Source organism: Kribbella sp. ALI-6-A (assembly GCF_001984195.1).
GTDB lineage: Bacteria > Actinomycetota > Actinomycetes > Propionibacteriales > Kribbellaceae > Kribbella.
The window spans coordinates 1,123,554-1,317,744 of record NZ_MTQN01000010.1; the positions used below are offsets into that span (position 1 = coordinate 1,123,554).

Consider the following 194,191-nt stretch of genomic DNA (forward strand, 5'->3'; position numbering starts at 1 on the left):
GAGCGTTGCCCACGGCAACAACCGACCCTTCCAGCCGGTCGATCCAGAGGTCGAGCGCGGCGGCGCTGCGTGTGGTCCGCAACTGCTGGGCCAGCTCGGGCACGCGCGGGTCGCTGAGCGTGCAGACGACCTCGTTGTCCGCGGGCAACCGCCGCCGGGTGACCCCGGCCGCGACCATCGCCGCGTCGCAGAAGATCGGTGCCCCCTGCCGCAAGGCCTCCCGGGCGGCCTTCACCACGCCGGTCGACCAGGCCAGGTCGGCCACCAGATCTGTCATCCCGCAGGCATGGATCATCCGGACGGCGACCTGCGCCACGTCCGGCGGCAGGGCTCCGAGCGCGGCTTCGGCCCGGATCGTCGCGAACGACCGCCGGTAGATCTCGGCCCCGTCGGTCTCGTACTCGTACTGGCTCACCGCATCCTCATCACACTCTGCTCGGCGGTCACGGCGGCAGAGCCGTCGACCGAGTACCCGTCGGTCAGCGCGAGCACGTCCACGAAGTCTCCCGCAGGCTGCCCACACCGCCGCTCACAACCAGACCAGTGCACCGGCCGCCGCCCGGACGGCACCATCGCAGCCACCCGCCGCGCGTCCCGCCGTACGTCGGCCAACGCCTTTCCGCAGCCGGGACGGCCCGCGCAGGCGGTCATCCGGTTCCACGGCGACTCCTCGTCCACCACGAGGCCTGCTGCCACGAGCCGGTCGACGTCTCCGCCGACCACGACGACGGACCGCCAAGGGGTGACCCGCAGCTGTACCGCGTCGGCCAGTGCAGCAGCCTGTTCCTGGCCGAGACTTCCCAGCGGCACGGTGGCCACCAGCAACTCCGGGCCATGCATCCCAGCCCGCACAGCCTCGCCTTGTGGTGCCGACTGTCCAGCTGACTTGCTGTAGCCCAGTCTGCTCAGCACTTCGAGCACCCCGTCGGTCAGCTCGCCCAGCCGCCACGCAGCCGACTGCTGCGCCTCCCGCTCGTCCAGAAACGCCTCAGCCGCCTGCAGCATCACGCGCGGAGCATCCGCGGGGCTGAGCCGCACTCCGGTGTCCTCACCGGCCAGCAGCAGGGCCGCCTGAGCACCCGTGAACCGCACACCGACATCAGCGCCGATGGCGGCCAGGTCGCCACGCCCGTCGTCCAGCGTGAACAGGAACCGTCCCGGCAGCTCCGCCAATCGTGGAGTCGCACAGAGGTTGCGATCCAGGGCGGCCACCAGCGGCTGTACGTCGTACTGGCTGTGCTGGTCGAGCCCGGACAGGGGAGAGGCGAGGATGTTGCGGACGCGCTCGTGAGTGAGCGACGGGAGCAGACCGGCGTCGTACAGGCGGTCGGAGAGTTCCTTGGGTGCTCCGGGCCGCAGGGCGCGGATCTGGATGTTGCCCCGCGAGGTCAGCTCCAGGTTCCCGTCGCCGAGGTCAGCGGAGGCGGCGGCGAGTACGCGCAGTTGCGCAGGGCTCACCACGCCGCCCGGCAGCCGCACGCGGGCCAGCCCACCGTCAGCCGCCTGATGCACGGAGAGCACGCCAGGACAGCGGTCCGGTTCACTCCTCCCAGCGCTGGTCACAGCCGTGATGCTACGTCCCGCCCACCCCCTGTGTTCTGCGTCACGGACTCCAGCGCCAGCACTCCCACCATCAGCAAGGCGGTCAGCCCGCCGGCCACCATCACGACCGACACCGTCGTCCGGTCGAGCAACAGGCCGCCCACCAGCGCGCCGGCCGACAGCGTCGCCTGGAACGACGAGGTGAACAGCACGGTCGCCGCCTCCCGAGCCTGCGGAGCCGCCGCGGCGAACCAGCTCATCGAGGAGACCGGCACCGCGCCGTACGCGAGTCCCCACACGACCAGCAGTCCGGCCGCGCCGAGCGTCGTCCGGCCGGCCAACGGCAGCAGCAGCGTTGCCAGCGCCAGCATGCAGGCCGCGCCGCCGAAGGTGAGCCGCAGCCACCGGTCGACAGTCAGACCAGCCACCGCGTTCCCCACCAGCCCCGCGACCCCGTAGACCAGCAGCAAGGTGCTCATCAGCTCCGGCCGGACACCGGTCACGTCGCGCAGGAACGGCGTCACGTACGTGTAGGTGCCGAAGTGAGCGACCACGATCAGACAGGTCGCCACCAGCCCGACCTGCGTCTGCCTGAGCCGCAGCACCTCCCACAGCACCGCAAGTCTGGTGACCTGCTCAGCCGGCAGTGGCGGCACGAAGACCACCAACGCCATCAGCACCAGCACACTCAGCCCACCGAGCACCACGAACGGCAGCCGCCACCCACCGAGCTCGCCGAGCCACGTTCCCGCCGGTACGCCGAGCACCGACCCCAGCGGCACGGCCGAGAAGATCACCGCGGTCGCGCGTCCGACCTGATGCTCCGGCACCAGCCGCCCCGCCAGCCCGGCCCCGATCGACCAGAACCCGCCGATCACCAGCCCGACCAGCACCCGTGACACCAGCTCCAGCCAGTACACGTCGGCCACCGCCGCCAGGACGTCAGCTCCGGCCAGCACGACCATCAGCACCCCGAGCATCAGCCTGCGATCGACCCGCCCGGTCGTCACGGTCACCACCGGAGCCGCCACGGCCGCGACCAGTCCGGGCGCCGTCATCAGCCATCCCGTCCGGCCGGGCGAAAGACCGAAGTCCTGGCCGATCGGCGTCAGCAGCCCGATCGGCAGGATCTCGACGGTGACGATCGAGAAGATCCCCAGTGTCACCGCCACGACGCCGAGCCACCGGAACACCGGCGTACGTACCAATGCAGCACCAGACATGCCACCACTCCAGCTGGTTGCCAGCAGCAACTCCGGCGGTTTCGCGCCGTCCTGGTACTACGGTGGTCACTCCGACCCGTGCGAACTGGACGAAGGCCTGACCATGCCTCTGCGCGACCGCCCGTGGCCCGCCGCCGATGCCACGCTGCGCGAGTCCGTGCTCGGCTTTCTGCAGGCCGTTCACACCACCGCCGTCAACAAGCTGGACGGGCTGGACGAGCAGCAGGCCCGCGCGACGCCGCTGCCGACGTCCCCGGCGATGAGTCCGCTCGGTCTGGTCAAGCACCTGACAGCCGTCCAGCGCGAGCACGTCCAGCGCCGGATCGGCGGCCAGGAGCTGCCGTCGCTGTGGCGGTCCGACGACTACGACTTCGAGTTCCGGATCGGTCCCGACGAGACGATCGCCTCGGTGATCTCCGCGTACGACGACGAGTGGGCCCGCTCCCAGCAGACCCTGGCCACGGCCGACTGGTCAGCCTTCGTGCCGGGCGGCGACGAGCCGGTCAGGGTCGAGCGGATCCTCACCGACGTACTGCAGGAGTCGGCGCGGCATCTCGGCCACCTGGACATCCTGCGCGAGCTGATCGACGGTGCGCGCGGCGAGTGAACGCTAGCGGTGGTTGCGGCGCAGCAGGTAGGTGTCCATGATCCAGCCCTTGCGCTCGCGGGCCTCGGCGCGGACCTGCTCGATCTCGGCGGCCACCTCGGACAGCTTGCCGGACACCAGCAGCTCGTCCGGCGTCCCGAGGTAGGCGCCCCAGTAGATGTCCGCATCCTGGTCGGTGTGGGCGGTGAACGCGGTCTGGGCGTCGAGCATCACCACGACGTCGTCGACCCCGTCCGGCCAGCTCTGCGCGAGCCGCCGGCCGGTGGTCACCTGGATCGGCTTGCCCACCTGGTTCAGCCCGATCCGGTGCCGGGCGGCGAGCGCAGAGACGCTGCTGATGCCCGGGATCACCTCGACACCGAACGTCAGCTCACCCCGTGCCTGGATGTCCTCGAGGATCGCGAGCGTGCTGTCGTAGAGGGACGGATCGCCCCAGACCAGGAACGCGCCGACCTGGTCGCCGGTCAACTCGCGCTCGATCATGCCGGCGCACACGTCGGCCCGGCGCCGCCGCCAGTCGTCCACCGACTCGACGTACGCCGAACTCGTCCGGTCCCGGTCGGGGTCGCGGCCCACGACGACCTTCGCCTCCGGCGCGTGCCGCTGGAGGATCTCGGTCCGCAGGTCCACCAGCTCCTGCTTGACCTCGCCCTTGTCGAGCACGAAGAACACGTCGGCCCGCTCCACCGCCCGCACCGCCTGCAGGGTCAGGTGGTCCGGATCCCCGGCCCCGATCCCGATCACCAAGATCTCCATGCCGCGGAGCCTAGTGACCGGCTGCCGGGCGGTGGGGGAGCGGGGTTGTCGGTGGCGGCTCGTACGCTCGGTCTCAGCGGCTCGTCGAGGGCCGCCCGACCACCAGGGAGACGCGTGCCGACCGCCGAAGAAATGCTCAGCACCAGCTCGGTGGCGGCCTTGGGGTCGATCCTGCACGAGGTCGATCCGGCGCTGCGGTTGACGGCTCTGCGCGCCGCTCCGGCGGCCCTGCCCGGTACGACGTTCAGCGAGCGCGGCCGGCTGGTTCGCGACGCGCTGCTCGCCGATCTGCCGCCAGGCTTCGAGCCGGTCGACGAGCTGTTCCGGGCCGCCCTGACGCGCGAAGACTTCACCGGCTGGATGATCTGGCCGGTCACCGAAGCCGTCGCGGTCCGAGCGACCGAAGCGGTCGCCGGCGAAGCCGTCACCGCCGGCGCGACTGCCGGATCCGCGTCGGCGACCACCGCCGGATCCCCGTCCGCCTCCGCTCACCCGGCGGACTTCGAGCGCGGGCTCGAGCTGCTCGCGCTGCTCACTCCTCGCCTCACCGCCGAGTTCGCATTGCGGACCTTTCTCTCGGCCGACCTCGACCGCACCCTCGCGATCGTCACCACCTGGACCGACCACCCCGACGAACACGTCCGCCGCCTCGCCACCGAAGGCACCCGTCCACGTCTGCCCTGGGCCAAGCAGGTCCGCGATATCCTCGCCCGCCCCGCCGTCACCCGCCCGATCCTCGACGCCCTCCGTCGCGACGACTCGTCGTACGTGCGCCGCTCGGTCGCCAACCACCTCAACGACGTCAGCCGCGCCGACCCCGCTCTCGCCGTACAGGTCGCGGCCGCCTGGCTCGACGACCCCGCGCCGACGACTCCGCAGCTCGTCCGGCACGCACTCCGCACGCTGATCAAAGCCGGCGACCCCGACGCGCTCGCGCTGCTCGGCTACGCCCCACCGGCCGGCCTCACCGTCGACGGCCCGGCGCTGTCGACCGACGGCGTCACCGTGGGGGAGTCCCTCGAGTTCTCCTTCGACGCGCGCAACCACGGCGCCGACGAGGTACGCCTGGCGATCGACTACGTCGTCCACCACGTCAAGGCCAACGGCACGCTCGCGCCCAAGGTCTTCAAGCTCACCACCCGCACGCTGGCCCCCGGCGAGTCGATCCGGCTGGCCAAGCGGCATTCGTTCAAGCCGATCTCCACTCGCCGGTACTACCCCGGCGAGCACGCCCTGGAGTTGCAGATCAACGGCCGGCCGTTCGGTCGCGCCACCTTCACCCTCTCCACGGAAGGCAGCCGATGACCATCCCGACCCCGCCCGACCCGACCGTCGCCGAGACCGTCAAGCACCTGCCGCACGCGATCACGGCGTACCTGCGCGAGACCCAGCCCGGGCGCAAGGCGAACTTCCACGACCTGCTGCCGGCCTTCGCCGAGGACGCCACGGTCCTGGACGACGGCCAGACCTACACCGGCCACGACGAGATCCGGCACTGGCGCGAGACCGCCGTCTCGGAGTACACCTACACCTCCGAGCTCACCCACGCCGAGAAGCTCGACGACTCCCACTGGGTGCTCACCCACCACCTGGAAGGCGACTTCCCCGGCGGCCAGGTCGACCTCATCCACCGCTTCACGCTGGCCGACGACGTGATCATCTCGCTGGAGATCGCGCCCTGATCACCGCGCGGTCAGCTGGTCCAGCACGGCCTGCGTGAAGCTCGCCGTCGTCGCTGTCCCGCCGAGATCGGGCGTGCGGACCTCCCGGGCGGCCAGTACGCCGGCGATCGCGGTCTCCACCTCGGCGGCGGCTTCGGGATGGCCGAGGTGGTCGAGCATCATCGCGGCGGTCCAGATCGCGCCGATCGGGTTGGCGATCCCGCGCCCTGCGATGTCCGGCGCCGAGCCGTGCACGGGCTCGAACAACGACGGGAAGTCGCGTTCGGGATTGAGGTTGGCGGCCGGGGCGATCCCGATGCCGCCGGCAACGGCCGCGGCCAGGTCGCTGAGGATGTCGCCGAACAGGTTCGAGGCGACGATCACGTCGAACCGCGCGGGATCGAGCACCAGCTTCGCGCTCAGCGCGTCGATGTGCTCCTGGTCCCAGCGCACATCCGGGTGCAACTCGGTGCGCTCGGCAACGATCTCGTCCCAGAACGGCATCGTGTGCACGATCCCGTTCGACTTGGTGGCCGAGGTCACGTAGCCGGTCCGCTGCCGGGCCGCGGCCTCGCCGTACCCGCGCCGCCGCTCGGCCAGCGCCAGCCCGTAGTCGACCAGCCGGGTCACCCCGGCGCGGGTGAACACGGCCTGCTGGACCGCGAGTTCCTCGGGCAAGCCGCGGCTCATCCGCCCGCCGATCTCGCTGTACTCGCCCTCGACGTTCTCCCGGACCACGACCAGGTCGACCTCGCCCGCGACCGCGCGGCGTACCGGGCTGTCGAGGCCTTCGAAGACCCGGATCGGCCGCAGGTTCACGTACTGCTGGAACTGCCGCCGGATCGGGATCAGCAACCCCCACAACGACACGTGATCCGGTACGCCGGGAAAGCCGACCGCGCCGAGGAAAACCGCGTCGTGGCCGCGGATCCGGTCCAGGCCGTCGGCCGGCATCATCGAGCCCTCGGCCAGGTACCGCTCGCAGGACCAGTCGAACTCGTCGTACCCGAAGCTGATCGCGTGCCGCCGCCCGACGGCCTCGAGCACGCCGAGCGCGGCGGGCACCACCTCGCGGCCGATGCCGTCGCCGGGGATGAGGGCGATCCGGTGCGTCGTCATGGCTCGATCAGATCAGCGATCGGCCCGCCGCGTCCACGACCGGTCCACGTTCGGTCCGCGTCCGGTCGGCCTCCGGCGAACTCGGCGCCGCTCGCCGATTGCCGGGCCGGATCGGGAAGCATCGTGGACGCTCGGGTGTTGACCGGTGGCAGACTGCAACGAGAGGACTCACTTTTCATGGACATCGGTCTGCAGATCCCCGACTTCACCTGGCCGAACGGCGCGAGCATGCTCGGGCCGGAGCTCGCGGCCGTCGCCCGTACTGCCGACGAGGCCGGCTTCGGGTACCTCGCGGTGATGGACCACTTCTTCCAGATCAGCGTCGTGGGCCCCACCGAGAACGACATGCTCGAGGCCTACACGACGCTCGGATTCCTGGCGGCGCACAGCGAGCGCGCCAAGCTGCTGACCGTGATCAGCGGTGTGCACTACCGCGAGCCTGGGCTGCTCGCGAAGGCGGTCACCACGCTGGACGTGCTGTCCGGCGGGCGCGCGATGCTCGGCATCGGCGCCGGCTGGAACGAGGAGGAGTCGCGCGGCCTCGGGTTCCCGTTCCCGCCGCTGGCCGAGCGGTTCGAGCGGCTGGAGGAGACGGTCCGCTACATGCTGCAGATGTGGTCCGCCGACGACGGGCCGTTCGCGGGCAAGCACTACCAGGCCGACCGGCTGCTGAACGTGCCGCAGGCGCTCAGCCGGCCGCATCCGCCGATCATGATCGGCGGCGGTGGCGAGCGGAAGACGCTGCGCCTGGTCGCCCAGTACGCGCAGGCCTGCAACCTGTTCAACACGCCTGACCTGGAGCACAAGCTCGACGTCCTGCGGCAGCACTGCGACACCGTCGGCCGCGACTACGACGAGATCACCAAGACCGTGTACCAGCCGCTCGACCCCGGCGCGAACGGCGAGAAGACCCAGCAGCTGATCGACGAGCTCGGCCGCCTGCACGGCCTCGGTGTCCAGGTCGCGATCGGCTCGGTCCCGGACGTGCAGCAGCTGGACCGGTTGCAGCGCATCGGCACCGACGTCATCCCGGTCGCCGCGGCCTTCTAGCGCAGGGATCCGGACCGGGGCGACGGTAGGCTGAAACGCATGGAGCGGGTGCTGACGGCGAAGGGTGCCGCGACGCGGCAGCGGATCGTCGACGGGGCCGCGCTGCTGATCCGCGAGCAAGGTGTGGCGAACGTCGGGCTGGACGACATCCGCGCCGTGACCGCGACCAGCAAGAGCCAGTTGTTCCACTACTTTCCCGACGGCAAGGCCGACCTGATGCTGGCGGTCGCGCGCCGGGAGGCCGATCAGGTGATCGCCGAGCAACTGCCGGAGCTCGGCGATCTCACCACCTGGCGCAAGTGGCAGGCCTGGCGCCGGCGGGTCATCACGATCTACGACGAGCAGCGCGACGGGTGTGCGCTGTCGGCGTTGACCGGGCAGCTCGGGACGGGCGGTACGGCCACGCGGCAGATCGTCAAAGACCTGCTCGACCGCTGGCTGGAGTACCTGGTCCGCGGCGTCGAGGCAGCACGGGCGTCGGGTGAGATCGACGCGTCGGTCGACCCGAGCCGAGCGGCGACGGCGATCCTGACCGCGGTCACCGGCGGCGCGACGATGCTCGTCGCCACCGGCCGGATCACCTACCTGGAGACCGCGCTGACCGAGGCGATCGAGGACCTGCGCCGCCCGAGCTAGGACTTGTTCTCGCGCCACTCGCGTTCGAACGGCAACCGCCAGGCCCGCGGCGCGATCAGCTGGTGGATCGCGTTCGGTCCCCAGGTGCCGGGCGCGTACGGCTTGACCGGCGGTGGGTCCTCGAGCAGCAGCGTCGAGTTCTCCCACAGCGACTCGATGCCCTCGGCGGTGGTGAACAGCGTGTGGTCGCCGCGCATCGCGTCCAGGATCAACCGCTCGTAGGCCTCCAGTACGTCGGCCGCCGATTCCGTCTCCTGGGTGGAGAACTGCATCGACAGCTTCTCCAGCCGGAACCCCGGCCCGGGCCGCTTGCCGTAGAACGACAGCGAGACCCGCGACGAGTCGGCCAGGTCGAAGGTCAGGTGATCCGGTCCCTGCGATCCGACGCCGGAGCCGGCCGGGAACATCGTTTTCGGCGCCTCCTTGAACGCGATCGAGATGATCCGCATCCCCTCGGCCATCCGCTTGCCGGTGCGCAGGTAGAACGGCACGCCGGCCCAGCGCCAGTTGTCGATCCCGACCTTCATCGCGATGAACGTCTCGGTGTCGGAGTCCGGCGCGACACCGTCCTCGTGCCGATAGCCGCTGTACTGGCCGCGGACGACGTCGGCCGGCTGGATCGGCAGCATCGAGCGGAAGACCTTGTTCTTCTCCTCCGAGATGGCCCGCGGCTCCAGCGCCGTCGGCGGCTCCATCGCGACGAACGCGAGCACCTGCAGCACGTGCGTGACGACCATGTCCTTGAACGCACCGGTCGGCTCGTAGAAGGTGGCCCGCTGGTCCAGGCCGAGCGACTCGGGGATGTCGATCTGGACGTGGTCGATGAAGTTGCGGTTCCAGATCGGCTCGAACAGGCCGTTGGCGAACCGGAAGGCGAGGATGTTCTGCGCCGCCTCCTTGCCGAGGAAGTGGTCGATCCGGAAGATCTGCTCCTCGTCGAAGGTCTCGTGCACGAAGTTGTTCAGCTCGACCGCGCTGGCCAGGTCGTCGCCGAACGGCTTCTCCATCACCACCCGGGCCCGGTCGACCAGGTCGGCGTCGCGCAGCATCTCGATCACCGAGTGCGCGGCCTTCGGCGGCACCGACAGGTAGTGCAGGCGGCAGGTGTCCGGACCGAGCAGTGCCTCGGCCTTGTGCACCGCCTCGGCGAGTCCGGCCGGCCCGGCGTCCCGCGCCACGTACTCCAGCCGGTCGGCGAACTGCTCCCACTCCTGTTCGGTGAGCTTGTGCATCCCGTAGGTGTCGACCGCCAGCCGCGCGCGGGCCCGGAACTCCTCGTTGGTGAGCTGCTCGGTCGCCGTACCGATGATCCGTACGTCGGGCGCGAACCGGGACTGCTGCAGGTAGGCCAGCCCCGGCAGCAGCTTGCGCTTGGCCAGGTCACCGGTCGCGCCGAACAGCACGATCACGTGCGGCGCCAGCGGCTCCGGTCCCCGCCGCGACGGCCGCGATCCGGGCGCGGGATAAGCGATCGTCTGGCTACGGTCTGGCATGCGGTCCTCCTGGGGACGCGAAGCTGGTGCACCACTCGAAAGTGTAGGCAGTCGCGGGCTTCGCGTCGGAGACGTCGTCAACTCGTACGGTGGAGGTGTCCGTCACGGTGGATGCTGTTCGTCGGTGAGGTGAAGAGAGGAGTTCGGGTGAAGTACCTGTTGATGATCTGCGGGGACGAGTCGGCCGAGGCGCACGCGATGGACGGTTGTGGCGGCTGGTCGGAGGAGATGGAGGCTCGCGGCGTGGTCGAGGGCGGCGCCGGGCTGCGGCCGCCGCGGGAGGCGACGACCGTGCGGGTGCGCGACGACGAGGTGCTGCTCACCGACGGGCCGTTCGCGGAGACCAAGGAGCAGATCGGCGGGTTCGTGCTGATCGACTGCGCCGACCTGGACGAGGCGATCGAGATCGCGGCCAAGCACCCGGCGGCGACGTACGGGACGATCGAGATCCGGCCGGTGGTGGCCGGTCCGCCCCGATGACTGGTGCCCGATGAGCGTCGCCGAGCAGCTGGACCGCGTGTTCCGGGAGGAGTGGGGCCAGGTGCTGGCCACGCTGATCCGGGTCACCGGCGACTGGGAGGTCGCCGAGGAGTGCGTGCAGGAGGCGTTCGCGGCGGCGCTGCGGCGCTGGCCCGAGGACGGCGTACCGGACAAGCCGGGGGCCTGGCTGACGACCACGGCCCGGCGGCGCGCGATCGACTGGATGCGGCGTGAGGCGGTCGGGTCCGCGAAGCTGCGAGAGGTGGCGGTGATGACCGATCCCGACGGTGTCGCGGGTCCGGACGGTGCGGCGTGGCCGCAGGAGCCGGCGAGCGTCGTTCAGGACGATCTGCTGCGGCTGATGTTCACCTGCTGCCACCCGGCGCTGGCGATGGAGACGCGCGTCGCCCTGACGCTGCGCACACTGGCCGGGCTGACCACCGCGGAGATCGCGCGGGCCTTCCTGGTGGGGGAGGACGCGATGTCCAAGCGGCTCACGCGGGGCAAGCAGAAGATCAAGCATGCGGGCATTCCGTACCGGGTGCCGCCGGACCACCTGCTGCCCGAGCGGACTCCCGCCGTACTGGCTGTGCTGTATCTGCTGTTCAACGAGGGGTACGCCGCAACTGCGGGCGCTGAGCTCGTGCGCAGCGGGCTGACCGAGGAGGCGATCCGGCTGGCGCGCCTGCTGGTGCGGCTGATGCCCGACGAGCCGGAGGCGGCCGGGCTGCTCGCGCTGATGCTGCTGCACAACGCCCGGCGGGACACGCGGCTGGCGCCTGACGGCGTACTGGTGACGCTGGAGGACCAGGACCGGAGTCGCTGGCGGCTGGACGAGATCACCGAGGCCACGGACCTGCTGGACGCGGCACTGCAGCGCCGGCGGCCGGGGCCGTACCAGGTGCAGGCGGCGATCGCTGCCTGCCATGCGACTGCGCCGACCGCGGCCGATACCGACTGGCCGCAGATCGCCGCCCTGTACGGCCAGCTGAAGCAGACACCGGTCGTGCAGCTCAACCGCATCGTTGCCATCGGCATGGCCGACGGTCCGGGGGTGGGGCTGAAGCTGCTGGACCAGCTGCACGGGCTCGACGGCTACTACCTCGTCCCGGCGACCCGTGCGGACTTCCTGCGCCGACTGGGCCGTGCGACCGAGGCCGCCGCCGCTTACCGGGCTGCGCTGGAGCTGGTGAAGACCGCACCCGAGCAGGCGTTCCTGCAGCGACGCCTGGAGCAGCTGTCCGTCTAGCCCGGTCCTGTTCGTCGGTGGGGTGACAACCGTCGACGAGGAGGAACCCGATGACCGACATCCAGAGTGCCATCGCCGCCGAACGCACCGAGCTGGCCGCCGTACTGCGTGGCCTGTCCGCCGACGACTGGGACCGGATGACCCTGTGCGAGGGCTGGCGGGTCCGGGAGCTGGTGGCGCACATCGTGATGCCGTACCGCTACTCGACCGCACGCATCGTCGCCGAGCTGCTCCGGAGCCGCGGCAAGTTCCACCGGATGGCCGACCAGCTGGCCCGCGCCGACGCGGCCGCGCTCACCGCCGAGCAGCTCGTCCAGACCATCGAGGACAACATCCACCATCTCTGGAAGCCCCCGGGCAGCGGGTACGACGCGGCCCTGTCCCACGACGTCATCCACGGCCTCGACATCACCGTTGCCCTCGGCATCGACCGGCAGGTCCCGCTGGACCGCCTCGCCATCGTCCTGGCCGGCGCCGGCCCGAAGCATCTCAAGTACTTCGGCGTCGACCTGACCGGCGTCCAGCTGAAAGCCACGGACCTCGACTGGACCATGGGCACCGGCCGCCCGGTCACCGGCACCGCCCAGGACCTGCTGATGGTGATCTGCGGCCGCACCCTCCCACCCGGCCGCCTGAACGGCCCGAACGCCGAACGCTTCACCACGGCCTGACGCCTGTCCAGGCCCGGGTCAACGGGTCGTGACGAGGCAGAACGGATGGCCTTCCGGGTCGGCCATGATGCGCCACGCTGCTTGGTCCTCGTCCAGGGTGTCCGTCAACGGGCGCCGGGTGCCGGCCAGCGTCGCGGAGTCCGCGTCGGTCCTCAGCACCCGCATCCCGAACACCTGGGACCAGAATTCGGCCAGCCGGTCCGGATCCGCGCAGTCGAACACCAGGTCGGAGAGTTCGCCGATCGCATCCATGCCGTCGACCCTAGGGCCGGTCGACCGGGAACAACCATCCGCCGATGCCGGTTGTGGCAAACGTGCATGGTGAGTACAAGGTCCCCGGCGGGAAGCTCGTGGTGGCCGATCTCGAGGTTCTGGACGACACGGTGTTGCGCGCGCAGATCAGTGGGGACTTCTTCCTGGAGCCCGAGGACGCGCTGGCGCGGATCAACGACGCCCTGGCCGGTACGCCGGTCAGCGCGCCAGCGGCTCAGGTCGCCGCGCGGGTCCGGGCCGCGCTGGGGGACGGCGTGGAGATGCTCGGGTTCTCGCCCGAGGCCGTGGCGGTCGCCGTACGGCGTGCGCTGACGGGGGCGACCGGCTGGCACGACCACGCGTGGGAGTTCGTGCACGACGTACCGCGGGAGCCGGCGCTGCAGATGGCGCTCGACGAGGTGCTGACCGAGCAGGTCGGGTCGGGTCAGCGGCCGCCGACGCTGCGGGTCTGGGAGTGGGCGTCGAACGCGGTGATCATCGGCAGCTTCCAGTCGCTGCGCAACGAGGTCGACCTGGCCGGCGCGGCCGAGCACGACGTCACCGTGGTCCGGCGGATCAGCGGCGGCGGCGCGATGTTCGTCGAACCGGGCAACACGATCACCTACTCGCTCTACGTCCCCGAGTCGCTGGTCTCCGGCCTGTCGTACGTCGAGTCGTACGCGTTCCTCGACGACTGGGTGGTCGGCGCGCTGAACGAGCTCGGCATCGCCGCGACGTACCAGCCGATCAACGACATCACCTCGCCGGCCGGCAAGATCGCCGGCGCCGCGCAGAAGCGGTTCGCCGGGGGAGCGGTGCTGCACCACGTGACGATGGCCTACGACATGGACGCCGCGAAGATGCTGCAGGTCCTACGGATCGGCCGCGAGAAGCTGTCGGACAAGGGCACCAAGAGCGCCGCCAAGCGCGTCGACCCGCTGCGCAGCCAGACCGGGCTCGACCGCGCCGACGTGATCGACCGGATGGTCGGCACGTTCCGCGCCCGCTACGGCCTGGCGCCCGGCGAGATCTCGCCGGAGACCGTCGCCGAGGCCGAGGAGCGGGTCGTGAAGAAGTTCGGCACCGAGGAGTGGCTCCGCCAGGTGCCCTAGCCGATCGCTACTGCGGCTCCGCTGACCCGCACCCGCGGGTCGCCGTCGCGCAGCTCGACCTCGATCCGGCTCGGGCGGCCGAGGTCGTCGCCCTGGTGAAGCTGCAGGGTGACCGGCGGCCGCACCAGCCCGAGCTCGCGCAGGTAGGCGCCGAACGCAGCCGCGGCGGCACCGGTCGCCGGATCCTCGACGACCCCGCCGACCGGGAACGGGTCGCGCACGTGAAACACGGTCTCCGACTCCCGCCAGACGAGCTGCAGTGTGGTCAGGTCGCGCTCGAGCATGTAGGCGCGCAGCCGGTCGAAGTCGTAGTCCAGGTCCCCCAGCCGCTGCCGCGTCGCCGCCGCGAGCACCAGGTGCCGCGCCCCGGCATAGGCGACGTACGGCGGAAGCTCCGGATCCAGCTCGTCGGCCCGCCAGGCGAGGATGCTGAGCACGTCGGTCACGTCGTCGACTGCTGCGACGTGCGGCTCGACGCTGGTCAGCGTGGCCCGCAGTCCGTCCGCGCCCGGCTCGACCACCACAGGCACCAGCCCGACGGGCGTCGAGAACGTCAGCTCACCGGCACCGACCCGCTCGGCCAGCGCCACCGCGGTCGCCACCGTCGCATGCCCGCAGAACGGCACCTCCGCCTGCGGCGAGAAGTAGCGGATCGGAATCACCCCGTCGGCTCCGCGCGGCCCACTGGTCAGGAACGCGGTCTCGGAGTACCCGACCTCCGCGGCGACCGCCTGCATCGCGGCATCGTCGAGCAAACGGGCGTCCAGCACGACCCCGGCGGGGTTGCCACCGCCAGGATCGGTCGAAAAGGCGGCGTAGCGCAGCACAGTCACGCACCCATCAAAACACCCACCGCCGTCAGCGGGGGTCCGGGGGCGAAGCCCCCGGGCGGGGTGTGGGGGTTGCACCCCCACATGGCACAAAGGGCGATCCAAACTCGCGCACTCCGCGAGTATGAATCACCCAGATCGACCGCGCCCCCGGCAGGATTCGAACCTGCGCACCCGCCTCCGGAGGGCGGTGCTCTATCCCCTGAGCTACGGGGGCTCAGGAACGAGCAGAACAGTAGCAGGTGATCACGCCAGGTCCCGAATCGGGCACCGGCGTGGTGGGTACCGGGGATGCCACAGGGCCCAGGGCCGGGGTCACCCTGATCGGTCCCTGGGACCTCCGCGCGGCGGGATCTCCGCGGTCGCGCCGGCCGTCATAGTGGGCGTAACCCCCACAGCGAAAGGAAGTCCGACCTCATGGCTACCACCTTGGTCCGTCCGTCCCGCGGTCGTTGGTTCGGCGGTGTGTGTGCCGGCCTCGCGCGCCGGTTCGGCACCACGCCGAACACGATGCGGCTGATTTTCGTCGTCAGCTGCATCCTCCCCGGCCCGCAGATTCTGATCTACGCGGTGCTGTGGTTCCTGATGCCGTCGGAGAAGTGATCGCGACCACCTGTCCGGACCGCCGGCCGGCCGTGAAACCCTGCTCCTCATGAGAGCGGGCCGCCGGGTGATCGTCGCCGTCGTACTGGCGATGCTCCCGGTGGTGGCCGGCTGCCAGGTCGGCCCGGCCCCGGCCGGCCCGGCCGAGACCCGCGAGGGTCCGCCGCCGTGGGACGCGCCGCGCGACGCGGTCTCCTACATCGACCAGGCCGGGATGGAACGCCTGCCGCTCGACTTCAGCGGCCCGATGCCCTACACGGTGAACCTCTCGGTCACCGTCGACGGTACGGCGGTGAAGATCCCGGCCGGGATCGGCGTCGACCGCGTCCGCGCCGAGCAGGCCGCGATCCACACCCACACCGACGACGGCCTGGTCTACGTCGAGGCGAAGACCCAGGCCGAGCGGCCGACCCTGCGGCAGTTCTTCCAGCTCTGGGGCGTCCGGTACGACGGCAAGTGCGTCGGCGACGCCTGCGGCTCGGTCAAGGTCGAGCTGAACGGCAAGCCGGTCGCCTGGGACACGAAGCTGGTCCGGCAGAGCACGATCGAGGTCGTCGCGACGCGGTGAGTCCGCCACGCGGAACGCTGCGTGGCAGGAAGGTGGCAGACTGCCACCGGTGACCCGCCCCCTGCGCTTGGCTGACTTCATGCGAACCAGTACGCCCCTGGCCGCCGCCGTCCTGGCCATCGGGCTCACCGCCTGTGGCGGCGAGAGTGAAACCAGCGCGGGCCCGGCCGCGAGCGAAGGTTCGCCGCCGCCGGTTGAGGACTCGACCCCCGCGCAGACCACTGCGGCTGCGCTCCCGACCGGCCCGCACGCCCAGGACGGCTTCAACTACCCGGCCTGCAAGGACGCCCGCTGCGAGATCTACGTGCGCACGGGCACGAAGGTCCCGTTGAAACCGAGCGTGGCCGGCTTCGGCACGCTCCTGGTGAGCAAGGCGACCGCCAGCGGCGTCGACTTCACCGGCAAGAACCCCGACACCACCGGCAGCGACGGCCAGCAGCCCGGCTATCGGGCCCGGATCGGCAAGCTCGACGTGGTCACCGTCACGGTCAATCAGCGGCACCCCGCCGGCAACGGTGTGGAGACGCTCGCCATCCTGCGCCTCAGCCCCGCCTGACCCCGCCGTCCGGGACACGCCTGCGGTGGCGCCGGGTCCCGGCCTGTGGATGGCGGAGGTGGAGGCGCCGCCGTGGGCCATTAGGCTGAGCGGGTGACTCCGGAACAGCTCGCTGAGAAGATCCTGCAGGCCCTGACCGCGCTCGTCGACGACGGCACCATCACTGTCGACGGCGGGTTGCCGGGCGAGCTGAAGGTCGAGCGCCCCAAGAACCCCGAGCACGGGGACTACGCCACCAACGTCGCGATGCAGCTGGGCAAGCGCTCCGGGATGAACCCGCGCGCCTTCGCCGAGTTGCTGGCCGAGCGGCTGGGCAGCGACGAGGCGATCAGCGCCGTCGAGATCGCCGGCCCGGGCTTCATCAACATCCGGGTCGCGGCCGATGCCCAGGGCAAGATCGCGCAGGCGATCGTCGACGCCGGCCCGGCGTACGGGAGCAGCGACAGCCTCAAGGGGCAGGCGATCAACCTCGAGTTCATCTCGGCCAACCCGACCGGCCCGCTGCACCTGGGCCACACCCGCTGGGCCGCCGTCGGCGACGCGCTGGCGCGGGTGCTGACCAAGGCCGGCGCGGTGGTCACCCGCGAGTTCTACGTCAACGACCGCGGCGCGCAGATGGACAAGTTCGGCGCTTCGCTGAAGGCCGCCGCGCACGGTCAGCCGATCCCCGAGGACGGCTACCACGGCGCCTACATCATCGAGCTGGCCGAGCGGATCGTCCGGGAGGTCCCGGGCATCACCGAGCTGCCGGACGACGAGCAGACCGTCGCCTTCCGCGAGGCCGGGTACGAGCGCCAGCTCAAGGAGCAGCAGGACCAGCTCGACCACTTCCGGACCAAGTTCGACGTCTGGTACTCCGAGCGCAGCCTGCACGAGCAGGACGGCGTCGGCCACGCGATCGAGAAGCTGCGCGCCCAGGGTCACCTGTACGACGACGACGGCGCGCTGTGGATGCGGACCACCGACTTCACCGACGACAAGGACCGGGTGCTGATCCGGTCCAACGGCGAGCCGACCTACTTCGCCTCCGACGCGGCGTACTACGTGAACAAGCGCGAACGCGGCTTCGAGGTGGCGATCTACCTGCTCGGCGCCGACCACCACGGCTACGTGAACCGGCTGAAGGCGATCGCGGCCTGCGCCGGCGACGACCCCGAGCACAACATCGAGATCCTGATCGGCCAGCTGGTGAAGATCCTCAAGGGCGGCGAGGAGATGAAGCTGTCCAAGCGGGCCGGCACCATCGTCACGCTGGCCGAGCTGGTCGAGGAGGGCGGCGTCGACCCGCTGCGGTACACGCTGTGCCGCTACCCGGTCGACTCGCCGCTGACGCTGGACATCGAGGAGATGACCCGCCAGGTCAGCGAGAACCCGGTGTACTACGTGCAGTACGCGCACGCCCGGCTGGCCTCGATCCTGCGCAACGCCGACGACCTGGGCATCAAGCTGGACGAGTTCGACCCGGGTCTGCTCAGCCACGAGCGCGAGGGTGACCTGCTGCGCGCGCTGGCCGAGTTCCCGCGGATCGTCGCCACGGCGGCCGAGCTGCGCGAGCCGCACCGGATCGCCCGCTACCTGGAGGACACCGCGTCGGCGTTCCACAAGTTCTACGACAGCTGCCGGGTGCTCCCGCGCGGCGACGAGGAGGTGGAGCCGGTGCACACGGCTCGCCTGACCCTGGTCGGTGCGACCAGGACCGTTCTCGCCAACGGGCTGGACCTGCTCGGCGTCTCCGCTCCGGAGCGGATGTGAGGGCGCACGAGGCGGGCACGCTGCACGCCGACATCGGGCACAAGGCGCCGCCGTGGCTGCGGGCACCGCGCGACGTCAACGACCTGGTCCCGGCGTTGTGGTCGCACACCGCGAAGAAGAACGGTGACGGCGCGCTCGAGGTCGGCGGCGTCGACCTGCGCGAGCTGGTCGCCGAGCACGGCAGTCCGGCGTACGTGCTGGACGAGGACGACTTCCGCAGCCGCGCGCGGGCGTTCAAGACCGCGTTCAAGGACATCGACGTGTACTACGCCGGCAAGGCGTTCCTGTGTACGACGGTGGTCCGCTGGGTGATGGAGGAGGGGCTCAACCTCGACATCTGCAGCGGCGGCGAGCTGGCGGTCGCGCTGCGCGCCGGCGCCGACCCGAAGCGGCTCGGCTTCCACGGCAACAACAAGTCCGAGCAGGAGCTGGCCCGGGCGCTGGACGCCGGCGTCGGGCGGATCATCGTCGACTCGCTGTACGAGATCGACCGGCTGATCGCGCTGGCCGCCGAGCGCGGCGTGGTCGCGCCGGTGATGGTCCGGGTCACCGCGGGCGTCGAGGCGCACACCCACGAGTACATCGCGACCGCGCACGAGGACCAGAAGTTCGGCTTCTCGATCACCTCCGGCGCCGCCTTCGAAGCGGTTGCCAAGGTCAACGAATCCGCCGAGCTGGAGCTGCTCGGGCTGCACTCGCACATCGGCTCGCAGATCTTCGACACCTCCGGGTTCGAGCTGGCCGCGAAGCGCCTGATCGCCTTGCACGCAAGGGTTTCCGACGAGCTCGGTGTCGACATGCCCGAGCTCGACCTGGGCGGCGGTTTCGGCATCGCCTACACCACGCAGGACGACCCGGCCGACCCCGCGCAGCTGGCCACCGAGATGACCAAGATCATCGAGCACGAGTGCCGCGCGTACGACGTCGAGGTGCCGCGGGTGTCGATCGAGCCGGGCCGGGCGATCGTCGGACCGGCGGTCTGCACGGTGTACTCGGTCGGCACCGTCAAGGAGGTCGCGCTGGACGCCGGCGCGGCCCGGACATACGTCTCGGTCGACGGCGGGATGAGCGACAACATCCGCACCGCCCTGTACGACGCGGACTACTCCTGCACGCTGGCCAACCGCTACTCCGGCGCCACGCCGACGCTGGCCCGCGTGGTCGGCAAGCACTGTGAGTCCGGTGACATCGTGGTCAAGGACGAGTTCCTGCCCTCCGACGTCGTCCCGGGCGACCTGGTCGCCGTACCGGGCACCGGTGCGTACTGCCGCTCGATGGCGAGCAACTACAACCACGTGCCGCGGCCACCGGTGATCGCGGTCAAAGACGGACAGACCCGCGTCGTCGTCCGGCGGGAGACCGAGGACGACATGCTGCTGCTGGACATGGGGGCCGAATGACGCTGAACGGAACCGACAAGAAGCCCCTCAAGGTCGCACTGCTGGGCTGTGGCGTGGTCGGCACCGAGGTGGTCCGGATCCTCACCACGCGGGCCGACGACCTGGCCGCCCGGGTCGGCGCGCCGCTGGAGATCGCCGGCATCGCCGTACGCCGGGCCGGTCGCGAGCGGGACATCGCCGTCGACCCCGCGCTGATCACCACCGACGCGCAGGCGCTGGTCAGCCGCGGCGACCTGGACCTGGTGATCGAGGTGATCGGTGGTCTGGAGCCGGCCCGCGGGCTGATCCTGACCGCGCTCGAGCACGGCGCCTCCGTCGTCACGGCGAACAAGGCGCTGCTGGCCGAGGACGGCCCGACGCTGTTCGCCGCCGCGGAGAAGTACGAGCGCGACCTGTACTTCGAGGCCGCCGTGGCCGGGGCGATCCCGATCCTGCGGCCGCTGCGCGAGTCGCTGGCCGGTGACGACGTGACCCGGGTGATGGGCATCGTCAACGGCACGACGAACTACATCCTGGACAAGATGGACTCCACCGGCGCCGGGTTCGACGAGGCGCTGGCCGAGGCCCAGGCTTTGGGGTACGCCGAGGCCGACCCGACCGCCGACATCGAAGGCTTCGACGCGGCGGCGAAGGCCGCGCTGCTGGCCAGCCTGGCTTTCCACACCCGGGTCTCGATCGCCGACGTGCACCGCGAGGGCATCACCGACGTGTCCGCGACCGACATCGCCTCGGCCCGCGCGATGGGTTGTGTGGTCAAGTCGCTGGCGATCTGCGAGCTGGACGAGGCGACCGACTCGGTCAGTGCCCGGGTCTACCCGGCGATGATCCCGCAGAACCATCCGCTGGCCTCGGTCCGGGACGCCTACAACGCCGTTTTCGTGGAATCCAAAGCGGCCGGCCAGCTGATGTTCTATGGTCGTGGTGCCGGCGGCGCCCCGACGGCCAGTGCCGTCCTCGGGGATCTGGTGTCCGCCGCGCGCAACCGGCTCAAGGGAGTGCCGGGGGTCGGCGAGTCGTCGTACACCCAGCGAGCCGTGCGGCCGATGGGCGACGCGATGACCCGCTACCACGTGTCGCTGGACGTGGCCGACAAGGCCGGTGTGCTGGCGGCGGTGGCCCACGCGTTCTCCGAGCACGACGTGTCGATCCAGACCGTGCGCCAGGAGGGCCGGGGCGGTGACGCGCAGCTCGTCGTGGTCACCCACACCGCCACCGACGCCGCGCTGTCGGCCACCGTGGATTCCCTGCGCGACATGGACATCGTTCGTGAAGTCAGCAGTGTGATGCGGGTCGAAGGAGATTGAGCTATGGCTCACCAGTGGCGAGGCGTGATCGAGGAATACCGCGACCGGCTTCCGGTCTCGACGGACACTCCGGTGGTCACGCTCGGCGAGGGCGGTACGCCGCTGGTGGCCGCGCAATGGCTGTCCGAGCAGACCAACTGCGAGGTCTGGCTCAAGGTCGAGGGCAACAACCCGACCGGTTCGTTCAAGGACCGCGGGATGACCGTGGCGATCTCACTGGCCGCGCAGGCCGGTGACAAGGCGGTCGTCTGCGCCTCGACCGGCAACACGTCCGCCTCGGCCGCGGCGTACGCGGTGCGGGCCGGGATGCTGCCGCTGGTGCTGATCCCGGCCGGGCGGATCGCGCAGGGCAAGCTGGCCCAGGCGATCGTGCACGGCGCGCAGCTGGTGCAGATCGACGGTGGGTTCGACGACTGCCTGCGGATCGTGCGCGAGTTGGGCAAGCACTACCCGGTCGCGCTGGTCAACTCGGTGAACCCGGTCCGCCTGGAGGGGCAGAAGACGGCGGCGTTCGAGGTGTGCGACGCACTTGGTGACGCGCCTGACCTGCACCTGCTGCCGGTGGGCAACGCGGGCAACATCGCGGCGTACTGGAAGGGATACGGCGAGTACGCGCGGGACAAGGTGTCGTCGCGGACCCCGCGGATGTGGGGCTTCCAGGCCGAGGGCGCGGCGCCGATCGTGAACGGCGCGATCGTCGAGCAGCCGGACACCCTGGCGACCGCGATCCGCGTCGGCAACCCGGCGTCCTGGACGCTGGCCGAGGCCGCGCGCGACGAGTCCGGCGGACTGATCGAGGCCGTCAGCGACGAGCAGATCCTCGCCGCCCAGCGCGAATTGGCCGCCCGGGAAGGCGTTTTCGTCGAGCCGGCGTCGGCCGCCGGAGTCGCTGGACTGCTGGCACTGAAGGCCGCCGGGCGCGTGGACGGTGGCCAGACGATCGTCATCACGGTGACCGGTCACGGCCTCAAGGACATCGACACCGCGCTGTCGGGCGCGGCTCCCGCCGAAACGCAGGTCACTCCCGCCGACACCGACGCGGTCGCCCGAGTCGCCGGGCTGGCCTGAGTTGGGTCCCGTACGGGTCCGGGTGCCGGCCACCAGCGCCAATCTGGGGCCCGGATTCGACGCCTTCGGCCTGGCCCTCGGCCTGTACGACGAACTGACGGTTGTCCCTGGCGGCTCCGGGATTTCGGTCGAGGTGACCGGAGCCGGAGCCGGCGAAGTCGCGCTCGACGAGTCGCATCTGGTGGTGCGGGCGATCCGGGCCGGGCTCGAGTCGCTCGGGGCCACGGTGCCGGGCTTCGTGCTGCGCTGTGACAACCGGGTGCCGCACGGGCGCGGACTGGGATCGTCGTCCGCGGCGATCGTCGGCGGGATCGCGGCGGCGTACGGGCTGGCGGGGGTGGAGCTCGACCGGGAGCGGGTGGTCGAGCTGGCCAACGAGCTCGAAGGGCATCCGGACAACGTCGCGGCGGCGGCGCTGGGCGGGTTCACCACGGCGTGGGTCGACGGTGGCATCGGCCGGGCGGTGCGGGCCGAACCGGTGGCCGGGTTGCGGGCGACGGCGTACGTACCGCAGGTGCGGGTGCTGACGAAACAAGCGCGCGGGTTGCTGCCGGACGTCGTACCGCATGCGGATGCGGCGGCGAACGCGGGACGAGCCGCGTTGCTGGTGACGGCGATCACGTCTCGGCCCGAGTTGCTGATGACGGCGACCGAGGACCGGCTGCATCAGGAGTACCGGGAGCCGGTGATGCCCGAGACGTTGGCGCTGGTGCACAAGCTGCGGGGCAGTGGTCTGGCCGCCGTCGTGAGTGGTGCGGGGCCGACCGTTCTGGTGCTGGAGGCCCTTTCGGGCAAGGAGATCGCGGGAACTCCCACCGCGCCGGACGGATGGACGCGGTACGACCTGGCCGTCGATCCAGCCGGCGTACAGGTCTGGTCCGGACATGATCGAGGCGTTAGTTCGCCCAGGGCGGAATGAACAGGACCCAACACGCGTTGCACCTCCCGAGGCAGCAGAAGGACCCTGTGTGGTGCTAGTCTCGACTCACCCGATCCCCTCCAGGTGATCGGTGAACTCTCGCCGCTTCCGGGCTGTGTTCCCGGCACCCAGGTGTCCGTGGCGATCCCCAGTGAATGACTTGCGCCGCCTGCGCCGGAGAATTCCGGGGGACCGGATCCAGCGAGAACCTCTTGTACCCGCGTCGCCGTCCGCCGGCCGTGGGTGATGATTCCGGGCGATGAGCCTGTCAGGACATCGTTCATCCGTGTGGGAAGGACCTCACGTGACAGAAACTGTTGAAGCCTCCAACGGTGCTTCGGCGCCCGAAGCGAGCGCGAGCACGCGGCGCCGCAAGACCGGAGGCGGCCTCGAAGGCATGCTGCTCCCCGAGCTCAAGCAGCTCGCCGGGACGCTCGGCATCAAGGGCACCGGCGCGCTGCGCAAGGGCCAGCTGATCGAGGCGATCAAGGCCGCCCAGGGCGGCAGCTCGACCGGTGGCGCGAGCCGCGCGCGGTCGACGCAGCCGACGCTGGACGAGGCCGCGGAGCAGCCGGCGGTGACGCGCGCCAAGCGCGCGCCGGCCGAGACTCCGGTGCGCGAGGGCGGCAGTCGCCGGGCCCGCGCCGCCGCGGCCGAGACGGCCGCCGAGAACGGGGCGGCCTCGACGCCGGCCCCGGCCGTGACTTCCGGGGGGACCCCGAACGCAGACAGCGCGCCGCAGGCTGCCGCGCCGCAGGTCGCCGTCGAGAGCGCGCCGCAGGTCGCTGACCGCGGTGCCGCCGAGCCGCAGGCCGCCGACCGCGCGGCCACCCAGAACGGCGCCGCGACGGCGTCGGCCGGGACCGCTGAGCGCACCGACGAGCGCGAGGGCCGGTCCGAGGAGCGCAACCGCGACGGTGGTCGCGAGCGCAGCCGCAACCGGGACAACCAGAGCCGCGACGGCCGCGACGCCCAGCAGGGGCGCGAGGGTCAGCAGAGCCGTGAGGGTCGCGACGGCCAGCAGGGCCGCGAGGGCCGCGACGGGCAGCAGGCCCGCGATGGCGGGCGCGAGGGCCGCGAGGGCCAGAACCGCGACGGCCAGAACCGCGACGGCCAGCAGGCCCGCGACGGTGGCCGCGACCAGAACCAGCGCAACCGCGCCGACGGCCGCGACGGTCGTGCCGACGGCCGCGAGGGCCGCGACGGTCGCGACAACCGCACCGATGGTCGCGACAACCGCACCGACGGCCGGGGCGACAACCGCACCGACAGCCGGATCGACGACCAGGACGGGGACGGCCGGCGTCGTCGCCGCCGGGGCCGTGACCGGGACCGCAACCGCGACGGCCGCGACGGCGGGCGTGACGCCGGCCGCAGCCGGGGCCGCGGCGAGCGGTTCGACCCGGAGCCGACGATCAGCGAGGACGACGTCCTGGTCCCCGCGGCCGGCATCCTCGACGTGCTCGACAACTACGCGTTCGTCCGGACCAGCGGTTACCTGCCGGGCCCGAACGACGTGTACGTCGCGCTGTCGATGGTCAAGCGCTACGGCCTGCGCAAGGGCGACGCGATCACCGGTGCGGTGAAGCAGCCGTCCGACGGTGAGCGCAAGGAGAAGTTCAACCCGCTGGTCCGGATCGACACCGTGAACGGGTCGGACCCGGAGATCGCCAAGCAGCGGCAGGACTTCAACAAGCTGACCCCGCTGTACGCGACCGAGCGGCTGCGGCTCGAGACCGAGTCGAACATCCTGACCACCCGGATCGTCGACATCGTCAGCCCGATCGGCAAGGGTCAGCGTGGTCTGATCGTGTCGCCGCCGAAGGCCGGCAAGACGATGGTGCTGCAGGCGCTGGCGAACGCGATCACCACGAACAACCCCGAAGTGCACCTGATGGTCGTGCTGGTCGACGAGCGGCCCGAAGAGGTCACCGACATGCAGCGCACGGTCAAGGGTGAGGTGATCGCCTCGACCTTCGACCGTCCGGCCGACGACCACACCACGGTCGCCGAGCTGGCGATCGAGCGGGCCAAGCGTCTGGTCGAGCTGGGCCACGACGTGGTCGTGCTGCTGGACTCGATCACCCGCCTGGGCCGGGCGTACAACATCGCGGCACCGGCCAGCGGCCGGATCCTGTCCGGTGGTGTCGACTCCTCGGCGCTGTACCCGCCGAAGCGGTTCTTCGGCGCGGCCCGCAACATCGAGGACGGCGGTTCGCTGACGATCCTGGCCACGGCCCTGATCGAGACCGGTTCCAAGATGGACGAGGTCATCTTCGAGGAGTTCAAGGGCACCGGCAACATGGAGCTGCGGCTGCGCCGCGAGTTCGCCGACCGCCGGATCTTCCCGGCGATCGACGTCGTCGCCTCCGGCACCCGCCGCGAGGAGCTTCTGATGAGCAAGGACGAGACTCAGGTCGTCTGGAAGCTCCGCCGGGTGCTGTCCGCCCTCGACGGCCAGGCCGCCCTGGAACTGCTGATCGGCAAGCTCAAGGAGAGCAAGTCGAACATCGAGTTCCTGCTCCAGGTCAACAAGACCACCCCGTCGGCCGGCGGCCGCAGCACCGACGACGGCAACTAGCAAGAACACCAGCCGGCCCGGGACGTGCGCCAGCACTTCCCGGGCCGTTTGCCGTACCCAACAGCCCCGGTTTGTCCCGGCAAACCCCCAGATGGCAGACTTGTCCGTTGGTTCCGGTTCACGTCAGCACCGTGCGGGCGACCCGGGACGCCTGAGACCTAGGAGATCCATGAAGAGCGACATCCACCCGACCTACGTCGACACCACGGTGACCTGCACCTGTGGGGCGACGTTCCAGACGCGCTCCACGGCGGAGAACGGCTCGATCCACGCCGACGTCTGCTCGCAGTGCCACCCGTTCTACACCGGCAAGCAGAAGATCCTCGACACCGGTGGCCGGGTCGCCCGCTTCGAGAAGCGGTACGCCAAGAAGTAGCTGTCTCACCGCGCGCCGGTTCGCGACCCTCGGGGTCCGCGGACCGGCGCGCGGTTTGTGTTCCCACCCAAAAGTTCTGGAAGGAGTGACCGGTGTTCGAAGCGGTACAGACGCTCAAGGCGGAGTACGCCGAGCTGGAACGGCAGATGTCGGACCCCGACCTGCACTCCGACCAGGCCAACGCCCGCCGGGTGGGCAAGCGGTACGCCGCGCTCGCGCCGGTGGTCCGCGCCTACGACGAGTGGTTGCAGACCGCTGACGACATCGAGGCGGCCAAGGAGCTCGCGGCCGAGGACCCGGCGTTCGCCGACGAGGCGGTCAAGCTGACCGCGCGGCACGACGAGCTGACCGAGAAGCTGCGGATGCTGCTGGTGCCGCGCGACCCGAGCGACGACAAGGACGCGATCCTCGAGATCAAGGCGGGCGAGGGCGGCGACGAGTCGGCGCTGTTCGCCGGCGACCTGCTGAAGATGTACCTCAAGTTCGCCGAGTCGCAGAACTGGAAGACCGAGGTGCTCGACTCGGCCGAGTCCGATCTCGGCGGCTACAAGTCGATCACCGTCGCGGTGAAGGCCAAGGGCACGCCCGAGCCGGGCGAGGCGCCGTACGCGAAGCTGAAGTTCGAGGGTGGCGTGCACCGGGTCCAGCGGGTGCCGGTGACCGAGTCGCAGGGCCGGATCCACACCAGCGCCGCCGGGGTGCTGGTGCTGCCGGAGGCCGAGGACGTCGACGTCGAGATCGACCAGAACGACCTGCGGATCGACGTGTTCCGCTCGTCGGGCCCGGGTGGTCAGAGCGTCAACACGACCGACTCGGCGGTCCGGATCACCCACCTGCCGACCGGCATCGTGGTCTCGATGCAGAACGAGAAGTCCCAGCTGCAGAACCGCGAGCAGGCGATGCGCGTGCTGCGGTCCCGGCTGCTCGCCGCGGCCCAGGAGGCGGCCGACCAGGAGGCCTCGGACGCGCGCCGGCTGCAGATCCGCACGGTCGACCGGTCGGAGCGGATCCGCACCTACAACTTCCCGGAGAACCGCTTCTCCGACCACCGGGTCGGCTACAAGGCGCACAACCTGGACCAGGTGCTCGGCGGCGATCTCGCGCCGGTGATCCAGGCGCTGACCGACGCCGACATGTCCGCCCGGCTGGAAGCCGTCGAGTCTCACCAGTGAACGCTCGCCAGCTGATCGCCGCCGCCACCGAGCGCCTCACCGACGCCGGCGTCGCCTCACCCGAGTACGACGCCGCCGAGCTGCTCGCCTTCGTGGCCGGCGTCTCCCGGCTCCAGCTCGGCCTGGCCGACATCTCGCCCGCGCAGCGCCAGCAGTACGACGTACTGGTCGAACGCCGCGCGCAGCGGGAACCCCTCCAGCACCTCACCGGTACGGCAGCCTTCCGCTATCGGGAGTTGGCAGTGGGCCCAGGTGTGTTCGTCCCGCGGCCGGAGACCGAGGTGCTCGTCGGCTGGATGCTCGACCGGCTCAAGGACGTCGAGGCGCCGCTGGTGGTCGACCTGTGCAGCGGGTCCGGGGCCATCGCCGGGGCGGTCGCCACCGAGCGGCCGGACAGCGTCGTGCACGCGGTCGAGCTGTCCCCGGATGCCTGCGTCTGGGCCCGCCGCAATCTCGCCGGCACGGGCGCGACGCTGCACGAGGGCGACATCGACGGCTGCCTGCCCGAGCTCGACGGCCAGGTCGACGCGGTGATCGCCAACCCGCCGTACATCCCGCTGACCGCGTGGGAGTCCGTCACCGCCGAGGTCCGCGACCACGACCCGGCGCTCGCGCTGTGGTCGGGCGACGACGGCCTGGACGAGATCAAGGTGGTCGCCGCGACCGCCGCCCGGCTGCTCAAGCCCGGCGGGTGGTTCGGCTGCGAGCACGCCGACGTGCAGGGCGAGTCCGCGCCGGCCGTCTTCGCGGCGACCGGCCAGTTCACCGAGGTCCGCGACCAGCTCGACCTGGCCGGCCGCCACCGCTTCGCGACCGGCCGCCGGGTCTAGGGGTATGTCTCAGCCCTACTCGTAGACGACGAACTCGGGGCGCGGCTTGAGCGCCATCACCTGGGCCGGGGTCATCAGCGGTCCGTGCCGGGTGTCTTCCTCGTAGAACAGCTTGAAGCCGGCATGCACCCCGGGAGCCATCGTCGGCGTGAGCTTGCGCCAGGTGGCTTCCTTGTCGGCGCGGTTGCCGATGCCGTCGACAGACTTGATCGTGACGACGCCGGGCTGCTGCTTGAACGCCTTCTCGTTGCTGAGGATGCGCGAGGACAGCTGGTGGAAGACGAAGACCTTCTCCGGCAGGTTGTTGGCCTTCACCAGGCCCGACAGGTACGCCGCGATCGAGGTCAGCTCGGCGCCCGTGGTCCGGCCGAAGACGCGGCCGGGGACCTGGCCCGGACCGACCGCCCACTCGGGGTCGAAGGACAGGCCGACGTCGGGCTCCTTGAGCCACTTCTCCAGCCGCTTGATCTCGCTCAGGCTGTCGGCGCGACCGGGCTGGACGTCGAGCAGGAGCAGCATCTTGTGCTTGCGCGCGGTGTCCAGATAGGGCTGGATCTTCTCGTCACTGAGCCGGCTGCGGTACTGGCCGTCGCGGCCCGCGTGCCCGTTGGCGATCACGACGATCAGCTCCATCACCGGCAGCGGCTTGCGGCCACCGGCGTACGACGTGGCGAGCTTCTCCAGCTGGGCGGCCTTGGCGTCGATGTTCTTGTCGAGCGGGCCGAGCGCGGGGGAGCCGGGCAGTCCGACGAACCCGACGAGTTGGTGCTCGGGGAAGATCGTGCGCCCACCGCGGGGCAGCTCACCCGCGGCGGGGGCGGATGGCTCCGGGGAGTCGGTGACGGTCGCGCTCGGGGTGCCGGACGCGGTCGAGGGTGGCTTGGTCGGGGTAGGGCCGGCGTCGGCCGGATCGTCGGTGCAACCGGCCAGCAGCCCCAGGAGGACCGCCGTTGTACTCAGAACGGATAGCTTGCGCACCGGTCAAGACAACCATGCGGAACCGACAGAGCAACGTCCGGGCGTGTCATCGCCGAGTATCCGCCACGCTGAGAGTTTTGGTCTGTGAACCGGACGTCACGGAGGATGAAAGCTGGCGTACCGTGACCACGGTGTCGCCGTCCGTGACTCGCCGCCGAGGAGCGTGTTGATGTCCCTCCTGACCAAGCTCGGAGTGGCTGCCGTCCTGGCTGCGACAGCCTTCCCGGTCTCCGGCCCTGCCTCCGCGGAGCCTCCGCTGTCCGAGGCCGAGTTGTGCGCGGGGCTGCACCGCGTCGTACTGCCTGGGACCGACCAGTGCACGCGTGGTCCGGAGGCGCTGCCCGGTGCAAGCTCGCAGGCCGAGGCGAAGCCGCTGAAGGCGAGTGTCGCCGCCGCCACGATCGCCGCGAACCCCGTCGTCTGCGAGGGTGACGGCCGAAGCGGCAAGCGGGTCCAGGTGATGTACGCGCGGGAGACGCAGCAGGCGTCGCGGCTGCGGCTGTTCCTGCCGTCGTTCCGGGCCTGGTCGCACGAGATCGACGCGGCGTACAACGACAGTGCGGCTCAGACCGGGGCCAGCCGGCACGTTCGCTTCGTCACCGAGCCCGCCGGCGACGGCTGCCGGATCCAGGTCCAGGAGGTGGTGCTGCCGACCGGTGGCCTCGACAGCTGGGACTCGATGGTCAACGCTCTGCAGAAGCTCAACCACAAGGACCCGAATCGCAAGTACCTGATCTTCGCCGACAGCCGGAAGAGCTGCGGCCTCGGCACCGTCTACGGCGACGACCGGCCCGGCCTGGACAACGCCAACAACCGCAACACCGGCTATGCCCGGGTGGACGCCAAGGCGAACTGCTGGGGCTTCAACGCGGCGGCCCACGAGCTCGGGCACACGTTCGGCGCGGTCCAGAGCAGCGCACCGCACTTCAACGGCCACTGCAACGACGAGTGGGACCTGATGTGCTACGGCTCTGGCACGAAGGTCGTCTGTCCCGAGAAGGACAGCGACCGGTTGCTGGACTGCAACAAGGACGACTACTTCAGCACTGATCCGCCGGCCGGCAGCTACCTGGCCACGCACTGGAACATCGCCAACAGCGACTGGCTGATCAAGAGCGCCGTACCGGACGCCCGGCCGGGGCCACGGCACGGGCAGATCGCCGAGTTCGTCAATCCGGCGACCGGCGGTGCCCTTGGTGTCATCGATGCCTCGACCGCCGACCTCGCGTACGTCGGTCGCCTGGCGCGGACCGGTGCGACCAGTCAGCAGTGGCGGTTCCAGTACCGGACCGGCTGGCAGTTGCAGAACGTCAACAGCGACAAGTGCGCCGACAGCGCCTTCAGTGGCACCACCCCCGGTACGGCGGTCCTGCAGTACAGCTGCAACGGGCAGGACGGGATGCGCTGGACGCTGTACCCGCTCGGGGGTGAGGTCTACGGCATCCTCAACACATTGACGGGTCTGGCCGTGACCGATGCCGGGGGCAACCAACGGGTGACGCAGCAGCCCTTCACCGGTGCCGCCAACCAGCTCTGGCGGTTCCAGCCCAGCTGACCCGCAGCGTCCGAAGATCCGTGCGCTACAGGGCTCGGTCCTTCGGACGCCAGGAGCGGGTTCAGCTGACGTACGCGTCGATCTCCGCGAGCAGCTTGTCCTTGACGGGCTGGTCGGCGAACGAGACCCGGACGGCGGTGCGGGCCAGCTCGGCGGCGCCGGACTCGTCGAGGTCGAGCAGCTCCGTCGCGACGGCGTACTCGTTGGTGAGGTCGGTGCCGAACATCGGCGGGTCGTCGCTGTTGATCGTGACGACCAGGCCGGCCTCGACCATCGCGGGCAGCGGGTGTTCGGCGTACGAGCGGACGGCCTGGGTGGCCAGGTTCGAGGTCGGGCTGACCTCGAGCGGGATCCGGTGCTCGGCCAGGTACGCGACCAGCTCCGGGTCCTGCATCGCGGACGTGCCGTGGCCGATCCGCTCGGCCTTCAGCACGCGCAGCGCGTCCCAGATGGTCTCCGGCCCGGTCGTCTCGCCCGCGTGCGGCACGCTGTGCAGACCGGCCGCCCGGGCCTGGTCGAAGTACGGCGCGAACTGCGGCCGCGGGACGCCGATCTCCGGGCCGCCCAGGCCGAACGCGACCAGCCCGTCGGGACGGATCTTCGTCGCGATCCGCAGCGTCTCCTCGGCGGCCGGCAGCCCGGCCTCGCCGGGGATGTCGAAGATCCAGCGCAGCGTCACGCCGAGCTCCTTCTCGGCCGCGGTCCGGGCGTCCTCGATCGCCTCGCAGAACGCCTCCGCGGCGATCCCGCGGATCACCGATGTGTACGGCGTGACGGTCAGCTCGGAGTAGCGGATGTTCTGCGCCGCCATCTCGCGGGCGATCTCGTAGGTGAGCAGCCGGACGTCGTCCGGGCTGGAGATCAGGTCGACGACGGTCAGGTAGACCTCGACGAACTTCGCGAAGTCGGTGAAGGTGAAGTACTCCGCCAGCGCGGCCGGGTCGGCCGGAACCGGCGAGCCCGGGTGCCGCGCGGCCAGCTCGGCGACGATCCGCGGCGACGCGGACCCGACGTGGTGGACGTGCAGTTCGGCCTTCGGCAGGCCGGTGAGAAAGTCGCGGGACAGAGTCATGGCGGGGATCCTAGGAGCAATTTTAGGGCGCTTGCGGCGCATCGACCGATTCCTGACATTGGATTGTCAGCTTCTGTGGTGTGAGCCCCGATGCGGGTTCGCGACCACACCAGTGGCACGATTCACTCGTGAGCGAGCGCTTTGACTTCACCGGAGACGAACTGGCGCCGGCCTACCGCGCTGCCGTGGACGCGATCGAGGCCGGTGACCTGGTCGTACTGCCGACCGACACCGTGTACGGACTGGCCGCGGACGCCTTCAAGGCCGACGCGGTCCAGCGGCTGCTGGACGCCAAGGGCCGGGGCCGGGACATGCCGCCGCCGGTGCTGATCTCGGTGGTCGAGTCGCTGGACGCGCTGGCGACCGACGTACCGGAGGCCGGCCGGAAGCTGTGCGAGGAGTTCTGGCCGGGACCGCTGACGGTGATCTGCCACGCGCAGGGGTCGCTGATGTGGGACCTCGGCGACACCCACGGCACGGTCGCGCTGCGCGTTCCCGACCACGAGAACACCCGTGAACTGCTGTCCCGGACCGGGCCGCTCGCGGTCAGCTCGGCCAACCTCAGCGGGCAGCCGGCCGCCCTCGACGTGTACGACGCGGAGGAGCAGCTGGCCGAGTCGGTCGCGGTCTACCTGGACGGCGGCGAGGTGACCGGGGGACAGCCCTCGACGATCGTCGACCTGACCGGCGAGGTTCCGCACGTCGTCCGGATCGGCGCGCTGTCGATGCAGCAGATCCGCAAGGTCGTGCCCGAGGCGACCACCGACCTGGAGCCGAAGGACGACGACGTCCAGGACAAGCCCGCCGAGCAAGCTCCTCAGGACAAGCCCGCCGACGCGGACGTCCAGGACAAGCCCGCCGACGCGGACGTCCAGGACAAGCCCGCCGACGCCCAGGACGAGCCAACCGAAGCCGCCGTCGAGGCGTCCAAGGAAGAGCCGGGTGTTCCGGCTGACTCCAAGGCGACCGATGTGAGGCCTGCGGACTAGTGCGCGAGTACCTGCTCGTCATGTTCGTGGCGATGGCCACGACCTTCCTGCTGACCGGACTGGCCCGCAAGATCGCGCTGCGCTACGGCGCGGTCGCCAAGGTCCGGGCGCGGGACGTGCACAAGGTCCCGATCCCGTACTTCGGCGGCGTCTCGATCCTCGGCGGCCTGATCGCCGGCTACCTGGTCGCCTCCAGCCTGCCGTTCCTCGGGGACAGCCTGCAGGTCGCGCACGACGCCCGGGCGATCCTGATCGGCGGCGTGGTGATCTGCGCGGTCGGCGTGATCGACGACCTGTACGAGCTGGACCCGATCACCAAGCTGGCCGGCATGGTGCTGGCTGTCGGCGTGATGATCGTCCAGGGCATCCAGCTGTACTGGCTCCCGCTGCCCGGCGGCATCCTGTCGCCGCCGCCGGCCCAGCTCGCCGTGGTGACCGCGGGCATCCTGCTGGTCTCCTGCAACGCGGTGAACTTCGTCGACGGCCTGGACGGCCTGGCCGCCGGCGTCACCACGATCGGCGCCGGCGCCTTCTTCACCTATTCGTACCTGCTGAACGTCGAGCAGAACCTCGACCGCGCCACCACCTCGACGCTGATCACGGTCGCGCTGGCCGGTGCCTGTCTGGGGTTCCTGCCCCACAACTTCTTCCCCGCCAGGGTGTTCATGGGCGACTCGGGCTCGTTGCTGATCGGCCTGATGCTGGCCGCCTCGACGATCAGCCTGACCGGCCAGATGGACCCGAACGCCGTACCGTACGAGGTCGGCGGCTCGAGTCTGCTGCCCGCGCTGCTCCCGCTGGTCCTGCCGATCGCGGTGCTGGCGATCCCGGCCCTCGACCTCACGATGGCCTACGTACGCCGTACCAAGGCCGGCCGCTCGCCGTTCGCCGCGGACAAGCTGCACCTGCACCACCGGCTGATGCAGCGCGGCCACTCGCACCGCCGGGCCGTGCTGCTGATGTACCTGTGGACGGCCCTGATCGCCTTCGGGGTGGTCGTTCTGGGCCTGTTGCTGGACTGGTGGACGGTGCTCATCGTGGTGGCCGCCACGGTCACCGCGATCGTGCTCACCACCGGCTTGCCGGGCCGGTCCGGCCGCAAGCTCGCGAAGGTCTGAGCCGGCCGACCGGGGACCAGACCAGTGGCCGCTGTGGGCTACCGATAGGGTGTTCGTGTACAGCGGCAGGGACGCTCGTTTTGCTGACCGTTTTGCTGACCCGGCAGACTTTGTGCTAGTTTTCACAAGCACCAGCAAAACAGCGTGACCCCTGACCCCGCCCACCCGACGACCGAGGGCAACAATCCCGGTCGCCAGCAGGACGGAACCACCAGATGGCTCCCCAGGAAAGCCCCCAGCAAGCCGGACAAGCCACTCGGCACCCGGCCCTGGCGATGTTGCGCGGCGCTGCCGCCGCGGCGGTCGTCGTCGGTGTGAACGCGGCCGCGATCGCGACCGTTGCCGCCGGCCTCGAAGGCCTGTGGGGAGCGCTGCTCGGACTGCTGATGGTGATGGTGTTCTCCGGCCTCGGCCTGTACGCGTTGCACCTGTCGCGGCGGGCCAGCCCGACCGCCCAGCTCGGCATCGCGATGGCGTCCTACACCGGCCGGATCGCGATCTTCGGCGGCCTGCTGGCCGTCGCGCTGAACTCCGAGAGCCTGGCCGCCAACGTCAACCTCACCGCGCTGGGGATCAGCGCGATGGTGGTCGTGATGGGCTGGATGGCCGGCGAGATCTGGGCCTGGTCCCGGCTGCGGATCCCGATCTACGACCTCGACCACGAGGTGACGGCGTGAGCACCGTGCGTAGTGCTCAGGTAAGCCGTTTCCGAACCGTGACAACGGGTGTGGCGCACCGCACGGGTGCCGATGTGACCCGGCGTGTCGCCGACTGGTACCTTTCGGGTGCCGATGAGCCAGCAAAGCGATCCGAAGCCGACACCCGACACCTCGGGCGACGGCTGGCGGGTCCTGTCCTACCTGATCGGCGGTGTCCTGGTGTACGGGGGCATCGGCTTCGGGTTGGATCGCTGGCTGGGCACCCAGTTCCTGCTTCCGGTGGGCATCGTCCTCGGAGCCGGGCTGACGATCTTGATGCTGCACTTCCGGTACGGGCGCTCCTGAGCTCTGCCGGGTCTGACGTTGTTGACCGCCTTGCCCTGAGCCGCCCTGCCCCCAGCCACATGGCGAACGACTTGAGCACGACGCGAGAGGAGACCCGGTGATCGCCGGCGTTTCGACCGAGTTCAACCCACCCGGTCCAGAAGACTTCCAGCTGCCGCCCATCTTCTCGGGCGTGGAGTGGTTCACCAAGCCCGTCCTGGTGGCGGCGCTGTCGGTGATCGTCATCATCTGGTTCTTCTGGGGTGCTTCCCGCAAGGCCGAGGTCGTGCCGAGCAAGCTGCAGTTCGCCGGCGAGCTGGGCTACAACTTCGTCCGCAACTCGATCGCCCGCGACGCGATCGGCAGCCAGGAGCACATGAAGTACGTGCCCTTCCTGCTCGGCCTGTTCTTCTTCATCCTGCTGAACAACGTCGCCGCGTCGATCCCGTTCATCCAGTTCCCGACGTTCAGCCACATCGGCTGGGCCTACGCGGCAGCCGCGCTGAGCTGGATCATCTACAACGCGGTGGGCATCAAGAAGAAGGGCCTGCTGGGCTACTTCAAGCACCAGACGATGCCCGCCGGTGTGCCGGGCTGGCTGATGCCGCTGATGATCCCGATCGAGTTCATCTCCAACATCCTGGTCCGGCCGGTCTCGCTGAGCCTGCGGCTGTTCGCGAACATGTTCGCCGGCCACATCCTGCTGCTGGTGTTCGTGCTCGGCGGCGAGTACATGCTGCTGCACTCGGGCAGCATCGCGCTCGGCGGCGTCGGCATCCTCACCCTCCTGATGGGCCTCGCGATCGCCGGGCTGGAGCTGTTCGTCCAGTGCATCCAGGCCTACATCTTCGTCGTGCTGACCGCGCAGTACATCGGCAGCGCGATCGCCGACGAACACTGATCGGCGTCCCCCAGATCCCGTAGCAACGGAAACCCGGATAGCTCCTATCCGTACCGAAAGGAACACACTGCAATGAACGCTCTCGAGATCTCCGGCAACATCGCCGTCCTCGGTTACGGCCTTGCCGCGATCGGCCCGGGCGTCGGCGTCGGCCTGATCTTCGCCGCTGTCATCAACGGCACCGCGCGTCAGCCCGAGGCGCAGAGCAAGCTGCAGTCGATCGCCTGGATCGGCTTCGGCGTGACCGAGGTTCTGGCGATCATCGGTATCGCGCTCGCCTTCGTCTTCCGTTCAGCCTGATCCACCATCCCTGACTGACAGGATCCAGACATGATGACGTTAGTGCTACCGCTCAGCGAGGCCGGCGAAGGTCCGAGCCCGCTGATGCCGCACACGGCCGAGATCATCTTCGGCCTCGTCTTCCTGATCCTGCTGGCCATCGCCTTCGCCAAGGTCGTCGTCCCCAAGTTCGAGAAGGCTTACGCCGACCGGACCGCGGCGATCGAAGGCGGGATGAACGAGGCCAAGCAGGCCCAGGCCGAGGCGAAGGCGGCGCTCGACAAGTACAACGCGCAGCTGTCCGAGGCCCGGCAGGAAGCTGCGAAGATCCGCGAGGACGCGCGTGAGCAGGGTGCGCAGATCATCGCGGAGATGCGCGAGCAGGCCAACGTCGAGGCCGAGCGCATCGTCAGCCACGCCCGGACCCAGATCGAGGCCGAGCGGGCCCAGGCCGTGGCGTCGCTGCGCGGCGAGGTCGGCTCGATGGCCACGTCGCTGGCCGGCCGGATCGTCGGTGAGTCGCTCGAGGACGAGGCGCGTCAGCGTCGTACGGTCGAGCGCTTCCTGGCGGAGCTGGAGTCGAGCGACTCGGCCCGGCAGGCTGTCGGAACGGACGGCTGATGCGCGGCGCTTCGAAGCAGTCACTCGCCCGGGCCGAAGAGGCCCTGGCGGGTGCCGCCGTCACCGAGGGCCTCGGCGCCGAGCTGTTCTCGGTCGCGAAGGTGCTCGACACCAACGGTGCACTGCGCCGGGCGCTGACCGACCCGGCGCGGTCGGCCGAGGGCCGGACCGGCCTGGTCCGGCAGCTGTTCGACGGCAAGGTCTCCGCGCAGACGCTGGAGATCCTGACCGCCGCGGTCGTCGGCCGCTGGGTCAGCAGCCGTGACCTGGCCAACGCACTGGACGACCTGAGCGTCCAGGCCGAGGTCGCGTACGCCGACCAGCAGGGCAAGCTCGACGAGCTGGAGGACCAGCTGTTCCGGCTGGACCGCGTGGTCGCGGTCGAGCGGGTGCTGGCCGACAAGCTGAGCGACCGGAGCATTCCGCTCGCTCCGCGGCAGGAACTGATTCACGGTCTGCTGCAGGGCAAGGCCGACGCCGTCACGGTACGGCTGGCCGAGCGTGCGGTGGACGGGCGGGGACGCAACTTCGCGACCTCGCTGCGGGCCTACCAGGTCGCCGCCGCGGCCCGGCGCCAGGCCAGCATCGCCACGGTCCGGGCGGCCACCGACCTGACCGAGGCCGAACGCGACCGGCTGGCCGAGCTGCTCGGCCGGCAGTACGGACGGCAGATCCAGCTGAACGTCATCGTGGACCCCAGCGTCGTCGGCGGCGTCCGGGTGGACATCGGCGACGAAGTGATCGACGGAACGATCGCGGCCCGGCTCGACGAGGCGCAACGGCGCATCGCGGGCTGACCTTTAACGACATAGCAGGCGCTAGGGGTCGGCAAAGCCTTTAGAGCCAACAACAGGCCAAGCAAGGTCAAGGAAGCAGGGAAGCAAATGGCGGAGCTCACGATCAGGCCGGAGGAGATCCGGGACGCCCTGGATCGCTTCGTCTCCAGCTACGAGCCGGAGACGGCGACCCGCGAAGAGGTCGGCACCGTTGTCGACGCCGGAGACGGCATCGCGCACGTCGAGGGCCTGCCCTCGGCCATGACCAACGAGCTGCTCGAGTTCGAGGACGGCACCCAGGGCATCGCCCTGAACCTCGACGTCCGCGACATCGGCGTCGTCGTCCTCGGCGAGTTCAGCGGTATCGAAGAGGGCCAGCAGGTCCGCCGGACCGGTCAGGTCCTGTCGGTGCCGGTCGGTGACGGTTACCTCGGCCGGGTCGTCAACCCGATGGGCAAGCCGATCGACGGTCTGGGCGAGATCACCAACCTGGACGGCACCCGCGCGCTGGAGCTGCAGGCGGCCGGCGTGATGGACCGCCAGGAGGTCCGCGAGCCGCTGCAGACCGGGATCAAGGCGATCGACGGCATGATCCCGATCGGCCGCGGTCAGCGTCAGCTGATCATCGGCGACCGCAAGACCGGTAAGACGGCGATCGCGGTCGACACGATCATCAACCAGAAGGCCAACTGGGAGTCCGGCGACCCGGACAAGCAGGTCCGCTGCATCTACGTGGCGATCGGCCAGAAGGGCTCGACGATCGCCTCGGTGCGCGGCGCGCTCGAAGAGGCCGGCGCGATGGAGTACACCACCATCGTGGCCTCCCCGGCCTCCGACCCGGCCGGCTTCAAGTACGTCGCGCCGTACACCGGTTCGGCCATCGGCCAGCACTGGATGTACCAGGGCAAGCACGTCCTGATCGTGTTCGACGACCTGACCAAGCAGGCCGAGGCGTACCGCTCGATGTCGCTGCTGCTGCGCCGCCCGCCGGGCCGTGAGGCCTACCCGGGTGACGTCTTCTACCTGCACAGCCGGCTGCTCGAGCGCTGCGCGAAGCTGTCCGACGAGCTCGGCGGCGGTTCGATGACCGGTCTGCCGATGATCGAGACCAAGGCCAACGACGTCTCGGCCTTCATCCCGACCAACGTCATCTCGATCACCGACGGCCAGATCTTCCTGCAGTCGGACCTGTTCAACGCCAACATCCGCCCCGCGATCGACGTCGGTATCTCGGTGTCCCGGGTCGGCGGCGCCGCGCAGGTCAAGGCGATGAAGAAGGTCTCGGGCTCGCTGAAGCTGGACCTGGCGCAGTTCCGCGCGATGGAGGCGTTCGCGATGTTCGCCTCCGACCTCGATGCCACCTCGCGCCGTCAGCTGGACCGTGGTCAGCGTCTGGTCGAGCTGCTCCGCCAGCCGCAGTACTCGCCGTACCCGGTGGAGGACCAGGTCGTGTCGATCTGGGCCGGCACCACCGGCAAGTTCGACGACGTGCCGGTCGAGGACGTGCTGCGGTTCGAGCGCGAGTTCCTCGACCACCTGCGCCGCGAGACCAAGGTCCTCGACGGGATCCGTGAGTCGAACCTGTTCGACGACGACGCCCAGCAGTCGGTCATCTCGGCGCTGGACGCGTTCAAGCCCACCTTCCAGACCTCCGGCGGCGCGCTGCTGGCCGGTCGCGAGGAGGCCCAGGCGATGGACGAAGAGGACGTCGAGCAGGAGCAGATCGTCCGGCAGAAGCGGGGCTGATCAACCCATGCCAGCCAGTCTGCGGGAGCTTCGCGAACGTCGGGCCTCGGTCACGACGATCAAGAAGCTCACCCGCGCGATGGAGCTCATCGCGGCGTCCCGGATCGTCAAGGCGCAGCAACGCGCCCAGGCGGCCGGTCCGTACGCGCGTGAGCTCACCCGTGCCGTGTCGGCGGTGGCGACGTTCTCGAACGTCGACCACCCGCTGACCACCGAGAAGCCGAACCCGAAGCGGGCCGCGGTCCTGCTGATCACCTCCGACCGCGGCCAGGCCGGCGCGTACTCCTCCTCGGTCATCCGGGAAGGCGAGCGCCTGCACCAGCTGCTGCGCGAGGACGGCAAGGAGATCGTGCCGTTCCTCACCGGCCGCAAGGGGATCGCCTACTACACCTTCCGGCAGCGCGAGGTCGCGCAGTCGTGGAGCGGTGAATCCGACGCGCCGACGTTCGCCCGGGCCCGGGAGGTCGCCGACGCACTGATCGAGGCCTTCCTGACCCCGACCGAGGAGGGCGGCGTGGACGAGATCCACATCGTCTTCACCCGGTTCGTGTCGATGCTGACCCAGCGGCCGGACGTGATCCGGCTGCTGCCGCTGGAGGTCGTCGAGGGCGAGGAGGCGCCGGCGGCGGACGACGTACTGCCGCTGTACGAGTTCGAGCCGTCCGCCGAGGACGTGCTGGACGGGCTGCTGCCCAAGTACGTCGCCAGCCGGATCCACTTCTGCATGCTGCAGGCGGCCGCGTCCGAGCTGGCCAGCCGCCAGCGGGCGATGAAGTCGGCCACCGACAACGCGCAGGACCTGATCGAGCGCCTGACGCGTGAGGCCAACCAGGCGCGCCAGGCTCAAATTACCCAAGAAATCAGCGAGATCGTCGGTGGCGCCGGTGCGCTGGCCGATGCGAACGCCGGGAGCGAGTGAGAGAGATGACTGCCACGGTTACCGAGAACAACAACGAGGCGGGCGCCCCCGGCGTCGGTCGCGTCGCCCGGGTGATCGGCCCGGTCGTCGACATCGAGTTCCCCGCGGACCAGATGCCGGAGATGTACAACGCGCTCGAGGTGGACATCACCCTGGGCGACGTCACCCAGACGATCACCCTCGAGGTCGCGCTGCACGTCGGCGACAACATCATCCGGGCGATCTCGATGAAGCCCACCGACGGCCTGGTCCGCGGTACCGAGGTGCGCGACACCGGTGCGGCGATCTCCGTGCCGGTCGGCGACGTCACCAAGGGCCGGGTCTGGTCCGTGACCGGCAAGTGCCTGAACCAGGACGAGTCGGAGTTCGAGATCACCGAGCGCTGGCCGATCCACCGGCAGGCGCCGGCCTTCGACCAGCTCGAGTCCAAGACCGAGATGCTGGAGACCGGCATCAAGGTGCTGGACCTGCTCACGCCGTACGTGCAGGGTGGCAAGATCGGCCTGTTCGGCGGTGCGGGTGTCGGCAAGACCGTCATGATCCAGGAGATGATCTACCGGATCGCGCACAACTTCGGTGGCACCTCGGTGTTCGCCGGTGTGGGTGAGCGCACCCGTGAGGGCAACGACCTGATCCACGAGATGGAGGACGCCGGCGTCTTCAAGGACACCGCGCTGGTCTTCGGTCAGATGGACGAGCCGCCGGGCACCCGGCTGCGGGTCGCGCTGTCGGCGCTGACGATGGCGGAGTACTTCCGCGACGTCAAGGAGCAGGACGTGCTGCTCTTCATCGACAACATCTTCCGGTTCACCCAGGCCGGTTCGGAGGTCTCCACGCTGCTCGGCCGGATGCCGTCCGCGGTGGGTTACCAGCCGAACCTGGCCGACGAGATGGGCGTGCTGCAGGAGCGGATCACCTCGACGCGCGGTCACTCGATCACCTCGATGCAGGCGATCTACGTGCCCGCCGACGACTACACCGACCCGGCGCCGGCCACCACGTTCGCGCACCTGGACGCGACCACCGAGCTGTCGCGTGACATCGCGTCGCGTGGTCTGTACCCGGCCGTGGACCCGCTGACCTCGACGTCGCGGATCCTCGACCCGCAGTACATCGGCCAGGAGCACTACGACGTGGCCGTCCGGGTCAAGCAGATCCTGCAGAAGAACAAGGAACTGCAGGACATCATCGCCATCCTGGGTGTCGACGAGCTGTCCGAAGAGGACAAGATCACCGTCGCCCGGGCGCGCCGGATCGAGCAGTTCCTGTCGCAGAACACCTACATGGCGGAGAAGTTCACCAACACCCCGGGTTCGACGGTGCCGCTGAAGGACACCATCGAGTCGTTCAAGAAGATCACCGAGGGCGAGTGCGACCACATCGCCGAGCAGGCCTTCTTCAACGTCGGGTCGCTGGACGACGTCGAGCGGCGTTGGGCTGAGCTCCAGAAGGAACTCTGATGGCTGACGACAGCGGCAAGCACCTCGAGGTCGCGCTGGTCGCGGCCGAGCGGGTGGTCTGGGAGGGGCAGGCGAAGATCGTCATCGCCCGCACCACCGACGGCGACGTCGGTATCCTCCCGGGCCACGCCCCGCTGCTCGGACTGCTGCAGGGCGGCACCGTCCAGGTGCGGACCGTCGACGACGAGTACTTCGTCGCGGCCGCGCCGGACGGCTTCCTCTCGGTCGCGAACGACCGCGTGTCGATCCTGGCCGAGAACGCCGAGATGGGTCACGACATCGATCTCGAGGAAGCCAAGCGCGCCCTCGAGCAGGCTCAGGCCGCCGGCACCGACAGTGCCGACGAGCAGGAGCAGGTCCGGATCGCCGAGGCTCGGGTCCGGGCCGCCGAAAAGGTGTCCTGACCCGACCTGTCATAATTGAATCTCGTCAGGTCAGTACGAAGTCGTTGCAGTTCTGAGCCGTCGGGTTCGGAGTAGGTGCCGCTCAGTCGCCGGCATCAGGAATGAGGTCGGCATATGAGGACAGTCCTCGATGTGGTCGGGGTCTGTTTTCTTGCTGCCGTCCTGCTGGTCGTAGCTTTCGCGTGCCGCCGTCGCTGGTTGTCCAGGGACGGCGGCACGTTCGATTGCAGCCTGCAACTCGCCGAGAAGGACCACGGCCGCGGGTGGGCCCTCGGTCTGGCCCGCTACGTCGGCGACGACCTCCAGTGGTTCCGGGTCTTCAGCCTGGCCTGGTGGCCCAAGCTCGTGGTCAACCGCCGTCAGCTCCAGGGCGTCACCACCCGCCGCCCGGTCGGCAACGAACCCTTGGTCACCTACGCCGGCCACGTCATCGTCGACGCCGCGTTGCGCGACCGGACCGTCCACTTCGCGATGACCGAGGAAGCCCTCACCGGCGTACTCGCCTGGATGGAGTCCGCGCCACCCAGCAGCCAGACCTACCACTAGCTCCCTTCCCGTTGCGTCCGAAGAGGCGTGCGCTGTCGCGCACGGTTGTTCGGACGCAATTGTTTGAGCGGGGCGTCTAGGGTCGGTGTATGACGGGCATCTTGCTGGAACTGGATCTGACCCGGGGTGTGGTGGAGACGCCGCCCGCGTCGCCGTTGGCGGCGTTTCGGGCTCGGCATCTGCCGACCGTGCGGGAGCTGGTCTCCGGGCTGCGCAAGGCGGCGGGGGACGAGCACGTGGTGGGGCTGGTCGCGCACGTGGGCGGGCCGCCGATGTCACTGGCTCAGGTGCAGGAGTTGCGCGCGGCGGTCGCCGGCTTCCGGGCGTCGGGCAAGCGGGCGGTGGCGTGGACCGAGTCGTTCGGTGAGGTCGGCGGCGGAACCGTGCCGTACTACCTGGCGACCGCGTTCGACGAGGTCTGGGTGCAGCCGTCCGGCGAGCTCGGGATCACCGGGGTGTCGGTGCAGGCGACGTTCGTCCGGGGTGCGCTGGACAAGGCGGGCGTGATCCCGCAGTTCGGGAAGCGCCGGGAGTACAAGACGGCCGTCGACACCTTCACCGAGAAGGAGATGACCGGCCCGGCCCGCGAGATGGCGGCGCGGCTGGCCGAGTCGGCGTACGAGCAGATCGTCGCGGGCATCGCCGAGGGGCGGGAGCTGAGCGTCGAGCAGGTTCGCGAACTGGTGGATCGGGCGCCGCTGGGCGCCGAGGCGGGGCGTGAGGCCGGGCTGGTGGATCGGCTCGGGTACCGCTCCGACGTGTACGACGAGCTCGAGAAGCGGTACGGCGAAACGACCGCGCTGCTCGTCGAGCGGTACCACCGGCGTGGCCCGCGGACCGTGCACGAGGCGCTCGACCAGCTTCCGTGGCCGCCGAAGCCGGCCGTCGCGGTGATCCGGATCAGCGGCGGGATCGTCGTCGGCCGCAACTCCGGCGGCGGGCCGCTCGGCGGTCCCCGGACCGGTTCGGACACGATCACGGCCGCCCTGCGCGCGGTCGCCGCCGACGAGAAGGTCAAGGCCGTCGTCCTGCGGATCGACAGCCCCGGCGGCTCGTACGTCGCCTCCGACGCGATCCGGCACGAGGTGCTCCGGCTGCGCTCGACCGGCAAGCCGGTGATCGCGTCGATGAGCAGCGTCGCCGCGTCCGGCGGGTACTTCGTCGCGATGCCGGCCGACGTGATCGTGGCCCAGCCCGGCACGATCACCGGCTCGATCGGCGTACTGTCCGGCAAGGGCGTCGTCCGCGACGCGCTCGGCCGGATCGGCATCACCCAGCAGGCGGTGTCGGAGGGCGAGAACGCCCGGATGTACTCCGCCCAGGAGGAGTTCTCGCCGGCCCAGTGGGAGCGGCTGGAGGAGACCCTCGACCGGATCTACGCCGACTTCGTCGCCAAGGCCGCCGACGACCGCAGCCTGCCGGTCGACCAGCTGGAGTCGCTGGCCCGCGGCCGGGTCTGGACCGGGGCCGACGCCCACGGCCGCGGCCTGGTCGACGAGCTCGGCGGCTTCGAGCACGCCCTCCAGCTCGCCTGCTCGCGGGCCGGGCTGGATCGTGACGAGGTCGGGATCGTCACCGCGCCGAGCCGCTCGTTCCTCGACCGCCTCCGCCCGCCGACGTCGACCGAGGACCTGGCGGTCAGGGCCCAGCCGCTCACTGTCGACGGCCTCGCCACGTCCCTGTACGCCGCCCTCGGCCTGCCGGCGACCGGCGTACTGTCGATGCCGCTGAACTGGAGGGTCGGTTGACCGACAGCGGGACCCTCAAGGCCCTGCGCCGGCGCGAGCCGCTCTTCCACCGGCGCGATGTGGTCAGCTCGGCCGCCGACGCGGACCGGGAGATGGCGGCCGACTACTGGGAGACCGGGGCGTCCGGCCGCCGCTACTCCCGCGACTTCGTCCTGGCCACGCTGACCGAACGCTTCGCCGAGAGCCCTGCCGCGGACGCGGGGGAGTCGTGGACGGTGACGGACTTCGACGTCCGCGAGATCGCCGACCGGACGTATCTGGTCACGTACGTGCTGAACGAGCAACCCCGGCTGACCGCCCGCGTCAGCGTCTGGCAGGGCTCGGAGGTGGAGGGCTGGAAGGTCCTCTACCACCAGGGCACGGTGATCAGCCCGGAGTAATGCGGGAGGCCGGGGCGAAGGTCGCCTGGACCTCGGGCCCGGCCGGGGCGACCATCGGACGATGGGGACGCTGCGCAGGACCCTGACGTCGGCCGTGTGCCTCGCGATGCTGGCGCTGACCTGCTGCTCCGGTCCGAGCCAGGACGAGCCGGCGCCGACCATCGGTACGGCGACGCCTCCCACCGAGCGCGCACCCGATCCGGCGCCCCGGGCGCTGGGCCCGGCCGACGCGAAGAAGCTGCAGGCCGTGCTCGACAAGGTCGCCAGCCGGTACGCCGACATGCCGGACGCCGAAGTCGCCGCCAGGGGGCTCACGGCCGCGATCGTCTCCGATCGGTGGAGCTGGTCGGGTGCCGCCGGGACGGACGCGATCGGGACCAAGCTGACCCCGGCGACGAGTCTGGGGATCGCCAGCGTCACGAAGACGTTCGTCGCGGCGGAGGTCCTGCTGCTCGCCCGGGCCGGCAGGATCGCGTTGGACGCGCCGTTGGCGCTGTACGTGCGGCACAAGCTGACCGCGAACAACTCGACCGTTCGGCAACACCTCGCCATGACGTCCGGCGTACCGGATTACAAGCCGGGGGACTATGCCGCGCTGGACCCCGCGGTCGCGGCCGCGCCGAGCCGGCACTGGACTCCAGAGCAGGCGTTGGCGTACCTCTCCACACCGGTCGGCCCACCTGGGACCTACGACTACAGCAATCCGAGCTACGTGCTGCTCGGCATGTTGATCGAGAAGGTCACCGGGCAGCCGCTCGCGACCGTTCTGCGCCGCGACTTGGCCCAGCCTGCCGGACTGGCGCGGGTCGCGTTCCAGGACGGAGAGACGCCGCGACTGCCGGTCGCCCGGACGCGGAACCCCATCTGCGGATCTGCCTTCGACGGATACTTGCCCTGCCGGGCGATCGCGAGCCTGGCCGCGGCCAACGGTGGCGCGACCGCTGACGCGCCGAGCGTCGCGCGGTGGGGCTATCAGCTGTACGGCGGTCGCGTGCTGCCGGCCGAGCTGGTCGCGGCGATGACCGCGGGAGAGGGCGACTACGGGCTCGGCACGCGGCGCTTCTCGCTGCGGTTCGGCAACGCGCCGGCGTACGGGCACGACGGCAACTTCCCGGACCACTGCAGCATCGTGGTCGCGATCCCCGCGCTGCGGGTTTCGATCGCCGTACTGGTTGCCGAGGGCGGCAAGAACGCCGGCGCCATCGCCGCCGATCTGGTCACGGCCGCGCGACCCCTGCTCGGCTGACCCGAGGGAAGGTTTCGCCTTCCAGTTTGGTGCCGGGGCTGAGGTTCAACGGATCCGTGACCGGGTGAGGTGCGCCGGTGTAGGTGGTGGCTTCGTCCATGTAGATGACGACATGGGCGAAGCGTGCCTGATCGGTGGTGTTGGGCAGCGCCATGTGACCGGTGTAGCCGCTGTGGAAGGTGCAGTCGCCGGCTCTCAACGGGACGGTGACGCGCGGCGACCAGCGGAGGTCGGGAGCTCGGGTGAAGAGGTCCTCCTCGTTGCTGAGGTCCTGCGGTTCAAGGTCGGTGACGGTCTGGGTGCCGGGCAGGAAGGTCATGCAGCCGCGCTCAGGCGGTACGTCGACCAGCGCGATCCAGGCCGACAGGGGAAGCCGGTCGTTGGCATGCGGCCAGTACGGGCGGTCCTGGTGGAAGTGCGTGGCCGCGTTGCTGTTCGGCTCCTTGACGAGCATCTGGTCGTGCCAGATGCGCAGGGGGAAACCGGCGAGCTGCTCGGCGATGTCCGCGAGCTTCGGGTGGAGGGTGAGCTCCTTGAGGACGGCGTCCTGCTGCCAGACGTTGACGAGCTGGCTGAAGATCGCGTCCTGCTGGAGTCGGTCGGCGCGATGCTCTTCGAGGTATCCGGCGGCGCGGTCGCGGTAGCGCTCGACCTCTTCGGGCGTGAGCACGCCGGGGACTCGGACGAATCCGTTCTCACGGTAGGCGGTGACGATGTCTGCTGTCATGCCTCTACCGTCGCTGCTGCTGCCCTTCGCGGGCCAGGACGGTCCGGACCAGTCGTCGTACGATCCTGACATGCCCGAGACGCTGCACGAGGCGAGTCTGTTCCAGGGCGGTCCGGTGTGGGGAGGTGTCCATCGGCTGAACTCCGGCGTCGCGGCCCACGCCCACGACTTCCTGGAAATCGCCGTCATCGGCACCGGCACCGGCCGCCACCACACCAGCCAGGGCGATCACCCCGTACGCCGTGGGCAGGTCCTCGTCCTGCGCCCCGGCGCGTGGCACGCCTTCGCCGATTGCCACGACCTCGTCGTCGCCAACTGCTGCATCTCGGCCCGGGGCCTGCGCACCGAACTCTCAGCCCTGCAACAGATCCCCGTGCTCCGCGATCTCCTCTGGACCACGCCGGTCAGCGGTCTCCACGGCGTAGCCACCACCGAGGTGGACCCCGAAGCAGCCGACGTCGCGATAACCCAGATCGCGGACCTGACCACCACCCGCACCGGCAACGGTCACCTCCTGGGCCGCCTGGTCACAGTCCTCGGCATCCTCGCCGACGGCCGCCCCACCCGCCCTGCCGCACCGCCCGTCCACCCCGCGGTCGCCGCCACCATCACCCGCTTCGAGTCCGACCTCGCCACCGACTGGCGCCTGGACGACCTGGCCGCCACGGTCAACCTCGACCCGGCGTACCTCAGCCGCCTCTTCACCCGCCACACCGGCCTCAGCCCCCTCAACTACCTGGCCCGGCTGAGAGCCGAACAAGCCGCGGTGCTGCTCACCGAGTCGGCCCTACCCAACTCACGAGTAGGAGCAGCCGTCGGCTGGCCAGACCCCACGTACTTCGCCCGCCGCTTCCGCACCCTCGTCGGGCTCACCCCCAGCCAGTACCGTGAACGCGCAAGAGATCCGATGGCCTTGAGCACAACAGGCGGGAAATCCCACGGTGAGAAGAAACCGGCTCGAAGCTTGGATGCAGCAGAGCTTGGTGCGGCTCTCGCACGAGTTGGTGGTTGACGGGCATCTCGACGAGATCGACTCGGAGTGGGACAACGAGCCGCGAACTGTTCCGATCGCGGTCGAGATGTTCAGGACCGCAGCGGGTCTTCTCCCGGTGGACTGGTGCGGGAGGCTTTCGCTGGTCGTCCCGCTCGGACTCACCCCTGCGCTTCAGGCTCGGCCACCTGACCTGAGCGAGGTGCGGTTGAACCCGGACGAACCTCCGGCGCTCTACCTGTTCGACCCGCGCTTCTTCGTGACGTCGGGCAATGACCGGGAGGAATACCGGTGCCCGTACGACGCGGACGCGTGGGGGATGCGCGACCTTCCGGCCGTCATCGAGTTCGTCTCGTCCCGAGCGCGGGAGGACCGCACGAACGGCTGGGACTTCACCAATGACCTCTGGTTTCACCGGATCGATCAGGCCCAGCGATGACGTGTGTGCGAAGAGGTCGTCTCGGGGATCGCCGCTGACGATTTCTCTTGGCTACTGCCTGTCGAACTCACCGCCCCGCTCGGCAGTGCCGGAGGAGGGGCGGCGGGTCGCTACTGCATCAACTCAGGGACCTGCTCAGCACTGATCCGGCCCCGATCGGCGCCGCTCCGGAGCGCATCGCGGCGGTCCGGCGTGCGCAGGACCGCGCCGGCAGTCGGCACCGGATCGGCGGGACGGCGGTGGTGCCAGTCGGTCACCGCCTGGTACGCCGCCGCGACGGCCAGCAGGCGGTCCTCACCGAACGGCTTGCCGCCGAGGATCGTGCCGATCGGGACTCCCGCCGTGGTGAAGCCGATCGGCAGCGCCAACTCCGGCAGACCGATCGCGTCGAACGGGTTCGGGCTCGTCTGCACGACCACGTCGCACTGCTCGAACAGGTCGTCCAGCACGCGCTGCAGCAGGACGACCTTGGCGCGCTGGCCGATCAGGTACTCGTTCGCGCCGAGCATCGCGCCCTGCAGCCAGCCCATCACCGACACCCCGAAGCCGCGCAGGTCGGACCGCAGCATCGGCAGGAACGGCTCGCTGCGCTCCGGCAGCCGGACGTTGTTGAAGGCCGAGTTCGTCAGCACGTCCCACTCGTCCGGCAGGGTCACGTCGACGACCTGCAGGCCCTCGATCCCGGCCAGCGTGTCCAGCGCCGTACGCCGGGCCGCCGCGGCCTCCGACGTACCGCTGGTGTAGCCGGGGATCACGCCGATGCGGGTGCGCCAGCGCATCCTGACCTTGCGGGAGCGGACGACCGGGGTCGCCGCGGTGATCAGGTCGGGGACCGGCGGCAGGCCCTGGGTCCGCGGGTCGGCCGGGTCCTCGCCGGCCATCGCGGAGAGCATGATCGCCGCGTCCATCGCGTCCCTGGCGAGCGGGCCCGGGTGGTCGCGGGTGTAGCTCAGCGGCACGATCCCGTACAGCGACACCCGGCCCATCGTCGGCTTCAGGCCGGTCAGGTTCTGCGCGTTCGACGGTGCGGTGATCGAGCCACCGGTCTGGGTCCCGACACTCGACGTCGCCAGCCGGGCCGCGACCGCGGTGGCCGAACCGGACGACGAACCGCCCGGCTCGGTCCGCGGGTCCGCCGGGGTCCACGCGTTGACGGTGGTGATCCGGCCGTCGGGCGTGGTCGCGCGGGTCGTCGCGAGCGGTCCCATCTGGGTCTTGCCGAGTACGATCCCGCCGGCCGCGGTGAGCCGGCGTACGGCGGTGGCGTCGAACGGGGGCTCGAACTTCTGGAACAGGTACGAGTTCGCCGTCGTCGGGATGCCGCGGGTGTAGTAGTTGTCCTTGATCGCGAGCGGAATGCCGTGCAGCGCGCCCCCGCGGGTGCGGCCGAGCGCCCGGGCCCGGGCCAGCGCCTCGTCGGCGAGGACCAGGTTGAACGCCTGGTAGACGTCGTCGTACGAGGAGATCCGGTCGAGGTACGCCGCGAGCAACCGCTCGGGCGTGAGCCGGCCCTTGCGGATCAGCGTCGCGGCCTCGGCGATGGTCAACTCGCTGACGTCGGTGATCGCCTCCGGACGAGCGGGGACGTCGACGAGCGTCGGGGTGGTGCCCGACGATGGGCCGGCATGGGCGACGGCAGGGAGCGCGACGCTGCCGACCGCGGTGGCGGCGGCGAGCGCGCTGGCGCGGTACAGGAACGACCGCCGATCGACCCGGGCATCCATCGGCCCGGCATCCGGTGACGTGGTGGCGGTCAGCCCGCCGGCTCTGGACCCGGGCGCGCTCGCCCCGCGTGCCGGGGATCCGGGGGTGCTCGCCCCGCGGGTGGTCATGCGTCCTGCCGGCGGCTGTCGATGGACGGGTACAGGGCCGGCACTCCGACCTGCTGGGCGAGGGCCGGCAGGTCCTCGGCAGGGCCGGTGGTGGCGAACTGGTACGCGGCGAGCGGCAAGATCGTCGTGCGGACGAAGCTGCGCAGCCCGGCCAGGGCGGTATCCCGCCCGGGGCTGCCGGTCTCGGGATCGGCGGTCGTCCCGGCGGGCAGTTGGTCGAGGTCGATGCCGAGGGCGGCGAGCCGGGCCCGGATCATCACGTCCAGTTCGGCATCGGTGGGTTGACTGAGGCTCACAAGAGGCTCCTCGCGGTGCGTGGCGGAAGTCGCGAACTCCGACTCGGCCTCTTTGTGTCACGTCATTTATGCCCGCACGTTTCGCTGATGTCGCACCGGAGTTACGGCACGCCGCGTCGTCACCCCGCCCCGCTGCGTCACGACCACGTGGTCAGCGAGATGAGGTGGCCCGGGTGAACACTGATCTCCATGTACGAGGTCAACCTGTGGTTCTGCACAAAAGGAACGAACGCACCGATCCCCGGCCACGACGCCTTCGAGGTCACCGTGCTGGCTCGCGGCAAGCTCAGCGTGCGCGTCGACCCGTTCCTGTCGCCGGTGTCCAACGTCGTCGACGACGAAGAGTGGATGTCGGATGGCGGATGAGCTGCCGTGGGCGATGACGTCGGTGCGGGTGTTCGCGACGGGCTTGAGCGGGGACGAGATCGCCGGGCGATTGGCACTGGCGGCTACGCAGGCCGCTGCAGACCGTTGGATCCGCGACGTGCGGGGCGCGGACGACGAGTCGCTGGATGGTCAGCTCGAGGAGCTGACGAGGGTGCTGGCGGAGTTGGAGACGCGGGTTGGACAACTGCCTGATCGGGACGTCGACGTGTTGATCAGCTGGAGTCCGCAGGTCGGCCAGGACCACGCGGGGTTCGGAGTTGCTGGGGAGTTTGGGACGGTTGGGGGCGATCCTGCGGATCGACACCTGGACCGAGTAGCCCGACCGTCGACAGACGGCCGGGCTGGGCAGCGCTTACTGCTTGTCGCGGTCTCCGCCCGGGACCCACAGGACGTCGCCGCCCGATGAGAGGTTGGCGACCCGGCCGAGGATGAAGAGCAGGTCCGAGAGGCGGTTCAGGTACGTGAGGGCCAGCAGGTTCACCGACGGGCCGTGGGCCTCGACCGCCGCCCAGCCGGCGCGTTCGGCGCGGCGGACGACCGTGCGGGCGACGTTCAGGTACGCCGCTCCGGGGGTGCCGCCGGGGAGGATGAAGCTGCGGAGCTTGGTGAGCCGGCTGTTGTACTCGTCGCACCACGCCTCCAGGCGGTCGACGTACTCCTGGGTGATCCGCAAGGGCGGGTACTCGGGGTCGGGCTGGACCGGGTTGCACAGGTCCGCGCCGACGTCGAACAGGTCGTTCTGGATCCGGGTCAGCAGCACCACGATCGCCGAGTTCAGGTGGCCGGCCGCGATCGCGACCCCGATCGTGGAGTTGGCCTCGTCCACTTCGCCGTACGCCGCCAGCCGCGGGTCGGTCTTCGTCGTCGTGCTCATGTCGCCCAGGCGGGTCTCGCCGGCGTCCCCGGTCCTGGTGTAGATCCGCGTCAAGTTCACAGCCATGACCAGGCACTCTACGCAAAGCCCGCAACCGGCAGACGCTACAGTCGGCGGGTGGAACGGTTTCGGATCTCGGGTGAGGCACGGCTCGACGGGTCGGTCGAGGTGGCAGGCGCGAAGAACAGCGTGCTGAAGTTGATGGCGGCGGCGCTGCTGGCCGAGGGGACGACGACGCTGCGGCAGGTGCCGGGCATTCTCGACGTCACCTTCATGGCCCAGTTGCTGGACACGCTGGGCTGCTCGGTCAAGGTGGACGGCGAGGCCGGTACGGCGACGATCGCGGTGCCCGGCGAGATCGGGCACCAGTGCGACTACGAGCTGGTGCGCAAGCTGCGGGCCTCGATCTCGGTGCTCGGCCCGCTGCTGGGCCGCTGCGGCCAGGCCGAGGTGGCGCTGCCGGGCGGCGACAACATCGGCTCGCGCGGGCTGAACATGCACGTGGCGGGGCTGGAGTCGATGGGCGCGAAGGTGCACATCGAGCACGGTTTCGTGATCGCCGAGGCGCCGCAGGGGCTGCACGGCGCGGAGGTCTGGCTGGACTTCCCGAGCGTCGGCGCGACCGAGACGATCATGATGGCGGCCGTGCTGGCCAAGGGCACGACGGTGATCGAGAACGCGGCCCGTGAGCCGGAGATCCAGGACATCGCCGAGATGCTGGTCGAGATGGGCGCCCAGATCGAGGGCGCCGGGTCGCCGCGGATCGAGGTGACCGGGGTGGACGGATTGCTTCAGCCGGTCGACCACACCGTCGTACCGGACCGGATCGTCACCGGCAGCTGGGCGTTCGCGGCGGCGATCACCAAGGGCGACGTGACGATCACCAACGGGCACGCCGAGCACCTCGAGCTGCCGCTGGACAAGCTGCACAAGGCGGGCGCGGAGATCACCGTGCTCGACCAGGGCTTCCGGGTCCGGATGCCGGACCGGCCGAAGTCGGTCGACGTGGTGACGCTGCCGTACCCGGGCTTCCCGACCGATCTGCAGGCCTTCTGCATCGCGATGAACGCGGTCAGCGAAGGGTCGGCGATGGTGACCGAGAACCTGTTCGAGGGACGCTTCACGTTCGCGCAGGAGCTGACCCGGCTCGGGGCGCAGGTGCAGACCGACGGGCATCACGCGGTGATCCGCGGGGTGCCGCGGCTGTCGGGGGCGCCGGTGGTCGCGAGTGACATCCGGGCGGGCGCCGCGCTGGTGATCGCCGGACTGGCGGCCGAGGGGGAGACGCTGGTCTCCGCCGCGCACCACGTGCACCGGGGGTACACCGACTTCGCGGGCAACCTCCGCCGTCTGGGGGCGGACGTCATCGTCGAGCCGGACGACGCCGAGCTCTACTGGAATTGAAAGGCCCGGCTCCGGCTCCGCCGGGCGGCCTGGCGTGACCAGCGGGTAGCTGCTGAGGCAGGTTAGGGTCGGGCGCATGACTGAGCGCCTGATCAAGCCTGTCGGCCGTGGGTTCCTGTTCCTCGACTCGCACCCAGCGGGGTGTGAGCGGCTCGTGCAGGACCTGACCGCGCAGGTCGGGGCCCGTAGGCCGGACAAGCACCCGGTCGCCCTGGTGATCGGGTCGAGCTCCGGCTACGGCCTGGCGGCGACGATCGCCGGCCTGGTGCGGTACGGCATCGACGGCGTCGGAGTCAGCTTCGAGAAGGCCGCGACGGCTCGGCGCACCGCGACGGCCGGCTGGTACCGGACGGCGGCCACGGCCCAGTACGCCGAGCGGAACGGCCGGAAGTTCCACTTCCTCAACGCCGACGCCTTCGCCGACACGACCAAGGACGACGTGCTGGACCTGGTCGAACGCGAGTTCGGCGGCGTCGACTACCTGGTCTACAGCGTCGCCGCCCCGCGCCGCGTCGACCCCCGCACCGGTACGACGTACCAGTCGGCGCTGAAGACGATCGGTGCGCCGTACACGACCAAGAGCATCGCCTTCGAGGACGGCGACCCGGTGCTGACCGAGGCGAGCCTCGACGTCGCGACCGACGAGGAGATCGCCGAGACCGTCCAGGTGATGGGCGGCGAGGACTGGACCCGCTGGATCGACGCGCTGACCGAGCGCAAGCTGGTGAACGACGGGTTCAGCACGGTCGCCCTGACCTACATCGGCAGCGAGCTGACCGGCCCGATCTACCGGCAGGGCTCGATCGGCGCGGCCAAGGCCCATCTGGAGCAGACGGCGAAGACCTTGTCCGGGCGTGACGGCGTCCGCGCTTTCACCTCGGTCAACGGCGCCGCGGTCACGCAGGCCAGCTCGGCGATCCCCGGCATCGGCCTGTACGTGAGCCTGCTGCACAAGGTCCTCGGCGAGAAAATGCAGACGCCGATCCAGCAGTCGATCGCCCTGTGGGACCAGCTCACCGGTGAGACCACGCCCGACCTGGACGAGGACGGCCGCCTGCGCCTCGACCGCTGGGAGCTCGACCCGGCCGTCCAGGACGCGGTCAAGCAGCAGTGGGACGCCGTCACCCAGGACAACATCGCGACCGTCGCCGACGCCGCCTGGTTCCACTCCGAGGTACGCCGCCTCTACGGCTTCGACGTGGACGGCGTCGACTACGACCAGCCGACCGAGGTCGACGTGGAGTGGCCGACCAAGGCTTGAACTACAGCGGCTTGAACGACACGATCTCGAGGACCAGCTCGCCGGCCTCGTCCGAGGCGCCGAGGTCGACGGTCGCGGTGATGCGCCAGTCGTGGTTGCCCTCGGGGTCGTCGATGATCTGCTGGACCTCCCAGTAGCCCGGGTGCTCCTCGACCAGGAACAGCGCCGGACCGCGCGCGGCCGGGCCGGTGCCGATCACGTCGTGCTCCGCGTAGTACGCCGTACCGGCTTCGGCCCAGCGGCCCGCGTCCCAGCCGGACTCGTTGTCCAGCTGGCCCAGCTCGGCCCAGCGGTGCAGGGCGACGAGCTCGACGCGGCGGAACATCGCGTTGCGGACCAGCACGCGGAAAGCCCTGCTGTTCAGGGTGATCCGGCGCGGGCCGAGCGGAACCGGCGGCGCCTCGACCTCGAGCGTCGTCGGGTTGGTGAGTTCCTCCCACTCGTCGAGCAGGCTGGAGTCGGTCTGCCGGACGACCTCGCCGAGCCACTCGATCAGGTCGGTCAGGTCCTCGTTCACCTTGTCCGGCGGCACGGTCTGGCGCAGCGCCTTGTACGCGTCGCTGAGGTAGCGCAGCACGATGCCCTCGGAGCGCGCCAGCCCGTAGTACTGGACGAACTCGCCGAACGTCATCGCCCGCTCGAACATGTCCCGGACCACGGACTTCGGCGACAGCCCGGCCTCGGCGATCCACGGATGGGTCTGCCGGTAGATCTCCAAAGTTGCCCCGAGCAACTCTTCGAGCGGCTTGGGCCAGCTGAGCTCGTCGAGCAGCTCCATCCGCTCCTCGTACTCGATGCCGTCGGCCTTCATCGACTGCACCGCCTCGCCCTTGGCGTGGTGCAGCTGGGCCATCAGCACCGCGCGCGGGTCCTCCAGCGTCGCCTCGACGACCGAGACGACGTCCAGCGCATACAAGGGATCTGAAGGATCGAGCAGGTCGAGCGCCGCCAGCGCGAACGTGGACAGCGGCTGGTTCAGCGAGAAGTCCTTCTGCAGGTCGACGGTCAGCCGCAGCGTCCGGCCGAACTCGTCGGGCTCCTCCAACCGCTCAACCACCCCGGCGGTGAGCAGCGTGCGGTAGATCTGGATCGCCCGCCGGATCAGCCGGACCTGCGCCTTGGCGTCCTCGTGGTTGTCGCGCAGCAGGTGCCGCATGCTCGCGAACGCGTCGCCGTCGCGGGCGATCACGTTCAGCAGCATCGCGTGGCTGACCCGCATCTTCGACTGCAGCGGCTCGGGCTCGGCCGCGACCAGCCGGTCGAAGGTGTCCTCGCCCCAGGTGACAAAACCCTCCGGCGGCTTCTTGCGCTGCACCCGGCGCTGCTTCTTCGGGTCGTCGCCGGCCTTCGCGAGCGCCTTGACGTTCTCCACCACGTGGTCGGGCGCCTGGACGACGACCGTGCCCGAGGTGTCGTAGCCGGCTCTGCCCGCGCGTCCGGCGATCTGGTGGAATTCGCGGGCCTTGAGGATGCGCTGCCGGCGGCCGTCGTACTTGCTGAGCGCGGTCAGGACGACGGTGCGGATCGGCACGTTGATACCGACGCCCAGGGTGTCGGTCCCGCAGATCACCTTCAGCAGCCCGGCCTGGGCCAGCTGCTCGACCAGCCGCCGGTACTTCGGCAGCATGCCGGCGTGGTGGACGCCGATGCCGTGCATGACCAGTCGCTGCAGGGTCCGGCCGAACCCGGAGCTGAACCGGAAGTGCCCGATCAGCTCCTTGATCTTGTCCTTCTCCTCCTTCGTGCAGACGTTGATGCTGGTCAGCGCCTGCGCGCGTTCCAGCGCCGAGGCCTGGGTGAAGTGCACGACGTACACCGGCGACTGGTGCGTGACGAGCAGCTCCTGGAGCGTCTCGTGCAGGGGAGTGGTGACGTACTTGTAGACCAGCGGCACCGGGCGCTCGGCCGACGAGACGATCGCGGTCGGCCGGCCGGTCCGACGGCTCAGGTCGACCTTGAACCGCTCGACGTCGCCCAGCGTGGCCGACATCAGGATGAACTGCGCGTTCGGCAGCTCCAGCAGCGGGACCTGCCAGGCCCAGCCGCGGTCGGGCTCGGAGTAGAAGTGGAACTCGTCCATCACCACCTGGCCGACGTCGGCGACCGCGCCCTCGCGCAGCGCGACGTTGGCCAGCACCTCGGCGGTGCAGCAGATGATCGGGGCGCCGGCGTTGACCGAGGCGTCGCCGGTCAGCATGCCGACCTTGTCGGCGCCGAAGACCTCGCAGAGCGCGAAGAACTTCTCCGAGACCAGGGCCTTGATCGGGGCGGTGTAGAAGGTGCGCTTGCCGTTGGCGAGGGCGGCGAAGTGCGAGCCGGTGGCGACCAGGCTCTTGCCGGAGCCGGTCGGGGTGGACAGGATCACGTTCGACCCGGTCATCACCTCGATCAGCGCTTCCTCCTGCGCCGGGTACAACGAGATGCCCTGCGAGCCGACCCAGGTGGCGAAGGCGTCGTACAGGGCGTCGGGATCGGTGGAGTCCGGCAGCTTCTCGGTCAGCGTCATCGAGAACCATTGTCCCGCATCGCCGGAACCCACGGACTCACCGCCCGCACGAGTGCTAGAACAACGCGGAGACGAGGGTGGTGGGGTCCGCAGTGGCCGGCCAGTCGCTGACCTGGCCGTCGCCGAGTTCCACGACTCGCCACGCTCCGTCCGTACGCCGGATGACGTCGACGGTGACGAAGGGCAGGGCGAGCTCGGCGACGAGCGGCTCGATCTCGAGCAGGTCCAGTCCGGTGGGCAGGTCGTCGGGAGTGTCCGGATGCGGCGTCGTGAGCACGCAGCGACCGCCGATCCACCAGGTCCGGGCCTCGGCCCCGGTGAACTCCTCGAACCGGCGTACGACGAACCCGCCGGTGAACGCGTCGTCGCGCAGCTCCAGGAAGCGGGTGCCGATCCGCTCGACCGCCGCGTCGTCGAGCACGTCGGGCAGGTAGCAGGCCTCGGACCAGTAGTGCTTCATCGACTTCACGTAGTCCCGCAGGACTCCCGCGCCACCGCCGAGTCCACGCGCCAACTTGACCAGATCGGCCAGGTCCGGCCCCTCGGTACACACCGACTCCGGGGTGACCGGACGCAGAGCCTCGTACCAGCCCGGCAGCTCGTGGGCCGTGCGGTATTCGTCAGCCGAAGTCCGCAGCCGAACGCCACACGCCTCGAGACCGGCAGCGAAGTCGCCGTACTGGTCCGCCGAGAGCATCCAGCCGCGATACACCGCGTCGTCCGCTGCAGGCACCCGAAGGACCGCGTCACCTCTGGTCAGCGCGTCGTGGTCGACCCGCGCGACCGGGACGCCGGCCGACCGCGCGGCAGCGGCCTGCGCCGCGAAGTGTGGATCGTCGCGACGCGGATTCAGCGGGTCCCCCGGTACCAGCAGCATGCACTGCATTCTCCCGAACGACGTGCTGCTTCGCCTCTCGTTTCCGCGCGTTCGCCGGTTCTGGTGTCAATTGGGCGACTGGTCGGTCCGCACCGTGTCGAAGTTGATCGTCCAGGTCTTGGCTCCGGTGTCACCGATCTGGACCCGGCCGACCGGGGTCGTCCCGGTGTTGCTCTGCCACGGCGTACCGCGTTGGGTGCCGTCGAGGTAGAGCGTCCACGAGCCGGCCGTCCCGACGGTGCCGCACAGTTCGACGGTGTGCCACGCGTTCAGCGTGACCGCGACGCCGGACGAACGCTGCGTGCCGGTCACGTCCGACCGGAGCCAGAGCACCCGGTTCGCGTCGACGTAGACCCGGACCACCCCGGAGTCCGTTGCCGTCCGCAACCTGATCAGGTCGACGCTCGCGCCCAGCGACGACACTCGGACCTGCTGGCTGTGGCACAGGCTCGGATAGGTCCCGCCGAGACCACGATTGGCGAACGCGCGGGCCGCGACGGGATTGCCGCGGGCACTCGGCGCCGACGGCGAGCCCTGGGTCGTGTCCACGGTCAGTCCGGTGTTCGTGGTCCAGCCGGTGAAGCCGGCCGAGAAATCCGACTCGAAGATCGCCGACGACGCCTGCTGGACAGTGATCGGCGCCGACGGCCCGGCGGTCGGGCTGATGTTGCCTGCGGCATCGATCGCGCGCACCGAGTAGGTGTGCGTCGACCCGGCCGCGAGCCCGGAGCGGGTGTAGCTCACCGTCGGACCGGAACTCGTCAGCTCCGCGACCGGGGTGGCCGCCGAATCCTCGAAGACCTGGTAGCGCAACGACGTACTGGTGTTGTCCGTTGCGGCCGCCCAGCTGAGCGTGATCGTCGAACTGGAGTTGCTCTGGCCCGTCGGGACTCCCGGCGCACTCGGCGGGGTGGTGTCCGGCTCGGTCACCACGGCCGGGACGTGGGCGATCGTGTGGTCGCGGCCGGCCGAGACCTCGACGGCCCCGGTGATCCCGCCCACCGTCACGGCGCTGGTCCGGTCGGTCAGGGTTCCGTCGCCCAGTTGGCCGGCGGCGTTCGATCCCCAGGCTCGCAGGGCTCCGCCCGTGACGACCGCGACGGTGTGCTGCCGGCCCGTCGCGACGGCGGTCGCCCCGGTCACGCCGGCGACGGCGACCGACTGGGTCCGGCGCGTCGTCGTACCGTCGCCGAGTTGGCCGTTGGAGTTCTGGCCCCAGGCCCGCAGCGTCCCGGTCCCCAGCCGGGCGATCGAGTGGTAGGCGCCGGCGGCGACTTCCACCGCGCCGGTCAGGCCGGTCACCTGGACCGGAGTGAGCCGGTTGGTCAGGCTGCCGTCGCCGACCTGGCCCTGGGTGTTGTCGCCCCAGGCCCAAACCGTCCCGTCGGAGCGGACCGCGAGTCCGTGGTCACGGCCGCCGGAGATCGCGGTGATGCCGGCCAGGCTGCCGACCCGGACCGGACGGGTCCGCATCGTCGTCGTGCCGTCGCCCACCTGACCGGTCGTGTTCAGGCCCCAGCCCCACACGGTGCCGTCGGAGCGCAACGCGTAACTCATGTCGCGGCCGCCCGCGATCGCCACCACCCCGGACAACGGGCTCACCACGACGGGAGTCCGTTGCGCGCTGGTCGTGGCGCCGTTGCCGAGCTGGCCGAACGAGTTGTAGCCCCAGGCCCGGACCGTGCCGTCCGCGAGCAGCGCAAGGCTGTGATAGTGCCCGCCGGCGATGTCGACGACTCCGCTCAGCCCACCGACCTGGACGGGCGCCAACCGGTTGGTCGACGTTCCGTCGCCCAGTTGGCCCATCTCGTTGAATCCCCAGGTCCACACCGTGCCGTCGGAGCGCAAAGCGATCGAGTGCTCGCGCCCTGCTTCCACCTTGGTGACGTTCGTCAGCGACGTGACCGGCGCGGCGTTGCTCCGGCCGGTGGTCGTCCCGTTGCCCAACTGGCCGGTGCCGTTTCCGCCCCAGGCCCACGCGGAGCCCGGCTCTGCCGCCGCCGCCTCGCTCAGGTGCAGCCCGGTCGCGAGCAGGCACCCCACAGCAACAAGTCCCCAGCGCATCATCTGCGCCCCCTCCCCCTTGTGGTGTCCGTTGTACTCGCGCCCTGGTGATCCGTCCAGCGCGGAGCATCGAGGGGAGCTGCCCGGCCGCGAGGTCAGCGAATGGTGGGCGAGGGCGGGGTGGGACGCTCGTCGGTCCAGCCGGACTCGAGGACGATGCTGGCGCCGGCCTTGAGGCCGAGGTACTCCGAGCTCAGCAGGCGACCCGTCGTGGTGTCGACGACATAGCGCGTGCGGCCGTCGTTGAGCATCGTGGGATCGTCGCTCGGCCTGGTACCGGCGCGGGACCAGTCGTAGGTGAACGCCGTACCGGGTCGCCCGAGCGCGTCCTTGACGTTCGGCTCGAACTCGGTCCCGGGCAGCATCGACAGCACCCGCAGGGCCGCGCCGCGCAGCTTCGGCGGCGACGGCATCTCGAACAGCAGCCGCCCGGCGGCGCTGAACACCGTGTAGTCGATGTCGTTCTGCGAGGCACCCTTCTGCGCCCCGGCGGCGAGCAGCGCGCGCAGCTTGTCCGGATCGGTCGGCAGCGCCTGGATCTGCTGCGCGGTGACCGGCTTGATCCCACTCAGGAAGTACCCCGGCGGTACGTCGTCGAAGGTCATCTTGCGCACCACCGGCTTGCCCGGCGCCATCGTCACCGGGTCCACCTCGTGCTCCACCTGCCAGGACGTCGGGGAGCCCTGCGCCTTCCACTTGGCCGTGTCCGCCGGGCTCGCCGGCCGCGCCCCGAGATCGATCCAGCCGAACCACGACTCGACGCCCTGCTGGGCCGGCATCCAGCTCTCGGTGATGTTGCGCCGCTCGAGCTGGTACGCCGGCTTGCCGACCTGGGTGGATCTGCGCACCTGCAGGCTCCGGACCCGGAAGTACTTGCCGGAGACCTTCTCGTTCTGCTCCTGCAGCTCCGCGAGATCCAGCAGCACCTGGCTCGCCGTCACCAGGCGCGGCACCGACGTCGTACCGGGAACCGGTGCGGCGCCCGGACCTGAACCGGGCGACAGCAGGACCGGGACGGCGAGCGCGGCCAGGGCGACCGTGGCGGCGGTCGCGGTCAGGGCGATCCCGACTCGCCCGGAGCGCACGGCGGCGTGCAGACGGTGGATCCGGCGACGCGGAGCGGCCTCGGCCCGGACCAGCGCCTCCAGCTCGCGCCGGGCTCGTGCGGTGGCCTCGGGCGTCGGACCGGGCGGCTCGGGGAAGGCCGAGCGGAGCTTGTCGAGCTCGTCCATCTCAGTCCTCCTCCAGCTTGGTCGGGTCGGCGTCGCCCAGATGTTCCCGTACGACGCGGCGGGCGCGCGACAGGCGCGAACAGACCGTGCCGTAGGCGATGCCGAGCGCGGCGGCGACCTCGTCGTAGCTCAGTCCGCCGAGGGCGACCAGCATCAGCACCTCGCGGTCCTTCGCGGACACCTTGGCCAGCGCGGCGGCGAGCTGACGGCCGGCGCTCTCGGCGGTGACCTGTGCTGCGACGCGCTCCTCGTGCCCGGCGGCCGGAGCGGGCAACGGCAGCTTCGCTGTCGCCTTCCAGGCCCGGACCTCGTCGCGTCGGTGCCGCCGGATCAGGTTGGTCGCGATCCCGTACAGCCAGGCGCGGACCACGCCGCTGCGGCTGTCGAACCGGTCGCGCTGCCGGAACGCGATCAGGAACGTCTCCGACGACAGGTCGTCGGCCAGGTCCGGGCCGAGCCGGCGGGCGACGTACGCGTGCACCTGGGGGAAGTACTTGTCGAAGATCGGCGTGAACCGCTCCGGGCTACGCACCGACGACTCGAGGATCCGCCCGTCCTCGTCGGCGACGACCTGGGCCCGGTGCACGATCGGACGGCCCGGCAACGCGACGGTCGCCAGGGCGAGGTCGGGGGTCATCGGGCTCCTCGCTGGACCGGCCGGGGCAGGCCCCCGGACGGGACCTGTGGCAGCGGCGCTGCCGTTCGGCTCACCCTGTTCTTGTCCGATGTCCCCAGAACCCTTCTCGTCCCCGATCACCAGTTGCCGCGACGTTGACGCGCGACCGCGCCGTCCGGAGGACACGACGGGAGAAACCACCCGTCAGCAGGCGGTGAGAGGCGACGGCCGGACCGTCAGGAAGCGTCCAGGAAGCCGCGCGCGGCGGCCTCGTCGGAGGGCCACACGTAGACCGACCAGCCCTCCTTGGTCCGGGCGGCGGTCGCCTTGATGCCCAGATCCTTCAGCTTGGACACCGCGACCCGGGCCTCGTTGTACGACGCGGTCGTGCGGACGTCGACCAGCAGGCCGAAGGTGTCCCGGTCGGCGGGGGAGTAGTCGGTCCGGCGGACCAGCGAGCCGCCCTTGGGCCGGGAGAACGCCCAGCGGCACAGCAGCACCACCCCGCCGACGAGGGCGATGGCCACCACGGGGAAGAGGAAGTACTGGTCGGCGAACACGCACACCATTGTCGCGCGAAAAGGAAGATCTCGAGCTCTTGGCAACCTTTCGGGTCGCCATGGAGTCTTTACCAACACACGCTGCAGTGCGGCCAACTCGGGGGCTGCCGGAAGAGCGGAGGGCACGGACATGCTCGCACCGACCCCACACGCAGGTTCGAACGCCGACCTCGACCTCACCGCTGGAAACGTGGTTCGCCTGACCGGACTGCTCGACGTCCGCTCGGTGGGCGACGTTCGTGAAATCCTCAACGACCTGATCGACCGGACCGACGGCGACGTCGTGGTCGACCTGGGGGCGGTCGACGCGGTCGACGCCACCGGGCTGGGACTGCTGGTCGCCACCCACCGCCGGACCCAGTTGCTCGGGCGCCGGCTCGTCCTGCGGCACCCGGTGCCCTCGGTCGTCCGCATCCTCGCGGTCACCCGGCTGCACCGGATCCTCGCGGTCGAGCGGACCCCGCTGCCGATCTCCGCCTAGCGCTCAGGGGCGTTCCGACGCGGGTCCGCCAGAGGTCGGGGCTGTGATCCATGCCGCTGGTGACACCGGTCACGAGCTGCGGACTCACAAGCACACACAGTCCTACTCTCGGGTACATGACCGCGAAGGACCGACCCTGGGTGATGCGCACGTACGCCGGCCACTCGTCGGCGGCCGAGTCCAACGCGCTGTTCCGGCGCAACCTGGCCAAGGGCCAGACCGGGCTCTCGGTCGCCTTCGACCTGCCCACGCAGACCGGCTACGACCCCGACCACCCGCTCGCGAAGGGCGAGGTCGGCAAGGTCGGCGTACCGGTCGCGCACCTGGGCGACGTCCGGGCGCTGTTCGACCAGATCCCGCTGGCGCGGATGAACACGTCGATGACGATCAACGCGACCGCGATGTGGCTGCTCGCGCTCTACCAGGTGGCCGCGCAGGAGCAGGGCGCGACGCCGGACGAGCTGACCGGGACGACGCAGAACGACATCGTCAAGGAGTACCTGTCCCGCGGGACCTACGCGTTCCCGCCGGACGCGTCGCTGCGGCTGACGACCGACCTGATCGCCTACACGGTCACCAACGTCCCGCAGTGGAACCCGATCAACATCTGCAGCTACCACCTCCAGGAGGCCGGCGCGACGCCGGTGCAGGAGCTGGCCTTCGCCCTGTCGACCGCGATCGCCGTACTGGACCGGGTGCGGGACGGCGGGCAGGTGCCGCCGGAGCGGTTCGGCGATGTGGTGCAGCGGGTCTCGTTCTTCGTCAACGCCGGGGTCCGCTTCATCGAGGAGACCTGCAAGATGCGGGCCTTCGTGAAGCTCTGGGACGAGATCACCGAGCAGCGGTACGGCGTGACGCAGGCCAAGGCCCGCCGCCTGCGGTACGGCGTCCAGGTGAACTCGCTCGGCCTGACCGAGGCGCAGCCGGAGAACAACGTGCAGCGGATCGTGCTGGAGATGCTCGGCGTCACGCTGTCGAAGAACGCGCGGGCCCGCGCAGTCCAGCTGCCGGCCTGGAACGAGGCGCTGGGCCTGCCGCGGCCGTGGGACCAGCAGTGGTCGCTCCGGATGCAGCAGGTGCTCGCCTACGAGTCGGACCTGCTCGAGTACGACGACATCTTCGACGGCTCGCACGTGATCGAGGCCAAGGTCGCCGAGCTGGTCGCCGGTGCCCGCGAGGAAATCGACCGCGTCCAGGCGATGGGCGGCGCCGTCGCCGCGGTGGAGTCCGGCTATCTGAAGCAGGCCCTGGTCGCGTCGCACGCCGAACGACGCCAGCGGATCGAGTCCGGCGAGCACGTCGTGGTCGGGGTGAACAAGTTCGAGAACACCGAGCCGTCGCCGCTGACCGCCGACCTCGACACCGCGATCCAGACCGTCGACCCGGCCGCCGAGGCCGCCGCGCTGGAGTCGCTCGAGCGGTGGCGGGCCGAGCGCGACCCCGCGGCGGTCGAGTCGGCGCTCGCCTCGTTGCGCGAGGCCGCCAAGGGAACGGACAACCTGATGCCGGCCACCCTGACCTGTGTCCGGGCCGGGGTGACGACGGGCGAGTGGGCCGGCGTACTGCGGGAGGTGTTCGGCGAGTACCGGGCGCCGACCGGGGTGTCGGGCTCGGTCGGCGTGTCCGGCGCCGGGGACGAGATCGCCGCCGTCCGGGCCAAGGTCGCGGCGACCGCGGAGGAGCTCGGCGGACGGCTGCGGTTCCTGGTCGGCAAGCCCGGCCTGGACGGCCACTCCAACGGTGCCGAGCAGGTCGCCGTGCGCGCGCGCGACGTCGGCTTCGAGGTGATCTACCAGGGCATCCGCCTGACCCCCGAGCAGATCGTCGCCGCCGCGGTCGCCGAGGACGTGCACTGCGTCGGCCTGTCGATCCTGTCCGGCTCCCACATGGAACTCGTTCCCCAGGTGGTCGCCGGGCTGCGCGACGCCGGCCTGTCCGACGTACCGGTCGTGGTCGGCGGCATCGTGCCCGACGCCGACGCCCGCGCGCTGAAGTCAGCGGGCGTCGCCGCCGTCTACACCCCGAAGGACTACGACCTGACCGGCATGATGTCCGACGTCGTCGACGTCATCCGCCACGCCAACAGCCTCTAGCCCTGGGCCTGCTTGGCGTCGATCAGGTCCTGGACGTCCTTCGGGAGGTTGGTCTCGAAGTCGATCAGCTTGACCCAGTCCGGGGTGACGGTGATCCGGACCATCTCGTCGTACAGGTCCTTCACGCCCTGGGTCCAGCCGACGTGCTGCTCGGCGGTCATCACCTTCCGGCCGGCCAGGATGTACTGCTCCGGGACGCCCTGCTCGAGCTTCAGCTCGGCGGTGCCGCGGATCAGCAGGACCTTCGGCGGGAAGCCGTTGGTGTCCAGGGTGAGCGCGACCCGGGGGTTGTGGTGCAGAGCCTTCACCTTGGCCGACTTCGGCACGGTGAAGATCTGCAGGCGCTCGCCGTCGAAGTGGAAGCCGATCGGCACCACCCGCGGGCCGCCGTCCAGGGCGACGTAGGAGAAGCGGGCCGGGGCGGGGGCGAACAGCAGTTCCTGCGCGTACGGCTTGGCCAGGATCTCGGCGATCTCGTGCTGGTTCATCGTCATGTCCTTTGTGGTCGTCGGGGTCTGACATGAGGGGGACGAAGCCGCTCGACGGCTCTCGACATCGGTAGGTTGAGAAAATGCCGGAAATCTTCGCGGTCGGGGCCGGGCAGGTCGAGGTGGGCGGCGACGGGGCGGTCGCGGCGGTGCTGCATCCGACCCGTGGGCACTCGATGCTGCTGTCGGACAGCGCCTGGCACGACCCGACGCACTACTGGGGCAAGGGCTTCGTGATCACCTCGCGCGGCAGCCACCGCTTCGACGCACCGGCCTTCACGCGGTGGCGGTCCAGCGGGATCGACCTGCTGTACCGCTTCGGCGAGCTGGAGCTGCGGGTCGGCAGGCGGTTCGGCGAGCGGTGGACCGAGACGTACGAGCTGCGCAACACCGGCTCCGACTCGGTGGAGATCGGCTCGCTCGCGATCAGTACGCCGTGGCGCGATCTCTACAGCTCCAGCCGCGAGAGCCTGCGCAGCGCCGTACACGCTCATGTCTGGACCGGTGGCGCGGACTCCTGGGTCTGGGCGGTCCCGATGGACGGCAGTGGGCCCGGTCTGGGACTGCGACTGATCGAGGGCGAGCTGTGGGCGTACTCCGTCGAGTCGCGGGACAGCGTGACCAGCAGCAACAGCCGCGGCCACCTCTACCTGCACGTCACCGACCACGCGCGTTCCCCGCACGCACTGGGTGGCCAGTCACCTGTTGTGCTGGCGCCGGGGGAGTCCTACCGGTGGACCTGGCAGCTGGAGTGGTTCGACTCGCTGGCCGACTTCCGCGCGAGCTGGACGCCGCTGGTCGAGGCGCCGGTGCTCACTGCGCTGGTGGGCGAGTCGCTCGCGCTGGAACTGGCCGATGGCGTCACCGGCCCTTCGACAGTGACCTCCGCGGAGCCAGGCGTCCAGTACGTCGACGTGACCGACGGCAAGGTCAGCTCCCGGGTCGGTCTGCTCTTCCACGAGCCGCTGCGGGAGATCGTCGAACGCCGGGTGCGCTTCGTCCTCGACCACCAGCGCCCGGTCGAGCTGAGCGACAGCCGCCGCTTCGCGTTCGTCCCGTACGACGCTCAGACGGGCCTGCGCCTGCTGTCCGGCGGCTGGCGTGACTGGTCCGACGCGCGGGAGCGGATCGGCACGGCCCTGCTGCTCCAGGAGGCGCGCGACCGTGGCTGGTGCGACCGAGCCGAGCTGGACGAGGCACTCGCCGGCTACCAGCAGTTCGTATTGGAGCATCTGGTCGCCGCCGACGGCACGGTCGCCGACGACAGCCTGCACGAGAGCCGGACCCGGCTCTACAACTTCCCCTGGTTCGCCCGCTTCCTGCTCGGCCAGGGCGACACCGCCGGGGCGGTCCGCATCATCGACCGGTACTACGCGCTCGGCGGCGAGCACTTCCTCGCCTTCGACCTCGGCCCGCTGCTGCGCTCGCTGGCTGCCACGACCGATACCGCGACCGCGGCCCGGATGCGCGAGCACCTGGCCCGGCACGCTGCCGCGTTCATCGAGTACGGCGACGACCTGCCGCCGCACGAGGTCAACTACGAGCAGTCGATGGTCGCACCCCTGCTGGAGCTCCTGCTGGCGGCGTACGAGGAGGGGGCGGTCGAGCTCGCGGAGCTGACTCGTCGCCTGCCGTGGCTGACCGCGTTCGCAGCCGACCAGCCCGACGTACGGCTGCGGCACATCCCGATCCGGCACTGGGACGGCTACTGGTTCGGCCTGCTCCGGCTCTGGGGCGACGTGTTCCCGCACTACTGGTCCGTGCTCAGTGCGGCCGTCTACCTGTCCTGGCCGGACGAGCACCTCCGCCCCGCAGGCGAGGCGATCCTCAGGGCCAACCTGGCCAACTTCCACCAGGACGGCACTGCCACCTGCGCCTTCGTCTACCCCAGTGCCGTCAACAACCTTTCCGCCCACGTCGCCGACCCGCTCGCCAACGACCAGGACTGGGCGCTCGTCTACGCGCTGCGGCTAGGACTCGACGACGCCCGCTCGCCCGCGTCGTGGTGGGCAACGGAGGCGATCGGCCGGCTCGGGCCTCGTCAGCACCCCGGCGTGGATAGCCTGCCGCAACGAGACTCTGCGACTGTTGAGGAGATCTGATGCGAGACCACGCTGCTCTGGCCCGAGAGGTGATCGACGCGAATCTCTACCTGGCCCTCGGTACGGCGGACGCCGACGGCAAGCCCTGGGTCAGTCCGGTGTACTTCGTGCCGGACGAGTACCGGCGCTTCTACTGGGCCTCCTCGCCCACCACCCGGCACTCGCAGAACCTCGCTGTCCGCTCCGCCGTGAGCCTGGCGATCTTCGACTCGTCGGTGGCGGTCGGCAAGGCCCAGGCCGTGTACGTCGAGGCGACGGCGGCGCAGGTGCCCGATGACGAGCTGGAGCCGGCTGCCGCGATCTACAACAGCCGGCTCGACGAGGGCCGCGGGTTCGAGCTCGACGAACTGCGTGGCGACGGCCTGTTCCGGCTGTACCGCGCGACCGCGACGGAGCACTCCGTCCTGATCCGCGGTGGCGACCCGGAGTACGGGACCGGCGCCGACTCCCGCCTGGTCATCTCCCTGGACTGACGCTCAGCCCAGCTCGGGCAGGAGCTTGCGGAAGCTGTCCATCAGGTAGCGGTGCAGGCTGGTTCCGTACGAGATCCGAGTCGCGCCGGCCGCGACGAGCTCGGCGCAGGTCGGCCCGTCCGGCGTCGCATGCGCGTTGAGCGGCCCGCCGATGCCCTCCTTCAGTTCGGCGATCGACTCCACCGGCGCGAGGATCGGGTAGACGCAGTCCGCTCCGGCCCTGCGATAAGCCCGGCCGCGGGTGATCGCGTCCGCCACCGTGCCGCCCTGCACGAAGGTGTCGATGCGGGCGTTGACGACCAGATCCGCTCCAGCAGCTGCCCGCACCTCGGCCAGGTAGTCGGCCTGCCGCTCCGGCTCGGTCAGACCGTCGCTGGTCGAGTCCTCCAGGTTGCAGCCGGCCGCTCCGGTCTCCAGCAACCGCTCCACGAACTCCTGCGGGCTCAGCCCGTACCCGGCCTCCATGTCCGCGGTCACCGGTACGTCGACCGCCCGGACCACCCGGGCGACCGCGGCGAACATCTCGGCCGCCGGGGTCAGCTGGCCGTCGTCGTACCCGATGACTCGGGCGACCGCGCCACTGCTGGTCGCGACCGCCGGGAAGCCCGCCTCGGCGACGAGGCGGGCGCTGACCGGGTCCCAGGCGTTCGGCAGCACCAGTGGGGTGTCGCCGTGGTGCAGGGCACGCAGCGTCTCTGCTCGACTCATCAGGCCTCAGCTCGGGGAGTAGTGGCCGGGCTCGAGGCGTCCGGTGACGCCGATCCGGTTCCACGCGTTGATGGTGATGATCAGGCTGATCAGCTGGGCCAGTTCCTTGTCGCCGAACTGCTCGGCGGCCGCGTCGTACACCTCGTCGGGCACGTGGTCCACGCTGATCAGCGTGATCGCCTCGGTCAGCGCCAGCGCGGCCTGCTCCTGCGCGGTGAAGAACTTGCCGGCCTCCCGCCAGGCGGCGACCAGGTGGAGCCGCTGCTCGGTCTCACCCTCGTGCCGGGCGTCCAGCGTGTGCATGTCGAGGCAGTAGACGCAGCCGTTCAGCTGCGAGGCGCGGATCCGCACCAGGTGGGCCAGCAGTGGGTCCAGCCCGTGCGCGGACTCGGCGTCCAGGGCGATCATCGCCCGGTAGAACTCGGGGGCCAGCGAGGCCACCTTCACCCGTCGTCGTGTCGTTGTGCTCATGCCGACCACGCTATCCGCGCACCGGCCCAGGAGTATGGTCCACTTCTATGACAGCGCGACGGGCCAATTCCGACGAGCCGCCAGAAGCGGGGGCGGATCTGCATTTGGATCTGACCGGAAGCCGCGGCCGGGCCGACCTGGTCGCCGCGCTGCACAGCTCGATCCGGAGCGGCCGGCTGGTGCCCGGGACCAGGCTGCCGTCGTCCCGCACGCTGGCGAAGGACCTCGGCATAGCGCGGAATACCGTCGCGGACGCCTACGGGCAACTGGTCGCGGAAGGCTGGCTGACGGCCCGCCAGGGCTCCGGCACCGTGGTCGCCGGCCGTCCGAGCGCGGTACCGCCCGCGCCTGCGCCGATCACCAGGCCCAGGAGTTCGGACGTCCGCTACGACCTCAGGCCCGGTTCACCCGACCTCGCCACCTTCCCGCGCGGCGAGTGGCTCGCGGCTGCCCGCAAGGCGTTGTCGTCGGCACCCAACGACGCCTTCGGGTACGGCGACCCGCGCGGCCGCCCCGAGCTGCGCCGGATGCTCGCCGACTACCTGGCCAGAGCGCGCGGTGTGCACGCCGACCCGGAGCGCATCCTGGTCTGCTCCGGCTACGTCCAGGCGCTCAACCTGCTCAGCGAAGCCTTGCGCGACCAGGGCGCCACCACGGTCGCGGTCGAGGAGTTCGGCTACAACCTGCACTGGGACGTGATCAGGACCCGCGGGCTGACTCCGGTCCCGATCCCGGTCGACGAGTACGGCGTACGGACGGACCAGCTGACCGGTCAGGCCGTCCTGCTCACCCCCGCTCACCAGATGCCGACAGGAGTGCCTCTGGCGCCGGATCGGCGTACGGCGGCGGTGCAGTGGGCTCGGGAGACCGGTGCGGTCCTGATCGAGGATGACTACGACGGTGAGTTCCGCTACGACCGGCAGACGGTCGGCGCGCTGCAGACGCTGGACCCGGAGCGAGTCGTCTACACCGGTACGGCAAGCAAGAGCCTCGCGCCCGGGCTTCGGCTGGCTTGGATGGTCGCGCCGCAGCACCTGATGGAGCCACTGCTCGCCGCGAAGCGCACCGCCGACCTGCAGACCGCCACGCTCGATCAGCTGATCCTGGCGGAGTACATCGAGTCCGGCCACTACGACCGGCACGTACGGCGGTCCCGGCTGCACTACCGGCGTCGCCGCGACCGCCTGGTCGAGCTGCTCGACGTCCGCGCGCCCGGCGTACGGGTCGCCGGCATCTCGGCTGGTCTGCACGTTCTGCTCGACGTACCGGGGGACGCGCAGGACATGGTCGACCGGGCGGCCCGGCAGCGACTAGGGCTGGCGCATCTGAACACGTACCACTTCCACGGCGCTTCGACCCGCGAGGCCCTGGTCGTGGGCTACGGGACGCCGCCGGACCACTCGTACTCCGGCGCGCTCGACCTGCTGTGCCAAGTGCTCGGCGTCTAAGCGTTCTTGACCAAGGCAAGCACTTCGTCGGCGCAGCCCCAGGAGAGCGTGACCCCCGAGCCGCCGTGGCCGTAGCAGTGCACAACGGTCTGCTCGCCGACGCGGACGCTCTCGCAGCGGACTGCCGGTCGCGCCGGGCGCAGTCCGACCCGGTGCTTGATGATCTTGGCCTGGCGCAGTTCGGGAACGTGAACTGCCGCCCGGTCGAGGATCGCCTGGGCCGTGTCCGGCCGGATGCTCAGGTCCCAGCTGTCGGGCTGGCTGGTGCCCCCGATGACGATGTCGTTGGACCGCGGTACGACGTACGTGAGGTCGGACGGGCTCTGGTCGGCGATCAGCCAGTCGGTCAGGCCGAACTGTTCGACAGTGAGCACCTGGCCGCGGACCGGCGTGACGGTTGGGTCCCCGGCGGTGAGCCGGGCGCCGAGTCCCGCACAGTTCACGACGACGTCAGCCGAGTTCGGCAGGCCCGACAGGGCTGCGCGCGTGAGCGACCCGCCGGCTGCTTCCAGCCGCTTGACCAGGTACTGCAGGTAGAGCGGCATCTCGACCACCGGGGTGGTGAACGACCAGCCGTCCTTGAACCCCCGCGGCGGTGACCCGACCCGCGCGAAGTCGCCGAGCACGTCGGCCCAGTAGGGGACCGGCCGCGACTCGGTCAGGAACTCCCGGCCGTGCCGCAGCCGCACCGAAGGCACCGATGCGGCGAGCTCCACCAGTTCGGCGTACGTCGTGCGCGCCCAGCCGGCGATGCGGTCCGGCGGTGCGGAGAGGAACGGGTACCAGATCGCGGCCGCCACCGCCGACGTCGTTTCCAGCGGCAGGTCGCGCGCGAACACGCCCACGTCGTACCCGGCCTCGGCCAGCCGCACCGCCGCGCTCAGCCCGATCACGCCGGCACCCACCACGATCACGCGCATCCACAGATTGTCACCCGTTCACCTCCGTCCCGCCAGTCACAGCGATGTCGCCGAACCACAGCACTAATACGATTGGCTGTTGACAAAGATTCGCTAGGCCGCATCATAATCATCCGACGACGCCCCGCCGGGGTGCGACCAGTGGGGATCGAGGAGGCGCCGGGATGAACGCGGTGAGGCCGAAGCAGCGCGACGACCGGCGGACGGGGTGGCTGTTCCTGCTGCCGGTGATGCTCGGCTTCGCGGTCTTCTACGCCTATCCGACCGTGCGGGGGATCTGGTACTCGCTGACCGACTTCAGCCTGCTCAACGACCCGGCGTACGTGGGTGCGGAGAACTACCGGCACCTGATCGACGACGACCAGTTCTGGAACGCGCTGAAGGTCACGGCGTACTACGTCGTGCTGAACATCGTCTCCCAGACCGCGCTCGCGCTGGGGCTCGCGGCGTTGATGCACCGCCTGACCCGTTCGGTCGTGCTGCGGGCGGCGCTGCTGGTGCCCTGGCTGGTTCCGAACGTGACGATCGGCCTGCTGTGGGCCTGGCTGCTCGATCCGGACCTCGGCTTCGTCAACCACCTGCTGCGCGGCGTCGGCCTGGACACCACGCTGTCGTTCAACTCGCCGTTCTGGGCGATGCCATTGGTTGCCCTGGTCAACAGTTGGGCCTACACCGGCTACACCGCGCTGCTGCTGTACGCCGGGATGCTGCAGGTCCCGCAGCACCTGTACGAGAGCGCGTCGATCGACGGCGCGGGCGAGCTGCGGATGTTCCGCTCGATCACGCTGCCGCTGCTGCGGCCGGTGCTCGCGCTCGTGCTGGTGGTGTCGCTGATCGGCTCGTTCCAGATCTTCGACACCGTCGCGGTCGTCTACGGCGGCAAGGCGCCGATCCCGGAGACCCGCGTCATCTACTACTACATCTACCAGCAGGCCTTCACCTACTTCCACATGGGCTACGCCGCGGCCGTGGCGATGGTGCTCGTGGTCGTGCTCGGCCTGCTGACCGTCCTCCAGATGCGGATGCTGCGCGCGTCCCGCTCGGACCTGGCCTGAGGAGTCGCATGTTCTCCGGATCGAAGATCGGCCGAGCCGCCGCCTGGCTCGCTCTGGCCACCGCACTCGTGCTCACCGTCTTCCCGTTCTACTGGATGGTCCGTACGGCGCTCACGCCCGCCGCCGCCCTCTACGACGGAACCACCTCGCTGTGGCCGCAGGGCGCCACCTTGATCAACTTCCGCCGGGTGCTCGGACTGGTCGGTCCCGAGGAGGCCCGCGCCGCCGGCGGATCGGGTGCCCACATCAACTTCCTGCGGTACACGCTGAACTCCGTGGTCTACAGCGGGCTGATCGCGACCGTGCAGACCTTCTGCTGCGCGATGGCCGGTTACGCGTTCGCGCGGCTGCGCTTCCCCGGCCGCGACCTGGCCTTCGGCATCATCATCGCCGCGCTGATGGTGCCGCCGATCTTCACGCTGCTGCCGAACTTCGTCCTGGCCAAGCAGCTGGGCCTGCTGAACACGATTCCGGGCCTGGTGCTGCCCAGCCTGCTGATGACGCCGTTCGCGGTGTTCTTCCTGCGCCAGTTCTTCCTGTCGATCCCGCGCGAGGTGGAAGAGGCCGCGATGCTCGAGGGAGTCGGCCCGTGGGGGATGTTCTGGCGGATCGTGCTTCCGATGAGCCGCGGCCCGCTGATCACCATCGCCCTGACCACCGTCGTCTGGAGCTGGAAGGACTACCTGTGGCCGCTGCTGGTCGGCAAGGGGGAGGACACCCGGGTCCTGACCGTGGGGCTCGGCGTGTTTCTCCAGCAGTCCCCGAACCGGGCGCCTGACTGGACGGGCCTGATGGCCGGATCGGTGCTGTCCGTAGTCCCGGTGCTCCTGCTGCTGATCTTCCTCGGCAAGCGGCTGGTGGAGTCGCTGAACTTCTCCGGCCTCAAGTGAGGGTGGGGCGCCCCGGGGTCGGGGCGCCCCACTTGTCAGGTGATGGTGAGCTTGTCGATGTCGGGTGCCCACCCGGTCGGGTTGGCGATCGTGATGGTGTTGTTGCCGGCAACGAGCGGGACGGTGAGACTTCGGGTGCCGACCGTGTTCCAGTCAGCGGTGGCCGGGAAGTCGACGCTGGTCGCCGTTCCGCCGTTGACCTTGACGGTCGCCGTCCGGGCCACCGCGGACAGGTACGACAGCGTCAGCGTGCGGTTCCCCGCGGTCGCGCTGCTCACGGTGGTGAAGACCAGCGTCGCGCCGTTGCCGACGTACCCGACCTTGGCGCCGCCCGAGCAACCGGAGCAGCTCGCGACGACCGCCCCGCCGGTGAGGGTGTTGGCCGGGTTCTCGGCCTCGACCGTGGTGGCGCCGGCCGCGGAGCCGACGGTGATCGAACCGAGGCCGAGCCAGCCGTCGGCGTTCTGGGTGGCGTTGGCGAACCGCAGTTTCTTCGCGTTCGCGTTGACCGTCTCCAGCGGGTTCTTCACCCGCAGGACGAGCTGGTAGCCGGCGTTGGCGACGCCGGACAGGTTGACGGTCGTGTCGAAGTACTGCGCGTACCCGAAGTCGCGGTACGTCGGGTCGGCGCCGACGCCCCAGTCGGGAAAGGCCCGGATCTTGCGGGGCATCACGGTGCGCAGATCCCAGGGGGTGTCCCAGGTCTTGACGACCGTACCGGCGCTGTTCTTCAGGCCGAGCGTCACCGTCCACGGGTAGTAGAACGGCGCCACCCCGTCGTTGCTGATCTGTACGCCGATCTTGGCGGTGCCGGACACGGTGTTCGGGTAGTAGGCGTTGGTGACGCCGAGGTTGTAGCCCATCAGCCGGACGGCGGCCGCGACGTTCGGGTCGGTCGGGCTGTAGTTGGCGCTCTGCTCGTTCATCTTCCAGGTGGCGTGCTCCAGCTCGATGCACGCCTTCATGTTGTCCACCTGACCCGAGCCGCCCGGCCAGTAGTTGAACGCCTGGGACTGGATCTCCGGCCGGACCTCACCGCCCATCGAGTTGGTGATCCACTTGTTCTCCACGCCCTGCTCGAGGGCCCGCTGCAGCTGGGAGTAGCTCGCACCGCCGAGCGACGCCGGCAGCGTCACCCCGGCGAGCGGACTGCCTTCGCGGTAGCAGAACGAGTCGTCGTGGTAGCCGATGTTCAGGTTCTTCGCCCCGGCGCCACCAGCGCCGGGGTACCGGACCTCCAGCTTGGTGGTGTTGAACGCGTTGTCGAAGGCCTGCAGGATTTCGGTGCCGTGGGCATCGGTCGGCATGTAGTTCGGATAGCCGTCCGCGGTGTCGGTGTCGTACGGCCAGGTGTGCCACTCACCCCACAGGCCGATCAGGCCGGTGTGGATGAACCCGATCCGCGGATCCCCGTCGTACCGGGCGCCGAACGCGGCGATGAAGTTCTTGACAGCGGTCAGCAGGTAGGCGTTGTCGTAGTCGGGACTGGTGGTGTTCCAGTACGCGTTGTTGCGGTAGGCAACGTGACCGTCGAAGCAGCGCGGGATCGCGTTGGCGGGATGGGTGCCGGAGCCACCCGGGTACTCCATGTAGAACCGCATCGCGACCTGGTTGCCGTACGTCGCGCTCTCGTTCAGGGCCTGGTCGACCAGCGACCAGTCGTACGAACCGCAGTTCGAGGCGTTGGTCATGATCTCCGACAGCCCGAAGTACGTCCAGGTCAGCGAGTGCGGATAGCCCTGGTTCTGGTTGCTGCCGGGGGAGTAGAAGCGCGCGAACCCCTTCAGCGGGTTGTCGATCGGGCCCGGCGCGGCGGTGAGTGGGTGGACGGTGAGGGACGGGTCGGGGCTCGCGGGAGCCGCGGGCCTGGGCGGCGGACCTTGCGGGGCGGCGGCGACGGGTGCCGTCGACGGCAGCGTCAGCAGTGCCCCGAGGGCCAGAGCGACAGCAGCGCGGCAGGACCGCGCGAGGAGGGATGGCATGGGCGGTGACCTCCGGTGGTGAGGTGGATGAATCCCCCGCTGGGTGGACGGACCAGGTCAGGAGATCCTGGTCCGGCCGAGCGTGAGCCAGCCGGGCACGGTGGTGTCCTGGCCGGCAGTGGCGAAGCGCAGCGGCAGGCCGCCTCGCATCGGGTTGGCGGCCCGCAGCACCAACGTGTAGTCGCCCTTGCGCAGGCCGGCGGTGCGAAGGGCCGTGCTGAGCTCGACCGGTGCGCCGGGCTTGATGCCGCTCAGCTTCCACGGCGTCGTCCAGGTGCGGGCGATCCGGCCGTCGCGGCCGACGGCGGCGACCTGCAGCGGCCAGTCGTAGTAGAACGGGGCGACGCCGTCGTTCTGGATCCGGACGGAGACGTCCAGGCTGCGGCGCTGGTGGCTGGTCCGCACCGCGGCGACACGCAGCTCGTAGCCGATCGACTTGGCGGCGGCCAAGGCGTTGTCGTAGGTGGTGCCCGTGTAGCCGGGGCTGAAGGCGTAGTGGTTGAGCAGCCAGGACACGTGGGTCTGGGTGACGCCGTCGGCGAAGTTGTTGTCGCCGTCACCGCCGCACTGCATCGGTACGGCGAACAGGCAGCCCTGCAGCTCCGGGCGGAGCTCACCGCCGATCGGTGCCTTCAGCCACTTGCCGGTGGTCCCCGCCTGCTGCATCAGGTCCATGAAGTGCCAGCCGGGCCCCGGCAGGGTGGAGTAGGCGAAGGAGTCGTCGTGGTAGCCCAGGTCGAGCGCCGCGTTGTCGGTGCTCGGGTAGCGGACCATCAGCTTGGTCTTGTCGAAGGCCTGGTCGTACGCCTTCAGCACCCTGAGCTGCTGGGCCTGGGAGGCGAACCAGTTCTCCGTGCCGGGATCGCCGTTGTGCGGCCACGTGTGCCACTCACCCCAGAAGCCGAGCAGGCCGAGCTGGATGAATCCCGCCCGAGGATCGCCGTCGTACCGCTTGCCGAGCGCCGCGATGAACGTGTCGAGCGCCGCGGCCAGCCGGGGGTCGTCGTAGTCGGGTGACACGCTGAGGCCGTGGTTGTCGAAGTCGTCGTACGGGCGGGTCAGCAGTCCCTGGTCCAGCAGGAACTGCGGGATGCCGCTGGGCTTGGCCGGGTAGTCGAGGTAGAAGCGGAACGCCGCCTGGTGGCCGCGGGCGGCGATGGCGTTCAGCTGGTCCTCGAGCGGTTTCCAGTCGAAGCGGTCGGGACCGGTCATCACCGCGTTCAGCGGCAGGTAGAACCACTCCATCGAGTGCGGGAACGTCGAGTAGCTGCCCGCGTAGGGGATGAAGCCCTTCAGGGGATTGGCGTCCGGCGCCGCCGCGGCCGGCAACGCTCGCCAGCCGTCGTCGGGTGGGCCGGCGGCCGAGGACGAGGCCGGCAGCACGAGCGCGACCGCGGTCAATGCCGCGACGACAGCTGTCCGGGCCCGGCGGGAGAGCGGTGAAAGGACCATCGAAGCCTCCAGGATGTGCCAGGGTTTACGATCTGCCCTTGACAAATTTTCGATGCGCCACATCATTATTCGAGACAGCCGACCGTGGCAAGAGGTCAGCCCGGTCCCGCGCCAGATCCAGGAGAGGCACTCGATGATCAAGAGGAAGCAGGTCGGAGCGGCCTTGCTGAGCGGCTTGTTGGCGGCCACCGCACTCACCGCCTGCAGCGACTCGACGGGCGGCGACGGGGCCTCCGACGGCCCGGTCACGCTCGACTACTGGCTCTGGGACGACAACCAGCAGGCGTCGTACCAGGCCTGTGCGGACGCGTTCCACACCGCCAACCCGAACATCACGGTCAAGATCACCCAGACGGCGTGGGCGCAGTACTGGCAGAACCTGACCACGCAGCTGGCCGCTGGTGACGCGCCCGACGTGTGGACCAACCAGGTCTCGTACTACCCGCAGTTCGTCTCCAGCCAGCAGATCCTCGACATCCAGCCGAACGTCGAGGCCGACAAGGTCGACCTCGGCCAGTACCAGGACGGTCTGGCCGACCTGTGGACCAAGGACGGCAAGCGCTACGGGCTGCCGAAGGACTGGGACACCGAGGCGATCGTCTACAACAGCCAGATGCTGGCCAAGCAGGGCATCAAGCCCGCGGACCTGGCGAACCTGACCTGGAACCCCAACGACGGCGGGACGTTCGAGCAGACCATCGCGAAGCTGACCGTCGACGCGAACGGCCGCAACGGGCTCGACCCCGCCTTCGACAAGACCAAGGTCAAGGTCTACGGCTACCAGCCGGAGTGGAACGACGGCTCGCAGGGACAGAACGGCTGGGGTGAACTGGCGGCCGCCAACGGGTTCACGTACCTGGACAAGAACCCGTGGGGCACGCAGTACAAGTACGACGATCCCAAGCTGGTCGAGACGATCGGCTGGTACAAGGCGCTGACGGACAAAGGCTACGCGCCGAGGTTCGACAAGCAGTCGACGCTCGGCATCGACGCGGTGATGAACGCGGGCAAGGCGGCGCTGACGATCGCCGGCTCCTGGACGATCAACACCTACCTGGGCGCCGACGCCAAGCAGAAGTTCGCGCTCGCGCCGCTGCCGGTCGGTCCGGTCGGGCAGCGCAAGAGCGCGATCAACGGCCTCTCGGACGCGATCTGGGCCGGCACCGAGCACAAGGACGCCGCCTGGAAGTGGGTGAAGTACCTGGGCTCGGCCGACTGCCAGAATCTGGTCGCGGGCAACGCCGTGGTCTTCCCGGCGATCAAATCCGCGACCGACAAGGCGCTGGCCGCCCACAAGGCCAAGGGCCGCGACGTGCGGGTCTACGTCGACTACACCAAAACTCCCGGCGGCACGTTCCTGCTGCCGATCACTGATCACGGCACCGAGATCAGCCAGATCGTGCAGGATGCCATGCAGTCGGTCATTCTCGGCCAGGCCGAACCCGCTGTGGCGCTGACGAAGGCGAACCAGCAGGTCAACGACCTGTTCCGCTGACCGATCCGACCCCGAAACCGTTCGGCGGGCCCGCACCGGCTGTCCCGCCGAACGGTCACTGCTGCTTCAAGGAGATCCATGCCTCTGCTCGTCGACCTGGCCGACCGTGTGCTCGCGGTGGAGCTGACCGGTTCCGAGCCCCCCGAGTCCGTGCCCGGCGGTCTGGTCCTGCCGCCGGGCCGGGTCGCGATCCTGCACGGCCTCGGCGACGCGCTGTTCTACCGCCACGGCCAGAACTCCTGGAGCCCGTGCGGCTGGCGGCGGCTCAGCGAGGCCCCGCTGCGCATCGCCAGTCCCGAGCGCCGCCTCACCGCCGACGACACCACCTGGGACGACCCGGCCCGGCACCACTCGTCGGCGGTGGCCGCGCTGCAAGGCGCCGACGGCCAGGTGCTGCTGCTCGGTTCGCTCGGGCTCGGGACCCCGCGCCTGAGCGCCGACCAGGACACCCTCGCCGGCTGGTGCGAGGTCGACGGCGCGCCCTGGTTCCTTGCCTACGGCCCCGAACAGGACGTCTTCACCCAGTACGCCGAACAGCTGGCCGCCCGGCTCGGCAGCAGCGACCGGCGGGCCGGCAACGTGTGGTGCACCTGGTACGCGTACTACGAGGGCATCACCGAACAGCTGCTGAACAAGGATATCGCCGCGCTCGCCGACCTGCCGTTCGACGTACTGCAGGTCGACGACGGCTGGCAGCAGGCCGTCGGGGACTGGCAGCCCAACGACAAGTTCCCCTCCGGGATGCGAGCGTTGACCGAGCGGATCACTGGCGCCGGGATGAGTCCCGGGCTGTGGCTGGCGCCGTTCATCGTGCTGCCGACGTCTTCGATCGCGCGCGAGCATCCCGAGTTCGTGCTGCGGGACGAGGCCGGGGATCCGGTGGTGGCCGGGCACAACTGGGGGACAGGGTACTGGGCGCTGGACCTCACGCACTCCGGCGTACAGGCTCATCTGGCGGAGTTGATCCACCGGGTGGTGCACGAGTGGGGCTTCCGGTATCTCAAGCTCGACTTCATCAACGCGGGCGCCATGCCCGGCGTACGGGAGTCGGGGGTGCATCGGGAACAGGCCTACCGGGACGCGCTCGCGATGATCCGGAAGGTGGCGGGACCCGACGTCTACCTGCTGGCCAGTGGTGGTCTGCTGCTGCCTTCGCTCGGACTGGTCGACGGGATGCGCAGCGGCCCGGACGTCGCGCCGCTGTGGACCAACTACGCCAGCGAGGACCCCTCGGACGCGATGGCCTACAACGCGCTGGTGAACACGTTGCACCGGTTGTGGCAGGCGCCGCTGGTCGAGGTCGACCCCGATGTCGTGTACTTCCGCAGCCGGCTCAACCTGCTGACCGAGACCCAGATGAGCTGGTTGCAGGACCTGGCCGCGATCTGCGGGTTCAAGGCGGTGTCCGACCCGCCGTCCTGGCTGATGCCCGAGGAGCTCGAGCGCATGGTCACCTACCTGTCGAAGCGGCCCGAGATCGTCCGGAACGGCCGGTACGGGTTCAGCATCGACGGGCGACCGGTCGACTTCACCGCCGCGCTGAACCGGGGACAGCAGTATCCGATCTCGTGAGTAGCGCTAAAATTTCGCTTCAATGAAGCGTAAGGGGGAGTTCGGGGTGACCGGTACGGCCGCGTCCGGAGCCGATGTCAGCACGCTCCGCGAGCTCAACTCGATCAGTATCGTGCGGGCGATGCGTGGGCAGCCGCCGGCCACGGTCACCGAGCTGGCCAGCCGCACCGGCCTGTCCCGCCCCGGGGCGGACGTCGTCGTCCGCGGGCTGGTCACCGACGGCTGGGTGAAGATCGTCGAGCCGGACGGCAGCAGCGTCGGCCGCCCGGCCCGGCGCTACCGCTTCAACGCCGACGCCGGGCACGTGCTCGGCGTCGACGTCGGCGGCCACAAGATCCTCGTGCTGCTCGCCGACCTCGAGGGACAGGTCGTGCACAGCCACCGGCTGCCGGTCGAGCCCGACGCCGACCCGGGCGCGCGGCTGAAAGCCGTCGACACCGCCATCAGCCAGTGCCTGGCCGCCGTGAAGATGCGGCCCGAGCAGATCTGGGCCGTGACGGTCGGGGTGACCGGCCCGGTCGACGCCACCGGCCGGACCACTCTGTTCACCCCGCTGCCGGGCTGGGCCAGCGTCTCTCCGGCCGAGCACCTCGCCGCCCGGTTCAGCTGCCCGATCCTGGTCGAGAACGACTGCAAGCTCGCCGCCGTCGCCGAACGCTGGAAGGGCGCGGCGCAGGACGCCGACGACATCGTCTACATCCTGGCCGGCATGCGCACCGGAGCGGGCCTCATCCTCGACGGCACGCTGCGGCGCGGCCACGGCGGCGCCGCCGGTGAGATCGGCGCGCTCAAGGCGGTCCGCTGGTTGTCCGCTCCGTCCCACATCGAGAACTGCCCGGGCGTACCTGCCGACATCCATCCCGACGACAAGGCCGCCTGGGTCTTCAACCAGGCGCGCGAAGGCGATCGCGACGCGAAGACCGCGCTGCGCCGCTACGTGAAGGACCTCGCCGTCGGCGCCGCGGCCCTCGTGCTGACGCTCGACCCGCAGGTCGTCGTGCTCGGCGGTGGCTACTCGCGCTCCGCGGACCTGATCATCGACCCGCTCGCGCAGGAGCTGGGCCGGTTGTGCCTGCGCGTTCCGGAGATCCGGGCTTCCAGCCTGGGCGCCGACAGCGTGGCTCTCGGTGCGCTGCGCGTCGCCCTGGATCAGATCGACGCGCAGCTGTTCACCGACGGGATGCCTGCGCCGCTGACTGCCTCGTCCTGACGGCCTTCGTCAGTGCAGGTCGACGGCCAGTGAGTAGAGCCGGGTGATCTGGGTGGCGCCGTCGTTGTCGTCGGACAGCAAGTAGAGCTGGCGACGGCCGCCGGGCAGGTAGCCACCGAGCGCGAGGGCCTCGACGTTGTCCAGCAGCGGGTTGGGCTGCGGCTGCTTGGCGACCGCGCCGGACGGCGGGCAGTCGACCAGGTCGAACAGCAGCTTCTTCTGGACGAAGTCCTTCGCCGGGGCGCTCGCGATCGATTCACGCCCGCTGACGTCCGGAGCGTGCTTCGTGGAGACCGAGAAAACCCGGATGGTGTTGCCGACACCCGCGACGAAGGCGCGCTCCATCGACACGAGCCGGTCGCGGCCGACGACCGCCAGCTCGACGAGGTTCAGGCCGGGGTCGGTCTTGTAGGCGAGCTGTCCGACCGGCTTGTACGCGTGGCCCGGCAGGCCGGCGTACCGGAGGATGCGGTTGCGGCTCCGTCCGTCGGCATCGATGCCGTCAGGGGTGAGCGCGCCCTCCATGCCGGCGTACAGGGACAGGCCGTCGGGGCTGACGGCAAGCGACTCAAAGGTCTGGTTGGTGGCAGCCTGGCCCGCCGGTGCGACCAGGAAGCGCGACGGCACCGGCAGTTCGCCGATCTGCCGGCCGTCGGAGAGGCGGAAGCGGCGGATCGACGGCTCGCGCTCCGACGTGGCGAGGATGGTCCGCGCGCCGCGCTCGACGACCAGGCCCTCGCCGTCGAAGTCAGCACCCGTGTACGGCGTACCGTCGGGGCGGCGCAGGATCGTCATCCCGTCGACGGCGACCGTGGGTTTGCTGCTGATCCGCAGGTCGAAGACGCGGGCCGGGGACGTCTGGACGTTGTCGACGAGCGCGACGGCGTGGCCCGGGCGGGTCACGTTCAGCGCGGACAGGCCGGAGACCTTCTGGCCGGCGTACGTGGTCTTGTCCAGGCTGTCGGTGAAGCCGAGGAACCGCGCGTCGGGAGAGCAGTTCGCCGAGCCGCCGCCGTCGCCGGGCCGGCTGCTCGCCACCGCGGGTCCGGCGGCGGTCAGGGTTGCGGTCAGCGCGGCGACGGTGGCCGCCGCGGCGAGTGGAGCCTGCCAGCGCATGGAAATCCTTCCGAAGTCGGTCGTCTAGGGTCCTGATCGAAACCTAGACGACCGAACAACGGATGAACGGCTGCGGCTGCAGCTTCCTGCAGCCTGGCGACTACTCGACAGTGACCGACTTCGCCAGGTTGCGCGGCTTGTCGACGTCGTGGCCGAGCGCGACCGACGCGTGGTAGGCCAGCAGTTGCAGCGGGATCGTGAGCAGGATCGGGTCCAGCTCGGGCTCGTTCTTCGGCACCCGGATGACCGCGGCCGCGCCGTCCGGGATCTCGACGCCGGGGTGCGTCACGACGTACAGCGGGCCGGACCGGGCGGCGATCTCGTGCAGCGCGCCGATGTTGCGGTCCAGCAGCTCGTCGTCCGGCACGATCGCGACGGTCGGAACGTCCGGCGAGATCAGTGCCAGCGGGCCGTGCTTGAGCTCGGAGGTCTGGTACGCCTCGGCGTGCCGGTAGGAGATCTCCTTGAGCTTCTGCGCTCCCTCGCGGGCGACCGGGTAGCCGCGGGTCCGGCCGACGAAGAACAGGCTCTCGTGCTGCGACAGGCGGCCGGCGATCTCGGCCAGCTCCGGCTCGGTGTCGACGATCGCCTGGATCTGTGCCGGGATCTTCTTCAGCCCGTCGATCAGCCGCCGGCCGTCGGCGGGGGAGACGTCGCGGATCCGGCCCAGGTGGATGCCGAGCATCGCGAACCCGACCGCCATGTTGGTCAGCGCCTTGGTCGAGGCGACCGACACCTCCGGACCGGCGTGCAGGTAGACGCCGCCGTCCACCTCACGGGCGATGCTGGAGCCGACCGCGTTGACCAGGCCGATCACCCGGCCGCCCTTGCGCTTGAGCTCCTGGACGGCGACCAGGGTGTCCAGCGTCTCGCCGGACTGGCTGACCGCGACGTACAAGGTGTCCCGCTCGACGACCGGGTTGCGGTAGCGGAACTCCGAGGCCGGCTCGGCGTCGGCGGGGATCCGGGCGACCTCCTCGATGAACTGGGCGCCGAGCTGCCCGGCGTAGTACGCCGAACCGCAGCCGAGGATCTTGACCCGCTTGATCTCGCGGGCCTCCCGGGCGTCCATGTTCAGGCCGCCCAGGTGCACGGCGTGGAAGCGCTCGTCGAGCCGGCCGCGGATCACCCGCTGCACCGCCTCGGGCTGCTCGTGGATCTCCTTGACCATGAAGTGCTCGTGCGCGCCGCGCTCGAACTCCTCGGCGTCCCACTCGACCGTCTTCTCGGTCTTGGTGGTGGTCCGGGAGTCCTGGGTGAAGGTGCGGTAGCCGTCGGCGCGGACGGTGGCCAGCTCGCCGTCGTCCAGGTAGACGACCTGACGGGTGTAGCGGATCAGCGCGGCGGCGTCGGAGGCGACGTGCATCTCGCCGTCACCGACACCGAGGATCAGCGGGCTGCCGTTGCGGGCGACCACGATCCGGTCGGGGAAGTCCAGGTCGATCACGGCGATGCCGTAGGTGCCCTCGATCCGGCGCAGCGCGGCCAGCACCTTGTCCTCGAGCGTCTCGCCCTCGGACTGCTCGATCAGGTGCGCGAGCACCTCGGTGTCGGTGTCGGAGCGCAGCTTGACTCCGGCGTCCTCCAGCTGGGCGCGCAGCACGCCGGCGTTGTCGAAGATGCCGTTGTGCACGACCGCGATCCGCTGGTCGGCGCTCACGTGCGGGTGCGCGTTGTCCTTGCTCGGGCCGCCGTGGGTGGCCCAGCGGGTGTGGCCGATGCCGAGCTTGCCGCCGAACCGCTTCGGCAGCGAGGCCTCCAGCTCCCGGACGCGGCCGGCGTCCTTGTGGACCTTCAGCTCGCTGGAGCCGACCACGGCGACACCTGCCGAGTCGTAGCCGCGGTACTCCAGCCGGGCCAGACCGTCCACGAGGATGGGCGCGGCCGGCTTGCTGCCGACGTACCCGACGATTCCGCACATGGGATGGGGTTCCTTTCGCTGTTGGTCAGCCGTAGACGATCCGTCGTAGCTGCCGGGCAGAGAGTTCAGGGGAGCGGACCGGCCAGTGCCGCAGCTCGTCGGCGAGCCGGGCGAAGATCTCGTCGTTGCGCGCGCCGTAGGTCTGCAGCTCGCGGTGCCGGCGCCGGACGTACTCCTCGGTGGTCTCGGTGAAGTACGCGAGCACGTCGGCGACCACCCGCCGGGCGTCGTCGGTGCTCAGGCCGGTGGTCCGGCTGACCTGGTCGACCAGCTCGTCGCTCGGCTGCGTCACCTCACTCATCACCCGGACTACTGTGCCGGTCCGAAGGGTGCTCAGCCAAGGATCTGCCCGAATTCGGGCAGATTATTCTGTTTACTCAGTTTCTGATTGGCTTAGAACAGGCGCAGGACGTCGGATTCCATGCCGCGCAGCGCGTCGTAGTCGACCGTCACGCACTCCAGGCCGCGGTCGGTGGCCAGGAACTGGGCCTGCGGCTTGATCAGCTGAGCGGCGAAGACGCCGCGGACCGGGGCGAGCAGGGGGTCGCGGTTGAGCAGTTCGACGTACCGGGTGAGCTGCTCGACGCCGTCGATCTCGCCGCGCCGCTTGATCTCGACCGCGACGTGCCGCCCTTCGGCGTCCCGGCAGAGCAGGTCGACCGGTCCGATCGCCGTCGGGTACTCCCGGCGGACCAGCGTCCACCCCTCGCCGAACGTGGTGACGTGCTCGGCCAGCAGTTCCTGCAGGTGCGCCTCGACACCGTCCTTGATCAGCCCCGGGTCCAGCCCCAGCTCGTACGACGTGTCGCTGACCACCTCCTCGAAGGTGATCCGCAGTTCTTCGCCGGCCTTGTTCGTGACGCTCCAGACGCCTTCTTCCTCCGTCAGCTTGCACGGCGGAGACATCCAGTTCAGCGGCTTGTACGACCCACCGTCGGCGTGAATCAGCACCGACCCGTCCGCCTTCACCATCAACAACCGCGGAGCCATCGGCAGATGAGCGGTCAACCGGCCGGAGTAGTCCACTGAGCAACGAGCAATCACCAGGCGCACGAGGAGACACCGTAGTCCAAGAGAGCGGAAAACCTCAGCAGGAGTCGGGCGTGAGCCTCGGCCGAGCACTCATTCGTCCTGGTCAGCGCCCGATGTCAGCTCTCGCTCCAGGCGATCGTGGAGGTTGTCGATCGCGGCGATCTGTTCCGCCGGCTCGCCGGTCATGGCGAGCACTTTCACGTCGCCCAGCAGCAGCTCGAAGACCTTGTGCACGACGTAGATGGACTGGGCGATCGAGTAGCCGGCGGCTCGTAGCCGAGCCAGCTCTTCGACCGGTGTGGCCGAGGACGGTCGCAGCTCCTCCGAAAGCCGATCCAGCGCCGCTTGGTCCACCGTGCACCTCCTCGTCAGGAAGACCGTAGTTCCTGGTGAGTGCATGAAGGATGCCTGGTGGGTTCCGGTTGGGTTCATGGTGGCGGCAGGCGCTCGGTGGCAGGCTGAAAGCACGTCGACTTCGGGGGAGTGCCCATGAATCTGATGTGTCCGGCGCGGTTGGTGCTGTTGCCGCTGGGAGGCGTGACCTGGGGTGACCAGCTGGCCGGTGAGCGGGTGGCGGTCGTGTACGCCGAGGTCGCGGGCGCGGGGGAGCTGGCCGAGCGGCTGGGAGCGCCGCTTCAGCTGTTGCCAGGGGCGGTCAGCGACCTGCAGGAGATCGCCGACCTGCATCGCGGCGAGACCGTTGTCGTCGTGGCGCCGGACGTCGGCGTCGCGTTGCCCGCCGTGGTCGAACACACCGGGGACGACTGGAGCGTCGTCTCCTCGCTCGACGCGAACGCCGTGACCCTGGCGGCCTACGAGCAGCGCGCCGAGAGCTTCCGGTCGACGATCCCCCGAGACCCCAACGACAACCTGATCCGCCTCGTCGACGAGGCACTGCCCGCGGGCGGCCACGTGCTGGAGCTCGGCAGTGGCACCGGCCGCGACGCCGCCGAGCTGGAACGCCGAGGCCACCGCGTACGCCGTACGGACGCGACGCTCGCCTTCGTCGAGATGATGCGCGCCGACGGCGTCGACGCCGACCAGCTGAACGCGCTCACCGACGACTACGGCGGCCCGTACGACGTGATCTTCGCCGACGCGGTCTTCCTGCACTTCACCCCCGACCAGCTCGCCACCGTGCTGCGCAAGTGCGCGAAGGCCGCTCCGCTGCTCGCCTTCACCACCCGCGAGGGCGACGGCGCCGAATGGTCCGACCGCCACCTCGAACTCCCACGCCTCTTCACGCTCTGGCAGGAGGACCCCCTCCGCGGTCTGCTCACCGAGACCGGCTGGCAGGTCCTGCAACTCCACCGCGGCCAGACCCGATCCGGCGGTTGGTTCCACATCCTCGCCAAGGCGGTCGACGGGTGATCCGCGCCGGCGTCATCCTCGTCACCGACCACGGCGTCGCCGCCATCGAACGCGTCCGCGCCGGCCGCCGCTACCACACCCTCCCCGGCGGCCGCCTCGAACCAGGCGAGACCTCCGCCGAAGCCGCCGTCCGCGAATCCCACGAGGAGCTGGGCCTGATCGTCAAGCTCCACGGCCTCGCCGCCGTCGTCAACTTCCAGCACACGACCCAGCACTACTACCTGGCCACACCCCTCAGCGGCACCTTCGGCACCGGCACCGGCCCCGAGCTGACGTCCCCACCCACCTCCGAATCCGGCACCTACCGAGCCGTCTGGCTCCCGCTGTCCGACCTCACCGCCCAGGACCTTCGCCCTCCGGCCATCGCCACCGCCCTCCAGTCCACCGCCACCCCCGACCACCTTCTGCAGACCTGGCTCACCGAGCCCCCGACCTTCGACGAGGTGTGAGGTTGACCTCCCTGGTGACACACCTCATGGGCAGACCACCTGGTGACTGGCACACTTCGAGCCATGGCGCGTGAACTGCAGACAGTCGGTGTGGTCGGGCTCGGCACGATGGGGGCCGGGATCGCGGAGGTGTTCGCCCGGCACGGGTTGACCGTGGTCGGGGTGGAGCGGGACGAGCAGGCGGTCGAGCGTGGCCGCGGGCACATCCAGCACTCCACGGACCGGGCGGTCAAGCGCGGCAAGCTGTCGGTCGAGGACCAGCAGGCGCTGTTCGACCGGGTCACCTTCGCCACCGAGCTCGAGGCGCTGGCCGACTGCGACCTGGTGATCGAGGCGGTGATCGAGCGGCTCGAGCTGAAGCGCGAGATCTTCTCCGCGCTCGACAAGGTGGTGCGCCAGGACGCGATCCTCGCCACCAACACGTCGTCGCTGTCGGTCACCGAGATCTCCGTCGCCACCGAGCGCCCGCGCCGGGTCGTCGGCATGCACTTCTTCAACCCCGCGCCGGTGCAGGAGTTCGTCGAGGTGATCAAGACCGTGGTCACCGAGCCGGACGTCGTCGACGACGTGCTCGCGCTGGCCCGCCGGCTGGACAAGGTCCCGGTCGTCGCCGCGGACCGCGCCGGCTTCATCGCCAACGCGCTGCTGTTCGGCTACCTGAACCACGCCGTCTCGATGGTCGAGTCGCACTACGCCACCCGCGAGGACGTCGACGCGGCGATGCGGCTCGGCTGCGGCTACCCGATGGGCCCGCTCGCGCTGCTCGACCTGATCGGCCTCGACACGGCGTACGAGATCCTCGACACGATGTACAAGCAGGGCCGCAACCGGCTGCACGCGCCGGCGCCGATCCTCAAGCAGATGGTCACCGCGGGCCTGCTCGGCCGCAAGACCGGCCGCGGCTTCTACACCTACGAGGCCCCGGACTCCCCGGTCGTGGTCGACGACGACCTGACCCCGCGCCCGAACGGCGACGCGTCCGCCGTCCGTCCGATCAAGCAGATCGGCATCGTCGGCTCCGGCACGATGGCCGTCGGCATCATCGAGGTCTGCGCCAAGGCCGGGTACGACGTGCTGTACGTCGCCCGCGGCACGGAGAAGGTCGACCGGGTCCGCGCCGGCCTGGAGCGCTCGCTGGAGAAGGGCGTCCAGCGCGGCAAGCTGTCGTCGGAGGAGCGGGATGCTGCTCTGACCCGGATCGTCGGCACCGCCAAGCTCGACGACCTCGCCACGGCCGACCTGGTCATCGAGGCGGTCGTCGAGGAGCTCAGCGTCAAGCAGGCCCTGTTCGAGACCTTCGACGAGATCTGCAAGCCCGGCGCGATTCTCGCCACCACCACCTCGAGCCTGCCGGTGATCGACCTGGCGATGGCCACCAAGCGCCCTGCGGACGTCGTCGGCCTGCACTTCTTCAACCCGGCGCCGGTGATGAAGCTGGTCGAGGTGGTCAGCACGGTCAGCACCAAGCCCGAGGTCGCCGACGCGGTCGCCGCCGTGGCCGTTGCCGCTGGCAAGCACCCGGTGCGCTGCGGCGACCGGGCGGGCTTCATCGTCAACGCCCTACTCTTCCCGTACCTGAACGACGCCGTCCGGATGCTCGAAGCCCACTACGCCGGCGTGGACGACATCGACGCCGCGATGAAGCTGGGCTGCCGCCTGCCGATGGGGCCGTTCGAGCTGCTCGACGTGGTCGGCCTGGACGTGTCGCTGGCGATCCAGCGGACGCTGTACCTGGAGTTCCGCGAGCCCGGGTTCGCGCCCGCGCCGCTGCTCGAGCACCTGGTCACCGCCGGGTACCTGGGCCGCAAGACGGGCCGCGGCTTCCGCGACTACACCACCGCATAATCGCGTGCGGGCCGCGCCGGTCCGCACCTACGCTCCGACCATGCAATCCCGGACGCCGCCGAAGCCGCGGTCGCTGTACAAGGACGCCGAGGGCCACTGGGTACGCCGGTGGACCGGCGCCGACTGGTTCGCCGCGGCCGACGCGTGGGTGCGGTCCCAGCTGGCGGTCGCCGGGATCGCCGTCACCGGCGACCCGGTGCCGTACAAGATCCGCTTCTGGGCGGCGGTCTGGTGCTACCCGACCGACCAGGGGTTGTACTGGTTCAAGGAGAACAACCCCGGTCAGTCGTTCGAGGCCGCCCTCGTCGACGCGATGGCGCGCGAGCTCCCGCAGCACGTGATCGCCCCACTCGCGATCGAGGCCGCCCGCGGCTGGATGCTCACCGCCGACCAAGGTGTGACGCTCGGCGAGCAGCCGGCCCAGGTCGATCCGCTGGTGCTGTGGCGTCGCCTGGCCGTCGAGTACGCCGGTTTGCAGCGCGACACGGTCCCCGCCGAACAGGCCTTGCTCGCCAGCGGGTTGACTCCGATCGGCCCGGATCAGCTCGGCAGCACGGTGCACGGCATCGCGGACTGGTTCGGGCGGTTCGACGACGGGCATCCGCTCGCGATCGGCGGCAAGGTCACCGACCTGCACCGGGCGGCCGACACCCTGGACGGCTGGAGGACGCGGTTCTGCGGCGCGATTCCGATGGCGCTCGACCAGAACGACCTGCACGCCCACAACGTGTTCGCGGCCGGTCCGACCGCGCCGTTCCGGTTCTTCGACTTCGGCGATTCGCTCTGGGGACATCCGTTCGTCACGCTGGCCTGCGTACGCGACGCGCTCGTCAACCCGGACGACCCGAACAGCTGGGCCGAGGACGATCCCCGCCTCACCGAGATCACCGACGCTTATCTGCAGCAGTGGAGCGATCTCGCACCGCTCGACGTGCTCCGCGCCGAACTGCAAGCAGCGCTGCCGGTGCACGTCGTCCACCGACTGATCTCCTGGCACCGGCTCCTGGTCCACGCCGACGAGAAGGAGGCGGCCGCGTGGGCGTTTTCGCCCCACCACTGGGTGGCCGAAGTCATTCGCCTCTTCGCCAACGGTACGAACCCGCCGACCACCGCCTGACCTGAGCCGCGTGCCACACTCCCGGCATGCCCAGCCAGTCCCTTCGATCCGACGCGGTGGACGTCGTTCGCACCGTGAGCTTCCCGCTCCTGCTCGTCGTCACCGGGATCGGCCTGCTGCTGATGCCGAGGCTCGTCGGCGCCGACTGGCCCGGCTACAGCTTGGCGATGATCCTGGTGGTGCTCGTCGCCCTGCCCGCGACCTTCACCCTGACCCTGCTCTCCCTGAAGCCGAGCCGCTTCGCCCGCTGGATCACGGTCCTCGCGATCGGCGCGTGCGTGATCCGCGTCGTCTGGAGCCTGTACGACGCGGGCGAGCGTGCGACGTACGCCGCGATCGCGCTGGCGCCGTTCCTGCTGATTCTCGGGATCGCCGTCGTCCTGCTCGCGTATTCGTGGCCGAAGGCAACCACGCGGGAGCTGGCCGAGGCCGCTCGGCGCAACGGCTGGCAGGTTTTCCGCGAGTTCCCCGATGGGCGTCGGGCGGCTGCTCGGCCGGTAGTCTCCGGCGTCTACGGCGAAGTGCCCAGATCGTCCTCGATCCCGTCCGGCGCCGAGGGATCCACGGCGCCCCAGCCTGGCGCGGGAGACACCAGGGCCCTCCAGCCTGGCGTCGACGGCACCGGAATGCTCACCCTGCCCTCCACCCCGCTCCCGCTGCCCATCGGACGGCGCCCGGTCGTGCGCAACGTCGTACTGGCTGACCAGGGCCTCGCCTTCGAAGCGCGCTGGCTGGAGTGGCACGGCATTGTGTGCCGTCGACGACGACTCGCGGTGTTCGTCGGCCGACCGTTGGAGCGGGAGCTGCCGGCACTGGAGGTCCGCCCCGGACGTGGCCTGACACGCTCGGATCTGTCACTTGAGAGCGCCGAGTTCAACCGTTCGTACGACGTGATCGGCGAGGACGCGCGGTACCTGATGGCGATGCTGCAGCCGCGAGTGATGCAAGCGTTGCTCGACAGCAACCCGATCGGTCTCGTCGTCGACGGCGACGCACTTGTCGCCTACACCGAGCGGCGCCTCGACGTCGGCACGCTGACCCGCGGCATGACCCTCATCGCACGCCTCAACGGCCTGATTCCGCAGCACGTCTACGGCCAGTGGGGCGGAAGCAAACCGTCGCCAACCTCGAAGCTGCGATTCGCCGGCCGCGGCACCGCGCTCACGATCGGCAAGGTCCTGCTGCGATGCCTGGCACTCTCGACCGGCCTCCTGGGCCTCGCCCTCGCCGCCTGCCTGGCAGCCGCAGCAGCCGAGGCCCAAGCCACCAATACGCCCTTCACCCCACCCCGATCACTCAGCTCCCTGCTGATCGCCATCGCCGTCCTCGCCGGCCTGTGCACCGCCGCAGGCCTCGCCTCAAGACCCCGATCGGCTCACGGCTCCGCATCGGCGTAGTCCCCACACGGCCCACCCCCGACCGCCGCGGCGATGGACACCGTCCGCCGATCCGGCCGCACCAGCGGGTCGTAGAACGCCGCGATCTCAGTGCTTGCCTCTGGCACGTAATGGAAGATCAGTGACCGCCGGAACCGGTCGGCGCTGGTGTTCGGCCGCGACCCGTGCACGACGCTGCCGTGGAAAAACAGCACGTCCCCTGCCGTCATCTTGGTCTGCACCTTGCGCATTCCAGCCGGCACCGGAACCTCGACGTCGGTGAACGACTCGCTCAGATCCGCCGGCTCCGGACACACCAGCTCGGTCCGATGCGACCCCGGGACGACGGCCAGGCCGCCGTTGTCCGCGTCCACGTCGTCGACCGCGATCCACGCGGCCAGGCAGGTCTCCGGGTCGGCGCGCAGGAACGTGTTGTCCTGGTGCAGCGCCTGTCCGCGGGCGCCCGGCGGCTTGAAGTAGAACATCGACTGGGCCCCGAGCGCGGGCCCGATCAAGGCGGTCACGACATCGAGGATCCGGCTGTCGAGCATCAGCTCCAGCGACAGCCGGCCGGCCTCGATATCGGTCCGCCGGTGGGGGTGCACGAAGCGCGGGTACTTCGCCAGGGGGTCCGTCACGGGCACCCCATCGTCGATCGCCAGCGAATGATCGACCGCGACCTGGTGCATGAAAACGGTTCTGATCCGCTCCACTTCAGCCGGGCTGATCAGCCCAGGGACCTGCACGACTCCTTCCCGCTGATAGACGTCGGCCAGGGTCTCGGATGCGGTGCTCGTCATGGTTCGAGTCTGCGCGTCCGCGCCGGGGGAGTGGATAACCTATCGAACTGTGAACCTTCGAGATTCTGCTAGACCTGACTCGTTCACGCCGACCGTCCGGCGGTTGATGGTCGGCGAGTTCGACGAGGGCCCGGACTACTCGACGTACCGGCGCCGTGGCACCACCGACTGGCTGCTGATCCACACCCTGGGCGGCCGCGGGCGCTTCGGTACGGCGTACGAGGACGTGGTCGCCGATCCCGAGAGCCTCACGCTGGTTCGCCCCGGCACGCTGCACGACTACGGCGTCGAGTCCGAGTTGCGGCACTGGCACTTCCTCTTCGCCCACTTCCACCCCAAGCCGGACTGGTTGCCCCTGCTCGACTGGCCCGAAGCCGCGCCGGGCATCCTGCAGCTCCACCCGAGCGAGCACGCCGCCGACCGGATTGCGAGCAACCTCGCCGCGGCCGTCCGCCACCAGTCCAGCGTGCTGGCGCAGGGAGAGCTGCTCGCGCTCAACGCACTGGAGGCCGCCCTGCTCTGGGCCGACACCCAGAACCCAAAGGCGATCCGGATCGACGACCGCCTGCTGCGCGCGATCGAGCTGGTCGACCGCGACCTCAAGGCTGACCTCGGCGTCCCGCGGCTGGCCCGGGCGGCCAGTCTGTCGCCGTCCCGCTTCGCCCACCTGTTCCGCGCCCAGCTCGGCGTGACGCCTCAGCAGTTCGTCGAACGCCGCCGGCTCGAGGCGGCGCGCCGCCTGCTCGAGCTGACCACGCGCCCGATCTCCTCGGTCGCCGCGGAGGTCGGCTTCACCAACCCGCTCTACTTCTCCACGCGCTTCCGGCACCACACCGGCGCCACTCCCACGGCGTACCGGAGGGGCTGAGCGCGGTACCGATCAGGAACTCCCGGTGCACCGGGTCGGCATTCTTCGCGCACTTCGCGTCCGAAAGGGCGAGATCGGGCGACCGTTGGGGGTGCCGGGCTCTACTCTGCTGGCATGAATCTTCGGACTGCCGTGGCGATGCTCGCCACCCTGGTCGTTGTCGGGCTCTCCGCGTGCGCGCCGGAGGACGAGTCGTCCGGTACGCCGAGCACGCCGTCCGGGCCCAATGCCTGCAGCAAGGAGAAGCTCGCGCTGAAAACGCCGGGCGCGTTCACGGTCGGCACCGACAAGCCGGCCTACGCCCCTTGGTTCGTCGACGACGACCCGAGCAACGGCAAGGGGTACGAGTCGGCGGTGACGTATGCGGTCGCCGAGCACCTCGGCTTCGCGGCGAGCGAGGTGAAGTGGCTGACCGTGCAGTTCAACGCGGCGTTCGCGCCCGGGCCGAAGAAGTTCGACCTGGACGTCAACCAGATCTCGATCTCGGAGGACCGGCGCAAGGCGGTCGACTTCTCCTCCGGGTACTACGACGTCCGGCAGACCGTGATCACGACGGCCGGCAGCAAGATCGCCGGTGCCAAGTCCGTCGCCGAGCTCGCCGACGCCAAACTCGGCGCGCAGGTCGGCACGACCAGCTACACGGCGCTGCGCGACGTGGTCAAGCCGAAGCAGACCCCGGCGGTGTTCGACACCAACGACCTGGCGGTGCAGGCGCTGAAGAACAAGCAGATCGACGGCATCGTGGTCGACCTGCCCACCGGCTTCTACATGACCGCCGCCCAGCTCGACAACGGCGAGATCGTCGGCCAGCTCCCGGCCGGCGGCCAGTCCGAGCAGTTCGGCTTCGTCCTGGAGAAGGGATCGGCCCTGACACCGTGCGTGTCCCGGGCCGTTGACGCGCTGAAGGCCGACGGCACCCTCGCGAAACTGCAGCAGCAGTACCTCACCGCCGAAGGCGCCCCGGAACTCTCGTGAGCGAGTGGCAACCGTCGGCGCTGCAACAGGAGCGCCTGGCGTACCGGCGTCGACGGACGGTTCGGTCGGGGGTGATCGCCGCCGTCAGCACCGTCGTACTGGTCGGACTGCTGGTGGTCGGGGTCGGCTCCACGCCCGGCTGGCCCCGGGTGCGTGAGACCTTCTTCGACGTCGAGCGCGGTTGGGAGGCGCTCCCGGTCGTTGCCCAGGGCCTCTGGTTGAACGTCCGGGTGATGCTGGTCTGCGCCGTCCTGATCGTCGTCCTCGGTCTGACGCTGGCGATCCTGCGGACCCTGCGCGGCCCGATCTTCTTCCCGCTGCGCATCTTCGCCGCGGCGTACACCGACATCTTCCGCGGTCTCCCGCTGCTGCTGGTGATCTTCCTACTCGGCTTCGGCGTCCCCGCTCTCCAGTTGCGCGGCCTGCCCAACCAGGCGGTGATCTGGGGTGGCGCGGCGTTGGTGCTGACCTACTCGTCGTACGTCGCCGAGGTCTTCCGCGCCGGCATCGAGTCGATCCATCCGTCCCAGCGCGCCGCCGCGCGATCGCTCGGGCTCTCGCACCGGCAGACCCTGCGCTTCGTCGTACTGCCGCAAGCCGTTCGCCGCGTCCTGCCGCCGCTGCTCAACGATTTCGTCTCCCTGCAGAAGGACTCCGGCCTGATCGCCGTGCTCGGCGTGATCGACGCGATCCGCGCCGCCCAGTTGGAGACCGCCGAGGACTTCAACTTCACCCCGTACGTCGTGGCGGGCATCCTGTTCGTCGCACTGACGATCCCGTTGACCCGCCTGACCGACTGGGTCGCGCGCCGGCAAGGCTGGTACGGCGGAGGAGGTGGTCCCGTATGACCCTGCTGTCACTGCGCGGCGTGCGCAAGACGTACGGCGCGAACGTGGTGCTCGACAACTTCGACCTGGACGTCGAAGCGGGCCAGTGCGTGGTCCTGATCGGCGCTTCCGGCTCCGGGAAATCCACCTTACTGCGCTGCGTCAACCTGCTGGAAACCGTCGACGACGGCGTGATCGAACTCGACGGCGAGGACATCACCGACCCCCGGGCCGACGCCGACCGGATCCGCTCCGGCATCGGCATCGTCTTCCAGTCCTACAACCTGTTCCCGCACCTGTCGGTCCTCGACAACGTCACGCTCGCCCCGATCCGGGTCCACGGCGTCCCGAAAGCCGAAGCCCGCAGCCGAGCCCTCGCGATGCTCGACCGAGTAGGCCTCGCCGACAAGGCCACCGCCCGCCCCGACAATCTCTCCGGCGGCCAGCAACAACGCGCCGCCATCGCCCGGGCCCTGGTCAACAACCCGAAACTGATGCTGCTCGACGAGGTCACTTCAGCCCTGGACCCCGAACTCGTCGGCGAAGTCCTCGACCTGCTGCGCGAACTCAAGTCCGACGGCATCACCATGCTCATCTGCACCCACGAAATGACCTTCGCCCGCCAGGTCGCCGACCAGGTCTGCTTCCTCGACCAGGGCAGACTCCTCGAGTCCGGCCCACCGTCCCAGGTCCTCGGCCAACCTCGCGAACCCCGCACCCAGGAGTTCCTCAGCCGAATCATCAACGCGGGCCGCCTGTAGAGCTTGGCTCGAAGTACAAAGACAGAAGTACAAAGACAGAAGTACAAAGACAGAAGTACAAAGACAGAAGTACAAAGACAGAAGTACAAAGACAGAAGTACAAAGACAGAAGTACAAAGACAGAAGTACAAAGACAGAGGTTCCTGGTTGCCGCTGCCCTGATGGTGACCGTGAGCTGCGGGGCGCGGCAACCCCCCACGGCGTGTGGGCTGCTGCGTGGTGCGGTGTCATCGCGGACATGTTGGTCGGCTGGAGAACGCGGCGCCCGCAACGTTGCGGTCAGCACCAGCTGCCGCTGCATTCGTCGCGCGTGTGCCGGTCGACGAACTGCGTGCGCGCTCGGTGCGGACCGCGTGGACTCACGGCCGCGGCATCGCCGCGGCGTCCTGGTGGTCGACCATCTGGATCTGCTGGCGGCGGATTCGGCTCGAACCCCACTGGCCGAGCGGCGTGAGTGCTGCGTTGAGGGCGCGGCCGTCGTCGGTCAACGAGTACTCGACGCGTGGCGGCACCTCGGCGTACACGGTGCGGATGACGAGGCCGTCCTCTTCCATCTCGCGCAGGTGCTGGGTCAGCATCTTCTCGCTGACGCCGGGGAGCCCGCGGCGCAGTTCGGCGAAGCGGCGGATGCCGTGTTCGTCGAGTTCCCAGAGGATCAAGCCTTTCCACTTGCCGCTCACGACGTCGAGGGCCGCGTCGATGCCGCAGATGTACGGACCCTGCCGAGCTGACTTCGCCATGGTCGTCCTCACTAACCAAAAGGTAAGTATCGCAGTAAATAGTAGGTACTTCCCAGACTTCAGGCTACAGCCCAGCATGGTGGTGACGACCTGAACCACTGAACGAGGAGCCACATGCCCCACGCCGACCGCACCCCCGTCACGCTCATCGGCCTCGGCCCGATGGGTCAGGCGATGACCCGCACGCTGCTCGCGGCCGGACACCCGGTGACCGTCTGGAACCGGACCCCCGCCCGCGCCGCCGACGTCGTGGCCGAGGGCGCCGTACTCACCGCGACCCCGGCCGAAGCCGTCGAAGCCAGCGAGCTGGTCATCCTCAGCCTCACCGACTACCAGGCGATGTACGACGTACTCGGTCCGGCGACCGGCTCGCTGAAAGGCCGGACCGTCGTCAATCTCAGCTCCGACACCCCGGATCGCACCCGCGAGGCCGCGGAGTGGGCTGCCGAGCACGGCGCGACCTTGCTGACCGGTGGCGTGATGATCCCAGCGCCGATGGTCGGCACCGAGGAGGCGTTCGTCTACTACAGCGGCCCGAGCGAGGTCCTCGAGCAGCATCGGGCGATCCTGTCCCTGATCGGTACGCCGCGGTTCCTGGGCGAGGACCCGGGCCTGGCGCAGCTGATGTACCAGGCGCAGCTCGACGTCTTCCTGACCACGCTGTCGTCACTGATGCACGCGACGGCTCTGCTCGGCACGGCGGGTGTGACCGCGTCCGAGGCGCTGCCCGAGCTGATCGGAATGGTCCGTGGCATCCCGTCGATCATGGAAGCGGGCGCCGAGAACCCCGGCGCGGACATCGACGCCGGCAAGCACCCCGGCGATCTGAGCACGATCACCATGATGGGCGCGACCGCCGATCACATCGTCGGCGCGAGCGAAGCCGCCGGCGTCGACCTCGGCCTGCCGCGGGCGGTGCAGGCGCACTACCGCCGCGCGATCGAGGACGGCTTCGGCGGGGACAACTGGACGCGGATCATCGACGGTATTCGCAACCCGCGCTGATTCCGGCGATCGACGCCGGCGGACTGCGGCGACGTCTCCCTGCGCGACCGTGGCGGCGGCCGCGCGGGAGACGGCCACGACGTACTAAGCGAAACCCCCGAGCCGCACAACGGTCGCCGCCCCGAGGTCGACCACCTGCGCGTCAGGAAACCGCAGATCCGCCCAGAACGCGCCGGGGTCGTCCAGGCCGATAGTTGCTGTCAGCCACAAGGTCATCGCCATGCCGTGCGTGGCGATGACCAACGGCTGACCACCAGCCGCCGCGAGCTGTTCCGCGACCCCGGCCCCGAAGCGCTCGACGACCTCACCCCTGGCCTCCCAGTCGGCGTGGTCCGCGCCTTGGACGTACGCCAACCGCTGCGTCCGAAAGTCGTCGTCGTACGCCTCGACCCGCGAGATCTCGTCGAACCGAGGATCCTGGACAACCTCCCCAGCCGGCTCGACCGTTCCGATCGCCTTCGGCTCCGAACTCGCGACGAGCCGCGCCCCGGTCGGAAGCAGCGAGCACAGCTCCCGCGCCGCCTCCCGTCCCTCAGGAGCCAGGACCCAGTCACGCGCAGGCGTGTCAGGACCATGAGCCGGCATCGCGTGGCGCACGAGAATCAGCATCGGCCCAGCCAACCACCGACTACGGGTGAGGCTGCAACGACCCCAGGTACGCCATCACGCGGGCCTGGATCTCCTCCTGCGAAAGCTCGTTCTCGCGCAGCTCCTCCAGCCACGACGTCAAGATGGCGTACGGCGCGCTGAACTCGAGCGCGATCCCGTCCGGGTCGCGGAAGTTCAGGTGGTAGGCGAACTCCATGTCACGGATCGGCGTGTACACCACCCCGTACTCGTCGAAGCGGCGCTCCCAGTCCTCCAGTTCCTCCCGCGTGTCAGCGGCGAAGCCGAGATGGTCGAGACCGGTGGTGAGCTCGGTGAACTGCCCACCGACGCCGGCTTCGTGCTGGACCACCGAAAGCATGAATCCGCTCGGCCGGTCCAGGAACAGCCGGGCGTACCCGAAGTCCATCAGCGGCATCAGACCCAGGACGTCGACGTAGAACCGCTCGCTGCGGTCCAGATCGGTGACCGAGAAACTGACGTGGTCGACACCCTTGAAAGCAGGCATCGCGACCCCCTTCCCCCGAAGGCAATGTAACCCCGGGGGAGTGGTCGCGGACAGCGCGAACTCAGCCCAGGGGGTTGAGTTCCTGATAATCGGCCTCGTCCATCACCCGGCGTACGCCGATCGGCTGCTGCAGCGGCACGCCCCCAGGCCCCGGGACCTGCGACACGAGCGCCGCGATCTCGATCGCCCGTTCCTCGGACTCGACGTCGATCACCTGGAAGCCGGCCAGCAGTTCCTTCGACTCCAGGAACGGCCCATCGGTCACCACCGGCGCGGCCACCCCGTCGGACGTCACCGACTTGGCCAGCTCCGGCCCGGTCAACGCCTCGCCGCCGATCAGCTCGCCGGACTCCCGCAGCTCGGCGTTGAGCTTGTCGTAGTAATCCATGTGCGCCTTCACGTCCTCCGGCGACCACTCGGTCATCGGGGTGTCGATCGCGCCGCCGTTGTAGTCCACGATCAGCAGGAACTTGGTCATCGTTGTCTCCATCTGTTCAGCACCCGTCCGGTGCTCTCACCCGGGGGACGAACCCGACGCTACGTCCTCGACATCCCCGCAGAAAGAATCTCAGCTGGCCCGGATCGGTGGGCCGAGCAGAGCGGTCAGGTCGTCCCGTACCACCGCGAGGAGGTCGGCGCCGAACACGCACAGTGTGTCCTCCCAGGGGTGACCGAAGGTGCCGAGGCGCAAATCCGGGGTGACGTTCAGGTAATAGTCGCCGTCGGGGTAGGCGACTCCCGGCCAGTCGGGATACTCGGCACGCCCGACGCGAGAAGGGTCGAACTCGAAGCCGACGTGCTGCCAGTCCAGGAAACGCAGCAGTTCGCCGGGCCGCACGGCCGCCCGCAGGCCGCGCTCGACGATCGCCTCGAGCCGGTCGTCGTCGACCACGTCGAGGTGCCAGGTCATCGAGGGACTGGGATCGACCTTGCCAGGAAACTCATGGACGCTCGGCTTGAACGAGAAGTGCTCGTAGACGGCGTCCCAGATCTCCCGGTACTCCGGGTTCGCGATCAGCATCCGTACCGGACGGGTCCGCGGTCCCGGATCGGGCGGCGACCAGTGGTAGGTCCGAACCGTCGAGACCTCCTGGAAGCCGGCCGCCACGAGTACGTCGTACGACGGCCCGTCGACCTCGGCGACGAAGAACCTCGGCTCGGGCCTGTTCCCGCCGAGGTAGCGGTAGCGACCGCGTGGTGACCACGCGATCCAGTACGGCAGGAATTCGGTCGTGTGCTCGCCGACCAAGCCGCAGATCTCGATGAACTCGGTCTGCCCGAGCTGGTGAGCCCACCCGAGCTCGACGACCTGACCGGCCCGCCGGCGAGCCAGGACACACACCTCGTACGGCGCTGTTCCGTCCGCGTCGAGCTCGTCGAGCGGCGTCCGGTGTGGACCTCCGGTTCGTGCCATGCGCCGTGCCTGCTCGTGGTCACCGTGCGGGTCGATGCCGACGTCGTGGACGTCTCCGGGAACCGGTCCACGGAAGTCGTCGACACTGGCAATCAGGAGTGGCCGTTGCCACCCCGGCGTGAACCCGTGATCCAGCAGGGCCGCCGTCAGCGCGGGGTCGTCGTGACCGTAGGCCTTCCACTCGACCGGTTCGCCATGGGCGGCGAAGGCCTCCTGCTGGCGTCGTACCGGGCCAGAAGGATCAGGCCCGAGCGGTCCGACGAGATCGACCTGTCCATGGGTCCCCGCATGGATCCGGACGACCGGCCCGTCGGTCACCACCGACTTGCCGACCCCCGGGTACGGCGCCTGCCGGCGGACCTGTTTCTCGTGCTCGGCGAGGAGCAGCATTCGATCCACGGTCAACGCGACGACAAGTACGTGAGCACCGCCATCACGCGCCGGTTGTCGTCTTCGGACGGCGGCAGATCGAGCTTCGCGAAGATGTTGTTCGTGTGCTTGCTGACAGCCTTCTCCGTGACGAACAAAGCCGCGGCGATCGCGGCGTTCGAGCGGCCTTCGGCCATCAGGCCGAGGACTTCGGACTCGCGGGGGGTGAGGCGGCTGACGGGGGAGTCGCGGGTGCTGCGGGCCAGGAGCTGGCCGATCACGTCGGGGTCCATCGCGGTGCCGCCGGTGGCGACGCGGCGGACGGAGTCGAGGAAGTCGGCGACGTTGGAGACGCGGTCCTTGAGCAGGTAGCCGACGGCGCCGCCGCCGGTGAGCAGTTCGCGGGCGTAGAGCTGCTCGACGTACTGCGACAGCACCAAGATCGGCAGGCCGGGGACCTGGCGGCGGGCCTCGATCGCGGCCTTCAGGCCCTCGTCGGTGAAGGTGGGCGGCAGCCGGACGTCGACGACGGCCACGTCCGGGCGGTGCTCGACGAGCGCCGGGACCAGCCGGGGGCCGTTGTCGACGGCTTCGACGACGGTGAAGTCGTGGGCTTCCAGCAGCCGGATCAAGCCGTCCCGGAGGAGGGCGTGATCTTCAGCGATGAGGACTCGCAAGGCAACTCCATGATCACGGTGGTCGGCCCGCCGGTCGGGCTGACCACGGTCAACGTACCGTCGAAGGCGGCCAGTCGCCGCTGGATTCCGTACAGCCCGCCGCCCGGCGTCACCGTCGCTCCACCGACCCCGTCGTCACCGACCAGGATGTGCAGCCGCTCGTCCTCATGGGTGATCTGGATCCAGGCGTTCGTCGCGGCCGAGTACTTGACCGCGTTGGCCAGCGCCTCGGCGACCGCGAAGTACGCGGCGGACTCGACCGGCGCCGGCGGCCGCCCAGGTACGTCGTACATCACGTCGACCTTGAACGGGCAGGTCAGCGCGAGCGCCTTGATCGCGCCGTCCAGTCCCCGGTCGGCGAGCACCGGCGGGTGGATGCCACGGACCAGGTCGCGCAGCTCCGACAGCGCCGTACTGGCTGATTCGCGGGCCTCGGTCAGCAGCGCCGCGGCCTGCTTCGGGTCGCGGGCCACCATCTCCTCGGCCATGCCGAGGTTCATGCTCAGCGCGGCCAGCCGGGCCTGGGCCCCGTCGTGCAGGTCGCGCTCGATCCGGCGCAGCTCGGCCGCCTGGGTGTCGACGGTCTCGGCGCGTGACTCGGCCAGCTCACGGACCCGGATCGCCAGCTGCGCGCTCTCGGTCGGGCCGAGCAGCGACTTGGCCAGGTAGGCGTTCGCCCGCAGCAGCCGCTCACCGGACGCTGACCAGATCAGGAACGCGACCAGCCCGAGCGGGACCATCGCGAACGCGGTCACCGGGTTCAGCTGGAACAGCCCGCCGAACGGCCGGTCGAACACCCCGTCCGGCGTCACCCAGACCAGGAAGGGGTAGATCAGGTAGAACAGCGACGCCAGGAACAGTACGGCGGACAGCAGATTCAGGGTGAAGCCGATCACGGCGTTCACCAGCAGCCAGGCGATGTCGCGCCAGGTGGCCGGGTCGGACAGCGTGGTCCGCAGCCACATCAGTACGCCGGGCATCGGCGGCTTGCGGTACGGGCGCTCGATCCGTACGCCGAGGAAGCCGGACAGGATCGTCCGGTGGCAGTTCGCGAACCAGCGCACGCACGGCACGAAGACCAGCAGCATCGGGATGCCGACCCAGACCGCGATCAGCGGGACCGAGACCACGTTGAGCACGAAGAAGGCGATGCCGATCTCGGCCAGAACGGCCAGCCCGAGCGCGACGAAGGGCTGCGCCACTCGCGGGAACCGCACCGGCGGCGCCTTGGCGGCGGTCTGGATGGTCGTCATCGTTTTTCTCCCGTGGTCCGGCGGCCGGCCCTCGAAGGTCCGGCCGAAGCGGGCCGTACCGGCTCGCTCCCACCATGATGACCGAGTGCCGGGTCCGGATCGGTGGTGCTAGGTCCACTCCTTGCCGGGTGGTGGATCCCACTCGATCCGGGGGTTATCACTCATGTATTCGGGCACCGGATCGACCAGAGTCAATGCCGTACGCCGGCCGCGGCCAGGACGCCTAGGCCCCCACCCCGCACATCGAGATGAGGTCCTATGGCTCAGCCCATGGTGCTCCCCCCTGCCCGCACCGCATCGAAGGGCAGCGACTTCGCACCCCTGCTGCGACAGGTCCGCGACGCCGGTCTGCTCGAACGCCGGACGGCGTCGTACGCGATCGCGATCGGGCTGAACATCGCGTTGATCGCGGCGACCTGGGCCGGTGTGGTCCTGCTGGGCAACTCCTGGCTGCAGCTGCTGCTGACGATCCCGCTCGCGATCCTGACCACCCGGGCGGCCTTCTTCGGGCACGACGCCGGGCACCAGCAGATCGGCAAGTCGCGCAAGCTGCACGACCTGATCGGGCAGTTGCACGGCAACCTGGTCTGCGGGATGAGCTACGGCTGGTGGAACGACAAGCACAACCGCCACCACGCCAACCCGAACCACACCGACAAGGACCCGGACGTCGGTGAAGGCGTCCTGGTCTGGACGCTGGAGCAGGCCGAGGGCCGGACCGGTCTGCACGGCTGGCTGAGCCGCCACCAGGCGAAGATCTTCTTCCCGCTGCTCACCCTCGAGGGCCTCAACCTCAAGGTGTCGAGCGTGCTGTTCCTCCTCGGCCGCCGGAACCGGCACGAGGCCCGGGTCGAGCTGATGCTGATGGCCGCGCACCTGGCGATCTACTTCACCGCGCTGTTCCTGATCATGTCGCCGGGCAAGGCGATCGCGTTCGCCGCGCTGCACCACGCGCTGTTCGGGCTGCACCTGGGCAGCGTGTTCGCCCCGAACCACAAGGGCATGGAGATGCCGGACGACGACAGCAACTGGGGTCACCTGGAAAAGCAGGTGCTGACTTCGCGCAACGTCAACGGCGGCCTGGTCACCGACTGGATGATGGGCGGGTTGAACTACCAGATCGAGCACCACCTGTTCCCGAGCATGCCGCGCGCCAACCTGCGGTTCGCCCAGCCGATGGTCCGCGCGTACTGCGAGAAGATCGGTATGCCGTACCTGAGTACCGGCCTGGTCGAGTCGTACCGGATGGGCCTGGGACACATGCACGCGGTCGGCAGTGAACTGCGGGCCGAGCGAGCGAAGTAGGTCCGCGCTCTGTGCTTTGCCTCGCTTCGTTCGGCGGGTCGTGGGGCCTCGGCTCCCGGACTCCTTCCACGGAGGCCCTTCGTCGGTTAGGTTTCCAGGTCTCGGGGCCGACCTGTGAGGGAGACCTGTATGACCGAACGATCTGGTCTGAGTCGTCGCGGCCTGCTCGGAGCCGTCGCCGGAGCGACCGCCGCCACCGCTCTGTCCGCCGCCACTCCCGCCTGGGCCGCGGACGACCCGCGGCCCGGCGCCGTCCGCCCGCCGACGCTCGACTCGTACGACCGGCAGCTCGTCAAGAGCCTGTCCTCGGACCGCGCCTTGGAACACCTGAAGGTGCTGTCCGAGCAGATCGGGCCGCGGATCGGCGGCACGGTCAGCGAGAAGCGGGCGGCGGACTACCTGGCCGGCCAGCTCGACAAGTTCGGCTACCGCACCCGGCTCGAACCGTTCCCGGTCGCGGACAAGTTCACCGCCGAGATCGGCGACCTGCGCAACGTGCTGCCGAACGACATCTGCTGGCAGGCGGGTGCCGCGCCGGGAGGCAAGCTCAACGTGACGGTTCAGGGCCCGGCGCGCGACGTCGGGCCCGCGACCGCTCCGGTGTGGCCGGCCGACGTCGCCGGTGCGGTGGTGCTCGCCGACGACACCGCCGCGGTCCGGGCCGCGTTCGTCGCCGAGGCGGCCTCCCGCGGTGCGGTGGCAGTGATCCTGCTGCCCGCCGACCAGACGTTCCCGCGGCGGGCCTCGGCGTTCGCGCCGAGCGGTCTCACCGACGCGCCGATCCCGGTGATCGGGGTCGCCCAGGTCCAGAAGCGCTTGCTGCGCGAGGCGCTCGCCGTGGTCACCTCGTTGCCGCTGTCGATCAGTACGACGGCCCACCGCGGCCTGATCTCGAACAACGTGATCGGCGAACGGCGCGGCAAGGGCAGCAACCCGCCGATCGTGATGGTCAGCGGTCACTACGACACGGTGATCGGTGCGCCGGGCGCGAACGACGACGGCTCCGGCACGGTCCTCACGCTCGAGGTGGCCCGCGTCCTGGCGAAGTTGCCGACTGAGGCGACGCTGCGGTTCGCGCTGTGGGGATCGGAGGAGCAAGGGCTGATCGGTTCGCGGTATCACGTCGCACAGCTGGCGCAGGACCAGCGCGACCGGTACCGCGCGGTGTTCCAGAACGACATGGTCGCGACCAGTTGGGACCCGGCGATCGTGTACTGGCTGCTGTCGTTCACCGGCCTCGCGAACACCGCGACCGACGCCGTCCGGGCGTCCGGGCAGCGGCTCGGGTACGACGCGCAGATGGTCGGCCCGGTCACCCGCGGAGCCAGCGACCACCAGTCGTTCCAGGAAGTCGGCATCGCGGCCGCGAACTTCTCCTGGCGGGGCGAGTCGTCACCCGCGCTGCTCGAACCGCCGTACCACTCGCCGGAGGACACCATCGCCAAGAACATCAGCCTGGAGCGCCTGCAGGTCTCGATGGAACTGATCGGCACCGCCGCGTACGCCGTCGCCCGGCGCCGCTGAGTCATCCCGTGCGCGGAGGGCTCGGCGCCGACAGCTAGGCTCGAGGGGACATGTCACCTCGTCGGCGCAAGCCCTCCAAACACACGCGGCCGGTCAGCGACCGGCCGCTGCTCGGTGGTACCCAGGAACGGCAGAGCCGCCTGGACGGCGACTGGATCGTCCGCCGGGTCAGCGGTACGGCGTCGACGAAGGCGTACCGCTGCCCGGGCTGCGACCAGCAGATCCTGCCGCACACCCCGCACGTGGTGGTCTGGCCGGAGAACCCGAGCCTGCTCGCGGCGATCGGTGGCGCCCAGTCGCTGGACGAGCGCCGGCACTGGCACACCGCCTGCTGGCAACGCCGGCGCTGAACTCCACGAAAGGTCGCGATGAAGCTGCCCGTCACGTCGTACGGCGAATCTGGCACACCCGTCGTGGTGATGCACGGCCTGTTCGGTTCCGGCCGGAACTGGATGACCGCCGCCCGCCGCCTCGCCGCGTCGCACCAGGTCTACGCGTTCGACCTGCGCAACCACGGCAACTCCGAGCATGTGCCGACGATGAGTTACCCGGAGATGGCCGAGGACGTTCGCGAGACGATCGAGTCGCTGGGCGTCGGCCCGGTCGCCCTGGTCGGGCACTCGATGGGCGGCAAGACGGCGATGCTCACCGCGCTGCGGCATCCCGAGGTGGTCGAGCGGCTGGTCGTGGTCGACGCGGCGCCGGTGTCGTACCCGCCGCAGTTCGAGCAGTACGCCCAGGCGATGCGCACCGCCGACCTGTCGAACATCCAGCGCCGTGCGGAGGTCGACGCGCAGCTGGCCGACGCCGTACCGACGCCGGGCACCCGCGCCTTCCTGCTGCAGAACCTGATCCTCGACGACGACGGCGCGCGCTGGCGGCCGAACCTGCCGGTGATCGAGGCGTCGCTGCCGCAGATCTCCGGCTGGCCCGACGACGTCACCGGCTCGTACGACGGCCCGACGCTGTTCGTGTACGGCGGCAAGTCGGACTACGTCCAGCAGGATCACCGGGCCGCCATCGAGGCGTTGTTCCCGCAGGTCCGGTACGAGGTGATCGCCGAGGCGGGCCATTGGGTGCACGCCGAGCGGCTGGACGACTTCCTCGCCGTCCTGACGCCGTTCCTGCCGTAAGGCCAAGTCCGTGAGTCGTTGACCGTTCGCGTAGGGTCTAGGTAACTTTCTACCCAGACGCGAGCGGGAGGTGCCGGTGAACCGATCAGTGCTGGCCGTCGGTGGTCACATCGGAGACATGGACCTGGCGGCCGGGCCGACACTGGCCAAACTCGCGCTGGAAGGCGCGAACGTGACGATCGTGGCGTTGACGCCGGGGGAGCGCGGGCACCCCCGGCTGTCGCCCGCGGAGTACCAGCAGCAGAAGGTCGCCGAGGGCGAGGCGTTCGCCACCGCGATCGGCGCCGACTTCATGGTGCTCGGCTACAGCGAGGGCTTCCTGCCCGACAGCGACGACGTCGCCCTGGAGCTGGCCACGATCATCCGGGAGAAGCAGCCCGACACCGTGATCACGCACTGGCGGCACAGCAGCCAGCGCGACCACGAGCACGCCGCGCGGGTGACCGAGCGGGCGGTGTACCTGGCCGACCTGCCGATGGAGCACGAGCTGCCGCGGCACGCCGTACGGACGCTGGTGCACACCGAGCACGCCGAGGACCTGCGCGACTTCGCGCCGTCGGCGTACGTGCCGATCCCCGACGACGCGTTCTACCGCTGGGTGGGCGCGATCCGGCACCAGGCCTTCGCACGCGGCGAGACCGACGGCTTCCGGCACATCGACTACTACACGGCGCTGATGACGATGCGCGGCTGCCAGGCGGGCTATCCGCGCGCGTGCGCGTTCTTCGACCCGAGCGGCCCGGAGGTCACGAAGCTCGCGGCGTCCTAGCCTGAAACCTGGGCCGTCGTCGAGGACCCACGGGGGACCGGGTGCTGGGCCGTGGCCCAATCCGTTGCCGTCGGCACCCGGTCTCCGCGCGGGCTCAGGACGCGTCGGCCTTGCGGACCCAGACCTCGCGGATGATCAGCAGGACGGCGGCCGCGGTCGGGATCGCCAGCAGCGCGCCGACGACACCGAGCAGTGCGCCGCCGAGCAGTGCGGCGATCACCGTGACGGCGCCGGGGATGTCGACCGCGCGACGCATGATCCGCGGCGCGACGACGTAGTTCTCGACCTGCTGGTAGATCACGCCGTAGATCAGGCAGGCGACGCCGACCCAGAGCCCGTCGGTGAAGCCGATCGCGGCCACCAGCACGACACCGATCAGCCCACCGACCATCGGGATGAACGCGGTGAACATCACCACGATCGCCAGCGCCACGGCGTACTGGTTGAGGCCGACGATCTCCAGGAACACGAACATGAAGAACCCGGCGCACAGCGCGACCAGGAACTGACCGCTGACGTAGCCGCCGACCCGGCCGAGCACCTCGTCGCCGAGGATCGAGACCCGGTTGCGCCGGCTGGCCGGGACCAGGCTGTACGCCGCGCGCTTGACCGACGGCAGCGAGGCCAGGAAGTACAGCGTCAGGATGAGGACCGTGAAGCCGGAGAACAGCGCGTTCGCGACCACCTTGCCGACGCCGAGCACACCGCCGAAGGCGCGCTGGGCCAGCGCCGGGTCCTGAACGTAGTCCTTCGCCTTGTCGATGAACTGGTAGCGCTGGTCCAGCTCCTCCAGCGTCTTCGAGTTGTTCAGCAGGTCGAGCCAGTCAGGCGCGTTCTTGATCAGGCCGTTGATCTGCTCGGTGACCACCGGCACGATCGCGAACCCGACGCCGGCGACCGCGAGGATCATCAGCAGGAACACCACACCGACCGCGAGCCCACGCTTCAGCCCGCGCCGCATGAACCACTCGACCAGCGGGTTCAGCCCGACCGCGATGAACATCGACACGACCAGCAGGATCAGCACCGACCGGGCCTGGCCGAGCGCGTTCCACAGTCCCCAGGCGACCAGGACGCCGAGCGCCGCGAAGAACCCGAAAACGAACGGGTTCGACCGGTGGATCGGGGGACCGGGCCGGCCCATGCCTTCGTCCGGGTGGCGCTCGTCCATCAGCAGCTGTCCGGCGAAGTTGTCGTCCGCCTCGCTCTGCGCGGCCGCCCGGGTGCGCACGGCCAAGAGCTCCGCCTGGTCGGCCGCGTCGTCCGCGTCGTCCGCTGACTCGTCCGCCCGCTCCGCCGCTCGCTCGGCCTGCAGCGCGGCGGCCTTGGCTTCGCGAGCAGCAGCCACCGCCTCGGAGTCACTCACCTCTTCGGCAGAGGCCGGCTCCGGGGTGCCGGCCGCCTTGCTGTCTTCTGTGGAGTTGTCGTCGCCGGCTGGCGTCACTTCTGGTCCTTCGGCCTGCGCTTGGTCTCAACGGCGGACTCGTCCTGGCCGCCCTTCGGCGCGAACGGGCTCTCCGCGGTGATCCGGGTCTCCTCGTTGGCCAGGTCCTCGAGCCGGAACTCGTCGATCTTGGTCGAGTCCTTCGGCTCGTCGGCCGCCGCCGGCTTCGTCTCCTTGTCGAGCAGCTCCGGGTCAACCTTCAGCGCGGTGTCGATCCGCGTCTCGTCGACCCGCGCCGCACCGGCGTCCGGCCCCGCGAACGGGCTCCGTCCGGTGAACACCGTCTTCTCCTCCGGCGCCTCCGCCTTCGGGTCGACCGGGTAGGAGTTGTCACCCGGCGCCTTGTACGACGAGTCCACCGGGTACGCCGTGGCACCGGCCGGTGCCGCGAACGGGTTGTTCTTCGGGGCGTCGGCGAACGGATTCGCCGACGAGTTCTCCGCGGCGGAGTCGCCCGGCGCGAACGGGCCGGCCGACGCGCCCGCGGCGAACGGGCTGGACGCCTTCGAGGACGAGTTGTCCGCCGACGAGTCGGCCGGTGCGTCCGCGTCGTTGGCCGGCGCGTCGTTGCTCGGCGCGGCGTACGAGCTGGGCTGGTACGACTTCGGCGCCGCGAACGGGTTCTCGTACGCCGGTGCGGCCGTCTCGGAGTCGAGCTCGGCGGCCTGGCGGGCGATGTTGCTCGCGATGTCGTTCAGCCCGGCGATCTGCGCCAGGATTCCGTCGCGCCGCTTCGCCAGCCGCTCGGTCTCCCGGGCGACGATCGTCCGCGACCGCTCGGCCTCGTCGGCCGCGCTGGCCAGCTCCGCCTCGGCCCGCGTGCGCGCCGCCGTCAGCACCTGCTCGGCCTCACGCCGGGCGCGGGTCAGCGTACGCTCGGCCGACTCCTCGGCCTCGGCGCGAATCTTGCGCGCCTGCGCGGTCGCCTCCGCGACCCGCCGCTCGGAAGCCTCGGCGGCCTCCTTCATCTGGGTCGTCAGGTTCTCGGTGTCGGCAGCGATCTGCGCGTGCTTGTCGGCCAGCTCCTTGGCCTGCTGCTCACGCTCGTCGGCCAGCCGTGCCCGCAGCGCCGCCGACTCGCGCTGGATCGCGGTCCGGATCTTCTCGGCCTCGTGCAGCGCGCCGTTCTTCAGCGTGCTCGACTGCGACTCGGCGGTCAGCTGCAGCTGCTCGGCCTTGCGCCGGGCGGCCTGCAGCACTTCCTGCGCCTCGGTCTCCGCCGTCCGGCGGATCTCCGCCGCGTCACCCTCGGCGGTCCGGCGGATGCTGTCGGCCTCGTTCAGCGCGACGGTCCGGATGTCCTGTGCCTCACGCTCACCGGTCGCCCGGGCCGCGGCCGCCTCCTTGGCCGCGGTCGACCGCAGCTCCTGGGCCTCGCGGCGGGCCTCCTCGAGCGCTTCCTGCGCCTGGTCCTGGGCGAGCCGCAGGATCTGCGCGGCCCGGTCACCCAGACCGGCGTACGACGGGTTCGCGCTGGCCTCGAGCTGCCGCTTGGCTTCCTCGAGCTGGCGCTGCAACGGCGCGGCGTTGGTCTGCAGTTCCTCGGCCTTGCTCCGTGCCTCGGCCAGCTGCGCCTCGAGCGCACGGACGTAGTCGTCCACCGCGTGTTTGTCGTACCCACGGCGCGCGACGGGGAATCCCCCGGCCGCGGTCGCCGTACGGTCGAAGAACGGCAGGCTCGACTCGTCGCCCATCCCTGAGTGTCCCTTCTGGCGGAGCGGATGAATCCCCCAGCGTAAGCCTGTCAGAGACCGGGCCCACAAACCTAACCGGCGGACGTGCACCACTGATCAACCCACCCAGGAGCGCCCCGCGAACCCGAATCGAGCGTGGCCCGGCTCAGGAGCGGGAGGTTGGTCAGTGGTGCATGTCCGCCTGAACGCCCTCTACTTGTCGCGGAAGCGGTTGATCTTGTCCAGGTGCCGAGCTCGCAGCTCCTCGTCGCGCACCCCGAGCCCTTCGGTCGGCGCCAGCGTGAGCACGCCGACCTTGCCCTGGTGCAGGTTGCGATGCACGTCGTACGCCGCCTGGCCGGTGTCCTCCAGCGAGTAGACCCGGCTCAGCGTCGGGTGCACCATGCCCTTGGCGATCAGCCGGTTCGCCTCCCAGGCCTCGCGGTAGTTGGCGAAGTGCGAGCCGATGATGCGCTTGAGGTTCATCCACAGGTACCGGTTGTCGTACTCGTGCATGTAGCCCGACGTCGACGCGCAGGTGACGATCGTGCCGCCGCGCCGGGCGACGTACGTCGACGCGCCGAAGGTCTCCCGGCCGGGGTGCTCGAACACGATGTCCGGGTCGTCGCCGCCGGTCAGCTCGCGGATCCGCGCGCCGAACCGCTTCCACTCCTTCGGGTCCTGCGTCGCCGGGTCCGACCAGAACCGGTAGTCCTCGGCGTTGCGGTCGATGATCAGCTCGGCGCCCATCGCGCGGCAGATCTCCGCCTTCTCCGGCGACGACACGACACACACCGGGATCGCGCCGCCGTTCAGCGCGAACTGCGTGGCGTACGACCCGAGCCCGCCCGACGCGCCCCACACCAGCACGACGTCGCCCTGCTTCATGTTCGCGCCGTTGGCCGAGACCAGCTGCCGGTACGCCGTGCTGTTGACCAGCCCCGGCGACGCGGCCTCTTCCCACGTGAGGTGCGCGGGCTTCGGCATCAGCTGGTTCGACTTCACCAGCGCCAGTTCGGCCAGTCCGCCGAAGTTGGTCTCGAAACCCCAGATCCGCTGCTCCGAGTCGAGCATCGTGTCGTTGTGGCCGTCGGGGGACTCCAGCTCGACCGACAGGCAGTGCGCGACGACCTCGTCGCCGGGCTTCCACGCGTTGACGCCGGGGCCGGTCCGCAGGACGACGCCGGCCAGGTCGGAGCCGACCACGTGGTAGGGCAGGTCGTGCCGGGCGGTGAGCGGCGAGAGTTTGCCGTACCGCTTGAGGAAGGAGAACGTCGACACCGGCTCGAAGATCGACGTCCAGACGGTGTTGTAGTTGATCGCGCTGGCCATCACCGCGACCAGCGCCTCGCCGGGACCGAGCTCCGGCGTCGGCACGTCGTCCAGGTGCAGGCTCTTGCGCGGATCCTTCTCCCGGGTCTCCAGACCCTCGAACAGTTCGGTCTCGTCGGCGTGCACGGTGATCCCGCGATAGTGGTCGGGCACGTCGAGAGAGCCGACGGCGGCGCTGTCACCGGCGAGGATCGCGTCGAGGATCTGCTTCACGTCATACCTCCTGGAGCGGCGGTCGGGTGAGCGGAACTTACCGCCGAGTATGCCCGGGTCGCTGTGCTGCGTGACACAGTTCGCGGCCGGTGAGACGACCGTCACTTTTTCAGTCCACCGATGACAGTGGTCTTATCGCGGGGACTGTCCTTCGATGTCAGCGCACACGGGTGTGCAGCCGGACCTGGGTTCCCGCGCTCCCGGAGCGGACCTGGACCAGGTCGCACAGCTGGTTGGCCAGCCAGACGCCCCGGCCGCCGAGTCCTTCGGCCGGTGGAAGCACCCGTCCGACCAGCAGGTTGTCGATCCGGCCGCTGTCGGCGACGTCGCAGATCAGGTGGCCGTCGGCCGGCCACCACGACAGCGTCCCGCTGCCGCCACCGAAGCGGACGGTGTTCGTGCAGATCTCGTGCAGGGCCAGCTCGAGATCCTCGACCCGTTCCTCGGGCAGGCCGAACGCCCGAGCCGCCGCGTTCACCCGCTGCCGTACGACGTTGAGATCGCCCCGGCCGAACTCCTGCCGCTCGGCCCGTGCCGGTACGGCGGGAAGCGGGCTCCGGAAAGCGGCTTCGGCGGAGTCCCGGGCATCGCCCGTCGCGGCCAGGTGAACGTCGTCCGGGTCGAGCGGGAGCGCGGCCGAGTACGGGCAGCGCAGGTGGAACCGGCCGGGCACCTCGTCAAAGGCGACGTCGAGCAGCAGCTCGTGCAGCGCCGCCTCCTCCAGTTCGGCGGACGAGCGGCCCGGGTACGCCGGCTCGCCGAGGCCGCGCAGCGGGATGTCCGGCGCCTGCTCGAGCAGCGTGCGCCACAGCGGGATGATCCGCGCCGGGTTGCGGCCGAGCTGGGTCATGTCGAGAAAGATCACCTGGTCGGCGATGCCTTCGAGCGCCTTGCGCAGCAGGCTGTTGCGCTCCTCGGGCAGTACGGCGACCACGGTCTCGCCCGTGGCCAGACCGTCCCGCGCGTAGGCGCCGGCCTGCCGGACGAAATCGTCCTCATCGGTGTAGACGAAGGCATCGTGCCGGAACCCCGCCGGGGCGGGGTCGTGGTGGCCGAGATCGCTGCCGATCAGCACCTCAACAGATTAGCCCCGTATTCACCCGTTGTGACCGTCTGAGGTGAGTCTTCGCAAGATCTTCACGCTGTGTCAGCAACTGAATCGAGTGGGTCAGCGCGCGGGTTCGACCAGCTCGACCAGGACTCCGCCCGCGGACCGGGGGTGGAGGAAGTTGACCCGCGAGCCGGCGGTGCCGCGGCGCGGTTCGTCGTACAGGAGCTGGGCGCCGCGTTCGCGCAGGACCGCGGAGACCTCGTCGAGGTTGCCGACCCGGTAGGCGAGCTGCTGGATGCCGGGGCCGTTGCGGTCCAGGAACTTGGCGATCGGCGAGCTGTCCGACAGCGGCGCGAGCAGCTGGATCGACGAACCCGAGTCACCGACCGACAGCATCGCCTCGCGCACGCCCTGCTCCTCGTTGACCTCCTCGTGCGCGACCGTCATGCCGAAGGTCTCGGCGTAGAACCGGACGGCCTCGTCGAAGTCGGCGACCGCGACACCGACGTGGTCGATCGCCTCGAACAGGGTCTTGGTGACTGGCTCCATGCGACCAAGAGTGGCCTGGCCGGTGGTCGGATGCCAACGAGTGTGGCCGACGCGACACCGTCGTACCAGTGTTCTCGCAGGTATCGTGAAGAGCATGTCTGACACCTCCTCCAGCTCGCAGAGCGAAACCGTCATCGTCGCCGGCGCCCGGACCCCGATCGGGCGGCTGCTGGGCGGCCTCAAGGGCTTCACCGGCGCCGAGCTCGGTGGGTTCGCGATCAAGGGTGCGCTGGCCAAGGCCGGCCTCGCGCCCGAGCAGGTCGAGTACGTGATCATGGGCCAGGTGCTGCAGGCCGGCGCCGGCCAGATCGCCGCGCGCCAGGCCGCCGTCAAGGCCGGCATCCCGATGAACGTCCCGGCGATCACCATCAACAAGGTCTGCCTGTCCGGTCTGAACGCGATCGCCCTGGCCTCGCAGCTGATCCGGGCCGGCGAGTACGACGTCGTGGTGGCCGGCGGCATGGAGTCGATGACCAACGCGCCGCACCTGCTGCCGAAGTCGCGCGAGGGCTTCAAGTACGGCGACACGACGCTGGTCGACTCGATGGCCTTCGACGGCCTGTGGGACGCGTTCACCGACCAGGCGATGGGCGCGCTGACCGAGCAGCACAACACCGACGGCCTGAAGCTGTCCCGCGAGGAGCAGGACCAGTTCAGCGCCCGGTCGCACCAGTTGGCCGCCGAGGCCTGGAAGAACGGCGTGTTCGCCGACGAGGTGGTCCCGGTCGAGGTGCCACAGCGCAAGGGCGACCCGGTCGTCGTCGACACCGACGAAGGCATCCGCGGCGACACGACCGTCGACACCCTGTCGCGGCTGCGTCCGGCGTTCGGCAAGGACGGCACGATCACCGCCGGTTCGGCGTCGCAGATCTCCGACGGTGGCTGCGCCGTGGTCGTGATGAGCAAGAAGAAGGCCGAGGAGCTCGGCCTGACCTGGATCGCCGAGATCGGCGCGCACGGCTCGGTCGCCGGCCCGGACTCGTCGCTGCAGAGCCAGCCGGCCAACGCGATCGCCAAGGCCTGCGCCAAGCAGGGCATCGACCCGGCGTCGCTGGACCTGATCGAGATCAACGAGGCGTTCGCCGCGGTCGGCATCGCCAGCGCCCGCGAGCTGAACGTCGACCTCGACAAGGTCAACGTGAACGGCGGCGCGATCGCACTCGGCCACCCGATCGGCATGTCCGGCGCCCGTCTCGTCCTGCACCTGGCGCTGGAGCTTCAGCGCCGCGGCGGCGGGACCGGAGCGGCCGGGCTGTGCGGTGGTGGCGGTCAGGGCGACGCGCTGATCATCAGCGTTCCGGCCAAGGGCTGACGGCCCCGCCATCGCCAGGGCCGATACTGACCTGATGTCACGACGTACGCCGCCGGTCGCCGAACTCGTCGAACGCGCCCGGGACGGTGAGTCCCGGGCCGTCGCGCGGCTGATCTCGCTGGTCGAGGACGAGTCGCCGCTGCTGCGCGAGGTGATGGCCGCGCTCGCCCCGCACGCGGGCCGGGCGCACATCGTCGGGATCACCGGGTCGCCCGGCGTGGGCAAGTCGACGTCCACGTCGGCGCTCGTCACGGCGTACCGGGCGACCGGCAAGCGGGTCGGCGTACTGGCGGTGGATCCGTCGTCGCCCTTCTCCGGCGGGGCGTTGCTCGGCGACCGGGTGCGGATGCAGGAGCACGCGACGGACCCCGGGGTGTTCATCCGGTCGATGGCGTCGCGCGGTCACCTCGGTGGCCTGGCCTGGACGACGCCGCAGGCGCTGCGGGTGCTCGACGCGGCCGGCTTCGACGTCGTCCTGGTGGAGACGGTCGGGGTCGGGCAGTCGGAGGTGGAGATCGCCGGGATGGCCGACACGACGCTGATTCTGCTCGCGCCCGGGATGGGCGACGGGATCCAGGCGGCCAAGGCCGGCATCCTCGAGGTCGGCGACATCTACGTGGTGAACAAGGCCGACCGCGACGGCGTACAGAACGTCACCCGCGACCTGCGCGCGATGCTCGCGCTGGCCGACCGGGAACCGGACGCGTGGAAGCCGCCGATCCTGAAGACGGTCGCGAGCCGCAACGAGGGCGTCGACGAGGTGGTCGAGGCGATCGAGCAGCGGCTGGAGTGGATGCGCGGGTCCGGCGTACTGGAGGAGCGGCGGCGCAGCCGGGCCCGGGACGAGATCGAGGCGATCGCGATGACGGCGTTGCGGTCGCGATTCGGGCATCTGCACGGGGACGCGCGGCTCGATGTGCTGGCGGCGAAGGTGGCGGCGGGGTCGACCGATCCGTACTCGGCGGCGGACGAGCTGATCTCGGCGTTGTGAGTTCTGGGTCGACCGGGGGCGCGGTGCGACAGTCGAGTACGCTCTGTCACACTGTGGCCGGTAGCGGTTGGATCAGCCCGAATCCGGGCAGGCATCCGGCGCTGCCGTCCGGTGAGCGACCTCCGTCTCACGGCGGCGCGCCGGTGGCTGCCATGCCCCCCGATCCGTTACAGAATGGATCTTGTCGCCGGTGATCCCGTAGGGTGAGCTGTGTTCAGACAGTGACAGATAGTGACTATCCGTGATACAAACGCAGCGACCGAGTTGCCTGCGCACAAGGAGTGGTGACATGCCGAAGAAGCTGCTGATCTGGTCGGTCATCGCGTTTGCCGCCTTCTACCTGTTCACGCAACCGCAAGGGGCCGCTGACGCGGTCGGCGGGGCGTTCTCTGCTGTCGGCGACGCGTTCGGCAGTGTGATCACGTTCCTCACCGCGCTGTTCAACTGATCTTCGAATCGGGTGTCCCGCCACGAGCGTTCGTGCGGGACACTTGGTGTGACGATCATGGCCGGGTGGCCGACAGCGGGGTGAACAGGGGAGTGAGCGGATGGCCGCAATAGGCCTGTTCCGGGCCTTCGATCCGAAGGTCCGGCGTCACCTCATCTCGGACGAGGGCGAAGTCGTCATCGACGAGGTGCGGCACCACTGGGTGGTGTTCGTCGTACCCATGCTGGAGATCGCCCTGGCGGCCGTGCTCCTGGTGGTCATGTTGTGGAAGAACCTGGGCGACGCCGCCTACGTTCTGCTCGCACTGGTGCTGGTGCTGCTCGGACACGCGTTCTGGCAGTTCCTCACCCAGCACCGCGACCGCTTCGTGGTCACCAACATGCGAGTGATGCGGATCCGCGGCGTCTTCTCCCAGACCGTCGCGACCACCCCGATCGCCCGAATCCTCGACATCACCCTGCAGAAACCGATCGTCGGCCGGTTCCTCGGCTACGGACACTTCGTCTTCGAGTCCGCCGCGCAGGACCAGGGTTTCCGCGAGATCAGATTCGTCAGCCGGCCCGACGACCGTGACCTGACCATCCAGCGCGTCATCCAGCGCACCGGTCTGCGCGCCTCCGCCAGCGTCGACGTCGTCCAGTCCGACGACGACGACACCGACGACGACGGCACGGGCCCGATCGGGATGGACTCCGCCCAGGAGGTCACCACCACCATCCCGCGGACCGCTCCCGCCGGATCGACTCGGATGGCGAGCAGCAGCTCCAAGTCGATCTTCAACAGCGAACGAGCCAACTGGACGGACCAGGAGCACGAGGAGTAGTTCCGTACGTCGGGAAGTGCTTTTCCCCACGCGCGACTCCTACCGGGGTCCCGCCATCATCGGGGTCCGCAAGAACTACGCGTGAGGGCGGACGTGAACCGTCAAGACACCTGCTGGCTCAGGAACGCGGTGAGGGCATCCCTGGCCTCGAGGAGTCGACGAGCCTTGTCGTCCATCTCGTCGCGGATCTCTGCCACCCGGGCCAGGATCCCAGAACACTCCCCCTCGAGCGGACCGGCATCGCCCGTGCACGGCAGGACGCGTTCGATCAGTGTCATGGGGAACCCGAGCTCCAGCAGTGACTTGATGGTCGAGACCAGACCCACCGTCGCCTCGTCATAGTCACGATACCCATTGGGCTGCCGGACGGAAGTGATCAATCCGAGCTCCTCGTAGTACCGCAGGGACCTCGGACTTGCTCCGGACGCCCGACTCAGCTCACCGATCTTCAACCCGAGGCCCACTTCCAATTGACATTGACACTGATGTGAGAGTTTAGCGTGATTCCCGACAGCGACACCGCTGAGGAACGGAATCACCATGAAGGTCTTCATCACCGGCGGGACGGGTTATCTCGGCACTGTCCTCGTCGAGCATTTGGTCACGGCCGGACACCATGTCGCAGCCCTTGCCCGCTCGGACGTCAGCGCCGCCCGCCTGCAGGAGGCGGGTGCCACACCTGTGGCTGGGTCGCTCAGCGACACCGCCGTCCTCACCAGCGCTGCAGCAGCGGCCGATGCCGTCATTCATGCAGCGGTCGACTACACGATGACCGACGAATCGACGGCGACGGAGCTGGCCGCAGTCGAGGCGCTGGTTGCCGGCGCCGCGTCCGGGACTGTCCCGAAGCCGTTTGTCTTCACCAGCACCGGGCTGGTCTACGGGTTCGAGGAGGACCAGGACACGTCGGAGGACGCTGTTCTGCCGGAGGTCAGCGCGCAGCCGGTGAAGGTTGCAGCCGAACGCATCGTCCGCGGCGAGGCGGGCATCTCCGGCATCGTGGTCCGCGCCGGGCTGATCTTCGGCCGCGGTGGCTCCGCGCTCGTGACGGGGCTGATCCGGTCCACCCAGCACAGCGGCACGTCGATCTACGTTGGAGACGGGGAGAACGCATGGACCCCCATCCACGTCGACGATCTCGCCGACCTGTACGTCGCGGCGCTCGAACGCCCGGTCTCTGGTGTCTACAACGCTGTCGGCGCCGTGCCGTTCACGTTCCGAGCGCTCGCTGAAGCGATCGGAGATCTGACCGGGAATCCGGTGGCATCCGTGCCGCTCAAGGTCGCGGAGCAGAGCTTCGGGCCGGCCGCCCGCACCCTGACGACGACGAGCCGCCTCGATGCATCCAAGGCCCGCGACACCTTCGGCTGGAGTCCCGCGCCGCGATCGCTGATCGACGATGTCCGTTCCGGCTCCTACGCCGAGACCGCTACGAGATGAGTCCGAGCCTGCAGAGCCGGCTGCTCGCCGGCGCCATGACGTTCATGCGTGCTCGAGAGCAGTTCAACCCGAAGAGGTTCACCACGGAGCCGAGCACCGCGGCCCAGTATTCGCCGCCGCCGTCCTTCGAGAAGACGGTGACCATAACGCGGAGCACGTTCCGCGGCTGGCCGGTATTCACGCTCACGCCGGAGACACCGTCCGGGAAGCAAGCCCTGTACCTGCACGGCGGGGCATGGGCAGCGGAGATCCAGGCCGGGCACTGGAACCTCATTGCCGAGCTCACTGTCCGCACCTCGCGGACCTTCGTCGTACCGATCTTCCCCCTCGTTCCAGCAGTCACCCACCGGGACATCACCCCCATCCTCACGGAGCTGTGGATGGCGACCGCAGGAGAGGCGCCGACAGCACTCGTCGGCGACTCAGCGGGAGCGACAATGGCGCTGAACCTGCTCGTCGCCCTCCCCGAGGGGTCGCCCGCGCAGGATGCGACAGTGCTGCTGTCCCCGTCGTTCGATCTCACGTTCGCGAACCCAGAAAGTGCCCGCATCGCTCCCCGCGATCCGCTGCTGAAGCTCGACTACATCCGTGCTCTCGCCGCCAGCTACGCAGGCCCCGACGGGCCCGACAGTGGACTGGTCAGCCCTGTTCATGCCCGGGTCGACCACCTCGGGGCGATCACTGTCTTCACCGGCACCAGAGACCTCCTGAATCCGGACGCTCACCTCTACGCCGACCTCGCCCAGGACGCCCTCGGCACGCAGGTGACCATTTCAGAGACCGCCGGTATGGTCCACGACTGGATGTTGATGCCGATCCCCGAAGCGAAAACGGCCCGTGCCCACATCGCCTACCTCCTGCGGTAGGCAGGCGGCGGTCGAGGCACGGCCGGCGCGACTGCAGGTCATTCGGCAACGAACGCCCTGCGCTCGAACTGCGGGGCCGGCACACAGCTGCCGCCCGACGTCCTGGCCGCCTACGAAAGCAGCTTGAGCACGCGTTCGGCCTGTAGTTCGCCGGTTTCAGGTGGATTGCGATGTGCTGCAGGGCCTCCAGGGCGGAGCAGCGTCAGCCAGAAGATGGCGTGGAGCCGCCGGGCGGACAGGAGCCGGTCGGGGTCCACCGGGAAGGGGTCGAGGAACGTCGTCCAGTCGGTGGCGCGGGAGGCGATGTGTTCAACCAAGTTGGCGAGTTCGAGGGCGAGGTCGCTGCGGCCAGCGTCTTCGAAGTCGATGATCCGGACCTGCCGGCCGTCCCGGAGGTAGTTCGCGAGGTTCGGGTCGCCGTGGCCGATGACGGCGTGCGCTGGTTGCGCCAAGTCTGATGGTGCGGCCAGCCACTCGATGGCTGCTCGGTGGGCCTGGGCGATGATCCCCCCGCCGTCCCACGACGCGATCGACGATCGGATGCGCTCGACGAAGACCGCGAGATCGAGCGGCTCGACAGCGGTCGGAGGGATCGACCAGAGGTCGGTGAGGGCGCCGTGCAGCGCTTCGAGTTCTTCCGCGGACAGACAACCGGCGAGTGGCGTCCCCTGGAGTCGGCTCATCGTGATCGACGGGTACGGCGTGGGTGGCGTGAACTCGATCGGGACCGGGACCAAGTGAGGTCGCGCGGCCGAGATCGCCTGCAGGGCGGTCCATTCGCGCACGTGCTCGTTCCGGCTCCAGTCGACGTAGGTCTTGGTGACGACGTCGCCGTCCAGGTGGAGCCGATGCGTGTGGGTCATCATTTCCCTTCCGGATCCGGGTGATCGAGGTTGCCACAGGCTCGATGCTTCGTGCACCTCGCTGCCGGAACCTGCAGACCTGTCGATCCGGGTCTCTGCGCGTGCAACGATGCGCGACATGCGTATGTATCTGCTGACCGCTCCTCGGTGGGTGGTCGGCCTCGGCGGCGGGCTGCTCGTCGCGACCGTGGTTGCCGTCGTGTTCCGGCTCGACAACTCGACGCGTTCCTGGACGGCGACGGTGCTGACGGGTGTCGTGTTCGGCGTGTTGCTCGGCGGTGGCCTGGTGCTCAGCGTCACGACACAACGCGGAGAGCTGCGGGAGGCGGCAGGCGAGCTGCCGCCGGCTCAGCTGTCGGCGGCGTACCGGGCTGCGGTGTGGGGTGAGATCCCGAGCGATCCGGTGGTCCGCGCGGCCGCGGCTCGGGTGGCTCAGCGTCGGCTCGAGGCATTACGCCCGCGGATTCTGGTCGCGATCATCGCGATCGCCATGACAGTCGGCGCAGTGCTGCACGCGCTGGCCGACAACTACGGACTCGCGGGGGTGCTGGCAGTCGCGGGGCTCGGCTGGATCGTCGAGTTCTTTCAGCCGGCCCGACTCCGGCGACGCATCGAACTCTTGTCCACCGAGAACGGCGCGGCCCGGAGCGTCTGAACCCCTCGACCAACGGGGACGGCGACCGGAATTCGCGGATGACTACCGCGTCCGCGCCAGCAGTCGCAGTAATACGCGATTGGTGCAGACTCCGCGCCGGATCGAGCGCCGGCGAAGGTTTCGTCAGCCGCACGTTCTCGCCACGCGCGACACCGGCCGCCGACCGTAGCGCGGCGGGCCCTCTTCCGCGAGACTGCTGCGATGGCTGCCGAGTACGTACAGACCGACCAGTTCCGCGGTGCACGGATTCACCTCAGTGAGCTCGAAGGGCTCGAGATCCGCGACTGCGAAGTCAGCGGGTTGAAGATCGTCGACTGCTACGGGAGTGACGTCTACCTCGGCGGCGGCTTCGAGCGGGTGGTTGTCAACGACGTCGACGTCACCGCGTACGTCGAATCCGAGCTGGACCGGCGGTATCCGACCCGCGCACTGGCGCGCGAGGCCGAGTCCGCCGACGACTACCGCGCTGCTTGGGATGCCATCGAGACTCTCTGGCGAGAGACCCTCGACCGCGCCCGGAAGCTGCCAGAGGACAAGCTCCACGAGCAGGTCGCCGGCGAATGGTCGTTCGTCGAGACCCACCGCCACCTGCTCTTCGCCAGCGACGCCTGGCTCGGCAACGCCGTACTGGAAGAGGAATCGCCCTATCACCCGCTCGGCTACCCCGCCGGTGGGATGCCGGCCGAGGAGTCGGCCAAGCTCGGGCTCACCCTCGACGCCAAGCCGACCCTCGACGAGGTCCTGGAGGCCCGGCGCGCGCGGATGTCCAATATGCGCGACACCGTCGACCGCCTCACCGACGCCGAGCTCGACCGCGTCTGCGCCCGCAAGCCGGCCGACCCCTACCCCGACCAGGACTACGTCGTCCGCCGCTGCCTCAAGGTGATCCTCAAGGAAGAGGCCGAGCACAACCGCTACGCCGTCCGCGACCTCGCCGTGCTGGAAGCCGCGAACTGAGCCGCGCGGAGGCGGGGTGCCCAGATCAAGTGGTGCACTCCGCAACCCGCGCCCGGAAAGCTGTCACCACGTCGGCGTCGCCGGCGGTCTGCACAGCTGTGTCGTCGAGGCGCCCCCACAGCCACAGGAACACGTCGTGAGGCTCACCGTAGATCTCCGCGGCGACCGGAGCGTCGGCGTCTCGGGACACGGTCGCGCTGGTCGCGTCGGCCTGGATGGTCCAGGAATTGCCGTCAGTCGTGACCCGTACGGCGGCGTCGACCGGAGCTGTCGTGTCGCCTTCGGCCCACCACGGACCGCCGAGCATCACACTGAGCACCTCGTCGATCCCGTCGACCGCGAGGTCGCGGTCGACCGGGGTGGCGACGTCGTGCGCCTGTTCGGTGTCGATGCGGTGGACTGCCGTCTCGAGCGCCATCCGCCGGTACCAGAAGCCCGAGGTCTTGTCGGCGGGGTCGAACGTCCAGGTCGGCGCCGACGTCCCGGCGTTCTGCAGTGCCGCGACGATCGCGGACCGCGCTTCGTCGTACAACGCGAGCGGCTCGCGGTCGGAGAGGTCCGGCGGCCACGGGTCGGGCAGGCGGCCGAGGCGCAGGACCTCGATCTTGTGCAGGTACACGGTCGCGGTGTGCCGGACGACCGAGTCGACGGTCCAGCCGGGGCAGTGCGGCACGTCGGGGGTCAGCCCGAAGCGGGCGACCTCGGCCAGCCGGGCCGAGTCGGCGCGCAGGCAGTCGAGATAGAAGGCGGCACGTTCGGGCGGTAGTGACATTCGCCGATGATGGCAGGCCACACCGACAGCGCAGTAGTGGTCGTGGCGGTTAGTGTTTCGTGCATGGCGAGGAAGAAACCGTTGCCGTTCGACCCGATCGACGAGGCTTCGCGGCAGTGGGGGCGGCGTTGGGGTGCGGTGGAGCAGATGCGCGCGGTCACCTCGCTGATGCGGGCCCAGCAGATCGTCATCGGTGAGCTGGACGAGATCCTGCGCAAGCACAACCTGAGCTTCGCCCGGTTCGAGGCGCTGGTGCTGCTGACCTTCTCGCGCCGGGGATCGCTGCCGCTGGGCAAGATGGGGGAGCGGCTGCAGGTCCACCCGACCTCGGTGACCTCGATCGTACGGCGCCTGGAGGCGGCCGGCCTGGTCACCCGCACCCCGCACCCGGACGACGGCCGCGCGGTGCTCTGCGAAATCACCCCCGAGGGTCGCGAGCTGGTCGAACGCGCCACCGCCGATCTGGTCGCCGCCGACTTCGCCCTGCGCGGCCTGACCGACGAACAACTCAAGGTCCTGTGGTCCGTGCTCGAACCCCTCCGCCACAACGCCGGCGACTTCTGACCCGCCCTCACGAGCGCAGGTCCACTCGCCGAGTGGTATTTAGTTGGACGTCCTAGTATTTTAGGGGCGAGGACAACCCGGGAGGTTCGGATGGACGCGGAACAGATCGCCGACGGACGCAGCCGCTGGCAGCAGCGCTACGACGCCGCGCGCAAGCGGGAGGCCGACTTCACCACGCTGTCGGGCACCGAGGTCGCGCCGGTCTACGGACCGCCGGAGGGCTACGACGATCCGCGGATGGAGCGGATCGGCTGGCCGGGGGAGTTCCCGTTCACCCGCGGGCTCTACCCGACCGGCTATCGCGGCCGGACCTGGACGATCCGCCAGTTCGCCGGCTTCGGCAACGCCGAGGACACCAACGCGCGGTACAAGATGATCCTGAACGGCGGGGGCGGCGGCCTGTCGGTCGCCTTCGACATGCCGACGCTGATGGGCCGCGACTCCGACGACCCCAAGTCGCTCGGCGAGGTCGGCCACTGCGGGGTCGCGATCGACTCCGCGACCGACATGGACCGGCTGTTCAAGGACATCCCGCTGCAGGACGTCACCACCTCGATGACGATCTCCGGCCCGGCCGTGCCGGCGTTCGTGATGTACCTGGTCGCCGCCGAGCGGCAGGGCGCCGACATCACCAAGCTCAACGGCACGCTGCAGACCGACATCTTCAAGGAGTACATCGCCCAGAAGGAGTGGCTGTTCCCGCCGGAACCGCACCTGCGCCTGATCGGCGACCTGATGGAGTACTGCGCGCAGAACATCCCGGCGTACAAGCCGCTCAGCGTCTCCGGGTACCACATCCGCGAGGCCGGTTCGACGGCCGCGCAGGAGCTCGCCTACACGCTGGCCGACGGCTTCGGCTACGTCGAGCTCGGGCTGAGCCGCGGGCTCGACGTCGACGTGTTCGCGCCCGGCCTGTCGTTCTTCTTCGACAGCCACCTGGACTTCTTCGAGGAGATCGCCAAGTTCCGTGCCGCCCGCCGGATCTGGGCCCGCTGGCTGCGGGACGTGTACGGCGCGAAGACCGACAAGGCGCAGTGGCTGCGGTTCCACACCCAGACCGCGGGGGTCTCGCTGACCGCCCAGCAGCCCACGATGAACGTCGTCCGGACGGCGGTCGAGGCGCTGGCCGCGGTGCTCGGCGGGACCAACTCGCTGCACACCAACGCGCTCGACGAGACGCTGGCGCTGCCGACCGAGGAGTCGGCCGAGATCGCGCTGCGGACCCAGTCGGTGCTGATGGAGGAGATCGGCGTCACCAACGTCGCCGACCCGCTCGGCGGTTCCTGGTACGTCGAGGCGCTGACCGACGACATCGAGCGCGAGGCCGAGGAGATCTTCGCCCGGATCAAGGAGATGAGCCCGGACGGCTCGATGACCGCGGGCATCCTGCACGGCATCGAGGAGGGCTGGTTCATGGCCGAGATCGCCGACGCCGCCTTCGAGTACCAGCAGAAGCTGGAGAAGGGCGAGAAGAAGATCGTCGGCGTGAACACGCTGACCGACACCGTGTCCGGCCAGCTGGAGATCCTCCGGGTCAGCCACGAGGTCGAGGTCGAGCAGTGCCGGGTCCTCGCCGAGCGCAAGGCGCAACGCGACGAGGCCCGCGTGCGTCGTACGCTAACGGCGCTGGTCGAGGCGGCAAGGGGGACCGGCAGCCTGATCGAACCCATGCTGGAGGCGGCGCGTGCGGAGGCCACGATGGGGGAAATCTGTGACGTTCTTCGGGACGAGTGGGGCGAGTACCGAGAGCCCGCCCGATTCTGAACCGGACGTCGTAGAGGCCTCGCCGTCCACAGGACGCCGGCGGGGCCGCGCCTCCGTCCAGGCCGACCGGCAGGCGGCCCAGGCGCCGGATCTGCGCGGGGTGGTGGTCTGCGGGTCCGACCGCACGATGCTGCGGGTGGTCACCGAGCTGGTCAGTTCCGGCGAGGAGGTCACCGCGATCGTCAACCCGGCGTCGCGGCACATCGAGCGGATCGGTGAGCTCGGCGCCCAGGTGATGGGCGTGCGGGTGGTCCGCGAGTCGGTGCTGCGCCGGGCCGGGATCGACACCGACGGGACCAAACCGTCGACCGCGCGCGCCCTGGTGCTGCTCGACGCCGACGACGTGCACAACGTGCACACCGCGCTGACCGCCCGGGACATGGACGAGAACCTGCGCATCGTCGTCCAGATGGTCAACCCGCGGATCGGTGCCCAGCTGCATCAACTGCTCGGCGACTGTGTGGTGATCTCCGGCCCGTCGCTGGCCGCGCCCGCGTTCGTCGCGGACGCGCTGGAGGACGACGAGCTGACCTGGCTCGAGCTCGGCGGCCGGCGGATGGTGGCCGGGCCGGCCGAACTGATCCGCGAGCGGGTGACCGTGCTGGCCGACACCACGTCGTCGGCGACGCCCGAGCTGCTGCCCGCCTCCAGTGACGATCCGGCCGGTGACATCGTGCTCGGCACCGGCGTACGGCATCTGCGGCGCAAGCGCGACGTACGGCGGACCGGCTGGGTAATGGCGGTGCGCGACGTGCTCGACCGGCGTGTCCGCATCATCGCGGCGGTGATGGCCCTGCTGGTCCTGATCGGTACGTTGCTGACCCACTGGATCACCGGCGTGGAGTGGCTGCGGGCGCTCTATCTGGTGATGGGCGCGGTGACGTCGGCCGGGATCGAGGACGACAAGTTCGCGAACGCCGCGCCGTACGTGAAGGTCGCGGCGGTGGGGGTCCAGCTGACCGGGATCGTGCTGGTCGCGCTGCTCACCGCGGTGATCGTCGACTCGCTGATCGGGGCCCGGCTGTCGCGCGTGATCGGCGGGGTCCGGGGCAGACCGCGCAACCACGTGATCGTCTGCGGGCTCGGCACGGTCGGTGCGCGGGTGCTGGAGATCCTGTCCGAGCGAGGCGTCGCGGTGGTCGGCGTCGAGATGGACGATGAGGCGCCCGGCGTACAGACCGCGCACCGGCTGCGGATCCCGGTGGTGATGGGCGACAGCAGCCAGGAGGAGACGCTGCGGCTGGCCGGTGCGTCCCGGGCCCAGGCGGTGCTCGCGCTGACCGACGGCGACATCACGAACCTGGAGACCGCGATGGTGGTCCGGGACCTGAACGACGACGTCCGGATCACGATGCGGATGTTCGACCACGACCTGGCCCAGAAGGTCGAGCGCATGCTCGGGCTCGGGCACAGCCGGTCGGTGTCGATGCTGGTCGCGCCGGCGATCGCGGCCGCGGTCGCGAACCGGCGCAGCCAGACGACCGTGCCGGCCGGACGCCGGGTGCTGCTGCTGACCGAGGTGACCGTCGAGCGGGACTCGGTCGCGATCGGCCGCCGGCTCGGCGAGCTGGACGAGGCGGGCGGGCTGCGGGTGCTGGCGCGCGCGGACGGCGTCACCTGGGACTGGTCGCCGGCCTTCGACCAGCCGGTGCACGTGGGCACCCGGCTGGCCGTGGCGGGGACTCGCAGCGGCCTGGCCAGACTGTTGCTGGTGACCCGTGCACCACATCGACCCGGGCGGTCGGGGAGGATAGGACCATGAACCGAGACGTAGTGACCGGAGGGCAGCGGTGAGCCAGCCGAACTTCTCCCGACCTGGAGCGATCGACCTGTCGTCCTTGCGGCAGCCGCCCGCGCGTCCCGGCGGCCCGGGTGGGCCGGCCGGACCCGGCGGACCGGCTGGTCCCCGCGCCGGTGGACCCGGCGGTGGCGGACCCGGCGGTGGCGGCGGCGGTGTGACCGGCCCGTACGTGCTGAACGTGTCCGAGCCGACCTTCCAGTCGGACGTGATCGAGCGGTCGATCCAGCACCCCGTGGTGGTCGAGTTCTGGTCGTCGCGCTCCGAGGCCTCGCTGGCGCTCGGCCCGGTGCTGGCCCGGCTCTCGACCGCGTACGGCGGCAAGTTCGTGCTCGCCCGGGTCGACGTCGACGCCAACCCGCAGCTGGCCCAGGCGGTCGGCGTACAGAGCATCCCGCTGGTGATCGCGGTGCTGCGCGGGCAGGTCGTTCCGCTGTTCCAGGGCGCGCTCGGTGAGCCCGAGGCAAAGCAGTACCTCGACCAGCTGTTCACCGTCGCGGTCGCGAACGGCATCACCGGCCGCGCCGAGCCGGTCGGCCCCGCCGCTCCCGGCGACGAGGCCACCGAGCCCGAGTCGGACCCGCGGTACGAGGCGGCCGAGACCGCCCTGGCCGCCGGTGACCTGGACGGCGCGATCACGGCGTACGAGACGCTGCTCAAGGAGACGCCGAACGACGCCGAGGCGAAGGCCGGGCTGGCCCGGGTGCAGCTGGTGAAGCGGACCCGGGACGTGCCGGCCGAGGTGCGCACCCGCGCGGCCGACGACCCGAACGACATCGAGGCGCAGATGCTGGTCGCCGACGTCGACCTGATGGGCGGTCACGTCGAGGACGCGTTCGCGCGGCTGATCCGGACCATCCAGTCCACGGCCGGCGACGACCGCAACACCGTGCGGCTGCACCTGCTGGAGCTGTTCGAGGTGGTCGGCGGTGACGACGAGCGGGTGATCCGCGCCCGCCGGCAGCTGATGACCGCGCTGTTCTGAGCAAACGGGTGGCACCGGCCGGTGCCACCCGTTTTTTTGTCGTGCGGTGTGAACTATTGACACTTGTCTTCTCAGCTTCTGAGAATCATTCACATGTCCGCCGCCGAGTCCCCGCCGTCCAGCCTGGAAGCGCGCATCCGGGGACTGCTGCCGTCACTCAGCCCGGCCCAGACGCTGGTCGCCCAGGAAGTCCTGCGCGATCCCGCCGCGGTCGCGTCGTCCACGATCGGCGAACTCGCCGCCCGCTGCGGCACGTCGCTGCCGAGCGTCACCCGCTTCTGCCTCGCCCTCGGTCTCGGCGGGTACGCCGAACTCCGGCTCGCCCTCGCGGCCGAGGGCGGTCGCAGCAGCACCAGCTGGGAACGCGGCACCGGCACCGAAGTCAGCCCTGACGACTCCCTCGCCGACGTCCTGCGGACCCTTCTCCGCTCGGACACCAAAGCCCTGGAAGACACCGTCGCCCAGCTCGATGTCGGCGCGCTCGGCCAGGCGATCGACGCGATCACGGCCGCCCGCCGCATCGACCTGTACGCCGTCGGCGGCTCCGCGTCCGTCGCCGAGGACCTCCGGTTGCGCCTGCACCGCATCGGCCACGGAGCCAACAGCTGGAGCGACGTGCACAACGCTCTCACCAGCGCGGCGCTGCTCGGCCCCGGCGATGTTGCCCTCGGGATCTCCCACACCGGCGAGACCAACGAGGTTCTCGAACCGTTGCGCCGGGCCCGCGCCCAAGGCGCCACCACCGTTGCCGTCACCAACTATCCGCGGTCGCCGCTGGCCCGCGCCGCAGACCTGCTGCTGGTCACCGCCGCCCGCGACATCACCTTCCGCACCGGCGGAATGGCCGGCCGGCACGCCCAGATGATCGTGCTCGACGCCCTCTACCTGGGCGTCGCCCAGCGCGACTACCAGCAGGCCACCCAAGCCTTCGACCGCACCGCCGAAGCGGTCGCCGATCACCGAACACCCCACCGTTGAACTCCACCGCCCGGAGGAAACCATGCAGAGCCCTCACCAGAAGCTAGGCCCGAGCCGTCGCACGCTGCTGCTGGGCGCCGGAGCCGCGGCCGCCGCGACGGTCGCCGCCGGCCAGGCCCACGCGGCCCCCACAGCAGTTGCCCATAGCAATGATCTCGCGATCCCGTCGCCGGACGACCTGCCGCTGACCGGCGGCCCCGACTTCCCGATCGGCCTGTTCTGGCCGCCGCACCCCTACGCCAGTACGCCGCAGCGGTTCGCCGAGATCGCCGAGGCCGGCTTCGACTTCGTGATCTCCGGCAACTACGCCGGCGACGGCAACATCTTCCAGCACCAGCTCGGCCTGGCCCGCACCGCCGGGCTGAAGATGCTGATCTCCGACGACATCCAGATCCGCAACATGTCGCGCTGGTTCTCGATCTCCGACCAGCCCACCGACAACCTCAGCGTCACGCCCGCCGAGGCCCGCGAGCTCTACACCCGCGCCCGCGACGCGTACGGCCCGTACTCCTCGCTGGCCGGCTTCAACCTGTACGACGAACCCGGCGCGGGCTGGTTCGGCACGCTGGCGAAGGCGGTCGCGATCTCGCGCGAACTGGCGCCGCAACTGCTCCCGTACATCAACCTGTTCCCGTCCGACGACCCGGCGTACTACAACGCCTTCGTCGACGTGGTGAAACCGTCGCTGGTCTCCTTCGACCGGTATCCGCTGCTGTCGGACGGCCGGGAGGACGGCAACTACTTCCACAACTGGGCGATCGTGCGCGACGCCGCACTGCGCGCGAACGTGCCCGCCTGGATCTTCATCCAGACCCTCTCCTACCACGGCCACCGCGAGCCGACCGCCGCCGAGATGCTCTGGCAGATCAACATCAGCCTCGCGTACGGCGCCAAGGGCATCCAGTACTTCACCTACTGGACGCCGGAAGCCGCCCGCGGCGAGGGTTTCGGGCCGGCGCTGATCACCGTCGACGGCAAGCGCACCGCCCGGTACGCCGCCGCGAAGAACATCAACACGACCTGGCTGCACCCGGTCGGTCGCCGGCTCAAGCCACTGGTCTCGGAGTCCGTCGTGCACGCCAACGAGACCCCGCTGCCGAACAGCACCGTCGGCTTCACACCGACCGATCTCGTCACCGGGGTCACCGGCAATCCCACGGTGATCGGCACGTTCCGCTCCCGCGACGCCGCCGTGACCGACCGCTGGCTCCTGGTCGCCAACCGCTCGCACTCGGCCGCCGCCCGGACGACGCTCACCTTCAACTCCGACAAGGTGACCGGCGTGGACGTCTTCCATCCCGTCAGCGCCAAGTACGACGCCACCCGCGGAGCCGGTCTGCCGATCAGCCTCCCGCCCGGCGGCGCGCAGCTGCTCCACCTGCACACCCGCTGAGCCCTGGTCCGCTGCGCGAAACGCACTTTGGGCACCGTCCAGCCGCCGCGAACGCGGGAAGTTGGCCGGGCGGTGCACAAGGTCGGGCTCAGCGGACCTGCACAGAACCTTCACACGTCGTCCCCGACTCCTGACCAGTTCGGCTCCTAGGCTCGTCGCATGCCAGTCAACCCAAGCGGCGCCAGGATTCTCGTTGTCGAGGACGAGCCGGTGATCAACCAGGCCGTCACCGACCGGCTGCGCGGTTCGGGGTACGACGTCGTACAGGCCTGGGACGGGCCGGGCGCGGTGACGCAGTACGAGTCGACCGCGCCCGACCTGGTGGTGCTGGACGTGATGCTGCCCGGGTTCGACGGCCACGAGGTGTGCCGCCGGATCCAAGCGGGCCGCCCGGTCCCCGTGCTGATGCTGACCGCGCGTGACGACGAGGCCGACATCCTGGTCGGTCTCGGCGTCGGCGCCGACGACTACCTCACCAAGCCGTTCCGGATGCGCGAGCTGGTGGCGCGGGTCGGAGCGCTGCTGCGCCGGGTCGAGAGGGCGGCCGAGCTGGCGAACCGCTCGGACACCGACCTGGGTGACCTGCGCGTCGACGCCGCCGCTCGCCGGGTCTGGGCCGACGGCAACGAGGTCCACCTGACCCCGACGGAGTTCGACCTCCTGGTCTGCCTGGCCGGCAGTCCGGGCGCCGTACTGACGCGGGAGAACCTGTACGCCGAGGTCTGGGGCTGGCCCGGCGCCTCCGGGACCCGCACGGTCGACAGCCACGTGAAAGCGCTGCGCGCCAAGATCGGCGCCGACCGGATCCGTACCGTGCACGGCGTCGGCTACGCGCTCGAGCCCGGCGGTACGGCGTGACCGCCGACGCGCCGGGCGTCGTCGAGAGCGTCCCGCGCAGCGCGCCGCTGGACCAGGTGCGGTCGGTCAAGGCCAAGCTCGGACTGCTTGTTGCGGTCAGCACCATTCTCGCCTCCGTCCTGGCGGCGGTCGGTGCCGTCGGCGGTGTGCCGGTCTGGCTGAGCATTCCGGTCACCGTCGCTCTGGCTCTCGCGGTGACGCAGCTGCTGGCCGTCGGGATGACCTCGCCGTTGCGTGAGATGACCGCGGCGGCGCGCGGGATGGCGCGGGGCAACTACTCGGTCCGGGTCACGGCGACTTCGAGCGACGAGGTCGGCGAGCTGGGCCGGGCGTTCAACCGGATGGCCGAGGATCTGGCCGCGGTCGACCGCCAGCGCCGCGAGTTGGTGGCGAACGTCAGCCATGAACTCCGGACGCCGCTCGCCGCGCTGTGCGCCGTACTGGAAAACCTGGTGGACGGCGTCGCCGAGCCGGATCCCGTGGCGCTGCGGACTGCGCTCGATCAGGCCGAGCGATTGTCCGCGCTCGCCTCGGATCTGCTCGACCTGGCGCGGGTCGACGCCGGCAAGGCGAAGCTCACGACCACACAGGTGGCCGTCCAGGAGCTGCTGGATCGCGCCGTCGCCGAGGCGCGGGTGACCGGGCGAGAGGTCCGGTACGACGTCCGCGTGACACCGCCGGCTCTGACCGTCCCGGCGGATCGGGCGCGGCTGCAGCAGCTGATCGCGAACCTGCTCGACAACGCGTCCCGGCACAGCCCCGCCGGTGGCGAGGTCCGAATCGCCGCTCAGCAGACCGACGGCGGCTGGCGGCTGGAGGTCGCCGACGACGGGCCCGGCATTCCGGCCGCGGACCGGGACCGCGTGTTCGAGCGGTTCGGAACGCTGACCGAGACCGACGGCGGCGGCGGAACCGGCCTCGGGCTCGCGATCGCCCGCTGGGTCACCGACCTGCACGGCGGCACCATCCACTTCGTCGACCCGGAGCCGCGCCGTACCGGCGCCCGGGTGCGGGTCGACCTGCCGAACCGACCACGCCCGTTCGCCCACGCACCACGGAAGGCACAGGAAATACCGATGACAGAACCTGGGGACCAAGTCCGGCCGAGCACGGCATCCGCCGTCAAGACCACGTCCACGCCGATGACAGCCCCCACGGTGCGGGTGCCGGAGTCCGGCATGGACCTCATGTTCGGCAAGTTCTGGCCCGACGCGCGGGTGCCCGGCAACCTGCAGGTGGTGCTGTGGTGCCTGGGCGTCGGTCTGCTGGCCGGCATCGTGTTGCCGTTCCGCGATCTCGGACTGGGCACGTTCGTCGTCCTGCTGGCCGCCGGGGCAGTGATCCTCAACTTCAGCGTCAACCGCCGCTCCCGCTTCACACTGACCTGCGCCGCGCTGTGTGTGTTGCTAGCGGCAACAGTCGTCGTCCGCGACGCCGAGTGGATCGTGGTCCTCAGCCTGTTCGCCGGCGGCGCCCTGTGCGTGGCCGCCCTGGTGAACGGGCGCAGCGTGCCGGCCTTCGTCCTGGCCGGCATCGCCTGGCCGCTCGCCGGCCTGCGCGGCCTGCCGTGGCTCGGCCGCTCGGTGCGGACGGTCGGTGGCCTGCGGGCCAGCGCGGCGATGGTGCGTACGGTGGTGCTGTCCGCGGCGGCCGTTCTCGTTTTCGGCTTGCTGTTCTCCTCGGCCGACGCGGTCTTCGCCGAGTGGATGGGCGCGATCGTTCCCGATCTCGAGCTCGACTCGTTCATCCTCCGCGCGTTCCTGACGATCGCCGTCGGCGGCGTCGTGCTGGCCGCGACGTACCTCGGCATGAACCCACCCAACGTCGAGGTCGGCAGCGGTCCGGTACGCCCGGTGGCCCGCCGCTACGAGTGGCTCGCGCCGGTCCTGCTGGTCGACGGCGTCTTCCTGGTCTTCCTCGCCGCGCAGGCCACAGTGAGCTTCGGCGGCCACGACTACCTGGAACGCGTTACCGGCCTCACGTACGCCGAGTACGTGCACCAGGGCTTCGGTCAGCTCACGGTCGCGACGGCCCTGACCCTGCTCGTCGTCTGGGCCGCCGCCCGCAAGGCACCCCGTACGACGCCGGCCGACGTCGCGTGGCTGCGGGGATCGCTGGGCCTGCTCTGCCTGCTCACCTTGGTTGTCGTCGCGTCGGCGCTGTACCGGATGCACGTTTACCAGGAGGCCTACGGCTTCACCGAGCTCCGGCTGCTGGTGGATGTCTTCGAGGGCTGGCTGGGTCTGCTGGTGATCGGCGTGATGGTTGCCGGCGTCACCTTGAAGGCCGGGTGGCTCCCGCGCGCCGCTCTGCTCAGCGGCGCAGGTTTGCTGCTGATGATCGCGGCCATCAATCCCGACGCCTGGATCGCCCAGCACAACGTCGACCGCTACACCGAGACCGGCAAGGTGGACTGGTACTACCTGCGCGGCCTGTCCGACGACGCCGTACCGGTCCTGGCGAAGCTTCCGGAGAACGTCCGCGACTGCGCGTTGAGCGGCTACGAACGCAGCTCCGACGACTGGCTCGAGTGGAACCTGGGCCGCCACCGCGCCCAGTCGCTGCTCACTCCGGAGGCCACCGCTCGCGGCCTGACCGACGGTTCCTGCCCGAGCCACTAGAGCTCGACCTGCATCGAGCTGACGGTCTACGCCGTGAGTGTCGACGCCCGCGCTCCAACCGGCAGCCGATCCGGATCGGGAACCCAACGGTCCGGATCGGATGCCGAGGGCAGAGTGACCGAACGGAGCTTCCCGAGCAGCGCGGGCAGCATCGGATGGGGATTGCGACGGTGCCAGACAATCGACCACGGCAACAACGGGGTCGGTTCGACGATCGGGACTCTGCGCAGACCGCTGCCGGAGGCGTCGATGCTCATCTCACCCAGTCCGACGGCCCGCTTCTCCCGGAGGAACTGATCCACCAAGTGGCTCTGGCCGATCGCCGGAGCGGTGAAGCGCAACGGCACCTGGAATCGCTCGGCGAGCCGCTCCAGATAGCCGCGCCACTCGGCTGCGCCTGCTGGGTCCGGCATCGAGATGCCCCACGCGCGCAGGTCGGCCGGCCGCAACTCGCTCCGGTCCGCCAGTTCATGGTCCTCCGGCAGGAACGCGTGCAGCGGTTCCAGGTGAACGAGTCGCCGGGCGAGCTCGGCCGGCCACGGCCACGGCAGGTCGTGCACGCGTCCGAACGCCGCGTCGAGCTCCTGCCGCCGGACCGCCGGTACGGCGACCGCGAGGCCTTGCCGCATGCTCAGTTCGATCCGGAGCCGGGGATCGCGCTCGGTCGCCTCGCGGAGCATCCGCAACGGCGTGAACCGCTCGTCGTACACGTCGACGCGCAACGGCTGCTCGGTGCCCCGGACCGTCCCGACGGCCCGGTCGAAGGCCGCCACCGCTTCCCTGGCCAACGGCAGGAACCGGCGCCCGGCCGAGGTGAGCTCCACCGTCCGCGTGGTGCGCTCGAACAGCACGGTGCCCAGCGCCTGCTCGAGCCGGCGAACGCGCTTCGACAAGGCCTGCTGACTGAGGAACAGCCGCTCGCCCGCGCGGCCGAAGTGCAACTCCTCCGCGGTGACGACGAAGGCCCGCAGGCCGTCGATGTCGGCTGATCCCATGCGCTCCAGCCTCCGGGTGACAACCCGCGGTTGTCAATGAGGCTGTGATCGGTGTTGGACAGTGTCGGCGGCGGACCGCTTGGCTGGTGTCTTGTGGAGATCATCGAGGTCCGGCCTGAACTACACCTGCTGCTGCTCGAGTTCGGGCAGGCCTACCTGTGGAAGGACGCCGACGGACTGACTCTCGTCGACAGCGGAATCGCCACGTCGGGTGCGGAGATCGCCGAGGCCTTCGCGAGGCTGGGGCTGCGCACGGGCGACCTACGGAACCTGGTCCTGACCCACTTCCACGAGGACCACACCGGTGGCGCGGCGGAGGTCGGCACCTGGGGAGACGTCGTGGTGATGGCGCACCGGCAGGAGGCGCCGGTGATCCGGGGAGAGCTTCCGGCGCCGCCTCCAAACTTCACCGACGACGAGCGCGCCCTGCATCGCAGTCTCGGCGCGCACCTGCTGCCCGCCGCGCCACCCTGCCGCGTCGACCGCGAACTGGAGGACGGCGACGTGATCGACTTCGCCGGCGGCGCCCAGGTGATCGCCACCCCGGGTCACACCGACGGCAGCATCGCGATCCATCTGCCGGGGCCGGGCATCCTGTTCACCGGAGACACCGTGGCGCACGTCGACGGCCAGGTGATGCCTGGCGTGTTCAACCTGGATCGCGAGGAGCTGCTGCGTTCGTTCCACCGGTTGGCCGCCGTTCGGCCGCAGCTGGCTCTGGTCGGCCACGGGGAACCGATCGAGGATGCGCACCGCGGGCTGAACGCGGCCGCGAACCTGCTGGAGTCGAACGGGCCGCGTTAGTTGCTGTGGGCATCCGGTCCCGTGTAGATGCCCAGGGCCCGGAATCGGAGCGCGGGCTGGGCGTACTCCTCGATCGCGTGCGCGGTCCAGCCGATGATCCGCGCGAGGGCGAACAACGCCTCGCCGGCATCGGGCCGCAGACCGTGGGTGTGCATCATCGCGGCGACCGCGACATCGCTGTTCGGGAATCCCCGCACCTGCTCGGCCAGCGCCCGGACGGTTCTGGTCGCCGGGACGTCGCCCAGCAGTTCGAGCAGCAGTTCGGCCCTCGGGTCGCGGCGCCGGTAGAGCTTGTGGCCGAACCCAGGAATCGCCTGACCGGTGCGCAGCCGGCTGGACACCGCTGCGACCGGGTCGTCTTGTGCCTGGCGCAGAAAGTCGTAGGCGACCGACGTGGCGGCGCCGTGCAGCTGACCGTCGAGAGCGCCGAGCCCGGCCGACACCACGGCGTACAGGTTGGCCCGTGCGCTCGCAGCGACGCGGGCAGCGAGGGTGGACACCGCGAGTCCGTGGTCGGCGAGCAGGATGACCGCCGCGTCGAGCAGCTCGGGCCGCGGCGGTGCGTCGCTCCCGGTCGAGAGCTTCGGCCAGAGGTCGGCGCCGAAGGATTCCGTCTGGTGGTCGGGGCCGGGCAGAGCAGCGACCAGTACGCCGAGCAGCTTGGCCGCCGCCCGGGTGACGGCCTGCGGGGTCAGGTCGAACCGCAGCTGGTCGCCGGCTCCGAGGACCGCGACGGCGATCCGTAGTTTGTCGGTCAACCTCGCCCCGGGCGGGGCGGTCGTCATCGCTCGCCGGGCCAGCTCGACTTCGTCCGCGGGCGCCGGGAACCGAGCGGGCGACGCAAGGCGGCCGGTCCACAGCAGTGAGGCCACGGATTCGACTGTGTGGGTGCTGACGAGGTCGCGGACTCGGTGACCCCGGTAGAAGAGGTCGTCGTCGCTGATCAGCGTGAGCTGGGACTCGATGCGTTCGATGGCGCCGGGGTGGTCGACGGTCCGGCCGACGAGGCGGTCGACGTCGGCTTCGAGGAAGAGGCTGCCCCGCCGGCCGCGAGCCCGGGTGCTGGTGAGCAGACCGCGGCTGACGTACGCGTAGACGGTCTCCGGCTTCACCTTCAAACGAGCGGCCACTTCGGCGGTGGTGAGGTAATGCTCGTCACTCGAATCGGCCACGCCACGCTCCCTGCGCCACTCATGTTGACTTGATCAACATTGACAATAGTGGATTCGAAGATCAATTTGAATCCATGTCAATCAATATGGATCAACTCTTCGAGGTGCCGCCCGGGTTGCGGAACGTGGTGGTGACCGAGACCGAGCTCGGCGACGTACGCGGTGACGAGGGCTTCTACCACTACCGCCAGTACTCCGCGGTCGAACTGGCGCGGACGAAGACGGTGGAGGACGTCTGGTTCCTGATGCTCGAAGGGCGCTTGCCGACCGCGGAGGAGCGGGGGCGGTTCGTGGCCGAGGTCGCGCCCCTGCGAGTTCTCCCCGACGAAGTACGGGAGATCCTGCCGGCCGTCGCCGCAGCCGGCGTCGCGGAGAAGCCGCTGGCCGGGTTGCGCACTGCGTTGTCGGTGCTGGCCGCCGCGCGCGACCTGCCGCCGCTGTGGGACGCCGACCCCGCCCGGCGCAAGGCCGACGCGATGCTGGTTTGCGCGGTGACCCCGACAATCCTCGCCGCGCTGCACCGCTTGCGGCAGGGCGAGCAGCCGCTCGAACCGAGGGACGATCTGAGCGCGGCGGCGAACTGGTTGTATCTGGTCACTGGCAACGAACCGACGGCTGAGCAGGTCGCTGCGATCGAGGCCTACCTGATCGCGACGGTCGACCACGGGTTCAACGCGTCGACGTTCACGGCGCGGGTCATCGCGTCCACCGGAGCGGACGTGGTGTCGGCGGTGGCCGGCGCACTGGGGGCGTTCTCAGGCCCGTTGCACGGCGGCGCGCCGGACCGGGCACTGGCCAGCCTGGACGAGATCGGTACGCCGGAGCGGGCTGATGCGTGGGTACGCGCGAAGGTCGCGGCGGGAGACCGGATCATGGGCTTCGGTCACGCGGTCTACCGAACGGATGATCCGCGCTCGTTGATGCTGCGGGAGATCGCCCAAGGGCTTGGCGGGGAGCTGGTGGACTTCGCGGTCACTGTGGAACGGACAGTGGTCGACGTACTGGCTGAACTCAAGCCCGGCCGGAATCTGTACGCCAACGTGGAGTTCTACGCGGGTGTGGTGATGGAGCGCTGTGGCTTGCCGCGCTCGATGTTCACGCCGACCTTCGCGGTCAGTCGGGTGATCGGGTGGACGGCCAACATCCTGGAGCAGGCGGAGGACGGGAAGATCATTCGTCCGGCTGCGCGGTATGTCGGTCCGCCACCGCCGGCGCCGATCGATTGAGCGGAGGCGCCTCGAGGAATCCGACTACCTGCACTCGGTCGCCCACGCGCCAACGCGGCCGGGTGATCCGCCCGGCCACTCACTCGCCGATCACGTGCCTGCGGCCCGACCCCGCCTTCACGCGAAGCGGGCGCCAGCACGCGCACGAGAAGCGGGCGCCAGCACGCGCACGAGAAGCGGGCGACAGCACGCGCACCGCGGGCGCCAGCCCGCAACTGAACCAGGGGTGGGTGGGAGCAGGCACCGTAGCGAGCGCCAGCGAGCGGAGGCGCCCGCGTGGGGGGATCTTTCCCCGCCGTACGACCTAGCGGAAGTGGAGATCCGGGTTGGTGAGTTTGCCGAAGCGCAGCGCGAGCAGGTCTCGCGGATAGTTCTGCCGCAGCCGCCACGGGCCGGTGGTGCCCTGGCGGGGGAGGAGGGCGGCGGCTCGGCGGATGTAGCCGGAGGTGAGATCGACGACGGGACGAGCGGGCTTGTCATGCTCCTCAGCAGGGATCTCCGGCACACACATCCGCGTCCCAGTGCGGCTCATGTGGTTGAGCAGCCGGCACACGTACTGAGAGGTGAGGTCCGAGCGCAGCGTCCACGAGTTGTTCGTATAACCGATGCACCACGCAAGATTCGGCACCCCGCTGAGCATCATGCCCCGGTAGACGAAGGTCTCGTTGACGGCGACCGGCCGCCCGTCGACGGTCAGCGCGATCTTGCCCAGAGCAACCATCTGCAGACCCGTCGCGGTGACCACCACGTCCGCCGGCAGGTGCTCACCGGAGCGGAGACGAATGCCGTCGGCCACAAAAGACTCGATCTCGTCAGTCACGATCGACGCGGAACCACGACGAAACGCCTCGAACAGATCAGCGTCCGGCACCAAGCACAGCCGCTGATCCCAAGGCTTGTACCGCGGCACGAAATGCGGCTCAGCCGGAATCGACGGCGGCAACTCCCGCGCCGCCGCCTTGGTCAGGAACCGGGCCGCCGGCCCCGGCCAGCGCCGAAAAGCGCTGTACACCAGCGAACTGAAAGCAACGTTCTTCCCCCGAATGACATGATGCGCCAGCCGCTCCGGCAGGATCGCCCGCAGCCGATCCGAGACCGCGTCGTGCGCCGGCCGCGAGGCGATGTAGCTGGGGGAGCGCTGCAGCATCGTCACGTGCTCCGCCCGGTCGGCCATCGCCGGGACCAGCGTCACCGCGGTCGCGCCGCTGCCGATCACGACGACGCGCCGGCCGGTGTAGTCGAGGTCGGACGGCCAATGCTGCGGATGCACGACGCGACCCTCGTACGACGCGAGCCCGGGAAAGTCCACGACGTACCCGCTGTCGTAGTCGTAGTACCCGCTGCAGACGTAGAGGAAGTTGCAGGTGTACGACTCGTGCTCGGTCTCCACGGTCCACACCGCGTCGGCGGTCGACCACGACGCCGCGAGGACCTTCCGCCCGAACCGGATCTTCTGGTCGATCCCGTACTCCGCGGCCGTCTCGTGCAGGTACTCGAGGATCGACGGCCCGTCCGCGATCGCCTTCGCGGCCTTCCACGGATGGAACGGGAACCCGAGCGTGAACATGTCCGAGTCCGACCGGATCCCCGGATAGCGGAACAGGTCCCACGTCCCGCCGAGGTCCTCCCGCGCCTCCAGTACGGCGTACGAGCGCTGCGGGCTCTGCGTCTGCAGGCGGTACGCCGCGCCGATCCCGGACAGCCCGGCACCGACGATCAGGACGTCCAGGTGCTCCACGCATGCCTCCCTGTCGGCGGTCCGGGCCGCTTGTTGACTACTTCGTCAACACTACCCACCCGGGCCGAACGAGGCTGTACGCCAGGTCACGTGATCAGCACGCAAAGTCGTCGCATCGGTTTGTCGATTCCTTCGGCGGGCGTTCGTCAGCAAGATGTCAGCAGAACCCGAGACGAGGGAGCCCGTGATGGCGCAGTACATGTTCTTGCTCTTCGACAGCGAGGAGTGGTACGACCAGATCACGCCGGAGGAGTGGCAGCAGCAGATGAAGCTGCACGGCGACTTCATGGCGGCGGTGGAGGCGGCCGGGGCGTCGATCGTCAGTTCGGCCGCGTTGCTGCCGTCGTCGACGGCCAGCACGGTCAAGCAGGGCGACGGCGAGCCGCTGGTCACCGACGGCCCGTTCATCGAGACCAAGGAGGCGCTCGGCGGCTACTACCTGATCGAGGCGACCGATCTCGATCAGGCGCTCGCCCTGGCCAAGCTGGTTCCGTCGGGCAACATCGAGGTCCGCCCGGTGATGGACACCTCGGAGAACGCCGAACCGCCTGCCTAGCCATTGCGGATGGTGGGATCTCCACCTCAGGGAGATCCCACCATCCGGGCAGAAGGAGCTGAAGCCTTGGGAGTCAGCGCGAGGCTGGTCGCCGAGCGGGTCGAGGCGGCGCACCGCGAGTGCTGGTCGGTGGTGCTGGCCGCCACCGTGCGGGTGACGCGCGACCTGGACCTGGCCGAGGACTGCGCGCAGGAAGCGTTCGTCCGGGCGTTGCGCGCCTGGCCCGAGGAACTGCCCGACAACCCGGCCGGCTGGTTGACGACGGTCTCCAAGCGGCTGGCCCTGGACAAGCTGCGCCGGGAGACGACGCTCCGGCGCAAGCTGCCCCTGCTCGTCGAAGAACCAGGCGAGGTGGAGCAGCCGACCGATCCGCTTCGGCTGGTCTTCACCTGTTGCCACCCGGCGCTGGCGCGCGATTCCCAGGTCGCGCTGACGTTGCGCCTGATCTGCGGGCTCACGACGCGCGAGGTCGCGGCAGGGCTGCTGATCAGCGAGGCCACGGCGGCCGCGCGGATCACCCGCGCGAAGAAGAAGATCGCGGCGGCCGGCATCCCGTACCGGATACCCGCCGACGACGAGCTGGCGAGCCGCCTGGACGTCGTACTGACGGTGGTACAGCTGGTCTACACGGCCGGCCACATCGCGGCGGGGCCCGAGCTGACGCGCGCCGATCTGACCGGCCGGGCGCTCGAGCTGGCGCAGCTGCTGGTGCGGCTGATGCCTGACGAGCCCGAGCCGCAGGCGTTGCTCGGTCTGCTGCTGATGACGCAGGCCCGAGGGGACGCGCGGGTGAGCGAGGACGGCGAACTCGTGCTGCTCGCCGACCAGGACCGGTCGCGGTGGGACGTCAGGTTGCTCGCCGAGGGCGTCAGCCGTGCGACGGCGGCGCTGCTGAAGGCCGACCCGCCGGGGCGATTCGCATTGCAGGCGGCCGTGGCCGGGCTGCACGTGACGGCGCCGTGCTGGGAGGAGACCAACTGGGCGCAGGTCGTCCGGATGTACGACGCGATGCTGCTCGGCTGGCCGTCGCCGATCGTCGCGCTGAACCGGGCGGCGGCACAGAGCCTGGTCCCCGGCGCCGACCTGGCCGCGGTGCTCGGCGAATTAGATGCCCTGAGCAAGGAACCGGCGCTCAAGGCGTACGCCTACCTGCCGGCCACGCGAGCCGACGTACTGGCTCGCCTGCACCGCCCGGCGGAGGCCGCCGCGGCCTACGACGCGGCGATCGCCCTGACCGCGAACGGTGCCGAACAACGCTTCCTGCGCCGCCGACGGGCCTCGTTGCCGACGGCGAATCCCGGTGCTTGACTGGAGTATGAGCTATTCCGGTCAGTTCCAGGGGCAGGGTGTGCCGCTGTCGCCGTCGGAGGAGAAGACGTGGAGCATGCTCGCCCACGTCGGGGTGTTCGTCGCGGCCTGGTTCGCGATGGGGTTCCTGTGCCCGCTGGCGATCTGGCTGATCTTCCGCTACCGCTCGGACTTCGTCCGCCGGCACGCGCTGGAGTCGCTGAACTTCCAGATCTCGCTGCTGATCTACGGTGTTGTCGCGGCGATCCTGGTGCTGATCACCTTCGGGCTCGGTGTCCTGATCGTGCTGCCGCTGGTCGCGATCGGCGCGGTCGCCGCGATCGTCGTCATCGTCCGCGCCACGATGGCCGCCTCGGACGGCCGCGACTACCGGTATCCGTTCACGCTGCGCTTCGTGAAGTGATCAGTGTGAAGTGATCAGTACGGCGAACCGTCGCGCAGGTTGTGCAGCTTGGTCGGCTCGGCCAGCAGCACCGGGAGCCGCCGGGCGTTGAGCGGCGAGACCAGGCCGGCCAGGTCCTCCGGCGCGTACCAGTCCAGGCCGAGGATCTCGAAGCCGTCGGGGTGCAGGGTCGAGATCAGCGACGGGTCGTGCTCGCCGCCGTCGTACAGGATCTCGATCGCGTCGCCCCAGCCCTCCCAGCGCGGCAGCCAGTCGATCGCGAGCACGCCGTTGACCGGCAGCGCGATCCCGAGCTCCTCCTCCATCTCGCGGCGCGCACCGGTCAGCGGGTCCTCGTCCGGCTCGACCACACCGCCGGGCAGCTCGAGGTCCTTCTTGTAGCTGACCTTGCACAGCAGCACCCGCCCGGCGGGATCGCGGACGACGACGTGCGCGATCACCCGCTTCTTCGGCAGCACCGAGTCCATCAGCGCGGTCCAGCCCGACAGCGTGTCGGCCCGCGGATCGTCCCGGCGCAGGCCGTAGACCGTCACGTCCCGCCGCTCACCCTGCAGCACGGCGCCGCCCCGCAGCAGCCCTTCGCGCCGGAACCCGGAGCGGATCGCGACCCGCGCCGCGGCCCGGTTCTCCGGGTCGACCTCCACCTGCAGCCGGTCCAGGCCGAGCTCGCCGAACGCGTAGACCACCAGCAGCCGGACCGCGCGCCGCGCGACCTGCCGGCCCCGGTACGGCTTGTACGTCGTCCAGGTGACCGCGCCGACCCCGGTCGAGATCCGCCGGATCTCGACCGTGCCGACCGGTCCGGACTCACCGGCCAGCTCGACCACGAAGTTCACCGCCGACCGGTCGTCGGCGTACGCGCGACGGGACCGCTCGACCGCGTCGGCCAGGTCCGACCGCTGCGGCGTACGGGTCAGGCCGAACCAGCGGACCATCTGGTCGTCGGTCAGCCCGTGCGCCGCGTCGATGTCCTCGTCGCGCCAGGGACGCAGCGTCAGATCCCCATCGGTCAACGTCGGTTGCGGCGGCACACCAGTCACGTCGGGAACGGTACCCGACGCAACTTCTCCGCTCCCGCAAGCATCGATCCAGATACACACACTGCCGTGGGGGGAACATGCTGAAACGAACACTGGCTCTGGCTGTGCTGCTGACCGCACCGGCCGTTGTCGCCGAGCCGGCGCAGGCCGCCGGGACAGCGATCGGCCCGGTGACGCTCGCCTGGGCCGACGCAGATCACACCAAGGTCCGGATCACCTGGACCGAGACAACGCCCGTGGCCAACACCGTCGGCGTCCCGAACGTCCAGCCGCTCGGGACGACGACAGCGGCGCAGCCCAACGAGCTCGTGGTGGAAGGCAGCAGCTTTCCCAGGACCGCGGCCGACGAAAGTCAGCAGATCCAGGTTGCCGGTTCGGACGGCACCGAGGCACTCTCGGCCCCCTTCGACAGCTACGTCAGCCCGTCGAGCTCGTTCAGTCTGTCGTTCGCGGCGCACAACCAGCTCCGCTGGACGCTGCCGGCCGACAACGCCGTCGACGGTACGCCGGACGACCCGCTCGACCTTCCCGACCAGTACAGCTACCACGTCGACCAAGGCTTCGACCCAAATCCCTTCCAGTGGTTCGACGGAATGTGCACCGTGACGACGACCGTGAGCTCCACCCGGACCGGCGTCGTGCCGAATCCCGGACGCCCGTTCACCCTGAGAGTGGCAGCGCAGAACGAGTGGGGCCAAGGTGCCGTCGCGCCCCGGAAGGTGAGCATGGTCCCCGACATCCAGGTCACGGCTCCCGGCGCCACGCCGTACGGCGGCACCACCACACTGACCGGGCACGTGGACCAGAGCGCGTTGCTGATCACCGGCAAGCCACCGTTGTGCGACGAGCGCCGCTCGCCGCTCGCGCAGACGACGCTGATCGTGCACCAGCGCACCTCGCCCCAAGCACCCTGGACGGTCGTCGGCACCACCCGAACCGGCGATGACGGCAACTACCGGGCGATCTTCCGCAACCCCGGCCCCCGCGAGTACCGCGTGGTCGTCGCCAGTCACATCGACCCCGCCGGGATCCCGATGTTCGGTGCCGACAGCCAGACGCGCTCCGTCGGTTCCGTCACCCGGGTCGTCTCGGCGAAGTTCATCCAGCCTGTGGTGAACCTCGGCACGCAGCCGCAGGCCTATCTGTGGGTCGACCCGGCCGGATCGCAGAAGGCGGCGTTGCAGTTCAAGAACGCTTCCGGTGCTTGGCAGGGCGTTGCGTACAAGACCCTGTACGCCGGCCGCGGCATCCTCGCATTCCCCTGGAACAGGCGCGGCACGACCCAGTTCCGCTGGTGGGTCCCGGCCATCGGGGCGATCCGTCCGACGTACAGCGGGGTCTTCTCGCTCACGGTTCGCTGATCGGGGACCCAGATGCTGAAACGAACTCTCGTCCTCGGCCTGATCCTCACGCTGCAGGCCGTTCCCGCTCCGGCCGCTCCGGCCGCCGGGACCGCGATCGGTCCGGTGACAATCGCCTGGGCCGACGCGAATCACACCACGGTCCGGATCACCTGGACCGAGACAACGCCCGTGGCCAACACCGTGACGGTCGGCATCCAGCCGCTCGGGACGACGACCGCGGCGCAGCCCAACCAGCTCGTGGTGGATGCCACCAGCTTTCCGAGGACCGGAGCCGGCGGTAGTCAGCAGGTCCTGGTCGCCGGTTCGGACGGCACCGAGGCGCGGTCGGTCGCCTTCGACAGTTACGTCTACAGCCCCGAGGCCCTGGAGCTGTCGTCCCCGTCGTACGACCGGGTGCGTTGGACAGTTCCCGAGGACGACAGCGTCGACGGCACGCCCGGCGACCCGCTGGACCTGCCGGTCCGCTACCGCTACGAGGTCGACCACAACTTCGATCCGAATCCGGACGAGCCGGGCGACTGGTCCTGCGCCGGGGACACGATCGTCACCGACGTCCCGACCGGCACGGTCGCACGAACGGGCCGCCCGTCCATCATCTGGGTGCGGCCGATGAACGAGTGGGGGACGTCCTCAATCGGCGGCTTTGCGGGGCTGAACGCCGTCACCGGGATCAAACTCGCCGCGCCGAGTGCGACGCCGTACGGCGGAACGACGACGCTCGCCGGGCAGGTGAAGTGGAGGTCGCTGATCATCAGCGGTCAGCCGCCGACCTGCAACGAGTGGGAGCACAACGCGAGGGCGACGACTGTCGTCGTGCACCAGCGGACGTCCGCGACCGCCCCCTGGAGCGTGGTCGGTACCACCCGGACCGACGAACAGGGCAACTACCGTGCCGCCTTCCGAAACCCGGGCCACCGCCAGTACCGCGTGGTCGTCGCCAACGAGGTGCCGGCCACCCTCGAGGCCCGCTTCGGTGCCGACAGCGCGACGGTCGGCGTCCGGGCAGTCACCCGGGTCGTCTCGGCGAAGTTCATCCAGCCTGTGGTGAACCTCGGCACGCAGCCGCAGGCCTACCTGTGGGTCGATCCGGCCGGGACGCAACGGGCGGCTCTGCAGTTCAAGAACGCTTCAGGCGCCTGGCAGGGCGTTATCTACAAGACCCTGTACGCCGGCCGCGGCCTCATCGCCTTCCCGTGGAACAAGCGCGGCACGACCCAGTTCCGCTGGTGGGTGCCGGCCACGCCTACCGCCGACGCGACCTACAGCGGGATCTTCTCTCTCACCGTCCGATGACCAGGCGACCTGGGGAACACGCATGCTGAAACGAACTCTGGCTCTGACTCTGCTTTTGACCAGCCAAGCTCTTCCCGCACCCGCCGCACCCACGGCGATCGGACCGGTGACCATCGCCTGGGCCGACGCGACCCACAAGCTGATCAAGATCACCTGGACCGAGACCACACCGACCGCGAACACCCTGGCGCTGGAGTCCGACGCCGAGGAGATCCCCGAGTTCCAGTTCGGTACGACGACCGCCGCGCAGCCGAACGAGTACCTGGTCGAGGCGACCCGGTTCTCGCACATGGTCGACCCGGCTGGCCGGAGCCGGTTCGTTGTCGCCGGCGGCGGGACGCAGGCACGGTCGGCCGATTTCGACCAGTACCTGTACGACGAACGCGATCTCCGGCTCGCCTTCGCCGGTGACAAGCTGCGCTGGACGCTGCCGGCCGACAACTCCGTCGACGGCACACCGGGAGATCCGCTCGACCTGCCGAAGGCCTACACCTACACGGCGGTCCAGCGGGTGGACGCAGACCCGGTCGGCACCTACGAGTGCCGTGACCTGTCCTTCGTCAGCGCCGTACCGACCGGTGAGCTGCCGAACCGTGGTCAGGCCTACGACCTGACCGTGAAGGTCGCCAACGAGTGGGGCCAGCGCGCGAATCTGTGGGCGACGGTCGGGTCCACCAAAAACGTCACCACGTACGGCCCGGGCAGTTCGCCGTACGGCGGGACGACGACGCTGACCGGGCACGTGAACGGCACCTCGATGTTCCAGCAGGGCAGCCCGCCGGTGTGCGAGGAGTTCCACGGGCCGACCTCGAACCAGGCCGTCGTGGTGCAGCAGCGGACGTCGCTGGACGCACCGTGGACAGTTGTCGGTACGACGCGGACCAACGACCAGGGCAACTACACCGCGGTCTTCAGGAACCCCGGCCACCGCGAGTACCGGGTGGTCCGGCCGAACGTCGTCAACGGCACCGCGGCGGCGTACGGCAAGGAGGGCTATCCGGTGAGCGTCCGCGCGACGACTCGGGTGGTGTCCGCGAAGTTCATCCAGCCGACGGTCACCCTGGGCACGCAACCGCAGGCCTACCTCTGGGTCGACCCGGCGGGCCCCCAGAAGGCCGCGCTGCAGTTCAAGAACGCTGCGGGTGCTTGGCAGGGCGTCGCCTACAAGACCCTGTACGCAGGCCGGGGCATCCTCACCTTCCCGTGGAACAAGCGCGGCACGACCCAGTTCCGCTGGTGGGTACCGGCGTCCCCTTCGGCCGACGCGACCTACAGCGGGGTCTTCACGTTGACCGTTCGCTGATCGCGCAACCTTCTTCCCGCCGTCGGCATCAGGACAGGTACACACGAAAGGAAGCGGATGCTGAAGAGATCGATCGCGCTCGCCGGAGCGGCGGTGCTGGCGGGCGTGCTGGGTACGGGGACGGCTTCGGCCGGTGCGACTCGGGCTGCCGGCGTGACGGACGTTCAGGTCGCCTGGGTCGACGCCGAGCACACCAACCTCAAGATCACCTGGACGGAGACCGCGCCGGCGGCGAACACGCTGGTCCTGACCGGTCCCGCGGGCGGTGGGCTGGAGTTCGGGACCACCACGGCCGGACAGCCCAACGAGTACGTGATCGACTCGGCGAGCCTGGGCAACAGCAGCGATCCGGCCGAGAAGAACTGGATCGAGGTCTCGGACGGTTCCGGTACGCCGGGCCGATCGCCTGACTTCGACCGGTTCAACTACGCCGGCCGAACGGCGACCCTCGCGTTCACCGCCGAAGGCAGCCTGCAGTGGACCTTGCCGGCCGACACCTCCACCGACGGAACGCCGGACGACCCGCTCGACTTCGCCAAGACCTACACCTACGCGCCGCAGCAGCGGATCGACACCGTCGCCGGCAGCAGCGGCGAGTGCGAGGAAGTCAACCTCCCGCAGACCGGTTCGCCGACCGGCACGGTGCCGAGCCGGGGCACGCCGTACAACCTGTTCGTCAACGTCGACAACGAGTGGGGCGCCGCACAGGGCCCGTATGTCACCGTCACGACGACCAAGAGCATCACGATGACCGCGCCGGCCGCGACCACGTACGGCACCGCCACCACGCTGACCGGCGTCCTGTCCGGCGCGTCCCTGTACGAGTCGGGCCACCCGCCGGCCTGCGAGGAGACCACCGGCCCGGTCGCGAACCAGCCGGTGGTCATCCAGCAGCGCACGTCGCCGACCGCGGCCTGGACCACCGTCGGGACCACCAAAACCGATGCCCAGGGCAAGTACACGGCGGTGCTGACGAACCCGGGGCACCGCGAGTACCGCGTCGTCAGGGCGAACCAGGTCGCCGCCGGCAGCGCGGCGTACGGCGGCACGGGCGGTAGCGCGAGCGTCCGCGCGATCACCCGCGTCGTGTCGGCGAAGTTCATCACCCCGACGATCACCCTCGGCACCCAGCCGCAGGCCTACCTCTGGGTCGACCCGGCGGGCACTCAGCAAGCCGCCCTCCAGTTCAAGAACGCCAGCGGCGTCTGGCAGGGCCTGTCGTACAAGACCCTGTCGGCCGGCCGAGGCCTGCTCACCTTCCCGTGGAACCGGCGCGGCACTACGCAGTTCCGCTGGTGGATCCCGGCGACGGCGACCGCCGACGCCACCTACAGCGGAGTCTTCACCCTGACCGTCCGCTGACCCCCGAAGCGTTGCAGGCGGTGCCGTTCGACCCCGGCGCCGCCTGCAACTTCGTCCGGGGAGCAACGTGCCGTCCGGCCGAAATTCGTCGCAACCTTTCCGCCGCCCGCCGCATCAAGCCCACGTAGCCAACGACCTGGGGACTTGAATGCTGCAAGCTCTTCTCGCGACCACACTCGGCCTGGCGCTCGCCGGCCAGCTCTGCCCGCGACGGCCGGGCGATGGAGAAGCGACTGGCCTTCTGGCCGCCATCCGGGTCCTGCGGCATCTCCGACCAGCCGTTGTCGAACACCCGCCTGGAAGCGCGGAACCCGCCACCGGCTGGTGGATCCCCGGCAGCACCGCCGCTCCGAGGATCGACCCCGTCCACAGCCCCGTTTTCACTCTCACAGTTCGGTAGGTACCCCTGATGATGACTTCACTGCTCGCCACAACTCTGCTGTCCGCAGCCCTGACCGCGCCCGCGCCGCCGACCGTGCTCGCCGCCGATGTCCAGCTCGCCTGGACGACGGACGGCAAGATCCGGATCAGCTGGAACGAGACCACACCCGCGCCCAACACCGTGGTGCTGGAGCGACCGGGCGGCGAGGACCTGCCGCTCGCCAGCCCCTCGGTCGCCGAGCCGAACACGGTCGTGCTCGAACCGGCGAAGCTGGAGCCGTACGGCCCCACGGTCGACCGAGCGCGGATCGTGGTGTCCGAACCGGGCGGCGACCTCGCCCCCTCGGCCGACTTCGACCGCTACCGGCGCGGCGCGGCCCAGGCGCAGCTCAGTTACCGGCCGAACGGGGACATGGCCTGGTCGGTCCCGCCGGACCCGGTGGTCGACTCGACCCCGAACGATCCGCTCGACGTCACCACGCCCACGACGTACGGGCTGCGGTTGATGACGGGGGAGCAGCCCTGGACCTATGACAAGTGCCGGGTCGAGTACACGGCACGGTCCACCGCGCTCAGCGGCGTGATCACCAAGCAACGGCCGATGGACGTCACCTTCCTGGCCTGGAACGAGTGGGGCGCCGCGCAGCTCGACTGGCGGTGGGCCTTCAGCAGCGTGGTCACGTTGAACGCACCCGCCTCCACGCCGTACGGCGCGACCGCGACCCTCACCGGCAAGATCGCCACCCGCAGGATCTTCGAGAACCCGAAGCCGCCGAACGACGCCCTGCCGATCTGCCTCGAGGAGGACGCGGGGGCCCGGGCGAACACCACGGTCGTCCTGCAGGCGCGCGACTCGGCCACCGGCGGATGGTACGTCGTCGGTTCGGGCAAGACCGATGCCGCCGGCAACTACAACTTCCCGCTCCGGAACTCCGGCGCCCGTGAGTACCGCACCACCGTCGCGGGCACCACCGGCACCACCCCCGTCCAGCCCGCCACGAGCCCGGCCCGGACGGTCCGCGCGAGCACGCGCGTCGTCTCGGCCAAGTTCATCCAGCCGTCCGTCACCGTCGGCACCCGGCCCCAGGCCTACCTGTGGGTGGACCCCGCCGGCACGCAGAAGGCCGCGCTCCAGTTCAAGAACTCGGCCGGCGCCTGGCAGGGTCTCACCTACAAGACCCTGTACGCCGGCCGAGGCCTGGTCGCCTTCGCGTGGAACACCCGCGGCACCTTCCAGTTCCGCTGGTGGGTCCCCGGCAGCACCACGTCGACCCGCCTGCCCGTCGACGCTGTCTACTCCGGACCGTTCACTCTCAAGGTCTCCTGACCCGTCCACGTCGGCTGAGCCTCACCGTCCGAGGCTCAGGCGACGTGGCCCGTCCGGGAAGCTCAGCCGTCGTGGCGGAACCAGACGGCGGCCAGCGGCGGAACCGAGATCTCGGCGCTGCTGGCCATGCCGTGCCAGCTGGTGCCGTTGGCCTCGACGCCACCGAGGTTGCCGACGCCGGAGCCGCCGTACACGTGCGCGTCGGTGTTCAGGATCTCTTCCCAGTGGCCGTCGAACGGGAGGCCGAGGCGGTAGCCGTAGTGCGGAACCGCCGAGAAGTTGACCACACAAGCGACCGTCGGCTCACCCTCGGCGCCGAAGCGGACGAAGGAGAAGGTGTTGTTGCCGGCGTCGTTGGCGTCGATCCAGGCGAAGCGCTCGGGAACGTGGTCGTTGGCCCACAGCGACCGCAGCTCCTTGTACGACGTGTTCAGGTCCTTCACCAGCTGGCGCAGCCCCTCGTGGTCGGCGTGCTCGAGCAGCCACCAATCCAGCTCACCCTTCTCCGACCACTCCGACTCCTGGCCGAACTCGCCGCCCATGAACAGCAGCTGCTTGCCCGGATGGGCCCACATCATCGCCAGGTAGGCGCGCAGGTTCGCCAGTTGCTGCCAGCGGTCTCCGGGCATCTTGCGCAGCAGCGAGCCCTTGCCGTGCACGACCTCGTCGTGCGACAGCGGCAGCACGAAGTTCTCGGAGTACGCGTACATCATCGAGAACGTCAGCTCGTGGTGGTGGTACTGCCGGTGGATCGGCTCGTGCTCCAGGTAGCGCAGCGAGTCGTTCATCCAGCCCATGTTCCACTTGAACCCGAAGCCCAGGCCACCCAGGTGCGTCGGCCGGGTGACGCCCGGCCAGGACGTCGACTCCTCGGCGACCGTGATCACGCCGGGCACCCGCTTGTAGAGCGTCGCGTTCATCTCCTGCAGGAACGAGACGGCTTCCAGGTTCTCGCGGCCGCCGTACTGGTTGGGCACCCACTGGCCCTCTTGCCGGGAGTAGTCCAGGTAGAGCATCGAGGCGACCGCGTCGACGCGCAGGCCGTCGATGTGGAACTCCTCGGCCCAGTAGAGCGCGTTCGCGACCAGGAAGTTGCGCACCTGCGGCCGGCCGAAGTCGAACACCAGCGTGCCCCAGTCGGGCTGCTCGCCGCGGCGCGGGTCCGGGTGCTCGTACAGCGGGGTCCCGTCGAAGCGGGCCAGCGCCCAGGCGTCCTTCGGGAAGTGCGCCGGCACCCAGTCGACCAGGACACCGATCCCGGCCTGGTGCAGCGCGTCGACCAGGAAGCGGAAGTCGTCGGGGTCACCGAAACGCGAGGTGGGGGCGAAGTACGACGTGACCTGGTAGCCCCAGGACCCGCCGAACGGGTGCTCCATCACCGGCATGAACTCGACGTGGGTGAAGCCCATCTCGTTGACGTAGGCAACGAGCTCGTCGGCCAGTTCGCGGTAGGTCCGGCCCTTGCGCCAGGACCCGAGGTGCACCTCGTAGACGCTCATCGGCTCGGCGTGGGCCTGCGCCGCCGCGCGGCGCTGCAGCCAGTCGGCGTCCTTCCACTCGTACGTCGACTCGTGCACGACCGACGCGTTCGCCGGGGGAGTCTCGGCCAGGTTCGCCATCGGATCGGCCTTCTGCCGCCAGACGCCGTCGCGTCCGCAGATGTCGAACTTGTAGCGCGTGCCCGGACCGACGCCCGGCACGAACAGTTCCCAGACGCCGCTGGAACCCATCGTGCGCATCGGATGCGCGCGACCGTCCCAGAAGTTGAAGTCGGCGGTCAGCCGGATGCCCTGCGCGTTCGGCGCCCAGACCGCGAACGACGTACCGGTGACGGTGCCGCCCGGGCCGTCGTACCGGCGCACGTGCGCGCCGAGCACGGTCCACAGCTGCTCGTGCCGGCCCTCACCGATCAGGTGCAGGTCCATCTCGCCGAGCGACGGCAGGTAGCGGTACGGGTCGTCGAGCTCGAGCGCCGGACCGTCGGTGTAGGTCACTTCGAGCCGGTAGTCGGGCACCTTGTCGACATCCAGCTCGCCGACCCAGACACCCTCGAACTCGTGCTCCAGCTCGACCCGCTGGTCGTCGAACAGCGCGGTCACCGTGCTCGCGAACGGCCGCAGCACCCGCAACGTCACCGATCCGTCGCCCAGGTGCGGCCCGAGCACCTGATGCGGATCGTGGTAGGTCCCGGACACCAGCCGTTCGAGCACCGACCGCTCCACCTCGACCCGCCCGGTGCCGGTCGTCGTGGATTCGGGCACAACCTGCCCGCTGGTGGTCGGAACAGCCTGGTCGTCAGGCCTGATCACCGGTTCGGTCATCGGCTCCGACAGCGGCGTCCGCACCTCGGCATCGTGCTCGTCGCGCTCGTTCGATCCCATACACCCAATCCTGCCCGATGGACTCTTCGATTCCCGCATCCCGTACCCGTCCGTCGGGGACGTACACAAGACTTGGCTAGACGTGCGGCTCGGCCAGCACGTGGTTGCGAACGGTTTCCAGCATCCGGAACCGGCGTCCGCCGACGGCCTCGACGGTGAGCAGACCGCGGTCCGCGAGCTCGGTCAGCGCCGGCGCGACGTCGCGCGGATCGACCGCGACCTGCTCGGCCGCCTCCAGCGTGAACCCGTCGGCGAAATCGGCGACCCGGCGCAGGACGGCGCGGTCGGCGTCGTTCAGCAGTTCGTGCGACCAGTCGAGTACGGCGGTCACACCTGCCACGGCGGTCGGCGCGGCGGCGAGCCGTTCGGCGATGTGCGGAACGGAGACCGTGCGGGTGAGGCCGGCGGCCAGTTCGATGCCGAGCGGCAGGCGGTCGACCGCCGTACAGATCGTTGCGACCAGTTCCGGATCGGCGCCCTGGGCATCGGCAGCACATCGCTCGGTGAACAGCTGGACGGCGGCGATCGCGTCGAGCGGCTCCATCACCTGCGGCTGCTCCGCGGCCAGCTCCAGCGGTTGTTGAGAGGTGACCAGAACGGTGAGTTTGGGCGCGCGCCGGAGCAGCTCCGCAACTAGCTGAGCGACCGCCCCGGCCACGTGGTCGGCGTTGTCGAGCACCAACAGCTCGCTGCCGAGGCCGGCCACGTCGAGGTTGTTGCTGTCGGCATTCTCTCCGGCGACCGCCGCTGGTACGGCGTCCGCATGGCGCAGCGGGGCGAGCTGGACCACCCGGACCGGCCGGCCCGCGGACGCCACGACGCGTGTCGCCTCGAGCGCGAGCCGCGACTTCCCGCTGCCCGGTCCGCCCGTGAGAGTCACCAGCCCGGGCAGGTCCAGTCGCCGCACCAGCTCGGCGAGCTCGCGTCCCCGCCCGACGAACGTTGTCATAGGCAACGGAAGACCGGGATCCGCCGGGGGCGCGGCGGGGACGGCCGACTCCGGGAGCAGGAGGCCCGGATCCTGCCGCAACAGGCGGAGCTCCATCGCGGCCGTCTCCGCCGCCGGATCGACACCCAACTCGTCGGCCAGCCGCGAACGCAGCACGGCCAGGCGATTGAGCGCATCTGCCTGGCGTCCGGTCCGGTACAAGGCCAGAGCCAGCAAACACCACAGCCGCTCGTGGACCGGATGTTCGGCGGCCAGCGCCTCCAACTCCCGCCCGGCTTCCGTCGCGCCGCCGAGAGCGAGCTCCGCGTCCAGCCGCTCCACCTGGAGGTCCAGCCGCCAGGCATCAAGCTGCTCGGCTTCGGTCGCGGCGTACGGGATCGTGCGCAGGTCGGCCAGCGAAGCGCCCCGCCACAACGCCGTCGCCTCGCGCCCGAGCGCGCTCACCGTCGCGTGATCGCCCGCCCGCGCCGCGGCGTACAGGGCCTTGGTCAGGGATCGCGCGCTGACCAGGTCCGTCATCCGCGCGGACAGGGCGTACCCGTTGGAGGCCCGCGTCAGAACGTCGGGCGTACCGAGTGCGGCGCGCAGTCGCGAGGCGAGTACGCGCAAACGTTCGGTCGGCCGGGCCAGATCGACATCGCCCCACAGATCGACGGCGAGCCGCTGGTCCGGCACCGGGAGGCCGCCGGCCAACGCGAGGCGCACGAGCAACGCCCGCTCCAACGGCCGGTCGACCGCCACCGCGACGCCGTCCAGCCGCACAGCGAGAGGCCCGAGAACCAGGACCTCCAGCTGCGGCTCGGATGGCATAGCGAGAAGTATGGCAGCGCCCGGGCCACCCCTGCTGGGGTCAGTCGTCGTCGGTGGACGACTCCGTCGTGCTCAGCTGAGCGGCCGCGGCGAGCGGGATCGGCAGCCAGGACGGCCGGTTGCGCGCCTCGTACATCGTCTCGTAGATCACCTTGTCGGCCAGGAACGCGCTGAGCAGCACGCCCTGATCGCGCGGGTCGGTGCCGGCCACCTCGGCGTACCCGTCGCAGAACGCGCGACGGTTCCGGTTCGCCCACTCGGCGGCGCGGTAAGCGATCTGCTGGTCGCCCTGGTGGTCGGCCAGCAGCGACCGGGCCGCGTAGTCGAACGAGCGCAGCATCCCGGCGATGTCCTTGATCGGGGTGTCCAGCGCCCGCCGCTCGACCAGCGACTTGGCCGGCTCGCCCTCGAAGTCGATCAGCTTCCAGCCGTCGATCGTGCGCAGTACCTGACCCAGGTGGAAGTCACCGTGGATCCGCTGCACCGGCACGTCCTGGCCGTGCTCCGCGAGCGCGGTGAAGGCCCGGCTCAGGCCCTCGGCGTACGGGCGCAGCTCGGGGATCGCCGCCGCGGCCTTGTCCAGCCGGCGCTGCATCGCGGCCGCGTGCTGGATCATCTGGTCCGGCGCCCACACGTCCGTGCCGAGCGCCTTGGCCAGCTCCGAGTGCACCTCGGCGGTCGCGGCGCCGAGCCGGTGCGACTCACCGGCGAAGTCACCGCCGACCTCCTCGGCGTGCAGATCGGCTTCGGCGTACAGGTCGCGAACCGAGGTGGTCGCATACGACCAGCCGTCGGTGGAGTTCTTCGCGAACGCCGTCATCATCGCCAGGTCGCCGGAGTCGGTGCCGCCGCCGGCGCGCGGCCAGGAGCCACGCGCCGACCCGAGCACCTCGGGCACCAGTTCGGAACCCGCCTCGGTGAGCGCCGACTCGATCTCGACGCCGGGATTGCTCCCGGGCTCGAGCCGGCGGAACACCTTCAGCAGCGCGGTGTCGCCGAAGACCAGCGACGTGTTGCTCTGCTCGACCGTGAGCACCAGCGACTGCGCGTCGTCCGGGACGACGAGCGTGCGCTCCGGCGCGTGCACCGGGTGGAACTCCAGCCCGGCCAGCTGACGCCCGTGGGTGAGGGCGTCCAGCCAGTACGGCGTGGCTTCCTTGTCGTGCAGGGCGTCGTACACCCAGACCCGGGTGTCGCCCAGGTCCGGCTCGTCCCACTCGCCGACCAGTGCGTGGCCGAGGTTGTCGACCGGCGCGGTGTGGTAGCTGAGCGGCAACTGGTAGACGCGAATGGCGTTCTCCGCCCCGGGCGGACCGGAGCAGTAGACGAACCCGATCCGGACCGCGGGCCAGACGCCCTCGTCCGACAGCCACACCGAGGTGGCCATCGCTTCGACGTCGACGTCGTGTCCTTTCTCACCGAACCAGCGCTGGTGGGTGCAGAAGGACTGGACCTGGTCCAGATGGGAAGTCACGAAGAGCTCTCCTCACGATCGGCCGACTTGTTCACCGGCAGCCGGAACCAGTAGAAGCCGTGCGCGCCCAGGGTCAGCAGGTACGGCAGCTCACCGATGGTCGGGAAGTGCACGCCGCCGAGCAGCTCCACCGGCTCGACGCCCTGCCACTGCCGCAGGTCCAGCTCGATCGGCTGCGGGAACCGCGACAGGTTGTTCACGCACAGGACGACGTCGTCCCCGAACTCCCGGATGTACGAGAGCACGCTCGGGTTCGAGCCGCCCAGATCCGTGAAAGTACCCATGCCAAAACACGGGTGCTGCTTGCGGGTCTGGATCATCCGCCGGGTCCAGTGCAGCAGCGACGAGGCGTTTTCCATCTCGGCCTCGACGTTGACCGCCTGGTACCCGTAGACCGGGTCCATGATCACCGGCAGGCTGAGCTTGCCCGGCGTCGCGGTCGAGAACGACGCGTTGCGGTCCGGGGACCACTGCATCGGGGTCCGGACACCGTCGCGGTCACCGAGCCAGATGTTGTCGCCCATGCCGATCTCGTCGCCGTAGTACAGGATCGGCGAGCCGGGCAGCGACAGCAGCATCGCGGTGAACAGCTCCATCCGGTTCACGTCGTTGTCGAGCAACGGCGCGAGCCGGCGGCGGATGCCGATGTTGGCCTTCATCCGCGGGTCCTGGGCGTACTCGCCCCACATGTAGTCGCGCTCTTCGTCGGTCACCATCTCGAGCGTGAGCTCGTCGTGGTTGCGCAGGAAGATGCCCCACTGACAGGTGTCGGGGATCTGCGGGGTCTGGGCCAGGATCTCCGAGATCGGGAAGCGCGACTCGCGCCGTACCCCCATGAAGATCCGCGGCATCACCGGGAAGTGGAAGGCCATCTGGCACTCGTCGCCACCGGACTCGCGGTCGCCGAAGTACTCGACCACGTCGCCGGGCCACTGGTTGGCCTCGCAGAGCAGGACGCGGTCGGTGTAGTTCGCGTCCACCTCCTTGCGGACCCGCTTCAGGAACTCGTGCGTCCTGGGCAGGTTCTCGCAGTTGGTGCCCTCCTCCTCGAACAGGTACGGCACGGCGTCCAGCCGGAAGCCGTCCACGCCGAGGTCGAGCCAGAACTTCAGCGCCTCGATCATCGCGTCGCCGACGGCCGGGTTCTCGAAGTTCAGGTCGGGCTGGTTGGAGTAGAACCGGTGCCAGAAGTACTGCTGGCGGACCGGGTCCCAGGTCCAGTTCGAGGTCTCGGAGTCGACGAAGATGATCCGGGCGTCGGAGTAGGCCTCGTCGTTGTCGGACCAGACGTAGAAGTCGCCGTACGGGCCGTCGGGATCGGTGCGCGACGCCTGGAACCAGGGGTGCTGGTCCGAGGTGTGGTTCATCACGAAGTCGACGATGATCCGGATGCCGCGCGCGTGCGCGGCCTCCATGAACGCGGCGAAGTCGGCGATCGTGCCGACTTCCGGCATCACGTTGGTGTAGTCGGAGATGTCGTAGCCGCCGTCACGCAGAGGTGAGGGGTAGAACGGCGGTAACCACAGACAGTCCACGCCGAGCCACTCGAGATAGTCGAGCTTCTCGGTCAAGCCTTGCAGGTCGCCGATTCCGTCGGCGTTCGAGTCCTTGAATGACCGCACGAGGACTTCGTAGAAGACGGCCCGCTTGAACCACAGCGGGTCACTCTTCGTCAGTCCGTGGTGCTGCTCCGGCAGCATGTCGGTCACGCTCACCTCCATCGGGTGTATCCCCTCGGTCCAAACCTAGCGGTACTTGCGGCTGCCGCCGCCGGACGATTCCGGCGACGCGCGGGTGGACACCGGGGGCGGGCTCTGCATCCCGTACCCGGTCGTGGGCATCTCAAAAGGAAACAGTGTCCGGAGGGTGTCCGGGGTGCTGTGGATCGGCGCCGTGGGACAGCGGTCCGGACCGGCGTTGGAGTCAGTGTGACGCCGGTTTGCCAGTACAAGCAAATAGGGGCCTGATCCCCCTATTTTCCGTCCGATTCGTTATCCGTACCGCGTTGCTTCCGGCCCGCTCGCGCGTTAGTTCTGGTCACCGCGCGGCGACCGCACGAACCGCCTGGATCGCCGCGCTCTGCGACCTCACTTACCCCGGCCCCGACCACGGTCACGACCACGGCGACCGCCCTCTCGCGGCTGACTCCGGCCTTGGCGGGGTCCTTCTCGAAGTCACGGAACTTCTTCGAGGCACAAGCCCATCAGTCGACCTCGAGCGTCACAACCAGTGGTCCGGTACACCGACCTCCTCGGCCAGCAGGGCGATGGCTTCCTTGAGGTCCTCGATCGCCGCTTCCCGGGTCGGGCCCTGACCGTTGGCGAACGCGTCCGGGGTGAGTGCCGCGGCGGCGCTCCAAACCCCGTCCTCGTCCTGCTCGGCGGTGAAAGGGACAGAGATCTCGCGCTGCACTGGTCCTCCAGGTTCCCGGGGCGTTCCGCCGATGCTAGCGGCGGTGAGGCGTCACGAGCGGGGAGACCGCCGCGGCTTGGGTACGTACTTGGTGAAACCGGCGCGTTCGGCGTCGGACTCGGTGCGGAACCAGACCTCGGGCCGGGTGCGGCCGTAGTACGGCGAGTCCGGAGTGTGGAACAGCATCGACTCGGTGGTGGCCTTGATCGTGAAGCCGTCCGGCGGGCTCTGGTGCTCGACGGCGTCGGCCGACCCCGGGCCGAACTGTCCAGGGACGACGGCGCGGCCGGAGCCGTCGAACAGTGCCGGCGTGGGGGAGTCCTCGGGGTCCATGCGCTGGGAGAAGGAAGGTTGTCGTTCCGGCTCGGGCTTCGCCTCGGCTTCGGCTTCGGCTTCGGCGGCCGGGGCGCCGGCGGTGACCAGCACCTTCTCTTCCACCGGTTCTGCCGCGGGCTCTTCCTCGGCCACCGGGGACTCCCGGCGGCTGAGCAGAAGCCAGGTGATGACGGCGCCGAGCAGGAACGCGAGCAGGAGCCACGGCCAGTTGTCGCGGGCGAGCGTGCTCATCGGTGCAGGCTCCGGTGGACGAGATAGGCGGCGGCGCTGCCGAGCACGAACGAGGCCAGCAGCAGGACCCACAGCTGGGCGTACAGCGAACTCATCGACAACCCCTACGGGACTCGGATCTCGACCCGGCGGTTCGCGATCCGCCCGGCGGAGGTTCTGTTGGACGCGACCGGCTCGGACTCGCCGTACCCGCGGCTGATGATCCGCCCGGCCGGTACGCCGAGCCGGACCAGCTGGGCGGTCACGGCGTCCGCGCGGCGCTGCGACAGCGGCAGGCTCGTCGACGGGTCGCCGAGGTTGTCGGTGTGACCGGCGACCTCGATCCGGGCGGTGGCGCAGCTCTTCAGCAGCGCGGCGACCCGCTCGACCGATCCCCGCGACCGCTCGCTGACGATCGCCGTTCCGGACAGGAAGAGGATTTTGTGCTGACCGGTCAGCTGGGCGAGCCGGCTCTCGAAGGTCTGACACGCCTCGCTCACCGGCGGTTTCACGGCCGTCGGCACGCGCAGCTGGTTCGCGACGACGGCGCCCGGCACAGCTTTCGCCGCCGCCCGCGCCGCGGTCGCCTTGGTCGCCTGGTCGGCGACGTCGCCGGTCAGGGTGATCGTCGTCCCGTCGTACCGGACGGCGACGTCGCCGGTCGCCGCGCGCAGAGCTTGCAGGAGGCCGACCAGGGCGTTGGGATTCGCCAGGCCGGTCGCAGCGTCGACGGTCAGCTGGTCGCCGAAGGTCTCGTTGGTGTCGAGCAACGACTGGATTTCGTCGACCACCTTGTCGCGGGCGGCCTGGTCCTGCAGTGAGGCGGTGACGCTGAGGCCGGTGTCCTCGGTCCACGCGACCGAGAACGGCGCGGCCGTGGGCTGCGGCGGGACGACGGTGGTCGAGGCGCTCGGGGGAGTGGTCGTCGTCGGCGCGGGCGGTTGCGCCGTACCGGCTTCGTCGGCGGTCGCGTTGCTCAGGCCGTCGCCCTTGAACGCGACCAGCAGGGCGGTCAGCACCACGGGCACGACGAGGACGGCAAGCAGCCAGATCCGAGCGGGTCGCCGCGGTGATCCAGGCACGTGTTCCTCCGTCGATACGGTCATTGACCGTGCGCGAGGAGATTACTCGGTGAATCGGTTCGGCTGCACCCCGGACCACGCTCTGATCACGCCTGATGTCCACCGTTGTCCCGCCGCGACCTCGGTGGCGTTGCCGGGTGGTCAGGTGATCGCGTGGACATTTTTATTTCGGTTTCTTCTTTTCTTAACCTGCTGTGCTGAGTAGGGTGCGCACAGTGCCTCTCCCGCCCCCCTGGAGGACCACATGAGGATTCGATCCCTGCCCACCCTCGTCGCCGCGCTCGCACTGCTCGGCACCGGAGTGGTACCGGCCGCCGTCGCGGCCACCCCGTCCGAGGACGCCGCCCAGCCGCTGCCGACCCGCGTCGTCGAGCAGCAGGACGGCACGAACGCGGTCGCCGCCGGCAAACGTGTCGTCGGCTACTTCACCGAGTGGGGTGTCTACGACCGCAACTACCACGTCAAGAACATCAAGACGAGCGGATCGGCCGCGAAGCTGACCAACATCGTCTACGCCTTCGGCAACACCACCGGCGGGCGCTGCGCGATGGGCGACTCCTACGCCGCCTACGACAAGGCGTACGACGCGGCCGGCTCGGTCGACGGCGTCGCCGACACCTGGGACGCCGGCGCGCTGCGCGGCAACTTCAACCAGTTGCGCAAGCTGAAGCGCGAGTTCCCGAACATCAAGGTGGTCTGGTCGTTCGGCGGCTGGACCTGGTCGGGCGGCTTCACCGAGGCCGCCAAGAACCCGGCCGCGTTCGCCGACTCCTGCTACAAGCTGGTCGAGGACCCGCGCTGGGCCGACGTGTTCGACGGCATCGACATCGACTGGGAGTACCCGAACGCCTGCGGTCTGAGCTGCGACACCTCCGGGCCGAACGCGTTCAACAATGTGATCAGCGCGCTGCGCACCCGGTTCGGTTCGTCCGCGCTGGTGACCGCCGCGATCACCGCCGACGGCACCAACGGCGGCAAGATCGACGCCACCGACTACGCGACCGCCGCGCAGAAGCTCGACTGGATCATGCCGATGACCTACGACTACTTCGGCGCCTTCAACGCCCAGGGCCCGACCGCGCCGCACTCGCCGCTCACGTCGTACAGCGGGATCCCGCAGGCCGGCTTCCACAGCGACGCGGCGATCCAGAAGCTGAAGAGCAAAGGCATCCCGGCCTCGAAGATCCTGCTCGGCATCGGCTTCTACGGCCGCGGCTGGACCGGCGTCACCCAGGCCGCCCCGGGCGGTCGCGCGACCGGCGCCGCGCCCGGCAAGTACGAGGCCGGTATCGAGGACTACAAGCTGATCTCCACCCGCTGCCCGTCCACCGGGACCGTCGGCGGTACGGCGTACGCGTTCTGCAACGGCCAGTGGTGGGGCTACGACACCCCCGCGACGATCCGCGGCAAGATGACGTACGCCAACCAGCAGGGTCTCGGCGGCGCGTTCTTCTGGGAGCTGTCCGGCGACACCAGCAGCGGCGCGCTGATCACCGCCGTCAGGACCATCGGCTGATCCGGCAGCCCTTCCCCGCGTCCGGTCCTTCTGCCCCGTCCCGGCAGGAGGTCCGGACGCCTTTTCCTGTGTCCCGTTGCGTCCGAAGAAGGGTGCGCTACAGGCCAATGTTCCTCGGACGCAAGGTTGGCCGGTGTCGGCCAGGGCGCAGATGTGCCACGTCGTCTCGCAGGGTTTCCCTTGACTTCACCCTCGCAGTTGAGCGTACTTGTCCCGGCAGGCGTTTGAGGAGGGGGCTCCATGGAAACCGTGCCGGACTCTTCGTTGATCATCGGCGTCGGCGCAACCAGCGCCGAACGCGTCCAGCTGGCCCGCCTCTTGAGCGGCGCCGACGCCCTGCTCCTGGTCGCCAGCGCCGACCAGGCCCGGGCGTTCCTGGACCTGACCGCCGGTACGTCGACGCCCGTCGTACTGACGCCGGGTGTCCTCCCGCCGGAACCCGCGGTTGAGACTCCTGCCCAGATCGAGGCAGCCGAGGTCGTCGACAACGTGGTAGCCCTCCCCGCCGCCCTACGCCTCGACGAGGACCGCCGCGTCGTCCGCTGGAAGGACCGCGAGGTCCCCCTCACTCGCCTGGAACACGACTTCCTCACCTGCCTGGTGCAAAAACCCGGCCAGGTCTGGACCTACCAACGCCTCCACCACGCCGTCTGGGGCAACGAACATCTCGGCCACGGCTCCCACATCCATTCGGTGGTCAAACGCCTCCGCCAAAAACTCGCCGACCTCGGCGCCACGGTCACCATTCATGCGGTCAGGGGCGTCGGCTTCCACCTGCTACCGGCGGCCTGAACAAGGCTTCGAGCAGAAGAGCAAGACCAAAGAACAAAGACACAGTGGGGTCGTAGGCCCGTCCGCCCCGCCCAAGTCCAGGCACGCTGTGGCTGGGGAAAGCGACAGACGCGCCGCCGGCGGTCCTCCGCCCCATTAGGCTGCCCAACCATGACGACTCTGATGACCTACGCCGGTCCAGTCGCCGACGACGCGCCGACGACTCGCACCGGCGGGGTTCCGTTGGCGCCGGCTGACTTCACCTGGCCGACATGCGCCATGTGCTCCGGCTCGATGCAGTTCCTCGCGCAGGTGCTGACGGGTGAGCACGCCGTAGCGATCTTCATGTGCGCGAACGACCCCGGCCTGTGCGAGGAGTGGGACCCGGCTGCCGGTGGCAATCGGGCGCTCGTGTTCCCTGCGAGCGAGCTTGCGCCTGCCCAGGTCCCAGCGGAGGGCGAGACCCGTCTGCCGGAAGCCTCTGGAATCGATCTGGTGACCGACGACGCCCCGTACGAGACCGCACGCGAGCAGTGGGCGAAGACCAATGGCCGGCCCCGCCGGGAGATCCTCGGTCAGCTGGGCGGTACTCCGTCCTGGTTGCAGGGCGACGAGACGCCGACCTGTGCGTCGTGCACGCAGCCCATGAACCTCGTGGCTCAGTTGGAGCAAGGGCTGAGCCGGACGGAGATGAACTTCGGAGGCGGCAGCGGCTACGCCTTCGCCTGCCTGCCCTGCGCCGAGGCCACATTCCTCTGGCAATCCTGAGGGCGGCCGGTAGCGCCGCTCGGTAGTCGAAGCCGGTTTTCGAGGGGGAAGCAAAGGCCAACGCCTCGATGGTAAGGACGGCTGGGACTGACTGGTCCGAGGCCGCCCCGAATTTGCGGCCGAGACCGCCACTGCCGCGCCGAGTGGCATGACGTCGTCTGTTCCACACCTTGGCATCAAATGGTGCCAAGGTGTGAGGAGCCATCCCGGGCAGTTCCTGGGCAAGACGCCTAGCTGGTCTTGGCGCCTGTCTTCTTTGCGGCACGTCCAGCGATGGTTCGTCGCTTGGTCTTGCCTTCGGTAGCCATGGTCACACCTCTTCGAGAGGCGGAGGCGCCATGATCCGGAGCTTGAGCGCGAGTTCGTGTCGATGCTTGTTTCTTCGACGCCGTCGTCTTGCCGGAGCTCTTGACCTCAACGATCACTGGCTCGTGGCCAGGCTTGAGGCGAACCATGAGATCGCTGTCGTGCTCAGCTTGAGCTGTCGCAATCAACCGCGCCAACGAAGATGCCGGCCCCGTCGTAGCGGACTGCACCAACTGCGACACTCGTTGGTGAGAGACCCCGAGAACCTTGCTCACATCGCGAACTGGAACGCTCGCGCTCGACAGCGCCGATGCGAGCTGTCGGGTGAGATCCGCGACAAGCTCTTCCACTTGCTTCGCGTGCCGTCGCAAGTCCTCAACGAGCGCCTTGGCTTCGAGGAGGTCCTGGCCCGCGACCTCGACTCCGGACACGGACACGGCCACCTGAGACATCGGAACGTCAAGAGTCACTGCGATGTACTCGCGCGCCATTTTCTCGACCTCGTCCAATCGACGAGCCTGAGTGAGCCCATCCAGTTCAGGAATCTCGATCATCCACCAGCGGCCGTCGCGAGTGACTAGCGCGTCGTAGGTCTTCATCTACTTCTCCTTGCAGCTGGTGAGTGCATCGTTCACCTTCCGCACGACGCCGGGCGAGATCGTCTTGTGGCCATCCGGCAGGCTGAAGGTGTGCTGCCCGCAGGGGCAGTCGTAGACACTGTGCGAGCCCTGCGTTCGCCCCCGCGTCCAGCCAGCATCCTTGAAGGCCTTCACGACCTTTCGTGTCGGCAGTTCGCTCACCATCACTTTAGTCTAGTGAGGTAGACACATTCAAGGCAATTCGACTAGACAGTTGTAGCGGTCGATCCGAGCTCGGACGGTTTATCGGCGGCAGATCCGTTCCCTCAGCCACAGCGTGGCTGCGCTGTTGGCACAGGGGGACGGCCTGCGGCCCACTCTTCGTGTTTCTTCATCTTTGTTCTGTCTGTTCTGTTGTTGTGTTCTCTCGCTGGTCTCGGTCCTGGCTCTCTGGTGTTGCTCGTCTTTCTGTCGTTGCCCTCCAACGCACCCGGCCCCCGCCCAAGGTTCTGAGCGGGGGCCGGGTCGTTGCTAGGTGGTCGTTACCGGATGGCCTTCAGTGCGAAGTCCTCCACGACCGGCGTGCCTGCTACCAGACGAGTGGTGCGGGTCTGGGGCTTGTAGCCGTCCTTGGCGGCGATCAGGGTGAGCGGGTTGTTCCTACGGTCCAGCCAGTACGCGTACGTGCCCTGGCTGGTGGTGGTGAAGGTGTACGACGACGCCCACGAGTCGACCTGGACGATGGCGCCGGCCAGCGGGACGGTGGTGCCGTTGGTGGCGACGCCGGTGACCGTGCCGGACAGCTTGCTCCAGGTGGTCGGCGGGGTGACGTTCATCGTGACCGCCACCGGGTCCACGCTGTACGGCGTGTTCTCGGCGATGGTGACCGAGCCGGTGTACTTGCCGGGCTGGTCGACGCTCGCGGTGAGCGTGACCTTGACCGTCGTGCTGGCGCCCGGGGCCAGGGTGGCCTCGGTCTTGTCGATGCTCAGCCAGCTGACGTCGGCCGACGACTCGGCGCAGTCCTCGAGACCCGGCAGGGCCTCGCTGTCGACGGTCGCGGTGAAGCCGCCGGACGAGCCGCCGACCTTGTAGAAGCCGCACGCCGCGCCACCGCGGTAGCGGGGGTTGTTGGCGTTCGGCAGCGCCGCCCAGGTGCCGGTGGCCGGGTCGAACGCGAAGCCCGCGTTCGTGACGGCGCCGGTCTGGACACCGCCGACGACCAGCAGCTTGCCACCGGCGACGGCGAACGACGCCGCCCAGTGGTCGGCCGGGGAGTCGGCGATCGGGGACCAGGCGTTGGTGGCCGGGTCGTAGACGTAGCTGCTCTTCTGAGCGGCCGCGCCGTCGTTACCGCCGGAGCAGTAGATCTTGCCGTCGATCGCGCCGCAGGAGGCGAAGGCCACCGACTTCGGGTAGTTCGCGATCGGCTCCCAGGCGTTGGCCGCCGCGTCGTAGCGCACCGCGGTGTTCGACATCGGGGTGCAGGAGGCCGTGGTGCAGCCACCGATCGCGTACAGCTTGCCGTCCAGGACGGCCTGGCCGGCGGCCGCGCGCGGCGCCGGGTTGTTCGCCACCGCGGTCCAGGCGTTCGCGGCCGGGTCGTAGGACCAGGTCGCGGCGTCCGGGCCGGACGTTCCCCAGCCGGAGCTGGCGATGATCTTGCCGCCGACGGCGCCGACGGTGATCGCGTTGCGGGCGCCCGGCAGCGGGGCGATCGCGGTCCAGGCCAGCGAGGCCGGGTCGTACACGTAGTTGTTCGCGCTGGACGCGGAGCCGTTCCCGCCGGCGAGCGAGTAGATCTTGCCGTCGAGGTTGACCACCCGGTTGTCCATCACGACCGCCGGGTAGTCGGCGATGTCGGCCCACGGAGCCGCGAGCGGCGCCGGTACGGCGGGCGTGCCGGCCATCTTGCCGGACAGCTTGCTGGCGAACGACGTCGGCACCTCGAGCCGCTGCAGCGGAGCGCCGGTGCCGGTCAGCACCTGGGACTTCGTGGTGGTGCTGCCGTTGGCGTTGGCGATCTCGAAGCCGCCGTCGCGCTCGCCGAACTTCACGTCCACCGGTGCGCCACCGGTGTTCTTGACCGTGAAGGACTTGGTCACCTTGCCGCTGGGCAGCCGCAGGTTGCCCTCGATCGTGCCCGGCGTGACCGACAGCCGGCCGGCCGCCAGCGTGTAGTCGGCCAGGGTGACCCAGTCGGCTTCCACGTCGACGTTCTGGCTGGCGCTGACGTAGCCGCCGGCCTTGGCGGTGTAGCCGTGCGGGCCGGAGTCGGCGGAGTACAGCCAGTAGAAGCCGTCGTTCAGGCCGGTGTCCTCCGGCGTGGCGACGGTGACGGCGGACTCGCTGGGCTTGTCGTCACGGGTGACGACGGCGCCGTTGACGAACCCACCGGTGTTGGCGTCCTTGACGTTGCCGACGACGATGCCGCCGCCGGTCGGCTCACAGGTGATCTGGGTGCCGATCAGCACGCTGTCGACCTGCCACCACCACTCGTACGAGGCGTCGTAGTAGTGGAAGCGGACCTGTACGGCGGACTGCCCGGCCGCCTGCGGGATCGCGATCTCCTTCACGCCGCGGGCGTCCGCGGTGGACTGACGGAGCACGTTGGTCCAGGTGGCGCCGCCGTCGATCGACAGGTCGACGTCGGCCTTCTCGCCGCCCAGCCAGTTGAGGTCCTGGTTGAAGCGGATCACCGGCGCGGTGACGCCGGTCAGGTCGACCGACGGGCTGACCAGCGAGGTGTCCTGCGACTGGCCGGAGCCGTACTTGTCGCTGTCCACGATCGCGAAGCCGCCGCCGCCACCGGTCAGGTTGCCCCGGTTGCCGACGTCCTCGAACTTCCAGACCTGGCCGTTGCCCTTGTTGTCCACGACGGTCCAGCCGCTCGGCGCGGTGGTGGCGTCGAAGGTCTCGTAGAGGCCGTCCGACCCGTTGCGGTAGCCCGGCGCCGTGGCGCAGGCGTCGGAGCGAACCGGTACGGCGATGTTCTTGGTGACGTTCGTCGCGCCGACCGTGACCGGCTGGCTGACGGTCTGGTAGCCCGGGTACTGCGACTCGACCTTCAGCGTGTAGTCGCTGCCGGACGGCACCTTGAAGCTGTACCGGCCGTTGGTCGGGGTGGTGTAGTCGAACACGCCACCCGGTCCCTCGACGCTGACCTTCGCGTACAGCGGCCAGCCGTGGCCGGAGCCGTCGCTGACCGTGCCGCCGATGTTGACCGTCGGCGCGGACTCCAGCACGAAGTCCTTGGTGGTGGTCGTGTTCGCGGTCACCGTGACGGTCGCGGTCTGGCTCTTGTACCCGAACGACGCGGCGGTCAGCGTGTACTCGCCGGCCGGCAGCACGGACGAGTAGCGACCGTCCGCACCGGTGGTCAGCGTCCGGTCGGGCTGACCGGCGGCCTTCGCCGTGACGGTGGCGCCGGCGAGCGCGGCACCGGCCGAGCTGACCTTGCCGGTCAGGGTGCCGGTGTCACCGATCGGGGCGGCGTTCAGCAGCGCGAGCGCGTCCAGCCGGCCCTCGCCGTACACGTTGTTGTCGTCGGTGGTGCCACCGCACTGGCTGTCGGCCTTGTCGATCGCCGCGTTGTCCAGCAGCGCGCGGGTGGCGTTGACGTCACCTTTGATCGCGGGAGCCGCCGACCACAGCAGCGCGATGACGCCCGCGAGGTGCGGGGTGGCCATCGAGGTGCCGTTGAAGCTGGCGTAGCCGCTGCCCGGGATGCTGGAGCGCACGTTCACGCCCGGCGCCGAGATGTTCGGCTTGATCTCGCCGTTCTGGCCGACACCACGGCCGGAGAACGACGCGACGTTGTTGTTGATGTCGTAGGCACCGGCGGAGTAGTTGCTCTGCAGGCTGCCCGGCGAGCCGCTGCTCTGGCAGGCCGACCCGCTGTTGCCGTTGGCGAAGGCACCGAAGATGCCGGACGCCGTCCAGGCCAGCGTGATGTCCTCCATGAACGGGTCGTTGGAGGGCAGGGTCGAGCCCCACGAGTTGTTGATGATGTGCGGCCGCTTGCTCGCGTCGGGGTTCTGCCCGGCGAGGTTGGTCGGCTCGAGCATCCACTCACCGGAGCTGATCAGCGCGGCGTCGCTCGGGCAGCACCCGTTGGCCGCGATCCACTTGACCGCCGGGGCGACACCGATCTGGTTGCCCGCGCCGTCGTCACCGACCATCGTGCCCATCGTGTGGGTGCCGTGGCCGTTGCCGTCGGACGGCTGCGCCGGCGAGGAGCCGGCCGCGTCGAACCAGTTGTAGTTGTGGTCGAACTGGCCACCGCCCAGGTTGCCCCGGTAGGAGTTCACCAGCGCCGGGTGGTCGTACTGCACGCCGGTGTCGATGTTGGCGATGACGATGCCCTGGCCTTTGTCGCCGTACTGCGACCAGACGTCGTCGGCGTTGATGTTGGCCAGACCCCACTCGAGCGCGTTGATCTGCCGCTCGTCCTTGCCTTCGGTGACCTTCGGCACCTCGATCGCGGTCGGGTTGTACAGCCCCTCGACCTCGGCGTGCTGGGCCAGCGTCTGGGCCAGCGCCAGCGAGCCGCCGTTGATCCGGATCGCGTTCGTGCCCCAGAAGGTCTGGTACTTCACGTGCTGCGCGTCGAGCTCGGCCTTGACGCTCGCCTGGCTCTCGGCCGCGGTCTTGCGCAGCGCGGCGGCGACCGCCGTACCGCGGGCGTTCCAGTCCGCGATCGTGCTGGCCTTGCTCAGGTCGGCCTTGGCGGTGAACCGGACCCAGTAGTCGGTGGCCTCCTTGGCGTCCTTGCCCTGGAGCTTGCTGAGCAGCTCGGGCTTGATCTTGGACGCCGGGTCGGCGGCCGGCGTGGCCGGTGCGGCTTGTGCGGTGCCGGTGGCGGCCAGCCCGGTGGCGACGACGGCCACCGCCGCGAGAGTGCTCACCAGTGATCTGGCGAGCCCTCGACTTCGTTGATGTGACATCTGTGCCCCTCACTGAACATCCCCGAGTCGGCCCCCGAGCCAACGTGCGGAGGTGCGGGCGGATCCGCGGCCGCCGGTGATGAACCGGTTCTGCGAACGCACCGTGCCCCCCAGGTCGCGAGCTGTGACACTGCGGACCTGACGTGGACCTTATGTGTCAGAAGTCGAGCGCAACAAGCACACTTCGTGAGCAAGATGTCACCAGGAGTACGAGCGTTCTGGGCAAGTTTCGCCAGACTTTGTCAATTCGTTGACCATTTAAGGCAGAGGTTGACATCGTGATCGGATGGTCACCGCCCGTGTCCCCGCCCCGCGCGACGACGGAACCATCGATCACCAGACCTTCCCGCTGCTGATCGCCGTCGCCGCGTCCCCCGAAGAACGTGTCCGGCTCGCCGAACTGGTCGACGACGTCGCGCCGCTGCTGCTCGTCTCCAGCCTGGACGAACTGCGCAAACTGCTCCTCCCTGCCCAGGATCCGCCCCCGTCGGCTCCTGCTGAGCAGTCCGCGCCGTCACACACCGGCGCCGCGCAGGCCGGCACGGATGCGCTGACCATCGACTCGCGGCGCTCGGTCGCTCAGTGGAGAGGACGTGAGGTGCCGCTGACCGACCTGGAGCACGATCTGCTCACCAGGTTGATGACCGAGCCGGTCCGCGTCTGGACGTACGAGGCGTTGCACCAGGCCGTCTGGCGCAACCGCCATCAGCGCGGTACGGGGGACGTGCACTCGCTGGTGAAACGCGTCCGGCGCAAGCTCGACGACCTCGGTACGACGGTCACCATCGACGCCGTGCGCGGCACGGGCTTCCGGCTGGCCGACCACCAGCGCCCGGCCATCACCGGGCTGCGCGCGGGGTGAGTCCGGACTGTAGACGGTGTACGGCGGGCAGTAACCGGGCGGAGTAGCGTCGCATCGTGCGCTTCTCCGCTCTGACTCAGCTGGAATGTCCCAAGTGCGGTCTCCGCCACGACCCGGACCAGGTGATCGGGCTGTGCTCGTGCGGCTCGCCTCTGTTGGTCCGCTACGACTTGGACGAGATCCGCGCCGGGCTGACCAAGGACGACGTCGCCGCGCGCCCGCCCGACCTGTGGCGCTACCACGAGCTGCTGCCGGTCCGCGATCCCGCGAACGTGGTCACGCTGGGGGAGGGGATGACGCCGCTGCTCCGGCTGCCGGCGTACGGGCGGGAGCTCGGGGTCGAGAACCTGCTGATGAAGGACGAAGGGCGCATTCCGACCGGCACCTTCAAGGCGCGCGGCGCGGCCGTCGGCGTCTCGCGCGCCAAGGAGGTCGGCGTGCGCAAGATCGCCATGCCGACGAACGGCAACGCCGGGTCGGCCTGGGCGGCGTACGCGGTGCGGGCCGGGATGCAGGCGCTGATCGCGATGCCCGAAGCGGCTCCGGAGATCTGCCGGCGCGAGGTGAGTGTCGTCGGCGCCGAGCTGAAACTGATCGACGGGCTGATCGGTGACGCGGGGGTGTGGATCCGCGAGCAGCTCGCGACGCGCGAGGGCTACCAGGACGTCTCGACGCTGAAGGAGCCCTACCGGATCGAGGGCAAGAAGACGATGGGGCTGGAGATCGCCGAGCAGCTCGGCTGGCAGTTGCCCGACGTGATCCTCTACCCGACCGGCGGCGGCGTCGGACTGATCGGCATCTGGAAGGCCCTGAACGAACTGCTCGAACTCGGCTGGGTCGAGGGCCCGCTGCCGCGTCTGGTCGCCGTACAGGCGTCCGGCTGTGCTCCGATCGTGCAGGCCTGGGAGCAGGGCAAACCGGAGAGCGAGCCGTGGCCCGACGCGAAGACCGTTGCCTTCGGCATCACGGTGCCGAAGGCGCTCGGCGACTTCCTGGTACTGCGGGCGATCCAGGAGACCGGCGGCTGTGCCGTGGCCGTGGACGACGAGGAGATCCTTGCCGCCCAACGGCGCTGCGCAGAGCTGGAGGGCTCCTTCGTCTGTCCCGAAGGAGCCGCCAACTTCGCCGCCGTCGCCCGGTTGCGGGAGTCCGGCTGGATCAAGGCCGGTGAGAGGGTCGTTGCCCTCAACACCGGGACCGGCCTGAAGTACCCGGAGACCGTGCCGCTCTAGGCCTGGCCGCGGCGGACGGCCAGTACGTGGGCCGGCTCGCCGTTCGGGTCGAGCTTGACGTAGTTGCTCTGGCCCCAGCGCCAGGTCGCGCCGGTGATCTCGTCGTACACGGTGAAGGTGTCGTCGGGCCGCATGCCGAGCGCGGCCATGTCCAGGTGGACCATCGACTCGCGGACCGCGTGCGGGTCGGTGTTCACCACGACGATGACGGTGTCGGTGTGCCCGTCCGGTCCGGTGGTGCGCTTGGAGTAGCACAGGATCGCGTCGTCCTCGACCGAGTGCAGGCTGAGGTTGCGCAGCTGCTGCAGTGCCGGGTGCCGGCGACGGACCGCGTTCAGCAGCGTCAGGTACGGCGCGAGCGTGCGTCCCTCGGCGGCCGCGGCGTCCCAGTCGCGCGGACGCAGCTGGAACTTCTCGGTGTCCAGGTACTCCTCGGACCCCGGCCGGAGCGCGACGTGCTCGAACAGCTCGAAGCCGGCGTACACGCCCCACGCCGGTGACGAGGTGGCGGCGATCGCGGCCCGGATCTTGAACGCACCCGGTCCGCCGTACTGCAGGTAGGCGGTCAGGATGTCCGGGGTGTTGACGAAGAAGTTCGGCCGCAGGAAGTGACCGGTCTCCTTCGTCAGCTCGGTCAGGTACTCCTCCAGCTCCCACTTCTCGTTGCGCCAGGTGAAGTAGGTGTAGGACTGGTGGAAGCCGACCTTGGCCAGCTCGCGCATCATCGGCCGGCGGGTGAACGCCTCGGACAGGAACACCACGTCCGGATCGGTCTGCCGGATCTCGCCGAGCAGCCACTGCCAGAAGTTCACCGGCTTGGTGTGCGGGTTGTCGACCCGGAACACGGTCACGCCGTGCGAGATCCACAGCTTCACGATCCGCAGCACCTCGGCGTAGATGCCTTCGGGATCGTTGTCGAAGTTGATCGGGTAGATGTCCTGGTACTTCTTCGGCGGGTTCTCCGCATAGGCGATCGAGCCGTCGGCGCGGACCGAGAACCACTTCGGGTGCTCCTTGACCCACGGGTGGTCCGGCGAGGCCTGCAGGGCCAGGTCGATCGCGACCTCGAGGCCGAGCTCACGGGCGCGGCCGACGAAGTAGTCGAAGTCCTCGAAGGTGCCGAGCTCGGGGTGGATCGCGTCGTGGCCGCCGTCCTCGGAGCCGATCGCCCACGGCGATCCCGGGTCGCCGGGCTTGGGGTCGAGGGTGTTGTTCGGGCCCTTGCGGTACGACGTACCGATGGGGTGGATCGGCGGGACGTAGAGCACGTCGAAGCCCATCGCCGCGACCGCGTCGAGCCGCTTGGCCGCGGTCCGGAAGGTGCCGGACTTCCACTGCCCGGTCTCCTCGTCGTACACCGCGCCTTCGGAGCGCGGGAAGAACTCGTACCAGCTGCCGTACAGCGCGAGCTGCCGGTCGACCCAGATCGGGTAGGTCTCCGAGGAGGTGATCAGCTCGCGCACCGGGTACCGCCCGAGCGCGGACCGGACCTGCGGCGAGATGCCGGCGGCGAGCCGGGCCTCGGGCGGCAGCGCGCCGTTGGCCAGTGCCTGCGCGGCGTCGCTCAGCGTGCTGCGGTCGAGCCGGACGGCCGGCGGTACGCCCGCGGCCGCGCGGTCGAAGAAGGCCGCGCCCTCGGCGAACATCAGGTCGACGTCGATCCCGGCCGGCACCTTGATCTCGGCGTTGTGCCGCCAGGTCCCGTACGGGTCGCTCCAGCCCTCGACGGCGAACGTCCAGGCGCCCTGCTCCTGCAGGGTGACGTCGACGGTCCACCGGTCCGTGCCCTGGCCGACCGGGGTCATCAGCATCCGTCTGGTCTGGCCCGACGGGGACGTCAGGACGACGTTGGCGTTCACCGCGTCATGGCCTTCGCGGAACACCGTGGCCGAGATGGTGAACGTCTCGCCGACCGAGGCCTTGGCCGGATACGCTCCGGCGTCGACGGTCGGGCTGACGTCGGTGATCGGGATGCGCCCAGTCATGGTGGTCGATGAACCTTCGCTTTCGAGGTCGCGGAGCCGGACAGTCGAAGTTTGTCGTCTCTGACGTTATCGGTTCCCGCGACCCGCCGGTGTCATGCGGACCCGCGGTTCGTCCACAGTGCGGACCACTTCGCACGCATTGCGTGCGCGCTCACGCCTGAAGCCTCTGCAAGATCTTGCTCGTGTTGCAAAATCGATGCATACCGAAGATGCTCCGGCGCGATCCGGCCGGTACGGTGTCCCGGTGCGAGCGATACGACGATTCTCCGTCCGCCCTGTCCTGCCCGAGCCGCTGACCGGCCTCGGCACCCTGGTGAACAACCTGCGCTGGGCTTGGCACCCCGAGACGCAGGACGTGTTCGAGGCTGTCGACCCGCGGCTGTGGCGCAGCACCGGCGGTGACCCGGTCCGGCTGCTCGGCGAGGTCCCGGCGGCCCGGCTCGACGAGCTGGCCAACGACCAGGCCTTCCTGCGCCGGCTCGAGCTGGCCGTGAGCGACCTGCACGGTTACGTGAGCGACGACCGCTGGTTCCAGGCCGAGGCCGGCTCCCCGGTCAGCTCGGTGGCCTACTTCTCCCCGGAGTTCGGCATCACCCACGTGCTGCCGCAGTACTCCGGCGGTCTCGGCATCCTGGCCGGCGACCACCTGAAGGCCGCCAGCGACCTCGGTGTCCCGCTGATCGGCGTCGGGCTGCTCTACCGGCACGGCTACTTCGGCCAGTCGCTGAACCGCGAAGGCTGGCAGCAGGAGCGCTACCCGCTGGTCGACCCGGACGGGCTGCCGATCAGCCTGCTCCGTGACGGTGACGCTCCCGCGACCGTCACCGTGGCGCTGCCGGGTGGCCGCGAGCTGCACGCCCAGATCTGGGTCGCCCAGGTCGGCCGTGTCCCGCTGCTGATGCTCGACTCCGACATGGAGGAGAACGAGCCGGCCGAGCGCGAGGTGACCGACCGCCTGTACGGCGGCACGACCGAGCACCGCCTGCTGCAGGAGCTCCTGCTCGGCGTCGGTGGTGTCCGCGCCGTCCGCGCCTACTGCCGGATCACCGGTCACGCGGCGCCGGAGGCGTTCCACACCAACGAGGGCCACGCCGGATTCCTCGGCATCGAGCGGATCCGCGAGCTCGCCTCCGACCAGGGCCTGGACTTCGACACCGCGCTCGAGGTCGCCCGCGGCGGCACCGTCTTCACCACCCACACCCCGGTCCCGGCCGGCATCGACCGGTTCCCGGTCGAGCTGATCCAGCAGCACTTCTCGCCGGACGTGTTCGGCGACGGCGTACCGATCGACCGGATCCTCGCGCTCGGCGCCGAGGACTTCGAGAACGGCGACCCGTCGGTTTTCAACATGGCGATCATGGGCCTGCGACTGGCCCAGCGCGCCAACGGCGTCTCCAAGCTGCACGGTGTCGTCAGCCGGGGCATGTTCGCCGGGCTGTGGCCGAGCTTCGACCCCTCCGACGTCCCGATCACCTCGGTCACCAACGGCGTGCACGCGCCGACCTGGGTGGCCCGCGAGATCTCCGCGCTGACCTACGCCAACGCCGACGAGGGCGACTCCGAGGGCATGTTCGAGGGTCTGGACAAGACCACCGACGCGGCGCTGTGGGAAACCAAGCGGATGCTGCGCCAGCGCTTCATCGACGACACCCGGGCCCGGGTCCGCGCGTCCTGGGTCAACCGCGGCGCCAGCGAGGCCGAGCTGGGCTGGGTCGACTCGATCCTCGACCCGGACGTGCTGACGATGGGCTTCGCCCGCCGCGTCCCGTCGTACAAGCGGCTGACGCTGATGCTGCGCGACCCCGAGCGGCTGAAGGCGCTGCTGCTGCACCCGACCCGGCCGGTCCAGATCGTGATCGCCGGCAAGGCACACCCGGCCGACGAGGGCGGCAAGAAGCTGATCCAGGAGATGGTCCGGTTCGCCGACGACCCCGAGGTCCGGCACCGGATCGTGTTCGTGCCCGACTACGACATCGCGCTCGCGCAGCCGATGTACCCGGGCTGCGACGTCTGGCTGAACAACCCGCTGCGCCCGTACGAGGCCTGCGGCACGTCCGGCATGAAGGCGGCGCTGAACGGCGCGCTCAACCTGTCCATCCGCGACGGCTGGTGGGACGAGTGGTACGACGACGAGTTCGGCTGGGCGATCCCGTCCGCGGAGGGCATCGAGGACACCGACCGCCGCGACGACCTCGAGGCGCACGCGCTCTACGACCTGATCGAGAAGCAGGTCGCGCCGCGCTTCTACGACGGTGAGGTGCCGGGCCGCTGGATCGAGATGCTGCGGCACACGATCAAGGAGCTCGGCCCGAAGGTGCTGGCCACCCGGATGGTCCGCGACTACGTCGAGCAGCTGTACGTCCCGGCGGCGCAGTCGTCGCGGCAGCTCAACTCGACGTACGACGGCGCCCGGCAGCTGGCCGCGTGGAAGAAGCAGGTCCGGGCGGCCTGGCCGCAGATCCGCGTCGACCACGTGGAGCTGCAGGGCCTCGGCGACGTGCCGCAGCTCGGTACGACGGTCGGCATCCGCGCGTTCGTCTCGCTCGGCGAGCTGACCGCGGACGACATCGACGTCGAGGCGCTGCACGGCCGGGTGGACTCGACCGACGAGATCACCGACGCGGTCCGGGTCTCGCTGTCGCTGGCCGAGACCTACGAGGGCAACCGGCACCGCTTCGAGGGTGAGCTGAAGCTCGACCGCACCGGCCCGTTCGGCTACACCGTGCGCGTGCTGCCCAAGCACGCGATGCTGGCCAGCCCGGCCGAGCTCGGCCTGGCCGCCGGCCCGTCCGACCCCGAGGACCCGGACACCCCGGATCTTCCGGTCGGCTCGGAGTTCTGAGCCTGAACTGAAAGCGCCGGGCACCCTCGTCAGGGGGCGCCCGGCGCTTTCAGCTTTTCCGGCGCAGCCGTCCCCACGGCTTGAACACCGACAGCACCACCGCGACGATCAGCAGCGTCGGGGACACGATCGGCGGGAAGATCAGGTCCGTCGCGTTCAGCACGGCACCCGGCTGCCGGGCCTGGTGGGCCATCTCCTCGACGCCCGGCCGCAACGCGATCAGCACCAGCGTGCTGAGCAACAGGTTGAGCCCCAGCTTCACGACCACCCACCAGTACTTGGTCAGCCCGTACTTGCTGCCGTAGGCCAGCAGTACGCCGGTGACCAGGCAGGCCAGGCCGGAGATCGTCATCGGCCAGATGGTCACGAGCTCCAGCGCCTGGAAACTCAGCGACTTGGTGCCCGGGTCGTCGGTACCCATCGCGGTGAAGACCAGCACGGCCATCGCCACGTCGAGCCCGAGCCACGACCCGACCGACGCCAGGTGCAGCACCAGCGTCAGCTTGCGGGCCCTCCCGCTCAGGCGCCACGGCTTGGCAGTTGTCGTCCGGGTCGCGGTCAGCGTCGCGCTCATGTCCTTCTCCGTTCTCGTCACCTTCGATGGTTCCGGAACGGGCGTGATCGCGCGTCGGCCACAGGAAGGCTCAGCGCCTACCTCCGCGGCGGTACTGACCGCTCAGTTCGCGGGCACCTTCTGACGCGTACCGAGGTCGATCCAGTACGGCGCAATGCCGGTCGGGGAGTGGACCATGATCTTCTGCCCGGGGTGCAACTCCGGGTCGGTCCTGTACCAGTCGTGCAGCTTCGTCGCCGCCGCGTCGTCCCCGGCGTCGGCCGCGATCAGCAGCGCCGCGAGCTCGTCGGTGGGCGTCAGGTCCATGTCGAGGTCGTCGGCCATCGCTCCCCAGCCGTCCCACAGCAGCAGTTCGTCGCCGTGCAGATGGGCGAGCTGGAGCCACACGTAGTCGCGGATGAACCAGCCGCCGCGAATCGGCAGCGTCGGATCCACCCCGCAGGTCTCGCCGTCGATCTCGCCGGCCCGGAAGCCGCGCCACACCTCGGCCGCCGAGCGGAACGGTCCCGCCGGTATGTCCTGTACGTCGAAACCCCAGTGCTCGCCGGGCTCGAGTTGCGCGTCCACCCGCACCCACCGGTCGCCGTTCCAGTACTCCGCGATCACGTGATCGGCGTTCCACCCGGGCTGGAAGCACGACGCGAAGCCGATCCGGGTACGGGCCGGAACTCCCTGGTGGCGCAGGGCGGAGACGAACAGCAGCGCGTAGTCGCGGCAGCAGCCGACCACCCGGTCCTCAGGCGCTCGCGGTGCGGTCAACGGGATGCCGTTGCGGCGCTGGTCAGCCGCCAGGATCGCCTCGACCCAGCGGTTGTTCACCTCGTCCAGCCGCTCGCCGGTGAACTCGATGCCGCCGCCGCGGTAGTGGATCAGCAGGTTCTGGATCGCCTTGGCCAGACCGGGGATGTCGGTCGGCAGCGCGTCCAGCAGTTCGGCGTACCGGCCGGGGTCGCTGTACGCCGTGTGGGTCGCGTAGTCCATGTCAGCGCTGTCCTTTGTTCGGTGGGGGTTTGATCGGTTGGGCGACGTCGACCGCCGGGTCGGAGTCGGTCAGGTCGCGGAAGCCGGCGTGGTAGATCTCGCGGCTCGGCCCGGTGGTCGGGTGACCGGCGTCGCGGACCCAGTCCTGGACCAGGTCGTAGGCGAGCATGATCCGCGGATAGACGCACTCCTCGCGGCTGATCGTGCAGTACGCCTCGGTGTGGGCCGGCTCGATCCGGATTCCGATCGGTCCGGCCGGGTCGACGAGCCCGTCGAACGGCAGACAGATCTCGACCGTCGCCTCGCTCTCCGGGGTGACCGCGCCGTGGAACAGCACCCAGGACTCACCGGTCAGCCCGGCCCCGGCGGCGGTCAGGTGGGCCCGGATCTCCAGCGTGGAAGCCACGATGACGCCCATCAGCCCCTGCTGGTCGACGTCCACCCGGATCGACGCGATCTTGGTCTCCGGGACGTCGCGCACCAGCACCGGCCGCGGATCCAGTCCGGGCGACCCGGCTCGCAGCAGCCGGTCGCGCAGGTACTCGACCGTCGCCCGCCGGGACTCGTTGGTGGCCTGCTCGGCGGCCCACCAGCGATCCAGCCGGATCAACGCCTCCTCGTCGGTGCCCGCGAGCACCTCGGAGATCGTCGCCAGCGGCATCTCCACCTGCCGGAGGATGCTGATCCGCCGGGCGCGTTCGAGCTGCTCCTCGTCGTACTGGCGGTAGCCGCTGACCGGGTCCACCGAGGCCGGCGGGAGCAGACCGGACACGTCGTACAGCCGAAGGGCCTTGTGCGAGAGTCCGGATCGCCGTCCGAACTCGCTGATCGTCAGCATGGCTGTACTCAACACCCTGCCCCAGGGGCAGGGTAAATACCTGGCAGGATCGCCGGGCCCGGTCGATCATGGGGTGATGTCCGTGCAGCCCGTGTGGTCGGGACTTGTCGAGATCGCGTGCGACGAGTCCGGCTTCTCGGGGACCAACCTGCTCGATCCGGACACCCGGGTGTTCACCCACGCCAGCGTCCAGGTCGGCATCGGCGAGGCCCGGCGCGCGGTCGACAGTCTGCGCGAGCAGTCCCGGTACGGCGCGGGGGAGTACAAGTCGGCGCGCTTGTTCAAGCAGCGCCCGGTGCTCACCTGGCTGCTCGGGCCGGAAGGGCCGCTCCTCGGCCGGGCGGCCGTCCAGCTGACGGACAAGTACTTCCTGCTCGCCGGTCGCCTGAGCGCGCTGTTCTCCGACGGCCTCGACTACCGCACCGGGACCAGCCTGGACACCGACGAACCGGCCCGCCGTACGGCGCTCGCCCTGCACTTGCAAGGCCCCCGGTACGGCGACCGCTGGTGGGCGCTGCTGCAGAGCTTCATCGACCTGCTCCGATCGAAGAACCGGACCATGTACGACGAACGCGTCGACGAGTTCCTGGCGGTCGCCGCACAGTTCGATCCGGTCGAGCCCGAGCTGGCGGAGTTCGCCGGGCGCATCGGTCGGCCGCCGCTCGACGCCTTACGGGACAGGCTGTTCGACGATCGCACGCTGTTGCCCCCGCTCGAGGTGCTGATCCCCGCACTGGTCGAGACCACCCTGCACTGGTACGCCGACGGCAACGCCGTGAGGATGGTCCACGACGAGCAGAGCGCCTTGACCGTGCACCGGATCGCCCAGGTGAACCTGCTGATGGACGACGCTCCGCTCGCGCTGCGGCAGACCGATTCACGCAGCGATCCCCGCGTTCAGCTCGCGGACCTCCTGGCCGGCTCGGCCCGGCAGATCGCGACGGCGGAGCTCAACGGCCACGGCGATCCCGCCCTGACCGCTTTGCTCAGGCCCTATCTGACCCCGCATCCCATCTGGGCCGACCCAACCAGCTGGGCTCAGCTGAGTCAGTAGCGAGGCAGGTGCGTCTCGGGCAGCGCCGCGCGGAGTGCGTCGGCGTGCCGGCGGTAGCCGAAGTTGTTCGGGTGGAACTTGTCGGGAGCGAGCAGGCCGCGCCACGGCGGGCGAGCGTACCGGGAGACCTCGGCGACCGGCAGACCGCGCTCGGCCGCGGTGGAACCGATCAGCTGATTGATGCCGCTGACGTACGGGCTGACCGCACCGCCGATGTGCCAGAAGCGGTCCGGGACGGTCAGGTCCATCACCACCGACGAGGTGGGCAGCCGGCCGATCACCTGGCGGAGATGCCGGCGGAACCGCTTCGGGGTCGTTCCGAGGATGTCGTTGCTGCCGATGCCGCAGGTGACCAGTGCGGGCTGCAGTCCCTCCAGCAGCGGCAACTGGTCGTCCAGCACGTGCCTGGTCTGGGCGCCGGAGCGGGACAGGTTGAGCACTCGCCACGGGGTGCCGGTCGCTCGGAGCGCCCGCAGCACCTGTCCGACGTACCCGTGCAGGGGTGACGACGCGCCGAGGCCCTGGGCGGTCGAGTCGCCGAGCACCACCCACAGCGGCCCGTCGGCGGTCAGGGCCTGCTCGTTCTGCCGGTTCCAGAACTCGGCGTACGTGCGCGCCTGGACGTCGACGTACGCGACTCCGTCGAGCCAGCGACCCAGCGCCAGGCGGGAGCTCGAGCGCTCCGCCTCACCCCAGCGCATCACCGCACGGTGCAGTGCGCCGATCGGCGTGGTTCGCTCGCGGGCCTCGCGGCGCAACAAGAACATCGATCCCCCCTCCGGTGAACAGCAGGTGTCCAGAGAAGGTACTAGGCGAAGGTTAACAACCCTCCGAGAACTTCACAGCGCGCGCAGCAGCACGACACAGCGCGGCGCCAGTGACACCCGCGCCCCGGCCTCGACCTCGGTGACTCCGGATCCGGACGTGTCCAGCACCACCTCGTAGCCGGGCGCCCAGGACGCGTCCGGTACGACGACCTCGCGCGGGTCGGCGGTCGCGTTCAGCACCAGCAGGAACGAGTTGTCGGTCAGGACGTTGCCTTCGGCATCGGTGCCGCGCAGGGCGTCGCCGGCCAGGAACATACCGATCGTCCGGAGGTTCCCGTCGTGCCAGTCGTTCTCGGTCATCTCCCCGCCGTGGGGCGCGATCCAGGACAGGTCCTTGCGCCCACCCGGGACCACCGGCTGCCCGGAGAAGTAGTGCCATTGGCGCAGCGCCGGATGCGCGGCCCGGAGCGCGAGCAGCTTCTTGGTCAGCGCGAGATGGTCCGACCAGGCCGACGGCAGCGTCCAGTCGAACCAGGAGATCTCGCTGTCCTGGCAGTAGGCGTTGTTGTTGCCGTACTGCGTGCGCCCGCACTCGTCGCCGGCGGTGATCATCGGGACGCCGGTGGACAGCACCAGTGTCGCCATCAGGTTGGCCATCTGGCGTTTGCGCAGGGCAACGATGCGCCGGTCGTCGGTCTCGCCCTCGGCGCCGCAGTTCCAGGACCGGTTGTCGTCGGTGCCGTCCCGGTTGTCCTCCCGGTTCGCCTCGTTGTGCTTGTGGTTGTACGAGACCAGGTCGCGCAGCGTGAAGCCGTCGTGCGCGGTGACGAAGTTGATCGAGGCGTACGGGTAGCGCCCGTCGTCGCCGTACAGGTCGCTGGAACCGGACAGCCGGTAGGCCAGGTCCTGCACGCCGTACGACGAGGTCCGCCAGACGTCGCGGACCGAGTCGCGGAACTTGCCGTTCCACTCCGACCACGGCGTACCGAAGTTGCCGACCTGGTAGCCGAACGGGCCGACGTCCCAGGGCTCGGAGATCAGCTTCACCCGGCCGAGCACCGGGTCGGCGGCCACCTCGGCGAGGAACGGGTGGTTGACCGTGTCGACCTCGTGCCGCTCGTTGCGGATCAGCGTGACCGCCAGGTCGAACCGGAACCCGTCGACGCCCATCTCCTCGACCCAGTAGCGCAGCGAGTCCATCACCAGGCGGCGGACCTGCGGGTGCGCGGTGTTCACCGAGTTGCCGGTGCCGGTCACGTCGTAGGTCACGCCGCCGTGGGTGAGCCGGTAGTAGGCCCGGTTGTCGATCCCGCGGAAGCTCAGCGTCGGCCCGTCGAAGCCGCCCTCGGCGGTGTGGTTGTAGACCACGTCGAGGATCACCTCGATGCCCGCGGCATGGAACGCGGCCACCATCTGCTTGAACTCCGCCACCTGCTCACCGGTCGAGCCCGCCGACGAGTACGGCGCGTGCGGAGCGAAGAAGTTCAGCGTGTTGTAGCCCCAGTAGTTCGGCAGGCCGCGGGCGGCGATGGCCGGCTCGGTGAGGAAGTGGTGGATCGGCAACAGCTCGACCGAGGTGATGCCGAGGTCCTTGAGGTAGCCGATCACCGACGGGTGCGCGAGGCCGGCGTACGTGCCGCGCTGGTGCTCGGGGACGTCGGGGTGCAGCTTGGTGAAGCCCTTGGTGTGCAGCTCGTAGATCACCGTCTCGCTCCACGGCACCGGCCGGCTGATCGGCGGCGGTGGGGCGCTGTCGGCGACCACCACGCCGACCGGGACGTGCCCGGCCGAGTCGCCGTCGGAGGAGTCGTAGATCAGCGGACTGGCGAAGTCGAGCGTGCCGTCGACGGCGCGGGCGTACGGGTCGAGCAGCAGCTTGGCCGGGTGGAAGCGCAGCCCGTGCGACGGGTTGAACGGGCCGTGCACCCGGTAGCCGTAGCGCTGGCCGTGGCCGACGCCGGGCACGACGCCGGTCCAGTACTCACCGGTGCGGACCAGATCCAAGTTGCGCTGGGCACCCTCCGGGCCGAGCAGGGCAAGCTCGACCCGCTCGGCGGCCGGGGCCCAGAGGGTGAACGTCGTGCCGTCGGTGTGCACCTGTGCGCCGAGCCGGATCTCCGGGTCGGGGGCAGGGCCGAGCTCGTTCGGGGCGGCGGTGGCTTCGGTCACCGGCACATTCTGCCCATGACGTGTCAAACACGTGCACAACGGGCAGGAGTTGTCCCTAGCGATGTTGATAGTGTTCATGAAAGGCTGTTATGGACAGGCGCGCGCAGTAACCGTAAGTTGTTGCCACTCGTGCCCGGAGCCGAGGAGAAAACCATGCGAATCACAGCCCTGCTGGCCGGCGTCGTGCTGGCCGCGACCGCCCTCACAGCGTGTGGCGGGAACTCCGACGACGCGGCCGACGCCAAGGTCCCCGACGACCCCGCCCAGGTGAAGGGCGACCTCACCTACGCGATCTGGGACGTCAACCAGCAACCTGCCATGCAGGAGATCGTCAAGGCGTTCAACGCGAAGTACCCCAACGTCAAGGTGTCGATCTCGCTGGCCGCCTTCGACCAGTACTTCACCAAGCTGAAGACCCAGGGCTCGTCGGACAGCCTGCCCGACGTGTTCTGGATGAACGGGCCGAACCTGCAGTTGTTCGCGGGCAACAAGCAGCTCGCCCCGCTGGACGGCCTGATCGAGGACAAGCAGGTCGACCCGGCCAACTACCCCAAGGCGCTGAACGAGCTCTACTCCTGGGACGGCAAGCAGTACGGCGTACCGAAGGACTTCGACACGATCGCGCTCTGGTACAACAAGAAGCTGTTCGCCGAGGCCAAGGTGGCCGAGCCGACCGCGGACTGGACCTGGGACGACTACAAGGCGGCCGCCGCCAAGCTGAAGGCCGCGCTCGGCCCGAAGGGCATCTACGCCTCCGGTGACGAACTGGGCAACCAGGGCAACTACTACCCGGCGATCATGAGCAACGGCGGGTACGTGATCAAGGACGGCAAGTCCGGCTACGGCGACCCCAAGTCGATCGAGGGGCTGCAGTTCTGGTCCGACATGGTCAAGGCCGGCTACACCCCGACCGCGGCGCAGAACGCCGAGACCCCGGGCCGCGAGCGGTTCTTCAGCGGCAAGGCCGCGATGATGTGGAACGGCAACTGGCTGGTCTCGATGGCGCTCAAGTCGCCGGTGAAGAACGACCTGGCCATCGTGCCGTTGCCCAAGGCCCCGTCCGGCGAGCGCAAGACGCCGATCCACGGGCTGGCCAACGTGATGAGCGCCAAGGCGAAGAACCCGCAGGCCGCGGCCGCGTTCCTGGCCTTCCTCGGCAGCAAGGACGCCGCGCTGATCCAGGCCAAGGCCGGTGCGGCCAACCCCGCCTTCAACGGCACCCAGACCGACTTCGTCAACTCCGCGCCGTACGCGCTGAAGACGTTCATCGACGCGGCCGCGCAGTACTCCGAGCCGTACCCGGTGAGCAAGGACACCTCGGTGTGGAACAAGCTCGAGACCGACGAGATCGCACCCGCGTTCGGTGGTGACAAGCCGATGTCCGAGGTGGGACCGGCGGTCGCGGCCAAGATGGACGAGGCGCTGGGCAAGGAGAAGTGAAGGCGCGGCGGGCCGACGGCAGCTGGCCCTGGCTGTTCGTCCTGCCGACCTTCCTCGGTGTCGTCGTCTTCTACCTGTGGCCGTTGCTGAAGACGCTGTACGACAGCTTCACCGAGACCGGCCCGTTCGGCGGCAGCACCTGGGTCGGGGCCGAGAACTACAGCACGCTGATCGCCGACGGCGAGGTCTACCGGGCCGTCGTCAACACGGTCGTCTACACGGCGATCGTGTTGCTCGGCATCCCGCTGGCCGTGCTGTTCGCCAGCCTGCTGAACCGCCCCGGCCTGCGCGGCGCGATGATCTACCGGACCCTGTTCTTCCTGCCGTACGTCGCCCTGCCGACGGCGATCTCGCTGGTCTGGCGGATCATCTACAACGGCGAGTACGGCGTACTGAACCAGGCGCTCGGGGTGCTCGGCATCGACGGCCCGTCGTGGATCACCGAGCCGTGGTTCGCGCTGATCGCGGTCGCGCTGCTCGGGCTGTGGATGTCGATCGGCTTCAACATGATCGTGCTGGCCGCCGGGCTGAAGGGCATTCCCGGCGAGCTGTACGAGGCGGCGTCCCTGGACGGCGCCTCGCGGGTGCAGCAGTTCCGGTCGATCACCGTGCCGCTGCTGACGCCGTCGATCTTCTTCCTGTCGGTGGTCACCACGATCGCCGGGTTCCAGCTGTTCGACCAGCTGTTCGCGCTGCTCGGGCCGACCAACCCGGTGATGCCGAAGACGCAGTCGCTGGTGTTCCTGTTCTACGACGCCGCCTTCGTCGGCAACGACCGCGGGTACGCCGCGGCGGTCGCCGTACTGATCCTGGCGGTGGTCGGGCTGCTGACGCTGTTCCAGTTCCGTTTCCAGCGCAGGTGGGTGAGCTATGACTAGTCGCGACCAGCGGCAGCAACGCCTGGGCAGCAACCGGGTCGCACACGTGGTGCTGATCCTGGGCAGCCTGGTGATGACGTTCCCGTTCCTGTGGCAGCTCAAGATGGCCTTCTCCAGCCAGGCCGAGATCCAGTCGGTGCCGCCGGACCTGTTCCCGTCGAAGCTGCAGTGGAGCAACTTCTCCGAGGTCTTCCAGCGGCTGCCGTTCCTGGACCAGTTCTGGGTGTCGGTCGCGGTCACGGCCGGCCGGACGATCGGCCAGCTGGTGCTCTGCTCGATGGCCGGTTACGCGTTCGCGCGGATGTCGTTCCGGTTCAAGGGCCTGATGCTGGCGCTGATCCTGTCGATCCTGATGGTGCCCAGCCAGGTCTACCTGATCCCGCAGTACCAGATCATCCAGTCCCTGGGCTGGCTCGACTCGATCCAGGGCATCATCGCGCCGGGCATCTTCAGTGCCTTCGGCACCTTCTTGATGATGCAGTTCTTCCGGACCATCCCGGCGGAGCTGGAGGAGGCCGCCCGGCTGGACGGCTGCAACCCGTGGCAGACGTTCTGGAAGGTCGTCCTGCCGGTCGCCCGGCCCGGGCTGATCTCGCTGGCGATCATCACCGTGCTCGCGTCCTGGGCTGATCTGCTCTGGCCGCTGGTGGTCACCTCCTCGCCCGAGAACATGCCGCTGTCGGTCGGCCTGGCCACGCTGAGCGGTTACCAGGGCACGATCTCGCCGGGCGTGCTGATGGCGGCGGCGTTGATGGCGATGGCGCCTGTTCTGATTCTCTTCGTCGTGCTGCAGCGTCGCGTCGTCGAGGGAATCGCCTTCTCTGGACTGAAATAGCACTGTTCCGGACTCGAGTAAGGAAATCCATGGCAGACCTCAAAGGCCTGACGGTCGGGCTGGTCGGCGCGGGCAACATCGCGCACGTCCACGTCGCGGCCTGGAAGGCGCTCGGCGCGCGCATCCTGGTTCACTCCCACGCGGGCGCCGACGAACTGGCCGAGGGCTACGGCCTGGAGGTCGCGGGCTCGCTCGACGACCTGCTGGCCGGCGTCGACTTCGTCGACATCGTGACGCCGTCGGCGACCCACCACGACGTCACGCTCGCCGCGATCAAGGCCGGCCGGGACGTGATCTGCGAGAAGCCGCTGACGCTGACCGCGGCCGCGTCGCACGAGCTGTCGACGGCCGCGGCGGCTGCCGGCGTACGGCTGTATCCGGCGCACGTGGTCCGGTTCTTCCCGGCGTACAAGGCGGCGTACGACGCGGTGCAGGCCGGGCGGATCGGTCAGGTCGCGGTAGCCCGGTTCTTCCGGCAGGCCAGCTCACCGGCCGGCGCCGGCTGGTATCGCGACGTCGCCCGCTCCGGCGGCGTGATCATGGACCTGATGGTGCACGACCTCGACCAGGCCCGCTGGATCTGCGGCGAGGTGATGAGCGTGTACGCCGTGCAGAGCCCGCCGACCGTCGACGGCATCTCGCCGGTCAACGTCGCGGCGCACGTCACGCTCACCCACGAAGGCGGCGCGATCAGCCACCTCCGGGCGACCTGGGGCGCGACCGGCACGCAGTTCAAGTCGGGCTTCGCGATCGCGGGGGCGACCGGCCAGCTGCAGTACTCGTCGGCCGAGGACACCGGCTACGCCGAGGAACTGCAGGACGGCGACTCGGGCGGCGACCTGCTGATCCCCGCGAACACGCTCGGCGAGAGCCCGTACCTGACCCAGCTGCGCGAGCTCGCCCTCGCCCTGCGCGGTGGACCCGAGCCGCGGGTCACGGCGGCCGACGGTGCCGCCGCGGTCTACCTGGCCGAGGCGGCCCGCGCCTCGATGGAGACCGGACGCGCGATCGACATGTTGAGCTTCGACCCGGCAGGAGTGGCCCGATGAGCCTCAAGGTAGCGATCGCGTCGTTCGCGCACACCCACGCCTCGTCCTATGCCTTGTTGCTGTCCGAGCTTCCGGGGATCGAGGTGCTCGCCGCCGATCCCGACGGCGCCGCGGCGCCCGACGCCGGTCCGCGGGGTGCCGAGTTCGCCGCGGCGCACGGCGTCGCGTATGTCGACTCGTACGACGAACTGTTCGCCTGGGGCCCGGACGCCGTCGTGGTGACGAGCGAGAACGCGCTGCACCGGCCGCTGGTCGAGCGGGCCGCGGCGGCCGGCGCGCACGTGCTCTGCGAGAAGCCGCTGGCCACCGAGGTCGCCGACGGCGAGGCGATGCTCGCCGCGTGCGAGGCCGCCGGGGCGATCCTGATGGTCGCGTACCCGGTGCGCTTCGCGCCGTCGTACGGGCGGCTGAGGGCTTCGGTGGAGGCCGGGCGGCTGGGCGACGTGTTCGCCGTCCTGGGCACGAACAACGGCAAGATCCCCTATGCGGCACGCCAGTGGTTCACCGACGCGAAGCTGGCCGGCGGGGGAGCGCTGGTCGACCACACCGTGCACTGCGCGGACCTGATCGACGGGCTGACCGGTGGCGTCGAGGCCGCGCGCGTGCACGCCGCGGCGAACCACGTGCTGCACCAGGACAAGGACGTCGAGGTCGAGACCGGGGGGCTGGTGACGATCACCTACGCGAACGGTCTGCTGGCCACCATCGACTGCTCGTGGAGCGTGCCGGACAACGGCCCGACCTGGGGCGGCGTCACCCTGCAGGTCACCGGGACCAACGGCTCGGTCGAGATCGCGCCGTTCCAGCCGCACGTGGGTGGCACCGACGCCTCGGGCGAGGTCTACCTGGCCGTTGGCGACAACTTGGACCGGGCGATGCTCGGCGAGTTCCTGTCCGCCGTACGGGCGTCCGGCCCGGCGGTCGCCGGACAGCCGCCGGCCGTCGTACCGCAGCCCGACGGCGCGGTCGGCCTGCGCACCCTCCGCATCGTGGACGCGGCGCGTCGCTCGGCCGCCTCTGGCCAGCCGGTGGACGTGCAGCACTGATCAACCTCCGCGATCCGGCGACGGCCACGCTCAGCGGCCGTCGCCGGACGGCGTTTGTGGGGGTTTGATCAGTGCTGCACGTCCGGGTCCGGTACGGTGCCGGGGATGTGACCGGTGGGTAGGACCTGACTGGAGGACTGAGGATGGGCGAGTTCGTCAACCTGACGGTGACCGACGGAGTCGGCACGATCCGGCTGGACCGGCCGAAGATGAACGCGCTGAACGTCCAGGTCCAGGAGGAGATCCGCGCCGCGGCCGAGGAGGCGTCGACCAACGACGACGTGCGCGCCGTGGTGATCTACGGCGGCGAGAAGGTCTTCGCGGCCGGCGCGGACATCAAGGAGATGGCCGACATGTCGTACGCCGACATGGTCCGCCGTTCCGGCCCGCTGCAGTCGTCGCTGTCCGCGGTCGCCGCCATCCCGAAGCCGACCGTCGCCGCGATCACCGGCTACGCGCTCGGCGGCGGCTGTGAGCTCGCGCTGTGCGCCGACTACCGGATCGCGGCCGAGGACGCCAAGCTCGGCCAGCCGGAGATCCTGCTCGGCATCATCCCCGGTGCCGGCGGCACCCAGCGGCTGTCCCGCCTGATCGGCCCGTCCAAGGCCAAGGACCTGATCTACACCGGTCGTTTCGTCGACGCGGAGGAGTCGCTGCGGATCGGGCTGGTCGACAAGGTCGTCCCGGCCGCCGAGGTGTACACCGCCGCCGTGGCCTGGGCCTCGCAGTTCTCCGGTGCCGCCGCGCTGGCGCTGCGCGCGGCCAAGGAGTCGATCGACGCCGGCCTCGGCGTCGACCTGCACACCGGGCTCGAGATCGAGCGTCAGCAGTTCGCCGCGCTGTTCGCCACCGAGGACCGCGCGACCGGAATGAAGTCCTTCGTCGAGAACGGCCCGGGCAAGGCCGCCTTCTCGGGCAAATAGAGTAAGGGAATCCGAATGACCACCTCCGCTGAGGAGCCGGCCGCGCAGGCGAAGCCCGCGGTTTCCGCCGAACAGGTCGAGGCGGCCTGGAACGACAACAAGCTCGCCCAGGTCCTCTACCACGACTGGGAAGCCTCGACCTACGACGAGAAGTGGTCGATCTCGTACGACGAGCGCTGCGTCACCTACGCCCGCGACCGGTTCACCGCGATCGCCGGCTCGGACGGTTGGCCGTACGGCAAGTCGCTGGAGATCGGCGCCGGGACCGGCTTCTTCACGCTGAACCTGAAGCTGGCCGGCGTACTGGCCGAGGCGCACGTCACCGACCTGTCGCCGGGCATGGTCGAGGCCGCCAAGCGCAACGCCGACACGCTCGGCTTCGCGGTCGAGGGCAAGGTCGCCGACGCGGAGAAGCTGCCGTACGACGACAACACCTTCGACCTGGTGATCGGGCACGCGGTGATCCACCACATCCCCGACGTCGAGCTGGCCTTTCGCGAGATGCTGCGCGTGCTCAAGCCGGGCGGCCGGTTCGTGATCTGCGGCGAACCGACCCGGTACGGCGATTTCGTGGCCCGGCGGCTGTCGCGGTTCACCTGGTGGGCGACCACGAACCTGACGAAGATCCCGGCGCTGGGCGACTGGCGACGGCCGCAGGAGGAGCTGGACGAGTCGTCCCGCGCGGCCGCGCTGGAGGCCGTGGTCGACCTGCACACCTTCGACCCCGACACGCTGGCGCGGATGGCCACGCGGGCCGGTGCCGCCGAGGTGAAGACGGTGACCGAGGAGCTGCTGGCGGCGTGGGTCGGCTGGCCGATCCGGACGTTCGAGGCGGCCGTACCGGAGGAGAAGCTCGGGTTCGGCTGGCGGATGTTCGCGTACAAGTCGTGGCTGCAGCTGTCGAAGGTGGACAAGGTGCTGTCACAGGTCGTGCCGGACGAGCTCTACTACAACGTCTCCATCACCGGCGTCGCGAGGTAGATACTGGTCTGATGCGGTTGCTGTCGGTCGAGAACCTGCGTTGGGTGGTCCGCCACCGGGCGTGGACGCCGTACTACCTGAAGCGCTACTGGCGGTTCGCCTGGTTCAAGCTGCGGCATCCCCAGGTGGTCACGCAGGGGTTCGTCTTCCTCGGCAAGAAGCTGGAGATCGTCGCGCGGCCGGGCCACGGCCGGATCGTGCTCGGCAAGTGGGTGCATCTGGGCGACGAGACCCGGCTGCGCGCACACGAGGGCACGCTGCGGATCGGCGACAAGGTCGTCTTCGCTCGCGACGTCACGGTGAACTGCTACCTGGACGTCGAGATCGGCGCGTCCACGCTGATCGCCGACTGGACCTACATCTGCGACTTCGACCACAAGACCGACGACCTCGGGCTGCCGATCAAGGACCAGGGCCTGGTGAAGTCGCCGGTCCGGATCGGTCCGGACTGCTGGCTGGCCACCAAGGTGACCGTGACCCGCGGTACCGACATCGGCCGCGGCGCGGTGATCGGCGCGAACAGTGTTGCCCGTGGCAACATTCCGGAGTACGCCGTGGCGGTCGGAGTGCCGGCCGTCGTGGTCCGCGACCGGGTCAGCCGGTACGCCGCGGACGCCGAGCGCCGGGAGTACCTGGCCGGACTCGCGCGGGAGAACGAGCGGACGGCCGCCCGGTTGCGGGCCGGCCTCGACGGAACGGGTGATGCCGCGGTGAGTCCGGACGATGGCGCCACGACCACGCCCGTCGCTGACGAACCTGGCTCCGGGGTGGAAATCCCGGCGGCACCCGGCGTGGCGGGTGGTGTGGACACCACTGCGGTGGGTAACCGTACTGCTACGGCTGATGATCCGGCGAGCGCCGAGGGGTTCTCAAGTTACTCACCAGTCGGGCAGTATGTCCCCGAAGTCGTCGGAGAGGAGTCCCCGCGTGGTCGACACCGCTGACTCCGCACGCCTGTCCGGACCGGTCCCGGACCCCGCGACGGCGTCGTCGCTCGACCAGGCGGCGGCCGACGGCTCGATCACGCAGGCCCGGCACCGGGTGGTCGATCCGGTGCCGATCGTGACGGAAGGTCCCGGCCTAGCTACGTTGGACAGTGTGGACAACCGCCCGCTGGGCATCCGGCGCCGGTTGTCGCCGCGCCCGGTCCCGGGCAACCGGCGCAAGCGGCCACCGGCGCAGGTGGCGGACGAGGAACCGACCCCGGCTGAGGAGATGGACGACGTGGGTACTCACGACGACAAGGCGGCCAAGGCCACCGAGTCCGACCGGACGGCGAAGCCGGCGGACGGCGCCGAGCCGGAATCCGGTACGAGTGCTGGGTCCAAGGCCGGCTCGGCCTCGGAGGTGAGCGCCGCTTCGGCGACAGCTGCTGCGGGCGGTCGCACGGCGACGAAGTCCAAGCCGCAGACGGCGGCCGAGATCGTCGCGGCCCAGAAGGCGCGCGAGGCGGCCGCGGCCTCCGGGGCGGCCGACAGTGCGAAGGCCGCGGCGGACGACACCGCTGCGACCAGGGCGGTCACCCGGCAGCCGGCCGCATCAGGTGCCTCAGGCAACAAATCGGGCAATCCGCTGGTCGCGGCGAAGACGGCGCGGGAGACCACCGTCACGACGTCGGCCGGCGGCAAGGGCCGGGCGGCGATGTCGACGGTCGGCTCGGGCGTGAAGCAGTTGCGCAACCTGATCGCCTCGCTGGTGTGGCTGATCGCCGTACTGGTTGCGGCGGTGCTGGCTCTGGGTGCGCTGTTCACCGCGCTCGACCAGACCAACCAGAGCAACGAGATCGTCCGGTGGGTGCTCGAGCGCGGCCACGAGCTGGTCGGCCCGTTCGAGGACCTGTTCCGCCTGGAGACCGCGAAGAACACCCTGCTGGTCAACTGGGGAATCGCGGCGCTGGTCTACCTGATCGCCGGCAAGATCGTCGAGCGCTTCGTCCGGCCCTGATCGATGGCACCGCGAAGGCGGTCCCGTCCGGTGACGGAACCGCCTCGCGGGCTCAGGGCAGCGGCAGGAACGCGAGGCGTTCGTGCACCTCGCCGCCGATCCGGGTGGTGTCGGAGCCGACCCACAGGCCGGCGGAGGTGAGCAGGAGGTCGTACCCGCCGATGCCCCGGTCCTTGGTGGGGTTCCACGAGTACGCCAGGCCGTGGTTCGGGTTGAGCGAGGCGATGCCTGGCCGGGAGACCGCGCCGGGGCCGGCGAAGTCCCGGCCGGCCGGGTTGTTCATCCAGCGCTGGTGCCCCTGGACGTACACGGCCGCGCGGGTGACCTGGACCGAGAGCAGCGTGTCGCCGCCGGTGTAGTTCGCCCAGACCGGGTACGTCGTCCGCGAGTCGTTGGCATTCCAGCGCGAGGCGGAGTCGCAGAGCTTGGTCCGGTCGTTGGGGAAGCCGCCGCCGGTGGTGACGATGACGAAGAACGTGCCGTCGGGGGAGAAGTCGACGTCGCGGGTCCAGGTCGGGTGCGCGCTGTTGCAGGAGTTGTCGAACAGCGGCGAGTACCACCCGCTCACGGTCGCCCGGGTGCTGCCGAGGTTGATCAGGGCCGCGCGCTGCCGGGCCTGGCCCCCGATCGAGGTGAACGTACCGACGATCGCGAGCCGGGTGCCGGCCGGGTTGGGGGCGAACCGGAAGACCTTCGTCGGGCCGGCCACCTCGCTCTGCGGCTGGCCGGTGATGGCGAGGTTGATGTAGCCGGTGTCGCCGCCGGTGGCCGGGTTGACCGCGGCCAGCTTCTTGCCGAACGTGCCGCCCATGATCAGCCGGCCGTTGACGAGCGCCAGGTCGGTGACCGAGCCGGTGAGCCGTGCGTTGAAGGCCTGGTCGACGGCGCCGGTGTACGGGTTCAGCTTGACCACGCCGCTGCGCGCGATCCCGTTGACGGAGCTGAAGTACCCGCCGACCCACAGCGACTTGCCGTCGGTGGCCATCGCCCAGACCTCGGAGTTGAAGCTGGCCTGGAACGCCGTCAGGCCACCGGTCAGCGGGTTGAACCCGAACAGCCGGTTCCGCGCGATCGTGGCGCTGTTGTTGTACGGCTTGACGCTGCTGAACTGCCCACCGGCGAACATGATCCCGCCGAGCTGGAGCATCTTGTAGACCGCCCCGTCCTGCACCCGCGGGGTGAGGTCGGAGGGGTTCGGCGAGACGACGACCGTGTGCACGATCGGCGAACCGGAGGCGGCGCCGCCGGTGAACACGGTGGCGAGCGTGGTCGCCACGGCAGCCACCACGGCGCCGCCGGCCAGCAAGATCTTCTTCATGCTCGGGTCCCCCCACGGGATCTGCGCGGCGCTTCGAAGGCGCCGCGCGAAAAAACAGACTGTGACACAAGGAGAGATGCGGCGGGAAGACCTGTGGTTGCGAGTGGGCCGAAGGCCTTTCAGATCGTGATGTTCCAGCGGAGAACGGTCACCGTACGTCGCCGGGCCGTGCCCGGGCGACGACCACGAGGTCGAGGCTGTCGTCCAGCGCGCCTTGGCGGATCTCGAAGTCCTCGTACGAAGTCTGGGTGACCAGCTCCGTCAGGTCCTCGCTCCACTCCAGGTGATCGCCCTCCAGCTGGGCCGTGACGCAGGATCCGTTGACTGCCTCCCAGGCCGTCAGCCGGGGACCGTGCCACAGCCCGAGGACGTCGACGATCTCCAGGTCGGCCCGGACCAGCTCGGTCAGCTCGGCGGCTGTGAGTTCCTTGGTGTGGTACCAGTTGCCGGGCGGGAAGGTCAGCGTGTTCGGGGTGGTCAGGACCAGCGTCGCGCCCGGCGCGAGGATCCGGGCGCACTCGGCGACGAACCGCGGCTGCTCCCACAGGTGCTCGATCGTCTGCAGCGACACGACGGTGTCGAAGCTGGCGCCGGCGAACCCGGTCTGGACGAGGTTGCCCTGCACCAAATTGACCTGTGGATAAGCCTTGGCGGCGTGCCTGAGCGTCGTACCTTCGTAGTCGAGACCGAACACCTGCTGCGCGCCGCCGGCGCGCAGCAGTTCCGCGCCGTACCCCTCGCCGCAGCCGGCGTCGAGGACGCGGCCGTCCGGTCGCAGGGTGTCCGCGATCCAGCGATAGGCGGCCTCGTGGCGTGCGAACCAGTAGTTCTCGTGCCAGATCCCCGGGGCAGTGCGCTCGCCGGTAAGCGGTAACGTCTCGGTCACCCGGTCAGCCTAACTGTGATGGGACTCGCACCCGACTTATGTTTCTCGTGAGTAACATCCGTGGCAGGCTGGGAGAGACCGTTAACCAGAAGGGGTCCCACACGCTATGAAGATCGTCGTCTGCGCGAAGTTCGTGCCGGATGCCACGGCGGACCGCCGCTTCCGCTCCGAGGACAACACGGTGGACCGCGCCGGTGTCGACGGGCTGCTGTCCGAGCTGGACGAGTACGCCGTCGAGGCCGCGCTCACCGTCAAGGAGAACGGCGATGCCGAGGTGACCGTGCTCACCGTCGGCCCGGAGCAGGCCGCCGACGCCGTCAAGAAGGGCCTGCAGATGGGCGCCGACGCCGGCGTTCACGTGATCGACGACGCGATCCACGGCTCGGACGCCGTGGCCACCTCGCTGATCCTGGCCAAGGCGCTGAGCAAGCTCGAGGCCGACCTGGTCGTGTTCGGGATGGGTTCCACCGACGGTGGCATGGGCGTCGTCCCGGCGATGGTCGCCGAGCGGCTCGGCCTGCCGGCCGTCACGCTGGGTTCGGAGGTGACCGTCGACGGGACCACGGTGAAGATCCGCCGGGACGGCGATCTGGCCAGCGACACCGTCGAGGGCACGCTGCCCTTGGTGCTGAGCGTCAGCGACCAGGCCAACGAGCCGCGCTACCCGTCGTTCAAGGGCATCATGGCGGCGAAGAAGAAGCCGGTCGAGACGTGGTCGCTGGCCGACCTCGAGCTGTCGGGCGACCAGGTGGGCCAGGCCGCGGCCTGGACCGAGGTCGTCGAGGTGACCGCCCGTCCGCCGCGCACCGCCGGCACGATCGTCGCGGACGAGGACGGCAGCGGTGCTGCCCAGCTCGTCGAGTTCCTGTCCACCAACAAGTTCCTCTGAGGAGCGACCCGAATATGTCGAACGTTCTCGTTCTCGTCGACCACACCGGCGGCACGGTCCGCAAGACCACCGCGGAGCTCCTCACGATCGCGCGCCGGCTCGGCGAGCCGGTCGCGGTCTACATCGGCGACGGCGTCCAGGACGCCCTGCCAGCCCTGGGCCAGTACGGCGCGACCAAGGTGATCGCGCTGACCAACCCGGAGCTGTCGCAGTACCTGGTGGCCCCGAAGGCCGAGGCGCTGCAGCAGGTCGCGGCCAAGGTGGAGCCGTCGGCGATCCTGATCTCGTCCAGCGCGGAGGGCAAGGAGATCGCCGCCCGGCTGGCGGTGAAGCTGGACTCCGGGCTGATCACCGACGCCGTGGACGTGCAGGAGGGGCCGGTGACCACCCAGTCGGTGTTCGCGGGCAACTACACCGTCCAGGCCAAGGTCACTCACGGCACGCCGATCATCACGGTCAAGCCGAACTCCGCCACTCCGGAGGCGGCCGAGACGTCGCCGGAGGTGGAGGAGTTCGACGTGACGATCTCCGACGCCGCGAAGACGGCACGCATCACCGACTCCAAGCCGCGGGAGGCCACTGGTCGTCCCGAGCTCACGGAGGCCGCCATCATCGTCTCCGGCGGTCGTGGCACCGGCGGTGACTTCGGCCCTGTCGAAGCCTTCGCCGACTCCTTGGGCGCTGCTGTGGGCGCCTCGCGGGCCGCCGTGGACTCGGGTTGGTACCCGCACGCCTACCAGGTGGGCCAGACGGGTAAGACCGTCTCCCCGCAGTTGTACGTGGCCGCGGGCATCTCCGGGGCCATCCAGCACCGGGCGGGCATGCAGACCTCGAAGACCATCGTCGCCGTCAACAAGGACGAGGAAGCCCCCATCTTCGAGCTGGTCGACTTCGGCGTCGTGGGGGACCTGCACAAGGTCCTGCCGGCCGCCACCGAAGAGGTCACCAAGCGCAAGTCCTGACCCGGTCGGGGCCCGTCGGTACCCCTCGACGACGGGCCCCAACCCTCGATTTGCATCTTCACCGTGAATGTCAGTAATGTTCTTCTTGTTGGAGCGAGTGCGGGACGCGGAAGCGGCCGGTCGCTCCGAACTCCCTGAAGGTCACTGAAGCCGAGACACGCCTTGTGCGGGTTTGGGCCACTGAGACACGCAGGGGGACTGGTTCGAAAGGCCGGATTTGACCGGGCTTAAGCGAATCGGTAAGGTTGGTCGAGTTGCCCCGGAGTCCTGGCTGAGAGGCTGAGGACGCGGTGTGCGCCCGATTCTTGAGAACTCAACAGCGTGCCGAAAGTCAATGCCGAAATTTAGCATTAACCCCCTTTCACGGGTCATCTTTT

Annotated in this window: 181 protein-coding genes and 1 tRNA gene (1 of these 182 running past the window's edge); 112 read left to right on the forward strand and 70 right to left on the reverse strand. The window is 69.7% G+C overall.

Going from position 1 to position 194,191, the window contains the following annotated elements; translation table 11 throughout:
- The 3 genes in view from BWI15_RS19680 to BWI15_RS19690 are tightly spaced (at most 47 nt apart) and all read right to left on the reverse strand, a layout consistent with a single transcriptional unit that may run on beyond the window.
- Positions 1 to 415, reverse strand: the 5' portion of a protein-coding gene (locus tag BWI15_RS19680) for a precorrin-8X methylmutase (protein WP_077015824.1). Its footprint begins 218 nt before the window's first position; 415 of the gene's 633 nt are visible here — the first part of the coding sequence; it begins with the start codon at positions 413 to 415; the stop codon falls past the left edge of the window.
- Positions 412 to 1,512, reverse strand: a complete 1,101-nt coding sequence (locus BWI15_RS19685) for a precorrin-3B synthase (RefSeq protein ID WP_237771359.1) — start codon at positions 1,510 to 1,512, stop codon at positions 412 to 414. The genes BWI15_RS19680 and BWI15_RS19685 overlap by 4 nt, the downstream gene beginning before the upstream one ends.
- Before the next feature lie 47 nt (positions 1,513 to 1,559).
- Entirely contained in the window at positions 1,560 to 2,765 is a 1,206-nt protein-coding gene (locus BWI15_RS19690) for an MFS transporter (protein ID WP_077015826.1), read from the reverse strand.
- On the opposite strand from BWI15_RS19690, the gene BWI15_RS19695 reads away from it, so the two are divergent.
- Positions 2,764 to 3,372, forward strand: a complete 609-nt coding sequence (locus BWI15_RS19695) for a DinB family protein (RefSeq protein ID WP_202817684.1) — start codon at positions 2,764 to 2,766, stop codon at positions 3,370 to 3,372. The genes BWI15_RS19690 and BWI15_RS19695 overlap by 2 nt on opposite strands.
- 3 nt (positions 3,373 to 3,375) lie before the next feature.
- On the opposite strand, the gene cobF is transcribed toward BWI15_RS19695, so the two are convergent.
- Positions 3,376 to 4,128 (reverse strand): precorrin-6A synthase (deacetylating), encoded by a 753-nt coding sequence (cobF, locus tag BWI15_RS19700; RefSeq protein WP_077015827.1) that lies wholly within the window; start codon positions 4,126 to 4,128, stop codon positions 3,376 to 3,378.
- 114 nt (positions 4,129 to 4,242) lie between these two features.
- Here cobF and BWI15_RS19705 point away from each other — a divergent pair, with 114 nt between their 5' ends.
- Complete coding sequence (locus BWI15_RS19705; RefSeq protein WP_077015828.1) at positions 4,243 to 5,433, forward strand: DNA alkylation repair protein; 1,191 nt, start codon at positions 4,243 to 4,245, stop codon at positions 5,431 to 5,433.
- Positions 5,430 to 5,810, forward strand: a complete 381-nt coding sequence (locus tag BWI15_RS19710; RefSeq protein ID WP_077015829.1) for a nuclear transport factor 2 family protein — start codon at positions 5,430 to 5,432, stop codon at positions 5,808 to 5,810. Before BWI15_RS19705 ends, BWI15_RS19710 begins: the two co-directional genes overlap by 4 nt.
- Here the strand turns inward: BWI15_RS19710 and BWI15_RS19715 are convergent, their stop codons facing one another.
- Positions 5,811 to 6,908, reverse strand: coding sequence for a tartrate dehydrogenase (locus BWI15_RS19715; protein WP_077015830.1), 1,098 nt, complete (start codon positions 6,906 to 6,908; stop codon positions 5,811 to 5,813). It lies immediately after the preceding gene.
- Between the two features lie 177 nt (positions 6,909 to 7,085).
- Between BWI15_RS19715 and BWI15_RS19720 the strand changes: the two genes are divergently transcribed.
- Complete coding sequence (locus BWI15_RS19720; protein ID WP_077015831.1) at positions 7,086 to 7,958, forward strand: LLM class F420-dependent oxidoreductase; 873 nt, start codon at positions 7,086 to 7,088, stop codon at positions 7,956 to 7,958.
- A gap of 39 nt (positions 7,959 to 7,997) precedes the next feature.
- Positions 7,998 to 8,594 (forward strand): TetR/AcrR family transcriptional regulator, encoded by a 597-nt coding sequence (locus BWI15_RS19725; protein WP_077015832.1) that lies wholly within the window; start codon positions 7,998 to 8,000, stop codon positions 8,592 to 8,594.
- Here the strand turns inward: BWI15_RS19725 and zwf are convergent.
- Positions 8,591 to 10,087 (reverse strand): glucose-6-phosphate dehydrogenase, encoded by a 1,497-nt coding sequence (zwf, locus tag BWI15_RS19730; RefSeq protein WP_143465706.1) that lies wholly within the window; start codon positions 10,085 to 10,087, stop codon positions 8,591 to 8,593. The two genes, BWI15_RS19725 and zwf, sit on opposite strands and share 4 nt — an antisense overlap.
- A gap of 147 nt (positions 10,088 to 10,234) precedes the next feature.
- Between zwf and BWI15_RS19735 the strand changes: the two genes are divergently transcribed.
- From BWI15_RS19735 to BWI15_RS19745, 3 genes are read left to right on the forward strand one after another with little or no spacing between them, the layout of a single operon-like run.
- Positions 10,235 to 10,567, forward strand: coding sequence for a YciI family protein (locus BWI15_RS19735; protein WP_077016110.1), 333 nt, complete (start codon positions 10,235 to 10,237; stop codon positions 10,565 to 10,567).
- A 10-nt stretch (positions 10,568 to 10,577) separates the two neighbouring features.
- Positions 10,578 to 11,816, forward strand: a complete 1,239-nt coding sequence (locus BWI15_RS19740) for an RNA polymerase sigma factor (protein ID WP_077015833.1) — start codon at positions 10,578 to 10,580, stop codon at positions 11,814 to 11,816.
- Between the two features lie 50 nt (positions 11,817 to 11,866).
- Positions 11,867 to 12,487 (forward strand): maleylpyruvate isomerase family mycothiol-dependent enzyme, encoded by a 621-nt coding sequence (locus BWI15_RS19745; RefSeq protein WP_077015834.1) that lies wholly within the window; start codon positions 11,867 to 11,869, stop codon positions 12,485 to 12,487.
- 18 nt (positions 12,488 to 12,505) lie between these two features.
- Here BWI15_RS19745 and BWI15_RS19750 read toward each other — a convergent pair whose 3' ends face one another.
- Positions 12,506 to 12,739: a VOC family protein gene (locus tag BWI15_RS19750; protein ID WP_077015835.1), complete on the reverse strand. Its 234-nt coding sequence runs from the start codon at positions 12,737 to 12,739 to the stop codon at positions 12,506 to 12,508.
- 44 nt (positions 12,740 to 12,783) lie between these two features.
- On the opposite strand from BWI15_RS19750, the gene BWI15_RS19755 reads away from it, so the two are divergent.
- The gene (locus BWI15_RS19755; protein WP_237771360.1) at positions 12,784 to 13,851 is read left to right on the forward strand and encodes a lipoate--protein ligase family protein; all 1,068 of its coding nucleotides are present in this window, start codon (positions 12,784 to 12,786) and stop codon (positions 13,849 to 13,851) included.
- On the opposite strand, the gene BWI15_RS19760 is transcribed toward BWI15_RS19755, so the two are convergent.
- A complete protein-coding gene (locus BWI15_RS19760) occupies positions 13,848 to 14,684 on the reverse strand; it encodes a PhzF family phenazine biosynthesis protein (protein WP_077015836.1) in 837 nt (278 codons plus the stop codon). The two genes, BWI15_RS19755 and BWI15_RS19760, sit on opposite strands and share 4 nt — an antisense overlap.
- A gap of 142 nt (positions 14,685 to 14,826) precedes the next feature.
- Positions 14,827 to 14,898, reverse strand: a tRNA-Arg gene (locus tag BWI15_RS19765).
- A 200-nt stretch (positions 14,899 to 15,098) separates the two neighbouring features.
- Between BWI15_RS19765 and BWI15_RS19770 the strand changes: the two genes are divergently transcribed.
- The 12 genes from BWI15_RS19770 to prmC all read left to right on the forward strand — a co-directional run bounded on the left by BWI15_RS19770 (position 15,099) and on the right by prmC (position 27,810).
- The gene (locus BWI15_RS19770) at positions 15,099 to 15,284 is read left to right on the forward strand and encodes a PspC domain-containing protein (RefSeq protein WP_077015837.1); all 186 of its coding nucleotides are present in this window, start codon (positions 15,099 to 15,101) and stop codon (positions 15,282 to 15,284) included.
- 49 nt (positions 15,285 to 15,333) lie between these two features.
- Entirely contained in the window at positions 15,334 to 15,852 is a 519-nt protein-coding gene (locus tag BWI15_RS19775) for a hypothetical protein (protein WP_077015838.1), read from the forward strand.
- Between the two features lie 49 nt (positions 15,853 to 15,901).
- On the forward strand, positions 15,902 to 16,408 hold the full coding sequence (locus tag BWI15_RS19780; RefSeq protein WP_077015839.1) for a hypothetical protein: 507 nt from the start codon (positions 15,902 to 15,904) through the stop codon (positions 16,406 to 16,408).
- Positions 16,409 to 16,501: 93 nt separating this feature from the next.
- Positions 16,502 to 18,160: an arginine--tRNA ligase gene (argS, locus tag BWI15_RS19785; RefSeq protein ID WP_077015840.1), complete on the forward strand. Its 1,659-nt coding sequence runs from the start codon at positions 16,502 to 16,504 to the stop codon at positions 18,158 to 18,160.
- Positions 18,157 to 19,560, forward strand: a complete 1,404-nt coding sequence (gene lysA, locus BWI15_RS19790; RefSeq protein ID WP_077015841.1) for a diaminopimelate decarboxylase — start codon at positions 18,157 to 18,159, stop codon at positions 19,558 to 19,560. The genes argS and lysA overlap by 4 nt, the downstream gene beginning before the upstream one ends.
- On the forward strand, positions 19,557 to 20,864 hold the full coding sequence (locus BWI15_RS19795) for a homoserine dehydrogenase (RefSeq protein WP_077015842.1): 1,308 nt from the start codon (positions 19,557 to 19,559) through the stop codon (positions 20,862 to 20,864). The genes lysA and BWI15_RS19795 overlap by 4 nt, the downstream gene beginning before the upstream one ends.
- A gap of 3 nt (positions 20,865 to 20,867) precedes the next feature.
- Positions 20,868 to 21,932: a threonine synthase gene (thrC, locus tag BWI15_RS19800; protein WP_077015843.1), complete on the forward strand. Its 1,065-nt coding sequence runs from the start codon at positions 20,868 to 20,870 to the stop codon at positions 21,930 to 21,932.
- 22 nt (positions 21,933 to 21,954) lie between these two features.
- The gene (gene thrB / locus BWI15_RS19805; protein WP_237771361.1) at positions 21,955 to 22,851 is read left to right on the forward strand and encodes a homoserine kinase; all 897 of its coding nucleotides are present in this window, start codon (positions 21,955 to 21,957) and stop codon (positions 22,849 to 22,851) included.
- A gap of 304 nt (positions 22,852 to 23,155) precedes the next feature.
- On the forward strand, positions 23,156 to 25,432 hold the full coding sequence (gene rho, locus BWI15_RS19810; protein ID WP_077015845.1) for a transcription termination factor Rho: 2,277 nt from the start codon (positions 23,156 to 23,158) through the stop codon (positions 25,430 to 25,432).
- Positions 25,433 to 25,601: 169 nt separating this feature from the next.
- Complete coding sequence (gene rpmE, locus BWI15_RS19815; RefSeq protein ID WP_077015846.1) at positions 25,602 to 25,808, forward strand: 50S ribosomal protein L31; 207 nt, start codon at positions 25,602 to 25,604, stop codon at positions 25,806 to 25,808.
- Positions 25,809 to 25,900: 92 nt separating this feature from the next.
- Entirely contained in the window at positions 25,901 to 26,980 is a 1,080-nt protein-coding gene (gene prfA / locus BWI15_RS19820) for a peptide chain release factor 1 (protein WP_077015847.1), read from the forward strand.
- Complete coding sequence (gene prmC, locus BWI15_RS19825; protein ID WP_143465708.1) at positions 26,977 to 27,810, forward strand: peptide chain release factor N(5)-glutamine methyltransferase; 834 nt, start codon at positions 26,977 to 26,979, stop codon at positions 27,808 to 27,810. The genes prfA and prmC overlap by 4 nt, the downstream gene beginning before the upstream one ends.
- Positions 27,811 to 27,825: 15 nt before the next feature.
- On the opposite strand, the gene BWI15_RS19830 is transcribed toward prmC, so the two are convergent.
- Positions 27,826 to 28,788, reverse strand: coding sequence for a hypothetical protein (locus BWI15_RS19830; protein WP_077015848.1), 963 nt, complete (start codon positions 28,786 to 28,788; stop codon positions 27,826 to 27,828).
- Positions 28,789 to 28,957: 169 nt separating this feature from the next.
- Here BWI15_RS19830 and BWI15_RS19835 point away from each other — a divergent pair, with 169 nt between their 5' ends.
- Positions 28,958 to 30,343, forward strand: a complete 1,386-nt coding sequence (locus BWI15_RS19835) for an RICIN domain-containing protein (protein ID WP_077015849.1) — start codon at positions 28,958 to 28,960, stop codon at positions 30,341 to 30,343.
- Between the two features lie 61 nt (positions 30,344 to 30,404).
- On the opposite strand, the gene BWI15_RS19840 is transcribed toward BWI15_RS19835, so the two are convergent.
- A complete protein-coding gene (locus BWI15_RS19840; protein WP_077015850.1) occupies positions 30,405 to 31,415 on the reverse strand; it encodes an adenosine deaminase in 1,011 nt (336 codons plus the stop codon).
- 128 nt (positions 31,416 to 31,543) lie between these two features.
- Here BWI15_RS19840 and BWI15_RS19845 point away from each other — a divergent pair, with 128 nt between their 5' ends.
- The 16 genes from BWI15_RS19845 to BWI15_RS19920 all read left to right on the forward strand — a co-directional run bounded on the left by BWI15_RS19845 (position 31,544) and on the right by BWI15_RS19920 (position 45,531).
- Entirely contained in the window at positions 31,544 to 32,404 is an 861-nt protein-coding gene (locus BWI15_RS19845; RefSeq protein WP_077015851.1) for an L-threonylcarbamoyladenylate synthase, read from the forward strand.
- Positions 32,404 to 33,522, forward strand: coding sequence for a glycosyltransferase family 4 protein (locus tag BWI15_RS19850; RefSeq protein WP_077015852.1), 1,119 nt, complete (start codon positions 32,404 to 32,406; stop codon positions 33,520 to 33,522). The genes BWI15_RS19845 and BWI15_RS19850 overlap by 1 nt, the downstream gene beginning before the upstream one ends.
- 215 nt (positions 33,523 to 33,737) lie before the next feature.
- Entirely contained in the window at positions 33,738 to 34,199 is a 462-nt protein-coding gene (locus BWI15_RS19855; protein ID WP_077015853.1) for a hypothetical protein, read from the forward strand.
- Between the two features lie 114 nt (positions 34,200 to 34,313).
- Positions 34,314 to 34,526 carry an AtpZ/AtpI family protein gene (locus BWI15_RS19860; RefSeq protein ID WP_077016113.1) on the forward strand — a complete coding sequence of 71 codons (213 nt, stop codon included), beginning with the start codon at positions 34,314 to 34,316 and terminating at the stop codon, positions 34,524 to 34,526.
- A gap of 97 nt (positions 34,527 to 34,623) precedes the next feature.
- Positions 34,624 to 35,406: a F0F1 ATP synthase subunit A gene (gene atpB, locus BWI15_RS19865; protein WP_077015854.1), complete on the forward strand. Its 783-nt coding sequence runs from the start codon at positions 34,624 to 34,626 to the stop codon at positions 35,404 to 35,406.
- 72 nt (positions 35,407 to 35,478) lie between these two features.
- Positions 35,479 to 35,706: an ATP synthase F0 subunit C gene (gene atpE, locus BWI15_RS19870; protein ID WP_077015855.1), complete on the forward strand. Its 228-nt coding sequence runs from the start codon at positions 35,479 to 35,481 to the stop codon at positions 35,704 to 35,706.
- A 30-nt stretch (positions 35,707 to 35,736) separates the two neighbouring features.
- Positions 35,737 to 36,306, forward strand: a complete 570-nt coding sequence (locus BWI15_RS19875) for a F0F1 ATP synthase subunit B (protein WP_077015856.1) — start codon at positions 35,737 to 35,739, stop codon at positions 36,304 to 36,306.
- Positions 36,306 to 37,103, forward strand: coding sequence for a F0F1 ATP synthase subunit delta (locus BWI15_RS19880; protein WP_077015857.1), 798 nt, complete (start codon positions 36,306 to 36,308; stop codon positions 37,101 to 37,103). Before BWI15_RS19875 ends, BWI15_RS19880 begins: the two co-directional genes overlap by 1 nt.
- Positions 37,104 to 37,190: 87 nt before the next feature.
- Positions 37,191 to 38,828 (forward strand): F0F1 ATP synthase subunit alpha, encoded by a 1,638-nt coding sequence (atpA, locus tag BWI15_RS19885; RefSeq protein WP_077015858.1) that lies wholly within the window; start codon positions 37,191 to 37,193, stop codon positions 38,826 to 38,828.
- Between the two features lie 7 nt (positions 38,829 to 38,835).
- Entirely contained in the window at positions 38,836 to 39,747 is a 912-nt protein-coding gene (locus tag BWI15_RS19890; protein ID WP_077015859.1) for a F0F1 ATP synthase subunit gamma, read from the forward strand.
- Between the two features lie 5 nt (positions 39,748 to 39,752).
- Positions 39,753 to 41,207: a F0F1 ATP synthase subunit beta gene (gene atpD / locus BWI15_RS19895; protein WP_077015860.1), complete on the forward strand. Its 1,455-nt coding sequence runs from the start codon at positions 39,753 to 39,755 to the stop codon at positions 41,205 to 41,207.
- Positions 41,207 to 41,611 (forward strand): F0F1 ATP synthase subunit epsilon, encoded by a 405-nt coding sequence (locus BWI15_RS19900; protein ID WP_077015861.1) that lies wholly within the window; start codon positions 41,207 to 41,209, stop codon positions 41,609 to 41,611. Before atpD ends, BWI15_RS19900 begins: the two co-directional genes overlap by 1 nt.
- A gap of 114 nt (positions 41,612 to 41,725) precedes the next feature.
- Positions 41,726 to 42,157, forward strand: coding sequence for a DUF2550 domain-containing protein (locus BWI15_RS19905; protein ID WP_077015862.1), 432 nt, complete (start codon positions 41,726 to 41,728; stop codon positions 42,155 to 42,157).
- A gap of 89 nt (positions 42,158 to 42,246) precedes the next feature.
- Positions 42,247 to 43,905 carry a signal peptide peptidase SppA gene (sppA, locus tag BWI15_RS19910; RefSeq protein WP_077015863.1) on the forward strand — a complete coding sequence of 553 codons (1,659 nt, stop codon included), beginning with the start codon at positions 42,247 to 42,249 and terminating at the stop codon, positions 43,903 to 43,905.
- Positions 43,902 to 44,285: a nuclear transport factor 2 family protein gene (locus BWI15_RS19915; protein WP_237771362.1), complete on the forward strand. Its 384-nt coding sequence runs from the start codon at positions 43,902 to 43,904 to the stop codon at positions 44,283 to 44,285. Before sppA ends, BWI15_RS19915 begins: the two co-directional genes overlap by 4 nt.
- 61 nt (positions 44,286 to 44,346) lie before the next feature.
- Positions 44,347 to 45,531, forward strand: a complete 1,185-nt coding sequence (locus BWI15_RS19920; protein ID WP_077015865.1) for a serine hydrolase domain-containing protein — start codon at positions 44,347 to 44,349, stop codon at positions 45,529 to 45,531.
- Here BWI15_RS19920 and BWI15_RS19925 read toward each other — a convergent pair.
- Positions 45,503 to 46,258 (reverse strand): phytanoyl-CoA dioxygenase family protein, encoded by a 756-nt coding sequence (locus BWI15_RS19925; RefSeq protein WP_077015866.1) that lies wholly within the window; start codon positions 46,256 to 46,258, stop codon positions 45,503 to 45,505. The two genes, BWI15_RS19920 and BWI15_RS19925, sit on opposite strands and share 29 nt — an antisense overlap.
- Before the next feature lie 70 nt (positions 46,259 to 46,328).
- On the opposite strand from BWI15_RS19925, the gene BWI15_RS19930 reads away from it, so the two are divergent.
- Complete coding sequence (locus tag BWI15_RS19930) at positions 46,329 to 47,270, forward strand: helix-turn-helix domain-containing protein (protein ID WP_083750876.1); 942 nt, start codon at positions 46,329 to 46,331, stop codon at positions 47,268 to 47,270.
- Positions 47,227 to 47,688 carry a hypothetical protein gene (locus BWI15_RS19935; protein WP_077015867.1) on the forward strand — a complete coding sequence of 154 codons (462 nt, stop codon included), beginning with the start codon at positions 47,227 to 47,229 and terminating at the stop codon, positions 47,686 to 47,688. The genes BWI15_RS19930 and BWI15_RS19935 overlap by 44 nt, the downstream gene beginning before the upstream one ends.
- 110 nt (positions 47,689 to 47,798) lie before the next feature.
- On the opposite strand, the gene BWI15_RS19940 is transcribed toward BWI15_RS19935, so the two are convergent.
- Positions 47,799 to 49,412 (reverse strand): amidase, encoded by a 1,614-nt coding sequence (locus BWI15_RS19940; RefSeq protein WP_077015868.1) that lies wholly within the window; start codon positions 49,410 to 49,412, stop codon positions 47,799 to 47,801.
- Positions 49,413 to 49,516: 104 nt separating this feature from the next.
- Positions 49,517 to 49,816 carry a hypothetical protein gene (locus tag BWI15_RS19945; protein ID WP_077015869.1) on the reverse strand — a complete coding sequence of 100 codons (300 nt, stop codon included), beginning with the start codon at positions 49,814 to 49,816 and terminating at the stop codon, positions 49,517 to 49,519.
- Positions 49,817 to 50,005: 189 nt separating this feature from the next.
- On the opposite strand from BWI15_RS19945, the gene BWI15_RS39460 reads away from it, so the two are divergent.
- On the forward strand, positions 50,006 to 50,182 hold the full coding sequence (locus BWI15_RS39460) for a hypothetical protein (protein ID WP_168197345.1): 177 nt from the start codon (positions 50,006 to 50,008) through the stop codon (positions 50,180 to 50,182).
- Between the two features lie 373 nt (positions 50,183 to 50,555).
- Here BWI15_RS39460 and BWI15_RS19955 read toward each other — a convergent pair whose 3' ends face one another.
- Positions 50,556 to 51,143: a cob(I)yrinic acid a,c-diamide adenosyltransferase gene (locus BWI15_RS19955; RefSeq protein ID WP_077015871.1), complete on the reverse strand. Its 588-nt coding sequence runs from the start codon at positions 51,141 to 51,143 to the stop codon at positions 50,556 to 50,558.
- 51 nt (positions 51,144 to 51,194) lie between these two features.
- On the opposite strand from BWI15_RS19955, the gene murA reads away from it, so the two are divergent.
- Both murA and BWI15_RS19965 read left to right on the forward strand, forming a co-directional pair.
- A complete protein-coding gene (gene murA, locus BWI15_RS19960; protein ID WP_077015872.1) occupies positions 51,195 to 52,481 on the forward strand; it encodes a UDP-N-acetylglucosamine 1-carboxyvinyltransferase in 1,287 nt (428 codons plus the stop codon).
- A 76-nt stretch (positions 52,482 to 52,557) separates the two neighbouring features.
- The gene (locus tag BWI15_RS19965; protein ID WP_077015873.1) at positions 52,558 to 53,742 is read left to right on the forward strand and encodes a trans-2-enoyl-CoA reductase family protein; all 1,185 of its coding nucleotides are present in this window, start codon (positions 52,558 to 52,560) and stop codon (positions 53,740 to 53,742) included.
- A gap of 1 nt (position 53,743) precedes the next feature.
- On the opposite strand, the gene BWI15_RS19970 is transcribed toward BWI15_RS19965, so the two are convergent.
- The 6 genes from BWI15_RS19970 to BWI15_RS19995 all read right to left on the reverse strand — a co-directional run bounded on the left by BWI15_RS19970 (position 53,744) and on the right by BWI15_RS19995 (position 61,606).
- Entirely contained in the window at positions 53,744 to 56,248 is a 2,505-nt protein-coding gene (locus BWI15_RS19970) for a DEAD/DEAH box helicase (RefSeq protein ID WP_077015874.1), read from the reverse strand.
- Positions 56,249 to 56,303: 55 nt separating this feature from the next.
- Positions 56,304 to 57,125 carry an ATP-grasp domain-containing protein gene (locus tag BWI15_RS19975; protein WP_077016114.1) on the reverse strand — a complete coding sequence of 274 codons (822 nt, stop codon included), beginning with the start codon at positions 57,123 to 57,125 and terminating at the stop codon, positions 56,304 to 56,306.
- Positions 57,126 to 57,191: 66 nt separating this feature from the next.
- On the reverse strand, positions 57,192 to 59,192 hold the full coding sequence (locus BWI15_RS19980; protein WP_083750878.1) for an RCC1 domain-containing protein: 2,001 nt from the start codon (positions 59,190 to 59,192) through the stop codon (positions 57,192 to 57,194).
- Between the two features lie 92 nt (positions 59,193 to 59,284).
- Positions 59,285 to 60,421 (reverse strand): CU044_5270 family protein, encoded by a 1,137-nt coding sequence (locus BWI15_RS19985; protein ID WP_077015876.1) that lies wholly within the window; start codon positions 60,419 to 60,421, stop codon positions 59,285 to 59,287.
- A gap of 1 nt (position 60,422) precedes the next feature.
- Entirely contained in the window at positions 60,423 to 61,058 is a 636-nt protein-coding gene (locus BWI15_RS19990; protein ID WP_083750879.1) for an RNA polymerase sigma factor, read from the reverse strand.
- Between the two features lie 215 nt (positions 61,059 to 61,273).
- A complete protein-coding gene (locus BWI15_RS19995) occupies positions 61,274 to 61,606 on the reverse strand; it encodes a hypothetical protein (RefSeq protein ID WP_077015877.1) in 333 nt (110 codons plus the stop codon).
- A gap of 121 nt (positions 61,607 to 61,727) precedes the next feature.
- Here BWI15_RS19995 and BWI15_RS20000 point away from each other — a divergent pair, with 121 nt between their 5' ends.
- Together BWI15_RS20000 and BWI15_RS20005 are read left to right on the forward strand one after the other, a co-directional pair.
- Positions 61,728 to 62,078: an STAS domain-containing protein gene (locus BWI15_RS20000; RefSeq protein WP_083750880.1), complete on the forward strand. Its 351-nt coding sequence runs from the start codon at positions 61,728 to 61,730 to the stop codon at positions 62,076 to 62,078.
- Positions 62,079 to 62,194: 116 nt separating this feature from the next.
- A complete protein-coding gene (locus BWI15_RS20005) occupies positions 62,195 to 64,171 on the forward strand; it encodes a protein meaA (protein WP_077015878.1) in 1,977 nt (658 codons plus the stop codon).
- On the opposite strand, the gene BWI15_RS20010 is transcribed toward BWI15_RS20005, so the two are convergent.
- The gene (locus tag BWI15_RS20010) at positions 64,168 to 64,659 is read right to left on the reverse strand and encodes a pyridoxamine 5'-phosphate oxidase family protein (RefSeq protein WP_077015879.1); all 492 of its coding nucleotides are present in this window, start codon (positions 64,657 to 64,659) and stop codon (positions 64,168 to 64,170) included. The two genes, BWI15_RS20005 and BWI15_RS20010, sit on opposite strands and share 4 nt — an antisense overlap.
- Positions 64,660 to 64,742: 83 nt before the next feature.
- Here BWI15_RS20010 and BWI15_RS20015 point away from each other — a divergent pair, with 83 nt between their 5' ends.
- Positions 64,743 to 66,761: a hypothetical protein gene (locus BWI15_RS20015; protein ID WP_237771363.1), complete on the forward strand. Its 2,019-nt coding sequence runs from the start codon at positions 64,743 to 64,745 to the stop codon at positions 66,759 to 66,761.
- Positions 66,761 to 67,234, forward strand: a complete 474-nt coding sequence (locus BWI15_RS20020) for a pyridoxamine 5'-phosphate oxidase family protein (protein ID WP_077015880.1) — start codon at positions 66,761 to 66,763, stop codon at positions 67,232 to 67,234. The genes BWI15_RS20015 and BWI15_RS20020 overlap by 1 nt, the downstream gene beginning before the upstream one ends.
- A gap of 3 nt (positions 67,235 to 67,237) precedes the next feature.
- On the opposite strand, the gene BWI15_RS20025 is transcribed toward BWI15_RS20020, so the two are convergent.
- Both BWI15_RS20025 and BWI15_RS20030 read right to left on the reverse strand, forming a co-directional pair.
- Positions 67,238 to 67,942, reverse strand: coding sequence for an isocitrate lyase/PEP mutase family protein (locus BWI15_RS20025; protein WP_077015881.1), 705 nt, complete (start codon positions 67,940 to 67,942; stop codon positions 67,238 to 67,240).
- A 6-nt stretch (positions 67,943 to 67,948) separates the two neighbouring features.
- Positions 67,949 to 68,413 carry a carboxymuconolactone decarboxylase family protein gene (locus tag BWI15_RS20030; RefSeq protein WP_077016117.1) on the reverse strand — a complete coding sequence of 155 codons (465 nt, stop codon included), beginning with the start codon at positions 68,411 to 68,413 and terminating at the stop codon, positions 67,949 to 67,951.
- A gap of 47 nt (positions 68,414 to 68,460) precedes the next feature.
- On the opposite strand from BWI15_RS20030, the gene pdxR reads away from it, so the two are divergent.
- On the forward strand, positions 68,461 to 69,861 hold the full coding sequence (gene pdxR / locus BWI15_RS20035) for a MocR-like pyridoxine biosynthesis transcription factor PdxR (RefSeq protein WP_077015882.1): 1,401 nt from the start codon (positions 68,461 to 68,463) through the stop codon (positions 69,859 to 69,861).
- On the opposite strand, the gene BWI15_RS20040 is transcribed toward pdxR, so the two are convergent.
- A complete protein-coding gene (locus BWI15_RS20040) occupies positions 69,858 to 70,781 on the reverse strand; it encodes an FAD-dependent oxidoreductase (RefSeq protein WP_077015883.1) in 924 nt (307 codons plus the stop codon). The two genes, pdxR and BWI15_RS20040, sit on opposite strands and share 4 nt — an antisense overlap.
- Before the next feature lie 164 nt (positions 70,782 to 70,945).
- Here BWI15_RS20040 and BWI15_RS20045 point away from each other — a divergent pair, with 164 nt between their 5' ends.
- Both BWI15_RS20045 and BWI15_RS20050 read left to right on the forward strand, forming a co-directional pair.
- Entirely contained in the window at positions 70,946 to 71,836 is an 891-nt protein-coding gene (locus tag BWI15_RS20045; RefSeq protein ID WP_077015884.1) for a carbohydrate ABC transporter permease, read from the forward strand.
- An 8-nt stretch (positions 71,837 to 71,844) separates the two neighbouring features.
- Positions 71,845 to 72,726, forward strand: coding sequence for a carbohydrate ABC transporter permease (locus BWI15_RS20050; RefSeq protein WP_077015885.1), 882 nt, complete (start codon positions 71,845 to 71,847; stop codon positions 72,724 to 72,726).
- 35 nt (positions 72,727 to 72,761) lie between these two features.
- Here BWI15_RS20050 and BWI15_RS20055 read toward each other — a convergent pair whose 3' ends face one another.
- On the reverse strand, positions 72,762 to 74,708 hold the full coding sequence (locus tag BWI15_RS20055; RefSeq protein WP_077015886.1) for a DUF4832 domain-containing protein: 1,947 nt from the start codon (positions 74,706 to 74,708) through the stop codon (positions 72,762 to 72,764).
- Positions 74,709 to 74,765: 57 nt separating this feature from the next.
- Positions 74,766 to 76,160, reverse strand: a complete 1,395-nt coding sequence (locus BWI15_RS20060; protein WP_077015887.1) for a DUF4832 domain-containing protein — start codon at positions 76,158 to 76,160, stop codon at positions 74,766 to 74,768.
- A 133-nt stretch (positions 76,161 to 76,293) separates the two neighbouring features.
- Between BWI15_RS20060 and BWI15_RS20065 the strand changes: the two genes are divergently transcribed.
- From BWI15_RS20065 to BWI15_RS20075, 3 genes are all read left to right on the forward strand, one after another.
- Positions 76,294 to 77,655: an ABC transporter substrate-binding protein gene (locus BWI15_RS20065; protein WP_077015888.1), complete on the forward strand. Its 1,362-nt coding sequence runs from the start codon at positions 76,294 to 76,296 to the stop codon at positions 77,653 to 77,655.
- Between the two features lie 78 nt (positions 77,656 to 77,733).
- Entirely contained in the window at positions 77,734 to 79,227 is a 1,494-nt protein-coding gene (locus tag BWI15_RS20070) for a glycoside hydrolase family 36 protein (RefSeq protein ID WP_077015889.1), read from the forward strand.
- A gap of 22 nt (positions 79,228 to 79,249) precedes the next feature.
- Positions 79,250 to 80,437, forward strand: a complete 1,188-nt coding sequence (locus BWI15_RS20075; protein ID WP_077015890.1) for an ROK family transcriptional regulator — start codon at positions 79,250 to 79,252, stop codon at positions 80,435 to 80,437.
- 9 nt (positions 80,438 to 80,446) lie between these two features.
- On the opposite strand, the gene BWI15_RS20080 is transcribed toward BWI15_RS20075, so the two are convergent.
- The 5 genes from BWI15_RS20080 to BWI15_RS20100 all read right to left on the reverse strand — a co-directional run bounded on the left by BWI15_RS20080 (position 80,447) and on the right by BWI15_RS20100 (position 84,860).
- Positions 80,447 to 81,553 (reverse strand): esterase-like activity of phytase family protein, encoded by a 1,107-nt coding sequence (locus BWI15_RS20080; protein ID WP_077015891.1) that lies wholly within the window; start codon positions 81,551 to 81,553, stop codon positions 80,447 to 80,449.
- A 100-nt stretch (positions 81,554 to 81,653) separates the two neighbouring features.
- Positions 81,654 to 83,474: a glutamine--fructose-6-phosphate transaminase (isomerizing) gene (gene glmS, locus BWI15_RS20085; protein WP_077015892.1), complete on the reverse strand. Its 1,821-nt coding sequence runs from the start codon at positions 83,472 to 83,474 to the stop codon at positions 81,654 to 81,656.
- Positions 83,475 to 83,499: 25 nt separating this feature from the next.
- Positions 83,500 to 83,775, reverse strand: a complete 276-nt coding sequence (locus BWI15_RS20090) for a hypothetical protein (RefSeq protein ID WP_077015893.1) — start codon at positions 83,773 to 83,775, stop codon at positions 83,500 to 83,502.
- A 92-nt stretch (positions 83,776 to 83,867) separates the two neighbouring features.
- Positions 83,868 to 84,527, reverse strand: a complete 660-nt coding sequence (nucS, locus tag BWI15_RS20095) for an endonuclease NucS (protein WP_077015894.1) — start codon at positions 84,525 to 84,527, stop codon at positions 83,868 to 83,870.
- 69 nt (positions 84,528 to 84,596) lie between these two features.
- Positions 84,597 to 84,860: a hypothetical protein gene (locus BWI15_RS20100; RefSeq protein ID WP_077015895.1), complete on the reverse strand. Its 264-nt coding sequence runs from the start codon at positions 84,858 to 84,860 to the stop codon at positions 84,597 to 84,599.
- 135 nt (positions 84,861 to 84,995) lie between these two features.
- Here BWI15_RS20100 and BWI15_RS38445 point away from each other — a divergent pair, with 135 nt between their 5' ends.
- The 5 genes from BWI15_RS38445 (at position 84,996) to BWI15_RS20125 (ending at position 90,685) form a co-directional block, all read left to right on the forward strand.
- A complete protein-coding gene (locus BWI15_RS38445) occupies positions 84,996 to 85,877 on the forward strand; it encodes a class I SAM-dependent methyltransferase (RefSeq protein ID WP_083750881.1) in 882 nt (293 codons plus the stop codon).
- Positions 85,874 to 86,326 (forward strand): NUDIX hydrolase, encoded by a 453-nt coding sequence (locus tag BWI15_RS40465; RefSeq protein WP_168197346.1) that lies wholly within the window; start codon positions 85,874 to 85,876, stop codon positions 86,324 to 86,326. The genes BWI15_RS38445 and BWI15_RS40465 overlap by 4 nt, the downstream gene beginning before the upstream one ends.
- 63 nt (positions 86,327 to 86,389) lie before the next feature.
- Entirely contained in the window at positions 86,390 to 88,171 is a 1,782-nt protein-coding gene (locus BWI15_RS20115; RefSeq protein ID WP_077015896.1) for a 3-hydroxyacyl-CoA dehydrogenase family protein, read from the forward strand.
- 40 nt (positions 88,172 to 88,211) lie between these two features.
- Positions 88,212 to 89,288, forward strand: a complete 1,077-nt coding sequence (locus tag BWI15_RS20120) for a hypothetical protein (protein ID WP_143465710.1) — start codon at positions 88,212 to 88,214, stop codon at positions 89,286 to 89,288.
- Between the two features lie 26 nt (positions 89,289 to 89,314).
- Positions 89,315 to 90,685: a hypothetical protein gene (locus tag BWI15_RS20125; RefSeq protein WP_077015898.1), complete on the forward strand. Its 1,371-nt coding sequence runs from the start codon at positions 89,315 to 89,317 to the stop codon at positions 90,683 to 90,685.
- On the opposite strand, the gene BWI15_RS20130 is transcribed toward BWI15_RS20125, so the two are convergent.
- On the reverse strand, positions 90,664 to 91,464 hold the full coding sequence (locus BWI15_RS20130) for a phytanoyl-CoA dioxygenase family protein (RefSeq protein WP_077015899.1): 801 nt from the start codon (positions 91,462 to 91,464) through the stop codon (positions 90,664 to 90,666). The two genes, BWI15_RS20125 and BWI15_RS20130, sit on opposite strands and share 22 nt — an antisense overlap.
- Before the next feature lie 49 nt (positions 91,465 to 91,513).
- Between BWI15_RS20130 and BWI15_RS20135 the strand changes: the two genes are divergently transcribed.
- The 4 genes from BWI15_RS20135 (at position 91,514) to BWI15_RS20150 (ending at position 94,895) form a co-directional block, all read left to right on the forward strand.
- Positions 91,514 to 92,332 (forward strand): helix-turn-helix domain-containing protein, encoded by an 819-nt coding sequence (locus BWI15_RS20135; RefSeq protein WP_077015900.1) that lies wholly within the window; start codon positions 91,514 to 91,516, stop codon positions 92,330 to 92,332.
- 114 nt (positions 92,333 to 92,446) lie between these two features.
- Positions 92,447 to 93,307: an ABC transporter substrate-binding protein gene (locus tag BWI15_RS20140; protein ID WP_077015901.1), complete on the forward strand. Its 861-nt coding sequence runs from the start codon at positions 92,447 to 92,449 to the stop codon at positions 93,305 to 93,307.
- Positions 93,304 to 94,155: an amino acid ABC transporter permease gene (locus BWI15_RS20145; protein ID WP_077015902.1), complete on the forward strand. Its 852-nt coding sequence runs from the start codon at positions 93,304 to 93,306 to the stop codon at positions 94,153 to 94,155. The genes BWI15_RS20140 and BWI15_RS20145 overlap by 4 nt, the downstream gene beginning before the upstream one ends.
- Entirely contained in the window at positions 94,152 to 94,895 is a 744-nt protein-coding gene (locus BWI15_RS20150) for an amino acid ABC transporter ATP-binding protein (protein ID WP_077015903.1), read from the forward strand. The genes BWI15_RS20145 and BWI15_RS20150 overlap by 4 nt, the downstream gene beginning before the upstream one ends.
- Positions 94,896 to 95,254: 359 nt before the next feature.
- Here BWI15_RS20150 and BWI15_RS20155 read toward each other — a convergent pair whose 3' ends face one another.
- Positions 95,255 to 95,635 (reverse strand): winged helix-turn-helix transcriptional regulator, encoded by a 381-nt coding sequence (locus BWI15_RS20155; RefSeq protein WP_077015904.1) that lies wholly within the window; start codon positions 95,633 to 95,635, stop codon positions 95,255 to 95,257.
- Between the two features lie 114 nt (positions 95,636 to 95,749).
- Between BWI15_RS20155 and BWI15_RS20160 the strand changes: the two genes are divergently transcribed.
- On the forward strand, positions 95,750 to 96,640 hold the full coding sequence (locus BWI15_RS20160; protein WP_077015905.1) for an NAD(P)-dependent oxidoreductase: 891 nt from the start codon (positions 95,750 to 95,752) through the stop codon (positions 96,638 to 96,640).
- An 84-nt stretch (positions 96,641 to 96,724) separates the two neighbouring features.
- On the opposite strand, the gene BWI15_RS20165 is transcribed toward BWI15_RS20160, so the two are convergent.
- The 6 genes from BWI15_RS20165 to BWI15_RS20190 form a co-directional block, all read right to left on the reverse strand.
- Positions 96,725 to 97,249, reverse strand: a complete 525-nt coding sequence (locus BWI15_RS20165; protein ID WP_077015906.1) for a histidine phosphatase family protein — start codon at positions 97,247 to 97,249, stop codon at positions 96,725 to 96,727.
- A 19-nt stretch (positions 97,250 to 97,268) separates the two neighbouring features.
- The gene (locus BWI15_RS20170; RefSeq protein WP_077015907.1) at positions 97,269 to 97,754 is read right to left on the reverse strand and encodes a VOC family protein; all 486 of its coding nucleotides are present in this window, start codon (positions 97,752 to 97,754) and stop codon (positions 97,269 to 97,271) included.
- A 61-nt stretch (positions 97,755 to 97,815) separates the two neighbouring features.
- Positions 97,816 to 98,232 (reverse strand): YciI family protein, encoded by a 417-nt coding sequence (locus BWI15_RS20175; protein WP_077015908.1) that lies wholly within the window; start codon positions 98,230 to 98,232, stop codon positions 97,816 to 97,818.
- Between the two features lie 90 nt (positions 98,233 to 98,322).
- Entirely contained in the window at positions 98,323 to 99,558 is a 1,236-nt protein-coding gene (locus BWI15_RS38450; protein ID WP_083750884.1) for a DUF2716 domain-containing protein, read from the reverse strand.
- 11 nt (positions 99,559 to 99,569) lie between these two features.
- Entirely contained in the window at positions 99,570 to 100,214 is a 645-nt protein-coding gene (locus BWI15_RS20185) for a response regulator (RefSeq protein WP_077015909.1), read from the reverse strand.
- Positions 100,166 to 101,467, reverse strand: coding sequence for a sensor histidine kinase (locus BWI15_RS20190; protein ID WP_083750885.1), 1,302 nt, complete (start codon positions 101,465 to 101,467; stop codon positions 100,166 to 100,168). The genes BWI15_RS20185 and BWI15_RS20190 overlap by 49 nt, the downstream gene beginning before the upstream one ends.
- 270 nt (positions 101,468 to 101,737) lie before the next feature.
- Between BWI15_RS20190 and BWI15_RS20195 the strand changes: the two genes are divergently transcribed.
- From BWI15_RS20195 to BWI15_RS20215, 5 genes are all read left to right on the forward strand, one after another.
- A complete protein-coding gene (locus tag BWI15_RS20195; RefSeq protein ID WP_237771364.1) occupies positions 101,738 to 102,772 on the forward strand; it encodes a fatty acid desaturase family protein in 1,035 nt (344 codons plus the stop codon).
- Positions 102,773 to 102,901: 129 nt separating this feature from the next.
- Positions 102,902 to 104,296, forward strand: a complete 1,395-nt coding sequence (locus BWI15_RS20200) for a M28 family peptidase (RefSeq protein WP_077015911.1) — start codon at positions 102,902 to 102,904, stop codon at positions 104,294 to 104,296.
- 50 nt (positions 104,297 to 104,346) lie between these two features.
- Positions 104,347 to 104,646 carry a hypothetical protein gene (locus BWI15_RS20205; RefSeq protein WP_077015912.1) on the forward strand — a complete coding sequence of 100 codons (300 nt, stop codon included), beginning with the start codon at positions 104,347 to 104,349 and terminating at the stop codon, positions 104,644 to 104,646.
- Between the two features lie 18 nt (positions 104,647 to 104,664).
- Positions 104,665 to 105,429: an alpha/beta fold hydrolase gene (locus BWI15_RS20210; protein ID WP_077015913.1), complete on the forward strand. Its 765-nt coding sequence runs from the start codon at positions 104,665 to 104,667 to the stop codon at positions 105,427 to 105,429.
- Positions 105,430 to 105,505: 76 nt separating this feature from the next.
- Complete coding sequence (locus BWI15_RS20215) at positions 105,506 to 106,198, forward strand: PIG-L deacetylase family protein (RefSeq protein WP_077015914.1); 693 nt, start codon at positions 105,506 to 105,508, stop codon at positions 106,196 to 106,198.
- Between the two features lie 94 nt (positions 106,199 to 106,292).
- Here the strand turns inward: BWI15_RS20215 and BWI15_RS20220 are convergent, their stop codons facing one another.
- The 5 genes from BWI15_RS20220 to mce form a co-directional block, all read right to left on the reverse strand.
- The gene (locus tag BWI15_RS20220; protein ID WP_077015915.1) at positions 106,293 to 107,642 is read right to left on the reverse strand and encodes an AI-2E family transporter; all 1,350 of its coding nucleotides are present in this window, start codon (positions 107,640 to 107,642) and stop codon (positions 106,293 to 106,295) included.
- On the reverse strand, positions 107,639 to 109,336 hold the full coding sequence (locus BWI15_RS20225) for a transposase (protein WP_077015916.1): 1,698 nt from the start codon (positions 109,334 to 109,336) through the stop codon (positions 107,639 to 107,641). The genes BWI15_RS20220 and BWI15_RS20225 overlap by 4 nt, the downstream gene beginning before the upstream one ends.
- A gap of 192 nt (positions 109,337 to 109,528) precedes the next feature.
- Positions 109,529 to 110,860 (reverse strand): crotonyl-CoA carboxylase/reductase, encoded by a 1,332-nt coding sequence (gene ccrA / locus BWI15_RS20230; protein ID WP_077015917.1) that lies wholly within the window; start codon positions 110,858 to 110,860, stop codon positions 109,529 to 109,531.
- A 157-nt stretch (positions 110,861 to 111,017) separates the two neighbouring features.
- Positions 111,018 to 111,935 carry a sensor histidine kinase gene (locus BWI15_RS20235; RefSeq protein WP_077015918.1) on the reverse strand — a complete coding sequence of 306 codons (918 nt, stop codon included), beginning with the start codon at positions 111,933 to 111,935 and terminating at the stop codon, positions 111,018 to 111,020.
- Between the two features lie 93 nt (positions 111,936 to 112,028).
- A complete protein-coding gene (gene mce, locus BWI15_RS20240; protein WP_077015919.1) occupies positions 112,029 to 112,460 on the reverse strand; it encodes a methylmalonyl-CoA epimerase in 432 nt (143 codons plus the stop codon).
- A 94-nt stretch (positions 112,461 to 112,554) separates the two neighbouring features.
- Between mce and BWI15_RS20245 the strand changes: the two genes are divergently transcribed.
- The 4 genes from BWI15_RS20245 to BWI15_RS20255 all read left to right on the forward strand — a co-directional run bounded on the left by BWI15_RS20245 (position 112,555) and on the right by BWI15_RS20255 (position 116,034).
- The gene (locus BWI15_RS20245) at positions 112,555 to 113,772 is read left to right on the forward strand and encodes an acetyl-CoA C-acetyltransferase (protein ID WP_077015920.1); all 1,218 of its coding nucleotides are present in this window, start codon (positions 112,555 to 112,557) and stop codon (positions 113,770 to 113,772) included.
- Between the two features lie 34 nt (positions 113,773 to 113,806).
- Positions 113,807 to 114,763 (forward strand): methylmalonyl Co-A mutase-associated GTPase MeaB, encoded by a 957-nt coding sequence (meaB, locus tag BWI15_RS20250; protein WP_077015921.1) that lies wholly within the window; start codon positions 113,807 to 113,809, stop codon positions 114,761 to 114,763.
- A gap of 289 nt (positions 114,764 to 115,052) precedes the next feature.
- Complete coding sequence (locus tag BWI15_RS39465; protein ID WP_168197347.1) at positions 115,053 to 115,211, forward strand: hypothetical protein; 159 nt, start codon at positions 115,053 to 115,055, stop codon at positions 115,209 to 115,211.
- Between the two features lie 100 nt (positions 115,212 to 115,311).
- Positions 115,312 to 116,034 carry a PH domain-containing protein gene (locus tag BWI15_RS20255; RefSeq protein ID WP_077015922.1) on the forward strand — a complete coding sequence of 241 codons (723 nt, stop codon included), beginning with the start codon at positions 115,312 to 115,314 and terminating at the stop codon, positions 116,032 to 116,034.
- Between the two features lie 101 nt (positions 116,035 to 116,135).
- Here the strand turns inward: BWI15_RS20255 and BWI15_RS20260 are convergent, their stop codons facing one another.
- Entirely contained in the window at positions 116,136 to 116,588 is a 453-nt protein-coding gene (locus tag BWI15_RS20260; protein WP_083750886.1) for a MerR family transcriptional regulator, read from the reverse strand.
- Here BWI15_RS20260 and BWI15_RS20265 point away from each other — a divergent pair.
- Together BWI15_RS20265 and BWI15_RS20270 are read left to right on the forward strand one after the other, a co-directional pair.
- Complete coding sequence (locus tag BWI15_RS20265; protein ID WP_077015923.1) at positions 116,575 to 117,474, forward strand: NAD-dependent epimerase/dehydratase family protein; 900 nt, start codon at positions 116,575 to 116,577, stop codon at positions 117,472 to 117,474. The two genes, BWI15_RS20260 and BWI15_RS20265, sit on opposite strands and share 14 nt — an antisense overlap.
- Positions 117,471 to 118,340 (forward strand): alpha/beta hydrolase fold domain-containing protein, encoded by an 870-nt coding sequence (locus tag BWI15_RS20270; RefSeq protein ID WP_077015924.1) that lies wholly within the window; start codon positions 117,471 to 117,473, stop codon positions 118,338 to 118,340. The genes BWI15_RS20265 and BWI15_RS20270 overlap by 4 nt, the downstream gene beginning before the upstream one ends.
- A gap of 110 nt (positions 118,341 to 118,450) precedes the next feature.
- Here the strand turns inward: BWI15_RS20270 and BWI15_RS20275 are convergent, their stop codons facing one another.
- Positions 118,451 to 119,206, reverse strand: a complete 756-nt coding sequence (locus BWI15_RS20275) for a phosphotransferase family protein (protein WP_168197348.1) — start codon at positions 119,204 to 119,206, stop codon at positions 118,451 to 118,453.
- Positions 119,207 to 119,321: 115 nt separating this feature from the next.
- Here BWI15_RS20275 and BWI15_RS20280 point away from each other — a divergent pair, with 115 nt between their 5' ends.
- The gene (locus BWI15_RS20280) at positions 119,322 to 119,858 is read left to right on the forward strand and encodes a hypothetical protein (protein ID WP_143465714.1); all 537 of its coding nucleotides are present in this window, start codon (positions 119,322 to 119,324) and stop codon (positions 119,856 to 119,858) included.
- 201 nt (positions 119,859 to 120,059) lie between these two features.
- On the forward strand, positions 120,060 to 120,815 hold the full coding sequence (locus BWI15_RS20285; protein WP_077015926.1) for a DinB family protein: 756 nt from the start codon (positions 120,060 to 120,062) through the stop codon (positions 120,813 to 120,815).
- 25 nt (positions 120,816 to 120,840) lie between these two features.
- Here BWI15_RS20285 and BWI15_RS20290 read toward each other — a convergent pair whose 3' ends face one another.
- Positions 120,841 to 121,587 carry a maleylpyruvate isomerase family mycothiol-dependent enzyme gene (locus tag BWI15_RS20290; protein WP_077015927.1) on the reverse strand — a complete coding sequence of 249 codons (747 nt, stop codon included), beginning with the start codon at positions 121,585 to 121,587 and terminating at the stop codon, positions 120,841 to 120,843.
- Positions 121,588 to 121,650: 63 nt separating this feature from the next.
- Between BWI15_RS20290 and BWI15_RS20295 the strand changes: the two genes are divergently transcribed.
- The 8 genes from BWI15_RS20295 (at position 121,651) to BWI15_RS20330 (ending at position 132,548) form a co-directional block, all read left to right on the forward strand.
- On the forward strand, positions 121,651 to 122,151 hold the full coding sequence (locus BWI15_RS20295) for a MarR family winged helix-turn-helix transcriptional regulator (RefSeq protein ID WP_077015928.1): 501 nt from the start codon (positions 121,651 to 121,653) through the stop codon (positions 122,149 to 122,151).
- Between the two features lie 90 nt (positions 122,152 to 122,241).
- The gene (locus BWI15_RS20300) at positions 122,242 to 123,915 is read left to right on the forward strand and encodes an acyl-CoA mutase large subunit family protein (RefSeq protein ID WP_077015929.1); all 1,674 of its coding nucleotides are present in this window, start codon (positions 122,242 to 122,244) and stop codon (positions 123,913 to 123,915) included.
- On the forward strand, positions 123,863 to 125,677 hold the full coding sequence (locus tag BWI15_RS20305; RefSeq protein WP_077015930.1) for an NAD-binding protein: 1,815 nt from the start codon (positions 123,863 to 123,865) through the stop codon (positions 125,675 to 125,677). Before BWI15_RS20300 ends, BWI15_RS20305 begins: the two co-directional genes overlap by 53 nt.
- 28 nt (positions 125,678 to 125,705) lie before the next feature.
- On the forward strand, positions 125,706 to 126,698 hold the full coding sequence (locus tag BWI15_RS20310) for a tetratricopeptide repeat protein (RefSeq protein WP_077015931.1): 993 nt from the start codon (positions 125,706 to 125,708) through the stop codon (positions 126,696 to 126,698).
- A 93-nt stretch (positions 126,699 to 126,791) separates the two neighbouring features.
- Positions 126,792 to 127,676: a MurR/RpiR family transcriptional regulator gene (locus BWI15_RS20315; RefSeq protein WP_083750887.1), complete on the forward strand. Its 885-nt coding sequence runs from the start codon at positions 126,792 to 126,794 to the stop codon at positions 127,674 to 127,676.
- A gap of 22 nt (positions 127,677 to 127,698) precedes the next feature.
- A complete protein-coding gene (locus tag BWI15_RS20320; RefSeq protein WP_077015932.1) occupies positions 127,699 to 129,069 on the forward strand; it encodes a hypothetical protein in 1,371 nt (456 codons plus the stop codon).
- A 159-nt stretch (positions 129,070 to 129,228) separates the two neighbouring features.
- The gene (locus tag BWI15_RS20325; RefSeq protein WP_077015933.1) at positions 129,229 to 129,927 is read left to right on the forward strand and encodes a response regulator transcription factor; all 699 of its coding nucleotides are present in this window, start codon (positions 129,229 to 129,231) and stop codon (positions 129,925 to 129,927) included.
- Complete coding sequence (locus BWI15_RS20330; protein WP_077015934.1) at positions 129,924 to 132,548, forward strand: DUF4153 domain-containing protein; 2,625 nt, start codon at positions 129,924 to 129,926, stop codon at positions 132,546 to 132,548. The genes BWI15_RS20325 and BWI15_RS20330 overlap by 4 nt, the downstream gene beginning before the upstream one ends.
- A gap of 26 nt (positions 132,549 to 132,574) precedes the next feature.
- On the opposite strand, the gene BWI15_RS20335 is transcribed toward BWI15_RS20330, so the two are convergent.
- A complete protein-coding gene (locus tag BWI15_RS20335; RefSeq protein WP_077015935.1) occupies positions 132,575 to 133,543 on the reverse strand; it encodes a LysR family transcriptional regulator in 969 nt (322 codons plus the stop codon).
- A 93-nt stretch (positions 133,544 to 133,636) separates the two neighbouring features.
- On the opposite strand from BWI15_RS20335, the gene BWI15_RS20340 reads away from it, so the two are divergent.
- A complete protein-coding gene (locus BWI15_RS20340) occupies positions 133,637 to 134,347 on the forward strand; it encodes an MBL fold metallo-hydrolase (RefSeq protein WP_077015936.1) in 711 nt (236 codons plus the stop codon).
- On the opposite strand, the gene BWI15_RS20345 is transcribed toward BWI15_RS20340, so the two are convergent.
- Positions 134,344 to 135,519: a citrate synthase gene (locus BWI15_RS20345; RefSeq protein ID WP_077015937.1), complete on the reverse strand. Its 1,176-nt coding sequence runs from the start codon at positions 135,517 to 135,519 to the stop codon at positions 134,344 to 134,346. The genes BWI15_RS20340 and BWI15_RS20345 overlap by 4 nt on opposite strands.
- Positions 135,520 to 135,548: 29 nt before the next feature.
- Between BWI15_RS20345 and BWI15_RS20350 the strand changes: the two genes are divergently transcribed.
- Positions 135,549 to 136,745, forward strand: a complete 1,197-nt coding sequence (locus BWI15_RS20350) for a citrate/2-methylcitrate synthase (RefSeq protein ID WP_237771365.1) — start codon at positions 135,549 to 135,551, stop codon at positions 136,743 to 136,745.
- A gap of 304 nt (positions 136,746 to 137,049) precedes the next feature.
- On the opposite strand, the gene BWI15_RS20355 is transcribed toward BWI15_RS20350, so the two are convergent.
- Positions 137,050 to 138,483, reverse strand: coding sequence for a flavin-containing monooxygenase (locus BWI15_RS20355; protein ID WP_077015939.1), 1,434 nt, complete (start codon positions 138,481 to 138,483; stop codon positions 137,050 to 137,052).
- Between the two features lie 187 nt (positions 138,484 to 138,670).
- Between BWI15_RS20355 and BWI15_RS20360 the strand changes: the two genes are divergently transcribed.
- The 3 genes from BWI15_RS20360 to BWI15_RS20370 all read left to right on the forward strand — a co-directional run bounded on the left by BWI15_RS20360 (position 138,671) and on the right by BWI15_RS20370 (position 140,750).
- A complete protein-coding gene (locus BWI15_RS20360; RefSeq protein WP_083750888.1) occupies positions 138,671 to 139,039 on the forward strand; it encodes a YciI family protein in 369 nt (122 codons plus the stop codon).
- A gap of 66 nt (positions 139,040 to 139,105) precedes the next feature.
- Positions 139,106 to 140,347: an RNA polymerase sigma factor gene (locus BWI15_RS20365; protein ID WP_237771366.1), complete on the forward strand. Its 1,242-nt coding sequence runs from the start codon at positions 139,106 to 139,108 to the stop codon at positions 140,345 to 140,347.
- Between the two features lie 7 nt (positions 140,348 to 140,354).
- Positions 140,355 to 140,750 (forward strand): DUF4870 domain-containing protein, encoded by a 396-nt coding sequence (locus BWI15_RS20370; RefSeq protein WP_077015941.1) that lies wholly within the window; start codon positions 140,355 to 140,357, stop codon positions 140,748 to 140,750.
- Between the two features lie 14 nt (positions 140,751 to 140,764).
- On the opposite strand, the gene BWI15_RS20375 is transcribed toward BWI15_RS20370, so the two are convergent.
- Entirely contained in the window at positions 140,765 to 141,790 is a 1,026-nt protein-coding gene (locus BWI15_RS20375) for an NUDIX hydrolase (RefSeq protein ID WP_077015942.1), read from the reverse strand.
- A 77-nt stretch (positions 141,791 to 141,867) separates the two neighbouring features.
- On the opposite strand from BWI15_RS20375, the gene BWI15_RS20380 reads away from it, so the two are divergent.
- The 5 genes from BWI15_RS20380 to BWI15_RS20400 all read left to right on the forward strand — a co-directional run bounded on the left by BWI15_RS20380 (position 141,868) and on the right by BWI15_RS20400 (position 148,820).
- Positions 141,868 to 143,151, forward strand: coding sequence for a hypothetical protein (locus BWI15_RS20380; protein WP_077015943.1), 1,284 nt, complete (start codon positions 141,868 to 141,870; stop codon positions 143,149 to 143,151).
- 12 nt (positions 143,152 to 143,163) lie between these two features.
- The gene (locus tag BWI15_RS20385) at positions 143,164 to 144,447 is read left to right on the forward strand and encodes a hypothetical protein (protein ID WP_077015944.1); all 1,284 of its coding nucleotides are present in this window, start codon (positions 143,164 to 143,166) and stop codon (positions 144,445 to 144,447) included.
- Between the two features lie 22 nt (positions 144,448 to 144,469).
- Positions 144,470 to 145,750 (forward strand): hypothetical protein, encoded by a 1,281-nt coding sequence (locus BWI15_RS20390; protein ID WP_077015945.1) that lies wholly within the window; start codon positions 144,470 to 144,472, stop codon positions 145,748 to 145,750.
- Between the two features lie 57 nt (positions 145,751 to 145,807).
- A complete protein-coding gene (locus BWI15_RS20395) occupies positions 145,808 to 147,112 on the forward strand; it encodes a hypothetical protein (protein ID WP_077015946.1) in 1,305 nt (434 codons plus the stop codon).
- 409 nt (positions 147,113 to 147,521) lie between these two features.
- Entirely contained in the window at positions 147,522 to 148,820 is a 1,299-nt protein-coding gene (locus BWI15_RS20400; protein ID WP_083750891.1) for a hypothetical protein, read from the forward strand.
- Between the two features lie 62 nt (positions 148,821 to 148,882).
- Here the strand turns inward: BWI15_RS20400 and glgB are convergent, their stop codons facing one another.
- The 7 genes from glgB to arfA form a co-directional block, all read right to left on the reverse strand.
- Complete coding sequence (gene glgB / locus BWI15_RS20405; protein ID WP_441327640.1) at positions 148,883 to 151,141, reverse strand: 1,4-alpha-glucan branching protein GlgB; 2,259 nt, start codon at positions 151,139 to 151,141, stop codon at positions 148,883 to 148,885.
- A 136-nt stretch (positions 151,142 to 151,277) separates the two neighbouring features.
- Positions 151,278 to 152,960 (reverse strand): AfsR/SARP family transcriptional regulator, encoded by a 1,683-nt coding sequence (locus BWI15_RS20410; protein WP_077015948.1) that lies wholly within the window; start codon positions 152,958 to 152,960, stop codon positions 151,278 to 151,280.
- A 40-nt stretch (positions 152,961 to 153,000) separates the two neighbouring features.
- The gene (locus BWI15_RS20415) at positions 153,001 to 154,434 is read right to left on the reverse strand and encodes a maltokinase N-terminal cap-like domain-containing protein (protein ID WP_077015949.1); all 1,434 of its coding nucleotides are present in this window, start codon (positions 154,432 to 154,434) and stop codon (positions 153,001 to 153,003) included.
- The gene (gene treS, locus BWI15_RS20420) at positions 154,431 to 156,155 is read right to left on the reverse strand and encodes a maltose alpha-D-glucosyltransferase (RefSeq protein ID WP_077015950.1); all 1,725 of its coding nucleotides are present in this window, start codon (positions 156,153 to 156,155) and stop codon (positions 154,431 to 154,433) included. The genes BWI15_RS20415 and treS overlap by 4 nt, the downstream gene beginning before the upstream one ends.
- Positions 156,156 to 156,654: 499 nt before the next feature.
- Entirely contained in the window at positions 156,655 to 156,846 is a 192-nt protein-coding gene (locus tag BWI15_RS20425; protein ID WP_077015951.1) for a type II toxin-antitoxin system HicB family antitoxin, read from the reverse strand.
- 51 nt (positions 156,847 to 156,897) lie between these two features.
- Complete coding sequence (locus BWI15_RS20430; RefSeq protein WP_077015952.1) at positions 156,898 to 157,413, reverse strand: sunset domain-containing protein; 516 nt, start codon at positions 157,411 to 157,413, stop codon at positions 156,898 to 156,900.
- Between the two features lie 104 nt (positions 157,414 to 157,517).
- Positions 157,518 to 158,474, reverse strand: coding sequence for a channel-forming protein ArfA/OmpATb (gene arfA, locus BWI15_RS20435; protein ID WP_077015953.1), 957 nt, complete (start codon positions 158,472 to 158,474; stop codon positions 157,518 to 157,520).
- 244 nt (positions 158,475 to 158,718) lie between these two features.
- Here arfA and BWI15_RS20440 point away from each other — a divergent pair, with 244 nt between their 5' ends.
- The 3 genes from BWI15_RS20440 to BWI15_RS20450 all read left to right on the forward strand — a co-directional run bounded on the left by BWI15_RS20440 (position 158,719) and on the right by BWI15_RS20450 (position 161,529).
- Positions 158,719 to 159,990 (forward strand): glycoside hydrolase family 18 protein, encoded by a 1,272-nt coding sequence (locus tag BWI15_RS20440; protein ID WP_077015954.1) that lies wholly within the window; start codon positions 158,719 to 158,721, stop codon positions 159,988 to 159,990.
- Positions 159,991 to 160,230: 240 nt separating this feature from the next.
- Positions 160,231 to 160,782, forward strand: a complete 552-nt coding sequence (locus tag BWI15_RS20445) for a winged helix-turn-helix domain-containing protein (RefSeq protein WP_077015955.1) — start codon at positions 160,231 to 160,233, stop codon at positions 160,780 to 160,782.
- A 150-nt stretch (positions 160,783 to 160,932) separates the two neighbouring features.
- Complete coding sequence (locus BWI15_RS20450; protein ID WP_077015956.1) at positions 160,933 to 161,529, forward strand: hypothetical protein; 597 nt, start codon at positions 160,933 to 160,935, stop codon at positions 161,527 to 161,529.
- Between the two features lie 230 nt (positions 161,530 to 161,759).
- On the opposite strand, the gene BWI15_RS20455 is transcribed toward BWI15_RS20450, so the two are convergent.
- From BWI15_RS20455 to BWI15_RS20465, 3 genes are all read right to left on the reverse strand, one after another.
- Positions 161,760 to 162,434, reverse strand: coding sequence for a type II toxin-antitoxin system HicB family antitoxin (locus BWI15_RS20455; RefSeq protein WP_077015957.1), 675 nt, complete (start codon positions 162,432 to 162,434; stop codon positions 161,760 to 161,762).
- Positions 162,435 to 162,638: a type II toxin-antitoxin system HicA family toxin gene (locus BWI15_RS20460; protein WP_077015958.1), complete on the reverse strand. Its 204-nt coding sequence runs from the start codon at positions 162,636 to 162,638 to the stop codon at positions 162,435 to 162,437.
- Between the two features lie 317 nt (positions 162,639 to 162,955).
- Positions 162,956 to 167,320 carry a S8 family serine peptidase gene (locus tag BWI15_RS20465; protein WP_237771367.1) on the reverse strand — a complete coding sequence of 1,455 codons (4,365 nt, stop codon included), beginning with the start codon at positions 167,318 to 167,320 and terminating at the stop codon, positions 162,956 to 162,958.
- Positions 167,321 to 167,645: 325 nt separating this feature from the next.
- Here BWI15_RS20465 and BWI15_RS20470 point away from each other — a divergent pair, with 325 nt between their 5' ends.
- Both BWI15_RS20470 and BWI15_RS20475 read left to right on the forward strand, forming a co-directional pair.
- On the forward strand, positions 167,646 to 168,221 hold the full coding sequence (locus BWI15_RS20470) for a winged helix-turn-helix domain-containing protein (RefSeq protein ID WP_077015960.1): 576 nt from the start codon (positions 167,646 to 167,648) through the stop codon (positions 168,219 to 168,221).
- A gap of 56 nt (positions 168,222 to 168,277) precedes the next feature.
- The gene (locus BWI15_RS20475; protein WP_077015961.1) at positions 168,278 to 169,453 is read left to right on the forward strand and encodes a threonine synthase; all 1,176 of its coding nucleotides are present in this window, start codon (positions 168,278 to 168,280) and stop codon (positions 169,451 to 169,453) included.
- On the opposite strand, the gene BWI15_RS20480 is transcribed toward BWI15_RS20475, so the two are convergent.
- Entirely contained in the window at positions 169,450 to 171,438 is a 1,989-nt protein-coding gene (locus BWI15_RS20480) for an alpha-1,4-glucan--maltose-1-phosphate maltosyltransferase (protein ID WP_077015962.1), read from the reverse strand. The genes BWI15_RS20475 and BWI15_RS20480 overlap by 4 nt on opposite strands.
- Positions 171,439 to 171,682: 244 nt before the next feature.
- Here BWI15_RS20480 and glgP point away from each other — a divergent pair, with 244 nt between their 5' ends.
- Positions 171,683 to 174,280, forward strand: a complete 2,598-nt coding sequence (gene glgP, locus BWI15_RS20485; protein ID WP_077015963.1) for an alpha-glucan family phosphorylase — start codon at positions 171,683 to 171,685, stop codon at positions 174,278 to 174,280.
- Between the two features lie 49 nt (positions 174,281 to 174,329).
- Here the strand turns inward: glgP and BWI15_RS20490 are convergent, their stop codons facing one another.
- The 3 genes from BWI15_RS20490 to BWI15_RS20500 all read right to left on the reverse strand — a co-directional run bounded on the left by BWI15_RS20490 (position 174,330) and on the right by BWI15_RS20500 (position 176,673).
- Positions 174,330 to 174,854: a hypothetical protein gene (locus BWI15_RS20490; RefSeq protein ID WP_077015964.1), complete on the reverse strand. Its 525-nt coding sequence runs from the start codon at positions 174,852 to 174,854 to the stop codon at positions 174,330 to 174,332.
- Positions 174,855 to 174,956: 102 nt separating this feature from the next.
- A complete protein-coding gene (locus BWI15_RS20495) occupies positions 174,957 to 175,835 on the reverse strand; it encodes a transglutaminase-like domain-containing protein (RefSeq protein WP_077015965.1) in 879 nt (292 codons plus the stop codon).
- A 1-nt stretch (position 175,836) separates the two neighbouring features.
- On the reverse strand, positions 175,837 to 176,673 hold the full coding sequence (locus BWI15_RS20500; protein WP_077015966.1) for a MerR family transcriptional regulator: 837 nt from the start codon (positions 176,671 to 176,673) through the stop codon (positions 175,837 to 175,839).
- A gap of 76 nt (positions 176,674 to 176,749) precedes the next feature.
- Here BWI15_RS20500 and BWI15_RS20505 point away from each other — a divergent pair, with 76 nt between their 5' ends.
- The gene (locus BWI15_RS20505) at positions 176,750 to 177,727 is read left to right on the forward strand and encodes a DUF3800 domain-containing protein (RefSeq protein WP_077015967.1); all 978 of its coding nucleotides are present in this window, start codon (positions 176,750 to 176,752) and stop codon (positions 177,725 to 177,727) included.
- Here the strand turns inward: BWI15_RS20505 and BWI15_RS20510 are convergent.
- Together BWI15_RS20510 and glgX are read right to left on the reverse strand one after the other, a co-directional pair.
- Positions 177,721 to 178,494, reverse strand: coding sequence for an SGNH/GDSL hydrolase family protein (locus tag BWI15_RS20510; protein WP_083750893.1), 774 nt, complete (start codon positions 178,492 to 178,494; stop codon positions 177,721 to 177,723). The two genes, BWI15_RS20505 and BWI15_RS20510, sit on opposite strands and share 7 nt — an antisense overlap.
- A gap of 72 nt (positions 178,495 to 178,566) precedes the next feature.
- Positions 178,567 to 180,663, reverse strand: a complete 2,097-nt coding sequence (gene glgX / locus BWI15_RS20515; RefSeq protein WP_083750894.1) for a glycogen debranching protein GlgX — start codon at positions 180,661 to 180,663, stop codon at positions 178,567 to 178,569.
- Positions 180,664 to 180,816: 153 nt separating this feature from the next.
- Between glgX and BWI15_RS20520 the strand changes: the two genes are divergently transcribed.
- The 9 genes from BWI15_RS20520 (at position 180,817) to BWI15_RS20560 (ending at position 189,759) form a co-directional block, all read left to right on the forward strand.
- Complete coding sequence (locus tag BWI15_RS20520) at positions 180,817 to 182,103, forward strand: ABC transporter substrate-binding protein (protein ID WP_077015968.1); 1,287 nt, start codon at positions 180,817 to 180,819, stop codon at positions 182,101 to 182,103.
- Entirely contained in the window at positions 182,100 to 182,981 is an 882-nt protein-coding gene (locus BWI15_RS20525; protein ID WP_077015969.1) for a carbohydrate ABC transporter permease, read from the forward strand. The genes BWI15_RS20520 and BWI15_RS20525 overlap by 4 nt, the downstream gene beginning before the upstream one ends.
- Positions 182,974 to 183,816: a carbohydrate ABC transporter permease gene (locus tag BWI15_RS20530; RefSeq protein ID WP_077015970.1), complete on the forward strand. Its 843-nt coding sequence runs from the start codon at positions 182,974 to 182,976 to the stop codon at positions 183,814 to 183,816. Before BWI15_RS20525 ends, BWI15_RS20530 begins: the two co-directional genes overlap by 8 nt.
- Before the next feature lie 29 nt (positions 183,817 to 183,845).
- Entirely contained in the window at positions 183,846 to 184,865 is a 1,020-nt protein-coding gene (locus BWI15_RS20535) for a Gfo/Idh/MocA family protein (RefSeq protein WP_077015971.1), read from the forward strand.
- Positions 184,862 to 185,911, forward strand: a complete 1,050-nt coding sequence (locus tag BWI15_RS20540) for a Gfo/Idh/MocA family protein (RefSeq protein WP_077015972.1) — start codon at positions 184,862 to 184,864, stop codon at positions 185,909 to 185,911. The genes BWI15_RS20535 and BWI15_RS20540 overlap by 4 nt, the downstream gene beginning before the upstream one ends.
- Before the next feature lie 143 nt (positions 185,912 to 186,054).
- Positions 186,055 to 186,834 carry an enoyl-CoA hydratase/isomerase family protein gene (locus BWI15_RS20545; RefSeq protein ID WP_077015973.1) on the forward strand — a complete coding sequence of 260 codons (780 nt, stop codon included), beginning with the start codon at positions 186,055 to 186,057 and terminating at the stop codon, positions 186,832 to 186,834.
- A 15-nt stretch (positions 186,835 to 186,849) separates the two neighbouring features.
- Positions 186,850 to 187,815 carry a class I SAM-dependent methyltransferase gene (locus BWI15_RS20550; protein WP_077015974.1) on the forward strand — a complete coding sequence of 322 codons (966 nt, stop codon included), beginning with the start codon at positions 186,850 to 186,852 and terminating at the stop codon, positions 187,813 to 187,815.
- Positions 187,816 to 187,826: 11 nt separating this feature from the next.
- Positions 187,827 to 188,759, forward strand: a complete 933-nt coding sequence (locus BWI15_RS20555; RefSeq protein WP_077015975.1) for an acyltransferase — start codon at positions 187,827 to 187,829, stop codon at positions 188,757 to 188,759.
- Positions 188,743 to 189,759, forward strand: a complete 1,017-nt coding sequence (locus BWI15_RS20560) for a hypothetical protein (RefSeq protein ID WP_077015976.1) — start codon at positions 188,743 to 188,745, stop codon at positions 189,757 to 189,759. Before BWI15_RS20555 ends, BWI15_RS20560 begins: the two co-directional genes overlap by 17 nt.
- A gap of 52 nt (positions 189,760 to 189,811) precedes the next feature.
- On the opposite strand, the gene BWI15_RS20565 is transcribed toward BWI15_RS20560, so the two are convergent.
- A complete protein-coding gene (locus BWI15_RS20565; protein WP_083750895.1) occupies positions 189,812 to 191,077 on the reverse strand; it encodes a hypothetical protein in 1,266 nt (421 codons plus the stop codon).
- A 148-nt stretch (positions 191,078 to 191,225) separates the two neighbouring features.
- Positions 191,226 to 191,963 (reverse strand): class I SAM-dependent methyltransferase, encoded by a 738-nt coding sequence (locus tag BWI15_RS20570; RefSeq protein WP_077015977.1) that lies wholly within the window; start codon positions 191,961 to 191,963, stop codon positions 191,226 to 191,228.
- 106 nt (positions 191,964 to 192,069) lie between these two features.
- On the opposite strand from BWI15_RS20570, the gene BWI15_RS20575 reads away from it, so the two are divergent.
- Positions 192,070 to 192,852, forward strand: coding sequence for an electron transfer flavoprotein subunit beta/FixA family protein (locus BWI15_RS20575; protein WP_077015978.1), 783 nt, complete (start codon positions 192,070 to 192,072; stop codon positions 192,850 to 192,852).
- Positions 192,853 to 192,866: 14 nt separating this feature from the next.
- Entirely contained in the window at positions 192,867 to 193,814 is a 948-nt protein-coding gene (locus BWI15_RS20580; protein ID WP_077015979.1) for an electron transfer flavoprotein subunit alpha/FixB family protein, read from the forward strand.
- The last annotated feature ends 377 nt before the right edge of the window (positions 193,815 to 194,191 follow it).

What these genes read in the sequence shown, in the direction of transcription:
- BWI15_RS20065 (WP_077015888.1), top strand. Translation starts at nt 76,294, where the DNA reads ATGATCAAGAGGAAGCAGGTCGGAGCGGCCTTGCTGAGCGGCTTGTTG.
- BWI15_RS20445 (WP_077015955.1), top strand. Translation starts at nt 160,231, where the DNA reads ATGGAAACCGTGCCGGACTCTTCGTTGATCATCGGCGTCGGCGCAACC.
- BWI15_RS20010 (WP_077015879.1), bottom strand. Translation starts at nt 64,659, where the DNA reads ATGAACCAGCACGAGATCGCCGAGATCCTGGCCAAGCCGTACGCGCAG.
- atpE (WP_077015855.1), top strand. Translation starts at nt 35,479, where the DNA reads ATGAACGCTCTCGAGATCTCCGGCAACATCGCCGTCCTCGGTTACGGC.
- cobF (WP_077015827.1), bottom strand. Translation starts at nt 4,128, where the DNA reads ATGGAGATCTTGGTGATCGGGATCGGGGCCGGGGATCCGGACCACCTG.
- meaB (WP_077015921.1), top strand. Translation starts at nt 113,807, where the DNA reads ATGTCACGACGTACGCCGCCGGTCGCCGAACTCGTCGAACGCGCCCGG.
- BWI15_RS20080 (WP_077015891.1), bottom strand. Translation starts at nt 81,553, where the DNA reads ATGCGCTGGCAGGCTCCACTCGCCGCGGCGGCCACCGTCGCCGCGCTG.
- BWI15_RS20175 (WP_077015908.1), bottom strand. Translation starts at nt 98,232, where the DNA reads ATGACCAAGTTCCTGCTGATCGTGGACTACAACGGCGGCGCGATCGAC.
- BWI15_RS20370 (WP_077015941.1), top strand. Translation starts at nt 140,355, where the DNA reads ATGAGCTATTCCGGTCAGTTCCAGGGGCAGGGTGTGCCGCTGTCGCCG.
- BWI15_RS20015 (WP_237771363.1), top strand. Translation starts at nt 64,743, where the DNA reads ATGCCGGAAATCTTCGCGGTCGGGGCCGGGCAGGTCGAGGTGGGCGGC.
- BWI15_RS20045 (WP_077015884.1), top strand. Translation starts at nt 70,946, where the DNA reads ATGAACGCGGTGAGGCCGAAGCAGCGCGACGACCGGCGGACGGGGTGG.
- BWI15_RS20200 (WP_077015911.1), top strand. Translation starts at nt 102,902, where the DNA reads ATGACCGAACGATCTGGTCTGAGTCGTCGCGGCCTGCTCGGAGCCGTC.
- BWI15_RS19725 (WP_077015832.1), top strand. Translation starts at nt 7,998, where the DNA reads ATGGAGCGGGTGCTGACGGCGAAGGGTGCCGCGACGCGGCAGCGGATC.
- BWI15_RS20545 (WP_077015973.1), top strand. Translation starts at nt 186,055, where the DNA reads ATGGGCGAGTTCGTCAACCTGACGGTGACCGACGGAGTCGGCACGATC.
- BWI15_RS20555 (WP_077015975.1), top strand. Translation starts at nt 187,827, where the DNA reads ATGCGGTTGCTGTCGGTCGAGAACCTGCGTTGGGTGGTCCGCCACCGG.
- BWI15_RS20005 (WP_077015878.1), top strand. Translation starts at nt 62,195, where the DNA reads ATGACCGCGAAGGACCGACCCTGGGTGATGCGCACGTACGCCGGCCAC.
- BWI15_RS20285 (WP_077015926.1), top strand. Translation starts at nt 120,060, where the DNA reads ATGGCTGCCGAGTACGTACAGACCGACCAGTTCCGCGGTGCACGGATT.
- BWI15_RS19880 (WP_077015857.1), top strand. Translation starts at nt 36,306, where the DNA reads ATGCGCGGCGCTTCGAAGCAGTCACTCGCCCGGGCCGAAGAGGCCCTG.
- BWI15_RS20440 (WP_077015954.1), top strand. Translation starts at nt 158,719, where the DNA reads ATGAGGATTCGATCCCTGCCCACCCTCGTCGCCGCGCTCGCACTGCTC.
- BWI15_RS20050 (WP_077015885.1), top strand. Translation starts at nt 71,845, where the DNA reads ATGTTCTCCGGATCGAAGATCGGCCGAGCCGCCGCCTGGCTCGCTCTG.
- zwf (WP_143465706.1), bottom strand. Translation starts at nt 10,087, where the DNA reads ATGCCAGACCGTAGCCAGACGATCGCTTATCCCGCGCCCGGATCGCGG.
- BWI15_RS20325 (WP_077015933.1), top strand. Translation starts at nt 129,229, where the DNA reads ATGCCAGTCAACCCAAGCGGCGCCAGGATTCTCGTTGTCGAGGACGAG.
- BWI15_RS19940 (WP_077015868.1), bottom strand. Translation starts at nt 49,412, where the DNA reads ATGGATGCCCGGGTCGATCGGCGGTCGTTCCTGTACCGCGCCAGCGCG.
- BWI15_RS19690 (WP_077015826.1), bottom strand. Translation starts at nt 2,765, where the DNA reads ATGTCTGGTGCTGCATTGGTACGTACGCCGGTGTTCCGGTGGCTCGGC.
- BWI15_RS19875 (WP_077015856.1), top strand. Translation starts at nt 35,737, where the DNA reads ATGATGACGTTAGTGCTACCGCTCAGCGAGGCCGGCGAAGGTCCGAGC.
- BWI15_RS19695 (WP_202817684.1), top strand. Translation starts at nt 2,764, where the DNA reads ATGCCACCACTCCAGCTGGTTGCCAGCAGCAACTCCGGCGGTTTCGCG.
- BWI15_RS20025 (WP_077015881.1), bottom strand. Translation starts at nt 67,942, where the DNA reads ATGAGTCGAGCAGAGACGCTGCGTGCCCTGCACCACGGCGACACCCCA.
- BWI15_RS20190 (WP_083750885.1), bottom strand. Translation starts at nt 101,467, where the DNA reads ATGACGACCATCCAGACCGCCGCCAAGGCGCCGCCGGTGCGGTTCCCG.
- BWI15_RS20385 (WP_077015944.1), top strand. Translation starts at nt 143,164, where the DNA reads ATGCTGAAACGAACTCTCGTCCTCGGCCTGATCCTCACGCTGCAGGCC.
- sppA (WP_077015863.1), top strand. Translation starts at nt 42,247, where the DNA reads ATGACGGGCATCTTGCTGGAACTGGATCTGACCCGGGGTGTGGTGGAG.
- BWI15_RS20470 (WP_077015960.1), top strand. Translation starts at nt 167,646, where the DNA reads ATGGTCACCGCCCGTGTCCCCGCCCCGCGCGACGACGGAACCATCGAT.
- BWI15_RS20140 (WP_077015901.1), top strand. Translation starts at nt 92,447, where the DNA reads ATGAATCTTCGGACTGCCGTGGCGATGCTCGCCACCCTGGTCGTTGTC.
- BWI15_RS39460 (WP_168197345.1), top strand. Translation starts at nt 50,006, where the DNA reads ATGTACGAGGTCAACCTGTGGTTCTGCACAAAAGGAACGAACGCACCG.
- BWI15_RS20270 (WP_077015924.1), top strand. Translation starts at nt 117,471, where the DNA reads ATGAGTCCGAGCCTGCAGAGCCGGCTGCTCGCCGGCGCCATGACGTTC.
- BWI15_RS20400 (WP_083750891.1), top strand. Translation starts at nt 147,522, where the DNA reads ATGATGACTTCACTGCTCGCCACAACTCTGCTGTCCGCAGCCCTGACC.
- BWI15_RS19995 (WP_077015877.1), bottom strand. Translation starts at nt 61,606, where the DNA reads ATGGTGTGCGTGTTCGCCGACCAGTACTTCCTCTTCCCCGTGGTGGCC.
- BWI15_RS20535 (WP_077015971.1), top strand. Translation starts at nt 183,846, where the DNA reads ATGGCAGACCTCAAAGGCCTGACGGTCGGGCTGGTCGGCGCGGGCAAC.
- BWI15_RS20090 (WP_077015893.1), bottom strand. Translation starts at nt 83,775, where the DNA reads ATGAGTGAGGTGACGCAGCCGAGCGACGAGCTGGTCGACCAGGTCAGC.
- BWI15_RS19985 (WP_077015876.1), bottom strand. Translation starts at nt 60,421, where the DNA reads ATGGACGAGCTCGACAAGCTCCGCTCGGCCTTCCCCGAGCCGCCCGGT.
- BWI15_RS20150 (WP_077015903.1), top strand. Translation starts at nt 94,152, where the DNA reads ATGACCCTGCTGTCACTGCGCGGCGTGCGCAAGACGTACGGCGCGAAC.
- atpA (WP_077015858.1), top strand. Translation starts at nt 37,191, where the DNA reads ATGGCGGAGCTCACGATCAGGCCGGAGGAGATCCGGGACGCCCTGGAT.
- BWI15_RS19740 (WP_077015833.1), top strand. Translation starts at nt 10,578, where the DNA reads ATGAGCGTCGCCGAGCAGCTGGACCGCGTGTTCCGGGAGGAGTGGGGC.
- BWI15_RS20480 (WP_077015962.1), bottom strand. Translation starts at nt 171,438, where the DNA reads ATGACTGGGCGCATCCCGATCACCGACGTCAGCCCGACCGTCGACGCC.
- BWI15_RS19925 (WP_077015866.1), bottom strand. Translation starts at nt 46,258, where the DNA reads ATGACAGCAGACATCGTCACCGCCTACCGTGAGAACGGATTCGTCCGA.
- BWI15_RS20455 (WP_077015957.1), bottom strand. Translation starts at nt 162,434, where the DNA reads ATGAAGACCTACGACGCGCTAGTCACTCGCGACGGCCGCTGGTGGATG.
- BWI15_RS20575 (WP_077015978.1), top strand. Translation starts at nt 192,070, where the DNA reads ATGAAGATCGTCGTCTGCGCGAAGTTCGTGCCGGATGCCACGGCGGAC.
- BWI15_RS20300 (WP_077015929.1), top strand. Translation starts at nt 122,242, where the DNA reads ATGGACGCGGAACAGATCGCCGACGGACGCAGCCGCTGGCAGCAGCGC.
- BWI15_RS19710 (WP_077015829.1), top strand. Translation starts at nt 5,430, where the DNA reads ATGACCATCCCGACCCCGCCCGACCCGACCGTCGCCGAGACCGTCAAG.
- BWI15_RS20265 (WP_077015923.1), top strand. Translation starts at nt 116,575, where the DNA reads ATGAAGGTCTTCATCACCGGCGGGACGGGTTATCTCGGCACTGTCCTC.
- BWI15_RS20255 (WP_077015922.1), top strand. Translation starts at nt 115,312, where the DNA reads ATGGCCGCAATAGGCCTGTTCCGGGCCTTCGATCCGAAGGTCCGGCGT.
- BWI15_RS19860 (WP_077016113.1), top strand. Translation starts at nt 34,314, where the DNA reads ATGAGCCAGCAAAGCGATCCGAAGCCGACACCCGACACCTCGGGCGAC.
- BWI15_RS19970 (WP_077015874.1), bottom strand. Translation starts at nt 56,248, where the DNA reads ATGACGCTGACCGAGAAGCTGCCGGACTCCACCGATCCCGACGCCCTG.
- BWI15_RS20490 (WP_077015964.1), bottom strand. Translation starts at nt 174,854, where the DNA reads ATGAGCGCGACGCTGACCGCGACCCGGACGACAACTGCCAAGCCGTGG.
- BWI15_RS19715 (WP_077015830.1), bottom strand. Translation starts at nt 6,908, where the DNA reads ATGACGACGCACCGGATCGCCCTCATCCCCGGCGACGGCATCGGCCGC.
- BWI15_RS20540 (WP_077015972.1), top strand. Translation starts at nt 184,862, where the DNA reads ATGAGCCTCAAGGTAGCGATCGCGTCGTTCGCGCACACCCACGCCTCG.
- BWI15_RS20460 (WP_077015958.1), bottom strand. Translation starts at nt 162,638, where the DNA reads ATGGTGAGCGAACTGCCGACACGAAAGGTCGTGAAGGCCTTCAAGGAT.
- BWI15_RS20000 (WP_083750880.1), top strand. Translation starts at nt 61,728, where the DNA reads ATGCTCGCACCGACCCCACACGCAGGTTCGAACGCCGACCTCGACCTC.
- BWI15_RS20380 (WP_077015943.1), top strand. Translation starts at nt 141,868, where the DNA reads ATGCTGAAACGAACACTGGCTCTGGCTGTGCTGCTGACCGCACCGGCC.
- BWI15_RS20245 (WP_077015920.1), top strand. Translation starts at nt 112,555, where the DNA reads ATGTCTGACACCTCCTCCAGCTCGCAGAGCGAAACCGTCATCGTCGCC.
- BWI15_RS20360 (WP_083750888.1), top strand. Translation starts at nt 138,671, where the DNA reads ATGGCGCAGTACATGTTCTTGCTCTTCGACAGCGAGGAGTGGTACGAC.
- BWI15_RS20070 (WP_077015889.1), top strand. Translation starts at nt 77,734, where the DNA reads ATGCCTCTGCTCGTCGACCTGGCCGACCGTGTGCTCGCGGTGGAGCTG.
- rpmE (WP_077015846.1), top strand. Translation starts at nt 25,602, where the DNA reads ATGAAGAGCGACATCCACCCGACCTACGTCGACACCACGGTGACCTGC.
- BWI15_RS20280 (WP_143465714.1), top strand. Translation starts at nt 119,322, where the DNA reads ATGCGTATGTATCTGCTGACCGCTCCTCGGTGGGTGGTCGGCCTCGGC.
- BWI15_RS20315 (WP_083750887.1), top strand. Translation starts at nt 126,792, where the DNA reads ATGTCCGCCGCCGAGTCCCCGCCGTCCAGCCTGGAAGCGCGCATCCGG.
- BWI15_RS20155 (WP_077015904.1), bottom strand. Translation starts at nt 95,635, where the DNA reads ATGGCGAAGTCAGCTCGGCAGGGTCCGTACATCTGCGGCATCGACGCG.
- BWI15_RS19755 (WP_237771360.1), top strand. Translation starts at nt 12,784, where the DNA reads ATGCCGGTTGTGGCAAACGTGCATGGTGAGTACAAGGTCCCCGGCGGG.
- BWI15_RS19955 (WP_077015871.1), bottom strand. Translation starts at nt 51,143, where the DNA reads ATGGCTGTGAACTTGACGCGGATCTACACCAGGACCGGGGACGCCGGC.
- BWI15_RS20580 (WP_077015979.1), top strand. Translation starts at nt 192,867, where the DNA reads ATGTCGAACGTTCTCGTTCTCGTCGACCACACCGGCGGCACGGTCCGC.
- BWI15_RS19750 (WP_077015835.1), bottom strand. Translation starts at nt 12,739, where the DNA reads ATGGATGCGATCGGCGAACTCTCCGACCTGGTGTTCGACTGCGCGGAT.
- BWI15_RS38450 (WP_083750884.1), bottom strand. Translation starts at nt 99,558, where the DNA reads ATGCTGCTCCTCGCCGAGCACGAGAAACAGGTCCGCCGGCAGGCGCCG.
- BWI15_RS20390 (WP_077015945.1), top strand. Translation starts at nt 144,470, where the DNA reads ATGCTGAAACGAACTCTGGCTCTGACTCTGCTTTTGACCAGCCAAGCT.
- BWI15_RS19975 (WP_077016114.1), bottom strand. Translation starts at nt 57,125, where the DNA reads ATGCTGCTGGTACCGGGGGACCCGCTGAATCCGCGTCGCGACGATCCA.
- BWI15_RS20165 (WP_077015906.1), bottom strand. Translation starts at nt 97,249, where the DNA reads ATGCTGATTCTCGTGCGCCACGCGATGCCGGCTCATGGTCCTGACACG.
- BWI15_RS20495 (WP_077015965.1), bottom strand. Translation starts at nt 175,835, where the DNA reads ATGGACTACGCGACCCACACGGCGTACAGCGACCCCGGCCGGTACGCC.
- BWI15_RS19835 (WP_077015849.1), top strand. Translation starts at nt 28,958, where the DNA reads ATGTCCCTCCTGACCAAGCTCGGAGTGGCTGCCGTCCTGGCTGCGACA.
- BWI15_RS20115 (WP_077015896.1), top strand. Translation starts at nt 86,390, where the DNA reads ATGGCGCGTGAACTGCAGACAGTCGGTGTGGTCGGGCTCGGCACGATG.
- BWI15_RS20505 (WP_077015967.1), top strand. Translation starts at nt 176,750, where the DNA reads ATGTCCGTGCAGCCCGTGTGGTCGGGACTTGTCGAGATCGCGTGCGAC.
- BWI15_RS39465 (WP_168197347.1), top strand. Translation starts at nt 115,053, where the DNA reads ATGCCGAAGAAGCTGCTGATCTGGTCGGTCATCGCGTTTGCCGCCTTC.
- BWI15_RS19840 (WP_077015850.1), bottom strand. Translation starts at nt 31,415, where the DNA reads ATGACTCTGTCCCGCGACTTTCTCACCGGCCTGCCGAAGGCCGAACTG.
- BWI15_RS20020 (WP_077015880.1), top strand. Translation starts at nt 66,761, where the DNA reads ATGCGAGACCACGCTGCTCTGGCCCGAGAGGTGATCGACGCGAATCTC.
- BWI15_RS20295 (WP_077015928.1), top strand. Translation starts at nt 121,651, where the DNA reads ATGGCGAGGAAGAAACCGTTGCCGTTCGACCCGATCGACGAGGCTTCG.
- treS (WP_077015950.1), bottom strand. Translation starts at nt 156,155, where the DNA reads ATGGAGGTGAGCGTGACCGACATGCTGCCGGAGCAGCACCACGGACTG.
- BWI15_RS20275 (WP_168197348.1), bottom strand. Translation starts at nt 119,206, where the DNA reads ATGATGACCCACACGCATCGGCTCCACCTGGACGGCGACGTCGTCACC.
- BWI15_RS19965 (WP_077015873.1), top strand. Translation starts at nt 52,558, where the DNA reads ATGACTGAGCGCCTGATCAAGCCTGTCGGCCGTGGGTTCCTGTTCCTC.
- BWI15_RS20055 (WP_077015886.1), bottom strand. Translation starts at nt 74,708, where the DNA reads ATGCCATCCCTCCTCGCGCGGTCCTGCCGCGCTGCTGTCGCTCTGGCC.
- BWI15_RS38445 (WP_083750881.1), top strand. Translation starts at nt 84,996, where the DNA reads ATGAATCTGATGTGTCCGGCGCGGTTGGTGCTGTTGCCGCTGGGAGGC.
- BWI15_RS20060 (WP_077015887.1), bottom strand. Translation starts at nt 76,160, where the DNA reads ATGGTCCTTTCACCGCTCTCCCGCCGGGCCCGGACAGCTGTCGTCGCG.
- BWI15_RS19935 (WP_077015867.1), top strand. Translation starts at nt 47,227, where the DNA reads ATGCAGCAGAGCTTGGTGCGGCTCTCGCACGAGTTGGTGGTTGACGGG.
- BWI15_RS20530 (WP_077015970.1), top strand. Translation starts at nt 182,974, where the DNA reads ATGACTAGTCGCGACCAGCGGCAGCAACGCCTGGGCAGCAACCGGGTC.
- BWI15_RS20335 (WP_077015935.1), bottom strand. Translation starts at nt 133,543, where the DNA reads ATGGGATCAGCCGACATCGACGGCCTGCGGGCCTTCGTCGTCACCGCG.
- glgB (WP_441327640.1), bottom strand. Translation starts at nt 151,141, where the DNA reads ATGACCGAACCGGTGATCAGGCCTGACGACCAGGCTGTTCCGACCACC.
- BWI15_RS20260 (WP_083750886.1), bottom strand. Translation starts at nt 116,588, where the DNA reads ATGAAGACCTTCATGGTGATTCCGTTCCTCAGCGGTGTCGCTGTCGGG.
- mce (WP_077015919.1), bottom strand. Translation starts at nt 112,460, where the DNA reads ATGGAGCCAGTCACCAAGACCCTGTTCGAGGCGATCGACCACGTCGGT.
- BWI15_RS19905 (WP_077015862.1), top strand. Translation starts at nt 41,726, where the DNA reads ATGAGGACAGTCCTCGATGTGGTCGGGGTCTGTTTTCTTGCTGCCGTC.
- BWI15_RS20410 (WP_077015948.1), bottom strand. Translation starts at nt 152,960, where the DNA reads ATGCCATCCGAGCCGCAGCTGGAGGTCCTGGTTCTCGGGCCTCTCGCT.
- BWI15_RS20130 (WP_077015899.1), bottom strand. Translation starts at nt 91,464, where the DNA reads ATGACGAGCACCGCATCCGAGACCCTGGCCGACGTCTATCAGCGGGAA.
- BWI15_RS19720 (WP_077015831.1), top strand. Translation starts at nt 7,086, where the DNA reads ATGGACATCGGTCTGCAGATCCCCGACTTCACCTGGCCGAACGGCGCG.
- BWI15_RS20075 (WP_077015890.1), top strand. Translation starts at nt 79,250, where the DNA reads ATGAAGCGTAAGGGGGAGTTCGGGGTGACCGGTACGGCCGCGTCCGGA.
- BWI15_RS20550 (WP_077015974.1), top strand. Translation starts at nt 186,850, where the DNA reads ATGACCACCTCCGCTGAGGAGCCGGCCGCGCAGGCGAAGCCCGCGGTT.
- BWI15_RS20320 (WP_077015932.1), top strand. Translation starts at nt 127,699, where the DNA reads ATGCAGAGCCCTCACCAGAAGCTAGGCCCGAGCCGTCGCACGCTGCTG.
- BWI15_RS20040 (WP_077015883.1), bottom strand. Translation starts at nt 70,781, where the DNA reads ATGCGCGTGATCGTGGTGGGTGCCGGCGTGATCGGGCTGAGCGCGGCG.
- BWI15_RS20125 (WP_077015898.1), top strand. Translation starts at nt 89,315, where the DNA reads ATGCCCAGCCAGTCCCTTCGATCCGACGCGGTGGACGTCGTTCGCACC.
- BWI15_RS19770 (WP_077015837.1), top strand. Translation starts at nt 15,099, where the DNA reads ATGGCTACCACCTTGGTCCGTCCGTCCCGCGGTCGTTGGTTCGGCGGT.
- BWI15_RS19855 (WP_077015853.1), top strand. Translation starts at nt 33,738, where the DNA reads ATGGCTCCCCAGGAAAGCCCCCAGCAAGCCGGACAAGCCACTCGGCAC.
- BWI15_RS19980 (WP_083750878.1), bottom strand. Translation starts at nt 59,192, where the DNA reads ATGATGCGCTGGGGACTTGTTGCTGTGGGGTGCCTGCTCGCGACCGGG.
- BWI15_RS20520 (WP_077015968.1), top strand. Translation starts at nt 180,817, where the DNA reads ATGCGAATCACAGCCCTGCTGGCCGGCGTCGTGCTGGCCGCGACCGCC.
- BWI15_RS19795 (WP_077015842.1), top strand. Translation starts at nt 19,557, where the DNA reads ATGACGCTGAACGGAACCGACAAGAAGCCCCTCAAGGTCGCACTGCTG.
- BWI15_RS20210 (WP_077015913.1), top strand. Translation starts at nt 104,665, where the DNA reads ATGAAGCTGCCCGTCACGTCGTACGGCGAATCTGGCACACCCGTCGTG.
- BWI15_RS20290 (WP_077015927.1), bottom strand. Translation starts at nt 121,587, where the DNA reads ATGTCACTACCGCCCGAACGTGCCGCCTTCTATCTCGACTGCCTGCGC.
- BWI15_RS19890 (WP_077015859.1), top strand. Translation starts at nt 38,836, where the DNA reads ATGCCAGCCAGTCTGCGGGAGCTTCGCGAACGTCGGGCCTCGGTCACG.
- BWI15_RS20430 (WP_077015952.1), bottom strand. Translation starts at nt 157,413, where the DNA reads ATGAGCACGCTCGCCCGCGACAACTGGCCGTGGCTCCTGCTCGCGTTC.
- BWI15_RS19900 (WP_077015861.1), top strand. Translation starts at nt 41,207, where the DNA reads ATGGCTGACGACAGCGGCAAGCACCTCGAGGTCGCGCTGGTCGCGGCC.
- BWI15_RS19930 (WP_083750876.1), top strand. Translation starts at nt 46,329, where the DNA reads ATGCCCGAGACGCTGCACGAGGCGAGTCTGTTCCAGGGCGGTCCGGTG.
- BWI15_RS19745 (WP_077015834.1), top strand. Translation starts at nt 11,867, where the DNA reads ATGACCGACATCCAGAGTGCCATCGCCGCCGAACGCACCGAGCTGGCC.
- BWI15_RS20510 (WP_083750893.1), bottom strand. Translation starts at nt 178,494, where the DNA reads ATGTTCTTGTTGCGCCGCGAGGCCCGCGAGCGAACCACGCCGATCGGC.
- thrC (WP_077015843.1), top strand. Translation starts at nt 20,868, where the DNA reads ATGGCTCACCAGTGGCGAGGCGTGATCGAGGAATACCGCGACCGGCTT.
- BWI15_RS20395 (WP_077015946.1), top strand. Translation starts at nt 145,808, where the DNA reads ATGCTGAAGAGATCGATCGCGCTCGCCGGAGCGGCGGTGCTGGCGGGC.
- BWI15_RS20195 (WP_237771364.1), top strand. Translation starts at nt 101,738, where the DNA reads ATGGTGCTCCCCCCTGCCCGCACCGCATCGAAGGGCAGCGACTTCGCA.
- BWI15_RS20120 (WP_143465710.1), top strand. Translation starts at nt 88,212, where the DNA reads ATGCAATCCCGGACGCCGCCGAAGCCGCGGTCGCTGTACAAGGACGCC.
- atpD (WP_077015860.1), top strand. Translation starts at nt 39,753, where the DNA reads ATGACTGCCACGGTTACCGAGAACAACAACGAGGCGGGCGCCCCCGGC.
- BWI15_RS19775 (WP_077015838.1), top strand. Translation starts at nt 15,334, where the DNA reads ATGAGAGCGGGCCGCCGGGTGATCGTCGCCGTCGTACTGGCGATGCTC.
- BWI15_RS20160 (WP_077015905.1), top strand. Translation starts at nt 95,750, where the DNA reads ATGCCCCACGCCGACCGCACCCCCGTCACGCTCATCGGCCTCGGCCCG.
- BWI15_RS20500 (WP_077015966.1), bottom strand. Translation starts at nt 176,673, where the DNA reads ATGCTGACGATCAGCGAGTTCGGACGGCGATCCGGACTCTCGCACAAG.
- BWI15_RS20450 (WP_077015956.1), top strand. Translation starts at nt 160,933, where the DNA reads ATGACGACTCTGATGACCTACGCCGGTCCAGTCGCCGACGACGCGCCG.
- BWI15_RS20170 (WP_077015907.1), bottom strand. Translation starts at nt 97,754, where the DNA reads ATGCCTGCTTTCAAGGGTGTCGACCACGTCAGTTTCTCGGTCACCGAT.
- BWI15_RS20565 (WP_083750895.1), bottom strand. Translation starts at nt 191,077, where the DNA reads ATGAAGAAGATCTTGCTGGCCGGCGGCGCCGTGGTGGCTGCCGTGGCG.
- BWI15_RS19920 (WP_077015865.1), top strand. Translation starts at nt 44,347, where the DNA reads ATGGGGACGCTGCGCAGGACCCTGACGTCGGCCGTGTGCCTCGCGATG.
- glmS (WP_077015892.1), bottom strand. Translation starts at nt 83,474, where the DNA reads ATGTGCGGAATCGTCGGGTACGTCGGCAGCAAGCCGGCCGCGCCCATC.
- pdxR (WP_077015882.1), top strand. Translation starts at nt 68,461, where the DNA reads ATGACAGCGCGACGGGCCAATTCCGACGAGCCGCCAGAAGCGGGGGCG.
- BWI15_RS19990 (WP_083750879.1), bottom strand. Translation starts at nt 61,058, where the DNA reads ATGACCCCCGACCTCGCCCTGGCGACCGTCGCGTTGCCGGGCCGTCCG.
- BWI15_RS20030 (WP_077016117.1), bottom strand. Translation starts at nt 68,413, where the DNA reads ATGAGCACAACGACACGACGACGGGTGAAGGTGGCCTCGCTGGCCCCC.
- BWI15_RS20205 (WP_077015912.1), top strand. Translation starts at nt 104,347, where the DNA reads ATGTCACCTCGTCGGCGCAAGCCCTCCAAACACACGCGGCCGGTCAGC.
- BWI15_RS20225 (WP_077015916.1), bottom strand. Translation starts at nt 109,336, where the DNA reads ATGGGCGACGAGTCGAGCCTGCCGTTCTTCGACCGTACGGCGACCGCG.